Source organism: Ruegeria sp. CF1 (assembly GCF_056537445.1).
Genome location: NZ_JBQFRN010000009.1, coordinates 1 through 169,206 on the forward strand (window position 1 = coordinate 1; position 169,206 = coordinate 169,206).

Here is a 169,206-nt window from a genome sequence, read left to right on the forward strand (position 1 = left end):
CCCAATCAAAAACCTCAGATGCCCCCAGTCTCTCCCGAGCGTCTCCGCAGCTTCCACCGCGTCCCAGCACCTCAGCAGCGCCGGTGAAGGGGTATTTACGGATTAGGTCTGGGACCTGCAACCCCCAATTTGAAAAAACTTCACATTTCCGACCACCTTCCTCTTCACCTTAATAAAAACAACAGGTTAGCTTAACAAATCCTCCCGAAAACTCACAAAAAAGAGGTTTATAGAAAGAGAAAGAACAGTCTCTCGGCGGAATCGTACCCAATGCTTGGTACGCGCCCTGAGTCAGGCGCATGAAAACGCCGCCCGACTCTCCTCGGGCGGCGCAATTTACTGCGATGGTTATAGGGTTACTTCAGATCAAAACGATCCGCGTTCATCAACTTGTTCCAGGCCGAGACGAAATCGCAGACAAATTTGCCGCCTGCGTCGTCCTGACCATAGACCTCGGCCAGTGCCCGCAGCTGCGAGTTCGACCCAAAGATCAAATCCACGCGGGTACCTGTCCACTTCACGTCACCACTAGCGCGGTCGCGGCCTTCATAGACGCCGTCACCGGATGGTTTCCATTCGGTGCCCATATCCAGCAGGTTCACGAAGAAATCGGTGCTGAGCGTGCCGACCCGTTCGGTCAGCACACCATGAGAAGTTCCGTCAAAGTTTGTGCCCAGCACACGCATCCCACCTACAAGCGCAGTCATCTCCGGTGCCGACAGCGTCAGCAGTTGCGCTTTGTCCACCAGCAGGGCCTCGGCCGGAACCGAGTATTCCTTGTGCAGGTAGTTGCGGAAACCGTCCGCCATCGGCTCCATCACCGCGAAAGACTCGACATCCGTCTGCTCTTGCGAAGCATCGGTGCGGCCGGGGCTAAAGGGAACATCAACGTCATGACCTGCGGCCTTGGCTGCCTTTTCGATGGCAGCACCACCACCCAAGACAATGAGATCGGCCAATGAGACCTTCTTGCCACCAGACTGTGCGTCATTGAACGCTTTCTGAACGCCTTCCAGCGCATCCAGCGCCTTGGACAGTTTCAACGGTTCGTTGACCTCCCAATCCTTCTGCGGGGCCAGACGAACGCGCGCACCGTTGGCACCGCCACGCATATCCGATCCCCTGAAGGTCGAGGCCGAAGCCCAAGCGGTCGACACCAGATCTGAGACAGACAATCCCGTCGCGAGTATCTTGGCTTTCAGATCGGCTACATCAGCGTCGTCAATAAGCGCGTGATCGACGGCCGGGACGTTGTCTTGCCAAATAAGCTCTTCGCTGGGTGCCTCGGCTCCCAGATAACGCGCACGCGGACCCATGTCGCGGTGGGTCAGTTTGAACCACGCGCGGGCAAAGGCATCGGCAAATTCGTCCGGGTTTTCGTGGAAGCGCTTCGAGATCGGGCCATAGATCGGGTCCATGCGCATCGCCATGTCGGCGGTGGTCATCATAGTCTTGACCTTTTTCGATGGATCACCCGCTGCCGGGGCCATGTCCTCTTCCTTGACCCCAACAGGTTCCCAGATCCATGCGCCCGCTGGGCTCTTGGTCAGGTTCCAGTCGTAGCCAAACAGCAGGTCGAAGTAACCGTTGTCCCACTTGGTCGGGTTTGCGGTCCAGGCACCCTCGATGCCGCTGGTGGTGGTATCATCACCCTTGCCGCTGCCAAAGTCGTTGATCCAGCCAAAGCCCATCGCCTCCATCGGGGCGGCCTCGGGTTCGGGACCGACAAGACCGGGATCACCGGCGCCGTGGGCCTTACCAAAGGTGTGACCACCCGCAACCAAAGCAACGGTTTCTTCGTCATTCATCGCCATTCGGCCAAAGGTGTCGCGAATATCGCGACCTGAAGCCAAGGCATCTGGCTGACCATCTGGACCTTCGGGATTCACATAGATCAGACCCATTTGCACAGCGGCCAACGGGTTTTCCAGATCACGTTCGCCCGAATAGCGGCTGTGCGGGTTCTCGGTTGGGGCCAGCCACTCGGTCTCGGCACCCCAATAAATGTCTTCTTCGGGTGCCCAGATGTCTTCACGACCACCGGAGAATCCAAATGTTGTACCGCCCATGGATTCGATCGCGCAGTTGCCCGCCAATATGTAAAGGTCAGCCCACGAGATCTGGTTGCCGTACTTCTGCTTGATCGGCCAAAGCAGACGGCGCGCCTTGTCCAGGTTGCCATTGTCCGGCCAGCTGTTCAGCGGAGCGAACCGCTGATTGCCGGTCGATGCGCCACCGCGGCCATCTGCCGTGCGGTAGGTGCCCGCTGCGTGCCAGGCCATACGAATGAACAAACCGCCATAGTGCCCATAATCTGCGGGCCACCAATCTTGCGAATCCGTCATCAGCGCATAGAGGTCTTCCTTCAGTGCCTTCAGGTCGAGCTTCTTGAACTCTTCGGCATAGTCGAATGTCTCGCCCATCGGGTTCGATGCAGGGCTATGCTGATGCAGAATCGACAGGTTCAGTTGGTTCGGCCACCAATCCCGGTTGGACCGGGCCTCGGCGCCATGCATTACCGGGCATTTGCCCATGTTGGGGGTATCACTTCCGTCCATATCGATCTCCAGTCCTGGCTAGATGTGTGCGTCGCGCGGTTAACTTTGAAACGAGAAACAGGGGTCTTGAGTGTTTTTGCGCTCGTCCTTGGCAAGGGCGTTACGCGGGATCGCGCAGATCGGCCCTGCCTTCATTGTAGGAAATAGCATTAACGACTCGTTCTTTCTGTTTGGGTGTAGATTTAGCAAATCCAAGTCATTCATATAAGTTTTGTTTTTTGATGATATTGATAATCCAGAGCTATCACTTGAACATCTGCGCGCAGCCTGGCCCTGAAGCGCGTGATTGCGATTGCACCACCAAGCTTCACCGTGCCTCGCAAGTCGGGCACGAGAGAGAGTGGACGCAAATAAGCTTACGATGATGGCCGCGCATGAAACGACTGAACTGAGTTAGCGCAAAACGGATTGACCGGCCCAGATTCAGTGGCCACTGACCTTCTTATAAAGGGCCGATTTATAGCCGAAGGGAATTCCCAATACCCCGACAAGCCACCCAACCGTTCGGGCGATCTGGATCAATCGCCGATCTGGTTGGAACGGAAACAGAAGGATTGCCCCTAACAGCGCCAACAAGCGAAAGGGGGTGCTCAAAAACCCCAAGATCGCCTTTGTTGGCTTCTGATCAAGCTTACGGCGCATATGGGTGTTGGACTGGTCCCTTCCCCGGGCGGTCTGATACCAGAATGACAACCTTTCGGGAGGAATGGTCTCGTACACAAAAGCGTCGGGCACCCAGCCGACCGGTAAGCCTGCAGCAACGGTCTCGGCATAAAACTTTGCATCCGTCCCGCCGGTCATCCGCATGGTTTCATCGAACCAAAGGCCGGTTTCGCTGAACAGACGTGTCTCGCCCAGCCAGTTATTTGTCACGATGGTCACGCCACCGGTACCGTTCAACGTGGCTTTCTTTGCAGCCGCGTTTTCCTTGTCGAGGTAACGATTGCTGATATTGCGCAACATCAGCCGCTGAATCGCGGTCTCCTGCCCCGATGGCCCCGCCGCACGAAGCGGAGCGCCCATTAGCACGGCAGAGCTGTTGCGATATCCGGCGACCAACCGTTCAAGCCAATCGACCGCCACCACTTCGTCATCATCGACAAAACAGAGCAGATCCGAGCCATTCTCCAACGCTTCGCGTGCGGCTCGGTTGCGTCCGAACGGGATGCCGAGTTCGGTCTCAAGGACATAGTTCAGACTTGCTCCATTAGGCAGCTTCTCCCCTACTGCCTGCACGGTACCTTCGCTGAGCGCTGCGCTGTCGTTTTCCACCACCAAACATCGCACCGAGCAGTCGGGCGGCAGCTTCATCTCTCCCCAGCTTCGAATCAAAGCGGCCAGCATCTCGGGCCGCTGCCGGGTCAGGGTCGAAACGGTAATGTTCAGCGGGACAGAGCGGTCTTTCATCGAAATCCCATACAATCCGTGCCGGTTTCTTGGCAAGGCGCGGTGATCAAGTGGCATCCTTCTGATGCTGCATCAGTGCTTCCAACCCTACACGGTAGTTCGGATAGAGCAATGAGACGCCCAGTTCATCCTTGATCCGATCATTCCGAACGCGCTTGTTCTCATTATAGAAACTGCGCGCCATCGGAGTCAGATCAGCCTCATCAAACGGAACAGCAGGTGGCATCGGCAGACCTTGCAACTCGGCGGCATAACCGATCACATCCTGCGGTGGCACCGGTTCATCATCACAGACATTGTAGATCGCACCCGGATTGGGTTTGGCCATCGACGCGATCAAAACCTGTGCGATGTCGTCAACATGAATGCGCGAAAACACCTGGCCCGGCTTGATGATCCGCCGCAAACCTCCGCGTTTCAGCTTTGAAAACGGCCCGCGACCCGGCCCGTAAATCCCTGCCAGTCGGAAGATATGCAAGGGCAGGCCCGGAATGCCGCCCCATTGCTCCTCGGCACGCACGCGCCAACGGCCACGTTCAGCCGTCGGTGTGGCGGGCGTCGTCTCATCCACCCAGCCTCCCTGGTGATCCCCGTAAACGGCTGTGGTCGACAGGTAGCCGACCCATTTGAACTGTCCGATCCGCGCGGCGATCTCATCCTTCAATTCCGCCAGCACCGGATCACCATCGGCTGTGGGTGCTGTAGAGACAAGCAGATGCGTCACCCCGTCCAGATCAGGCCGATCCCCTGGCCAGACACGAGGCTCGGCACCCGAATCGCGAATTGTCTCAAGTTGTTGGGAATCACGCGTGGTTCCGATGACCCGCCATGTGGTTGGATCCAGTTGCCTCGATATCGCTCGGGCAGAATAGCCGTGGCCGAAGGAGAATAGTGTCTGTGTCATGGTCCCTTTGATGATCTGCCCGGCACGTGGATGCAAGCGCCGGATGGACGCACTTGATTCGAATCCTCTGATGCGCATTCATTGAGAAATGACCAAAAAGACACCTGACTTGCACGCAGCCTACTCCCTGAAATCGCCCGAGGAGAACAAGCGCCTTTATGCGGAATGGGCAGGGGAATATGACGACAGTTTCGCAGCGCTTGAGGATTATCAACTCCACATCCACACGGCGCGCGCTTTTGTGGGTGCAGGCGGACAAGGCCCGGTATTGGATGTAGGCGCAGGCACTGGGTTATGCGGAGCTATTCTGGCCGGGTTAGGCGTGGGTCCGATCGACGCCACCGATATCAGCGCCGAAATGCTGGACGAGGCGATGCGCAAGGATATCTATCGCGACGCGATCGAAGCCGATCTCAATCAGGGCCTGCCGGTTCCGCGCGGCAGCTATGCCGGTGTCGTCTCGTCCGGAACGTTCACCCATGGCCATCTTGGGCCAGAAGTTTTGCCAGCGCTCTTGCGTGTCGCACGCCACGGTGCGCAGTTCGCCCTGTCGATCAACGCAAAACACTTTGAGGCGCTCGGGTTCGCCGATACCTTCCGCCGCCTCGAGGCGGATCAGATCAGAGACTTATCTTTAACGCAGGTCCGGATTTATGGCGATCTTGCTGCCGGCCCCAACAAAGATGACGTCGCTTTGATCGCATTGTTTGAGAAAACCTGACCAAAGCTCTGCGTAGGTCATATACGGACCTATGCAGAACTCGGCGGGGCAGAACGCCTTCGTGTTTAAGTATACATCTGCTTCTTGAAAGCCCGTGTCCGCGTTGTCGCCTCGGCTGAACCATCGTGATAAGTGCCGAACCACTTGTCGAACGGAATCTCGGATGTGCCGTAGTTACACTCGAAATACCGGTGATGAAGCTGGTGGAAGAAGTCCCCTGCCCGCGCGGCATCCGTTTCACCAGCCTTCAGCTTTTCGAAACCCGAGTGAGACAGTACAGGGCTGATCTGCTGGAAGTAGGCGTGAAACAGCAGATGCAGCGGATGCGATGGTACAATCAGATGGATGAAGTAGGTGGTGAAATAGAGAAGGTTTTCATACCAATGGTTCGATATTCCTGACCATGGTCCGATATTGACGTTGCGATGGTGCACAGCATGAACGTGCTTGTAGAGTTTCGGGTGATGTTCCAATCGGTGCACCCAGTAGAAATGAAGCCCTGACCACATCGGGATGAAAAGCATCCAGATCACGAACCAAACGGGGGCCGTGGCCCAGGTTATCACTGGCGCATAGCCATTCGCCATCGCCCAGTAGATCAGCCACTGATAGACCGTCGCCACAGTCATCGCACTTCCCAGCGTCCACCAGATGTTATCCAAAACCTGATTTCGAAAGGTAAACGACCCATTGTCACGTGTCAGATCACGCCGGTCGAATTTCTTGTACATGCCCTGCCCTTTGCGCATGTAAAGCCACCAATGCAGACCTCCTGCTATCATGATCTGAGGCACCATGTTCAGCAGCCAGATACGGAACATCCAGCCGGGCGCGAAACTCTGCATGGTCTCTAATGGAGGTAAAAACACGAAATAGGCGGCAAAAGCCATCACCATGCAAAGCGTCAGCGACGTAAGGGGAAGCCAAGCCCCTTTGTACCAGTTCAGGATAGCCGCAGGACGCGGCGGCCAGTTGAACAAAGGGTTCAAACCGACGGGCCCTTCGGGGCGGTAATTCCATCGGGCGGCTTCTGCATCATGCATATCGGTCATGGCTGAAACTCCTAACAGTGCGCTTCAGGTTGCGTAATCCGAGCCTTCGGCATCCAGAACAGATTTGATTTCGCGTAGATGTGCTTCGGCCTGACCGGGATATTCATCAAGCTCTTGCGCGGTTTTCTCAGCAATCTCATCGGACAGAACGCGCAAAGGTTGCCTGGTTTGAAGAGCACGAATGTACGTTTCCGCGGCGCGTTCAAAATAATAGAGTCTGTTAAAGGCATCTGCCGGACTGTCGCCGATCACCAAAACCCCGTGGTTGCCCATGATCATGACTTTCTTTTTCGGGTCCGACAGCATCGCGGCACAGCGCTCACCTTCGTTTTCAAAAGCCAGACCTCCGAATTCTTCATCGATTACGTAGCGATTGAAGAAAGTTGCGGTGTTCTGATCGATCGGCGGCAAGCTGCTGTCTGCCAGCGAGGCAAGAACCGTCGCAAAAATCGAATGCACGTGCATCACGCAGCGCGCATGCGGGCAATGGCGGTGGATCGATCCGTGGAGCCCCCAAGCCGTCGGATCCGGTGCGCCGGGCTGGTCCATGACATCTTTGTCATTGGCATCAAGCAGCAGCAGATTTGACGCCTTGATACGCGCGAAATGCATCTGATTGGCATTCATCAGGAACTGCGTGCCGTCTTCGTTCACCGCAAGGCTGAAATGGTTCGCCACCCCTTCATGCATGTTCAACCGTTCGGTCCAGCGGAATGCGGCGGCCATGTCCACGCGTTCGGACCAATGATCGATGTTGGGACGCAGGTTTGTAACGCTCATGCCGGGCTCCTTCGCTGGTCAATTGACTTCTGGGAAATCGTGCCTTCACCGCAAACGTTTGACCAACGAAAAAAACATGCCTAGTTCATTAGTAAAACTACTGGCAGAGTTATGAGCATGCAGAAATCACTTCCACCGCTCGGCTGGCTACGCACATTTGAAGCGGCGGCCCGTCATTTGTCATTCACGGGGGCGGCGCGGGATTTGAACATGACGCAAAGCGCAGTCAGCCAGCAAATCAAATCACTAGAGGGCTATTTGGGTCAGCCCTTATTCCTTCGTCGTCCGCGTGCATTGGAGCTGACCGAAGCTGGTATCACCTATCTGCCGGTCGTGCGTGAAGCCTTTCGAACTCTGGTAAGGGGGACACAAGCCGTCACGGGCGCACAACAAAACGCGGTTCAGGTCCAGAGCAACATCACATTTGCCGTCAACTGGCTGGCTCCGCGCCTACCCCGGTTTCGGGAACTGCATCCGGATGTACATCTGAATATCTTCACTGAGCTCTGGGAGCCGCGTGAAATGGCCGAAGGCGCGGCGGTGGAAATCCGCTATTCGCTGCGCCCAGCCGATACGGTGCGAACGGAATTGCTGCGAACAGATCACTACTATCCTGTCTGTGCCCCCGACTTCCCGGTGACGCTGGAAACTCTGCAGGAACAGCCCCTATTCGACTGTTCAAATTTGTTGTCGAATTGGGAGAGTTGGATCACAGATCAGAGTCTAACTTGGCAAAAACCCAAGGTAACCTATTCGACGACCTATCTGGTCAGCCTGTCGGTTGCGATGGCCGGAGGAGGCTTGTGTTTAGCCCACGACATGATCGCAAAACGGTTGATTGAAGAAGGCCGCCTGATCGCGCCGTTCAACCATCGCGCTGCTATGCCCGAGGCCTATTATCTATTGCTATCGCCCCAAGCCGAGGAAACGCCGGGCGCGTTGGCGTTTGTCGACTGGCTGCGCGCGGAGATTGAAGCCGATCGCCACAACTAATCGCGGGTCGCTCCCACCCATCGTCAATGCCCTTCGGGCCTCTCCTCTGGTTGGGCGTGGCAGCGCTGGCGCGCTGCGGATGGCAGGTTTTGTGATGATTCCATGATACCTTAATAGTGGGGGTTGCACCTTGCGCCGCATTCGGGAAAGTTGGGCCATGGAATACACTCCCTTCCCAAGTTGGCCCGATACCGCCCCTCGTCTCATCGCTGTTGCTGCTGGCCGCGAGGCTGCCGATTTGGTGATCCGTGGCGGCGTCTGGATCAATGTGCATAGCCGCGAAACCCTGCCTGACCATGACGTGGCGATCGCTGCGGGGCGCGTCGCTTTTGTGGGGCCGGACGCCGCGCATTGTATCGGTCCTGAGACTCAGATCATCGAGGCGCACGGTCGCTATTTGGTGCCGGGGTTATGCGATGCGCATATGCATATCGAATCGGGCATGTTGACCCCGGCAGAATTTGCCCGCGCAGTCATTCCGCATGGCACAACTTCGATGTTCACCGACCCGCATGAGATCGCAAACGTGATGGGGTTGGAAGGCGTGCGTCTGATGCATGACGAAGCGCTGATGCAGCCGGTGAACATCTTCACCCAGATGCCGTCTTGCGCGCCATCAGCTCCCGGGTTGGAGACGACCGGGTACGAAATCACTGCTGAGGATGTGGCCGAGGCGATGTCGTGGCCCGGTATCATCGGACTGGGCGAGATGATGAACTTTCCCGGTGTCATTCATGGCGATCCGAAAATGTTGGCAGAGATCGCAGCCACACAGCGCGCCGGGAAAATTGTTGGCGGGCACTATGCTTCGCCTGATTTAGGGTTTGATTTCGCGGCATATGTCGCCGGCGGCCCTGCTGATGACCATGAGGGCACCTGCGAGGCAGACGCCATCGCACGTGTCCGTCAGGGAATGCGGTCAATGATGCGGTTGGGGTCGGCTTGGTATGATGTCGAAAGCCAGATTACTGCGGTGACTGAAAAAGGGCTGGACCCGCGCAACTTCATCTTGTGCACCGACGACTGCCATTCGGGAACGCTGGTAAATGACGGACACATGAACCGCGTAGTGCGACATGCGATTGCCTGTGGTTGCGATCCTCTGGTTGCGCTGCAAATGGCGACGATCAACACGGCGACCCATTTTGGGTTGGAACGCGAGATCGGCTCGATCACACCCGGGCGGCGCGCTGACATTATCGTGAGTTCTGATCTGGTAGAGCTTCCGATCGAAACCGTGGTTGCGCGCGGTCAGATTGTGGCTGAAAACGGGACGGTAACGGTCGAATGCCCGCATCTGAACTGGCCCGCTAAGGCGCGAAATACCGTACACCTAGGGCATGCGTTGACCTCGACAGACTTTGAAATCGCAGCCCCTGCCGGAGCGAACCGTGTCACGGCCAACGTGATCGGGGTGGTTGAAAATCAGGCCCCAACGCAAGCGTTGAAATCCGAGCTGCCGATTATCGAAGGGCTTGTTGAAGGCGAAGGCGACGTGTGCCAGATCGCATTGGTCGAGCGGCATCGCGCCACGGGGGGTGTGACTAACGCCTTTGTCTCGGGCTTTGGGTATCAAGGCAAAATGGCCATGGCCTCGACCGTTGCGCATGACAGCCACCATATGATTGTTGTCGGTACCGACCGTGAACAGATGGCGCTGGCCGCGAACAGGCTGGCCGAAGTGGGCGGAGGCATCACAATCTTTCGCGATGGCGAGGAACTGGCCTTGGTGGAACTGCCGATCGCAGGCCTGATGTCCGACAACCCAGCGACTGAGGTTGCCGCCAAAGCAGAACAAATGGTCGAGGCGATGAAGACCTGCGGCTGTCAGCTTAACAACGCATATATGCAGCATTCTCTGCTGGCCCTGGTTGTGATCCCAGAACTGCGGATCTCGGACCTTGGGCTGGTGGACGTACGTACATTCGAAAAGATCGACCTTCTGGAACCCCTTGCATGACTACTATCCGAACACCTGACGTTCCCAACCCCGAGAAATTTAGCGATCCGCTTGCAGCTGTCGCACGTTTAGAAGAGCTCTATGAACAGGCGACAAAATTCCTGTGCGATAGGTTTGCAAATGCACTTAAGAACGGCGCTCCTACCGAGAGGTTTCGGGCGTTCTACCCCGAAATCCGGATCAGGACCTCGTCTTACGCGCAGGTCGACAGCCGGCTGAGCTTCGGTCACGTGTCCGAGCCGGGCACGCACGCCACGACAGTGACGCGCCCCGATCTGTTCCGGTCCTACCTTACCCAGCAAATCGCGCTATTGATCAAGAACCACGATCAGCCGGTCACAATCGGAGCTTCGGAAACGCCGATCCCGGTCCATTTCGCTGTCGCCAATAACCCGGATCTGGTTGTCCCGCATCAGGGTGCAGCTGGGTTCACTCTGCGCGATGCGTTCGATGTACCGGACCTGAATACAACAAACGACGATATCGTGAATGGCGTGCACGAGCTGGAAAACGAAGCGGAACCCCTTGCGCTCTTCACAGCCCAGCGGGTGGACTATTCGCTTGCACGACTGTCGCATTATACGGCGACTGACCCCGGCCATTTCCAAAACCATGTGCTGTTCACCAACTATCAGTTCTATGTCTCGGAATTTGAGAGCTACGCACGGGCTCAACTGGCCGATCCCGACAGCGGCTATACCAGCTTTGTCTCGACCGGGAATGTTGAGATCACGGACGCCGAAGCCGTACTGGAACAGCCCCTTAAACTGCCGCAAATGCCAACCTACCACCTGAAACGCGCGGATGGGTCTGGGATCACGCTGGTCAATATCGGCGTCGGGCCATCGAATGCCAAAACGGCCACCGACCACATTGCGGTTCTGCGCCCGCACGCCTGGTTGATGGTCGGCCACTGCGCCGGTCTGCGCAACACGCAGGCGCTTGGGGATTTCGTACTGGCACATGCCTACCTGCGCGAGGACAAAGTGCTGGACGACGACCTGCCCGTCTGGGTGCCGATCCCACCGCTGGCCGAGGTTCAGGTCGCGCTGGAACAGGCTGTGGCCGAGGTAACCGAGTTGGAAGGCTACGAGCTGAAACGTATCATGCGAACAGGTACTGTCGCCTCGGTCGATAACCGCAATTGGGAGCTTCGCGATCAGTCCGGCCCGGTGCAACGGCTCAGCCAGTCCCGTGCGATTGCGCTGGATATGGAAAGTGCAACAATCGCAGCCAACGGTTATCGGTTTCGGGTTCCTTATGGCACGTTGCTGTGCGTCTCGGATAAGCCCTTGCATGGTGAATTAAAACTTCCCGGCATGGCTTCGGCGTTCTATACCACTCAGGTCAGTCGTCATTTGGCGATCGGAATCCGGGCGATGGAACACTTGCGCTGCATGCCGCTGGAACGATTACACAGCCGGAAATTGCGTTCGTTCGACGAAACGGCCTTTCTCTGAAGCAAAAAAGCAACGAATTTCCCCTATTTTTGGGGTTTTTAGTGCTACTATTCGTTGTGTTCAGCCACAATATCCCGTTACAGTTACGCGGTGAGGCCCTATAGATCGGGCACGTTAAGGAGACCAAGAAATGGCAAAGCCTATGACAAAGACTCAGCTGGTGGCTGCTCTCGCTGAGGAAATGGGAACTGACAAGAAATCCGCAAACGCTGCGCTGGAGGCCATGACAGGCCTGATCACCCGCGAAGTTTCGGCCGGTGGTGCCGTCACCCTGCCCGGCGTTGGCAAAATCTACTGCCGCGAGCGCCCCGAGCGCATGGTGCGCAACCCCGCCACCGGCGAGCAGTTCAAGAAAGAAGCCGACAAAGTGGTCAAAATGACCATCGCGAAAGCTCTGAAAGACAGCGTCAACGGCTAATTCGCCGAAGACAGATAGCAAGATCGAAGGGGTCGCCACCGGGCGGCCCTTTTTTTGCCTGAATAAGCTATGTAAACATCTGATTAATATCGAGTTTTTGCAACTATCGCCATAGTTGTGTCATATTCCTCATCCACTCGCTTAATGGGAAGTATTATTGAGGAATCTCGATTTTTGGCACGATATCAAACCACTGAATTCGATACAGAAAATCAATTCGACTGGGCAAGCATCCAATACACGATTGAAGACGATGCTGTCGTTGCAACGCGGACGACTTTTGATGCCGGATACGAGGTCTTCGGGACTTACGAAGACGGCGTTTTGCGTCAGGAATTTTATGTCGAAACAGAAGAGGCATTGGGCTTTGATAATCGGTTCATTGACTATGACGCCAATGGCATAATGACCGAACGCGGAACGGTTTATCCAGACAGTATCCGCGTGACCGAGACCTTTCAAAATGGAGTTCCGAATGAGATTCTCATCCAAGATGGGTTTTTCGGAGACGGTGCAAAACCCTGGGACCAGATCGTTCTACGCTATGATGCGTCGGGCAATATCATAGGCCGCACGATAACAAACGATAATGGTGCCCGGACGGTTGAAGCCTTCGCGCCCGGTCATTTCAGTACTGTTCAGGACTTTCTACAAACCAAATCCTGGGATCGGATCGACACGTTCTTCGATGTCAACGGAGAAACAACCGGACGGACGACCACCTATGACAATGGAATTGTCAAACAGGAAACGTGGACAGACGGACAGCGTAGCAACGTAACGCAGACAGACGGAAGCGACATAAAGTCGTGGGAAACCATCAGCACCTCATTTGATGGCAGTGGAAAGAAATCTGAAAAGACAAAGACATATGACAACGGCGTCGTGAAGCACGAGGTCTGGTCAGATAGCCAGCGCGTCAGCATCAGCCAGACTGATGAGCTGGATGCGAAATCCTGGGATTCGATCACGACCACCTATCAGGACGGACAAATCTCAGAACGTCGGCTGGAGAAAGATAACGGGGACGTAACCGTTACACTTTATGCGGATGGAAACCGTTCTGACGTGCTGCAACTGGACGGGGACGACAGTGCTTCTTGGGCATTGAAGGTCACCAGCTATCCAGACGCAGGCGGGAAAGAGATTTCTTTGTATGAAAAGGTCGAGGACATCCCTGAATCCTTGTTCCAATACTTCCCGGAACTGACCGCGCCTGACCCGCTTGAAGAGTTCGTGCTGGATTTCAATGACGGAACCCGCATCAATGACAGTGATCAGGTGCTGAATGGTGCATTTATTGCAAGTGTTAGCAAAGGGCAGAGCAACACTGATGGTATTCTAACCCCATACGAATACGGTGGCTCAAACCCCGACCCCGACCTGGAGGCGTTCAATTCCTGGGGGGCAACTGTCGGCTTCTCGAAAAGCGATGGCGAAGAATTCAACTTCAACAGCGTTTCCTTGGCCAATGCTTCCAGATCGGACACCACGTATATTCCTGAATCGAACTGGGCAAACCAAGTCACTATCAATGCCTATAATGGCGATGAGCTGGTGCACTCCGCAGAGGTCGATCTGACATTCGATCACGTCACACACGAGTTTGACTGGCGCGATATTGATCACGTCGAGTTCGTCGCATCGGGAGGTGAAATCATCAACGAGCACGTTGAGAACGCGGGTTGGTTCTCGATGGACGATCTTAGCTTTTTCGCCTGAATCAAGCGACAAGCTGAATCATAATGATGAGCAGTGCTTTTCTACAAAAGCTCTGCTCATTCTCATTGCGCGCAAGCTCATTGATGCCAACTATCGGGCGACCCCGCTATTCGACGCAATGGGTCCTTGCAGCTCATGTTAAAATCAGGAACAGTCGCCCGAATTTCATCAGGAGGCCGTAATGGACCTGCGCGCCATCGCCATGGGGCTTGTTTTCGCCCTCATCTGGTCTTCGGCCTTCAGCTCGGCGCGGATCATCGTTGCCGATGCCTCGCCTCTGTTCTCGTTGGCGCTGCGATTTCTGATTTCGGGACTACTGGGCGTGGCGATCGCACGCGCCATGGGGCAAAGCTGGCGCCTGACTCGCAACCAATGGCGCGCCACTATTCTGTTCGGAATCTGCCAAAATGCCCTTTATTTGGGTCTAAACTTCTATGCGATGCAGACAGTCGAGGCTTCGGTCGCGGCGATCATCGCCTCGACTATGCCCCTGCTGGTAGCCCTAGCCGGCTGGCTGCTATTGGGTGAGCGGATACGCCCGCTGGGCATCGTCGGCTTGCTGGCAGGTTTTGTCGGTGTCGCGCTGATCATGGGTAGCCGGATTAACGCTGGTGTCGATCTGTTCGGGGTTCTGCTCTGCGGAATCGGGGCGCTGGCGCTGACCTTTGCCACCTTGGCTGTTCGGGGGGCGACTTCGGGCGGTAACTTCATGATGGTGGTTGGGCTGCAGATGCTTATCGGATCGGCGGTGCTGTTTCTCGCCGCCCCGGTGTTCGAGTCTATTCATATCCACGCCACACTGCCTTTTATGCTGGCTTTTACCTACACCACGCTATTCCCGGGCCTTCTGGCAACTTTCATCTGGTTCCTGCTACTGGATCGCATCGGCCCGATCCGTGCGGCAACATTCCATTTCCTCAACCCGGTATTCGGCGTGACCATCGCAGCCATTTTACTGGGTGAGAAGCTTGGCCCATTGGATGCGGTGGGGGTTCTGATCACAACGCTGGGAATTCTTGCCGTACAGCTGTCGCGCGAACCCGGTCAGCGCAGCAACGCCTCGACCTGATCTATCAACTTAGGCGCATTTGGCTTGGTGCTTGACCCATAGGTGGCAACGACCTCACCCTCGGGGCCAATAAGCACTTTGTTAAAGTTCCATTTCGGGACAAAGCCAGTCTGCGCAGCAACAGCTTGGTAAAACGGATGGGCATCCGAACCTTTCACTGGAGTGATATCCGTCATCGGAAGCGTAAGGTCATAATTTAGTTCGCAAAAATTCTTGACCTCTTTCGACGACGCCAGCTCTTGTTTGAACGAATTCGACGGGACCGCCAGTACTACCAGCCCGCGTTCTTCATATGTTTCGTGCAGCTCCTGCAACGCTGCGTATTGTCCGGTAAAGCCGCAAAGCGACGCCGTGTTGACCACAAGCACGGGCTGTCCGCGCCAGTCTTCCAGTGATATTGTCCCACCATCGATTGATGAAAATTCGCCCGTCAGTGGTGCCGCCTGAAGGGCTTTGCCCAACAAGATCAGAGCAGTCAACAGAGCCATACGGAACATCACTTCACCTCCTGTTATAAATCATACGCGCCGTGCATTCGTTTGGATCAACTGCACAGACCCGCGAGCGCGCTGTAATATGGTTTTGATTCCTGCGCATCTATGCCCAAATAGGACATCATCATTCAAACACCGGAGGATCCATGTCCCGTTATACCAAAGACCCCGAGGTCATTGCGGCCCTCTCACCTGAAGAATTTCACGTCACCCAGCGCAGCGGCACCGAACGCCCGGGCACTGGCAAGCTGTTGAACAACAAGGAACCGGGCATCTACGTGGATATCGTCTCGGGCGAGCCGTTGTTCGCCTCGACCCACAAATACGAATCCGGCTGCGGCTGGCCCAGTTTCACCAAGCCAATCATACATGAACATGTCGAAGAGTTTCGCGACACCACTCATGGCATGATCCGGACCGAGGTCCGCTCGAAACACGGCGACAGCCACCTGGGCCATGTGTTTCCCGATGGCCCCCGCGAACATGGCGGGCTACGCTATTGCATCAATTCCGCCTCGCTGCGGTTCATTCATCGCGACGAGATGGAGGCCGAAGGGTATGGCGAATTTCTGATCCATGTGGAGGATATCTGATGACCGATGAACGCGCCGTTCTGGCCGGAGGCTGCTTTTGGGGCATGCAGGACCTGATCCGCAAATTGCCCGGCGTCTCGCGCACCCGCGTCGGGTACACCGGTGGCGATGTGCCAAACGCAACTTATCGCAACCACGGCACCCATGCTGAAGGGATCGAAATCTGGTTCGACCCGACCCAGATCACCTATCGCGATCTGCTAGAGTTCTTTTTCCAGATCCACGACCCGACCACCCTGAATCGTCAGGGCAATGACCGCGGAATGAGTTATCGCTCGGCGATCTACTATGTGGACGATGCCCAGAAACAGGTGGCCGAAGATACAATTGCCGATGTCAACACCAGCGGCATTTGGCCCGGCAATGTGGTGACCGAAGTCGAACCCGTCGGCGATTTCTGGGAAGCCGAGCCCGAGCATCAAGATTACCTAGAGCGCATCCCCAACGGATACACCTGCCATTTCCCGCGCCCGGACTGGGTGCTGCCAAAACGCTCCAGTGCGGCAGAATGACTTGCGCGGTATAGCCCCTTGCGGGGCTATCCGACCGCCACACGAGGTCGTCCACTGGCCTCGACCGTGATCAACGCTTCGACGAATACCTCTTGCGCTTCAATCTTGGCGGTGCGGATATCGCGGTCGACTGTCACGCGTATATCCTCGGCACCTGCTTGGCGCACCGCGCCCTCAGCCTCGTTGCGCAGCACATCTTCAAGCAACTGTAGAGCGGAATTCGAGTCCGAGAAATCCTGCGGCCCCTCTTCCAGATGTACCCGATAGCGGCCTTCGGCCGGGGACGTAACTGAACCGGCCCGCCGAAGGGTCAGCCGCCCGACAACCGCACCGATGGCATTTGCAACACCGGCATGCTCTGGCAGGACCATCTTGCAATGCAACCGCTCTCCGACTGCCGGGTAATAGCTGGGGGCCGAAGCCCCAAGGCCCACGACATCCACATTCAGCGCGGCATCCAATGCCAACAACCCACGGTGTTTCGCCAGCCCGCGCTGCGTCAGAACATGCCGGGCCAGATCTCTTGCAGGCTGGTCAAACCCATGGCTTTCCTCGGCAAAAGCAGTCTCTAATAAGGTCAATGAGGTTTGTTCCGTCAACTGATCGACAATGAGCTGAGCCAGCGCTTCAGGCGATGCTGCCAGCCTGTCCCCTGATCCAACCCGCTTACGCGCCATCAGTTCCAGCGCCTTAAGCGCTGCCGAGCAGTCCCAATCCGCAAGCCGCCCCAGAGCATGGCTGGCATCCGAAGGGGTGACACCCGAGACCTGTACGATCCCGCGATCCACCAAACGGCCCAGTGCCCCATGCTCCATCCGGGTTTGCAACAGACTGCTGAGCGGCACAACACGATCCTCCAACCGGTCCAGTAATACTGTTTCACGCGGCCCGACCCCATCGGCGGGGATACCCGACACACGACGGGCAAACCTCGTGTCACGTTCACCTACGGTCGTCGCCCGCAATTGCTCATCCAATGCCGCATGTACCACATCCGGGGCCTCAGCTGCGATCAGCGACACCGGCAGCACCCGACGCGGCCCAAGGAAGACACCACCGCCTAGGCCTTCGGTCACCACATGCACCTGACTGTCACCGCCCAAACCATGAGTCCGCATCGCAACCGCTTCCACCATGGTCCGGAACCCCCCAACCTGCGCGCCTGCGGGGTCGATGGCAGGTTTGCCATCTCTGATCAGCGCGACGTCGGTCGTAGTCCCGCCGATATCGGACACCAGCGCGTTCTCAACATCGGTCAGCCAGCGCGCGCCAACGATAGAGGCCGCAGGGCCACTTAGGATCGTTTCAATCGGACGCTCCCGCGCCTGCTCGGCGCTCATCAAAGCGCCATCCCCGCGCACAACCATCATTGGGGCGGTGATGCCCTGCGCGCGCAACTGATCCTGCGCGCGCCCGATCAAGCGGTCGATCATCCCGATCAATCGTGCATTCAGCACGGCGGTCACTGCACGCTTTGGCCCATTCAGCTTGGCCGACAGATGATGAGAGCACGTGACCGGCACTCCCGTACGCTCGGAAATCACGCGCGCCACTTCCAGTTCATGTGCCGGATTTCTGGTCGCGAACTGTGCTGCAACCGCATAGCCGGAAATGCCTGAATGTGAGTCTAAAAAGGCCTCAAGCCCTGCAACATCCAATTCGGCGACCTGACCCCCGGCATGGTTGTGCCCCCCGGCCAGAACCAAAGCCGGATCGCCCTTCAATGCCTCTCTTAGACCGTGTTTCTCAAGGTCGCTTTCCCGAAACCCGACATAGATCAACGCCACGCGCCCGCCCTGGCCTTCGACCAACGCATTGGTGGCCAGCGTTGTCGACAACGATGCCATCCCAATCTGATCCGGAGACACATCAGCCGTCTCCAGCACGGCAGAAACCGCGCGGCCCACACCAATCGCCAGATCCGCTCGTGTGGTCAGCGATTTGGCCGACGCGATCACCTCGCGCTCATCCCGGATCAGCACCGCATCCGTATAGGTTCCGCCCGTATCCACCCCCAAAGCCAACGCCATCGGGTCCTCCATCTGTTCGCCAGAACCGGGTGTAGCGTTTTCCTGCGGCGCGTCCAGCCTGTTTACGACAACCGGGATGCCGCCCAGCGCGCTGCATCAGCCACGGTCGGATCCGGATCATCGGTCAGCGCCTGTGCAACCGGCAGTAACGCCGGCACCGCTGAGTTCCCAATCGCATAAAGCACGTTCCGCACGAACCGATTCCGGCCGATCCGCTTTATCGGCGAGCCCGAGAACATCGCGCGGAATGCTGTATCATCCAGCTGCGCCAGTTCCGCCAACGGAGGCGCCTTTAGCTCCTCCCGCGCCGCATAGCGAAGGTCACTGGCCGCGACCGCAAACTTGTTCCACGGGCAGGCCGCGAGACAATCATCGCAGCCATAGATTCGGTTGCCCAACAGCGCGCGCAACTCTTCCTCCACCGGCCCCTTATGCTCGATGGTCAGATACGAAATACAGCGCCGCGCATCCAACTGATACGGTGCCGGAAACGCGTCGGTCGGACAGGCCGTCAAACACGCGCGGCATGAGCCACAATGGTCGACCTCAGCGCCATCCACAGGCAAATCCAAAGTTGTGAAAACAGACCCTAAAAAGGCCCAATTTCCCCAATCCTGACTGACAAGATTGGTATGCTTGCCCTGCCACCCCAGCCCAGCGGCCTGCCCCAGCGCCTTCTCTGGCACCGGAGCAGTATCGACAAACACCTTCACTTCACCCCCACCCTCGGCAATCAGCCAGCGCGCCAATCGTTTGAGGCGCTTCTTAACCAGATCGTGATAATCCTTGTTCTGCGCATAAACCGAAATGGCGCCCAAGTTGGAATGCGCCAGCACCGCAGTCGGGTCATGCTCGGGCGTATAGCTCTCCGCAAGCATGATCACCGACCGCGCGTCAGGCCACAGCACAGACGGATCACCGCGCCAATGAGCCCGCTCAGCCATCCAGCCCATCTGGCCATGATATCCGGCTTGTAGAAAGGCATCCAACCGTTCGGGAACAAGGGGCACATCCCAAGGACGACAAACCCGACAGGCGACAAACCCCTCAGACAAGGCTTGCTCCACCAACCGCTGTTTCAACTCCGATCCGCTCTTCATCTGGCCAAAAATACCTTCGGGGGTGAATTGGCCCAATGGCCAAGAGGGGGCGGACAGCCCCCTACCCCTCAATCTATCAGAAATCCAGATCCGCGTAATGTGGCGGTGGCCGGAATCCCGGAACCTGATCCGCCAGAATCGAGCGGAACGCCGGGCGGGATTTGATCTTGGCGTACCAGTCCTTCACCGCAGAGCTTCGGTTCCAATCTACGTCCGAAATGTAATCCAGCGCCGACAGATGCGCCGCCGCGGCGAAATCGGCCAATGTCATCTGATCTCCGGCCAGCCAGCGACGGTGATCCAGCAACCAGGCCATATAATCCAGATGATACTTGATCGCGCGCGCGCCCTCCTTGACGTTCTTGCTGTCCGGATAGCCTTGCCCCGTTACTTTCTTGTTCACCCGCTCATACAGTAGCTTTGAGGTCACCTCGTGGTGAAACTTGTCATCAAACCAGCCTACCAAACGCCGCACCTCATAACGTGCTTCGGCTTTTTTAGGCATCAAGGGTGGCTCGGGTCGGGTCTCTTCGATATATTCGCAGATCGCGGCGCTCTCGGCCATGATCTGACCATCCAGTCGCAGCACAGGAACCTTACCCGCCGGGTTGCGGCGCAAAAAATCCGGGTCCTGTTCCCAGTATCGTTCTTCGACCAGCTCAACCTCGATCTTCTTTTCGGCCAGAGACAGGCGAACCTTGCGGCAATAGGGCGAGAGGGGAACGTGAAACAGACGCGCCATGAACTTCCATTCGAACCAGTAGAGTACCCTTCAAGCTTTAGCCGCTGAGGGGTCTGGGTTTCAATCCTCGAAACACGCGGCGCGTCCATCTGCGCGGATGGTGGCCGCTCCATCCAGAATTGACGCGGCACGCCTGCGGGTCCGCACCGATGGATCCGTAACCGACCGGTTGCGCGGGGATGGCAGAATCGCCGCCACACGCGCCGCTTGTGTCGGAGACATTTTTGCCGCACTCACGCCATAATACTTCTGCGCCGCGGCCTCGACGCCAAAGATCCCTTGTCCGGTTTCCGCGACGTTCAGATACACTTCGAGAATGCGCTGCTTGCTCCAGACGATTTCAACAATCGGAGTCATCGAGGTTTCAAGTGCCTTGCGGACCCAGCTGCGCCCCTGCCAGAGAAATACATTCTTGACCACCTGCTGCGTGATGGTCGATGCACCCCGGCTGCCGCCATCTTCCAGCGCATCGCGGATCGCTTCGACATCAAAGCCCCAATGCAGGCAGAAGTTGGCATCCTCGGCTGCTACGACCGACCGCGCCATGATCGGGGCAATCTCTTCGATCGGCACCCACTCGCGATCAACCTTCCCAAGCCGCCGCCACTCGGACCAGATCGTATGCGTGACCGGCGGGTTCACGACTGAATAGATCAGAACCAAAGACACAAAAGCCACGACCATCGCCAGAACAACACGAAGGGTCCAGCGCCGTATCCGAGCGATGAGGCCTGTTGTTTTGTTTGATCTGGACGCCTTCTTTTTCTTACCGCGCGGTTTGCGGACTGCTTTTTTTGCCATGCCTTGCTATACGCCGCGAAGGGCGTATTTGAAACGGATTATTTCGACAACATCTGTCCGTCGCGCGGTCGCACAACCGGGCGTGCAGTTCTGACTGAGGCTGCTCCGCGCGCCGCCAACTCCGGGAACAAGGCCAATACTTCTGCTTGCGTCCGACGCTCGGCCTGGGTCAGTGCATGTCCCGGGTAGTAGCTTTCACTTTTGGCGCCATTGGCGAACACGATCTCATGTCGCCGGAACAGAATGTGGATATAATCCACCTCGCCCCCTTCGACACGCGTGACTGTTGTTCCGTTCACAAGACAATGGGCAGCGATCAGAACTTCTTCATGGCCAAACAGGTAGGGTGCACGCCAATCATCGATCAGCATCCTGTGCTGCGGCGAAACAAGCAGAGGGCGCGTGAGCCCGAACATCCCTGTCTCGAACCGAATTGGGGCCAGTTTACCCTCGGCTGCTACCTTGGTCCGACCAATCCAGAGCACAGGTTTGGCGCCGCTATCCGCGGTCGTAACCAGATCTCCAAGTTTCAGGTCCTCGACCGGTCGGGGCCCATCGGGGGTATTAATCAATGTGCCGGGCGTAAAGCAGGGCGGACCGAGATCACCGTTGGCGATATCGATCGAACCAAACGAAGCCCCATCATCGCTAAAATCGGTGACTGAAGAAGAAACAAACGTGCCTTGCTGCAGAACCGATCCGTCTGTTGGGGTAAAAACCTCGCGCCCGTCAGCAAGGTAGAAGGTAACGCCGGTATATGTAACCTGCGCACCACCCGGCAACTCGATCGTCACCATATCATCGAAGTAAGACGCAGTGATATCAGATCCATCAACCGAGTCTCCATTCAGCCGGTTGACCAGATCATCGTCATTCTGATCGATGATATCAAAGAACTCGACGTTCAGCGTGGATCCAACAACGGTTCCGTTCGCACCCGGATTGGCCGGGTCGAGCACAAAAAACTGGTCTGTATACGTCGTGGGCACACCGATATTCCACTTCACTCACATCATTGGGATAGCAGCATGCCTGCATTTCCCGAATAAACTATGACTAAAGCTAGGCGTTATGCACGGCATTACACAAGAATTGGAAACAATATGGCCAGACAAAAGAATACCCGGCGTGTTGGGAACGACACGCCGGGCCAAAGATTTAGATCTCTCAAGACCTATTCTGCAGGAACCGCCGCCACTTCGGTGGTCAGAGGATGACTGAGCTTGTTCAACATCTCTTTTGGGCAAACCTGCAGGAAGTTGGTCTTTTCCACATCCCAATGCTGTAAGATATCAATGGCTTTGCGGCTATTGGTTTCCGCAACATGGCGCTCGATCATTGCTTTCAGCTGATCTTCCCAATGGTCCACTGTCACCGGACAGGTGACAAGCGTCTCCATGTTCATCAGCGCTTCGGCCTTGCCTTCGGGGTCGTACAGATAAGCCATACCACCCGTCATCCCCGCACCAAAGTTGGCACCGATATCGCCGAGAATAACCGCAACGCCGCCGGTCATGTATTCACATCCGTTCGAGCCGCAGCCTTCGATCACCACTCTGGCACCTGAATTTCGCACCGCGAACCGCTCACCTGCGCGGCCTGCTGCAAATAGGTGGCCATCGGTGGCACCGTATAGGACGGTGTTGCCAATGATGGTGTTATATTCCGCCTTGAGGGGGCTCACCTGCGGGGGCCGCACAACGATCATGCCGCCCGAAAGCCCCTTGCCGACATAGTCGTTGGCATCACCCGAGACCTCCAGCTTGAGACCTGGAGCGGCAAAAGCCCCCAGCGACTGGCCGGCCGAACCCTGCAGTTTCACATGCAAGTGATTGTCCTGGAACGTGTTCCGCATGCCGAAATTCTGGACGATGTGGCTTGAGACACGTGTACCCACGGTCCGATGCGTGTTCTGCACCGCGTAAGATAGTTGCATCTTCTCACCGTCTTTCAGGAATCGCGCCGCATCGCGCACAATCTCGGCATCCAGCGTATCCGGCACTGCATTACGATCCTTGTCGCGGTTGTAGACGATATCATGTGCGCCATCGACGGTGATCAACAGCGGGTTGAGGTCCAGATCATCCAGATGCGCCGATCCGCGGCTGACCTGTGCTAGCAGATCAGCACGACCGATGATTTCGTCAATCGAACGTGCGCCGAGGCTAGCCAGCAGTTCTCGCACTTCCTGTGCGTAGAAGGTGATCAGGTTCACCACCTTGTCCGCGTTGCCAGTAAACCTGGCACGTAACGATTCGTCCTGCGTACACACGCCCACCGGACAGGTGTTCGACTGGCACTGACGCACCATAATACAGCCCATTGCGATCAGGGCGGCGGTACCGATGCCGTATTCCTCAGCGCCCATCATCGCGGCCATGACGATGTCACGACCGGTGCGCAGGCCACCATCCGTCCGCAGAGTCACACGGTCGCGCAGGTTGTTCATCGCCAGAACCTGATGGGCTTCGGTCAGGCCCATTTCCCATGGCAGGCCGGCATATTTGATGCTGGTCGCAGGTGAGGCCCCAGTGCCGCCATTGTGACCCGAAATAAGGATAATATCCGCTTTCGCCTTGGCCACACCGGCAGCAATCGTGCCAACGCCCGAGGACGCCACCAGCTTAACCGTCACTTTGCAGCGCGGGTTGATCTGTTTCAGGTCATAGATCAGCTGCGCCAAATCCTCGATCGAGTAGATGTCGTGGTGCGGCGGCGGTGAGATCAGGGTCACGCCCTTGGTAGAATGCCGCAGACGCGCGATCAGGTCTGTGACTTTCATACCCGGCAGCTGACCGCCCTCACCCGGTTTCGCGCCTTGGGCGACCTTGATCTCAAGCTCTTCGCACTGGTTCAGGTATTCGGCGGTCACGCCGAACCGGCCCGAGGCCACCTGTTTGATCTTGGCCGACGGGTTGTCACCGTTGGGTTCAGGCACAAAATGCGCCGGGTCTTCACCACCTTCGCCGGAATCCGACTTCGCGCCAATCCGGTTCATCGCCACGTTCAGTGTCTTGTGCGCCTCGGGGCTGAGGGCGCCCAGCGACATGCCTGGAGTGACAAAGCGTTTGCGGATTGAAGTGATCGATTCGACCTCTTCGATCGGCACCGGCTTGCCCAGCGGCTTGAAATCCATCAGATCGCGCAAGTGAATCGGAGGATTGGACTGCATCTTGGCCGAATACTGCTTCCACAGCTCGTACGAGGCACGGTTACAGGCCATTTGCATCATGTGCATCGAGGTTGCTTCCCACGCGTGGGTCTCACCCGATTTACGCGCTTTGTAGAAACCACCGATGGGCAGAACATCCAGACCGCTGTCCCACGCTTTGGCATGGATTTCTTCGACTTTGGTCTGAATGCCGGTGACACCGATGCCGGAGATACGACTGGTCATACCCGGGAAATACTCGGCCACCATCGCGCGGCTGAGACCCACGGCTTCGAAATTCAGACCACCGCGATAGGACGAGATCACCGAAATACCCATCTTGGCCATGATCTTCAGCAGACCCTGGTCGATGGCTTCGCGATAGCGCGCAACGTTTTCGGTCAGGGTGCCGTCCAGCAGACCACGGTCAATGCGATCAGCCAGTGAATCTTCGGCCAGATAGGCGTTCACAACAGTCGCGCCACAGCCGATCAGAACCGCAAAGTAATGAGGATCAACACATTCAGCAGACCGCACGTTCAGCGAACAAAAGGTCCGCAAACCCTGACGGGTCAAATGCGAATGCACAGCACTGGTGGCCAGGATCATCGGCATCGCCACACGACCTTGCCCTGAATTCATGTCAGACAGAACCAAGTGACCCGCGCCCGAGCGCACGGCTTCCTCTGCTTCGGCTCTAACACGTGCCAAGGCGGCGCTCAGAGCGCCTCGGCCGGGTTCAAAGCTACAATCGATCTCCGCAAGGGGTGAACCCAGTTGATTGACCAGGGTGTCCCATTGTGCATTGCCGACAAAGGGGCTTTCCAGAACGATGATCTCGGTCTGGCTGCTGTCTTCGTCCAGCACGTTCTTAAGGTTGCCGAACCGCGTCTTCAGCGACATCACACGGTATTCACGCAAACTGTCGATCGGAGGGTTCGTCACCTGGCTGAAGTTCTGCCGGAAAAAGTGGCTAAGCGGGCGGTATTGCTTGGACAGAACAGCCGAGGGCGTATCATCCCCCATCGAAGCCAGCGCCTCTTTGCCGTCCTCTGCCATCGGGGCAAGAATCTGTTCTAGGTCTTCTACAGAATACCCGGCCGCGATCTGACGCTTGCGCAGTTCTTCTCCGATGAATTTCGGGTGTTCCGTCACGCCCGCAAGTGACTCGTCCAGATCGTTGATCTTGCCGACCCAGTCGCCAAACGGCAGTGCTCGGGCCAGTTTGTCCTTGATCTGCTTGTCGCGGAACAGCTTGCCCTTTTTCATATCGACAGCCAGCATCTGGCCCGGTCCCAGCGCGCCTTTTTCGGTCACGGTGGCCTCATCAATCGGCACCATACCCGCCTCGGACCCCGCGATGACCAGACCATCGCCGGTTACCACATAGCGCATCGGGCGCAGACCGTTCCGATCCAAACCGGCACATACCCAGCGGCCATCCGTCATTGCCAGCGCAGCAGGGCCATCCCAAGGTTCCATCACTGAATTGCAGTAGGAATACATGTCGCGCCAGCTTTGCGGCAGCTCGATAGCTTGCTTGGACCAGCTTTCCGGAACCAGCATGGTTTTCGCCATCGGCGCCGAGCGCCCCGCACGCACCAAGACCTCGAATACCGAGTCTAATGCGGCGGAATCCGACGATCCGCCCGCTATAATCGGTTTGATATCCTCGGCATAGACGCCAAAGCTATCCGAGGTCATGCGGATCTCGTGGCTTTTCATCCAGTTGATGTTGCCTTTCAGCGTGTTGATCTCACCGTTGTGGGCCAACATACGGAAGGGCTGGGCCAGCCACCATTGCGGGAACGTGTTGGTCGAATAGCGCTGGTGGTAAATCGCAAAAGCGGACTCGAACCGCTCATCCATCAGGTCGGGGTAGAAAACAGCGACCTGCTCGGCCAGCATCATGCCTTTATAGATGATCGACCGGCAAGACAGCGACGCCAGATACAGCCCCGAGATTCCTGCGGCCAGCGCCGCTTTTTCAATACGGCGACGAATGACATAGAGCTCACGCTCGAATGTCTCTTCATCCACGCCTTTGGAGTTCGAGATCAGGATTTGCTCAATCTCGGGCCGGGTCGCGTTGGCCTTTTCGCCCAGACAGGTCACATCAACCGGCACATGTCGCCAGCCATAAATATAGTAACCCATGCGCAGAACTTCGGTTTCCACTATAGTCCGGCATTGTTCCTGCGCGCCAAAATCCGTGCGGGGCAGGAAAACCTGACCGACAGCAACCAGTTCATCCAAGTTTGGTTCATGACCCGTGCGACGAATCTGATCATAGAAGAATGGGACCGGGATCTGCACATGGATACCTGCGCCATCCCCGGTTTTACCGTCCGCATCCACCGCGCCGCGATGCCAGATTGCCTTTAGCGCATCGATCCCGGCATCCACCACCTTGCGTGACGGCTTACCATCGACGGACACAACAAGGCCCACACCGCATGAGGAATGCTCTTCTTCCTCTGAATAGAGACCGTTTTCTGCCATCCATTTGCGCTTGGCTTCTTCGGCCCGCACCCAATCGGCATCATATTTGGTCATTGGCTGTCTCCTTCTTCCCAAGGGGGCACACAGGCTTTTGTTCATCTGTCGGCGTTCGCTTTCGAACGCATACCCGCTGGGATTTTTCGAATTGCTTTTGCGTTTTGTTTCACTCGGCTGCGATGGCGGATTTGGCGTTAAAACGCTCAATTATGGCATCTGCGCAATCGCGCCCGTCACGGATCGCCCAGACCACCAGCGAAGCACCGCGCACGATGTCGCCGATGGCATAAACGCCCTCCATCTCGGTCGCACCGGTCTGGAACGCGGCTTTGACGGTACCCCAGCGGGTCACGGGTAGATCGGGTTGACCAAACAGGGTGGGCAGGTCTTCGGGTTCGAATCCAAGCGCCTTGATCACCAGATCGGCCTCTTCGACATAGTCTGCGCCCTCAATCACTTCGGGAGCCTGACGGCCCGAGGCATCGGGCTGGCCCAGACGCATCTTCTGCACCATGACACCGTTTACCTGCTCATCGCCGGTAAAGCCTTTGGGTGCGCTAAGCCATTCGAAGATCACGCCTTCTTCCTCGGCATTCTGGGTCTCACGCTGCGAGCCCGGCATATTGGCGCGGTCCCGACGATAGAGGCATTTGACCGACGTCGCACCCTGACGAATCGACGTGCGCACGCAATCCATTGCGGTATCGCCCCCGCCGATGACGACCACTTTCTTACCTTCCGCGTTCAGGCGGCCATTGTCGAAGTCATCAACCGCATCGCCAAAACTTTTGCGATTCGAGGCTGTCAGAAAATCGATCGCCTTTTCAATCCCACCCAGACCGCTGCCGGGCATGGACAGATCACGGGATTTGTAGACGCCCGTTGCAATAATCACCGCATCATGTTTCGCGTGGATTTCCGCGAATTTCGCGGCGTCCACATCGCAGTTCAGCTCAAATGCAACACCACCGTCTGCCAGCAGGTCATTTCGGCGTTGGACGATATCCTTTTCCAGCTTGAAACCGGGAATGCCGTACATCAGCAGCCCCCCCGCACGGTCATAACGATCATAGACCGTGACCTGAACACCCGCCCGGCGCAGCATATCCGCCGCTGCCAATCCACCGGGTCCACCGCCAATGATACCCACGCTTTCGTCGCGCTCGGCACGGGGCTGAACGGGTTTAACCCAGCCTTTATCCCAGGCTGTATCGGTAATGTATTTCTCGATCGAGCCGATGGTGACCGTACCGTGGCCCGATTGCTCGATCACGCAATTGCCTTCGCACAGACGGTCCTGTGGGCAGATGCGGCCGCAGATTTCAGGGAAAGTGTTGGTAGCCTGGCTTGTTTGATACGCCTCTTCCAACCGCCCGGTTGCCGTCAGGTTCAGCCAATCAGGGATATTGTTGTGCAGCGGACAATGGGACTGGCAATAGGGCACTCCGCACTGGCTGCATCGGCTGGCCTGTTCGGCCGCCTTCTCCGCGGCGTACTCGGCATAGATTTCATCGAAGTCCTCTTTGCGGTCACTGGCGGCACGCTTTTCAGGCATGACACGATCGATCTGCACAAATTTCAGCATCGGTTGCTTGGCCACGGGTCAGACTCCATGAATTGGCTTGGTCAGGGTTCTTTAAGTGAAGTCATTCTGGATGAAAAGTCAACTGTACTGACCTATATTGAGAAAACTGCATCGCTCGATGTTTTTTCAGAAAAATTTGTCGTGTTTTTAGTTCCGATTCGGACCTATCTGAGCACTTCACTTTCCCGTTGCCCGCTTATACCCATTGTTCTCAACAAAACGAGCACGGTACCGGCAGAGTAGATGAACCTTTTTCACTTGATTCTTGTGGCGATCATTCAGGGCGTCACCGAATTCTTGCCTGTATCTTCATCCGGGCACCTGATCCTGTTGCCCCGCCTGACTGGCGCGGTTGATCAAGGCCTGGCAATCGATGTCGCCGTCCATGTAGGAACACTTGGCGCGGTTATTCTTTATTTCTGGTCAGATGTGAAACAAGCCCTAGCCGGGATACCACAAATTATCCGAGGACGAATTGAGACGCCTCAGGCGCGGTTGGCACTGGGCTTGGTCATCGCCACGATTCCGACAGTCATTGCGGGCGGGATCGTGTACCTGACGGGGCTTGAGCAGGCTCTGCGTTCAGTCGCCGTCATCGGATGGGCGATGCTTGGCTTCGGGTTAGTGCTGTATTGGATGGATCAAAAGGGGGTACAAACCAAACGTAGTTCGGACTGGGGCTTAAAGGACGCAATGATCATGGGGCTGTGGCAGATGTTGGCCTTAATCCCGGGGACTTCACGCTCGGGGATTACGATCACAGGCGCTCGCCAGCTTGGCTATACACGCGAAGATGGTGCGCGGATTGCCATGCTGATGTCGATACCAACGATCATCGCTTCGGGCGTCCTGCTTTCGATCGATGTCGTCCGTGAGGCAGATACACAGCTGGCCAAGGACGGAGCGATTGCCGCAGCCTTCGCCTTTGTTTCGGCTCTGCTCGCGCTTAACCTGATGATGCGGCTTCTGCGCAGCGTCAGTTTCACACCCTATGTGATCTACCGGGTCATCCTCGGAGCAATACTGCTAATGATCGCCTATAGCTGATCAGATGCGCAGGTTCTTGGCCGAGTTCTGAATATCGTCATACTGGCCCGCGGGGCGGAATTTCCACAGATATTCTGGCAGAACCGATTCCAACGTCGCGGGCTCGATCCCGAGGTCTGAAAAACCTTTAGCGTCATCCGCCGCCACATTATCGCGCCGCAAATTTTTAAGCTGGTCACGAGTCAGGATATTGTTCGGAAACAACTGAAAACTGACGAACTTCGCGATATCCAACACACCCGCCATGATTTTCGCCGCCCAGAAAGGCATCCCGATGATGATCCGGCGGCGATGAATTACGTCGAGCATCTGCTGCATCAACGCGCGGAAACTCTTTACCTCTGGCCCGCCCAGTTCATAAACACCGGCAGACGCTTTGCCCAGAACGCCTTGAACTGCCGCTTGCGCAACATCATCGACATAGACAGGTTGAAATTTCGTTTCCGCCCCAACGAGCGGCAGGAACGGGCTCATCCGTGTCATTCCTGCGAAGCGGTTGAAAAACTGGTCTTCGGTGCCGAAAATGACTGATGGGCGCAGAATGACGGCACCCGGCATGTGTTGCAAAACGCCCGCCTCGCCCTGCGCTTTGGTGCGCGCATATTCGCTGTCGGATTCGGGATCCACACCGATGGCCGAGATATGAACCATGCGGTCGATACCCTGAGCGGCCGCCAGCCGGGCGATCCGTTCGGCACCTTCGGCCTGCACTGCGTCGAACGCATTCTTGCCCAGCTCATTCAATACGCCTACGCAATTCACCACTGCGTCCACACCATGCATCGCTGCAGCGACCGAGGCGTCATCACGGATATTGCACAAGATAGGCTCGACCTGACCAACCGCGCCATAGGGTCTGACGAACATCGCTTCATTGGGCCGCCGTACAGCGACGCGGACACGCCAGCCTTCGGCAGCCATACGCCGCGCGATATATCGGCCGACAAAGCCCGATCCACCGTAAATCGTGACGAGTTTCGACATGATGGCGCTCCTGCTGTCTTGGTCTGAATTGATCTAGCGCCCACGAGCCCGTCGAACAAGGCGCAATAACGCCGCGCTTCTCTGAAAATCCGTCGCGTGAACCAGAAGTTGGGGCACGCATCAAAAAACTTTCAAAAACACCCCCGAATCTGGTTGACGCCCCCTGCCAGTCAGCTTAAACGCCCCTCCACGACACCTGCCCAGGTGGCGGAATTGGTAGACGCGCTAGCTTCAGGTGCTAGTGTCCGTATGGACGTGGAGGTTCGAGTCCTCTCCTGGGCACCATAACTCATGTACAATATCTAGCTAATCCATTGTTTCTGGTAGATTTACTAGGGAAACAGGTAGTTTTTCGTGCGGCAGCTGTATCACATTTTGTAGCACACTAAGGTATTTTTGCGTGTTTCCTTGTCGCCACATAGCAAGCAGAAATTCCCACCTAAACAATACCCAGAATCGATGCAAAGGTGGTCGGAATGCTCCAATCCCACCCCTGCACTTTTTGATGAAAGGAACCCACTCACTTTTTAATGCTGAGAGCTCCAAGTAAGAAAAATGCCGCCGACGAGACGTCAGCGGCATCCAGGATGTTGGTGAGTTAATGGTAAGCTTGGGCTGCAAGCTAACTCATGTTCGCGATAGCTCGTATTCTGGACATCGTATCTAGGTTTTTACGCCGGTCGTTGATTTCTCGCTCAAGCCTTTCAAAGATTGGTATGTAAAATTCGCCGTCTGCCCGACTTTGAATAGCCTTTGCTACATAAATCTTGTAATTTTCTAAGTCTTTTATCGAAACCTGCATGGGCTGTGCCTCTATTGTTGTCGTGCCCAGTTTTAAACTTTGTCAGGTTTATCAAATGTTAAGGTATTTGTGCCTTTGGCTTGGTCGGTGGCTTGCGGCGTCATATCGGCAGCAGGCTACCATTCCGGCACCTTCAAAAAGGCAAACGCTCCGGAACACCACGCTGATCTCCAAAAGTTTGGTTGCGATGCCGCCAGTGATGGATTGGACCTACATAGTCTGAAGTCCCATATTTTACTGGCATTTTTGGGGCGGTATTGGTTTTTGGCATACTTTTGGCATACCGGTTCGTGCTAGCGGCGTTTCGGCCGAAGATCGAATTGCTAGATTCCGTACGCTTTCTGCGCATACTCCAACACAAAATTGCATACGTACAAAACTACGCAAACTTCATGCATTCGATGAAACTGAGTCTGGAGATTTGAGAGCATTGCTGCCTCCTGAACTTTAAGCATTACATGATGTGTATTGTGTGTATGATGATTCAAGTGGTGTGTCAACATTTGACTCACAGTGTGTATAGTGATAGCTATGCGTTATGGAAAAACTGTCAGATACACCTCCTAAGAGGTTGCAAATACTAATGACCGAAGATGAGCTGGCACTCATTCGAAAGTATACTCACCAGAATTCGATCTATGGACGCTCTGCTGCGATCCGGGCGCTTGTGGCAGCAGGTTTAAAGGCGGAAGAGGCTGCTGGTCGTTTTGATCCGAGAGAAAAATAGGCGGCAAAACGGGCCGTTGAAAAATGTGTTCTTAACTCAACAATTTGGTTTCTTTTGGACGAAGTAATTGGGGGACGACCTAAGATTTAGTTTTTGTTCGCTTTTGAAACCGCAGGAATACAGATGTTTTCTATAAGATGTCGCTGATACTCTAGGCTCAAGAAAATCTACACAATCATCAAGGCAAAGTTACCTGTCTTTCTCTGGCGCTATTAACGCGAAGGGCGGTTTCCAGGCATTCTCTGCGAGCGCGCCCGCGCCCTTGTCTCGATGAGGACGCGGACTTTCCGTCAGAGTGCGCGTACAAACCCTGCTTGCTTCCGCCCGTTGCTTTCGAAGAAAGACAGATCAAACTGGAAAAGGCAGGTGTCTAGGAAGTTTGGAGCACCTCACCACTCAGCTTTATTACGACGCTATGCAAAGGTGCATGTTCGTGCGATTTACGTTATGCTTATGTTTTCATTTGGCTTCCTGACTTAATAAACGCGAGCAAAAATGGCACGATTTAACCCACATGAAGAAAGCGCAGAAGCCGTTTACGCAGCAGCTGAAACCTGGCTTGACACCTGCCTCCTCGGTGACGGCTCAATCTTCTCTTCTAATAACAATCTATGGACCAAAGAGCTCCTCGACGAGCTCGATGAACGTTTTGTCCAGAACCTGGACACGGGAGAAGGTGACTTCTTTGAGAAGCTAGAGGCGCAGCTTTCCGGTGGTTCGCCGCAGTGTAAACAGCTTATGTCAGAGCTTCACTGGCTCATACTGCTGTTCGCTTCACGCATCTCAGAACCCAAGAAACGGAAAGATGTTCAGCTAATTTGGTCATGGTCTGGAGAAACTCTCCCAGGAGACCAGCCGATGCTTTCCGATGCTACGTTGGGCGGCCTCGGGCACACAGGCACAGCATACAACACCCACCGTTGGCGTGAGTTCGTTTTCGCAATCAACGCATTGCGTGAATTCAAGACGAAACCCTCGGAGGAACAAACACAGCTTGCGTCATCATCTTGGGACTTCGCTCGTTGGCTAACCTCGGTCTCTGATGGCGAAAACCGGCAGTTTAGGCACATCCTTGCCAACCTACTGTTCCCAGATGACTTCGAGCGCATAAGCACTGTTCGCGACAAGCACGCAATCCTTGCGGCCTTTGAGGACGTTCCTCTTAAAGACGTACGGAAGCGCGATCTCGTCGAAATCGACCAATCGCTGAAAGAGCTTCGGCAAAGCCTCGAAAGCGAACTGGGCAAACCCATCGATTTCTATATGGAAGGTGTCGTCGAACGGTGGAAGCCATCTCCGGACGCTGTTGTCACACCCCCGAAGAAGGCAGATGCCAGAAATGGAGATGACGGTAGCGTTAAGCGACCTGCCTCACGTTCACTCAATACAATCCTTTATGGGCCTCCGGGGACCGGAAAGACCTATGAAACCGCGAAGAGAGCAGTTTTGATATGCGATGGTCATGCTCCTACGAAACGTGAAGATGTCATGAAGCGATATGACGAACTCTATCAGGAGCGACGAATTGAATTTGTCACATTCCATCAGAGTTACAGCTACGAGGAGTTCATCGAAGGACTCCGGCCCGAAACTGGCAACGATGATGATACGGATGGCGTGCAGTCGGCAGGGTTTAGGCTGGTTGCTCGTCCAGGGGTACTGAAGCGCATCGCGGAGCGGGCACGACAGCGCCCTGCAAAGGCGAACACTCAAGCGGATTATTCTGACCGGCGAATATTCAAGGTGTCGCTGGGTCGAGCATGGGACCCTGAGGACGAAGACATTCGAACCGAGGCTCATGAAAAGGGGTTAGTCTCTCTGGGCTACGGCGGCAAGATCGACTGGTCCGACCCCAAATTCGGAAGCTACAACGCCGTCTATGATCGTTGGCGTGAAGAACCGGGTGAGGAAGAAGCAACGGGCAAGAACCCAAACATCGAGATGCTCAACCAGCTACGCAACAACATGCGGCCGGGTGATATCGTCATTGCCAGCCAGGGTAACAAAAGGGTTCGTGCGGTCGGCGTCGTGTCTGGCCCATACAAATTCGATCCCGATGCTCGTTACCATCACCGCAGGGAAGTTGAATGGCGTTGGCAGGCGGACGACGACAGTGGCATCGAGGTCGAAGACATATACGCGAGCAATTTCTCGCAGCAATCGATCTATCAGCTGTTTCCCAACAAGATTAACTGGCCCAACCTGCTCGCATACCTTGAGCCCGCAACGACCGATACCCCGCACCCTCCCCATGTGTTGATTATCGACGAGATCAACCGGGCCAATATCTCCAAGGTCTTAGGCGAACTGATAACGCTACTTGAAGAGGACAAGCGAGCGAGTGCTCTCAACGAATTGACTGTTACGTTGCCTTATTCGGGGGATCACTTCACGCTCCCACCGAACCTGCACATTGTTGGGACAATGAACACTGCTGACCGGTCGATTGCACTGCTCGACACTGCCCTCCGTCGCCGTTTCCGCTTCGAAGAACTTCCCCCCAAGCCGGAAATTCTTAGCGACATCGTGGTTGAAGATATCGGTTTGGACAGCGTGCTTGAGGCAATCAACAAACGCCTCGAATGGTATCTCGGCGCAGATCATCTGATTGGCCACGGATACTTCACGAGCGTCGAAAGCTTGGAGCAGCTAGACGAGGTGATCGCTAACAAGATCATCCCGCTTTTGCGAGAGTACTTTCACGAGGACCTCGGTCGCGTGCGGGCTATTCTCGGAGGTGGAAACGCCTTCCTTCGCAGAGAGCGCATCTCATCCCCACCCGGTGTCGATGATGCCTACGAGGATGAACGGTTTAGATATGTCGATAACTATCTTGAACTCGGTCAATACGGGCGTGAGGCCTATGAGGAACTGATCAGTTCTGTGCAGCAACAGACGGGCTAACCACTTATGGCCCAATCCGCCAAGCATCAGTCGACATTGATCAAGCGCGAGTGGGGCGTCTTCCCAATTGGTGACGATGGCCTTCGGCAGCATGAGGCCGAGACATTTCTTAAAACAGCTGAACGAGCTGCTAGAGACCTAAGGCTGCCAGAAGGCGCTGTACTCAATCGTGTGGTTGGAGGGCTCAAGGCGGGTCAAGTCTGCGGTGTCTTGAGTTTCCAGAGCCGATCTTTGGAAATCCTCCCAAAAATCGATGGCACTGGGTCGGAGAGCCGACTTGCTCTTATCCGAATGCTTTCCGTGGTGAACGATCTTCGGGTTTCAGATGGCGAGTTGGCACAGCTTCAGAGGCAGCGACGAGACCTCTTGGAACTACTTATTGCGCTTTTCGCCCGCAGGCTGACAAAAGCGATGAAGGGCGGGCTACAGCGCCACTACATGCGGCACGAGGATGACCTTCCATTTGTGCGTGGCAACATCAACATCGGGCAACAGCTAACAAAGCGACCTGTCGCGCCGACAAAGCTCTTCTGTGAATTCGATGAACTGTCGGAAAACACGCCGCTGAACCGTCTACTGAAAGCAGCGGCGCTGCGCTTGCGTGGTATCAGTAGGAGTTCTGAGACGCAAAGGCTCCTGCAAACAATCCTCGATACGTTCCGGCACGTTGGCCGATCCCACAGACCACTTGCGGAACCAATTCAGAGTGATCGAAGCGCAGCAGCGTTTGCAGACATCATACCTTTGGCGCGACTTTTGCTAAGCGGTGACTGGCAAAACACAACTTCGGGAAACACGACCGGGACAGCACTATTGTTCCCGATGAACGACCTGTTTGAACGCTATATTGCTCGGCGTGCTCAACAGACACTTGGACGAGGTATCGTTCATAAGCAGCATTTCAAACATCATGCGCTGAGCAACCAACTCTTCCGCATGATTCCTGACATTGTCATCGAATACAAAAACGAGCCGGTCATCATCGATACGAAGTGGAAGCAGCTCGATACTGGTGACACTCAGAAGCTTGGCGTTGCTCAGTCCGACATCTATCAGATGCTTGCCTATGGCCATAGTTATGCGGCTAACGGAGCAAGACCGCGGCTCGTGCTCCTGTATCCGCACCACGCTGCCCTGAGAAGATCAGAGGGCGTCCTGCGCAGATGGTCTGTGACGGGTTCTGAGTTGCCCCTAACGATTGCGACAGTGGACATTTCAAAGAAGCGATCACCAGTGCGGTGGCGAGAATTGTTTGAGCAGATTGCGCCCGAAGAGCATGCAGGGAGCCCAGTTTCTTGAAAGGCCAAATCATCAGATTTGAGATTTTTGATATGCCTTGGCCACAGCCCGTGCCAATCATCTTGACCTACAAAAGTCAGGGATGTGGTCGCAAGATAGCGTTTGCAGACTTGTAGCCAATCGAACCGCCACTCTGTTCGATTGGCGTTAAACAACAAGTATTTGGCTCATGGTAGAAAGCTAAATCGGGTGTTGAGATTCAGCCGCCTTTGGTTCCGCAATATCTTCAATATGATGTAAACGCCATCAATCCTTTTAGAAGTTTTAAACCGACTTTGTGCCATTTGCTTTCTGGCGAGCAGAGGTCGTGGCCACATCCCTGAAGTCGGAGTGACAAAGCCCCGTTCGCGAGAAATTGTGATCAGAGGCACGGAGTCAAAATAGCTCGAAACAACAGCCGTCCTTTGGTCCGTGGGCGAAAGAAACAGGTTGTGAAAAAGAACAACGCGGGCCAATCCCGCGAACAAAGAAGATGTGCGCAACGAAGGCGTGATCACCAACCACTCAAGCAGAACAGTGGACAAGCAAAGCACATCCATGGCCATGAGGTGCTCCCACCAAAAACGCTGCGCCAGGTAGGAAGAAAAGTTGAATATCACGGCGGTTTCCGCCTCGGTTCAGGTTCCGAAAGGTATCGGAAAATGTCGGCTGTTGTTGCCGAGATCGCGGCTGAAGTAGGTCACGACTTATACAGGCCCGGCAAGAAGAAAGCGGCACAGTTTCTGCTAGGTTTGCCAGACAACGAATACCTGGCAATTTGCTACCCAGCATTCAAACACGACAAGCGATTGCCTTCAGTTGCCATGGTGGATGCAACACAGACAGCGGCCAATCTCCAATACCACTATGAAACCAAAGTGCAGGGCAGGGCGCAGTTGGCAGCGCTGACATTTCCGGCCCTGGAGAGCCGTGTTTCGATTGACAGCTATGACGATGGTGTCGCTCTGGCATTTAAACGCATGAACAAGCTCAAAACTGCGCTCAGAAAATCCGGCATGGGCGACTTTGTGTATGTTCAGTTGGAAGCGCCATTTCAGCCTGAAACGGAATCTTTCTACCTGCATTTTCATATTTTCCTCACCTTCGATCTTGGTGATGTACATCGTCGAAGAGCATTGGCATTCATCAAGGAGAATTCTCCTTGGTTGCAAAGTAAGGCCGGCGTTCATCTAATACGCATTGCACATCGGGATGTCGCCCGATCCATCCGATATGGAACCAAGCCAAGCACGACCGCATATGAGATTGCCACGTCTGAAAACAAAAAGGTGTTCGAAGCTTATCTGGCTGTCTCCAAGGGGCGGCGTCTTACAAGAACGGAAGGTTCGCTTAAAGAGACAGTGCAGGAACTAAAGGCGCAGGGGCGACGCGCGAAATTCTCCCAATGTGAAAACACTGGCCGTCTTTCTGTCTGTCTGGTGGAAAAAGTTGTTAGGCGCGAACCAGGGGCCATTGAACAGTTGGATTGCAAGGGGGGCAGGAGGCAAGACACGCAGAAGCCAAAGACCGGGGACAATGCGAATAATATCTACTGTGGCTGCGGTCGTCCTGTCGCGTCGCCAGATGGCCGCCTGATGGCTTTTGGGTACGTCCAAGGCTTCTGTGAAAAATCCTTTGAGCCTAGTTCGGGGGAGGGTGTTCAGGGTAGTCTGTTTGAGGCCAATCGGATCGCTCGACTTGCCTGGGAGGTGAACACTGGAAAACCCTTCGATCTGAAAGAATTCCTTGCTCCGATGGCCGATGACATCATTCGATTGTTCCGTGATGCTGATGTTCAGAGTTACACGGTAATCGCCTCGCCAAACGTTCTGAAGACACTCCGGCAAATTCAAAAGGAGCGTGAGCAAAGATCCCGATGCCAAAAGAGGGTTCAACGAGGAAGATTTGGCCAGAAGGGATTTGCGAGGACTCTGAGACGTTGGGCTTCCAGAATGAGCAGAGTATTAAATTGGTTCAAAAATTTGAAGAATAGAATTTCCGGCAAAACCACAAGGCCATCTTCAGGTACTTTTACCAACTAAACTCAGGCTACCCATTGTACTTCTATCAATATTACAATATGTTACACGAATGAACAGAAACCGGACCCTCATTCATCTGATATGACCAGCAGTTTTGCTGGTCGATATCTATTGAATGCAGGCTTAGAGTTTCCAAACAAACCTCCTTGGATTTCATCACCTGCGACACTCGCGTGAAGGTGTTCACATGCCAAGAATTGTTCCGTTGCTTACCGATCTAAAGCTGTTCGAAACCGAAGATGATGACATTGAAAGACGTTTGAGGAACCACTTGGAAGCGCTCCGGTACTCAAGCTGCAAAGAAGGCAAAACCGAAGAGCCTAAGCGAGTGACATGGCAGGACACTGACACGATCCGCCGTCGCGCAAAGAAAATTATCGAAGCCCGTGGCAAGTATTCTCAAGGTCGGCATCTGTCCCGAGCTGACAGAAAGATGTTGCGGCCTGTCATGAACGGCGTTGCGGTGGGTGGCCCGTCAACGGAACATCAAGTCGATGAAATCGCAGCAATGTTGTATGATGAGTTGCCTTGGATGCAGCGGGTTATCCATGAAATCTGGTTGGACATGCGCCACAATGTCATTGAGCATGGGCCAGGTTTGAGATTGAGGCCCACGCTATTGATTGGCGGAGCTGGATTGGGGAAAACTCACCTTGTTCGTCGGGTTGCAGAACTTTCTAATTTGCCGGTTGTTCACATTGATGGAGGCGCAAGTTCAGAAGGGTTTCCTGTTGCTGGATTGAGCCGAGGCTGGGGTGGTGCCGAATGTGGGCGGCCTCTGAAAACCATGCTGTCTACACAGGTGGCGAACCCAGTGGTCGTTATTGATGAGGTCGATAAAGCGGGAACTGCCTTCGGTACTAGTGGTCACAGCACATCCATGCATACTGCTTTGCTGGGCCTGTTGGAGCCAGTTTCGGCCGTTGATTGGCACTGTCCATATTTTCAAATTGGTTTTGATATGAGTCGGATCAACTGGTTGATGACTGCTAATGATTCTAGCGTTCTTCCGGCATTGCTTCGATCTCGCGTGCGTACAATCCACATCGATCCGCCGAACAGAGCCCAATTGGCTAACTTCATTGAAAATGAAGTCGAAAGGCGGTTGTTGCCGGAGGAATGCATGGATCAGATTTGGCAAGCGATCCAGATGCCCATCAACAACAACGCTGTCAGCGTTCGCTTGGTTGTTAAGCTTCTGGAGGAAGTCCAGCGGCTGGAGACATTGCCGTTGAAACACTAGTCGGCGAACTGGCATTTTTGTCCCTGCATGCCTTTTGCCTAGCTTACACCTGCAAAGCTAAAACGTTCTTGAGAGGAGCTGGAAGACTTCTCTTCATTGAACACAACAAAGGAATGCAAAATGGCAAAAGGAAAAGGTCAAGGTAACGCAGGTGGCTGGCCGGCGACCACCAGAAATCCGTCTGGCGGAGGACGTTCAAACAACCCTCCAGGGGGCGGCAAGAGTAAGTAATTCAAAACTGATTACAGCGTAACGAGTTGAGTTTTTTTGGAAGGGGTGCAGCTGTTGGGTTGCACCCCTCTTTCAAAATCTTGAAAGTCGCGGATCAAATCTGCGTATTCGAAACCAGTTCCTAGAGCAGTCTGTTCCCAATATTTCCAATCTTGCCTCATTCTGATTGCAAAGCAGCAGAAGACTGAAATCAAAAACAAAGATGATCGAATATAACTGTTAATCGCGTTCCTATGCTCGGGGCTAACTGAAGCGAGCTTTGGGTTTTTGCTGTGATCGACCAGTTCTATGTATTGAACAAAGGTATCAATGAACGGGCTTCCGTTCCTTTCAGTAAACGTTTTTATTCGATCTATGGGGGTGGCTTCCCACATCGTCGGCTTGTCAGGCCATTGACTATTTTTGAGGAGATAGTTTTCTACAAATATGGTTTTGACCTGTGACGGATATTCCTGAATGGACACGTCACTGAGCATTCGCCTTTGTTGGGTTACCTGTTGCAGGACGTAGCCAAGCGTAAGGAACTCGCAAGGGTGAAGTACCGGGAACGGGATAGATTTCCATACTTCAAAGGCAGCAGGAGATCTGAAAGCCTGATATGTGCGCGAGTTCAGTATTCTAGAAGGTGCCGCAATTTCCAGATCCCATTTGGTTTCTTGTTCATAGTAGAGTCTTTTTCGCAGAACCCATGAGATGTATTCTAGTTTCCTGAATTCAATCAACGCCTTGAGATTTGACCTTGTCTTTGGGAGCCCTCCCGCGATTTCACCAGCGGCAAGCTGTCCTGAAATGATCGCGGTATCCCGCCAATCGGACGATGATTTAATGCGATCTCGAAATTCCACCAATGGTGCGGATCTATCGCCGAATCGCTTTACGAACTTTCCTATGTGCTTCTCGGACAAAGCCGCTGTGAGTTGGCCAGCCTGAAACTTGTCCCTGAGAGCTTTCTGGGTTCGGGAAATGTACCGCTTGTCGGCCGCGTTACCCCCTTTCCCTTCAATCCGCTTGCCCGGTGAAAACCACTTAGTGGTATCCATCTTCAGTATTTCTGCAAATGCGTCAGGAGCAGGTACAAACATTTAAGTGCTCAGTGTTTTACGAAGTGGGTGAGAGCACTGATGGCAGAGCTAGCTTGGGAAGTCACCCCAACCCAAAAGCCGAATAATGGAAGGACCTGCTTCTGAGTAATATTCAATCAGAGTGGAAACCTGTCAGAGACAGCGATCAACTTTTGCTTGCTGTCCTGCGAGCTACACGCAGCATCGCAGACGTTAGTACCGACCAGAACAAGCCAACAAGGGCCGACAAAAGTCCAACGAGACCCAAAATCACCGACGTGGCTTCATCGGACCATTTCATTGTGGTGCGAATGAACTTGTTTTTTCCCATTACTTCCATCGCGCCAACCGTCTTTCCTTTTAAAGCCTCTGAAGCACGGGATATTGGTGCGAGATCCTCTATTCCATCCACCCGTTTAACGACGTAAATCGCGTCGATGGTACTCATACTGCCACTTATCTTGCCGATGTGCGAAACCATCTCAACCGTTTCATTCAACACCGCCGGTTTTATTAGTGCACGAAGATCTTCAGTACTTCGGGCACTTTTCACCTGGCTCCACTCGACCCCGTCTTTAAAGGAGCGGACGAGCTGCTTTCTGATACTCGTAGGCAAAGCACCGACAGAGTTCATAAGTTTTGCCATCCCGGTGCCCGCCTTAATTGACAGCGACGTGCCCGCGGAAGGGTAAGCAGCTGCGACCGCTGTAAGCCCAACCACCGACAGAATGACGTCAACCTCATCCACGTCTTGACCCGTGTAGTAGTCGTATACTCCCTTCCCAACACCGCCAACATCCCCGATTGGAGTAAAAGCTACAGACGCTTGGCAAAGCAAAACTGCGGACAGTTCGCACTGCGCAGCATCCAAAGCGCATTTTAAGCATTTCCCGGATGTCTTAAAAAACCCAAAGTCTTCGGATTTAGCTGCTTGGATTTGCTCTTTTGTGGCTTCCTTCAGTTCGATGTTTTTATCTTCTGCCACTCCTTGCAGAGCTTCAATTGCGATCCAGTCTCTTGGTGTTTCGCTCAATCTGGCGCTTAGCCTTTGCTCGATTAGTTCCGGTGAAGCCGCTTTGGACAACGCTTGTTCGTATTTTTGTCGCAACTCATCCAACCCGCTCTCTACTAATAGGGTAGATGCCGGATTATTCACGATTTGCCAAATGTTCAGCGCCGTAAGAGTAAGGGAGCCCACAAGCAAAGCGGAAAGAATTAGTTTTAGTAGCCTCTTTGATCTCAACTAAAAGCCTGCCTCAATTGCTTCTCCAAAGATTCAATCAGGGTTGTATGTATGACTACCTCGCCATGATGATTGCGAAGAAGTGCCCTTTTTATGTTTTTTTCCGCCAAAGATGCCGCGAACGGGAAATCGACGCAGAGCCAAAAGTATATGGGCACACACGGTAGCTCAAATTCCACCTAGGCTGATTTACTCTAACGGTGCGATTGTCGTCTCAGACCTGAGAGCAGCCTCGGTTAGTATGTGGCCTGACTGCAACCGCTGATGGTCCTGGTTGTCAAAATTGAGTGGACGCTAAGACGACACATCGGCCGAATTGAAAATACGCCATATTGTGTCCAAACAGAGTTATGTATAATTCAGCTTAACACTTTTCGATTATACTCTAGAGGTAAATCGAACAGGGGATATTCAGTGGGTAGAAAAATCGGTTATCGCCGTGTGAGTTCCGACGAGCAGAACCTTGATCGTCAAGATCTCAGCTTTTGTGATCGCGTTTTTGAAGAAAAGCGTTCTGGAGGTTCAATGAATCGTCCCGAGCTTGCCAAGATGCTTGACTTCCTTTGGACTGGCGACGAAGTGCACGTTTGGTCCATCGACAGGCTGGCTCGATCCATGGTTGATCTTTTGGATATCGTGCAAACAATCAGTCAGGCTGGGGCGAGCGTTCACTTCATCAGTGAAAACCTGAAGTTCTCAGGCAACCCTGACAAAGACGATGCTGTGGCAACCTTGCAGATGCACATGCTTGGAGCATTTGCCCAATTTGAAAGATCCATCATCCGAAAGCGTCAGAAAGAAGGCATCGCAAAGGCTAAGGTCGCAGGGAAGTACAAAGGTCGGAAGCCTTCTGTGAACCGAGAAGATGTACGGCGCCGCTTGGAACTGAGACTGCCTGTTGCTCAAATTGCCAGAGAAATGCAGATCTCCAGGAGTACCGTGTATTCGATTGGGAAGGAGTTGGGATTTCAAGTTCGACCAGGCATGGTGGCTCTAAAGCAAAGACAGGCGGCTGAGACGGGTTAAACTCAGGTTATCGTCGGTTTGCATTTTTTAGCGTTTCGACAACCTTGGTTCCAGGGCCGGTTTGCCGAAACTATAAGGATGAAACAGGGTGGAAATGCCGGGTCAGTTATCGAGCACACAATACAGCTGGTCAAAGCGGACTCCTAAATCGCTAGAAAGTAGCCTGTATTTGCGTAATTCACTTGCATGACTACAGGCTCCAATACCCGTTTTCATCAACGCTCGCACCGCTGTTTTGTAGGGCTCCCGAAACAGCCGTACGATCACAATCTCTTTGCATTTTTTCAGAAACCCAGAAATGAAGATAATCTAAACTGCATCCCCCCTCAGACTCCTGTAAGACTTTATCCAGTGCCTCTGGGACCGACAGACGCCTTGCTTCGCCCCATTCGGACAGGTACAGGTATCGGCCAACGCTGTTTTGGATTTTCGGTGACAAAAGCAACAAACTAAAAATTGCTTCCGGATCCATCTTAGGTATTTTCGGCAAAAACTTTGATGTTTCGCTTACATGAATCCCATGGCCGAGACTACTCAGCTCCTCGATTGCATACTCGATCATTTGATCTTGCGAGTCTCGCTTTACCAAAACATCGCGATCATTGATTCCCCAGATCGAAGTGCCTACTCGAATGAGCGGATCGCTTGGCACAATCTGAAAGAAACTATTTGTTCCACGGACTCTATTGAGCCTTTTCCTAAGCTCGGTAGAGTGCAGAGGATGGCCAGCGTCTTGCAAGATAGAAATTAGCGCCTGCCGTATGTCAATCCGGCTACGATCAGAACTAGAAGCGCTAGTTTTTTGGCGCCAAACTAGCCGTCCCAAATCATCAACATTATCCCTGTCTTTGAGAGATGCGCTTACGATGTATTGGTCAACGTCTGAAAATCTCGGCCCAAGGTTTTCAGATATAATTGCTAGTAATTCAGAAGAATGCCATTGTCTTTCAGGCAGGCCACTTTGAATTACCTCCTCCGCGATGTCACCCAGATAAACAAAGTCATCGTCAGAGAGATTTATGTGCTTTCTGAGCCCGTAAGTGCCTCTTCCGAGAAGAATACCAACGTTCCCGACAGCGGATTGTGCTCTTCTAACATCCATCTCGCTTCCACTGGCTTTTTGAACCAACTCAGGAATCTCTGAAAAGTGCAGCGGGACCGAACTTTGCTCTAAAACCGCGAGAATAAGTTGCTCTGCTCCGCGGCCAAAGCTTTGCAACACCGTTCCGTTAGAGGTTTCCTGAAAATGGCAAAGAGAACTAGACGCCTTCCAAAGGAGGTCCCCAAACTCGCGACCCTTTACGCCCAACAACGACTGAACAAACTGTTGAGACTGTTCAAAGGTCCAGGCCAAGCCCACTCCACTTTTGAGCAGGTTTCGAGCATCACGAACCATTGTTTCCCAGTCCTCTTGATCAAATGGAGCTAAATATTGAATTTCCTCTATTTCAACAACGTAGGCCTCCAAACCGGGCATAGCTTTAAGCCAATATTCAAAAACCGAGCGTTTTTCAGAGACACCCGAGAACCAATCATCAACATTTTCCAACCCGGCTATCGACATTGGAAAATCTCGCTCTTCCAATTGCTTCGAAAGTTTCCTCACGAAAAGATCATCCCAGAGTTCCTGGGCAATGATTTTTTTCACAGCCTTAGATTCTACCTGTCGAATTCGTTCTCGCGAAACCCCATACTCCTCACCTATTTGGTTAAGAGTTTTGGGGGCGGCAGAAAGCCCCATTCTTTTCTCGAGGATGTCCCTTTCACGTTCCTCCAATTTTCCAATAGACTTTATTAGACTAACGAGAAAATTAGTTTCAGCCTCCAATTCAATTAGTGCTTCTTGTGAAAATGGGCCATCAGCCAAACCTTGATTTAAGACCTCGAGTAAGTCGCGAACACTTTTTCTTCCAAAGTTTCTTAGTCGCTCGAGTTCTGCCAATTTCCAATCCGCCAAATCAGCGACCACCTTTAAGCCTTCTTGCTCAAAGACATTGGCCAGTCTAACGGTCAATTTAAGTGTATCGAATGAACGTTCTTTCAGCCAAGGCGGAGCAAACCGAGCAAAGGCACACGGATCGTTTGAGTTCCCTAATATCAAATGATTGAAGCGAAACTGCCCAAGGGATTTTCTAATGCCAATTGGAAGTTGACTTTCGTATTCCAGATATGAATCCTCATCAAAGATCCCGACTTTATCTATCTTCTCTTCTTCGTCTGGATAGATACTTAGATATCCGTCAAGCCAAATGACCCGCTTTTTTGCCGTTGTACTATAGTCTGTCTGTGATGGAACTCGACTAATGCTCGCTACACCCGGAATCTCTGCACTTTCAACTTCAGAGCCATCTACCGAATAACCCCAACCGGACAACGCTAGAAAAACAGGCTCTTCAAAAACAAAACCAACAGGAGATTCCGTAGCTGTGTACCCACGAGGCAACGCAAATTTGGCGCCGGAAGTTACTAGCAACTTGCCAGGGAATTTTCTCGCAACATTGAGAAAATGCCTAGGTGCAATTCTCTCAAAGCCGATGTGCAAAACAGATCCCGCGTACTGATCATTGTTTTTGGCCCAGGCCTCAACAATGTTTCCTAGGTCAGAGAAGACGCCGTTGGTCGGCGTACCTTCTGCTGGAAAAAACATTAAGAATGCACGAAGTGGGCTAGACACAATGATTTCCTTACTGTGTGACTTGCTCGACCTGCTTAAGTAGATCTACAAAATCAATTTCACCACCGTTTGCTTGTTGGTGCAACTCGCGAACGCCCCATTCAGCGAGCCGCTCGATATAGCGATAGGCTGTCGTTTCAGATGAAAACGCGGGCACCAATTCCTCCACGGCGGTTTGCAGAGTTTTGTCTGGATCCAGTGAACCCACGTTATAAATTGTTTTGCGTTTCTCTAGCTCTGGAGGCTCTACGCCCTGAGCAACCGCCAATGCAAATGCAAAACGATACCCATCTACTTTTTGGGCGAAATTCCCGAGTTCAACAAGTTCTTCAAGCATATCATCAGCCTGTTGCGACAAACCAATCGTCACTACTTCCTGAGCACTCATATTACTGCCCTTTCTACCTTGGATTGGTTCTCGGAGACTTCACAGATTTTGTAGACGGATCCGACCTTGTCTTTCACCGAAGCCAGATCTGTCTCCGGACGGATTTCTCCGCTGTGAACGAGTAAAACCAACTGGCTAGTAACTTTTGGAAGATAGCTTAGGATATTATCGCGATGTTGGGCGTCCAAACGCCCAAAGGGGGTGTCCATAACTACAGGGCCTGTTGATCGCCCTGTTCGGTTCAAACCATCAATGAGAGATAAGGCTACGACCTGCTCAGCGCCAGCGCTTCTTAGCGGAACTGTTCGACCGAAGCTGTCGATAATACTCAAGCCATAATTCTCGTTTATCTCAAGACCTTGATAAGATTTTTGCGTGGTCATTTGATTAAAGGCTTCACTTGCCTTCGCTTGAACCGTGGAACGTAATTGGTCTCGAAGTTTTTCAATACTCGCAGAGAATACTTCCTGTATCTCGTTGAGTAGTTTTACTCGCGCGGTTGCTTTCTCAGACCGCCCCTCCGTCATCCCTTGAATAGTGGACTGCAACACAGAGATCTTTTCATTAATCTTGGCCGCTTCACTTTTTCCTAAACGTATATCTTCGACCAACCGACCTTCTTCCCGAAGGCGTTCGTCTCTTTCCAGACGCTTTCTAGTTAGCGCTGCCGGATCACTCCCCTCAATTTGGTCTTCCAAGTCGACAATATCATTCTCTGCACGTTGCAATCCAACAATGGCGGATCGAAGCTCTTTGCTGATCTGCTCCAAGCGTTCGCATGCATTTGTCCCCCGAATTCCATCGAGCCTAGAAGACGCGGCTAGTACAGATCTCAATTCTGCGCTCGCATCGACTTCCTTTGAGATCTGGGCCTCCAAATCGTCCACGATAGAAGAAAAGTATGAACGCTTCTCATGCGAGATTTCCTGCTGACAGGTTGGGCAGGCAGAGGTTTCCAATAACCGTCTGGTCTCACTGAGCCTATTACGCAGAACTGCTCCATTAGACGTCTGTTCTATCAGTACCTGTTGCCTTTGAAGGAGCTTGTTTTTCTTTGATTGAGACTTAGCTGAAAGCAAGTCGCGCCATGAATTTGCGATGACCTTGTTTTTTTCTTCCGTCTTGTCACTAATTGTGTTTCTACAGTTTTCCGCCGTGGTTTTCGCAGATTTTAGTCTTTCGCCTAATGCAATTACGGCTGCGGCAGCTTCTAGTTCTTCGTCCAAGTTTTCACGTGCTGTTCTGGCGTCAGCAAGCTGCTCCTCAAGTTTCGATATGTCGTCTTCTTTTGATTCCAGTTGCGTCGCCAAGTTGTCGGATTCCTGTGCGGCACCCTTTAGACTACTAATCTGAGCAATTGCTTGAGATTGCTTCTTTCTGGCACTTTTAAGCAAAGCCCCCAACTCGTCGCGGCCTTTAGTCAATGAAGGTACACCTAAGACCTGCTCAATTGTTTCCTTGATCCGACGACCTTGCTCACTGCCCTCAACCAAAAGCTCTTCGTACTCTTGCAACAATTCGCCATCAAAAAGGAAGAAACGCGATATCTGCTCTGGCGCAACCAAGTTGATCTCGGAATCAACTTGGTCACCGCTTACCAAGTTTCCATTCTTTTTTAAGTGCGTTGAGATTTGGAAGTCATCGTCTTTTGAGGGGGTTGCGACAAGAGGTTTACGTGAAACCGTTCTGCGGAGTTCAAAAACATCGTTTTCATTGCTGAAGCGCAGGAAAACCTCCATACTCCAATCGTCTTCTAACGCGGCATCTTTATTTACCATCAAATGAAGAGGAATCTTTCTCGAGTGGCGACCTACCGCCTTTCCGTAAAGGCCCCACCTAATTGCATTCAAAAGAGACGTTTTGCCCCTCATATTGTCACCCAGAACTAGCATTATGTTGCGGCTGTCATCGGTGGGAAAATCTATCGAAAGTAGGTCCTTGTAGGGCATAAAGTTCTTCGCCGTGAGATTTAGAAGCTTCACGTGTTTTACCCCTATTTTTGGTCTTGTTGCTTATTGAGAGCTTCATCTATCAGCCGTTCCATTGCTGAAAATGAACGATTGAACTCATCGCCAAATTGGTAACGTTTCTGAATGGCATAACACCTCAAGATTAGATCATCATCCAAACCTGGTGCGATTTCCGCTTTGACATTCAGCAGTGTTTGAAGAGCCAAGTCGTCTTCAGTGTTAATCATCTTCTTCGATCTCCTCGATTGACACTAGATCGCCAAAATCTATGTGGGTTTCTATTGCGATTTCTCGAAGTTCAGCGCTCGCTGAACGGTTCACCGCATTTTCCGCAAATTCTAAAGACCTTGCTAATTCTGACTTCAGCAAGCTGACTTGGTTCTGTTCGCCGTCTGATTTTAACGGGACTACTATAGCGTCGTGTATTACCGCCAAGTACTTTCCTGGAGATTTTCTCAATACGCGCCCACGCCTCTGTATGAATTGCCTTGGATTCTGTGAAGATGCCAGGATTAGCGCGTGTGAAACTGCTGGAATATCTACACCCTCATCCAAGCAGTTTATCGATACTAGAATGCCACCAAATTTTCGAAACCAATCCAAAGTGGCTTCACGATCCCCATCCATCGCCGAATGATACTCGATGGGTCTTAGACCAGTGTCCTCCAAGTCCGAAATGACTTCTGACAGCTGTTCACTATCCTGGCAATACACCAGCCAACTTTGCCCATCCTCATATTCAGCCTTAAGAACTTCTGTGGCCAATGCAGTCTTTGCAACAGCCTTTTTTGCAATTCTAGATCTTTGGATAAGTAGTAACTTAACTTTATCATTCAGAACTAATTTGCCTTTTTCATCCTTCTTTAACCTAGCCATTTCATTGCGAATTCTAAGCGAATACTCACTCCATTGTTCAGCTTCGCTCGCACTCAAGTTGATGGGGTGGGGAAAGTACTCATAGGGGACCAGCCTGTTCATTTTTACTGCGTCGGCAAGAGAAATTGCCGGAGGAACCACTCCCCCGAAATAAGATGAGATCTTCTCAGTTCCTTCAGGGTCCCCGTAGCGGGCAGGAGTAGCGCTAAGGCCTAATCTATATGCAGCATCGATTGTTAAGCACTTCGCGTTTTGAGGGCTTCCAATTTGATGAACTTCATCTGCTACTAGTAGAACTGTAGAAGCATCGCCGATGCTTGACAGGAACTTTGCTGATGATGCGGTTTTCATCGTTGCTAGCACGATTCTGGCGCCTAGTTCTTTTGAACTATCGAGCATAGCGCCAAGTCTGCCCTGTTCCTTCCACTTTGAATGCCCGGCGCCCGCTAAAAGAAGTGTTGCTTCCGGTATGTAGTCAGAGATTTCTTTCTGCCACTGCTTGTGAAGTAGTCGGCTCGGAACAACCACTAGTGCAGGCATACCGTTCGAGACATGAGACTTAAGCGCGATCAACGCGGTGAAGGTTTTACCTGTTCCGGTTGCGTGCTCAAAGATTCCCCTTTTGTTTTGCTTTTCCCATCCTTCAATAGCCGTTTTCTGATGGTCAAGCGGCTCTCTAGTATCGCGTTTAGTATTATTGCCCTTTGATTGCGGCATTTGGTTGGGAAGGTCACCCAAGGAAAACTTGGTCACATACTCTTTTACAGAGCGAGGAAATTGGGAGACTTCAATATCTTTGTCCTCATCATCCCACATGCAATTAAAGTGACTTTTATGCTTGTGTACTCTGACTGCATCGTTGCCGTCCCGCCAACTACAAAAGACCTCGATTGTTTCGAAATTTCCACTGTCGTGCCAACCACTCCAAGTTTCATTCGTTGAACCCCGGAAACTAACTACATTGCCTAAAGTATCTGAGAAGATCCCAAGTTTTTCATGGTATATTCCACGACCATCTCGTCTGGTAGCTATTCGTATTTCCAGAGCATTGAGTTCAATTAGAGTGGACAAAATTTGAGCCGAATAACTCGTTACCTCGTTGTTAAGCAAGTCATCAAATTGCCGCTTTAGCGAGGCCTCGACTAAACGCTCCCTGGCAGCATAGCTTTTTGAGATTATCTCGATGTCTCCCAGGCTAAGCGCCGGCGAGCAAATAAGATTGATCCGCCCACCCTTCCGCACAAACTCCAGAATTTGAGGACCGACAACGGTATAAACAGAGCTGGAGAAATAGCCCACGGCTCTTTCATAGAGGCAAGAGTTCCTTAGGCATTTAGCGTAAAACTCTTCAGCAGGACTTTCCTTTATTGAACGGTACTCCGTTTCTAGCAGTAAGGCCGACAAATCCCCGGTGTAGTTTGGTTCTACACCTAAGTTGCCACTTCCTTCGCTTTTACCCTTCAATATTTGATCCTCTTATGAACGCAAAATTTGCCTTAGGTGAAAGTGCTTTCAAACCTACCTTTTGATCCTTCAACGTACTCTGCTTTGGCTTCGACACCGAGCCACCGGCGCCCCATTTCTTCAGCCACAGATCCAGTCGTGTTTGATCCGGAAAAGGGATCAAACACCAAATCATTCTCGTCCGTCAAAAGTTGAATAAAGAAAGATGACAAAGCTGATTGCATGCGAGCAGGGTGGGCTGGCAATTCCTTTTTTTTACAATATTCTCTGTACTTAGCATCCCATTTTGTTCCCGAGAACTTTAACAATGACTCTGGAAATTTTTCTCCGCCTATATCAAGAACGTTGGGACCAATGGCGCCACCGTTGTCTTTCAGAAACCCTTTTTCTGAAATTACATGGCCAGAAGGTCGCGAGCCTGCATTGTACTTTTGGCTCTTTAGAAGCCTCTTCATGTGATCGCTGTAAGGGTTCAGGACTTTTCGATTGTCGGCCTTTGGGTTTTGAGTCTTTGACATCCACCAGACATGCGTGAACGAATCCTTTAGTCTGACTCTTTCGACTGTGACCCATGCTGCCGGGCTAGGAAGGCGAGCGGGATTATGACAGATAACATGCTGACAAAGATGCAAATTTGCTGATTTTTTAAACTCCAAAAGTGCTTCCAACGGCAATGTCGACATAGTTGGAACACCTGTTTCCCAAGCGTTTCCTATCTCGATAACTATTGAGCCGTCATCAGTAAGTAGATCAGTCAATTGGGAAGCCAGTGATGATAGCCAATCAAGATATGCTTGCCCTGTTTCGTTTCCATATTCCTTCTTTCTAACCAGCGGAAAAGGTGGAGAGGTGACGATCAGATTCACTTTCCCTCGAAACTTCAGGAGTTCTTTGCTCTCAAGCGCGTCTTCAATACGGCCATGCAGCAGGCGACCTTTTGAGGTCTTGTAGGCGAGTTCTACGGTTTTTGCCTCGTTGTTCTTGTTTCTCACAGTGCCTGTCATCAACCCACTTTCGCTGTTTAAGTGACCGCATTTCAACCACAGCCTGATTCGAACATCGTGCAGACACCCATCTCGACTGCTCTCACGCGACGGCCCTTTGTAAAGGTTTGTGGTCGATTTTTTGGGAGTATTCAAGCCAACTCAAGTGACCCCATGGCGAAGCGTCAGATCTCTTTACTAATGGATGCCACGAGCTTGAAAGATCCGCGTCCGCATAGGTCTTGCTCGCCATAAGCCCGTTTCGGACCTATTGCCTCAATGAACGTAGGAATCAATTGTTCGTCCAGTAGATTAATTGACGCTGCATCTGGAGCGCCTGGAACGCACATTGTCTGCATTCCAGCGCCAGGGGTCGGGACCGGCATAGGTTTCCAACCAGACTTGTATTTCATCGAGCTTGGGGGCCTACGCTGTTTGCATGCTGCTTTTTAGTTTGGCCAGTTCTCGGTCTTACAGCTTGGTGATCTTTGTCTGCTCATTCCCATCACTCACCGTGCTGGATTCATGAGATGATTTTTGGCAGGTGTTTTGCGCAATATAACCGCAGCTATGACTTAGAGCCGTTTTCAACTGCCATTAGATCCAGCCAACGTTGGAACCAAATCGCTCCGTCCTCTAATAGGCTAGGCGGGACGCCGAGGCAGGTTACTGCTTCGCGCAACTCGAAGTCCACCTCGAAACCTTCAAACACTTCTTGTTTCTTGATTGGGTCAAAATGGATGCAGCCTCGGCGAACCTCAAATGCATTCCAACTTGGCTGCGCGGTGACGCGCACTTTCTTTTGATCTTCACTAAAAATCTCTTCGTCAATGGAAAATAGCCAACCGAGTTGGTAGTTCAGGTTGGTTTTTGTCTGAGAAGTCATTGTGCCGCCTTTGACCTAGGTACAGGTTTTTTAGTCCCTGACGAATTGAGCCCCGACGATGGATCAGTGATCATAATCGGTATGTTTGCTGACGTTAAAAAGTGAAAGTCAATGTTCGTCAATCGACGAAGACCCTTCTTGCTAGGAAAATTTGATAGTTCATACCCAAACAGATTTTTACGATTGAACTGAGAGGCCATATCCAATCTATACAACCAAGGCTATTCGCGCGACCCAAAAAGTTGGGAATGAGATAATGACTGATATATTTCAACGATTTACCTGGATTGAGCAGCACAATACGACTACGGCTCTCGCATCCCCGCACTCGTGACAAAACAAATTTGTTGATCTAAGCATCGGCTTCACGATTTCGAACGACCATCATATCGAACACTGCCCAAAAGTCCTACTTGCGGTGCACCAACTTGAACCCGTCAGCAAGCAAGATTTTGTCGATTTCATCATAGACGTCATCCGGTTTTCGAGGTTTCCAATATGGTGTTTCAAAAGAAACCAGCTCTGCGAATAGCGCCCGTATCCTCAGGCTTGTTTCATCTCCGTATACCTCTCTTCCTCTGATGGCCTTCATCGAGTGGCCCATCATGCTTCCTCGCTCTTCGTTGCTTAACCCAGCTCGTCTCATTCTTGATTCAAAGCTATGTCTCAGGCTGCTTACCTGGTGCTTTGGCGACGGAAAAAGATTGTTTTCAGCGAAGTACTTCGACACAGCAGCACTAAAGCTCTCTTTACCACGATATCTCGGGAAACCATTTGGGTGTCGCTTCATCGCTGCCAGTGCCGCACCGACAAGAGGGACAGACCGGCGAGAAGCCTTGTTTTTGATTTCACGCTGGTGCTCGCCATCTTCCACTCTAATCAAGATATGAGGAACATTCGCAGCTAGTTTGATTGCCGAAGGTGGCAGATCGAAAATCTCAGTTTGCCTACAGCCAGTCTCAGCACAAACGATGAGGATATCGCGCGCTTCTTCGTTCAACCCTTCGAGTTTGCTTCCATTAATGATATTTTGCTCAATCCAATGCGGCGAAAACTCAGCTTTTTGGGTAGGGTCTTTTGCCTTCTCCCAATTCGCCTCGCCTTTGATCCGAATGTTCTCGAATGGGTTCTCGAACTCGTCAACCTTCAAGCTCTCATAAAACGCATCCACCATCATCCGCAGATAGCCAAAATGTTTGTTGGCATACTGGGTTGTGACTTCCTGTCTAGCTACTCGCTTTTCCCAATCTCTACGGTAATTAGATGCATCTGCTGTTGAAATTTTAGTAATCGGTTTGTTGCCAACAACTTCAGAAAATGTCTTGGCTGCGCGCTTGTAGCGGTTGAGCCACATCCTTTTTTGGCGAGCATTTTTTTGGGCAACTTTGTCCGGACATAACTCACCCATTTGAACTGCTATCTCGTTCAGATTGGTGTCGGGCAGTTCGAAGCCGCCTAAATTTGCCGCAAACTGCGGAGAGATAGCTGCGGGATCTCTGTCGAACATCGAACTTAGTCGCGACAACAGTTCTTCCAATTCTCCTTTTGCCAAATCAGACGCGGAAATCGGCGAGATGCCGTTTTCCTTCGCGAGTTTGATTGTGGCCCTATAACGGGTGTCATCTCCCCTGCTACGTCCCATAACCAGCTTGACGTCAAGTTCGGATAGAAGTTTTTCACGCACTTGATACGCCAATGCCTGAGCCGTTTTTAAGCTATCAGTGCCAAGCGACTGTGTAAGGAAGCGAGGCTCATGTACTGATTGGTACTTCGTAGGCGTCCTCATTCGAAACCAGTAGATTTTCCCCCTCAACCAAAGATAGCTCATGTTTTTTCCTTAGGCTTTGTTTCACAAAATGTATCACATCAGCAGACCAGCCCTCCACTTGGAGCTTTTGGTGACCGACGATTTTGTGAATACCATCAATGGTTTGGCCATGGGTAAAGCGAAGGTTAACGAATCAGAAAATCCCTCTCCTGGGCACCAAAATTTCCATGAAATTTGAACCCCTGGCACTTCCGGTCACTTGACCGATGTACAATCAGACTGGTTTGGCCTGTCTGAGTCAATTTCTTTGTTTGACCCCGAGAATCGACCCGTAGCTACCGGAATTAACAATCTCTGTTGCACTACCTTTTGCCAGTCTAAGAAGGACATGGTGCAAGGCTATGGCAATTTCCTGCAAATCAAACTCATCTTTTTTGAACATACCTTCCCGTCACGCTTGTTAGTTACAAAGTCAACTATTACCACACCGATTAAATTCGATCGTATCTGTCCGGAAGGAACGTGCAAAATGAATGAGCTGACCAAGAATGAACGCATGACAGTTGCCCCATCCTTGAAAGGGCCGCACGAAGGGTACATGCCGGGCTTTGGCAACGATTACGAAACCGAAGCGCTTCCTGATGCTCTGCCCCAGGGTATGAACAGCCCGCAGAAATGCAATTACGGCCTCTATGGTGAGCAGCTTTCAGGCACTGCGTTCACGGCACCCTCGCACCAGAACGAGCGCACCTGGTGCTATCGAATCCGCCCGTCAGTAAAGCATTCACATCGCTATGAAAAAATCGAAGTTCCCTATTGGAAATCAGCGCCAAATGTCGATCCTGACGTTGTCAGCTTGGGACAGTACCGCTGGGATCCGGTGCCCCATACCGGTGAACAGACAACCTGGGTCACGGGCATGCACACCATGACCACTGCCGGGGATGTGAACACTCAGGTCGGGATGGCCAGCCATATCTATATGGTGAATACTTCGATGCAGGATGATTACTTCTTCTCGGCTGACTCCGAGCTGCTGGTGGTGCCGCAAGAGGGCGTTCTGAGATTCTACACCGAATTAGGGATCATCGACCTTGAACCCAAGGAAATCGCTATCATTCCACGCGGCCTTGTCTACCGGGTCGAAGTTGTGGAAGGCCCTGCGCGCGGGTTCGTGTGCGAAAACTACGGCCAGAAATTCGAACTGCCTGGCCGCGGCCCGATCGGCGCCAACTGCATGGCCAACCCGCGTGATTTCAAAGCACCGGTCGCGGCGTTTGAGGACCGCGAAGTGCCTTCAACCGTGACCGTCAAATGGTGCGGCCAGTTTCACCAGACTAAAATCGGTCACAGCCCGCTGGACGTGGTGGCGTGGCATGGCAACTATGCACCCGTCAAATACGACCTGCGTACATATTGCCCGGTCGGAGCCATCCTGTTCGATCATCCGGATCCGTCGATTTTCACCGTTCTAACCGCACCTTCAGGCCAGCCCGGCACCGCAAATATCGACTTTGTTCTGTTCCGCGAGCGCTGGATGGTCATGGAAGATACCTTCCGCCCGCCCTGGTACCACAAGAACATCATGTCCGAGCTGATGGGCAACATCTACGGCCAATATGATGCGAAACCGCAGGGCTTTATTCCCGGCGGTATGAGCCTGCACAACATGATGCTGCCCCACGGCCCGGATCGCGAAGCCTTTGAAAAAGCATCGAATTCAAACCTGGGACCAGACAAGCTGGAAAACACCATGTCCTTCATGTTCGAAACCCGCTTTCCGCAACATCTCACAGCGTTCGCCGCCAATGAGGCACCACTGCAGGACGATTACATCGACTGTTGGAGCGACATCGAAAAGAAATTCGACGGCACACCCGGCAAGAAGTGACGAGGGTATAAATCCTTCGTCTCCCAAAGGGCAGTGAATTAGAACGCTTGGTCTGTAACGCATTTAATCGGGTACGTTCAGAAAAGCTTGGCGACCCCGGCAGGATTCGAACCTGCAACCTGCCCCTTAGGAGGGGGCTGCTCTATCCAGTTGAGCCACGGGGCCGCGCGTCGTTTTCTCTAGCGGGGTTTTTTCAGATTGTCATGGGCTTTGCACAACAGTTGAACAATTCGCCCTGTTCACGCTACCATCGGCCAAACAAACAATGCAGGTATCTCGGTGACAACAGAAACAAAACGCCCGCTTACCCTTCGTGATGTCTCGGAAGCGTCCGGAGTATCCGAAATGACCGTTAGCCGGGTGCTACGTAATCGCGGGGATGTGTCGGATGCCACCCGTACCCGTGTTTTGGCCGCCGCAAAAGAGCTGGGATATGTGCCCAACAAGATCGCGGGAGCATTGGCGTCAAGCCGGGTGAATCTGGTCGCTGTGATCATCCCGTCATTGTCAAATATGGTCTTCCCCGAAGTTCTAACCGGTATCAATCAGGTGCTGGAAGATACTGAACTGCAGCCGGTGGTTGGCGTCACGGACTATCTGCCAGAAAAAGAAGAAAAAGTGCTGTACGAGATGCTCTCGTGGCGGCCCTCAGGCGTGATCATTGCCGGGCTGGAGCATACCGAAGCCGCGCGCGCTATGCTGGATTCAGCTGGCATACCGGTGGTCGAGATCATGGATACCGATGGCAAACCGGTGGATGCGATGGTGGGAATCTCTCACCGCCGCGCCGGGCGCGAAATGGCGCAGGCAATCCTGAAAGCGGGCTATGAGCATATCGGGTTTATGGGCACCAAGATGCCTCTGGATCACCGTGCACGCAAACGGTTCGAAGGCTTCACCGAAGTGCTGGGCAAGCACGGGATCGAGATCGAGGACCGTGAATTTTATTCGGGTGGCTCGGCGCTGGCCAAGGGGCGCGAGATGACACAAGCGATGCTGGAACGATCGCCTGATTTGGATTTTCTGTATTATTCCAACGATATGATCGGTGCGGGTGGGCTGTTGTATTTGCTGGATCAAGGGATCGACGTGCCCGGTCAGATCGGTTTAGCCGGATTCAACAATGTAGAGCTGCTGCAGGGGCTGCCGCGCAAGCTGGCCACGATGGATGCCTGCCGGACCGAGATTGGGCGCACCGCGGCCGAGATCATTGCGGCGAAGTTGGCCGATCCGGAATCCGAGGTTGAAACCCGCGTTACCCTGACCCCCAAGATCAGCTATGGCGACACGCTGAAACGGCGATAACGCCAGATGGCGCTGCAACGTCTGGACAACCGCGCGGCGCGGGCGCTGTTCATGGATCGGCATGCGCTTCTGGAGCAGCCCGCTGGTGGCTCCAAAGGCGAAGACCTGTTGCAGCTGATCCATCGTTTGGGATTTGTCCAGCTCGACAGTATCAACACCGTCGCCCGCGCGCATGACATGATCCTTTATGCGCGCAAGCCAAGCTATCGTGCGCGCCACCTCAAACACCTCTATGAACGCGACCGCGCGCTGTTTGAGCATTGGACACATGACGCCGCGGTGATCCCGATGGAATTCTATCGCCATTGGCATCTGCGGTTCCTGCGGGATGCAGAGATGCTGAAAGCCCGCTGGAAGAACTGGCGGCGTGACGGGTTTGAGCAAAAGTTCGAAACCGTCCTGCAGCATATCCGCGACCATGGTCCGGTTGGCTCGTCCGATGTCGGAAAAGACGAGAAAAAGGGATCTGGCGGTTGGTGGGACTGGCATCCATCCAAGACCGCGCTGGAATATCTCTGGCGATCCGGCGCGCTGACCGTGGTTGGACGCGATGGGTTTCAGAAACGCTATGACCTGACAGAGCGGGTTATAGAAACTCAACTTTGCCCCGGCAATTTGCACTGCGACGCAAATGAAACTGTGGATTGGTTGTGTAACGCCGCACTCGACCGGCTGGGGTTCGCCACATCGGGAGAGCTTGCCGCGTTCTGGGATACGGTAAGCGCTGCCGAGGCAAAATCCTGGTGCCAACAGGCTCTAACACAGGGTGAAATCGAAGAGATCTGCGTCGAATGCGCAGACGGGCGGGAACGAAAAGTGTTCGCCCGCCCCGGTCTATGTGAACACGCTACAGAGCTGCCCGATGCGCCGGGCCGGATCAGAGTTCTCAGCCCTTTTGACCCTATGTTGCGTGACCGGAACCGGGCCGAGCGGTTGTTCGGATTCCACTATCGGATCGAGGTGTTCGTACCCGAACCCAAGCGTACCTACGGCTATTATGTCTTTCCGTTGCTTGAAGGGCACCGGTTGATCGGACGCATCGACATGAAGGCCCAGCGAGACCGTGGACTGTTGCAAGTCCGATCCGTATGGCCAGAACGGTCGGTGCGTTGGTCTGACGCAAGAACCCGCCGCCTGCAGGCCGAATTGGACCGGGTACGGCGATTTGCGGAACTGGACGGGGTGGAATTTGAAAAGGATTGGCTGAAAGATCCTAAATAGAACCCAATTTTTCGATCAGGAAACCTTGTTCCTCAATCAGTAGGCGCAGCTCGTTCAGCGAAACATGGGGCGCCTTGCCCGATGTATCTAGCTGCGCATTTGCCCGCCCATACAAAGCCTCGCGACTGGCCAATATGTTCTTGAGCTGTTCCATCGCCTTGGGATTTCCGGCCATCGGGCGTTCGTCGCCTTGGGCGCGCACGCGGTCCATATGCTCGGTCGGTGACGCGCGCAGCCAGATGGTGTGAAACCGGCCAAGCAGGGTAGCATAGGTCGAAGGCTCTGATACGATCCCGCCCGCGACTGCCAGCACGACCCGATCATGCTCTGCAATCACCCGATCCAGCGCCTGCGCTTCCAGATTGCGATATCCGTCTTGCCCGTAGAACGCCATCACTTCAGACATGGGCATGCCGGCCATCTCTTCAATCATGGCTGTGAGCTCAACAAACGGCAGTCTTTGTGCAGCGGCCAGCATAGCGCCAAGAGTTGACTTACCCGCTCCGCGTAATCCAATCAGACAAACCCGATGCGCACGTGCATCCTCATCTGGGTGAGGTTGCAATGCACGCCTGACGCTTTCTTTGACGTCGTCGCTGGCTTGTCGGAAAAGCTCAACTATCTGCAAAGCATCCGAATCCCACGGATCATCTTCACCAATCAACCATTCGGCTTTGTAATCCAGTGCCTGTGCGACACGGTGCAACACGCCGATCGAGATGTTGCCCTCACCCGCCTCAAGCTGCGCCAAATAGCGTGGGGAAACGCCCGAGTTCTCAGACAGGATCCGGCGCGGGATGCCTCGCATTTGACGCGCCCGGCGTACACGCGCGCCCACTCGTTCGCTCAAATCCTGCTTTGCAATATGTGCAGGCGGTGCCGGTTCTGGCGGTTTGGGCCCATCCATCTGCATTGAACCGTTTGTTAAAGGTAAGGATGAGGCTACGACGCGAACCATCTACGGGCAACGAATATTACCTTCTCCGCCCACAATGCTTATAGTTTGGGGCCTAAAACGAGGTCTGAACGACGGCAAACAACTTGGTTAGAGCCTGTTCTGAGCATTGCGCTCAGCCTTCCAGCTGGTGAAGCTTTACCAGAAGGTCCAGCAACTTCTCGTGCTGCTCTGCCCCGAGCAAAGAGCGGGTGTGTTCCGCCAGCTCCAACATTTCCGCCAGATTTGCGTCGATAATTTGCAACCCATTCTCGCTGATTTCGACAATCTGTCGGCGGCGGTCTTTGGTATCCGGCCGCCTCATGATCAGCTTGCTGTCTTCGAGCTTTTTCAGAATGCGCGTCAGGCTGGGCAACAAGAGGCAGGCGCGCTCGGCGATCTGAGTAGGCTCCTGAGGTCCTTCTTCCTGCAAAACGCGCAGAACGCGCCATTGTTGCTCGGTGACGCCAGCATCCGTTAGCACACCACGAATAGGCCCCATCACCCTTTCCCGAGCGCGCAACAGCGCTATCGGCAATGATCGGGACGTCAGTGGTAAGTTTCTTGACATATGGAATTTTCGCGCAATTCCAAATATTTCGCAATAGAACGTTGGTTGTGGTTGAGTTTCGTTTACTGGGCTTTACTTAACTTGTTTAGCATATGATACTGACAAAAAGGCTACCGAGGCGGATAAGATGAAATGGAATGAATTCTCCGATTGGGGCAAGAAGGTTGCCGAGTGGACGCAAGACTATCACCTGACGGTGGGCGACAAGCCCGTGCGCGCCTGGACCGAGCCGGGCGATATCCTGAACGCTCTGCCCGCGCATCCCCCTGAGCAGGGCGAGCCGATCGAGGACATCTTTCATGATTTCGAACAAATCGTGATGCCCGGCATTACCCATTGGCAACACCCTCGGTTCTTCGCCTACTTCAATTCGAACGCCTCGGCCCCGTCTGTTCTGGCCGAGTTCCTGGCCAGCGCCATCGCGCCGCAATGTATGCTGTGGCAGACCTCGCCCGCCGCAACCGAGATGGAAACACGAATGATGGACTGGCTGCGCGAAGCGCTGGACCTGCCCAAAGGGTTTGCCGGGGTTATTCAGGATTCGGCGTCATCTGCGACATTGGCGGCTGTGCTGACCATGCGCGAGAAGGCGATGAACTGGCAGGGCAACACGCTGGGGCTGTTCGGTCAAAAGCCACTGCGCATTTATTGCTCTTCCGAGGTTCATACCTCAATCGACCGCGCCATCTGGGTTGCGGGGATTGGACAGGACAATCTGGTGCGCATCCCCGTGCAAGGTGATTGGCGTGGAATGAACCCCGATGCGCTTGAAGCAGCGATTCAATTAGATTTAGAGTCTGGTTTCCACCCGGCGGGCGTGATCCTTTGTGTTGGAGGGACCGGAACCGGGGCAACTGATCCAGTGGATCACTGCCTGGCGATCGCACAGAAATACGGCCTTTATACCCATGTCGATGCAGCCTGGGCGGGGTCGGCGATGATCTGCCCCGAATATCGTCACTACTGGCCGGGGATCGATCAGGCCGACAGCATTGTATTCAATCCCCATAAGTGGCTGGGCGTGCAATTCGATTGCTGTGCGCATTTCCTGAAAAACCCCGATGATCTGGTCCGCACGCTTGCGATCAGCCCGGAATATCTGAAAACCCACGGCAAGGACGGGATCATCAATTACTCGGAATGGTCGGTGCCATTGGGACGTCGGTTCCGCGCGCTGAAACTGTGGTTCGTCATCCGCACCTATGGGCTGGAGGGGTTGCGCGAACGGCTGCGGAATCACGTCAATTGGTCGCGCGCACTGCATGATCGTCTAGCAGCAGAACCGGATTTTCGGATCGTGACGCCTCCAATGTGGTCTCTTTGGACCTTCCGATACGAGCCGGATGGGGCCGACGATCTGGATGATCTGAACCTGCGGCTGGTGAATGCAATCAATGATGATGGGCGGATCTACCTGACACAGACCCGCGTGGATGGCGATCTGGTCATCCGCTTTCAGGCCGGTCAGTTTGAATCCACAGAACAGGACGTGATGATGGCCTATGACGTGATCACTGAAATCGCTCGAGGGCTTTAGGCCCTCATTGACGCTGCAGCCTGCGCGTATCCCCCCGAGGCCCCGTCAACAAAATGCACATGGTCGTCACGCATGGCCGAGGGAACAAAGCAGGTCATCATCGCCTCTTGCTGGGCGTGCATGCCATATCTGATTTTGCCTTTTGTTTGCGCGTCTTCCAGCATCTGAGTGAGCTTTTCCAACGTGCTCGAGTCACAATCCAGCGTCATTTTCAGACCGTCATCAAACTTTCGGAAATCAGCGTTGCGACTGACCATCTCCTTGTAATGCTTGGGTTCGAATTGACCCAGGCGCATCCCGGTTTTGAACAACAAGCCGATCAACATATTCCCGATCATCAAGCGTGTTTTCTGCATCAGAAGATTCCGACCCGCGCGTGAGACATGGGCATCGATATCGACGCCGGGCGGAGGGAAACTCATCGGAGGTCCTTTGGCCGGAACCGGGTGACCGGCGCGTTCTAGCCCTTCGGCGACGGACAGGATGGATTGAGTCAGGGCGGCGAATTCAGCCTCATTAGACTCTGATGTGGGCTGAATAACCAGTGAAACGATCTGACCAACCCTCGCTGGACTGTTGGACCAACGACAAGATAGGCCGGTCAGATCGGGCTGCGCGTCAGGTCCGGCTGGTTGCACAACAAGTTGCCCGGATTTCATCTGAGCCTCGGCCCAGGCCAGTCCCCCGCCGGTAAACATCGCATAGTCAACGCCGGTGGACGGCGCAAAGCGAGCAACACGCAGATCACGTCCAGCGGCGCGGATGTCGGCCACCGAAACCAGCGCCGCGCGCAGAGTGATGGCGAATTCCGTTTCGGCCCAGCTTTGCAATGTTGCCAGCGTGTCCCGCGCGATCTCGGCATCCTCGTCCGATACGGCGAATCCAGCACCATCACCACCGAAGACATACGGGAATATGCGCCCGCCCAGCGCATTGATCATGCCTGAAATCACGGCCGCCCCCACCATGTTGACGGTCTTGTACCGGCCCCGCGCGATTTCACCGGTCGAATCTACGATATCGGCGACGCCCAGAACCCATGTCTCTGGCAAAGGTGTGAACTGCGCGGGGTCACTGAGGCTGAGGAAATTGTCCGAAATGGGGACGGAGTCATAAAATACAGAGTCTGAGAGGGTCATAACACACTCGGGAAATCCAAAATCTGCCGTGATGATAGCTCAATTGTGAAGAATGTCCGCCCCAATCGATTCAATCATGGCACTTGTGCCGATCAACGCGGCGTGCAAAGCATCGGGGCGGGGCAGCTAGACAATAGGTCAAGAAATGCAGGCAGGTTTGGTGATCTTGTGTCTGGCCTATGTACTCAGCCAGTTTTTCCGCGCTTTTCTGGCAGTTTTAAGCACCGATCTGGGACGCGATATCGGCGCAACACCCGAAGACCTCGCCTTTGCCTCAGGTCTTTGGTTTCTAATCTTTGCGGCGATGCAGATCCCGGTGGGCTGGGCACTGGACCGCGTCGGTCCTCGGCGCAGTTCTGCGGTGCTGCTACTGATCGGCGGGGCTGGCGGGGCTGGCCTGTTTGCGGTCGCAACGACCCCATTCCATGTGGCACTCGCCATGGCGCTGATCGGGGTTGGATGTTCGCCCGTTCTGATGGCGTCCTACTATATCTTTGCCCGAGAGTTTCCACCCGCCAAATTTGCCACGCTCGCCGCGGTGATGCTGGGTGTGGGTTCTGTCGGCAATCTGGTCGCCTCATACCCCACGGCGCTGGCGGTCGAGCTGATGGGCTGGCGCGCTACGCTGGCCGGTCTGGCGATTATCTCTGCTGCGGTGGCTGCAGGGATCTGGCTGACGGTGCATGACCCTGAAAAGGTAAAAACCGAGCAAAAAGGATCACTTCTGGACCTGCTGAAAGAACCTGCGCTGTGGACCATTCTGCCGCTCATGCTTGTGTCTTATGCGCCATCGGGTGCGATCCGAGGGCTTTGGGCCGGGCCGTATTTGAATGACGTGTTCGGGCTCAGCACCGCTCAGATCGGGACGGCAACGTTGATCATGGGGGCCGCGATGATCGCGGGAACCTTCGCCTATGGGCCGCTGGACCGTATCCTGGGCACCCGGAAATGGGTGATCCTGGGCGGTAACGTGTTGGGGGCCACGACGCTCGGCCTGTTGTGCCTGTGGGTCGACAGCGGCGTTTGGGTCTCGGTGCTGCTGTTGGCAGTGATCGGCTTTCTGGGCGCCAGTTTTCCGGTGATCATGGCCCATGGCCGGGCCTTCGTGCCGCCGCATCTGGTCGGGCGGGGCGTCACCCTGCTAAACCTTTTTGGCGTCGGCGGCGTCGGTCTGGCGCAATTTGCCACCGGGCGCATCCATGCAGCCAGCGCCGGGATCAGCCCCTCCGCACCTTATACGGCGATCTTCGGCTTTTTCGCGGTCACCCTTGCCATTGGCTGCGTGATCTATCTATTCAGTCGGGACAGCGTGGACTGAAACCGGAGACCGCCCGTGCAGGACATTGAGGTGATTGCACCCAATCTGAAGCATTCCCTGTCGGGCGTGACAACGACGGTGATCCGTCTGCTGCCAATCCAGCAGAAAATGATCGGCATCCGTGCCACCGGTCCCGGCCTGCCGGCAGATTTGCCCCATATCAGACTCTGGAAACTACTGTTTCTACCCAATCGCAAACGGGTCTGGCATGCACGCCGGAATACCGAGATGTTGATGGGTCTGGTCTTGCGTTCGGTGCTTCGACGCAACTACAAACTGCTATTCACCTCAGCCGCGCAACGTGATCATTCCGGGTTCACCAAGCGGCTGATTTCGAAAATGGACGCGCTGATCGCGACGACGCCTCAAGCCGCTTCCTTTCTGGAGCATCCCGCTACTGTTATCATGCATGGCGTCAACACCGAGCTGTTTCACCCGGCCGAGGACAAAAGCGCCCTGCGCCAAAAACTTGGTCTGCCAGACGGGCTGCTGATCGGGTGTTTTGGCCGTATCCGCCCTCAGAAAGGGGTCGACTTGTTGGTCGATGCCGCCCTGAAGATGCTACCTAATCACCCCGATGCGCATGTGATCTTTACCGGGCGTACCACCAACGAATTTGAGGCTTTTCAGGCTGAGCAGGAGCAAAAGCTGCAGGACGCCGGGCTGGGCGACCGCGTGCATTTTCTGGGTGAGCGTCCTTGGGATGAGATTGTCGAGACCTATCGCGCGCTCGATCTGTTCGTTGCGCCCGCACGGCACGAAGGGTTCGGCCTTACACCGCTTGAAGCGATGGCCTCGGGCGTGCCCGCCATAGCCAGTCACGGGGTCGGAGCGTTTAGTGCGCAAATCAAGGATGGTGAGACCGGAAGACTGGTCGAGAAAGACAATGCCCCTGCACTGGCCGACGCGCTGGAGGATATGGTGCAGGACCGCGCTGCGCTGGCCGCTGCGGGACTAGCCGCGCGCGCCCATGTCGAGCAGAATTTTCGAATCGAAGGCGAAGCGCAGGCGATTGTCGAGGTTTATCGATCCTTGCTGAAACAACCCTGAACGGTACTGAACTGTGTCAAATCGGTGTGACGGGGTGAAATAAGCCGAAACCCCTCTTTTTTCTTTGCCGCAACGCGGCTATGAACGCGCGTCCTTAACTTTGGAGACATGAAATGGGCTATCGCGTCGTAGTCGTCGGCGCCACGGGCAACGTGGGCCGCGAAATGCTGAACATCCTGGCGGAACGCCAGTTCCCTGTCGATGAACTTGCTGCTCTGGCAAGCCGTCGTTCGCTGGGTACTGAGGTGACATTTGGCGACAAGACGCTCACTACCAAAGATCTGGACACATTCGATTTCACTGGTTGGGACATGGCGCTGTTTGCTGTGGGTTCCGAGGCCACAAAGGTTTACGCCCCCAAGGCGGCAGCGGCTGGCTGCGTGGTGATCGATAACAGCTCGCTCTATCGCTATGACCCGGACATTCCGCTGATCGTGCCGGAATGTAACCCCGAGGCGATCCACGACTATAAAAACAAAAACATCATTGCCAACCCCAACTGCTCGACCGCGCAGATGGTGGTCGCGCTGAAGCCGCTGCATGACCGTGCACGCATTAAGCGCGTGGTCGTCTCGACCTATCAATCGGTGTCGGGAGCCGGCAAGGAAGGCATGGACGAGCTTTGGGATCAGACCAAGGCCATCTACAACCCGACGACCGAGGTTGAGCCGAAGAAGTTCCAGAAACAGATCGCCTTCAACGTCATCCCTCAAATCGACGTCTTCATGGAAGACGGCTCGACCAAGGAAGAGTGGAAGATGGTTGTCGAGACCAAAAAGATCGTCGATCCGTCGATCAAGGTCACCGCAACCTGCGTTCGCGTTCCGGTATTCGTTGGCCACTCCGAGGCCGTGAATATCGAGTTCGAAGAGTTCCTCGACGAAGACGAAGCCCGCGACATCCTGCGCGAAGCACCGGGCATCATGGTAATCGACAAGCGTGAACCGGGTGGATACGTCTCACCAATCGAATGCGCGGGCGATTTCGCCACGTTCATCAGCCGCATCCGTCAGGATTCGACGGTTGAGAATGGCATCAACCTGTGGTGCGTTTCGGACAACCTGCGCAAAGGCGCGGCATTGAACGCTGTTCAAATTGCAGAATTGCTGGGCCGTGAAGTTCTGAAGAAGGGGTAACCTTCGCCAGTTGGTTATGACTCTATTAAACCCCGCTGTACCGCCAGTGGGGTTTATTATTTTGTGGACGGGCAGAGATGGCAATATTGCGGGGCAAAGCCGCCCTGTGCATGCGTTGCCATTGCCTATCCAGCACCAGTTGGTTAGCCACCGATCTGGGACATTGTCGCTTTTACCGCATAGTATCTTTGAGAGTTTGGGGGATGCGTCCCCAGAAAGCGATCACCAGGATCAGGAACTCGTGCGAAGTACAGCGCACCCTTGAGAGGATCATAACCCGCTTTGTAGGCTATTACAGTGCCTAGTCGATCAGCTTCCAATTCAAAGTTCTTTGAATAGCTGCGGCCGCCAACAAAGGCTCCAATGTCTTGTGCTGCGGCAATGTCATTCGGCCCCGACCCCGCAATTGTTGCTAGACCGGCCAAAAGCACCGCACCAGCCGCCGCATTTTGGGCCTGTCGCGCCAAATGCCCTTGAATGTGGTGAGCGGCCTCATGCGCCATAACAAATGCAAGTTCGTCAGTGTTGTTTACATTCCGTATCAGCGCTTGAGTCATTGTGATAACGGGGCGCCCCGACTTGCTTAAACTCTGATACGCGTTTGAGGGTGCTTTTTTGTCTGGATCAATGCGGATCAAAAAATCACAATTCACATTCTTAGTGCGGCGGAGGCATTCTCGTTCTGCCACAGGTTCTATTCGTGAGGCGACCTGACGGAACCTTATTTGTGCCTGTTGTGAACTGACGGGCGCGCTCGCGCGACCGGGGTTTGGAATAGGTGCTGATGGAGGAGTGGTGGTTGAAGCGCATCCCGCTAATGCCAAAACAGCTAACATCAATACCGTTCGCCTCATAAACACACCTTTCCAAATGTTCAGAGCATCAAAATCGAATCTGTGGCTTTCGAGAAACCAACTTGCACATTCGAACCTACGGTCTTCACGATTTGATATTCAATAACAGACGGGTTGTCGGTGGTCGCCCCGATTAAGCTGTCGTCAAAATGGTAGGCACTACAAATGGCATTGAAGCGAAGGACCAAACGATCCACGCCCCGTTCCGTATGGGCCTGAACCGAGTTGAACACCGCATCAGCGGCGGCTATTTGCGCTGCACGATGGCTTGAACTCAAACTCCTGCGCGGCAAATGGACTGCTATGAGCGCACGTACAGTTCATCAATCGTTTCTGGTATGGCCTCAAAGCAGTCATCAGAGAGATGCCTCCTGCCTGATCCTTCACCCCTGTCCCTCAACCAGCGTCTTCAAATTCTCCAACCCGCGCTCGTAATCTCCGCCGACCCAATTGTCCATCATTAGGCCCATCCAGCGGGACATGGGGTTCATACCAAGGTCGGATACGAATCCCCAGGTAACCTGTGTGCCTGATCCTTCTGGCCGCAAATGGAACGAGGCGGTGGCTGTCCCCATCGGGCCAAAATCCAGTGCAGTTTGCACAGACTGATCCGTGGTGCTCTCGGTGATTTCCTGCGAGCCGATTCCCACCTGCGGGTTGTCCGAGGCCCAGTTCAGCGTGTTTCCGACGCCCGCTTCCGGGCCACTATAGCTCAGCTTGGTTTCGGGGTCTCGGGACAGCCAGGGGGACCATTTCTCGGTCTCCTGCATCGAATTCACATAGGGAAAGATCGCCGAGGCTGGTGCGTCGATTGTGATGCTGCGGGACACTTCGGCTTTTCCGGGGAGCAGATAAGACACTCCGACAAGCGCCAGAATGATCACCAGTAGGGTGACGAGAATACGTTTGATCAATTTCATGAGTTCGATCCGATTCTGAAAACATCATCGGAAACATATCAAAAAATCGACGTAATTTCAGAGGCCCGATCGTATGACCCGCAGGATCAGGCCGGTGGCTGGTAAGGCAGCGACGAATGGTGCAGCACGATGCGAAGCACTCCGTCAGCGTCTTTTTTGTAGCCGAAGCTTTTGTCGACTTGCGTGATGTTACCTTGGCTATCCGTCAGAATGACCTTGCCCATCCACATGGCGACATCGCCTTCGACGAAGCTGGCCGATGTCTCACTTGCCATTTCGCGCCAACCCTTGATTCCGAAACCGCCATCAAGCGGAAATTCGGCATCGTGACCGACAAAATAGGCCAGTGCACCGTGGCGAGTCGGGCGAAAGGTTTGATCTCCGGACGCCATAGTTGGTTTGAACAGGACCGGACCCAGATTATAGCCGTATGCCGCATCCAGAACACCCTCGGCAACGGAACGGGCCGCATCGATCCCACCGTCTTCAAAAGCTTTGGAGATCGCAATCAACCCATCGCCCCAGGCGGTACGGGCAGCGGCCAGCTCGTCAGTGGTAATCGGCATGATCCTGTCCTTCTCTGTCCGGTTTCTATGGTACTGGCAGCAAGTGAGCGTCAACGCAAGAGGCGTGACCGGACTCTCGCCCGGTTTTGCCCACAGAACCGCGTGGAAGCCTGAATTCTCAGAAAATTCGACCCATTCTTTTGAACCGGTGCAAGGTTTTGCAAAGTATTTGCCGCCAATCTCTGACAGTGCCGTGGGGGCATTTCAATTGGGGTGAATGTGGTGGACAAGATTATCACACTGGAACAGAAAGAACCCGTGCGTCTGGACCCGGACCGCCTGAGCAGCCTGTACAATCAGCTTGGCGACACCAACGCGATGGACGTGCTGTGCCGCACGGTTGAAGAACTGGCGTTGCGGCTGTCGAATTGTGAACGGTTTTGGCGGCAACGCGATTGGGCCGGGCTGCGCAAATGCGCAAAATCTCTCGTAGCCATATCCGAGCAAATCGGCATGACAGCACTGGCACGTGTGGCAGGCGATGTAGCCTGTACTGTCGACGCTGGCGATGCGGTCGCGACAGGGGCGACTCTGAGCCGCCTGATCCGGGTGGGCGAGCGATCGCTGACTGCCGTCTGGGACCAACAAGATCTATCTGTCTGAGAGGGGGTTGCGAGTGCGCCGCAGACAGATAGTCTGGGCGAAAATCCAACCAGCCGAGACACGCATGACCCTGTCCTTCGCCCCTGCCTCCGACCCATCGCTGCCACTACATGTGTTAGAGCAATCAAATTTTGAAAGCTGGCTGACCGATCAGCCGGATCATATCCGAGCTTGGGTTGCGGCCGATGGGTTTTCCGGAGCTCTGGGTCAAACACTTCTGGTGCCCGGCACAGATGGTAATCCGCAGTTTGCCTTGGCGGGATATGGCAGCGCGGCAAAACGGGTACGCAAGCGATTTCCGCTAGCCGCTGCCGCAGAATCGCTGCCCAAGGGCACCTATCATATCGCCTCGGGCGTTCCCGCAGATGTGCTTGAGGCTGAATGCCTGGGCTGGCTGATGACGGGATATGCCTTTGATCGCTATGCCGCGCAAAGCCCGGCCAACGCCACGCTTATTGAGCCCGAGGGCATAGATGCCCGGCGGATCGAAATCATGGCCAATGCCGAGGCATTGACACGGGATCTGGTCAACACACCCACTTCGGACATGGGCCCGGTGCAATTACAACACGCGGTTGAGGCACAGGCACGGGAACACGGTGCAGACATCTCGGTCATCACAGGCGATGCGTTGCTGGAACAGAATTTTCCGATGATCCACGCGGTGGGGCGTGCTGCCGAACAGGCCCCGCGTCTGATCGAGATGAACTGGGGCGATCAAGGGCCAAAACTAACATTAGTTGGGAAAGGGGTCTGTTTCGATACAGGCGGCCTGAATCTGAAACCCGGTGCGTCGATGGGGTTGATGAAAAAAGATATGGGCGGAGCGGCCAATGTGCTGGGTCTGGCCCGTATGATCATGGCGCTGGATCTGAAAGTGCAATTACGGGTCCTGATCCCGGCGGTCGAAAACGCAGTAGCGGGCAATGCTTTCCGCCCCGGCGACATCCTGACGGCGCGTAATGGGCTAACGGTTGAGATCAACAACACTGATGCCGAGGGTCGGTTGGTGCTGGCCGATGCCCTTGCTCTGGCGCATGAAGGGGCGCCAAACCTGCTCATCTCGATGGCCACTTTGACTGGCGCGGCCCGGGTTGCATTGGGCGCTGATCTGGCCCCGTTTTATACCGATGACGACAAAGCCGCCGACGTGCTGGCGCGTGCTGGCCGGGCTGCCGCTGATCCGGTCTGGCGTATGCCTTTTCATGACCCCTATGAAGCGATGATCGAACCCGGCATCGCTAACCTCGACAATGCGCCTTCTGGTGGATTTGCAGGCTCTATCACCGCGGCACTGTTCCTGCGCCGGTTCGCTGCCGAAAGTCGCTATATGCATTTTGACATCTATTCGTGGCAACGCAGTAAGGAACCCGGTCGCAGCAAGGGTGGTTTGGGCCAAGGCCCGCGTGCCCTCCTGGGGGCTTTGCCAGAGATCCTTGGCCTATGACTCAGGCGCGCATCATTCAACCGGTCATAGACCTGCTGCGCCACCCTGACGGTCCGCGCGACCGGCAATTGTTGTTCGGCGACACGGTCACTGTTTTGGACGACCAAAACGGCTGGAGCAAGATCTCAGCCAGCAAGGACGGCTATACCGGATGGGTGGCGACGGACGATCTGGGACCAATTGAGCCACAGACTCACTGGATCGTCGCCGCTTCGACCCATGCCTATCAGAAGCCCGATATAAAAAGCCGCGATCTGACCTCTCTTAGCTTTGGCAGTAAAATCAGGGCTCTGTCTGAGGAGGGCGGGTTTCTGGAAACGCCAATCGGGTTCATTCCGGGGGTGCATGCCGTGCCCGCCTATTCCCTGCTGACCGATCCCGTTACCGCGGCCGAACTTTTTCTCGGCACCCCTTATCTTTGGGGTGGTAACAGTCGATTCGGGCTGGATTGCTCGGGCCTCGTGCAGCTCGCACTGCTCGCCTGCGGCGTTCCTTGTCCCGGAGACAGCGGCGATCAGGAACGCGAAGTTGGTGGATCGGTGCCCGAGGGCGATCCCGCACGGCGCGGAGACTTGCTGTTCTGGAAAGGCCATGTTGCCTGGGTTGCCGCCGAAAACCTTCTACTTCACGCCAACGCCTATCACATGGCCGTTGCGCTCGAACCGATGGATCAGGCGATTGCCCGGATCGCCGCCCAGGGCGACGGGCCGGTTACAGCGCATAAAAGGCTCTAATCCAGGTCAACCGCACGGATAAGCTTGCGTTCCAGAACCCTCAGAACCGAGCGCAGATCGTGCCCGCGCTTCAAAATACGCCCATCCATGCCGACCACGGAATACATGCCCTGACGTAGCCGCAGGCGCGGGTGCTTCTCGACCCTGTAGATGGGATGTTCCGCCGTGCGCCGAAAAATCGAAAATACCGCCATATCCCGCAGGTTCGAGATTCCGTAGTCGCGCCATTCACCGGCAGCAACCATTCGGCCATAAACAGACAGGATTTGAGACATCTCGCGCCGGTCAAACGCGACCGGCATCTGGGCAGAGCCGGACCCGAACCGGCTGGGAGGCTGCATGTTCATATGACAAGCCTTGCCGGAAATCGCCGTCGAATCAAGCCCACTGGCATCAAGGTGTTGTATTTTTGGATCGCCCGCCCGCTATCTGCGCCCAACCTGACGGCAAATCAAGATCACCGGCAGCAACCCGACAGCCAGAATAACCAGCGACGGGACCGCTGCACCTTCAAGCCTCTCATCCGAGGCCAGACGATAGGCCTGCACTGCTAGCGTGTCGAAGTTAAAAGGCCGCATGATCAGGGTCGCGGGCAGCTCTTTCATCACATCCACAAAGACAATCAACAGTGCCGTCAGCAATGAAGGCGTAAGGATCGGCAGATGTACCCGGCGCAGCGTTCCTAACGGGGTTTGACCCAGTGACCGCGCGGCGGCATCCATATTGGCGTGAACGGTACTCTGCCCACCTTCATAGGCGCTGAGCGCGGCGGCCAAAAAGCGCACCATATAGGCCGCGATCAACAACCAGATGGATCCAGTGACCAGCAGTCCGGTCGAAATACCAAAGGTTTGGCGCATCCACGCATCCAGTGCGTTGTCGAATCCCGCAAAGGGGACGATCAGCCCCACGGCGATCACGCCACCCGGCACTGCATAGCCCAACCGCGCCACATAAGCCGCCATGGCGGACCCGCGCCCGGGGCGCAGGCGTTGGAAGAATCCTATCGAAATCGCCGCGCTGACGGTGATAACCGCCGCGGCCCCCGCCAGTGTCAGCGAGTTCTGTATGAACCCGATATATCGGCGCGACAGCAGGTTCTGCTCGGATTCCAACCCCATCTGCACAAGGATAACCACAGGCAGAAGGAATCCGAACAGGACGGGAATTGCGCATAGCAGAAATGCCGCGAGTGATTGCCATCCCTTGAGTTGCGCCGCTGGCAGACCTGCGTGGCGCTTGCCTGCCTGATAGTATTTGGCCTTGCCGCGCTGTGTCCGCTCGGCCACGGCCATGACAAGCGCAAAACCCAACAGACAAAGGGCGAGTTGCGCCGCAGCAGCGCGATCAGCCATGGAAAACCAGCTTGTGTAGATGCCAGTGGCAAAAGTCTGCACTCCGAAATAGGCGACTGTGCCAAAATCGGCGATGGTTTCCATAACCGCCAGCAAGACGCCCCCCGCAATCGCCGGGCGTGCCATCGGCAGGGATACGCGCCAAAAGGCATGCCAGGGGCCATTGCCCAGCGCCCGGGCCGCCAGAAAGGCCGTGGCGCTTTGCTGCAGAAATGCCGCGCGCGCCAGCAAATAGACATAGGGATACAACACCAGGATCAACATCACCGCCGCGCCCTCGGTCGAGCGAATCTCGGGGAACCAATAGTCGCGCGGGCCCCAGCCGGTCACATCCCGCAGCGTGGTCTGAACGATTCCGGGGTGATCCAGAATGAAGGTATAGGCATAGGCCAGCACATAAGCCGGAAAGGCCAGCGGCAGGACCAGAGCGATTTCCAGCCACCGCACTCCGGGAAAGCGGGTCATCGTGACCAGCCACGCAGCGCCGACGCCAATCGAAAACGTCCCTGCTGCGACCAGCACCACCAGGATCACCGTGGTCAGCGCATAGCCAGGCAAAACAGTCTCTAACAAATGGGAAATTGTGTCGGTGCCACCGGTCACCGCCGCCAGAACAACCGCCACCATTGGCAACAGACAGGCGGCTGCCACGACATAGGCAATGCCGCCCACAAAGCGTGTGCCTAGGGCGCCGCGGTTATGCGTTCCGTGTTCTGAATATTCGACTTCGGCCATCGCGTCTGACTGAGAATCCCATAGGGTCTGCCTTTAATCGACTAAAACTCTAAGAAACACCAGTGGGCCCACTAACAAAAACTGCGGCAATGTTTGCCACAGATCCCTATTCATAAACGCGCTGATCCTCGATCACCAAGCCATCTTTGGGCAAAGAGCCCGGCGCCACAACTTCAATCGCGCCTTTCAGTTTCAGGACTTCGACCACCGATTTTGCATAGGCACCATCGTTCTCGCAGGGGCTTTCGATCTGAACGGTCATGGTATCCATCTCGCCCTGTCGCGCCGCAATGACACGCGCCTTGACGATTTCATCATGCTTGTCGACCAGCGCGGCCACCTGTTCGGGGCGGACGAACATGCCCTTGATCTTGGTGGTCTGATCGGCGCGACCCATCCAGCCTTTGATACGCATATTTGTGCGCCCGCACGGAGACTCTCCGGGCATGATCGCCGACAGATCACCGGTGGCAAAACGGATCAACGGGTAATCGGGGTTCAGCGTGGTCACAACCACCTCACCTACTTCACCAGGTGCAACCGGGGTTCCTGTGCCGGGGGTGACGATCTCAACGATCACGTGTTCGTCGATGATCATACCCTCCATCGCAGGGCTTTCATAAGCTATGTTGCCCAGATCAGCGGTCGCGTAGCATTGCAGGCAGACGATGCCCCGATCGGCGTAATCCTGTCGTAGGCTTGGAAACAGCGCCCCGCCACCCACAACGGCCTTGGAAAATTTCAGCGCGACGCCCATGGCTTCGGCTTTATCCAGAATGACTTTCAGATAGTCGGGCGTACCTGCATATGCGGTGCAACCCACATCGCGCGCAGCGGTCACCTGCAACTCGGTCTGACCTGTACCTGCAGGCAGGACCGACGCGCCAACGGCCTGCGCGCCGCTTTCAAAGATCATGCCCGCGGGGGTGAGGTGATAGCCAAAACAGTTCTGAACGATATCGCCCGGACCAACCCCGGCTGCATTCAGGAACCGGCCCATGCGCCACCAGTCGTGATCAGTGCTGCCGGGCTCGTAAATCGGACCCGGAGATTGAAAGACGTGTTGGAAATTCCGCGCCGGTTTGACGGTGAACCCTCCAAACGGAGGTCGGGTGCCCTGCGCCTTTGTCAGATCGGATTTTCGCAGAACCGGCAGTTGTGCCAGCGCCTGCATGTCTGTCACTGTGCCGGCGTCCACGTTGGACAGAATGCCGGCATATCCGGGCGCTTTTTGCGCGCGGGCAATCTGTTCTGGCAAGGCGCGCGCGTGATCAGCGGTGCGCTCGTCAGCGGATCGGGTTTCAAGCTTATCAAAATAGGTCATTGAAATATCCTCCACCCGCTTACAGCCATCTCTTGCGGCGGCGGTATGAGCGCACGTCTCGAAAGCTCTTGCGGCCTTCGTCAGACATGCCGAGATAAAATTCCTTTACGTCCGGGTTTTCGCGCAATTCAGCGGCGGGGCCGTCCATCACCACGCGGCCAGATTCCAGAATATAACCGTAATGAGCAAACCTTAGAGCCACATTTGTGTTCTGCTCGGCCAGCAGGAAGGACACGCCTTCCTTCTCGTTCAGGTCCCTTACGATGCCAAAAATCTCTTCGACAAGTTGCGGAGCCAGACCCATTGAGGGTTCATCAAGAAGGATGGTCTCGGGGCGCGACATCAGAGCCCTGCCCATCGCCACCATCTGCTGCTCACCGCCCGAAGTATAACCGGCCTGACTACGACGGCGTTCCTTCAAGCGTGGGAAGTAATTGTAAACCAATTCAAGGTCCTGCTGGATCGCGGCAGACCCGTCCTTCCGGGTATAGGCACCGGTCAGCAGATTTTCCTCGACTGTGAGGTGTTCGAAACAGTGGCGGCCTTCCATGACTTGAATGACGCCCTTCTCAACCAAGGCAGCCGGGTCGCTTTCATGCACGCCCTCGCCGCGATATTTAATCGAGCCTTTGGTGACCTCGCCCCGTTCCGAATGCAGCAAGTTCGACACGGCCTTCAATGTGGTTGTCTTTCCCGCACCATTGCCACCCAGTAGGGCTGTGATGCCGCCCTTGGGCACAGTCAGGCTAACGCCTTTCAGAACAAGGATCACATGGTTGTAGATCACCTCGATATTGTTGACCTCAAGCAGGGTTTCCGCCTGCACGTCAGTGGTTTGTGCCGCATCCAACATCAGCGCGTGTCCTTGTGCGAGTGTGGGGTTCGGGGCGGCAGCGATCCGCCGCCCCGTTTGGTTCAGAGCACCTTATTCGCAGCGCTGAGAAATATTGTTCTCAGCAGCATATGCGCCCGAGTCTTCGTCGATCAGTGCGTTGATGACCTCAGCGTCAGTCGGTTCGAAGCCCTGAATCGAGTTCCAGGTACCCGCCGCTGCATCCCACTGAACAACGCCGACAAGGCCTGGGCCGCCGTGGTTTTCGCACGAGACCGCGAATTCAGGTCCGAAACCGGCCATACCCAACGCTTCCATCTTGGCGTTGGTGATCTCCAGCGCCTCCATGCCATCGCGCATCATCGATGCGTCGATTTCGGCAGTGCCGTGCATCTCTTGCGCGGTTTTCACTGCTTCTGCGGCCAGCATCGCAGCATAGAGGCCGCGGTTGTACTGCACCGTACCCAGTTGATCACCGGCGCCTGCAGCTTTGCCCGCATCGACGACATATTTCTTCAGGTCGTCATAGACAGGATAGTCGTCGCCCAGACCGGTGAAGGTCAGCGCTTTGTAGCCGGTGGCCTTATCACCCGCAGGCTCAACATCAAACTCGGCCCCGGACCACCAGACGCCGATGAAGTTCTCCATCGGGAAGCGGATATTGGCGGCTTCTTGCACGGCGACCTGGTTCATAACGCCCCAGCCCCACATGATCACATAGTCGGGCTTTTCCCGGCGGATTTGCAGCCACTGCGACTTCTGCTCCTGACCGGGGTGGTCGACCGGCAGCAGGGTCAGGTCATAGCCATGTTTTTCAGCCAGTGTTTCCAGCGTACGGATCGGTTCCTTGCCATAGGCCGAGTTGTGATAGACCAGCGCGATCTTCTTGCCGCTCAAGTCGCCACCGTTTTCGTCCAGCAGATAGTTGATCGCGCCCGACGCCCCGTTCCAGTAGTTGGCAGGATAGTTGAACACGTTGCTGAACACCTTACCGTTCGCCGCCGAGGTGCGGCCATAACCCATCGTGTGCAGCGGAATGCCGTCTGCGGTCACTTTAGGGATCAACTGATAGGTGATGCCGGTGGACAGGGGCTGATAGACCAAAGCACCTTCGCCCTTGGTCGATTCATAACATTCCACGCCTTTTTCCGTGTTATATCCGGTCTCGCATTCGATCACGTTGGCCGCAACACCGCCGATACCGCCATCGCGTTCGTTCAGCAGTGTGAAGTAGTCGGCATATCCGTCCGCAAATGGGATACCGCCGGCCGCATAAGGCCCGGTCCGGTAACTGAGCGACGGGAATACGAGGTCGGCCATGACCGGACCTGCGGCCATCACGGCGCCCAGCGCCAGGGTTGCCAGTTTCTTTTTCATCGGGTGTCTCCTCCCTTGGTTGATCCGATGTTGGGTTTCGGGTTTCACACCCGTCTTTTCGTTGGGCCGGTCCTTAGTGCGGGAACGGCCAGAGTCTGAGTTTCTCTTTCGCCACACGCCAGAGCTGCGCCAGACCGTGCGGTTCGAGGATCAGGAACATGATGATCAGAGCACCGACGATTACGAGGTTCAGGTGCGCCACGATATCTGTGGGCCAGCCCAGCAGATCGACGCCAAGCAGTTTCAAAACGACTGGCAGCAGCACGAGGAAGGCGGCACCGGCAAAGGACCCAAAAATAGACCCTAATCCGCCGATAATCACCATGAACAGCACCAGGAACGATTTTTGAATGCCGAACACTTCTCCAACCTCGACCGCGCCCAGATAGACCGCAAAGAACAGCGCGCCGGCCACGCCCACGAAGAACGAACTGACAGCAAAGGCGGTCAGCTTGGCCTTGAGCGGGTTCACCCCGATGATCTCGGCCGCGATGTCCATGTCGCGGATTGCCATCCAGGTACGACCAGTGGTGCCGCGGGTCAGGTTACGCGCGATGATCGCGCAGACGGTCAGGAAGATCAGGCAGAACAGATAAGTCGCCCATGCCGGAGCATTCGGGCCGGTGATGATGATCCCAAATACGTCGCGTTCCGGCGCATTGATCTGGCCCGAGGCCGAGTAGTTGTAGAACCACGGCACCCGGTTAAACAGCCACACAAGAAAGAACTGCGCCGCCAGCGTGGCAACCGCCAGATAAAAGCCTTTGATCCGCAGTGATGGTAAGCCGAATAGGACACCCACAATGGCGGTGATGCCGCCGGCTAGGATCACATGGATGAACATGCTAACATCGGGAAAGGCCGTCATCAGCTTGTAGCAGGCATAGGCCCCCACTGCCATGAACCCGCCGGTGCCCAGCGAGACCTGCCCGCAATAGCCCACCAAAATGTTCAGCCCGATCGCAGCGATGGCATAGATCAGGAATGGCAGAAGCAGCGCATTGGCCCAATAATCGTTGATGATGAACGGAATTATTCCAAACGCCACCGCCAGAACGACATAGTACCGATACCGGTCAAACTTGATCGGGAAAGTCTGGCTGTCGGCGATATATGAGGTTTTGAAATCCCCGGCCTCACGATAGAACATGTCTTACTTTCCCCATTCTTCCTGCGCCCGATTGCGGGCAGCGGCGTCCAGTTGATTGGACCCTTTGGCATATCCGGTGGCCTCGGAAGCGCGCACCAGTTTCATGTAAGCCAGGATGCCCATGACCAGCCCGGCAAAGGCCAGAATTACAGCGATCACAAGTTGGCCCTCGGTCAGATCGCTCGATGTCAGGGCGATGTAGCCGAAAGCCCAAAACCCCGCCCATGCGATCACGTTGATGATAGCAATCAGCTTGGTCACGCCCTACACCCTCTCGATGATCTTCTCGCCGAACAGGCCCTGAGGTCGGAACACGAGGAATATCAGCGCCAATACATAGGCAAACCAGTTCTCAGTCGCACCGCCAACCATTGGGCCGATGGCGAACTCGAACAGTTTCTCACCCACACCGATGATCAGGCCACCGACAATGGCTCCGGGGATCGAGGTGAATCCGCCTAGCATCAGCACCGGCAGCGCCTTCAGCGCGATCAGCGACAGCGAGAACTGAACGCCCGATTTGGTGCCCCACATGATGCCCGCGACCAGCGCCACAAACCCGGCGACCGACCAGACCATGATCCAGATGAAGTTCAGCGAAATCCCGACCGATAGCGCCGCCTGATGGTCATCCGCCACCGCACGCATCGCCCGACCCTGCTTGGTGTACTGGCTGAACGCGACCAGAGCCGCCACCAGAAGTGCTGCGATGATCGTGGCCACGATGTCCAGATTGTCGATGAAGAAACCGTAGTCGAAGATGTTAAAAGTCGTCTCGTCAATCCACAGGTTGATACCCTGCGGCAGACCCACATCCAGCGTCTTGATCTCGGACCCCCACATCAGGTCGGCGACGCCCTCAAGGAAATAGGCCAGACCGATGGTCGCCATGAACAGGATGATCGGTTCCTGTCCGACCAGATGGCGCATCACGAACCGCTGCACGCACCAGGCCAGCAACACCATCACGGCCATGGTCAGAATAATCGCAAGCAACGCGGGCACATTCCAACCAAAATTATAGACGTGCGTGCCGAAAGTCGCGTTGATCAGGTGCGCAAAAGGCACCTGCCCGTTCATGATTCCGACCAGCGTCATCGCCGCAAACAGGGCCATAACCCCTTGGGCATAATTGAAAATCCCCGACGCCTTGTAGATCAACACAAAGCCCAGCGCGACCAGCGCATACAGCACCCCAGCCATCAGACCGTTGAGGATGACCTCCATCGCGAAGATTAATTGTTCAGGCATGCCAGCCCCTCCCCAATTCTGCCCGGACCTCAGTCATGGCTGACCCCCAAATAGGCATCAATGACTTCTTGGTTGTTGCGCACCTCATCCGGGGTGCCGTCACCAATCTTTTTGCCGTAATCCATCACAACCACACGGTCGCTCAGATCCATTACCACGCCCATATCGTGCTCGATCAGCGCAATCGTGGTGCCAAACTCGTCATTCACGTCGAGGATAAAGCGGCTCATGTCCTCTTTCTCTTCGACGTTCATCCCGGCCATCGGCTCATCCAGCAGCAGCAGTTTCGGTTCCGCTGCCAGCGCGCGCGCCAGTTCGACGCGTTTCTTCAACCCGTAAGGCAGCCGGGACACCGGCGTTTTGCGGATGTGCTGAATCTCAAGGAAATCAATGATCTTCTCGACCGCCTCGCGATTCTCGGTCTCTTCTGCCTCGGCCTTGCCCTTCCACAGCGCTTGCTGAAGAATATTGGTCTTCATAAAACCCAAACGCCCGGTCATGACGTTGTCCAGAACGCTCATCCCTTCAAACAAGGCAATGTTCTGGAACGTCCGCGCGATCCCTTGCTGGGCTACTTCAAAGGGCCGCATCGGCGGGCGTTTGGCACCGTGAAACCAAACCTCACCCTCTTGCGGAACATAAAAGCCCGAGATCACATTCAGCATCGAGGACTTACCCGCCCCGTTTGGCCCGATGATCGCACGGATCTCACCCTCACGGATGTCGAACGAGATATCCTTGATCGCCACCACGCCGCCAAAGCGCAGGGTGATGTTCTTCATCTCCATCACCACACCGCCGATCTTGCGGCCGTCTTCGGTGACATATCCTTCGGAGTTATCCAGCATCAGAACCTCCCTGACACAAAAACGGGACGGCGGGCGGGGCGATGACCGCAGGTCGAGCGGCGCGCGTCAGCCCACTCATTCCGCCGCCACCTTGTGCTGCGCGACCGGAACCACTGGCGCATCGACAATTTCCAACGTCGCAGAAATCGATCCCTTACGACCATCTTCATAGGTCACTTCAGTCGTGGTCGAAACGCTCGACGACCCGTCGTACAACGCCGCAATAATGTCGCTGAATTTGTCCTCGACAAACCCACGCCGCACCTTGCGGGTCCGGGTCATTTCACCATCATCCGCATCCAGTTCCTTATGCAGAACCACGAAACGATGCACCTGACAGCCCGACAGCATTTCATCCGCCGCAACCGACTTGTTCACCTCTTCCACATGGCTCCGAATCGTCTCTAACACACGGGGATGACCCGCTAGCTCCTGATAGGACGCGTAGGCCACATTGTTACGTTCGGCCCAGTTTCCGACAGCTGTCAGGTCAATATTGATGAAGGCTACGCAGCGATCCTTGCTGTTACCGAACAGCACGACCTCAAGAATGTCAGGATAGAACTTCAGCTTGTTCTCGACGTATTTCGGCGCAAACATCGAGCCATCGGCCATCTTGCCCACGTCTTTGGCGCGATCGATGATCCGCAGATGGCCCGAGTTCTCCTCGATGAACCCGGCATCCCCAGTGGCGACCCAGCCTTCGGCATCTTTGGTCGAAGCTGTGGAGTCCGGGTTATTGTAATATTCAACAAACACCCCGGGCGAGCGATAGTGGATCTCACCCTTATCGTCGATTTTCAGCTCAACATCCGGTGCGGGGACGCCGACCGTATCGGCCCGTACCTCCCCATCCGGTTGCACTGTAATGAACACGGTGGCTTCGGTCTGACCATATAGCTGTTTCAGGTTGATGCCCAAAGAGCGATAGAAATCAAAGATTTCCGGCCCAATCGCCTCGCCCGCTGTATAGCCAACACGGAACCTACCGTAGCCCAAAGTGTCCTTGAGCGGACCGTAAACCAGCAGGTTACCCAGTGCGTATTTCAGCTTGTCGCCAAAGCCCACCGGCTTGCCGTCCAGCAACAGACCACCGACTTTTTTGGCATGCGCCATGAAGTGGTGGAACATCCGTTGTTTCAGCTTGCCCGCATCCTCCATCCGGATCATCACATTGGTCAGCTGCGTCTCGAACACACGCGGCGGAGCAAAGAAGTAGGTTGGCCCGATCTCGCGCAGGTCGGTCATCATCGTGTCGGCGCTTTCGGGGCAGTTCACACAGAAACCGCACCAATAGGCCTGACCGATGGAGAAGATGAAATCCCCAACCCACGCCATCGGCAGGTATGAGAGAATATCTTCATTCCGGGTCAGACGATCGAACTCGGCCGAGTTCTTGGCGCTCTCGATGACATTCCGGTTCGACAGCACCACGCCCTTGGGCTTGCCCGTGGTGCCCGAGGTATAGAGCATTACGCAGGTGTCGTCATAGGTGATCGCAGCGATGCGCTTGTCCAGTTCGGCGTCAAACCGTGCATGACCGGCGCTGCCCTCCGCCATGATGTCCTCAAGCGCGTTCATCTGCGAGTGGTCATACTTCCGCATCCCGCGCTTGTCGGTATAAAGTATGTGTTTGACCTGATGGAGATTTTCCTGAATCTCGATGACTTTGTCGACCTGCTCCTGATCACCGCAGACCACATATTTCGCGCCGCAATGTTCCAGCACATAGGCCATCTCTTCGGCGACCGAGTCCTGATACAGAGGCACCGGCACCGCGCCTACCATCTGAGCGGCAACCATCGACCAGTAATGGGCGGGACGGTTCCGACCAATCACAGCAATATGGTCACCCTTTTCAACGCCAAGTTCTAGAAACCCAAGCGCGATGGCACGGATTTCTTTGGCGGCTTCCGCCCAGGTCCAGCATTGCCAGATCCCGAATTCCTTTTCCCGATAGGCCGGGGCATCCCCGAACTGGGTCACATTGCGGTGTAATAGCGCCGGAAGAGAGTCCATCCCTTCAGCGCCCGACTGCGTCTGAGCCAATCTTTTTCTCCTCCCCATCCGACCCCTCCCCGGGCCGAAAATGGCGGGTTCGGGATGGTGCCCGAACGCCAATGCCCCGATAAGGGACGTCGTAACGATCAGCGTCAAGTTTTGCCTGATGTTTTCTCAATTCTTACGAATTGTAACAGGGGCGGAGGAGTGAAGTTCCGAGTTGTACAAGATGTAAAAATCGTTGAACTGGATAAACCAGCGCTGCCAAAAGCGAATACAACCTCCGCGTTTCTTTGGGCAATGCGTGAGTTCGTGATAGAATTGATAATGCATAGAGCTCAGCAGATCATATTTGTGGCCATCGCGATTTTTGTGATCGCTGGTAGCGGGAGTCGACCGATTTCAGCCGATGAGTTACAGGATTGCCCCGGCCATATTGGTGAACTTGACTTACCCATTGAGTGCATGTGCACAAAAGAGGCGCAACGGATACGGCCGTTCAATGTACAGGGATGCGAAGTGTACGCTTGGTGGAGCAACATTTGTATGGCCGCGGTGCATGCGGGAATTGCTACGCGTGAGGGCGGGCCAGTCCGGATCGAACAAAGGGAACCTCAAGCAGAATACGTCGGTTGCCTTCGTAACGATATGTTCAGCAATGACATGCACCACAGTGATTTGCCAAGCTTTGTCGTTTTGCCAGTTGAGTCAGATTAGAGTCTTTTTTAAGGGCTTATAGCCAATCCCGCAAAATCGGGATCAACGGCACATCTGCCGCAGGCATCGGGTAGTTCCTCAGATCATTCGCCCGCACCCATTTCAGCGCCTGTCCTTCTTTCGATTGCGGTATCCCCTCCCATTTGCGGCAGGCATACAGCGGCATCAGCAGGTGGAAATCGTCATAGCTGTGGCTGGCAAAGGTCAGCGGCGCGAGGCACGAGGCCCAGGTGTCGATGCCCAGTTCCTCGTGCAATTCGCGGATCAGGGCGGCCTCGGGGGTTTCTCCGGGTTCGATCTTGCCGCCGGGGAATTCCCAGAGACCGGCCATGGATTTGCCTTCGGGGCGTTGGGCCAGTAGGACGCGGCCCTCGATGTCGATCAGAGCGACAGCAGACACCAATACTGTCTTCACGAGCGATAATCCGCGTTGATCTCGATATATCCGTGGGTCAGATCGCAGGTCCAGACGGTGGAAGCGCCCTGACCCAGTCCCAGATCGACTGCGATCACCAAATCCTGACCTTTCATATAGGCCGCAGCGTCTTCCTCGCGGTAGTCGGGGCTGACCCAGCCTTTTTCAGCCACAAGGATGTCTCCGAACGATATGCTCAAAAGGTCGCGGTCTGCAGCAGCACCGGATTTGCCGATGGCCATGACGATGCGGCCCCAATTCGGGTCCTCGCCCGCGATGGCGGTTTTGACCAGCGGGGAGTTGGCGATAGCCAGCCCGTGGGTTTTGGCATCAGCATCCGTGGCGGCGCCGGTCACACGAATTTCGACGAATTTCGTGGCCCCTTCGCCGTCGCGGACCACTTGCTGCGCAAGGTCCAACATCACTGTTTCCAGCGCTTGCGCGAAAGCGGCATTGCCGGTGGCATCGACGCCCGATGCCCCGGTGGCGCAAAGCAAGAGGCTGTCGGATGTCGAGGTATCGCTATCCACAGTGATGCAGTTGAAGGTCCGGTCGGTCTGCGCGCCCAGCATCGCCTGCAGCGCTGTCTGCTCGATCTGAGCGTCGGTGAAGATATAAACCAGCATCGTCGCCATATCGGGCGCGATCATGCCGGAACCCTTCGCTATCCCCGCAATAGAGACTGTTTGGCCGCCAATATCGACCTGCGCCGACGACCCCTTCGGGAAGGTGTCGGTGGTCATGATCGCGCGCGCCGCGTCCTCGATCGCGTGACGGCTGAGGCCCGCCTTCAACGCCTCAAGCTGTGCAACGATGCGGTCATGGGGCAGCGGCTCGCCGATGACACCGGTCGACGAGGTAAAAACCCGATCTACCTCAACACCGGTAGCTTTGGAGACGGCTTGCGTCACCTCGGCCACTGAGGTCTGCCCGTAATGGCCGGTAAACGCATTGGCGTTGCCCGAATTCACAAGGATCGCTGCAGGCCCGTCGCCGGGCCCGCCGATCTTGTCCTGACAATCCAGAACGGGGGCCGCACGGGTGGCCGAGCGGGTGAACACTCCGGCCACCGAGGTGCCCGGATCAAGAACGGCCAGCATCACATCGGTGCGGCCTTGATATCGGACACCAGCCTCGACAGTGGCGAAGCGCACACCGTCGATCGCGGGCAATTCGGGGAAGGCCGCCGGGGCCAGCGGTGAAACCTTGGTTATCGTGGCCACGGGGTTACTCCTGCAGCAGCTCCAGCTGGCGCATGACCTCGGGGCCGGCGCCCTCGAGCGCGGGACGCTCGATCTGCGCTTGCTGCGTCAACTCGTCAATCTTGGCCTGAATTGCTTCTTGCCGAATGGTCTGAGCCAATTCATCGCGCACGACCGCCAATTCGGGGGCCTCGGTCTTGCGCTTGTCGTTCAGCGTGACCACGTGCCAACCAAACTGGGTTTGCACCGGATCCGAGACCTGACCCTTTTCAAGGCCAAGCACGGCACCTTCAAACTCGGGCACCATCTGGCCTTTGCCGAACCAGCCCAGCGCACCGCCATTGGGGCCAGAGGGTCCTGTGGATTTTTCTTTCGCTAGCTCAGCGAAATCTGCGCCTTCTTCAAGTTGGGCTTTGACAGCTTTGGCTTCGTCCTCGGATTCGACCAGAATGTGGCTGGCATTGAACTCGTCTTCGCCTTGAAACTCGGCGAATTGCGTGTCATAGGCGGCCTGTATGGCCTCATCAGTGACACTGGCGGCTGTCAGCGCTTCGACGGTTTGTACGGCGCGCAGGGACCGGGTTTCGTTTTCCAGTCGAAGGGCGTTTAGTGTATTCAGCTCTTCCTGTTCAAGGCTCAGCAGGTGCTGCTGGACCAGTTGCTCGAGGATGAAATCATATAGCACCTCATCTTCAAGCTGCTGATACTGCGCCGGCAGCGCCGAGGCGGTGGCGATGACGTGACCCAATGTGATCTCGTCGCCGTTCACGCGGGCAACCACGGTGTTGGCATCCGGTGCGTCCTGGGCGGCCAGCGGCAACGCCATCACGGCAGCAAGCGCAAGCGATGGCAGAAAAGTGAGGCCTTTGGGCATGGAACTATCCTATTTCTTTGCCGCGACAGGGCGCAGCGTTGACACTGTGGAACCTGCCCCTTACATCGCTTTGAAGCCTTGGACAGGGCCGCCTTTCACCCCCCGTATCTAGGGGCTGCGCGCAAGGTGGGCAAGCCTGTCGCAACCAAGAAAAAACAGATCCGCTGGAGTGAACATGCTGGGACTCGGAACGCTCGCCAAAAAGGTGTTCGGAACACCGAACGACCGCAAGATCAAGGCGGCCCGCCCGCTGGTCGAAAAGATCAATGCGCTGGAGCCGGAGTTCGAGATCCTGACCGACGATGGCCTGATCGAGAAAACCGCTGAGCTGCGCAAACGAGCGCTGGACGGTGAAAAGCTGGATGACTTGCTGCCGGAAGCATTTGCCAATGTCCGCGAAGGGGCCAAGCGCGCCCTGGGTCTTCGGGCCTTTGATGTGCAGTTGATGGGTGGTTTGTTCCTGCACCAGGGCAACATCTCGGAAATGAAAACGGGTGAGGGCAAAACCCTGGTCGCCACCTTCCCCGCCTATCTGAATGCACTGACCGGCAAGGGCGTGCATGTGGTCACGGTGAACGAATACCTGGCCAAGCGCGACTCGGAATGGATGGGCAAGGTGTTTGCGTCCGTTGGCATGACGACCGGTGTGATCTGGTCGGGCCAACCGGATGCCGAGAAGATGGCGGCGTACAAGTGTGACATCACCTATGCCACAAATAATGAGTTGGGCTTCGACTATCTGCGCGACAACATGAAGGCCGATCTGGAACAGGTCTATCAGAAGCACCACAATTTCGCGATCGTCGACGAAGTCGACTCGATCCTGATTGATGAGGCGCGGACGCCGCTGATCATCTCGGGGCCGGCACAAGACCGATCGGACCTTTATACTGCCATCGATACCGTGATCCCGACGCTGCAGGACGATCATTACTCGCTCGATGAAAAAAGCCGCAGCGTGACGTTCACCGATGAAGGCAACGAGTTTTTGGAGCAGCAACTGCTTTCAGCGGGTCTGCTGCCCGAAGGGCATTCGCTGTACGACCCCGAAAGCACCACTGTAGTGCATCACGTCAATCAGGGCCTGCGCGCGCACAAACTGTTCCAACGGGACAAGGACTATATCGTTCGGGATGGCAATGTGGTGCTGATCGACGAATTCACCGGTCGGATGATGCCGGGCCGCCGCTTGTCGGAGGGTCTGCACCAAGCTATCGAAGCCAAGGAAGGCGTACAGATTCAGCCCGAGAATGTGACGCTGGCCAGCGTGACATTCCAGAACTATTTCCGCCTCTATGACAAGCTGTCCGGCATGACCGGCACTGCGCTGACCGAGGCGGAAGAATTTCAGGAAATCTATGGTCTGGGTGTGGTCGAGGTTCCGACCAACAAACCAATCGCGCGTGAGGACAAAGACGACCAGGTCTATCGCACGACAGCCGAAAAATACGGTGCCATTATTGAACAGGTCAAAAAGGCCGGTGAAAAAGGTCAGCCGGTTCTTGTCGGTACCACGTCGATCGAAAAGTCCGAAGTGATCAGCCAGATGCTGGACAAAGAGGGAATCGAGCACAACGTTCTGAACGCCCGCCAGCATGAACAGGAAGCGCAGATAGTGGCCGATGCAGGCCGTCTTGGCGCGGTGACCATCGCCACCAACATGGCGGGCCGCGGCACCGATATTCAGCTGGGCGGCAATGTCGAGATGAAGGTGCTGCAGGCGCTGGCCGAAAACCCCGAGGCTGACCCGGCCGACTTGCGTGCGGCAGAAGAAGCCAAGCACGCGGAAGAAAAGGAAAAGGTGCTGCAGGCCGGTGGTCTTTACGTAATGGCGTCCGAACGTCATGAAAGCCGCCGGATCGACAACCAGCTGCGCGGGCGTTCGGGACGCCAGGGTGACCCGGGCCGCACCGTGTTCTACCTGAGCCTGGAAGATGACCTGATGCGCATCTTCGGTTCGGAACGTCTGGACAAGGTCCTGACCACGCTGGGCATGAAAGAGGGCGAGGCAATCATTCACCCCTGGGTGAACAAATCGCTGGAACGGGCGCAATCCAAGGTCGAAGGTCGCAACTTTGACATGCGCAAAAACGTTCTGAAATTCGACGACGTGATGAACGATCAGCGGAAAGTCGTGTTCAGCCAGCGGCGTGAAATCATGTCAGCAGATGATCTGTCGGATGTCGTGTCCGATATGCGTGAGCAGGTGATCGACGATATGATCGACGAATTCATGCCGCCAAAATCATATGCAGATCAATGGGATACAGAAGGTCTGCACGAAGCGGTCAAAGAGAAGCTGACCATCGATGCGCCGGTTCAGGACTGGGCCGCCGAGGAAGGCGTAGATGACGAGCAAATCCGCGAACGTCTGATCAAGGCCGCCGATGAAATGATGGCGCAGAAGGCCGTGGCGTTTGGCCCGGAAAACATGCGCAACATCGAAAAGCAGGTTCTGCTGCAGACTATCGATGGCAAATGGCGCGAACATCTTTTGACGCTGGAACATCTGCGCTCGGTCGTGGGTTTCCGTGGCTATGCACAGCGCGATCCGCTGAACGAGTACAAGAACGAAAGCTTCCAGCTGTTCGAAGGGATGCTTGATTCCTTGCGCGAAACCGTCACTCAGCAATTGTCGCGCGTGCGCCCGCTGAGCGAAGAAGAACAGAAGGAAATGCTCGCGCAGATGGCAGCGCAACAGGCACAGGCGCAGAAAGCTGTGGATCAAGCTGCCGGGAATGCCGAGGCGATCGCCGAAGCCGAAGCGTCTGGTGACAGTCGTCCGGGTTTTGTTGAGGATGATCCTTCGACTTGGGGGAACCCGTCACGCAATGATCCTTGCCCCTGTGGCTCGGGGAAAAAATTCAAACATTGCCACGGCAGGTTGACTTAACGTCACCTGCTTTCCACCACAATGAGTCCGCCTCACGGCCACATATTGGCCTTGATTGGGAAGCAAATTGCGAATCGCTCCTTCAACTGGGGAGGGTGTCTTGTTTGTCATTAAGAACTACGTGACCACGGGCGGAACCGTTGCCTGCGCTCTGGCCATTGGATATTTGATGCAAAACGGATCGGCGCAGCAACCCAATGCTGAGCCGAGCGGTGAACGCGTCGCTTCGATCTCGGAGCAGGACTCGGACCTGACCGGTCTGGAAAGCGTTGTCCTGACCTCTTCTTCCCCGACAGAAGCGCGTCCCAAGGATCTATCTCAATCCACGCGCCCGGCGCAAGAAACCAGCCGTTTGCCTTCGAATTGCGATATGAGCGCGCGCGCCATGGCTGTGCCCGGCGCCAACGTACGGCTGCGGGTCAAGGCTCCCTGCCACGCCAATGAGATCATTGAGGTTCATCACAACGGGCTGGTTTTCAGCACCGAGACCGATGCGCTTGGCGGCTTGAACCTGACCATCCCGGCGCTGTCGGAATACGCTATTTTCCTGATCTCGCTGCCGGATGAGAAAGGCACCGTTGCGACGACGCATGTGCCCGAGATCAACAGCTTCAACCGGGTTGCCTTGCAGTGGCAGGGCGAAACCGATCTGCAGCTTCATGCGCTGGAATTCGGCGCAGGTTACGGGGAAGAAGGCCACGTGTGGTCCGGGTCCCAGACCGGCGGCTCGGGCTCGGTGATCCATCTGGGTCAGGGCGGTTCGGACGTCGCGCGCAATATCGAGGTTTATTCATACCCCATCGAGACCGCAACCGAGGCCGGAAGTATCACACTGTCGGTTGAAACTGAGGTCACTGAAGCAAATTGCGGCAAGCCCCTAAACGTGCAATCATTGGAATGGCGCGCGGAACGGCTCCGCTCACGCGACCTGTCGCTGGATATGCCCGGTTGTGAGGCAGCTGGCGATTTTCTGGTGTTGAATAATCTGTTCTCAGACCTGACAATCGCTGCCAAATAAGCAGCAGGCAGATCTACGGTTTCCAATGAACATTCTTCGTGCGGCGTTCGCCGCGCTTTTTGCCTTATCCTTGGCACAAAGCGTATTCGCGCAGGACATCACTTTGACCTCGCATGACGGCAAGGTAGAGGTGGTCGGCACCCTTCTTGGTTACGACGGTGAATTCTACCGTGTCGATACGCAATTCGGAGAGCTGACGGTCGATGGATCGGGGGTCACCTGCGACGGCCCAGCTTGCCCCAACCTGACGGATTTTGTGGCCGAAGTTCGTTTCTCTGGCTCATCAGTGATCGCCGAGACACTGCTGCCCGCGCTTGCACAGGGCTTTGCCATCGAGGAAGGGTTAACCCTGTCACAGCCCGAGGGCACCGGAGACCTGCGGGTCTACGCCCTGAATCAGCCTGATCGGCAGGCGCCTTTGGCGAGGTTCATATTTCGTGCAACGGATACGGCTGACGGCTTTATCGATCTGGTTGAGAACACCGCAGATGTCGTGTTGGCGCAGCGGGAAATTCGATCAGACGAACTGGAGTTGACCAGAGCCGCTGGGCTCGGAGATCTGACGCAAACCCGCCGGTCGCGTGTCTTGGCTCTGGATGCAATCGTGCCAATCGTGTCGGCCGACAATCCCGTGCGCCAGATATCGCTTGCTGATCTGGTGAAGGTTTTCACCGCCGAGGTCGCAAATTGGGGCGATCTCGGTGGGCCTGATGCGCCGATCTCTCTGCATCTGCCACAGGTCGGTTCCGGGCTGGATCAGGCGGTCGAGGATTTGCTGTTAGCACCTGCCAACGCACATATGACCGCTCAGATCACGCGCCACGATCGAAACAGCAATCTGGTGCGCACGGTCTCGAACGACCCGTTCGCGCTCGGCGTCGCCAGTCTTGCCGAGGCCGGGACTGTGCGCGCCCTGCCTCTGACCGGTGGGTGCGGACATGCCCTGTCGGCAACACGGCAATCGGTCAAGACCGAAGATTATCCGCTGACCTCACCCATGTTTTTCTATTTGCCACAAAGACGATTGCCCAAAGTCGCGCGACAGTTTTTGGCCTATACCCAAAGCAGCGCCGCACAGATGGTCATCCGGCAAGCCGGATTTGTCGATCAATCCCTTGAAACAATCCAGGTTGGGCTGCAAGGCGATCGGCTGGCCAATGCGATCAGCACCGGTGGAGTTGAGGTCGGGTTGCAAGAGTTGCAGCGCATGATCGAAACTCTCCGTCCACTTTCGCGGCTATCTTTGTCCTTTCGGTTCGAACCGGGGTCGTCGCGACCCGATGCGCAGTCCCGGTCAAACATCTTGAACCTTGCGCAAGCTTTGGAGAGCGGAACGTTGGAGGCGCGTCAATTGATCTTTGTTGGGTTTAGTGACGGCGAGGGCGCGGCGGTCGCCAATTCACGTATTGCCCTGCAGCGAGCCAAAACCGTCCGAAACGCAGTGCTGGCATCGGTCGAAACCAGCCTCCCCGACAGCATCGAAATCAGTGTCGAGGGCTTTGGCGAGGCCATGCCGATGGCCTGCGACGACACCGAATGGGGCCGCAAGGTGAATCGTCGGGTCGAAGTTTGGATCCGATAACCCTTACAAATAGCCTTGCGAGCGGAAACTCAGTTCAGCCGATTTCCCGATGATCAGGTGATCATGCAAAGTCAGCCCAAGGGCGGAACACGCATCCTGAATCCGGTTGGTCATATCGATATCCGACTGCGACGGCGTCGGATCACCGGATGGATGATTGTGGACCAGGATCAGAGCCGAGGCATTGAGTTCCAACGCCCGCTTCGCGACCTCTCGCGGATAGACCGGCACATGATCCACCGTGCCTTTGGCCTGCTCTTCATCCGCAATCAGCACATTCTTGCGATCTAGATAAAACACACGAAACTGCTCGATCTCGCGGTGCGCCATCGTGGTGTGACAATAGTCCAGAAGCGCATCCCATCCCGAGATCACATGCCGTTGCATCACCCGGGCACGCGCCATGCGATGGGCACAGGCCTCAAGGATTTTCAGATCGGTAATCACCGTGTCCCCAACGCCTTTGATCTGACGCAGCCGTTCCTCGGGTGCCGTCAACACACGATTGAAATCACCAAACTCTTCCATCAGTGCCCGAGCCAGCGGTTTCACATCCTGACGCGGGATGGATCGGAACAGAGCAAGTTCCAGCAGTTCATAATCCGGCATCGCTGCTGATCCGCCAGACATGAACCTTTCGCGCAGCCGCTTGCGATGGTCTTTGATGTAGGAGGGTAACCGACCAACGGGCAGCGGCTGCGCCGGTGCTTCATCCGTATCGAACAGCATGGGGGCTTCGGCAAAGGCGTCTTGGGTCATAACACCACTCTGACGCAGAATCGGTTTCCGAAAAGTTAACGCGCCCTATCCCTGCCTGCCGGATCGGCAACACACGGATCCCCTGTTTCATCTGGCCATAAATAACTCGGGGGGGGCGCCCAAAGGGCTATGGGGGCAGAGCCCCCTGCTCAACCGTTTAACCCTTCATGCCATCCCAGAAGGACTTTACAGAAGAGAAAAAGCTTTTAGATTCCGGGTGGTTATCTTCACCCAAATCGTCAAACTCACGCAGAAGTTCTTTCTGACGACTGGTCAGATTGACCGGAGTTTCCACGGCAAGTTCGATGAACATATCCCCGATGCCTCCGCCGCGCAGGGCGGGCATGCCTTTGCTACGCAGGCGCATTTGGCGACCCGACTGGCTGCCGGCAGGAATCTGTACACGACCGCGACCACCGTCGATGGTCGGCACCTCGATCGAACCGCCAAGTGCTGCCTTGGCCATGCTGACTGGCACACGGCAATAGAGGTTCACGCTGTCACGTTCGAACAGCTTGTGCTCGGAAACTTCGACAAAAATATAGAGGTCACCCGGAGGACCACCACGCATTCCGGCCTCACCCTCACCGGCCAGACGAATCCGGGTGCCGGTCTCGACACCGGCAGGGATGTTCACGGACAATGCGCGATCTTTTTCAACGCGCCCCGCACCTTGGCACGACTTACAAGGGTTCTTAATGATCTGACCCAAACCAGAGCAGGTCGGGCAAGTGCGCTCAACCGTGAAAAAGCCCTGTTGCGCGCGAACCTTGCCCATGCCGGAACAAGTTGGACATGCAGTAGGTTCAACACCACCTTCGGCACCAGTTCCCTCGCAAGAGGAACAGGCCACAGCCGTAGGAACGTTTATGGTTTTCTGCAGGCCTGCATAAGCCTCTTCCAGCGTGACCCGCAGGTTATAGCGCAGGTCTGAACCGCGTGCGGCGCGACGGCCCCCGCCTGCCCCACGCTGGCCACCCATGAAGTCGCCGAACAGATCGTCGAACACGTCAGAGAACGCGCTGGAGAAATCGCCCTGACCGAAGCCGCCACCGGGACGGCCGCCGCCGCCACCCATGCCGTTTTCAAACGCAGCGTGACCAAAGCGGTCATAAGCGGCTTTCTTGTCAGCATCACGCAGAACATCGTAGGCCTCGTTGGCCTCTTTGAACTGCGCTTCGGCATCGGGGTTGTCCTTGTTGCGATCGGGATGCAGCTGTTTGGCTTTCGAGCGAAAGCCTTTCTTGATCTCATCCGCAGAAGCGCCCTTGGACACGCCGAGCACTTCGTAATAGTCGCGTTTGGACATCAGTATTTCCTTCTGCCTCAACGTAATCGGGCCGGCCCGGCAACCGGACCGGCCCAAATTGGCCCGGTTACCCGTTAGTTACGCTTGTCGTCGTCCAGATCTTCGAACTCGGCGTCGACAATGTCATCGTCACCCGGCGCGGCATCTGCGGCTGCGGGCTCATCTTCGCCCTCTTCCGCCTGTGCCTTATAGATCGCCTCACCCAGTTTCATGGCCGCTTCGGTCACGTTCTGGATGCCCGACTTGATCTTGTCGGCATTGTCCGTTTCCAGCTCATCCTTGAGCGCGGCAACGGCCAGCTCGATCGCTTCGACGGTCGACGGGTCGACCTTGTCGCCATGTTCCTCGATCGATTTCTCGGTCGCGTGAACAAGGCTTTCGGCCTGGTTCTTGGCTTCGACAAGCTCTTTGCGCGCCTTGTCTGCCTCGGCGTTTTCCTCGGCATCCTTGACCATCTTGTCGATATCTTCGTCCGACAGACCGCCCGAGGCCTGAATGGTGATCTTCTGCTCTTTGCCGGTGCCTTTGTCCTTGGCCGAAACCGAGACAATGCCGTTGGCGTCGATGTCAAAAGTCACCTCGATCTGAGGCATGCCGCGCGGTGCGGGCGGGATCTCTTCCAGATTGAACTGACCGAGGATCTTGTTGTCCGCAGCCATTTCGCGCTCACCCTGGAAACAGCGGATGGTCACGGCGTTCTGGTTGTCCTCGGCGGTCGAGAAGACCTGGGACTTTTTCGTCGGAATGGTCGTGTTGCGGTCGATCAGTCGGGTGAACACGCCACCCAGTGTCTCGATGCCCAAGCTGAGCGGGGTCACGTCCAGCAGAACCACGTCTTTGACGTCGCCCTGCAGAACGCCGGCCTGAATGGCGGCGCCCATGGCAACAACTTCGTCCGGGTTCACACCTTTGTGCGGCTCCTTACCGAAGAACTTGGTGACCTCTTCGATCACTTTCGGCATCCGGGTCATACCACCGACCAGAACAACCTCATCCACGTCGCCAGCCGACAGGCCCGCGTCTTTCAGGGCAGCCTGGCAAGGCTTCATCGACTTCTTGATCAGGTCGCCAACCAGCGATTCCAGCTTGGCACGGGTCAGTTTCATGACCATGTGCAGCGGCTGACCGTTCGAACCCATCGAGATGAACGGCTGGTTGATTTCGGTCTGCGAGGTCGAGGATAGCTCGATCTTGGCTTTTTCAGCGGCTTCTTTCAGACGCTGCAGGGCCATCTTGTCGGCAGACAGGTCGACACCGTGTTCCTTTTTGAACTCATCCGCCAGATAGTTGACGATGCGCATGTCAAAGTCTTCACCACCTAGGAAGGTATCGCCGTTGGTCGACTTCACCTCGAACAGGCCGTCGTCGATTTCCAGAATGGTTACGTCGAAAGTACCACCACCAAGGTCATAAACCGCGATGGTTTGGGTTTCTTCCTTGTCCAGACCATAGGCCAGAGCAGCCGCTGTCGGCTCGTTGATGATCCGCAGCACTTCCAGACCGGCAATTTTACCGGCGTCTTTGGTGGCCTGACGCTGAGCATCGTTGAAGTATGCCGGAACGGTGATGACTGCTTGCGTGACTTCCTCACCCAGATAGCTTTCTGCGGTTTCCTTCATCTTGCCCAGAGTGAAGGCCGAGATCTGGCTTGGGGAGTACTTTTCACCGCGGGCTTCAACCCACGCGTCGCCATTGCCGCCATCAACGATGGCGTAGGGCACCATTTTCTTGTCTTTTTCGACTTCTGCATCATCCACACGACGACCGATCAGACGCTTGACGCCAAAGATCGTGTTGTCGGGGTTGGTGACCGCCTGACGTTTTGCAGGCTGACCGACCAGACGCTCATCTTCTGTAAAAGCGACGATCGAGGGCGTGGTCCGCGCCCCTTCGGCGTTTTCGATGACCTTCGGCTGCGAGCCGTCCATGATGGCCACACACGAGTTGGTGGTACCGAGGTCAATCCCGATTACTTTTCCCATATTTTCAATCCCTTTCCATTCAAGGCGATGTCCCGAGGGTTGGACCCGTTGCGGCATCCTGCCCCCGATTGATGTGCGCGACAGCACTACACCATCGCGCGTCGAGGCGTATATAAGGGCGAGAACAGGGGCCTGCAAGCGTTCAGAAACGCAGGTTTTCGGGAATCTGTGGCCTTTTTGGCAAGGTTTTGGCAAGGTTTGGGGATTCTGGAATGGCGCGGCTGTTATTGCGCGGATTTGATATTCGGAAAGGCTATTTGGATGCGGCGGCGCAGTCGCATCTAGTTGACCTGCTTAGGCCGATTCTGAAAGTGGCACCGCTTTATCGGCCCGTGACACCTTCGGGCAAGGAAATGTCAGTGCGCATGACCTCGGCCGGGGTGCTGGGATGGGTCACTGACCGGGCGGGCTATCGGTATCAGGACACGCACCCAAAGGGCATGACATGGCCCGCGATTCCAGATGAGATTTTGACCATCTGGCAGGACCTGACGGGCGCGGATCGCCGGCCCGATTGCTGTCTGATCAACTATTACGGTGAAGGCACCAAGATGGGCCTGCATCAGGACAAGGATGAGGCCGATTTCTCGTGGCCCGTGCTGTCGATTTCATTGGGCGATGACGCGCTATTCCGCATCGGCAATACAACACGGGGCGGCAAGACCGAGTCGATCTGGCTGAGCTCGGGCGATGTGGTGATCATGGGCGGCCCGGCACGCTTGACCTATCACGGGGTTGATCGCATCCGGTTTGGATCATCCAAACTTTTGCCAAAGGGCGGACGCATCAACCTGACTTTGAGAGTCGCAACGTGAAACACAATCCAAATTCGGGATCAGCTTTTCAGGATAAAGTGTGCACCGCCAAGATCAGCGTCGCGCATCCCAGCTTTTCGAGACCTGCTTACGGGTATAGAACTCGCCCAGCAGGCCGATCATCGTCAGGATTATCCCGACCCAAAGCGCGTATTCCCAACTGGAGTTGCGGGGAAAGTAGTTTCGGAACACAAAACCACGGCATTGATCTATGATGTGAAACAGCGGGTTCCACGCAAACATAGTCAGCATGAACCCACCCAATGCGTTGCCGACGAACATCTTGCCAGAAAATATCATGTTCAGACGACGGTACATACTTGTCAGGATGCTTACCGTATTTGGAAACCAGGGCTTTAGCGCCAGAAACACAAGACCGACTGAGCATCCTACAAACCATGCCAGCAAAAGCATCCCAAAAGCACCGCCGGGCTCCTGAATTACAAGGGGCGAGACGGCGACGCTGTAGACGAACAGGATGACCAGGATCGAGACAAGCTGCGTGTACAGAATACCGAAGGCAGATGCTGACAACATCACCATCATGGTCATCGGCGAATGCAGTGTCATCGGATTGTTGCCGGATCCAACCCCGGCGATAGCAGCGACAGACTTGATATGCGTCAGGAACAGAAAAACTCCGGAGAGCAGGAACAACACCATCTCGCCCCGGATTTTGGCCATGCCGGTCATTCGACCAATTAGCGTCATAAGTATATAAAACGCCGTCACCAGAAGAACGACCTGAACAATGTTTATCAGGATTGCGATCACCGCATTTGAATGCTGCGAGCGGATATTGCGGACCACCGCATGGAATATAAGCTCGGCGGTGGTGAAAACCCCGCCCAGCAACGACTGATTTCGCTTGTAGTGAAACACTCGAATACTCTTTCCTGCTGTGTCAGCCGCAAATTGGCACGAAATTCTTGCTGTTCCGTATCCATCGCATCATAAGTCCGTGAGATGCCCTGATCAACAAACCACAGGAACGGAGCTTTTTTGTGACCTATGACGCGCTTATTCCCGTCATCCGGCGGCTGGCCTTGCAGGCAGGCGACAAGATCATGCAGATCTATGAAGCGGATGATTTCGGCGTCAAGGTCAAGTCAGACTCAAGCCCGGTAACCGAGGCGGACGAGGCGGCGGATGCTTTGATCTCGGCCGGATTGCGCGAGGCTTTTCCAGATATCCTGCTGGTGACCGAGGAACAGGCAGCTTCGCATTCCGAAAAGGGTGAAACCTTTCTGATCGTTGATCCTTTGGACGGCACCAAAGAGTTCGTCAACCGGCGGGGCGATTTCACGGTAAATATTGCTCTGGTCGAGAACGGCGTGCCGACGCGCGGTGTGGTTTACGCACCGGCGCGGGGGCGGATGTTCTATACGCAAGCCGATGGGCAAGCTGTCGAGGAAACCGGCGCACTGGACAAAGATCAGCCGGGTGTGTTGACGCCAATATCAGTCTCTAAACCAGACAATTCGGCGCTGATGATCGTTGCATCCAAGTCGCATCGGGATCAGGCGACCGAGGATTACATCAACAAATATCAGGTGCGCGACAGCAAAAGTGCCGGGTCGTCGCTGAAGTTCTGTCTGGTGGCGACGGGAGAGGCCGACCTCTACCCCCGTGTTGGCCGCACCATGGAGTGGGACACCGCTGCGGGCCACGCGGTTCTGGCCGGTGCGGGCGGACATGTGGTGCGCTTTGACGACCATTCGCCGCTGACCTATGGCAAAGACGGCTATGCCAATCCATTTTTCATCGCCTATGCTCCAGGCGTTGAGCTGAAGGAAGCCTGATGTCAGTATTGATTGCCATTCCCGCGCGCTACGCTTCGACCCGCTATCCAGGCAAACCTCTGGTTCCGCTGACCGGGGCAAACGGAACCAGCATGACTCTGATCGAACGATCCTGGCGCGCTGCGATTTCCGTGTCAGGCGTAGATCGCGTGGTTGTGGCAACCGACGATGACCGTATCCGCGAAGTCTCAGAGGGATTTGGTGCCGAGGTGGTGATGACTTCAGACACCTGCCGCAACGGTACCGAACGCTGCGCCGAGGCGCACTCGGCTCTGGGTGGCGGTTATGACATCGTCGTCAACCTGCAAGGGGATGCGCCTTTGACCCCGCATTGGTTTGTTGAAGACCTGATCTCGGGTCTGCGCAACGCGCCAGATGCGGGTGTGGCCACCCCCGTGCTGCGCTGTGACGGGGACGCACTGAACGGATTACTGAACGATCGCAAGCAAGGCCGGGTCGGGGGCACTACAGCGGTGTTCGGCAATGACCACAGCGCGCTTTACTTCTCGAAAGAAGTGATCCCTTTCACAGCCGAGACCTATGCCAGCAGTGACCCGACACCGGTATTCCACCACGTCGGAGTTTATGCCTATCGGCCTGACGCTCTGACTGCTTATCCGGGCTGGACTAGCGGTCCGCTGGAGACACTGGAAGGGTTGGAACAGCTGCGCTTCATGGAAAACGGCCGCAAGGTTCTGTGTGTCGAAGTTGAAGCCAAAGGTCGTCAGTTCTGGGAGCTGAACAACCCGCAGGACGTGGCCAAGATCGAAGAAATGATGGCCGCTATGGGGCTTGAATGACAAATATTCTGGTTACAGGTGGTGCAGGTTATATCGGCTCTCATGCCTGCAAGGCACTGGCAAGGGCGGGGTATACGCCCGTAACCTATGACAATCTTGTCACCGGATGGCAGGACGCGGTGAAATTCGGCCCTTTCGAGCAGGGCGACCTGCTGGACCGCGCCCGGCTGGACGAAGTGTTCGCCAAATACCAACCCGCCGCCGTGATACATTTCGCCGCCCTCAGTCAGGTCGGCGAAGCGATGGCTGAGCCCGGAACGTATTGGTCGAACAATGTCACCGGTTCGCTGACACTGATACAAGCGGCTGTGGATGCGGGATGTTTGAACTTTGTGTTCTCGTCGACCTGCGCCATCTATGGCGAACATGACAACGTTGTGCTGGACGAGAGCACTCAGCAGCAGCCATTGAATGCCTATGGTGCTTCGAAACGAGCGATCGAGGACATCTTACGTGATTTCCAAGCCGCATATGGCCTAAAGCACGTGATCTTCCGCTATTTCAACGTGGCCGGGGCCGACCCGGATGCCGAAGTTGGAGAGTTTCACCAACCAGAAACCCATCTGGTGCCGCTGATGCTGGACGCCATCGATGGCAAGCGGGGTGGCTTGACTGTATTCGGCACCGATTACGACACACCCGACGGCACCTGCATCCGCGATTATGTACACGTCTGTGATCTGGTCGATGCACATGTACTGGGGCTAAAGTGGCTAGAACAGGGCAAAGAAAGCCGCGTGTTCAATCTGGGCACCGGGTCGGGGTTTTCGGTGATGGAAGTCATCGAGCATTCCAAAGCCGTCACCAACCGTGCGGTGCCGTATAGCATCGGCCCGCGCCGAGCCGGGGATTGCACGCGTCTAGTTTCAGGCTCGGTCCGAGCCAAGGAAGAGCTGGGCTGGACACCAAAAAGATCAACGTTAGAGACGATGATCACGGATGCCTGGCGTTGGCATCAGAATGGCAGCTATACCAAGTGAACCTTGAGGATCAGCCGCTTACCTGGGTGCAGCGCTACAAGCTGCGCCTGAAACGCAAGCGGCTGTTGTGGCGATCCTTTCGCAGCCGCCATCAACTGAAGTCGTTGACTGACAACACGCAAAAGATCACACCCGGCGCCATTCTGGCCTTTACCACGCTGCGGAATGAGATCAGCCGTCTGCCGTGGTTCTTTCACCATTATCGCACGCTGGGCGTTGATCATTTTCTGATGGTGGATAATGGCAGCGATGACGGCTCGGTCCCGTATTTGCTTAAACAGCCGGATGTGTCGCTGTGGCGGACTACGGCGAGCTATCGAGCGTCTCGGTTCGGGTTGGATTGGCTGACTTGGCTGCAGTGGAAATTTGGGCACGACCACTGGACGTTGATGGTCGACGCCGATGAGTTGCTGATCTACGCCCATCACAACACCCATACGATGCGCGATTTAACTGCATGGCTGGACGCGCGCGGTCAAACCACGTTTGGGGCGATGATGCTGGATCTCTATCCCAAAGGTCGGCTGGGCAAGCAAAGTTATGATCCGCATTCCGATCCAACCGATTGCCTGAACTGGTTTGACCCCGGCCCCTATCGTGCCCAGCGCCAAAGGCCGATGGGCAACCTTTGGGTTCAGGGAGGCGTACGCGAGCGGGTGTTTTTTGCAGATCAGCCCCAAAAATCACCGACCCTGAACAAAATCCCTCTAACCCGGTGGTCACGGCATATGGCCTATGTGAATTCGTGCCATTCCGCGCTGCCCCGGTTCCTGAATTTTGAATATGACGGTCCGAGTGGGCAGACCGCCTCGGGCGTGTTGTTACACACGAAATTCCTGCCCGAGGTTGTCGACAAATCGCGGATCGAAAAACAGAGGCGGCAACATTTTCATGACCCCGATCGGTTCGACGCCTATTATGACGGGATCATCAGCGGGCCTGATCTTTGGACTTCTGACTCGGTCAAACTAGGTGATTGGCAACAGTTACAAGACCTTGGGCTCATGAACGCGGGCGGATTTCCTGCCACAGGGGGGAAGTAAACCGGATTTAAACCCGTTGCCTCACAAGGTGCAGAGATGTCATAAAACGTTAATGTCCGGCACCACTCAGGCCTCAGGCGGCCCCGGGCAGACGCGCGTATCAAAAAAGGTTGGGCAGCCGCGTGAGCCTTTTGGATTCCTATCGCATGAGATTGCGGCGCAAGCGCCGCCTGCTGCGTTGCCTGCGTCGGCGCCGGGATCTGAAAGTGGTGCAAGATAACACCAACAAGATCAAAGAAAACGACATCTTGTTGATGAGTGTGATGCGGAACGAAAAGATCCGCCTTCCCTATTTTTTTGAGTACTATCGAAAGCTTGGTATCAATCACTTCCTGTGCGTGGACAACAACAGCGATGACGGCACCCATGAATACCTGAGCGGCCAGCCGGACGTTTCGGTGTGGTGGACGGATGTAGGTTACAAGAATGCGACCTTTGGTCTGGATTGGTCCAACTACCTGCTGCGCCGCTATGCGCATAAGCACTGGGTTCTGACGGTCGATCCGGATGAATTCTTTATCTATCCTTTTTGCGATACCCGCCCGATCCGCGCCCTGACCGACTGGCTGGACGATACTGGTGTGCGCAGTTTCGGCACCATGCTGATCGACATGTATCCCGAAACCGGAATCATGGATGCGCCCTATCATGAGGGCCAGAACCCCTTTGAAGTCGCGCCTTGGTTCGATTCAGGCAACTTCATGATTACCCGCAACCCGACCTATGGGAATCTGTGGATTCAAGGCGGTGCACGCGCACGGGTTTTCTTTCAGGACAATCCCCTGAAGGCTCCGGCCCTGAACAAGATACCTCTTGTGAAATGGCACCGGCGCTACGCATATGTCAGCTCAACCCACGCCTTGCTGCCACGCGGGCTCAATCAGGTCTATGAAGAGCAGGGCGGTGAAAAAACCAGCGGAGCACTGTTGCATGCAAAGCTGATCAATACGCTTGGGGAAAAAGCTAAAGAAGAGTTGCTGCGCGGACAGCACTATGCTGCGTCGGGCGAGTACAAGGCTTATGCCAAGCAGTTAGAGGATAATCCGGTTTTCTGGAACAAATGGTCCGAGAAATACATCAACTGGCGACAGATTGAGATCCTCGGCCTGATGTCCAAGGGGAACTGGGCATGAGCAGCTTGGGCATCATAATGCTGGTGCACACTGCGCTGGATCGGGTTGAGCAGGTGGCACGCCATTGGGCCGCCTCGGGCTGTCCTGTGGTCATTCATGTAGATCAGAAAGTCGGCGATCCGGCTTATTCCGATTTTGTCGCCGCTTGTTCGGATGAACCGCTTATTCTGTTTTCCGAACGCCATGTCTGTGAATGGGGCGGCTGGGGTATTGTCGCCGCATCGCAATCCGCTGCATCGCTGATGTTGGAGAGGTTTCCGAACGTCCGGCATGTATATCTGTCCTCGGGCGCGTGTCTGCCGCTGCGTCCGGTCGCTGATCTGATCGACTATCTGGCCGACCGGCCCCGTGTCGATTTCATCGAAAGCGCAACCACGCGCGACGTCAGCTGGACGATCGGCGGCCTGGATCTGGAACGTTTCACCCTGAGTTTCCCCTTCTCATGGCGCAGGCAACGAAAACTGTTTGACAATTACGTGCGGTTGCAACGCGCCCTCGGTCTGCGCCGCAGAATTCCAGACGGTCTGGTGCCCCATATGGGCAGCCAGTGGTGGTGTCTGACCCGCCAAACCTTGTCGGCCATTCTTCAGGATCCCAAACGCGCCGAATATGATCGCTATTTTCGCCAGGTCTGGATTCCCGATGAAAGCTATTTTCAGACACTGGCACGGCTCTATTCCACCCATATCGAAAGCCGATCGCTGACCCTTTCGAAGTTCGACTATCAAGGTCGGCCGCACATGTTCTACGACGATCACCTGCAATTGCTGCGCCGGTCCGACTGTTTCGTGGCGCGCAAAGTCTGGCACAGCGCGAACCGGTTGTATCAGACCTTCCTGACCGACCACGAAGGCGCACTGACCCCCGCCGAGCCCAACCCCGGCAAGATCGACCGGGTGTTTTCCAAAGCGGTCGAGCGGCGCGTTCGCGGACGGGATGGTCTTTATATGCAAAGCCGCTTCCCCCGCGCGGCTACGGAACGCAGCCTGACAGCCTTTCCCTATTCGGTGTTTCAAGGCTTTACCGAGTTGTTCGAGGATTTCGAACCTTGGCTGACAAACGCCATCGGCGGGCGGGTGCATGGGCACCTGTTCGGTCCCGAACGGGCGCAATTTGCCGAAGATGAGACGATCATCAACGGTGCGCTCAGCGATTGCGCCACGCTACGCGACTATAACCCCTCGGCCTTTCTGGCGAACCTCATCTGGAATACACGAGGCGAGCGTCAGTGCTTTCAATTCGGGCCAACGGATATTCAGAAAATCAATGAATTCCTGACGCAAGACCAGAATGCACATATTGCGGTCATCTCGGGGGCCTGGGCGGTTCCATTGTTCCGTTCGAACCTGAATTTTGCCGATATCCGGTGCGAAGCTGCCCGCCTACAACAGATCGAAAGCAAACAGCTCAAGCTGCTGGATGCCGCCCGCGCAAAGACGCGCATTCGAATATGGACAATGGCGGAGTTTGTGGAATCCCCGATGGAGCAACTGCAGACCGTTCTGGAAGACATGGGCGCGCCCAAACCCACCCATCTGACCGAGGCACCGACGATGGTGGATCTGACCGGGTTCGGAAGGTTCCTGCAAAACCTCAAGAACCAGGGGATGCATCCCTATCTGATGGGGGATTTCCCTGTGAATGACGTGTTTGGCGCACAGTCCAAATCGTTCAAGAAGCCTTATTTGGTGCAGTAACACAAAATGACCCGCCGCTTCGATTATTTCATCGTTCTGGCCGATATGCGCACAGGTTCGAACCTGCTTGAATTACAGCTGAACACGCTGGATGGCGTCACGTGTCACGGAGAAGCGTTTAACCCCTATTTCGTCGGCCTGCCAAAACTGGACAGCGTTCTGGGCTTTACCCTGGAAGATCGTGAACGCGACCCGATGGCGCTGATCGACGCCATCCGAAACGCGCCGGGCGAGATGAACGGCTTTCGCTTTTTCAGCGACCACGATGCGCGGGCGCTGCCACCGGCGCTGGATGATCCGCGCTGCGCCAAAATCATTCTGATGCGCAACCCTCTGGATAGCTACATATCGTGGAAAATCGCCTTGGAAACAAAGCAGTGGCGGTTAGTGAACATCAAGCAACGGCGGGAGGCTCAGATCACCTTCGATGCCGAAGAATTCGCCGAACAGCTCGACCAGCGGCAAGCATTTCAACAAACAGTGCTCAAACATCTGCAGACCACCGGGCAAACACCGTTTTACATCGACTATAACGATCTAATAGATTTGGACGTTCTGAACGGCCTTGCCGCGTGGCTTGGCGTCAGCGCACGTCTTAAGGAGCTGAACCAGCATCTCAAACGCCAAAACCCGGCGCCTGCCCTGTCGAAAGTGACCAATCCGGATGATATGGAGCTGGCCCTGTCGCAACGTGACCGCTTCAAGCTACACCATATCCCAAGTTACGAGCCGCACCGCGGGCCGGCTGTTTCGCGCTATGTGGGTGCTGCGCAAACTTCGCTGATGTACCTTCCGGTGCGCGGCGGCCCCGAGGCTGAAGTGGTGCAGTGGATTGCCGATCTGGACGGGGTGTCACAAGCCGACCTGATCACCGGCCGCAATCAAAAACAGACCCGTCAATGGATGCAGGATCATCCCGGTCACCGCAAATTCACGGTGCTGCGCCATCCGCTGGCGCGCGCGCACGCTGTGTTCTGCGACCGTATTCTGCACACAGGCCCCGGCGCATATGTCAGCATTCGCAATATGCTGAGCCGACGGTACAAGGTCCCGCTGCCTGCCAAGGGTGATCTCAGCAATTATACCCGCGATCAGCATTCCGAGGCGTTCGCGGCCTTTTTGGGCATGCTGCGCAGTATTCTAGCGGGTCAAACCCCGATCCGTGTGGATGGGGAATGGTGCGGACAGGCGCAGACGCTGGAAGGCATGGCCGGTTTCACCTTGCCCGACCTGATCCTGCGCGAGGATGAGATGGAAACCGCCTTGCCCGACCTTGCCTACAAAGTTGGGCATACAGCCCCGCCAACCCCAAACAGGGCCAAGCCGGACGCGCCGTTTGCACTTGATCAGATTTACGACGCACAGCTTGAAGCGCTGGCGAAGGAAGCATACCAGCGCGACTATACAATATTTGGATTTGGTGACTGGAAACCGCTTTGAACCTTGCTTAGGGGCGCAGGGTAATCACGGTTCCTTCATTCACCATGGCGTAGATCTCTTCGATCTCATCATTCTTGACCGCAATACAACCTGCCGTCCAATCCGGGGTCTTCTTCGCCCGCTTGAACTCGGATCGCAGATTGGGTTGTCCGTGAATGAAGATGTCGCCGCCCGGATCAACACCTGCGGCCTTGGCTTTAGCCAAGTCTTCCGAATTGGGATACGATATACCCAACGATAGATGATACCTGCTGCGCGGATTGCGACGGTCGATCAGATAGGTACCCTCGGGCGTACGGCCATCGCCTTTTTTGTTTTTCGTGCCGGTGGGCGCAAATCCTAGATCGATATCATACTCCCGCAAAATCTGCTCGTTATGGAGCAAATACAGCTTGCGTGCACCTTTGTTGATGACCATCGAGGTCACCTCGGGCCCGCGATAAGAAAGAAATCTGGGTTTGGCTGAGGCACACGCTGAAAGGCTCAGCGTTGCCATTGCGCCCATTCCGAATGCTCGACGATCCATTATTTTCACTGCCTGATGCTCTTTTTTGTCAATTATTATGCCAGATTTTCGCGAAACTTAAATCACTTTTTGCTGTTCGACTGTTCCGTCAGGCGGCGTTCGATCGATTCCAGCCTTTCAAGAACCTCATCACGATAGGCATCGGTCTTGACCTCATCCTCGGCATGGTGCGCGTCCTGCATCGAGTTCACGATGAGACCGACCAGCAAGTTCACCACCGCAAAGGTGGTCACCATGATGAAGGGAACAAAGAAAAGCCAGGCGTAGGGATACACCTCCATCACAGGGCGGACGATGCCCATGGACCAGCTTTCCAGCGTCATGATCTGGAACAGCGTATAGGCCGACAGACCCAGATCACCGAACCAATCGGGGAACGTGCCCGAGAAAAGTTTGGTTGAGATCACAGCGCCGATGTAAAACAGGATCGCCATCAACAGGAACACGCTGGCCATGCCCGGCAGGGCTGAGATGAAGCCTTCGACCACTCGGCGCAGGCGCGGCGCGACCGAGATGACGCGCAGGACCCGGAGGATACGCAGTGCCCGCAGAACTGAAAGCGCCCCTGCACTGGGAACTAGGGCCACGCCCACGATCACGAAATCAAACACATTCCAGCCGCTGGTGAAGAACCGGCGCCCTGTGGCGATCAGTTTCATGACGATTTCGATGACGAATATGGTAAGGCACAGCTTGTCCAACGTCACGATCAGTGGACCCGCTGCGTCCATCAGCGTAGGCGATGTCTCCATCCCCAGCAGTACCGCGTTGAACAGGATCACACCGGTGATGAATTTCCCGAAAGCCGGTGCTTCGATGATGGGCAGCAGTCGTTGGGCGATCACCATACGGGCGGTCCTTATCTCAGGGTTATTTGTTCAAAATGAACCGAGCGGCAAGTTCGGTGTGTGACGACCATCGAAATTGGTCAACCACCTGTACCCATTCAAGGGCATATCCGGCGTTAACCAGCATTTTTGCGTCACGGGCAAAGGTGATCGGGTTGCACGAGACATAAGCAACCACCGGGCGCATGGCCTGCGCCAGCTCGGCCACCTGCGCCTCGGCCCCAGCACGCGGCGGGTCAAGCACAACGGCGTCGAATTTCTTGAGTTCATCGGGCATGAGCGGGCGGCGGAACAGGTCTCGGGCCTCGGCTGTGACGTGTTTCAAGCCTTGCGCCTTGCGCCAGCCCTGATCCAAGGCCTTCGTCATCTCGGCCTCACCTTCAACCGCATGCACCTCGGCCGTCTGCGCCAGCGGCAGCGAGAAGGTTCCGCAGCCCGCGAATAGATCGACAATCCGCTTGGCCCCCTGCGTCGCATCGGAAACGGCCTGTAATAGAGCCTGTTCTCCGTCTTTTGTGGCTTGCAAAAACGCTCCGGGCGGTGGGGTGACGCCAGCGGTTCCAAAGCGTTGGATCGGAGGTACACGCATGGCGATAACCTCATCATCCCAACTAAGCCGGGCAAGGCCGTGATGCTCGGTCGCCTGCGCGAGCGCCAGCTCCAACGGTCCATCCAGCGGTTTGCCGCCCTTGACCGCAACATCCAATCCGCCTTCGGACAGGGTCAGCGTTACGGCCAACACACCTTTCCGACTGCCACCCAACAACGCCAAGGCTTCGGCCACCGGGATGGCAGCAATCAAGGTTGGGTGCAGCAAATGGCAATCCGGGATTTCGGTAATCGTGTCAGAAGCGCGACCATGAAACCCGGCCAGCGTACCCTTCTTGGTGCGCCGCACGGCGATGGTGGCCCGACGGCGGGATCGATCAGGCGAAGTGTGAATGGGCCGCATCGGGGCATCGAGCCCCTGCGCGGCCAACGCGTTGCGCACCACCTCAACTTTCCACTCGGCGACAAAATTATCGGTCGCATGTTGCAACTGGCAGCCGCCGCAGGCCTTGTAATGACGGCAGGGTGCCTTCACCCGCTGATCCGAGGGTGTTTCGACGCGAATATCGTTCAAAAACTGACCCAGCAACGTACCGCTGACCACTTCACCCGGCAGAGTGCGTGGCGCATAGATCGGACCATCGGCGATTCCGTCGCCCTGATGTCCAAGGCGGTTTATTGTGTATTGCTGCGTCATGGAGGCCTGATAACTGGGGTTTGAGCGCAACAAAACCCTTTATTCTGCAGCCTCGGCCTGAATGAAGCCGCCCGATTGGCGATGCCAGAACCGGGCGTACAACCCGCCACGCTCCAGCAGAGCCTCGTGCGTCCCGCTTTCAACGATGTGACCGTGGTCCAGAACAATAATCCGATCCATCTCGCTAAGCGTGGACAGGCGGTGGGCAATAGCCAGCACGGTCTTGCCCTGCATCACCCGGTGCAGTGCCGTCTGAATCGCTGCCTCGACCTCGGAGTCCAATGCCGACGTCGCCTCGTCCAGAACCAATATCGGTGCGTCTTTCAGGATAGCGCGAGCCAAGGCGATCCGCTGTCGTTGCCCGCCGCTCAGCTTCACGCCGCGTTCGCCCAGATGCGCGTCATAGCCCTTGCGTCCTTGCGCATCCTCGAGACCGAGTATGAATTCATGCGCCTCGGCTTTGGTCGCGGCCTCTATCAGCTCATCTTCAGTCGCGTCAGGACGACCATAGAGGATGTTCTCGCGCGCCGAACGATTGAACATTGCGGTTTCCTGCGTGACCATGCCGATCTGGCGGCGCAAGCTGTCCTGAGTGACTTGGCTGACATCCTGCCCGTCGATGCGAATGACGCCTTTTTCGCCGTCATAGAGCCTGAGCAGCAGTGAAACCAACGTTGATTTCCCTGCACCAGACGCCCCGACAATGCCCAGCTTTTCGCCCGGTGCGGCGGTGAAATGCAGATCGGAGACACCGCCAATATCGCGGCCATAAGCAAAACTGACATGATCAAACGCAATCTCCCCTTCTGAGACGATCAGTTCAGAGGCGTTCATCGCGTCCTCGACCCGGTCGCGCTTGGTCAGAGTATGCATCCCGTTTTCAATCTCACCGACATTTGCGTAAAGACCCATCAGTGTGAAACTAACCCAGCCTGTCATTTGTGAGATACGGATCGCCACGGCCCCCGCCGCTACGATATCCCCGGCGGTCGCGCCACCCGCCCGCCACAGCCATAGCGTTGCGCCGATCAACAGGACCGGCAGAACCCCCGCCAGAGTCATCAGGATGAACCGGAAACTGGCCGATAGTTTGCCGAATTCCAGCGACCGTTCACGCAGGTCGACCATGGAATTTCGGGCGGTATGATCTTCGAACTCGGAATGGGCAAACAGCTTGACGGTCTTGATGTTGGTGATCGTATCGACCACCTGCCCCGACACCATCGCCCGCGCCCCCGCCCGCGCAGCAGAGCGTACGCGGATGCGTGGAAGATACCAGCGCACCAGCAGGAAATAGACAACAAGCCAGGCAACAAATGGCAGCATCACAAGCGGGTGAATAGACCCTAATAAAAGCAATGAGCCTGCAAGTGAGGCAATAGCGAAGACAATAGCGCTGATTGTTTCGGACACCACTTGCGTCATGGCGTTCGATGTCTGCATCTGTTTTTGGGCGATACGTCCGGCGAAATCGTCATCGAAATAGGTCACAGACTGGCCCAGCGTCCAGCGGTTCAGTTTTGCCAAAACCAACGGCGTGATGTTGGGCATGACGATGTAGTTGTTTGCCACCGATGACAGTCCGAACAGTGCGGGGCGTAGAAGCATGAAGAATGCGACAGCACCCAAAATGATCGCGAGATTGCCGCCGGTCAGAAACGCCTCGGGGCTGCTGTTGGTGGTCAGATCAATCACGCGGCCCAAGACCCAGGCGGTGCCAGCCTCCATCGCACCCGCGATCGCCGAGAAGGCGGCTGCGACGAACAGCATCGGCCAGGCGCCGGACAAGCTCCAACGGATGAACGCCCCCAGCGTTTGCGGCGGGGGCGTTTCTGTGTCTTTGAACGGTTGGATGAGGTCGGCAATCCTCATTCAGCGGCCTCCGGGTTTAGGAAGCCTCCAGATTGCCGCGCCCAGAACTGAGCGTAAAGCCCTCCTTGCGCCAACAGATCGGAATGACCACCTTGTTCAACGATCCGGCCGCCATCCATCACAAGGATGCGATCCATCTGAGCAATCGTGCTGAGCCGGTGCGCGATGGCGATCACGGTCTTGCCTTGCATCATGCCGTAGAGTGTTTCCTGTATCGAGGCTTCGACTTCGGAATCTAGGGCAGATGTCGCCTCGTCCAATAGCAAAATCGGCGCGTCTTTCAGGATCACCCGCGCCAGCGTTACACGCTGCCGCTGACCGCCCGACAGTTTCACGCCCCGCTCGCCCACATGCGCATCATAGCCAGTGCGGCCCTCCGGGTCTTGCAGATCGAGGATGAACTCATGCGCTTCGGCCTGTTTCGCAGCGGCAATCATCTGTTCTTCGGTCGCATCAGGCCGACCATAGAGGATATTGGCCCGAACCGAGCGGTGCAACAGAGCACTGTCCTGCTGAACCATGCCAATATGGCTGCGCAAACTGTCCTGCGTGACCTTCGAGATATCCTGGCCATCGATCAGGATCGCACCCTTCTCGACGTCGTAAAACCGCAAAAGCAGCTTTACTAGGGTCGATTTTCCGGCACCTGAGCGACCGATCAGGCCGATCTTTTCGCCTGGCCGGATGGTCAAGTTGACGTGATCCAAACCACCGGTTTCCCGTCCATAGTGATGAGACAGATCGCGTATTTCGATCTGGCCATTACCCAGCCGCAAAGGTTTCGCATCAGGTTCGTCCAACAGATCGATGGGCTGCGCGATGGTCTGCATACCCTCGGCAACGATACCCAATTCGCGAAAGAAGCTGGTCAGCGCCCACATGATCCACCCGGTCATGGCATTCAGCCGCAGCGTCAAGGCTGTGGCGGCGGCCACCACACCGACCGTTGCGCTACCTTGCGTCCAAAGCAAGATCGCCCAACCAACGACTCCCACGATCAGCACACCGTTCAATGCAACCAGCGCCGCATCCATAATGGTGAAAATCCGCATCTCGATCTGGAAAGTGCGGCGGGTTTCCGCAATCGCCTCGCGCGCATAGTCCTGTTCCTGAGTGTCATGGGCAAACATCTTGATGGAGTGGATGTTGGTATAGCTATCCACCACCCGGCCCGTCACGGTAGATCTTGCATCCGACGCCGCCTGCGACGCGGGGCCGACCCGCTTGACGGTCCACCGCACCAAGGCCCCATAGAACACCAGCCAAATCAGCAACGGCAGCAACAGGCGCGGATCAGCTGCCATCAGCAAAATGGCCGCGCCGATCATGTAGGCGATCGAGAATGAAATCGCGTCAAAGACCTGAAACACCACCTCGCCCGCGGCGGGCGGGGTCTGAACAACCCGGTTTGCGATGCGCCCGGCAAAGTCATTCTCGAACCAGCCAACCGATTGACGCAGAACATGTTTATGCGCCCGCCAACGGATCAGAGTGCCAAAGTTCGGCAGGATTGTGTTGTTGAGCAGCAAGACGTCAACAAGCTGAAGGATGGGACGAATAAACAGGATCAAGGCGGCAACCACGACCAATTCAGTCCCGTGCGCCTGCCAGAATTCAGCAGGAGAACTGCCCAACAGGTCCACAACGCGACCCATATAAAAGATCAGCCCGACCTCGACAGCAGCAACGACCACGGACATCAGCGCGGCCAATACAAAAACGCGTTTGAAAGGCTGCGAGTATCCCAGCATGAAAGGCCACAGCCGCGTCGGTGGCTTGTCAACCTGTTCATAGGCAACAAAAGGGTCAATGAGATTTTCGAAGTAGCGAAACATGGAGAGTGCTCCGATTGAGCAGAAAATAGGTCATGCGAAGAAAGATGGCGCCAGAACACCACCCCCACGGGTCAAAGTGTTCCGGGCTTTAGCCGAACCAGATCCCGTAATACATTCGCATTCCTCCCTCCATATGAGTCAGGCGCACCCTGCCAAATCAAATCGGGTTTGTCATCCCTTTTTGAGACTTCAAATCAGTCGGCCAGCAATTCTTCGCGGCTAAGCGCGAAATCCGACGCGATCCAACGCGCCTCAAGCTCGGCCAGTTTTGCGCCCAGCGCGGAGCCCGAGAAGGCGGGGATCAAATCCGCCGCCTTGATCGGGAAACTGGCCGCAGACCCTTTTTGCAAAGCTCGGTTCAGGTCTTCGGACCAAGGCTGTTCAAGAAATGCATGACGCAAAAGTGTCTCGTGCAATCCGCCTTCCGACCCATAGCGATAACCCAATTCTGCGACACTGGTCGTCGCCATCGCTTCGTCGCGCATCCGAGCCAGACGCTGCAGTTGCGCGCGGCTAAGACGCAGGGTTTTGGCCACTTCGGGCGATGCAATCGCGGCCAAACGACGAATCGCTTCGGGCGCTGCATGGGCGTCTTGTTCCAGCTGAATCAGGATCGCCAGCGCCCGGTCATCAGCCCCGGGCAAAAGCTGCGCCAAAACGCCAGTGATGCGCATGGCGGCCACCGACGGCGCGGGGTCAGGCGCAGCGAGCAGTTTAAGCATCTCGGCCCCGACCCGTTCGCGCGAAAGTGTCTCTAACCCGTCCAAATTTGCAGCTATTGCATCCAGTGCAGCGGGGTCAAAGCCACCGTCCGCATCCCCGTACCAAGCATGAAACCTGAAATATCTGAGCGATCTCAGGTAGTCTTCTTGGATGCGATCACTGGCCTCCCCGATGAACCGTACGCGACGCGCCTGTAGATCCGGCAAACCGTTCAGCGGATCAAGGATTGTGCCGTCAGGTTTGGCATAAAGCGCGTTCATGGTGAAATCACGACGCGCGGCGTCTTCTTCGACCTTGTCGGAAAAGGCGACGACAGCACGCCGACCATCCGTTTCGACGTCACGGCGAAACGTCGTGACCTCGTGCGGGATACCTTTGCTGACAATCGTCACGGTGCCATGGTCTATCCCTGTTGGTATCGGCTTCAGCCCAGCTTTCTGCGCCAGTTCCACGACGTGTTCCGGCCCAGCGTCTGTGGCGATATCAATGTCAGAAACCGGCGCCTGCAGCAGAGCATTGCGCACACAACCTCCGACGAATAGCGCCTGCGCCCCGCCATTGGTCAGGGCGGTGCATACATCCTGCGTGGCTTGGTCGGTTAACCAATCTTCTGTGATCCGCTTCATTCACTCATCCGCGCAGCCAATCCCCGCAGCATCCGTGCCGTCGCACCCCAGATATAATAGGGGCCATAGGGCACAGCATAGTAATACCGTCTTTGGCCACGCCAACGGCGCGACTCGACGACATAATTCTCTGGGTTCAGGACATGCGCAAGCGGAACGAAGAAGATCTCATCCACCTCGCCCGGTTCGGCGACTGGTTCAAAACTGGCTTCAAGGATCGCAACAACCGGCGTGACCGAAAAGGACGTCACGGTTTCATGAGTCGGCAGATGACCCAGAATACTGGGTAATTCTGGCGGAAGACCAATTTCTTCCTGTGCTTCGCGCAAAGCTGTCGCAGTAACGTCGATGTCGCCCTCATCCTGTTTTCCACCCGGAAAGGCGATCTGGCCCGGATGGTGTTTCAACGCCGAAGAGCGTTTGGTCAGGATCAATCGCGGTGCGTCTCCGGTCACAGAAACAGGCACTAACACGCCCGCAGGGCGCAGTTTGCGCCCCGCCGGCAGCACCGTTTCCGGGTTCAGATCAAAGTCACTGGACCCGGACCCATCACGGCTCAGCGCCTCGGTCAGGTCTGTGATCAGATCACGCGCCATCCGGGCCTTCGGCCTCGAACCCGACGGTCGCAGGGTCCAGCACATAGTGCGCACCGCAGAATTGGCAGTCTGCTGTGACGGTGCCTTCGTCCGTGGTCATTGTCGCAATATCCTGCGCCGAATAGATCGACAGGCTTTGGCGCACGCGATCTTCGGAACAAGTGCAACCGAATTTTACCTGCTGTGCATCATAGACGCGAGGCTGTTCCTCGTGAAACAGACGCACCAGAAGGTCGGTTGGCGCAACGGATGGCCCGATCATCTCCAGATCATCCACGGTGTCGAGCAGGATGTTGACGCGATCCCAGTTCTCGCCCTCTTCACCATCCACCAGATCCGAGGCAGACAGGATCTCTCCGCTGCCCTCCCCGGAAGCCGCAAAGGGCGAGGCTTTGGGCATGTGCTGCAGCATGATCCCGCCAGCGCGCCAGTGTTCACCGACACCGGGTTCGGTCGATTTGCCGAAGCTCAACGAAAATCGGGTCGGCAGCTGTTCGGACTGCGCGAAATAGGCTTCCGCACACGCGCTCAGTGATCCCCCAGCCAGTGGGGTGATGCCCTGATAAGGCTGTGTACCTTCACCTTGGTCGATCATGATGGCGAAGTACCCGTCACCCACCTGATCGAAAGGGGCTGCATCGGTCAGCCGGTCGCGGTCAAAGCTCGCATAGGCGCGGATCTGCGCGGGTTCGCCCTCGACCTGTGGCGCATAATAATCGGTTGCGATCATCCGCACCGCGCCCTTGGATTGCACCTGCAGAGACAGCTTCCAGCGCAGCGATACCGTTTGCCCTATCAATGCAGTCAGCAGGGCCATCTCGGCCACCAGCGCCTCGACCACCTCGGGGTAGTCGTGCTGTTTCAAGATGCCGCCCAACACGCCGTCCAGCCGGGCCACGCGGCCTCGCATGTCGGGTATATCGAGTTGAAAGGGCAGGACGGTATCGTCCCACGCGATTTTGGTTCCAATAGACATGGGGTTTCCTTAAGCGCCACAGGTTGGCATACCGCCACCATATAGGTTGAACAGTTTGGGTTGAAAGGGGCCTTACATGATCAGACGGTTCGGTGAAAGCCCCGAGGCAGAGCGAAAATACACCCGGCGGGCCGGCGTTTATGCCCTATTGCCACAAGGCAACCGATTGCTGCTGACCTGTCAGCTGGAACCCGGACCCGATCTGCAGCTGCCGGGCGGCGGCATCGATCCGGGGGAATCACCCATTACAGCGCTTCACCGTGAGGTTTACGAAGAAACCGGCTGGCTGATCGCCGCGCCCCGGAGAGTGGGTGCGTTTCGTCGATATACCTACATGCCGGAATACGATCTGTGGGCCGAGAAGGTCTGCCTGATTTACCGCGCCCACCCGGTCAGACGCCTAGACCCTCCGACCGAAGACTTTCACGAGGCCATTTGGATGGAGACCGCAGATGCCGTTCATCTGTTGGGCAATGAGGGCGACGCCCATTTCGCCCAGCGCCACCTGCATGGGCTTTAAGGTCCGTTATATTCAAAAAACACTGCAGAGACATCATCCGCAATTCCGCTGTCCGGTGACATCACCTGTGTAAGACGCCAGAACATGTCATCCAGGAATTCCGGTCCACCGTGATCGGCGGCGCATTCAACAGCCATCGCCTTCAACCCGTCATCATCCAGCAGACTGCCGTCGGCGAGCTGGCATTCGGTGAACCCGTCCGAATGCAAGAGCAGCTTGTCGCCCGGTTGCATATAGGTTTCCGTCTGCTGAAACTGCGCCTCAGGCAGCAGGCCAATGGGCAACCCGCCTTCGCCCAGAAACTCGGTTTTACCATCACGGCGCAGCAACAGCGGATGCGGGTGTCCGGCCTGCACCATTTTCAGATGTCCGTTGCGCAGATCGATGATGGCATAGACCATGGTGAAATATTCTTCGATCCCGGCATCGGCGATCAGACGCGAGTTGAGCAACGACGCGACCTCTTCGGGTGGCAGAAGGGCGTAGAATTTATTGAAACGACGCTCCATCGCGATGTTCTGATCGAAATGCGTGCTGGACAGATACCCGCCCAGCCGTGCCGTCATCATCGCAGAGGTGATCCCGTGGCCGGAGACATCGATGCTGTAGAACCCCAGCCGATTGACACCGGGCGAGAACATCCCCACCAGGTCACCACCGATATGACCACAGGGTTTCAGAAGCAGGCTGACCTGTGAGTTGCCAAAGGTCCCCTTCAATTCAGGCACCAGCGAATCCTGAATTTTGCGCGCCTGCATCAGGTCTTTATCGATCGCATCATGGGCAAGCTTCAGTTCGTTCAGCGCTGTTTCGATCAACTGGTTTTTTCGGGACAATTCGCGTTGCATGTCAAGAATACGCGCCCCGGCCGATATGCGAGCACGCAGCTCATCAGCCTCAAGCGGCTTGATCAGAAAATCGTCTGCCCCAGCATCCAGACCGCGCGCGACCTCCTGCTTTTCGCTTTTTGAGGTCAGAAGAATGAAATAGCTATATTGCTCACTGTCCAGCTCTCGGAAGGCGCGACAAAACTCAAGCCCGCCCATACCTGGCATGACCCAGTCGCTTAGAACAAGATCAGGTGGGTCCGAGGTGCAAAGCTCTATCGCGGCTTCACCACTGTCGGCTTCAAGAACCTCGAATCCCCACTTTTTTAGCGAGGCCACCAGAATGCGCCGCTGCAGACGGCTGTCGTCCACAACAAGAACCTTGCGGATCGCGCCAAAATCCAGCTCGACCCGGGCCTCTACTTGACTGGCATCCGGCACCATGAAGTCCCTGTACTTGCTCAACTCTCCAGTTGTCGCAACGCTATGCCTCTCAGCTTAACATCCTATGAAAAACCAAATGGCCGCGATTTAACCCCATCTTTACCCGCGACGGTCTAACAATATGCAACCGCAAGAGGGTGGCATGATTCAGTGGTCCAGAGTCAGACAGTTACGTGATGAAGTCGGCGCAGACGAGTTCACCGAGGTTGTCGAAATCTTTTTGGACGAGGTTCAGGAAGTTATCACTAAGCTACGCGATGACACTGCCCGCTCCGAGATCGAACAGAACCTACATTTCCTGAAGGGCAGCGCGCTGAGTCTTGGCTTTGATAGTTTCTCGAAACTGTGCCAAGACGGTGAGCGACGCGCAGCCGCAGGTGAAAGCGCCGCCGTTGATTTGCTGGCGATTATCGCGGCCTACGACGAGTCGAAAAAACTGTTTCAGGCCGGTCTGGCCGAAAACCTGCGCTAGATCACAAACTGTGCCAGCGTCTCGTCTTCGGTGATATCCGTATAAGTGAACCCGGCTTCATCCAGATGCGCAAACAGGCGCATGAAGTTCTCAGGCTTTCGCGTTTCGATTCCGATCAGGACCGAGCCAAAGTTGCGCGCCGATTTCTTCATGTATTCGAACCGTGCGATATCGTCTTCGGGCCCCAGAATACCCAGAAATTCTTTCAGGGCACCGGGGCGCTGCGGTAGGCGCAGGATGAAATATTTCTTCACCCCGGAATAGCGCTGCGCACGTTCTTTGACCTCTGGTAAACGCTCGAAATCGAAGTTCCCGCCCGAGGTGACACAGACCACCGTCTTGCCACGCACAAAGCTTTGCACGTCACCCACAGCCTCAACCGCCAACGCACCGGCAGGTTCCAGAACGATGCCCTCGACATTCAGCATCTCGATCATGGTGGTACAGATGCGGTCTTCGGACAAAGTCAGCACATCCGACAGATGCCGCGATTTCAGCAATTCAAACGGTTTCTCACCAATCCGGCCTACTGCTGCGCCATCGACAAATGTATCCACATGATCCAGCGCCACCGGGTGCCCCGCTGCCAGCGCCGCGCGCAAACACGCCCCGCCGGCCGGTTCCACGAACAGGCAATGCGCCCGGTCCCCGAACCAGGTCGCCACCCCCGAAGACATACCGCCGCCGCCGACCGGCAGAATTACATGATCGGGCACTCGGCCCAATTGCTCTTCGATCTCAACCGCCAATGAGGCCTGCCCCTCAATCACATCCGCATCATCGAACGGAGACAGGAAATATCCGCCCTGTTCTGCGCACCAGCTTTGCGCCGCAGCCAGCGTGTCATCGAAATAGTCACCGATCAGGTGAACCTCGATATTGTCGCCGCCGAAAATGCGCGTCTTCTGGATCTTCTGCTGCGGCGTGGTCACCGGCATGAAGATCACACCCCGCACACCCAGATGCTTACACATATAGGCCACGCCCTGCGCATGGTTGCCAGCGCTGGCGCAAACGAATAGGTCCTGCCCCTGCTGCTTGCGCATCGCATTGAACGCACCGCGGATTTTATACGACCGCACCGGGCTGAGGTCTTCGCGCTTGAGCCAGATATCCGCGCCGTAACGGTCGGACAGATGGGCGTTCCGCTGCAACGGAGTTGCCGGAAACACTGAGCGCATTGCCTTTTCGGCAGCGCGGGCGCGGGTCGTGAAATCAGTCATGTTGGATTCCCTGCCCCATCATCGTCGAAAGGGCAAGGAATACATATGTGTACGGGCTTAGGCCAGCTCGCGCTTTTCGATGAACACACCATAGATCGTCGTCAGGATACTGACATTGATCAAGGGGACGATCAGCATGCTCGCAAACAAGACAATCAAGACACCTATGATCGGGACGAAAAGCAGCAAAGACGCCAGTAGCTGAAGCAATATTTGGAAGAGAATGGACAAGACAACCAGAAGTGCGATGGCTCCGCTTGCGCCCGAGGTTGCTTGCCACGCTTCAGACAGCTTTATTGGTTTTCCGATCGCTGCGCCGGGTAAAATCGGGGAGGCCCGATAGAATCCGATCGTGAGAAAGATGATCAAACCCAGCCAAACCAGAACTCCCAGCGCCACAGAGGATTGCGCCATCATGCCCATGATCAGCGCTCCCGGTATCATGATGATAAGAGCGATTAGGCCGAGCATCAGAAGGCGTCCGAAATAGGCGAGCACACGGTCGAACCTGAAAGGCGGAACCAAACCGCTTGGATATTCCTCAAGTAGAACGAAACGGTGCCACGACACGACAATCCACAGCATGACCCCAAAGACAACGGCCATAAGGCAGAGCAGAAATCCGGTGAAGGACGCGGCCGTTACGCCTTCAGGGAAGCCATTGGTTTCACTGTTGAATTCTTCGAAAGGGATGCCAAACAGGAAGAACAGGCCGATGGCTAAAAAGCCGCCAATGAGCGCCGGTACGACTGAAATCTGTAGCGCCTGCGTCAGGTTCCTCAAAACCATCTTCACCGAATGTACGAAAATCTCCAGCCCCAGCATGAAACCGCCCTCTCAACCAATCCTTGTTCTCTATCCGCCCGTTTCACCGCAATTCCCGCCCTGCGTCAATGCACGCCGCTTGCCCCCACGTCCAAAACCCGCTAGGGGCCAGTCGTTCTACGTACAAAGGGAAATCAGATGTCCGCGCCCAAGAAAGTTGTTCTGGCCTATTCCGGTGGCCTTGATACCTCGATCATTCTGAAATGGCTGCAGACCGAGTATGGCTGTGAGGTCGTGACCTTCACCGCCGATCTGGGTCAGGGCGAGGAGCTGGAACCCGCCCGCAAGAAAGCCGAGCTGCTGGGGATCAAACCCGAGAACATCTATATCGAAGACATCCGCGAGGAATTCGTCCGCGATTTCGTCTTCCCGATGTTCCGCGCCAATGCACAGTACGAAGGGCTGTATTTGCTGGGTACGTCGATTGCGCGCCCTCTGATCTCGAAACGTCTGGTCGAGATCGCCGAAGCGACCGGTGCTGACGCTGTGGCCCACGGCGCGACTGGCAAGGGCAACGATCAGGTTCGTTTTGAACTGGCTGCTTACGCACTGAATCCCGAAATCAAGGTGATCGCGCCGTGGCGTGAGTGGGACCTGACCAGCCGTACCAAGCTGTTGGAATTTGCCGAGGCGAACCAGATCCCGATCGCCAAGGACAAGCGTGGTGAGGCCCCGTTCTCGGTCGATGCCAACCTGCTGCACACCTCGTCCGAGGGCAAAGTTCTGGAAGACCCCGCCGATATGGCACCCGACTATGTCTATCAGCGCACCGTCCACCCCGAGGATGCGCCGAACGAGCCGGAGTTTATCGAGATCGGTTTTGAAAAAGGCGACGCGGTCAGCATCAATGGCGAGGCGATGAGCCCCGCGACCATCCTAACCAAGCTGAACGAATTTGGCGGCAAGCACGGCATCGGTCGTTTGGACCTGGTTGAAGGCCGGTTCGTGGGCATGAAATCGCGCGGTATTTACGAAACCCCCGGCGGCACCATCCTGCTGGAAGCGCATCGTGGGATCGAGTCCATCACCATGGACCGGGGCGCGATGCACCTGAAAGACCAATTGATGCCGCAATATGCCGAGCTGATCTATAACGGCTTCTGGTACTCGCCCGAGCGGGAGATGCTGCAGGCAGCCATCGACAAGTCGCAAGAGCATGTCACCGGCACCGTTCGCGTGAAACTGTACAAAGGTCTTGCCTCAACCGTGGGCCGCTGGTCGGATCATTCGCTGTACTCCGAGGCGCACGTGACCTTTGAGGAAGACGCTGGTGCATATGACCAGAAAGATGCGGCAGGCTTCATCCAGTTGAACGCACTGCGCCTGAAGCTTCTGGCCGCGCGTGACAAACGGCTGAGCAAGTAAGCGTTTAGAATTTTAGATCTGGCCCCGGTGTCTGATCAGGCACCGGGGTTTTTCTTTGCCGGGTTTCCGTCGGGTCGGGCTTGCCCGGATCAGGCGATTGTCTTTACGCATACGTCAATCAGGGAAGGACGAATAATGCTGCAAGACATCGCCGACGGAATTCAAAAGGGTTTGAACGGCAAAAACTTTGACGGATCGCTTAAGTTCGATTGTGGCGACGAGGGCGTGATCGTTCTGGCGGAGAATACTGCCTCAACCCAGGATCGGGACACAGACTGCACTATCCGCATCTCGCGCGAGAACCTCTCTAAGTTGCTGACCGGTAAGCTGAACCCAATGACCGGGGTTGCGCTGGGCAAGCTGAAAATCTCGGGCAACATGGGTGTTGCGATGAAGCTGGGGCAGCTGCTGGGCTGATAAACTCGTCTCACCAGCGCGTGACAAATCATGTCAGCGCATTGCAAGCACAAAAATCTGCGGGCAGCTTGGTTTCGGAAGGAGACCTGCCATGACCCGGATCACTTACCTTGATCGCCTGAAACCTTCACTTCTGTTTGTGCTGATCTTGTTGGCAGCAATGCTGCGCGCCTTACCTGCTCCGGCCGCTGGCACTGAGACGCTAACAGTCGCCGGTGGCTGTTTCTGGTGCGTGGAATCCGATTTCGAATCCGTGCCCGGCGTGATCGGCGCGGTCTCGGGCTATACCGGTGGCAAGACGGATAGTCCCACCTATGATCAGGTCTCGAAAGGCGGAACAGGGCATTACGAGGCGGTCCAGATCACCTTCGATCCCGCCCGCGTTTCCCGTGCAACCTTGCTGAACATGTTCTTCCGCTCAGTCGATCCCACGGATGCGGGCGGCCAGTTCTGCGATCGCGGCGACAGCTATCGCACAGCAATTTTCGTCTCTAACAAAGGGGAAAAGGCGCAGGCACAGCAAGCCAAGACCAGCGCACAAAACGCGCTGGGGCAGACTGTGGTCACGCCGATCCTGCAAGCCGGAACGTTTTTTCCAGCCGAGGCGTATCACCAGGATTATTACAAGGGTAGCAAGCTGGTATTGACCCGCTTTGGCCCCAAGCGCCAAAAGAACGCCTATAAGGCCTACCGCGAAGCCTGCGGTCGCGATGCGCGGGTCAAACAATTGTGGGGCAACGAAGCGCCCTTTGCGGGGTCCTAGTCAAACTGCGCTTCGCGCACCTCTTTCAGATCAGGAATGACATCTGCAGTGCCGTGCCGCGTGACCATCAGGGCCGCGGCACGGTTTGCTTGGGTAATCGCCTGCGCCATCGGCATACCCCGGTCCATTCCAGCCAACACATAGCCGGTGAATGTGTCACCTGCCCCGGTGGTATCCACAGCGTTGACCTTATGGGCCTGAAACGCTTGGGGTTGATGATCTTGCTGATAATAGCGCGCACCTTTTGAGCCAAAGGTGACGATCACATGTTCGATCGGCAGGTCTGAAGGGGCGAGACCCGTTGCATCCTGCAATTGCTCGGCCTCGACTTCGTTGAGGATCAGAAAATCCAGATACGGTAGAACCGCTTGAACTGCGTCTGCCTGAAATGGGGCGGCGGCGTAGCAGACAGTCAGCCCCATTTCGCAACCTAGTTTAGCGGCCTCAATCTGTGCATTGGTTTCGTTCTGCATCACCAGCAGATCACCAGAAACAGCCGAGGACAATGCCTGCCCAAGTTGGTCGTTCGAGATGGCATGGTTGGCGCCTTGATACAGAACGATCAGGTTTTCACCCTGCGCATCTACTGCGATGATGGCGTGACCGGTCGGCACATCCACCTCGGCAATATGCCGCGTGTCCACGCCATATTCGGTCAGCCGGTCCCGTGCCCAAAGGCCATCCGAGCCCACCGCGCCGATATGGGATACCCGCGATCCGGCTCGTGCAGACGCCACAGACATGTTGGCGCCCTTGCCACCCAGAAACCTCTGTAGCCCACTGGCCGCCAGTGTCTCACCCGCTTCGGGCAAATGCGGCAGGGCATAGACCATATCCGCGTTGATTGAGCCAAGGTTCCAGATTGTCATGATTTACCCGATATCGCAGGAGGCCAGGATGGCCATGTTCAGAATGTCATTTGCGGTCGAGACCGTCGAACAGATCTGGATCGGCTTGTCGACGCCGGACAGGATCGGGCCGATCACGGTGGCGCCGCCCATTTCCTGCATCAGTTTGGTCGAAATCGAGGCCGAGTGTCGTGCAGGAACAATCAGGATATTGGCTGGTCCGGTCAGTCGTTGGAACGGATAGGCTTCCTGCTGATCAACATTCAGGGCGACATCAACCGTCATCTCGCCTTCGTACTCGAAATCGACGCCGCGCTCATCCAGCACCGCCGGGGCGCGGTGCATCTTCTCAGCACGCTCAGACACCGGGTAACCGAAGGTCGAGAAACTGACAAAGGCCGCCCGGGGCTCTAGCCCCATGTGGCGCGCCACGGCTGCGGCGCGTTCAGCGATATTGGCCAGATCGTTCTCGTCCGGCCATTCATGCACCAGCGTATCACCAATCAAGACAATCCGTCCTTTGTGCAGCAACGCGGTAACCCCAGCCGCGCCATGGGCGGCATCGGCGTCAAACACATGGTTGATACGGTCCAGCACGTGCGCCGACTTGCGTGTGGCCCCGGTCACCAGACCATCCGCATGACCATGCGCCAGCATCAGAGACGAAAACACATGCCGATCCCGTGCAGCGAGGCGGTGAATATCTTTGTGATCAAAGCCCTTACGCTGCAGGCGCTGATACAGAAAATCCTTATAGGCCTCGAGATGCGCGGTATTGGCGGCATTCACCACATCAATTTCACGCACCGCGTCCCCAAGACCAGCGGATTCGAGCTTTACCTTTACGTCGTCTGGCCGGCCCACAACCAGAGCCTTACCAAAGCCCGAGCGTTGGTACATTACGGCCGCGCGCAATACGCGCGGATCGTCTCCCTCGGCAAAGATCATCCGGCTTTGCGCCTGACGCGCCCGCGCGTTCAAGCCGCGCAGGATGCTGGCCGTCGGGTCCATGCGGGATTTCAGGCTCAGCTCATAAGCGTCCATATCGATGATCGGACGTCGCGCCGCGCCGGTATCCATACCAGCCTTGGCAACCGCAGGCGGGATACGGTGGATCAGGCGCGGATCAAAAGGCGTTGGAATGATGTAGTCGCGCCCAAAAGTCAGCGACTTGCCATAGGCCATGGCAACCTCATCCGGAACATCTTCACGTGCCAATCGCGCCAGAGCATGGGCGCAGGCGATTTTCATCTCGTCATTGATCGCACGGGCATGAATATCCAGCGCACCGCGGAACAGGTAAGGAAAACCCAGAACGTTATTCACCTGATTCGGATAATCGCTACGGCCCGTCGCGACGATCGCATCAACGCGCACCTCGTGCGCCTCTTCCGGGGTGATTTCCGGGTCAGGGTTCGCCATGGCGAAAATCACCGGATTGTCAGCCATGCTGGCGACCATGTCTTGTGTCACCGCCCCTTTGACCGACACGCCCAGAAATACATCCGCATCCTTCATGGCCTCTTCCAAAGTGCGAAGATCAGTCGTGATGGCATGGGCCGACTTCCACTGGTTCATGCCCTCGGTCCGGCCCTGATAAATCACGCCTTTGGTGTCGCAGACGATGCAATTCTCGTGCCGTGCACCCATGGCCTTGAGCAGTTCGATACAGGCAATTCCTGCAGCGCCTGCCCCGTTCAGGACGATTTTTACATCTTCGATCTTTTTGCCCGAGATGTGCAATGCGTTAAGCAGGCCCGCCGCACAAATCACTGCTGTGCCATGCTGGTCATCGTGGAAGACCGGGATATCCATCTCTTCCTTCAGGCGTTGTTCGATGATGAAACACTCGGGCGCTTTGATGTCCTCAAGGTTAATTCCGCCAAAGGTCGGGCCCATCAGGCGCACAGCGCGACAGAACTCGTCCGGGTCTTCGGTATCCAGCTCGATATCGATCGAGTTCACATCAGCGAACCGCTTGAACAGGACCGATTTGCCTTCCATCACCGGTTTTGAGCCCAGCGCACCCAGATTTCCAAGGCCCAGAACGGCGGTACCGTTCGAGATCACGGCAACAAGATTGCCTTTGTTTGTATAGTCATACGCCGTCTCTGGTGCTTCAGCGATGGCTTCACAGGGAACCGCAACGCCAGGGCTGTAAGCTAGCGAAAGATCGCGCTGCGTGGTCATGGGTACGGTGGCCTGCACCTCCCACTTGCCGGGGGTCGGGTCGAGGTGAAAGGCCAGCGCCTCTTCTTTGGTGATCTTCGCTTTGGGCATCTTACAGGTCGTTTCCATGACTTTGGGGCTTTTGCCTCATAACGCAGGCGGGGCCGCGCCTCAACGAGAATGAGTTTTCACCTTTTACTGAAGATGCGGGATTTGTAAGGTCGCGCCCGGAACACGCCAGAAGGGGGCCGAATTTGTCCACAGTCACGCCGATGATGGCGCAGTACCTTGAGATCAAAGAGGCTCATGCAGATGCCCTGCTGTTTTATCGCATGGGTGACTTCTACGAGATGTTCTTCGAGGATGCGGTGAACGCGGCTGAGGCGTTGGATATCGCGCTGACCAAGCGCGGCAAACACAATGGCGACGATATCCCGATGTGCGGCGTGCCGGTGCATTCTGCCGAGGGCTACTTGCTGACCTTGATCCGCAAAGGATTCCGCGTCGCGGTCTGCGAGCAGATGGAAAGCCCGGCGGAAGCCAAGAAAAGAGGCTCTAAATCGGTGGTAAAGCGCGGTGTTGTGCGTCTGGTGACGCCCGGCACACTGACCGAAGATGCCCTACTAGAGGCGCGGCGGCACAACTTTCTGGCCGCCTATGCCGAGGTTCGGGACGAAGCTGCGCTGGCCTGGGCCGATATCTCAACCGGTGCGTTTCACGTGATGCCGCTGACGTCAATCCGGTTGAGCCCTGAACTCGCTCGGCTGGCCCCATCTGAGCTGATCGTAGCCGATGGGTCCGAGGAAAAGCTGCATGAAACCGTCATGGACCTTGGCATATCGCTTACGCCTGTCGGGCGCGCCAGTTTTGACAGCGCTGCAGCCGAGAAACGCATCTGCGGGTTGTTTCACGTGGGCGCTCTGGATGCATTCGGGAACTTCGGGCGCGCCGAGGTTTCGGCCATGGGCGCGCTGATCGAATATCTGGAGATCACGCAAAAGGGCAAACTGCCCCTGCTGCAAACTCCCCTGAAGGAATCCGAGGATCGCGTGGTTCAGATCGACGCCGCAACGCGACGCAATCTGGAACTGACCCGGTCGCTGTCTGGTGGGCGCACCGGGTCGCTGCTGTCCGTGGTCGACCGAACAGTAACGCCAGGTGGCGCAAGACTTCTGGAACAGCGACTGTCCAGCCCCTCGCGTAATCTGGATGTGATCCACGCCCGACTGGACGCAGTATCTTTAGCGGTCGAAGATAACCTGATCGCCTCAGATCTGCGCGAAGCTTTACGCAAAACACCCGATCTGGATCGCGCTCTGTCTCGTCTTTCGCTGGATCGAGGCGGCCCGCGTGATCTGGCCGCTATCCGCAATGGATTGGAACAAGCCGCAACAATCGCCGAAACCTGTGCCTCACAGGATCTGCCTGTTCTGCTGGCCACTGCCGTCCAGAACCTTGTCGGATTTGACGATCTGTTGGCTTTGCTGGACGAAGCATTGGTTGCCGATCCACCCTTGCTGGCCCGCGATGGCGGCTTTATCGCCCCCGGGTTTGATACCGAATTGGACGAAGCGCGCACCTTGCGTGACGAAGGCCGTTCGGTCATCGCAGGTTTCCAACAGAAATACGCGGAGCATACCGGCATCACGTCACTGAAGATCAAACACAACAATGTGCTTGGCTACTTCATCGAGACCACGGCAACCCATGCCGAGAAAATGTTGAACACGCCATTTAGCGAGACTTATATCCACCGCCAAACCACCGCCAATCAGGTGCGCTTCACCACAGTGGAGCTGTCCGAGATCGAAACAAAGATTCTGAATGCCGGAAATCTCGCGTTAGAGATCGAAAAACGGCTCTATCAAAGGCTTTCTGGGGCTATTCTGGATATTGCCGCACGGCTAAATCAGGCCGCGCGCGGGATGGCTGAGCTGGATTTAACCACTGCACTCGCCGATCTGGCTCGCGGCGAAAGCTGGTGCCGTCCAAAGGTCGACGGGTCACGCGCATTCGACATCAAAGGAGGCCGTCACCCGGTGGTCGAGCATGCCCTGAGGCAGCAAAGCGGCGATGCTTTCATCGCCAACGACTGCGATCTGAGCGCCGATGCAGGCGCTGCAATTTGGTTGCTCACCGGTCCCAACATGGCCGGTAAATCAACCTTCCTGCGCCAGAATGCGCTGATCGCCCTACTGGCGCAGATGGGCAGCTATGTTCCGGCGGAACAGGCGCAAATCGGATTAGTCAGTCAATTGTTCAGCCGCGTCGGAGCGTCAGACGATCTGGCGCGGGGCCGCTCGACCTTTATGGTCGAAATGGTCGAAACCGCAGCTATTCTGAATCAGGCCGACGACCGCGCGCTCGTAATCCTTGATGAGATCGGCCGAGGCACCGCGACCTACGACGGCCTTTCCATTGCCTGGGCCACATTGGAACACCTACACGCGGCAAACCAATGCCGCGCATTGTTCGCCACCCACTACCACGAATTAACTGCACTCGCTGGAAGTCTGAACGGTGTAGAAAACGCGACCGTTGCAGTCAAAGAATGGGAGGGTGAAGTCATCTTTCTGCATGAGGTACATAAAGGCGCTGCCGATCGGTCCTACGGCGTCCAGGTTGCACAATTGGCTGGCTTGCCCGCCTCGGTTGTGGACCGCGCCCGTATCGTGTTGGATCAATTAGAAAAAACCGAACGTGAAGGCGGTAAGCAGAAAGCACTGATCGACGATCTGCCCCTGTTTTCAGCTGCGCCGCCGCCTCCTCCTGCGCCAAAAACCTCGCCCGTTGCTGATATGCTGGAAACCATCCTTCCAGATGAACTCAGCCCCCGCGAAGCCTTGGACTTGATCTACAAACTGAAAGAGGCGGCCAGATCCTGACCGCCTCGAACCCGGTTGACCCAGGAACTGTTCAGCTTGCGGGCGTTGACGACACCCCAACCTGCGCCGGTCGCAACAACCTGTCGTGCAGCATGAAGCCTTCTGCCGACACCTGAATGATGTCGCCGGCCTTGGTTCCGGGCACCGGGGCCTCGAACATCGCCTCATGCACATTCGGATCGAACCTGTCCCCGACCTGAGGCGTAATCACCTCAATCCCATGCTTCTGGAACACATCCTTCAGCGCGCGCATGGTCAACTCGACACCTTCCAGCAAACCGGCGGCAACCTCTTTCTGCTCATCGGTTGCGGCCTCAAGCGCGCGTTTCATATTGTCGTAAACCGGAAGCATGTCGCGGGCCAGTTTTGACCCGCCATACTGTTCCGCATCCCGACGCGCCTTGTCGCCACGCTTGCGCGCATTTTCGGCATCGGCCAGCGCACGCATGAACTTGTCTTTGTAATCATCGCGCTCAGCACGCAGTTGATCGACCTCAAGCGCCTCATCGCTGATCTCAGCAAAATCCTCGGCAAACTCTTCCGCCTCGGCGGACATGATGTCGTCCAGAAAATCTTCGTTCTTGGGCTCTGCCATCTCTTACCCTCTAGCTCCGGTCGGAAATCAGCTTGCCGACCAGTTGCGCCGTATAATCCACGATTGGTACGATTCGCCCGTAATTCAGACGTGTGGGTCCAATGACCCCAACCGCACCGATTATCTTACGATCAGCGTTCATATATGGAGACACCACCAAAGAGGAACCCGAAAGTGAGAAAAGTTTGTTCTCAGAGCCAATAAAAATGCGCACACCTTCGCCTTCTTCGGTCAATTCAAGGAATTCGGCGATATCGCGTTTGCGTTCAAGGTCGTCAAACAGGGTGCGGATTCGATCAAGTTCTTCTGCCTGACCCGGCTCATTTAACAGATTCGCCCGCCCGCGCACGATCAGCCGGGCCGAGTCGCCGCCGTCCCCGTCCCAAGCGGCAATGCCGCTCTCGACCATCTCACGCGCCAGAACATCGATTTCCTGTTTCCGCGCATCGATCTGCGACAGCATCTGCCGCCGCACTTCGCCAAGCGTACGTCCTTCGATCAGTGCATTCAGGAAATTGGCTGCCTCGCGCATCGAACTGGGTGTTTGGCCAGGCGGAGGTGTAAACAGCCGATTTTCTACCTGCCCGTCCGAAAACACCAGAACCACCAAGGCCCGGTCATGCCCAAGCGAGACGAACTCGATATGCTTGATCTCGGCCTCATGCTTTGGCGTCAGAACCAGCGAAGCCCCTTGTGTCACGTGTGATAGCGCCGCGCCGACGCGATCGAGCATACCACCCACATCGCCTGCGTTAGAGCCTAGTGTTTCGTCCAGCTTCTGCCGATCATCCGCACCCAGATCGCCCATTTCCAGCAATCCGTCAACGAACATGCGCAGCCCCTGCTGTGTTGGAATTCGACCAGCGCTGACATGCGGACTGTCGAGCAAACCCAGAAATTCAAGATCCTGCATCACATTGCGTACGGTCGCAGCACTGACTTTCTCGGACAATGTGCGCGTCAGAGTCCGGCTGCCCACGGGTTCGCCGCTTTCCAGATAGCTTTCGACAATCAACCGGAACACCTCGCGCGACCGGTCATTCATCTCATCCAGAATTTTGCTTGCTTCGCTCATCGGCGGCCCTCTGCTGGATCGTCATTAAATCGCAGGCAAATGAAAGGTCAATCGGGCTTGCATCGTAACGCCGCAGGACGGTATCCCCAACCCAGCAGATAAAGGATTTCTCATGCGACCCTCAGGACGTGATCTAAACGAAATGCGCGCCGTTTCAATTGAAACGGGGTTCACCAAACATGCCGAAGGCTCTTGCCTGATCAAGATGGGCGACACGCATGTGCTGTGCACCGCCACAATTGAGGATCGGGTGCCGCCTTTTATAAAGGGCTCGGGCCTGGGCTGGGTCACCGCTGAATATGGCATGCTGCCCCGCGCGACCAATACGCGGATGCGGCGCGAGGCTGCCAGCGGCAAGCAAGGCGGACGCACCGTGGAAATCCAGCGCCTTATCGGCCGCGCTTTGCGCGCCGGTGTAGACCGGGTTGCCTTGGGAGAACGGCAGATCACTGTTGACTGCGATGTCATTCAAGCCGACGGCGGCACCCGCTGTGCCTCGATCACTGGCGGTTGGGTGGCGCTGCGTCTGGCTGTGAACAAGCTGATGAAAACAGGCGATGTGATCTCTGACCCTTTATTAGACCCTGTTGCCGCCGTTTCATGCGGAATTTATGCCGGTCAGCCCGTGCTAGATCTGGACTATCCCGAAGATAGCGAAGCTGGCGTTGACGGCAATTTCATCATGACCGGCTCGGGCAAGCTGATCGAAGTGCAGATGAGCGCCGAAGGATCCGTTTTCAGCCGCGCGCAAATGGATCAACTGATGGACCTGGCCGAGAAAGGCGTGGGTGAACTTGCTGCTGCCCAGAAAGCTGCAACCGCATGACTCGCAGGTTCGAAGGTGATCGACTGCTGGTCGCCACCCACAACAAAGGCAAGCTCGAGGAGATGGCGCATCTGCTTGAGCCCTTTGGCGTAACGGTTGTCGGCGCGGGCGAAATGAACCTGCCCGAACCGGAAGAGACCGAGGACACTTTCGTCGGTAACGCCCGGATCAAGGCCCACGCAGCTGCAAAGGCGACCGGCCTACCTGCCTTGTCGGACGATTCCGGGATCACCATCGATGCATTGGATGGCGCACCCGGTGTTTACACCGCCGATTGGGCCGAAACCAGCAGTGGCCGCGATTTCCTGATGGCGATGACTCGCGCCCATAATGAGCTAGAGGCGAAAGACGCCCCCCTCCCGCGTATGGCCCAGTTTCGCTGCACTCTGGTTCTGGCCTGGCCCGACGGGCATGACGAAGTGTTCGAGGGCGTCGCGCCCGGTCACCTGACTTGGCCGATCCGTGGCAAGGACGGGTTCGGCTATGACCCGATGTTTGTCCCTGAGGGGCACGACATTACCTTTGCCGAAATGGATCGATGGGAAAAGAACAAGATCAGCCATCGCGGGCGCGCGGTGGAGATGTTCGTGAAAGGCTGCTTTGGCGGATGATTGGCGAAACGGGGGCTTTGGCCTTTATGTGCATTGGCCCTTTTGCGAGGCCAAGTGCCCCTATTGCGATTTCAACAGCCACGTTTCCAAGAATATTAATCAAAAACAATGGCTTGAGTGTTATCTTAGTGAACTGAGCCGCTCGGCCATCGAAACTCCTGACCGGGTTTTGAACACAATCTTCTTTGGCGGCGGAACTCCATCACTGATGGCCCCCGAGACCGTCGCCACCATCATCGACAAGGCCCGCGCCCTTTGGCGATCGGCCAACGATATGGAAATCACGCTTGAGGCCAATCCAGGCTCGGTCGAGGCCGGGCGGTTCGCGGCCTATCATGATGCGGGCGTGAACCGCATCTCGATGGGTGTTCAGGCCTTGAACGACGATGACCTGCGTCGTCTGGGGCGCATTCACACGGTTGCCGAGGCTCGCGCTGCCTTCGATATCGCGCGCTCTTGCTTTGACCGTGTGAGCTTTGATCTGATCTATGCCCGCCAGCATCAAACTCTGGACGCCTGGCGTGCTGAGCTGACCGAAGCCCTATCGATGGCAGTTGATCACCTGTCGCTATACCAACTGACCATTGAGGAAGGCACGGCGTTTGGTGATCGCTATGCCCTGGGCAAGCTGCGCGGTTTGCCCGAGGATGACAACGCTGCGGATATGTATCTGGCGACGCAGGAAATCTGCGAAGCGCATGGGCTGCCTGCCTATGAGATCTCAAACCACGCCCGGCCCGGAGCGGAATCACGGCATAACCTCATCTATTGGCGCTATGGTGACTACATCGGTATTGGACCCGGCGCACACGGTCGGATCACCCTGGATCGCCGGAAATTCGCGACGGAAACTCATCTTTCACCAAACAAATGGCTGACGGCTGCCTCCAATGGGCACGGCGAAAGCAATCGGTTCGAGCTTAGCCAACGTGAACAAGCCTCAGAATACCTTATGATGTGTCTACGTTTGGTCGAGGGCCTAAATATAGACAGATACACTCTGCTTGCAGGTGAAGAGCTTTCGCATGACAAACTTGATTCGCTGATCGATCTGGGCATGCTAACCCTTGATCGCAATCAATTGCGCGCCACTTCAAACGGGCGCGCCGTGCTCAACGCGGTAATCCGAGAGCTGTTGGAGTAACAGATGCAATTTCTCTGGGCCGGATTGGGGTTATTATGCGTTGCGCTTGCCATGATCGGAGTCGCTATGCCGCTGCTGCCGACGGTGCCATTTCTTCTGTTGGCCGCGTTCTTTTTTGCTCGCTCATCGTCACGGCTGCATAACTGGTTGCTGAGCCATCGAACCTTTGGCCCCATGATCGTCGATTGGCAAAGCTCTGGCGCAATCAGACCCGGCGCAAAAAAGGCGGCCACCCTTTCGGTTGCCGCCGTATTTGGCTTATCGGTTCTACTGTCGGTTCCTTCTCACGTCCTGATCATTCAGGCCATTGTGCTCAGCGCTGTGATGCTCTTTATCTGGACCCGACCTAACGGCTGAGCTTTGCGCACAGATCATCCAACTGATCCAGGTTCTCATAAGCCAACACAACCTGCCCGGATTCAGATCCGGCCTTATGGTTGATCGTCACCTTCATCGCCAGAATCGCAGACAAATCCTTTTCAAGTGCTCGGGTGTCTGCGTCCTTCCCAGCATTCAGATTTCTGGATTTCGGAGCCGGCTTATCCGTCCCACCTTGCTGCTTTTTCACTAATGCCTCGGTCGCACGCACCGAAAGGCCCTCACGAACCACCTGTTTCGCCAGCTCCGATGGGTTTTCTGCCGTGATTAACGCCCTTGCATGACCGGCGGATAATTTTCCTTCTATTACAAGGGATTGCACGTCCAATGGGAGTGACAAAAGACGCAGCAGATTAGCGATATGGCTTCTGCTTTTACCAAGCGCTTCGGCCAGCTTTTCTTGCGTGTGACCAAATCGATCCATCAATTGCTTAAAGCCTGCCGCCTCTTCCACCGCGTTCAGATCTGCGCGCTGAATGTTCTCGATAATCGCGACCTCAAGCACTTCGGTGTCATCAAATTCGCGAACAATAACTGGAATATCATGCAGTTGCGCCATCTGCGCAGCACGCCAGCGCCGTTCACCCGCAACGATTTCGTATTGGCCGCCATCGATGCTGCGGACAATCAGCGGCTGGATAATACCCTTTTCCTTGACCGAGGCCGCAAGCTCATCCAATTGCTCTTGCGCGAAACGGCGGCGCGGCTGATCTGGGTTCGCCTGCAGTTTTTCGATCGGTACCGTGAGATCCGGACGGCGGGGTTCAGATACAATCCGACCGTCAGCTTCTGGTGCGACATCAGCCATCAACGCAGATAGCCCGCGACCTAATCCTCGGGGTTTTCCTTTCCTGGCATTCATGTTGCCCTCCTCACGGCCACTTAAATGGCTATCTTGTTGTTCTTGTGCATAACCTCTCGGGCCAAATGCCGGTACGCCATCGCCCCAAGCGAACCCGAATCATATTGCAGCACAGGAAGCGCGTAAGATGGTGCCTCGCTGACCCGCACATTTCTGGGTATCTTGGTTTTAAATACCATCTCACCCAGATTGTCACGCGCATCCTTTTCGACCTGACGGGACAAGTTGTTGCGGTTGTCATACATCGTTAACACAACACCTTCGATTCTGAGGTCAGGATTAGCGGTCTGACGAACCTCGCGAATGGTCAACATCAATTGTGACAGCCCTTCCAGCGCAAAGAACTCACTTTGCAATGGAACAAGGACGGAATGCGCTGCTACCATTGCGTTTACGGTGAGCAGGTTCAAGGACGGCGGACAATCAATCAGCACAAAGTCCAGATTGAAGGCATCAATTGCAGTCTGTCGAAGCGCGTCATGCAGCAAATAACTGCGCTTTTCATTCGAGATCAGCTCAATATCTGCCGAGCTGAGATCTACGGTCGCCGGAACCACAAAAAGATTACCGATCTCGGTCTCCTGCACCACAGCTTCCAATGGTGCATCGTCGAGAAGAAGATCATATGTCGTCCAGTCGCGATCTTCGACCCCTAGACCCGTAGAGGCATTTCCCTGAGGATCGAGATCGACCACAAGAACCTTGCATCCGGCCTCGGCCAATCCGGCTGCGAGATTGATCGCTGTAGTGGTTTTCCCGACCCCGCCCTTTTGATTGGCAACCGCGATAATCCGAGGCCCAGCAGGACGAGACAGATCAACCACGTGCAACTCCTTTGATTTTCAGGATAACGGCTTGGGGTTCTGTTGAACTCTTAATGGGTTCAGCCTCGAATTTCCATTCTTTGCGCGCATCTTCCAGCTCTTTTTTCCAGGTTGCGCCTTTTGGCAACAACGCTGTACCGTTTTTACTTAAATGCCTGTCACAAAATGACATTAGAGTGGTCAGATCAGCCAGAGCCCGAGCTGAAAGCACGTCCGCATGCAAGGGATCAATGGCTTCAATTCGACGAGAGATCACGGAACAATTGGCGCCACTCTCTCTGGTCACACTTCGAAGAAATGCGGATTTACGTTGGTCGCTTTCGACTAATGTGAAACGCGTTTCAGGTGCAAATTCAATTGCCATGATGGCGCAGACCATGCCAGGAAAGCCGCCTCCGCTGCCTAAATCCACCCAATGATCTACGCGATCTGCGTTCTGAAAAACTTGAATGGAATCTTTGATATGGCGAATCCAAATCTCTTCAAGACTATTTCTTGAAACCAGATTGATTTTTGGGTTCCATTTTTCAAGCAGAGATACATAGATCACCAGGCGTTCGAATGTTTCACGTGAAACATCCAGAGCCTCCGCAGAAACGGCGTTCTGATAACTCATGCTTTTCTGGCTTTCACATCGCGCCTGAGCTTCGCCAGGACGAGGGTTAAAGCCGCAGGTGTGACACCTTCAACCCGACTCGCCTGCGCAATATTCGCAGGCTTCGCCTGCGATAGCTTTTGCTTCATTTCATTCGACAGACCATCAAGCGCAAAATAATTGAAATCCCGAGGAATTTCATGCGCCTCATCGCGCTTCATTGCTTCGACATCCCGTTGTTGGCGCGCAATATAGTTTGCATACAACGCATCGCGCTCGACCTGACGGCGAATTTCATCGTCTGTATTCTGTAGATCGGGTTCGAGTAAAACCATGTCTTCAAACGATACTTCTGGAAAAGCAAGAACCGCCATTCCATCGCGCCGGTTTCCGTCCTGATTTATGCTGATACCAGCTTCGCGAATTTGCTTTGGCGTATATGTGGTCTCTGTCAGTTTGTTCTTTGCCTTTACAAGTTTTTCTGATTTCGCAGCAAAAACCTTGCGGCGGAGTTCACCCACACAGCCCAACTGCTCACCAATCGGAGTCAGTCTTTGATCTGCGTTGTCAGCACGAAGTGATAGGCGAAACTCTGCACGGGATGTGAACATCCGATAAGGCTCGGCAACGCCCCGAGTTGTCAAATCGTCAATCATCACGCCAATATAGCTGTCTGAGCGTGTAAAATGTATTGGCGCACGTCCCTGTGTTTCCAGAGCTGCATTCAAACCTGCAACGAGGCCTTGCGCGGCCGCTTCCTCATATCCTGTGGTCCCATTGATCTGTCCTGCAAGATATAGACCAGGAACATCGGGCACAGACAAAGACGCAGATAGAACGCGCGGGTCAACGTAGTCGTATTCAATCGCGTATCCGGGTTGTAGGATTACCGCGCTTTCCAATCCTACGATGGATTGGACATATTCGACTTGTACATCTTCGGGCAAAGACGTTGAAATCCCGTTTGGGTACACCGTATGATCCCGCACGCCTTCTGGTTCCAGAAATATCTGGTGTGACTCCTTTTCCGCAAATCGGACGATTTTGTCTTCGATTGAAGGGCAATATCTGGGACCAACACCATCAATATGACCTCCATACATTGCTGATCGCGATAGATTTTTCTCGATTATTCCGTGCGTCTGAGCATTGGTATGAGTTATTCCACAGGCGATTTGCGGCGCCGTCACCGCTTGGGACATGAATGAAAACAGTGTTGGCTCTGCATCGCCATCCTGTCGTTCAAGTATATCCCAATTTATGGTTCGTCCGTCCAACCTCGGTGGCGTACCTGTTTTTAGTCGTGCCGTAGGCAAATCAAAGGCATCAAGGCGTTCAGCCAGCCTGATCGATGGGCGATCCCCCAAGCGGCCACCTGGTTTTGAAACGTCCCCTATGTGGATCACGCCGCGCAGAAATGTACCCGACGTCAGGATAACTGTCTGCGCGGGGACCTCGGATTCATCTGCCAGTTTAACACCGGTGACGCGGTCGCCATCCATTAGGAAATCAACCACTTCCCCGGTAATCACCGACAGATTGTCTTGTTTTTGCGTTTCCCCCGCCATTGCTGCCCGATAAAGGGCTCGATCCGCCTGCGCCCTCGGCCCTTGAACGGCCGGTCCTTTACGCCGATTCAATAGACGAAACTGAATACCGGCACGGTCCGCCACGCGCCCCATTACGCCATCTAGTGCATCGATCTCGCGGACTAGATGCCCTTTGCCCAACCCACCTATTGCTGGATTGCAAGACATGACACCGATGTCCCGTTCGGAAAGAGTGACTAGTGCTGTGTTCGCACCCATCCGTGCTGCAGCATGTGCGGCTTCTGCACCTGCATGTCCGGCACCGATGACGACAACATCAAATTTCGAATGTTTCACGTGAAACACTCCCTATTTTCCCAGACAGAAACTTGCGAAGATTTCATCCAAAAGGGTCTCGACATCAATCCTGCCAACCAGAGACTCAAGCGACCGAATGGCCGTCCTTAGTTCTTCAGCAGCTATATCATACATATCTGGGCCTGATTCCAGAACAGCTTGCGCAGCGGCAAGAGAGTCAGCTGCTTTTGTCATCGCAACGCGATGGCGTTCCCGCGTTGCAATACCATGACTAGCAGTTTGGGCTATCAATACACGCGATATGTTGTCTATCAGCTGGTCAATCCCCTGCCCGGTTTTCCCTGATATGCCGCCGGCAGAAGGCCCACGTAGGTCAGATTTTGGCAGAACATGAATGTCTTCCGTCTGCCTCGGCACACCTAAGTGATCAGGGTCATCCGTCAGAAACACCCGCAAATCAGCGGCCTCTGCCCGCTTGCGCGCCAGTTCAATTCCAAGGTTTTCAACGTGATCTTCGGTCTGTCTCAAACCAGCCGTATCCAACAGCGTGACAGGCAGTCCGTCCAAATCCATGCGAACTTCGATTACATCGCGGGTTGTCCCGGCATATTCTGAGGTGATTGCGGCTTCCCGCCCCGCCAACGCATTCAGCAAGGTCGATTTTCCTGCGTTCGGAAGACCAACTATGGCGACCTCAAAGCCGGTGCGAATGCGCTCGGCGATCCGAACACCTTTGGCTTCTTGGGTCAATTCGGCCATCACACCAGAGATCAACGTCCGAACCTCAGGTGATACATCTGTCGGCACCTCTTCATCAGCAAAATCAATCACGGCTTCCAACAAGGAGGCCGCGCGGATCAGATCACGCCGCCAACTTTCTGCCAATGTGCCCAAAGCACCAGCCAAAATCGTCTGTGCTTGTTTCCGTTGTGCTTCGGTTTCTGCATCAATCAGATCAGCAAGGCCTTCGACCTGCGCCAGATCCATCTTGCCGTTTTCCAGTGCACGACGCGTGAACTCACCAGGTTCGGCCAGCCGAAGATCGTCCATATCCGAAAGAGAGGTCAGCACAGCGTTGACTGACGCCATACTTCCGTGAATCTGAAGCTCGGCCACGTCTTCGCCGGTAAAGCTGGACGGGGCCTGAAACGTCAGAACCAAGCCCTCATCCAACCGCGATCCATCCGACGCGCAGAGTGTTCGTACTGTCATTCCACGCCTTGGCAGGCCCCCGCCAGACAACTCATTGGCGGAGGCATATGCCTGCGGACCAGAAAGCCTGATCACAGCCACGCCTGCTTTGCCCTGGGCGCTGGCCAGGGCGAATATCGTATCCATTGATAGCCCCCGCGTCAGTGCCAGCACCTTGTCAGGTGTTCATTGAATCGAAGAACTCGCCGTTCGTCTTAGTTTGTTTCAACTTCGACAACAGGAACTCGATTGCATCTGTTGTGCCCATCGGATTGAGGATGCGGCGCAGAACGAATGTCTTGGCCAAATCGCCCTTGTCGACCAGCAGATCCTCTTTCCGGGTGCCGGATTTGAGGATGTCGATTGCCGGGAACACGCGTTTGTCTGCAATCTTACGATCCAGAACGATTTCCGAGTTACCAGTGCCCTTGAATTCTTCGAAGATCACTTCGTCCATGCGGCTGCCGGTATCGATCAGGGCGGTGGCGATGATGGTCAGCGAACCACCTTCTTCGATGTTCCGCGCAGCACCAAAGAAGCGCTTGGGCCGTTGCAGGGCATTTGCATCCACACCACCGGTCAGAACTTTACCCGAAGATGGCACCACAGTGTTGAATGCCCTACCAAGTCTTGTTATCGAATCGAGTAGAATAACAACATCTCGTTTATGTTCGACCAGGCGCTTAGCCTTTTCGATGACCATTTCCGACACGGCCACGTGGCGAGTCGCGGGTTCATCAAAGGTCGAAGACACAACTTCACCCTTCACCGAGCGTTGCATGTCAGTCACCTCTTCCGGGCGTTCGTCGATCAGCAGGACAATCAGATAACACTCCGGGTGGTTCTGTTCGATGGAATGCGCGATGTTCTGCAGGATCACCGTCTTACCAGTCCGCGGCGGTGCCACGATCAGCGATCGCTGACCTTTACCAATCGGCGAAACCAAATCGATCACGCGAGCAGACTTGTCCTTGATGGTCGGATCTTCGATTTCCATCTTTAGACGCTCATCCGGATACAGAGGCGTCAGGTTGTCGAACAGAATCTTGTGTTTGGCCTTGTCCGGATTTTCAAAGTTGATCTTGGTGACGTTGGTCAGCGCAAAGTAACGCTCGTTTTCATCGGGCGCTTTGATCTCACCTTCAACCGTATCTCCGGTGCGCAGCGAATGCTTGCGGATCATATCAGGCGAAACATAGATGTCATCCGGTCCGGGTAGATAGTTCGCCTCGGGCGAGCGCAGAAACCCGAACCCGTCTTGTAGAACCTCCAGCACGCCGTCGCCGCCGATGGTCCAGCCCTCATCCGCACGTTCGCGCAGAATCTGAAACATCATCTCGCCCTTGCGCATGGTTGAGGCGTTTTCGACCTCAAGCTCCTCGGCCATGGCCAGAAGGTCTTTGGGGCTTTTGGCCTTCAGATCGGCCAGATTCAGGGATTCAGTTGTCATGATGATACGAACCTCGGCCGCTTGGATCGCGGCACCAGAGTGGAATTTCAGAACGGAAGATACCTCGCCCGGACGGGCGCGTTACGCGTTAGATAAGCGCTTACCTAAGAAGAGTCAAACAGGCCCTCAGAACTTCACAACGACCGCTAGAACGATAACAACCATTAAAACGGTCGGAACCTCATTCATCATGCGGTACTGCCGCCCAGTCAGCTTATTTCGCCCCTCAGCAAAGTCCTTGCGCCGAGCCATAAGCCAATGGTGAAACCATGTCATGCCGATCACTGCTGCGCCTTTGACCCACGGCCAGCTCCAATCCCATCCGACAATACCAGGCGTGAAAACCATGATCAGCCCGCAAATCCAGGCCACGACCATTGCGGGGCGCATGATCACACGCAGCAGCTTTTCTTCCATTTCAAAGAAAATCTGTTGCGCACCCTCTACGGCTTGCGCCTTTTCAACGTGATACACGAACAATCTGGGCAGATAGAATAAACCAGCCATCCATGAAATCACGGCCATGATGTGCAGCGATTTCACCCAAGGGTATATTGCGAAAAGAATATCGGTCATTGGGTATTCCGGGCTTACCTGAACCCCTCCTAATAAAAAAAATAAGAAAGAAAAAGGATGATGGTTTTGTAGGGAGGTCAAATTCGGTGGATTACTTTTTTGTCCTGCCTTTTTCCCCAGGTGGAAAAAGTGAAGCACATCGGCGCAGAATCTGTTGATCAAGTAAAAAAATGATTAATAACAATAAATTATGAGATAAAAGTTCAGGCTGAATTGTGGATAACCATTGGAACAATCCGGGACGGGATGCTTATCCGAGTATTCCAACTTATCCTTGTCCCGTCTGGACAGGATCCGGGCGACTCGGGGAAGTCTTGCGCCAAATTCCCGGGGTTGCGTGTCAACCGGAAAGCCATACAAACCATTCGAGACTACTCATTGATTTGCACACGGGGTTTTCCACATGACTGTCCCCATAGTCCTTGCCTCAGGGTCCGTGATCCGCGCGCAGTTGCTCAGAAACGCAGGCGTCCCGTTTTCGGTTCAGATCGCGCGGGTGGATGAAGACACAGCCAAACGCGCCCTGATGGCTGAGGGAGCTTCGCCCCGTGATGTTGCCGATGCGCTTGCCGAAATGAAAGCACGTAAGATCAGTGACAAAGTGCGCGGCGCTATGGTTCTGGGTTGCGATCAGGTTCTGGATTTCGAAGGTCAGATGCTGTCGAAGCCGGAAACACCCGAAAAAGCACTGGCGCAGCTTAAAGCAATGCGCGGCAAGCGACATATGTTGCTGTCGGCGGCGGTGATCTATCAGGATGGTGAGCCCATCTGGCGGCAAGTCGGTCAGGTGCGTTTGCGGATGCGGGCCAGCTCGGATGCTTATTTACGTGATTACGTGGCGCGGAACTGGGACAGTATTCGGCACGCAGTGGGGGCTTATAAACTGGAAGAAGAAGGCGTGCGCCTGTTTGCCACCATTGACGGCGACTACTTTAACGTCTTGGGTATGCCCCTGTTAGAGCTGCTCAATTTTCTGGCCTTGAAGGGAGTGATCGATCAATGACTGAGCATCGCGTTCCTCTGGCCGGCGTGATTGGGCAACCCATCGCACATTCCCGCTCGCCAAAACTGCACGGGCATTGGCTGAAAACCTATGGATTGGTGGGGCACTACATCCCAATGGATGTCGCCCCGGCCGACCTGGAAACCGTTCTGAGGACACTACCCAAGGCTGGGTTTGTTGGGGCCAACGTGACCGTACCGCATAAAGAGGCTGCTTTGCGGTTGGCGGATCATGTCTCGGATCGTGCCTCAGTCATCGGGGCGGCAAATACGCTTGTATTCCGCGAGGATGGTTCAATTCACGCGGATAATACGGATGGCTACGGGTTCATGGCCAATCTTCGCAGCGGTGCGCCCGATTGGAACCCGCAGGATGGGCCTGCGGTTGTATTTGGTGCGGGCGGTGCTGCGCGGGCGGTGCTTCAAGCGCTGGCAGAAGCCGGAGTGCCTGAAATCCTGTTGACCAACCGCACCCGCACCCGTGCGGATCATTTGAAGGAAGAGTTCGGCCAACGGATTACGGTCGTTGACTGGGTGCAGGCGGGAAATGTGATCGAAGACGCAGAACTGGTCGTGAACACCACGTCTTTGGGTATGCAAGGGCAGCCAGAGTTACGCGTTCCACTGGATGGATTGCAACCCGGCGCTGTTGTCACCGATCTGGTATACGCGCCGCTTCAAACGCATCTGTTAAAACAGGCGGAAGAGGTTGGATGTACAACGGTCGACGGGCTGGGAATGTTGCTGCATCAAGCTGTTCCCGGGTTTGAACGCTGGTTCGGTGTTCGCCCCGAAGTGGACGCTGAAACCCGCGCGGCGGCCTTGGCATGAGTTTTGCGCTGGGGCTCACCGGATCAATCGGTATGGGCAAGAGTACGACCGCTCAGATGCTTGCAGATGAAGGCTGTGCGCTTTGGGATGCGGATGCTGCGGTGCATCGGCTCTATACAAAAGGCGGTGCGGCGGTTGAGCCCATGCGGATTACGTTTCCTACCGCCATTGCCGAGGATGCGGTCAGCCGGGATGCATTGAAGCAAATCATTGCGGATAATCCTGACGCGCTAAAAACAATAGAAAAAATCGTACACCCTCTGGTAGCGGCGGATCGCGCCTCATTTCGTTCTTCGTCGTCCGCCGATATCTTGGTATTCGACATTCCGCTGTTGTTTGAAACCGGTGGTGATGCGGCGATGGATGCTGTTGCTTGTGTTTCAATCTCTGCTGAAGAACAAAAAAGACGGGTCATGGCGCGCGGCACGATGAATGAGGCGCAGTTTGAGCAGATTCGCTCCAAGCAAATGCCAAACGAAGAGAAATGCGCGCGATCGGATTTCGTGATTGTCACGGATACTCTGGACCATGCTCGCGCGCAGGTGCAGGATATCGTCAGGCAGATACGGGCAGGGTTGGCAGATGCGTGAGATTGTACTCGATACCGAGACCACAGGGTTTGATCCCGAAAGCGGCGACCGGATCGTCGAGATCGGCGCGGTTGAGCTGTGGAACCACGTAGCCACAGGAGAAACTTATCACGTCTACATCAACCCCGAGCGTTCTATGCCGGAAGAGGCATTTGGTGTGCATGGCATCGGCCCCGACCTGCTGGAAAACCCACGCCCGCCGGAAAAAGGCGAAGTCACGCTGAAGGACAAACCTGTCTTTGCCAAGGTTGGGCAAGGGTTTCGCGAATTCGTGGGTGACGCCAAGCTGGTGATCCACAACGCTTCGTTCGACATGAAGTTTCTGAACGCCGAACTGGGCTGGATGGGGGTGTCGCTGATCCCGATGGATCAGGCAATCGACACGCTGGCCATTGCGCGTAAGCGGTTTCCGGGATCACCCGCTTCGTTGGATGCGTTGTGCCGCCGGTTTGGCATCGATAACTCAAACAGGGTGCTGCACGGCGCGCTGCTTGACTCGGAAATTCTGGCCGAAGTGTATCTGGAGCTGATCGGAGGCCGTCAGCCCGACTTTGGATTGTCAACGTCGGCAAGTGCAGCGTCTGGCGTTGGTGAGGAATGGCGCCCGACAGCGCGACCCGATGCCCTGCCATCCCGGATCACCGAGGATGAGCGCGCAGCGCATCAGAAATTTGTCGAGAAGCTGGGCGAGAACGCCCTGTGGGCCCGCGCCTGACTCGAACCAGACGCGGACCAAAACCTTAGGCGTCAGTTTTCTGCTCTTGAGCGGCGGCCTGACGGCGCGCCAGTTCGTTGCGATAAAGTGCCACGAAATCAATGTTATCCAGGTTGACCGGCGGGTAGCCACCGTCGCGGGTGATGTCGCTGACGATGCGGCGCAGGAACGGGAACAGCATGCGCGGGCATTCGATCATCAGGAACGGATGCATTTGATCCTCGGGCACACCTTCCACGTGGAACAGGCCGCAATAGTCGATTTCGCACAGGAACAGGACGTCTTCCAGGCCCTTGGCCTTGGATGTCAGTTTTAGCTTGATCGAGACTTCATACTGGTGCTCGGTCGTGCGTTTCTTTGCGTCCAGATTGACCTGAACTGAAATCTCGGGCTGTACGTCGCCTGAGACGCCTTTTTGCGCCATGACGTTTTCAAAGGACATGTCGCGAATGAACTGTCCCAGAACGCGCATCTGGATCTGAGGGGCTGCCTGTGCGGCGGTGTTTTCTGCAGGGCTTTCGTCAGCCATGAAACTTCTCCGGAATTGAAATTCGGCACTGCTTAGCAATTTGGGCCGGATAGCTCAATGCTGGTGCGGGCCTTCCACCCACTTCGACGGCTTTCCGGAGTTCTGGCGAGGGCGAACCTCGGTGAATTCGCCATCTATCACATCGTCCTGATCAAACGGGTTTGGCCCCGACCTGAATTGTGCGCCGGTGCCCATTTGAAAATGCGTGATGGTCGCCTTGGACTTGAGATAGCGGAACACTGCGACCCGGATGCCGGGAACAAGCAGCGCAAAACCAATGGCATCGGTGAAAAACCCTGGTGTCAGCAGCAAAACACCGGACAGCAAGATCATCGCCCCATGGGCCAGCGGTTCGGTTGGGTCGTCCAATTCGGCAAAGGATCGCTGCAAATTCGCCAGCGCCATGCGACCTTGTGTCCGCACCAGAACCGTGCCCAGAACGGCGGTCAAAACAACAATTGCAAGCGTCGGCCATAGCCCAATCAGACCACCAACCTGTATGAACAGGGCGATCTCGATGATCGGAACCAATAAAAAAGCCAGGAACAAGTACATTTGCGGTATCCTTTAGCATGGTCCGGGCTGTGGACTTGGCCCCGACTGTCACCTACATAGTGGCAGAGGGCAGCGTATACAAAGCCCGGGTTCTGAAAAGAGGACGAAATGAACTCACCCCTGATCCAGCTTCTGGTGCTGGCCGGAATTGCCATTTTCCTGATCCTGCGCTTGAAAAGCGTGTTGGGTACACGCGAAGGTTTTGAGAAACCGCCCCTTCAGCAACAGCCTGATACCAATGGCGCGCGCCGTGATTTCGAAGTGATTGAAGGCGGGCCAGATCACGACATCACCGACCATGTGGCCGAAGACAGTGAACAGGCGCAAACATTGGCCGCAATGAAGCGGGTCGAACCCAGTTTTTCTGTCAGCGAATTTGTTCAGGGCGCGCGCGGCGCCTATGAGATGATCGTTATGGGTTTTGAAAAGGGCAATCTGGACGAAATTCAGCCATTCCTGTCAGAAGAAGTATTCGACAGTTTTGTATCAGTTGTTGCGGATCGCGAAGACAAAGGTCTGACCATCGAAGCCGAATTCATCGGGGTGCGTGAAACCACTCTGGTCGATGCGACCTTCGATAAGGATACCAATCAGGCTGAGATCACCATGCGCTTTATCGGTGAGCTGACGTCAGTCGTGCGCGATCGCGGCGGGGATATTGTCGAAGGCAACCCGAACACCGTCAAACGCCAAAAGGACAGCTGGACCTTTGCCCGTGTCATGGGCGCGGACGATCCGAACTGGCTGCTTGTTGCCACGGACGCATGATTGCAGCGCTCCGGTCGCTATTTCTGGGGGTCGTCATGACCACTGCCAGCGCCGCCGGAGCCGAGGCGACGCGATCCATCCTGTCATTCGATGACCTCGATGGCTGGGCCGCCGACGATCACGGGGCGGCCCTTTCGGTTTTTTTGAACACCTGCGGTGATCTGGACGATCCTGATTGGCAGGCGCTGTGTGGCGTGGCTCAGAGTTATGAACCTGGCGCGGCGCGGGCTTTTTTCGAGCTGTTCTTTCGTCCTGTTCTGGTCGAAGACGGCGATGACGCCCTGTTCACCGGATATTTTGAACCTGAACTGGATGGGTCGAAAACCCCAACTGATAAATACCGCTATCCACTCTACCGGATGCCGCCCGAGGCGCGAGAGGCGGGCAAGTGGCTCAGTCGCCGTGACCTGCTGACCGGTGACGCCCTGACAGGTCGGGGCCTTGAGATAGCGTGGGTCGATGACCCTGTTGAGTTGTTCTTTCTGCAAATTCAAGGCTCGGGCCGGATACGTCTGCCCGATGGCGGTGCATTGCGGGTTGGATATGGCGGTGCGAATGGGCATCCCTATCGCTCGATCGGCGCGGAACTGGTCCGACGGGGTGCGCTGGGCGCGCACCAGGTCAGCGCGCAGATGATCCGGACCTGGGTACGCAAAAACCCTGAAGCCGGGGCTGAGCTGTTACTACACAACCCTTCGTATGTTTTCTTCCGTGAAGTGACGCGTGTCGCGCCCGAGTTCGGGCCGTTAGGCGCCATGAACCGCTCAGTGACCACGATGCGCAGTATCGCGGCAGATCCGGCTTATACACCTTTGGGCGCGCCAGTTTGGGTAGAAAAGGATGGCAAAAACCCGCTGCGCCGATTGATGATCGCACAAGACACCGGATCGGCGATCAAGGGTGCGCAACGTGCCGACATTTTCTTTGGCACAGGGGATGATGCCGGGCAGGCCGCCGGTCGCTTGAAGGATCCCGGTCGTATGGTTGTGCTGTTGCCGATCCAGAGGGCCTACGCCCTGTTACCGGATGAGTTCTGATGACCCGGCGCAAACTGACTGCGGATGAGATCGATTTGTGGCGCAAGGTCGCCAAACAGGCTGAGCGTTTGCACCCCGAACTGCCTCAGACTGTGCACCCCACTACCTTGCCCAAGCCCAAACCGACCAAAACGCCCAAGGCGCGGATCGAAGCCTTTGAACTGGGTCAGACTGCGCCAACCAAACCGTCACGGAATAACCTGAAGCCATCGATCACCGAAGGTTTACGGACAAATCCGGTGCAGATGGACACCAAGTCTTTTGGTCGCATGAAACGCGGCAAGCTCAAGCCCGAAGGCAAGCTGGACCTGCACGGGATGCACATGAGCGCAGCCCATCCCGCATTGGTTCGGTTCATCCTGACCGCACAGGCACAGCGCAAACGGCTGGTGTTGGTCATAACCGGCAAGGGCAAGGACCGGGACGAACCGGGACCCATTCCAACACCGCGTGGGGTCTTGCGCAATCAGGTGCCCCACTGGCTGTCTATTCCGCCACTTGCACAAGCGGTGCTGCAGGTAACACCCGCACATATAAGCCATGGCGGTGATGGCGCCTATTACGTTTACCTCAGGCGCGTCCGTTAGTCGGATCGCTGATTCTAGCTTGTCCGCATGAACCGGATTCGCACGCGAACCCTGCCCTTACCCCTACTGGTTTATTGTTTCTGCAGGTCCCGCAACCCCTGTGATAAGCTGCAGGCGCAATGAAACTTCGTAGCCTTGTCCAAGGCTTGCGAGGTTGTGCTTAACAACACAACCAGAACGGTATGGCAGACAATCGCCGATCCCATCTGATTGCATTGACCCAGCGGTTTCCGATTGCTTACCTTACGTAAAGCGCCCCTGTGGCGCTGATATTTTTATGACGAATTTATGGTGGCCGAATGTTAGGCTCCACTGCCATTTCCCGACCTCAAAGGTCGGAAGCATCCGCCATTTCAGGTGACAATGGCGCCAACAAAGATGTGCTGTCGCTTAATCTGCCGAAAGGCGGTGGCGCGATTTCTGGTATTGGTGAAAAGATCACCTCGAATCCGGTGACCGGGTCTGCGTCCTTGACGATTCCGGTTCCTGTGAGCCCCGGGCGTGGTGGTTTCACACCAGAGTTGCAACTGAGCTATGAGGCTGGCACCAGCAGCGGCATTTTCGGCTTTGGATGGTCACTTTCGCTGCCCGAGATCACGCGCAAAACGGAAAAGGGCCTGCCCCAATACGACGATGCCGCCAGATCGGATGTCTTCCTGATTTCTGGGTCTGAAGATCTGGTGCCGCTGCTCGATTCTCAGGGGGCACAATGGGAAGATCGCGCGCGGTTTCCAGGTGTGACCATCCACAGGTTCCGCCCACGGATCGAAAGCACTTTTGCCCGCATTGAGCGGTGGACAGACGAGGCGTCGGGTATCGCGCATTGGCGTGTCACGTCGCGCGAAAACGTCACTTCGATCTATGGCGCGTCAGGCCTATCAAGGGTGGCAGACCCGGACGACCCCGCCCGTGTATTTCGCTGGTTGTTGTCCGAGACCTTTGACGACAAAGGCAACGCCATCCGATACGAGCATGTCGCCGAAGACGCAGTTGGAATCGATCAGGCGCAGGCGCACGAAGCCAATCGGTCCCGCACAGCCGAGCGGTATCTGAAACGCATCCGCTACGGCAATCGAGTCTCTCGTTTGGTTGATCCGGATGTGAATGCAGGTGGATGGCTGTTCACGGTCGTATTCGATTATGGCGAAGACCACCTGTTGCCAATCGCACCTGATCCCAACGTGGCGGCGGATGCTCAGCATGAGCTTGTACATGCATCCGCTAATCCCGGCCGAAATTGGCAAGTGCGCCCGGACCCCACATCAAGCTACCGCGCGGGCTTTGAGGTTCGGCGCTATCGCCGCTGCCATCGAATTCTGACCTTTCATGATATCCCCGACCTGCCGACGGGCGAACCGGGCTATCGCGGTCTCGTGAAGACAACCGAGTTTTCCTATGACGATTTCACCCCTCCCGGTGCTGACACTGATGACGAGCGTCAGCACCCCGGCAGTACGCGTTATGGCTCATTCCTCATGGCGGTCGCGCAGTCGGGCTTCGCTCCGGACGATACGGTTGCACCGCTCGATGTGAACGGAGCCACGTTCCTCGCCTACAGACGACAGGCAATTCCACCGGTGGAATTCACCTATAGCCGAGCTGAAGTGAACGATATTGTGCACGGCCTTGACCGCGAGCAGACCGAAGGTGCTCCGGCCGGACTTACCGATCCGGCAAACTGGGTTGATTTGGACGGTGACGGTGTTGGTGGAATTTTGACTTCGACCCCAGGTGCCTGGCATTACACTCGCAACCTTGGACCAATGAATGGCACGGCGCGCTTTGCTGCCCCCGTGCTGGTTGCCGAACGGCCTGCACTTGCCGAGTCAGGTCAATGGATGGACCTTGCCGGGGATGGTCGCCCGGATCTGGTGGTAATGGACCGGACAACCCCGGGGTTCCATGAGCGCGACGCGCAATCAGGTTGGTCCGACTTCCGCGCGTTTGAATATTGGCCACATGTAGATGCGTCCAATGACAGCATGAAGATGGTTGACCTGACTGGCGATGGCCTTGCTGACATTCTTCTGACCGAGGACACCGCTTTTGTCTGGCACCCCTCTGAAGGCGAGGCCGGGTTTGGCCCCGCGCGCAGGCAAGCGCAGCCATGGAACGACACTGACGGACCCCGACTTGTGTTTTCCGATCCGGAGGCTGCAATTTTTCTGGCGGATATGTCCGGCGACGGATTGTCTGATCTGGTTCGTATCCGCTGTGGTGAAGTCGCCTATTGGCCCAATTGCGGATATGGGCGTTTCGGCACCAAAGTGGCGATGGACGACGCGCCACAATTTGATCGCCCCGAAATGTTCGACCGCAGCCGCCTGCGCCTGACGGATATCGACGGCTCGGGCACCACCGACATTGTCTATCTGGGTGCAGAAGGTATCGACCTCTATTTCAACATGTCTGGCAACCGGCTTGCACCGCGTCGACGCCTAGGGAATGTGCCGCCGCTTGATACCGAAACTTCGGTTGATCTGCTCGATCTATTTGGAACGGGCACCGCCTGTCTTGTGTGGTCCTCTACTTTGTCCCGCGACGCAGGTCAGCCTCTGCGTTACATCGATCTGATGGGCGGACAAAAACCGCACCTCATGACCCGATATGTCAACAATTTCGGTGGCGAGACCGAATTGCGCTATGCCTCGTCGTCGCGGTTTTACCTGCAAGACCTTTATGAAGGACGTCCTTGGGCCACGCGCCTGCCGTTCCCGGTGCAGGTGGTTGATCGCATCGTCACATATGATCGTGTGGCGCAAACCCGGTTCGTATCTCGCTTTGCCTTTCACCATGGTCATTTCGACGGGGTCGAGCGCGAGTTTCGCGGGTTCGGCATGGTCGAACAATGGGACACCGAGGAATTCGCAGCGCTCTCGTCAGATGCGCTGGGGCCACTGGCATCAAACGAAGACCCGGCATCTCATGTTCCGCCCGTCCTGACCAGAACATGGTTTCATACCGGCGTGTATCTCGACCAAGGTAGTCTGCCCGATGTCTTGGCTGGTCTGCTTGATGGGCAGGATCGTGGGGAATACTGGCGCGCACCCGCTTGGCGTGACGACGATGTTGAAGCGCGGCGGCGGCTTTTGCCCGACACGGTGTTGCCACCCGGATTGACAACCGAAGAAACACGCGAGGCTGCGCGCGCGCTTCGCGGCACGGTGCTGCGGCGTGAAACCTATGCGCTCGATGGCAGGGCGGAGCCCGGCTATCCCAATGGTCACCCCTATCAGGTGGTTGAGCAAACGCAGACTGTGCATTTGCTGCAGTCCCGTGGACTCAACCGTCATGCCGTGTTTCTGACCCATGCCCGGGAAAGTCTAACCGCGCATTATGAGCGGATCCCCGATGACCCGCGCCTTCAGCATCAGGTCATACTGGAGGTTGACCCGTTTGGGACTGAACTGCGCCGCGTCGATGTCATGTATGGCCGGCAAACACCTGATCCGACGCTGACGCCTGAAGATCAGGCGCGTCAGGCGCAGTTACATGCGGTATTACACACGCGGCGCGTCACGGACCTGATCGCGACAGATCAAACCTACCGCGCCTCGGTGTCATGTGAAGAGCAAAGCTTTGAGCTTACCGGCTTAAGCCCAGCGCCGGGTACGCGTTTGTCCTTTGATGAGATCGAGACAGAGGCGAACGCTGCAGCCGATCTTGCTTATGAAGCGACCCCAACCGCGGGTCAGGTGCAGCGTCGTCTGATCGAACACCGCCGTCAGTATTTCAGGGATGATACGCTGACCGGCCCACTGCCGCTTGGCCAGATGGGCAGTTTGGGGCTTTTCCATCAAAGCTTCCAACTGGCCTTCACGCCGGGTCTTGTCACGCAGGTTTATGGAGGCCGCGTTGGTGCAGCCGAGATGGCGCAGGCAGGATACACCGAGATTGACGGTGACGGCCAGTGGTGGCGGCCATCGGACCGTCAGCTTTTGTCGCCCTCAAGCGGTGATACGCCCGCGCAAGAGCTGGCATTTGCACGTCAGCATTTCTTTCGACCACATCGCCTGCGGGACCCGTTCCATCAGCCTACGACACCTACGGAAACAACAGCCCGCTATGACGCTTTCGACCTGCTGATCGAGGAAACGCAGGACGCATTGGGCAATCGCATGTCGGCAGGGGTACGCTCGACCGGTCCAGCTGGCGCAATCACCGAACGCCGACAGGATTATCGCGTTTTGCAAGCCTCGGTATTGACCGATGAGAACGGTAATCGCAGCGAGGTGGTCTTTGACGCCTATGGCCGCGTGACCGGCATGGCCCGAATGGGCAAGGTCGATGGGCCCGACGAAGGTGACAGGCTGGATGGCTTTGATCCGACACTGGTGCCTGCAGCACGCACCCAAGTGCTGACTAATCCGCGTGGACCTGAAGCTCTGGCAGCACTTGGGCGCGCGACAATGCGTTATGTTTATGATCCCTGGGCCTATTATCACTCTCGTGGGGATCCTGTCCCATCACCCGTCATCGGTCTTTCCCTGCATCGAGAGGTTCACGACAGTGATCTTTTGCCGGGTCAAACCACCCCGTTCCTGGCCGAACTTACCTTTACAGATGGGATGGGGCAGGAAATTCAACGCAAGATTCAGGCCGAAGACGGTCCGGTCCCAACGCGTGATAGCTCGGGGAACATCCTGCTGGGACCTGATGGTCGGCCGGTTATGTCCGCATCGCCGTCGCCACGCTGGGTTGGTACCGGCTGGCAAGTGCGTAACAACAAGGGCAATATTGTTCGACAGTTCGAACCGTTCTTCACAGATCGCCCGACCTATGAGTCCGACCTCCGCATCGGTGTAAGCCCAATTTTCTTCTACGACGCATTGGGCAGAGAGATCGGGATTTTGAATCCCGATCATGCATGGAGCAAACACCGGTTTTCTGTTTGGGACCAGACGACATGGGACCCGGGCGATACTGTACTGATTTCGGATCCCGCCCAAGACCCCGATCTTGGCGACCATTTCCGCAGGTTGCCGCAGGCTGCCTATTTACCCACTTGGCACGCGCTGCGCACCGATCCGGCGCAAGCGCAGGCGTTGGCGACCCGTTTCCCCGATCCCGAAGACCGGCAGCGCGCCACTGAGGCTGCATCGAAATCGGCGCTTTATGATGACACACCGATGCGGGCATTGGCGGATACCCGTGGTGCGCTGATCGCGCGCCTCACCACGAACCGCACTCTCTACAGCAACACGGCCCCGGGCACCCTACCGACCGAGACACTCCACCGCGTTGCGACCGAAATCGATATCGAAGGCAATACGCGCCGAACCTGGGATGAGCTTGGGCGCGAGGTTCAGCGTACCGCTTTCGACATGCTCAGCACCGCCATTCGGACCGACAGTATGGAGGGCGGTACCCGTTGGCGGCTATCGGATGTAAATGGCGAAACGGCGTTTACGTGGGATGCGCGCGACCACCGGCTGCGCCACGAATTCGATGTATTGCGCCGACCCATCGCCACTCATCTAAGCATCAATGCGGTTCCTGAGCTGCGGATCGATGAAACGGTCTACGGAGAATCGCTGCCGACACCCGAAGCCCTGAACCGCCGCAAACGCATTGCGATCAGCCGCGACCAATCCGGCACGATGGAAATTCTGGCCCATGATTTCAAAGGCAACCCAATCCGCAGCCAGCGGCAACTGGCGCAGGAGTTTCGCACCACGCTCGATTGGGCCGCACCCGTGGCGACTGAGCCCGAGATTTTCGCAGGGCAAACCCGCTTTGACGCGCTGGACCGTCCGGTTCAACTGGTGCCGCTGCAACCGCAAGGGCCGGGCGCGCGCATCCAGGTTGTGCAGTACCGCTATAACCCGTCCTCGCGGCTTGATCGGGTGGACACCTGGCACGCACGACCCGCGGCACCTGACACTTTGTTGGATCCCGCCACTGCGGATCATGCCGTGGTCTCAAGCATTGCATATAACCCTTGGGGCGACCGCGAACGCATAACCTATGGCAACGCGGTTGAAACAGAAATCCTGCATGATCCGTTGACCCGTCTCACCGAACGCATCATCACCCGGCGCGAAGCAACGGGTTTTGGCTCGGACTGTCCGACACCGCCAGTTGCAGGCTGGCCAGGATGCCACTTGCAGGCGCAGCATATTATCTACGATGTGTCTGGCCACGTGACCCACATCCGCGACAGCGCGCAACAGCAGATCTTTTTCCGTAATCGCCGTGTTGATGCCTCTAACGACTATACATTTGATGCCTTGCATCGATTGATCGAGGCGACGGGCCGCGAACATCTGGGCCAGCAAGGCGGCGCACCCGGCGCCCACAGCTATAACGATGCCGCGCGAACTCGGCTGCCACACCGCAGTGATGGTTTCGCCCTTGGCCGGTATCTTGAGCGTTTTCACTATGACATTGCGGGCAACTTGATTGAGATGCGCCACCGGGGCTCTGATCCCGTGGCACCCGGTTGGACGCGGACTTACACCTATGGTGAGGACAGTGCCCTGTCTGCGGGGGTACCTTCGAACCGCTTAACTCAGACATCGGTCGGTGCTGTGAATGATATCATCAGTCAGGGCGGTGATGGCTATGATGCGATGGGCAACATGCTGCGCCTTTCCCATCTGGATCAGATTGAATGGGACCATGATAACCAACTGCGCATGTGCCGCCGTCAGGCGATTGGACCCGATGATGCGGATGGTCTGGCCCACCAAGGGGACCGCACTTTCTTTGTTTATGCCGCCGATGGAGCCCGCATCCGCAAGGTGACGGAAACCGTCGCAGGGGCTATCCGGCGCGAGACAATCTCGCTGGGCGGGTTCGACATAGTCCGCGAAACGGGGGCAAACCCGCGTACGCGTGAGACACTGCATGTGGGTGACGAAGCCGGTCGCATCGCATTGGTTGAGACCACGATCGCGGGTAGCACCGTCAGCCGTGTCATTCGGTTCCAGCACAGCAACCATGTTGGCAGCGTAGGGATTGAACTGGATCAGAACGGCGAAGTTCTGTCTTACGAGGAATACAGCCCCTTCGGCAGCACCACTTACCAAGGCGTTGCCACTGCAGGTCTGGGGCCGAAGCGGTTCCGATACACAGCGATGGAGCGGGATGCCGAAACCGGGCTCACCCACCACGGTGCGCGCTATGCTGCCCCCTGGCTAGGCCGATGGATCAGTGCCGATCCCATCGGTATCGAAGGTGGGCTGAACCTGTATGCCTATGCTTATAACAACCCGGTTACGCTTAACGATCCCGAGGGCACGGCGCCGCCCTCAGTACCCGCCGGAGGACTTGAAGTTGCTTCGTTGCAAAAGGGTCTTGAGACGCTTGATGAACTGGCAACGCATGTCAGAAACACCGAAGGCAGCGTTCAGGAATTTGCACTGATCAAGGAAAACAACACGTTCAAGATACTGAAAGGTACGGCCTCAAGACCCGAAGTCTCGATCCCCAAAGGTACAACGGCCATCGCGCATACGCATCCGCCCGGTGCCATGGTTTCCTTTGCCGACGTCAATACCACCCATGCCCAAGGTGTAAAAGTTGCCGGGGTTCGATCTCATCTCGTGGCGCATGGCAATGGCAATTGGACACTGATCGAGATTCCGAAACAGGGCAACGGTATGCTTACCTCATTCAACAGCAATACTGGTATGATTGACGGCACCGTGCAGGTCTATCGCCCCGGCGCTGCACCGAAGAATGCGGTTATGGTACAACAGCTCGATACCATACGCGGGGTGAACAAACCGGGTAAGATCACCTCGATCTCGAAATTGGCCAAGGCGCTGAAAGGCAGCAAGGCCGTGTCGCACACCCTGTCCGGGGGCCGCGCCATCCTGGGGGTCATGGGCCGTGGGCTCATGGTGATCGGTATGGCGGCCAGCGGCATTCAGGTTGGCACAGGGATCACTCAAATCGCCGAAGGCGAGACCGGCGTTGGCACTGCAAATGTGGTCGAGGGCACGGCCTCGGGCACGCTCAACGTGGTCTCGGTGTCGGGCAAGCTCGTCACGGGTGGTGGTGCCGGATCGGTCCTTGCCGCCGGGCTCGCAGCTTTCGGCTCAATTGCACTGGCCGGAACCGAAGCTCGCTCCGCAATCAAAGGCGAAAAAACCGCCGCGCGCGAAGCGGCCGATTTTTGGGTGGACGAAATCGACGCAGGCCATCGTCAGGGCGGCGTTGGCGGCTTCTTCCGACGGTCCGCTGGATACCTTGGCCTGGGCGCGGCAGGCACGATGTCGATCCTGCAAGGCCAGGGCATCAAAGGCCATTTGAAATGGTGAACGCAGTTGTCAGAAAGGGTACCTCCTCATGACCAAAGTTACGCATCCGCTAAAGCCCAGAATGCGCCGCGCTACGGTGGGCGATCTGCAATCCGCTTTGCTGGCACTGCTGCGTGAAGGCTTGCTGCTGGCCAATGATATCAGCGCGCGCCGAGCGCTGGCCGATATCGTGTCGCGCGAAAAGGATGGCCGCACACCGACCTACGGAAAGGGCACCACTGAAGCCGTTCGCCTGGTTCAGAAAGAGGCCGATCTGTCCCCGACCGGCAGTGTCGATAAAAGAACGGCAGCTGTGATTAACGATCTGGTCGCTCGACTGGACACGCCGACGGATTTTGGCACCTACCGTGTCAGCGGTCGCGTTATAAGTGCGCAAAGTGCGGCTGTTGATGGCCTTGCTGTTGTTGTTGTCGACAAAGGTGTCGGCGGCGAAGTTGAACTGGGGAAGGCTACAACCGGTAAACGCGGTGCCTTCGAGATTGTGTTTACCGGAGATCAGATCACCAAGCGCGGCAAGGATGCGCCAGACCTTCAGGTGCAGGTGCGTTTGAATGACGATGTGGTTGCCGCTTCGGCGGTGGAATATGACGCCGGACCGGAGTCCGAGCTTTCCGTGGTTCTGCCTGCTGAAAGTGCCGCAAAACTGTCGTCAGAACACGCCACACTGACCAAGGCGCTCTCTGGTCAGTTCAACGGTGCCTTGTCGAAACTTGAAGAAAGCGACACCCGTCAGGACATCACATATCTGGCCAATAAAACAGGTTGGGACGCGCGCGCCGTGGCACTGGCGTCGCTATCCCAGCAGTTGTCTGACAAGACCGCTGGACGGCGTGGTCAACGCATCGACTCTGGCCTGTTCTATGCGCTTTTACGTGCAGGTGTTCCCGCCGATGACACCGCGGTTTTCCGCACGCCCCCTGCTAAAGTGGCGCAAATCTGGAAATCCGCGCTGGATGAAGGATTGATCGACGCCAAACTGGCGGATCAGATAAATGCCTCCCTTGCCCGATTTACCGAAGTCTCCGCGCGCGTGCGGCTGGATACGCCCCCTCCCGGGGCTTTGGCCGGAATGCAGCCTTTGCTTGCACTTTCGCTGACGCGGGATGACGAGCGTGAAACTTTTGCCGCGCTCCATGCGGCGCATGGTGATGATCTCGATACATTCTGGACCGAGGTAGAGGGTAAGTTGGGTCAGGACAAAGCCGCCCGTTTGCAGACCGATGGCAAGCTTGCCTATCTGACGCTCAACAACTCCAAGCTGGTCGAACGCTTGCACCGTGACACCGATGGCGATGCGGACGGTACGTTGGGAGGCCTAGTGAAGGCGGGTTTTCATAAAGCCGACGCCTGGGCCGCGATCATGGATGATACCGACCCTGTGCCAGAGGCAGTTCAGGGCCGGGATGCCGCCGAAAGACGCGCCAACTATGCAGAATTCATGGCCGCTCAGGTGCGGCTGTCTTTCCCGACTGCGGTTGTTGCGGAAATGGTCCGGGCGCAGGAGACGCCATTGGTCGATACCGGGTTGTCGAACAACGTTCATGAATTCCTCGCAAAACATGCCGATACCTTCCAGATAGGTCAGCAGCCCGTTGCGCGCTTTATTGCAAAAAATGCGCTGGACGAACCGCCAGAAGTGGTGCGCGAAATCTCACGCATTCAGCGGGTCTATCAGATCTCGCCCGACGACAGCAGTATGAATGCCATGCTGGCTGCAGGGTTGGATTCGGCCTATACGGTCGTGGCGCTGCCACAAGATGATTTCCTGCGCGCCCACAAGGCCGTTCTCAACGAGGCCGTCGCGATGCAGATCTACCGCAAGGCTGAACAGGTCCACGGAGCGGTTCTGAATCTGGCCACCGCCTATATGACTCATCGGATGATGCCAGCGATCGGCCCCAGCGTGGGCGCTGCTGACGGATTTTTGAACCCTACCCCGGGCGGGTCGGACAATTTTGGTGATGTGCTCGCATACTCCACATTAGAAGAGCTTTTCGGTTCGATGGATTATTGCGGATGCGAGCATTGCCGGTCAGTCCTCAGCCCCGCAGCCTATCTTGTCGATCTTCTGCTGTTTCTCGATCGCCCCGCGACCGAGATTCCGAACGGCTTCACCAATCCACTTGATGTGTTGCTTGATCGGCGGCCTGATATTCAACACCTGCCTCTGACTTGCGAAAACACTCTGACGCCTGTGCCATACATCGACTTGGTGAGCGAGGTGCTTGAGCATTTCGTTGTCAATGGCATGTCTTTGGGTGGATATCAGGGTCATTCGACCGATGGTCAAACACCGCCTGAAGAGTTGCTGGCCAGTCCACAATTTGTGCGCGATGCCGCCTATGCCACGCTGGCCACCGCCCAATTCCCTGCCCCCCTGCCGTTTGACCGTTCGTTGGAGGCACTGAAGGCCCTGTTCAATCGTTTCGACGCGCCTTTACATCGGGTTATGGCCGACTTGCGTTCGTCAGACGCGCTGGACGATGCACCGTACGGATGGCGCGACATCTGGCTGCAGCGCTTGAACATCTCGCGCGGTCTCAACGCCGTCCTGACCGAAAGCGTGGCGGTTGCCGGGTCAGCGCGACCCGATCTGACAGTGCGTTCGCTTTATGGTTTTGATGCGGGTGCCAGCGCAGCCGAAGTGCGTGATGGTTTGGAAAGCGTGCGCGACCTATGCCGCCGTACCGAGATCACGCCGGTTGATCTCGTGAACATCCTAAAGACTGAGTTCGTGAACCCCGGAGCCGCGCTGATCCCGAAGCTTGAGCATCTTGGCCTGGGCTTCGACGATATCCGGGCCTTCCGGGACGGCGCGATCAACTCCGCAGAACTACAAAGCCGGATGGCGGCAGGGGTCGAGCCTGAACGCTTTGGCGGTGATGTCGAGGCATGGTTGCTTGATGACACTACTTTCGACCGGATCATGGGTCTGATCGTGCTTACAAATCCGCAAGACCCGTCGGATATGTGCGACCTAAGCGCGCTTGAACTGCGTCACCCAGACCCTGATCCGTTGTCCAACCGCCTTGAATGGAATGACTTTATCCGGATTAACCGGTTCATCCGTCTGTGGCGTGTTCTGGAACTTAGCATTGCCGACACGGATGCTATCATCTCGGCGCTTTATCCGACGAACCAGATGCCGGACGGCGCCGACGCGCAGGTAGACCTGGCTCGCATGGACGCCGGCTTTGCCGAGCTCCTGCCACAGTTGGGCATCGCCATGTCGGCCCTTGATGCGCTGGAGCTAAGGCCCGAGGACGCGCTGCGCCCGATCCTGGCCCTCTTTGGACCAATCAGCACCAATGGAACCGCCGCGCTATTCCGTGAAATGTTCCAGCGGCCTGCTCGCGAAAACCCCGCCTTTGCCGAAGATGGTTTTGGCGGCGTGCTTACAGACCCTGCGGCCCTGTTGCTGCCCGAGGTTGAAACATTGCGCGCGGCCTTTTCATTGACGGGTCCGGAATTTAACCGGATCGTTGCTGTTTTGGGGTTCGATGACACGACACCCCTGACCATCGAGACGGTCAGCGCAATCTACCGTCGCGGCTGGTTGGCGCGCGCGCTTGAGCAAAGCGTGCCGGGATTGGAGCGTTTGCTGCAAGCCACCGGTCTTGACCCCTATGGCCCGCAAGACGCCACTGCACCCGCTCTGCTGACGGTTATCGATCTGGTGCATCGCCTGTCCGAGCTAGGCCTGTCGCTGGAAACAGCGCTGGCGCTGCTGTTGAACCATGACCCAAGTGGCCAGACGACACCGCCCGCAGAAAACATCACGACCCTGGCACGCGATCTGCGTGCAGGGTTTGCGGCGATCACCAATGACTTTGTTCTGGTGGACGATCCCGATGGCGGTATTGCCCGGTCCCACATGGCTCTGGTCTATGGGGCCGAAGCGACCGAGCAGTTCTTCGGATATCTGGAGGCCACATCCTCGGCCGAGGTTACCTATGACCATTCTGCCCCTGCGCTAGAGCCGGCGATCCTGGCCGAGGCGCCCGATCAAATCGCTTATGACGATTTCCGCAAGGTACTGGTTTTCAACGGGCTCATGTCGACCACGGTCAGAGATGCCCTGCAGGCCGTCGCCGGGACACCTGCTGCCTTCACGCCAGCAATTGACGCTTTGTTCAGCGCCAGCGAGGCACAATCACAGCCATTCTTAACCCGCTTCCCCGAGCTGCTCCCGCTTCACGACGCATACCGCAGCTCAACCACGTCAAAGGCCGAGGCCTATCGTGCCCTGCTTGAAGGAATCCTGCCGCAGCTGATCTCAAGACGGAAACGCCAGGTGGCGCTGCAGCTTCTGGGTACCGCGATCGAAGTTGAGGCTGATCTGGCAGCCGTCCTGTTCGAAAAGACCGAGGTTCTGCATGCGGCGACTGATCCAGCCAGCTCCGCGCTTGAGGATGCCCTGATGCTCGAATCCGGGGGTCTGAGTGCTGAAATCAGCGATGGTCCGGCCCACACTGCACCGCCTGCGCGGGTCGAAACCATATCTGGCGCGATTGATTTTGCCTCCACTGGAACAGTGCTGCCAGACAATCAAACCACACCAGGTTCTTCGATTTCGATCCGGTTACGGGGATATCTGGAAGCGCCTGAAAACGGATTCTTCAACATTGCTGTCGAAGCTGATGCGGGCGCGACCGTGACACTCAGCATCGCAGGCGAACCTGTTCCTCTGACCGAGGCGGGCGGCATATGGTCAAACACCAACGCGATCGAGCTTCGCGCAGGCACTTTGGTCGAAATCGCGCTGGGCGTGGCCAATGTGACCGACCGACTGGCGTTGCGTTGGAGTGCACCGGGCCGAGGAACTGAGGTCATCGGCGCTTCGCATCTCTACCCGGCTGATCCGGTATCGCATCTGGGCGCGGCCTTCCTGCGCACGCGCCGCATTGCCAGGTTGTCCGAAACGCTGAAACTTGACGTCGCTGAGGTCTTGCACCTGACGACACATGGCGATTTGCAGATTGCGGGTGCGGCCTGGCCAAACAGCCTGCCCGTCACCGGCACACCTGATGATCCGACCTCTGCCGCGCTGATGGGGGTGCTAACGGCACACCTGCGCATGGCGCGATTAAAGGCGGCTTATGCCCCTGAAAATGCCCGGCTGGTCTCGATAGCCGAGAATCCAGCATTCGCCATAGCCGACGCCGAGGCTGAGTTGTTCCAAGTCACGCGCTGGGATCCCGTGGATATCGCCGCCCTGTTGGTACATTTCGGACTCACCCCAGCCGATATTGGCGATCTGGCCGTTCTGGAGCGGCTTCATGACATCGCCGAATGGCTGACGGCACTTGGGATTCCGGCGACAGCGCTTATCGCTGCCGCAACACCCGCCCCAACCGGACCCATTGTGCGGAATTTCCGCGCCGCCCTTCGTGCGCGTTACAGCCCGGATGACTGGCTCAAAATCCTGCAACCGATCAATGACCGCCTGCGCAAGCGCCAGCGTGATGCATTGGTGGCGCATATCCTGCACGATCTGCGCGGGCGTCCGGATGCGGCGCATATCAACACGCCCGAAAAGTTGTTCGAATACTTCCTGATGGACGTGCAGATGGAGCCGTGCATGCTCACTTCGCGGGTTCGCCACGCATTGTCCTCGGTACAGATCTTTACCGAGCGCTGCCTGATGAACCTTGAACCCCGTGTGGCTGCATCCAGCCTCAGGTCGAAACACTGGGAATGGATGAAACGCTATCGCGTGTGGGAGGCAAACAGGAAAATCTTCCTGTACCCTGAAAACTGGATGGAGCCGGAATTGCGCGACGACCAGTCACCCTTCTTCCGTGAGGCGATGAGTGAATTGTTGCAGGGTGACATCACCGAGGAACGCGCAGCCACCTCGCTGATCGGGTATCTGCAGAAACTGGAAGAGGTCGCCAAGCTGGAAGTATGCGGCCTCTACCAGATCGAGGGCGATCCGGGTGCAGCAGACGATGTGCTGCACGTCATCGGGCGGACCGCCGGGGCCAAGCGCAGTTATTACCACCGAACCCGTGCCTACGGCTCGTGGAGCGCGTGGGAGAAAATCCCGCTGGATATCGAGGATAATCCGGTCATGCCGCTGGTCTGGAACAATCGTCTGTTCCTGTTCTGGATCAAGATGATGCCGGAAAACACGGCACAAGGAACACCCAACGCGGGATCAGGCCCGCTGGCCGAGGTTGAGGCGTCATCGTTGATGGATGTTGATGAACCCACCTTTGACGTCAAGGTCATGCTGAACTGGACCGAACGGGTGGATGGCGTGTGGCAACCGCCGCGCAGTTCGGATCCTGATGAGCCCCTGTTGCTGCGCGAAAACGTGCCAGCCCGAGAGATGCGCAATTTCCGTAAGGGCATCCGCCTGTCTTCATTCCCATGGACCAACGGGATGCGGATATCGATCTCGTACAAGGATTGGCTGGGCGTTTCGTTCTTTATGTACAACACGTTTAGCACACCCGATACGCGCTCACCCAAGAAGGCGCCGCATTTCTTGCCGAAACGTATTACGTCGACCGGGTCAAACCGCCTTACAGCGATCTATTCCAATGACGGGATCACGCATCGGTTGCTGTCCAATAAGGCGCCCGATCAGGCCACACAGCCGCATCACCCGACCAATGGAGAAGCCTGGGAGTCGCCGTTCTTCTATGCCGACCCGCGACATGTGTTCTACGTGTCCACGAAACAGCGGATCGTTGAAGTTGTGACTTGGCTTGATTTTGGCCGCGTGGCCGAGGTTGACCCGACAATCGATACCATGGTGCTGGCATTCGAGCCGCTTGCCGAGCAGCCCGACCGGATTGAACGGGTGACTGCAATCCCCGGCTTTGGCAGCGCCGACCTGAGCACTCTTCGTGCATTCGTGACCGAAGACGCCTTTGTCCATACAGCGCTGGGCACCGGTGGCACGGTCCGCTTTGGCGACCGCGACATCGGCCCGATGGGCAGCACCGTCCGCATGCGTCGCACTTGATCCGGAAAGGACTTTGATCATGGATACCAGCAAGATCAGCACTTACGGCTATCATCACCTGCTTGATCAGGACATTTTCGGCCCCCAGAAGATCAAGCTTATCAGCTATGAAAAACACTGGGACTACACGTTTGAAAACTTCTTCCACCCCTTTGTATCGGAGTTGATCGAGCGTCTGAACATACAGGGTGTGCCCGGGATGTTGTCCCCGGAGTTTCACAAAAGCTTGCGCAAGTCATTCTTCAATTCCCTCTATTCCCCGCAGGAAACCGACAAGATCGACATCCATTCGTTCCCGAAGGAAATCGACACGCGGATGGGTGGGCCTTATGCCAACTACAATTGGGAACTGATGTTCCATGTGCCGCTGACCATTGCGGTGCACTTGTCCAAGACCCAACGTTTCGCCGAAGCGCAACGCTGGTTCCATCTGATTTTCGATCCGACCGAGAATGACCCCGATGTACCGGTGCCCACACGCTATTGGCGTTTCCTTGCCTTTCGCGAGGGCGAAGCCCAATCCATCGATACGTTGTTGACCCTGCTCAGCAAACCAAACGACGAATGCACCGACGCGGAGCTGGCCGAGAAAGAAGCGATCCTAAATGGGTATGAAGCGGTGCGAAACACCCCATTTCAGCCCTTTGCAGTCGCGCGCACACGGACGATTTCATTCATGATGCACGTGGTGATGAAGTACCTCGACAATCTGATTGCCTGGGGTGACAACCTGTTCCAGCAATTCACGCGCGAAGCCATCATGGAAGCGCTGCAGATCTATGTGCTCGCCTCGAACTTGTTGGGCGACAAGCCGCAGCGGTCACCTGCGGGTGGAACAACCACGCCACGCACCTTTGCGCAGCTTCGGGCGCAAGGGCTTGATCCGATGGGCAATGCATTGGTCGAGCTTGAAGGCGCGTTCCCCTTCAATTTCACAACGCCAACAGGTGCGGGCACCAGCGACAGCGCTGCGCCGTTATTCGGTATGGCCCGCACGTTGTATTTCTGCATCCCGCATAATGAAAAGCTGCTGGGTTATTGGGATACGGTTGCCGACCGGCTGTTCAAAATCCGCAACTGTATGGATATCGAAGGGCAGGTTCGTCCGCTTGCCCTGTTCGACCCGCCGATCGATCCCGGAATGCTGGTCAAGGCGGCGGCGGCTGGGCTGGATATCGGCTCGGTCGTGTCAGGCTTAAATCAACCGGTCAGCCCCGTCCGCTCGCGCGTGTTGATCGAGAAGGCGGCGGAATTGGCTGGTGAGGTCCGAAATATCGGGTCGGCGTTGCTGACCGCCTTGGAGAAACGCGACGCCGAGGCGCTAGCCCTGTTGCGGCAGGGGCACGAAGTCAGCTTGCAGAAACTGCAAGTCGATCTGCGTTACCTGCAATGGAAAAACACCGAAGCAGCGACGCAAGCGCTGATAGGCAGTCGTGGCGCGGCGCTTGAGCGATTGAACTATTACAAGCGCCTGCTGGGTCAGGAAGCTGATCCAAATGCGCCCGAGACCCTTGAGTTGACCCGTCAGACCCTGACAAAGGCCAATTTCGACGAAGCCTACGAAGCACTTGTTGCGCAATATGACGTGCCGGTTCAGCGGCTGGAGTTTCCCGATCTTGAGCGTCCGGGCGATGGCGATGGCGCGCAGACGTCAGGCCAAACCGGGGACGGAGACCTTCACCTGTCGAAAAAAGAGAATGAAGAACTTAACATCCTGCTGCCAATAGCCCGGGACACAACGCTGGCCAAATCGGTATTCCACTCGATCTCGGCAACGCTTACCCCGATCCCCGACCCGAAACTGGACCTGCATTATTGGGGCCTCGGTGGCACCATCGACTTTAAGGTAGGAACCGTGCTGTCCTCGGTCATGCGGATCGCGGGGGATGTATCCGGGATGATCGCGGATTGGAACCGTGATCAGGCCGGGATGGCGGCTCGCGCTGCCGCCTATGAACGCCGCGCCGACGAATGGATATTGCAGCACAATCTGGCGGCCCATGATGTGATGCAGATCGGGCGTCAGATTCTGACATCGTTGATCGCGGAACAGGCGCAGCATCGCGAATACCTGAACTTGAAGAAGGCAATCCGTCTAACAGAGCGGACCCGCGATTTCTTGCAGGACAAATACACCAACGAAGAGCTCTATGGCTGGCTGCAAGGCGAGTTGTCAAAGCTGTATTACGAGTACTACCGCTTTGCCTTCGATACTGCGCGGCGTGCCGAGCAGACCATGAAAGCCGAACTGATGCGGCCCGAGCTGGATAAGAAAACTCTGGTGCAGTTCAACTATTGGGATGGCGGTCGCAAGGGGCTTCTTTCAGGCGAGGCGCTGCTGCTGGACGTCAAGCGGATGGAGCTTGCGTATCACGAGCACAATCGCAACGAATACGAGCTGACCAAACATGTCAGCCTGCTGCAAATCGATCCGCTGGCCCTGGTCAATCTGCGAAGAACAGGTCGGTGTACCTTTAAAATCCCCGAGGCCCAGTTCGATCTGGATGGGCCGGGCCATTACTTCCGCCGGATCAAGAGTGTTGCGCTCAGCCTGCCCTGTGTTTCCGGGCCCTATATAGGAACCCATGCGAAACTCGTGCATCTCAAGAGCAGCATCCGGCAACGACCGGATATCGGGGATGGCTATGTTCGCACGGGCCCCGAAGACGACCGTTTCGCCGATATTCACAGCGCCGAAAGCAATGTGTTCAGTGCGGCGCAAATGGAAACCGGTCAGTTCGAGGGCGTGCCTGATGATCGCTATTTACCATTCGAGAATGTGGGCGCAGTCAGCGAATGGCGGCTAGAGCTGCCGGCGGACCCAACGCAGGGCGATCCGCAACAGTTCGACTATGACACGATCTCGGACGTCGTCTTGCACCTGCGCTACACTGCGCGGGATGGCGGTGGACCCGTGCGCAATGCGGCGGTTGATCATCTGAAAGCCGATATCGCGGCAGACGGGACTGTGGGCAATGTGCGGCTATTCTCACTGCGGCACGAGTTCCCGACAGAATGGGCACGCTTCCGCCGCGAAACACCCGCTGCGGGTGGGCGTCACGAGCTGCGGCTGACACTCCGACCCGAGCACTATCCCTATTGGTCGGCTGGTCGCCTCACGACGCTCAAACGGTGCGATCTTTTTGCTGAAAGCAGGCTGGATGCTGCTCCGGCAACAATCATGGTGTCTGATCGTTCTGATACCAGCGACGGAGGTGTGGTTCAGGACACATTGACCCGCCGTCCGGAACTGGGCGATCTGGCGGTTGGTCAGTTGGCGACGGTTCCGTTGCCCGCAGGCCCAACGGGTGAGATCGTGCTGTTTTTCGACACCGCAGAGTTCGCGGATATGCTGATGACCGTAACCTGGGGTGGTTGACGATCCTCAGCCAAATAGGAACGTCACGGACGGCGCGGACCATCCGGGGTGATCATCCAGTTTGACAGGGTCTTGTCCATTTTCCGCATCCGGTGACGCAACATGTCGCGTGTCATGCGCGCCAATGTGGCGGCGTGTTCAGGATGTTCTGCCACGTTCTCCATCTCACCCTGCCCTTCACCGTCAAACAGCATGGGCGGAAGATCAGCCGCAAACTCAACCAATGTAAACCGGTCGTCGCGCAGGATGCTCAGGCAGCTGTCCTCTAACCCCGTTTCCAGATCGCGTTGCCAGCGGGTTGGGTTCAGCGGATCAGCGAAGTCCAGCTCCGAGAATGAATAGCGGCGCCAGTTAGCCGGGGTTGAGGATTCACTCTGAAGGAAGGGCAACAGCGAATGCCCATTCATGGAATCCGGTATTGTCTGCCCGATCCATTCGAGAATCGTCGGAACGATATCAATCGATTCCGTGGGTGCCTCGACCCGTTTGCCACGGGCTCCATCGGGCAAGCGCACGATCAAGGGTGTATGATAGGCCGCATCATAAACCGACATCTTACCCCAACTGTGTCGATCCCCCAGCATCTCACCATGATCTGCGGTGACCACCAGCAATGTGTTGTCGTACTGCCCTGTCTCTTTCAAAAACGAAACCACGCGGCCGATATGATGATCTACCTCCGTGGCAAGACCCAGATAGATCGAGCGCAGCGTCTGCACTACCTCGTCCGTCGGCTCAAGGTCCGGGAAGCCTTCAACAAATCCGGCAACCGTGCTGTTGGCCCGTGCCGGAGCGAAAAACGGATGCAACGCCTCTTCGGCCTCGGCGGTTAGCAGTCGCGATGGCAATGGTAGCGAGGCAGGGTCATACATTCGGTTATATGGTGCCGGGGCAACCAGCGGTGGATGCGGGCGAATGTAGGTCAGATGTGCAAACCAACCCCTGTCATCATCCGCATACGCCGGCATGGTTTCCAGAAACCGATCGGTTAGAAAGGCCGTGTCGCTATCCTCGGCCGCGTAGAAGGCCGGGTCATTCAGCGCAGGCTGACCGCCATCGGGTGCGACCGGTTTGAACACATCAATATAGTTTTCGAACTCATATCCACGGTTTTTCAGATGAGAACGCCATGGGAATGACATCTCTAACCGCATTTCCAGCATTTCCTGAAAACCGGCCATGTGGAATTCATATGACCTGAGCGCCGGGTCTTTTGCATCAAACACGCGCGGGTCCTGTGATGTGTCGGTATATCCAAAAAGCATCGGCAGATACCCTGCCTTGCGCATCTCGCTGGCGATGGTCGGTGCATCGTGGCGCAGGGGCGTGCCGTTTCGTACCGACCGGTGGTTCATCGCGTATTGCCCGGTCAGCAATGAGGCGCGCGATGGCCCGCAGGGGTTGGTAACGGAAAAGTGCCGCGTGAAAGAAACACTGTCCTCCATCAATGCGCGCATGTGAGGCAGGTCAACATGGGCCTCCAATGCCCCAAACAAACAATCCGCCCGCATCTGGTCGGTAATGATAAACAGGACGTTGTGTTTGTCTGTCATATCCCGGTGCTCCTGATCACTGAACCGAATCTTTGGCCCTGCGCGTGTATTCCTGCCAAAACTACGCGGCGGTATTGCCTGCTTTGCCTCGGAATGGCGATACCCACCGCTCAAAAATCCACAAACGAAACCGCTAATCAACCAAAAACGGAATAATTTGGTTGAATAAGTTGTTTTTTGTGGGTTAATGTTGCTGTGCTGTGTGGGGTTTTGTGACGTTGATGCTTAAAAGATGTTGCGTAATGCAGCATCGCAGAGTGACGATACAACCGGAACACCCATGTGCAATGGCGATCCGTTAGTCATCCAGTTTACCTGTACCATGACGGCGTCTCTGAATACTGCTTAAGGCATTGCAATGAGGGACAAAAACAGATGCTAACCCCACCTAATACCGTTGCAACGCCCGAAGGTACGTCAGATATCGCGATTCACGCCGCCGAAATCGCCAATATCGCTGCGCAGGCTGCGCGCGGGTACTTTCGGGGACGTTTGGGAGTTGAGTTCAAGGCGGACGAAAGCCCGGTCACACAGGCGGACAAGGGTGTCGAGGCCGTGGTGCGACAATATTTGGCTGAGAACTTTCCAGATGACGGTATCTTTGGCGAAGAACAGGGGTTCGAAGGTCAGGATCGGCAGAATGTCTGGATTGTAGATCCCATTGACGGCACCCGGTCATTCCTGTCGGGGCATCCGTTGTTTGGGTTCCTGTTGGGATATCTCACGAATGGTGTTCCCCGATTGGGGGTCATCGGCATGCCTGCCCTGAACGAATTTCTGATCGGCATGAAAGGTCAAGGGGCTACACTGAATGGCAAGCCTGTCTCGGTCAGCGTTACACGCCAATTGAGCGACGCAGTTTTTTTCGTCAACGAAGGCGACAAGATTTACCGGGATCATCCGGCCCTGTTTGATCGGTTGATGAATTCGGGACAGACCCGACGCTTTGCCTATGACTGCTACCCGCATGCACTGCTTGCGATGGGCCATGTTGATGCGGTCATCGATTATGATCTGCAGCCTTATGACTATCTGCCGGTTTCCGCCGTAGTTGAAGCTGCGGGCGGGATCATGAGCGATTGGGAGGGTAAGCCGCTAGGTCTGAACTCCGACGGCCGAGTCATATCGGCGGCCACGCCGCAACTGCATTCCGAGCTGCTTGATCTGGTGAACGGATAACGGAATGGCGATTGTCAGTTTCCTCATAAGTCTGGCTGGTGCAACGATGCTGCTGCTCTACGCTGTGCGCATGGTGCGCACGGGCATCGAGCGTAGCTATGGTGCATCGTTTCAGCGGGTGATGACGGGGCAGCGCAGCTATGTGCAGGCCTCGATGGTAGGGCTTACAATGGCCGTCGTCTTGCAAAGCTCGGCCGCGGTTGCATTGCTGACCTCCGGATTTGCGGCGGGCGGGATGTTGGCCTTTCCGACCGGGCTCGCGATGGTTCTGGGTGGCGATCTCGGCTCGGCGCTGATCATTCAGGTTCTGTCCTTCAAACTGGATTGGTTGGTGCCGCTACTGCTTGCGGTCGGCGGCTATCTGTTCGTCAAGACAGAGGCCAAGAAACCGCGCCAGTTGGGCCGTATTCTGATGGGTGTCGCATTCATCCTGATCTCACTGCGTTTTCTACGCGAGGCGATGGACCCGATCCGTGACAGCGCCTTTCTACCCGCCATCGCCGAGTATCTTGCGCGTGATTACATCACAGCGTTCCTGGTCGGTGGAGCGCTGGCCTTTGTCATGCATTCTTCGGTCGCTGCGATCTTGATGTGTGTGACCCTGGTGCAAATCGGGGCGATCCCGTTTGCCGCCGGGCTCTCGCTGGTGTTGGGTGCTAATTTCGGGTCCGCCTTCATCCCGGTTTGGCTGACACGCGGCATGGCCCTGTCTGCAAGGCGCATTCCCTTCGCTAATCTGGCGCTGCGGGGCAGTTGGTCAATTGTCTCGCTGTTTGCTGCCAACCTGGCGCTGCGAACCGGAGTATTGGGCGATCTGCAAGGCGGGCAGATGCTGGTGAATGCACATCTGATTTTCAACGCCTCGCTTCTGGTTCTGGCACTGCCGTTCTGCGGCATGCTGTGCGCGCCATTCGAAAAACTGATGCCCGATCCGAAAAGTCCTGAAAGCAGCGCGCAGCCCGGGCAACCGATCAGCGCACTTGATCTCGACTCCCTCAGCAGACCCAATCAGGCCCTGTCTAACCTCAAACGCGAGCTTCTGCGGATGAGCGATATGGTTGGCTCGATGTTCCGGCCTGCGCTGGAGCTCTATCGCAGTGGTGACAAGGAGCAGATCCGGGCCATTCGGGACATGGATACTGATGTGAACGATTGCCTTTCTGGTATCCGGCAATATGTGGCGGCTATCCCCGCTGATGCGTTCGGCAAGGAAAATGCCAAGATTGCGCGGGACCTAATGGAATATGCCATTCGCCTGGAAACCGCGGGCGACGTGGTGGCCAAACGCCTGACGGCATTGGCGGATGACATGCGCAAAAAGGGGGCCGCGTTCTCGAAAGAAGGTTGGTCAGAGCTGGTCGAAATGCACGAGGGGATTGTGGCCAACCTGAAACTGGCCTCGAACGTGCTGATCTCGGACGATCTGGAAAGCGCGCGTCTGCTGAGCCTGGAAAAAACCGAAATCAAGCGGGCCGAGCGTGACAGTCGCAAACGCCACCTTAAACGCTTGCAACATGGCAGCGCAGAAAGCTTTGAAACCAGTGACATCCACCTCGAAACCCTGCGCGCCTTTCGCGAATTCAACAGCCATATCGCGGCGGTTGCCTATCCGATCTTGTATCGCAATGGGCAGTTGCTTGAAACGCGTCTGATCGAAGAAATGCCGCAGATGGAACAGGATGCGGATACCGAGGTCAAAGGATGACCGGATCGGTCGAAATCCTGAACCAGGCGGGCGTTGGGCGCGTCGTTCTGCTGTGTGAACATGCAAGCAACCGCATTCCGTCAGAGTTTGATGACTTGGGATTGTCCGCATCCGCGCGCGTCAGCCATGCTGCTTGGGATCCGGGCGCAATGGCGCTGACACGGGCGCTGTCGACAGCGCTTGATGCTCCGGTCGTGGCCTCGACCGTCTCGCGATTGGTCTATGATTGCAACCGTCCGCCCGAGGCGGCAAGCGCAATGCCCGAGAAATCAGAACTGATCGAAGTGCCGGGCAATGTGGGCCTCGATCAATCGCAACGCGATGCACGCATCCAGGCAGTGTATGCCCCGTACTGTCAGGCAGTTGCACAGGTTCTGGATGCGCGCGGTCCGGATACAGTCGTTGTGACTATTCACTCCTTCACGCCAGTCTATTTTGGGCAGCCGCGCGCGGTTGAACTTGGACTTCTCCATGACGAGGACAGCCGTCTGGTCGATGCAATGCTGGATCACATGGATCAGATCCCGCATCGCCGCACGGAACGCAATCAGCCCTATGGCCCCGCTGACGGTGTAACGCATTCGCTCCGTCTCCATGCGCTGAGCCGGGGGCTGGCCAATGTGATGATCGAGGTACGCAATGATCTTTTGGGCAATGAAATACAGGTTGCCAACATGTCCCGGGACATACTGGCGCTGCTTGAACCGGCGCTGAACGATATCACGATCAGGGAGGGCGCATCGTGAGCGCGACACTGACATTTGAGCATTTGAAGGCTGAGGTTTCGTCTGGCGAGATTGATACGGTATTGGTTTGTCTGGTTGACATGCAGGGCCGTTTGATGG

At 55.9% G+C, this 169,206-nt stretch carries 135 protein-coding genes and 2 tRNA genes; 63 read left to right on the forward strand and 74 right to left on the reverse strand.

What is annotated here, in order from left to right:
- Nucleotides 1-356: 356 nt before the first annotated feature.
- From katG to ACRZ96_RS15285, 3 genes are all read right to left on the reverse strand, one after another.
- Nucleotides 357-2,558, reverse strand: coding sequence for a catalase/peroxidase HPI (katG, locus tag ACRZ96_RS15275; protein WP_480707537.1), 2,202 nt, complete (start codon nt 2,556-2,558; stop codon nt 357-359).
- A 423-nt stretch (nt 2,559-2,981) separates the two neighbouring features.
- Nucleotides 2,982-3,965 (reverse strand): glycosyltransferase, encoded by a 984-nt coding sequence (locus tag ACRZ96_RS15280; protein ID WP_170567193.1) that lies wholly within the window; start codon nt 3,963-3,965, stop codon nt 2,982-2,984.
- A gap of 46 nt (nt 3,966-4,011) precedes the next feature.
- Nucleotides 4,012-4,869, reverse strand: coding sequence for an SDR family oxidoreductase (locus ACRZ96_RS15285; RefSeq protein WP_170515316.1), 858 nt, complete (start codon nt 4,867-4,869; stop codon nt 4,012-4,014).
- Between the two features lie 88 nt (nt 4,870-4,957).
- On the opposite strand from ACRZ96_RS15285, the gene ACRZ96_RS15290 reads away from it, so the two are divergent.
- Nucleotides 4,958-5,590, forward strand: coding sequence for a class I SAM-dependent DNA methyltransferase (locus ACRZ96_RS15290; protein ID WP_170408735.1), 633 nt, complete (start codon nt 4,958-4,960; stop codon nt 5,588-5,590).
- Between the two features lie 65 nt (nt 5,591-5,655).
- Here ACRZ96_RS15290 and ACRZ96_RS15295 read toward each other — a convergent pair whose 3' ends face one another.
- Nucleotides 5,656-6,642 (reverse strand): sterol desaturase family protein, encoded by a 987-nt coding sequence (locus ACRZ96_RS15295; RefSeq protein ID WP_170613458.1) that lies wholly within the window; start codon nt 6,640-6,642, stop codon nt 5,656-5,658.
- 24 nt (nt 6,643-6,666) lie between these two features.
- Nucleotides 6,667-7,422: a class II aldolase and adducin N-terminal domain-containing protein gene (locus ACRZ96_RS15300; protein WP_170515321.1), complete on the reverse strand. Its 756-nt coding sequence runs from the start codon at nt 7,420-7,422 to the stop codon at nt 6,667-6,669.
- Between the two features lie 117 nt (nt 7,423-7,539).
- Here ACRZ96_RS15300 and ACRZ96_RS15305 point away from each other — a divergent pair, with 117 nt between their 5' ends.
- The 6 genes from ACRZ96_RS15305 (at nt 7,540) to ACRZ96_RS15330 (ending at nt 15,044) form a co-directional block, all read left to right on the forward strand.
- Nucleotides 7,540-8,415 carry a LysR family transcriptional regulator gene (locus ACRZ96_RS15305; protein ID WP_170399135.1) on the forward strand — a complete coding sequence of 292 codons (876 nt, stop codon included), beginning with the start codon at nt 7,540-7,542 and terminating at the stop codon, nt 8,413-8,415.
- Nucleotides 8,416-8,572: 157 nt separating this feature from the next.
- On the forward strand, nt 8,573-10,375 hold the full coding sequence (ade, locus tag ACRZ96_RS15310) for an adenine deaminase (RefSeq protein WP_480772212.1): 1,803 nt from the start codon (nt 8,573-8,575) through the stop codon (nt 10,373-10,375).
- Entirely contained in the window at nt 10,372-11,835 is a 1,464-nt protein-coding gene (locus ACRZ96_RS15315) for an AMP nucleosidase (protein WP_480707535.1), read from the forward strand. The genes ade and ACRZ96_RS15315 overlap by 4 nt, the downstream gene beginning before the upstream one ends.
- A gap of 130 nt (nt 11,836-11,965) precedes the next feature.
- Nucleotides 11,966-12,253, forward strand: coding sequence for an HU family DNA-binding protein (locus ACRZ96_RS15320; RefSeq protein ID WP_010442901.1), 288 nt, complete (start codon nt 11,966-11,968; stop codon nt 12,251-12,253).
- Nucleotides 12,254-12,427: 174 nt separating this feature from the next.
- Nucleotides 12,428-13,975, forward strand: coding sequence for a hypothetical protein (locus tag ACRZ96_RS15325; RefSeq protein WP_480814798.1), 1,548 nt, complete (start codon nt 12,428-12,430; stop codon nt 13,973-13,975).
- A 181-nt stretch (nt 13,976-14,156) separates the two neighbouring features.
- Nucleotides 14,157-15,044, forward strand: a complete 888-nt coding sequence (locus ACRZ96_RS15330; protein WP_480707533.1) for a DMT family transporter — start codon at nt 14,157-14,159, stop codon at nt 15,042-15,044.
- Here ACRZ96_RS15330 and ACRZ96_RS15335 read toward each other — a convergent pair.
- Nucleotides 15,020-15,541 (reverse strand): glutathione peroxidase, encoded by a 522-nt coding sequence (locus tag ACRZ96_RS15335; protein ID WP_170613470.1) that lies wholly within the window; start codon nt 15,539-15,541, stop codon nt 15,020-15,022. The genes ACRZ96_RS15330 and ACRZ96_RS15335 overlap by 25 nt on opposite strands.
- 143 nt (nt 15,542-15,684) lie before the next feature.
- On the opposite strand from ACRZ96_RS15335, the gene msrB reads away from it, so the two are divergent.
- Both msrB and msrA (ACRZ96_RS15345) read left to right on the forward strand, forming a co-directional pair.
- On the forward strand, nt 15,685-16,131 hold the full coding sequence (msrB, locus tag ACRZ96_RS15340; RefSeq protein WP_170399151.1) for a peptide-methionine (R)-S-oxide reductase MsrB: 447 nt from the start codon (nt 15,685-15,687) through the stop codon (nt 16,129-16,131).
- Nucleotides 16,131-16,643 carry a peptide-methionine (S)-S-oxide reductase MsrA gene (msrA, locus tag ACRZ96_RS15345; RefSeq protein WP_480616042.1) on the forward strand — a complete coding sequence of 171 codons (513 nt, stop codon included), beginning with the start codon at nt 16,131-16,133 and terminating at the stop codon, nt 16,641-16,643. The genes msrB and msrA (ACRZ96_RS15345) overlap by 1 nt, the downstream gene beginning before the upstream one ends.
- Before the next feature lie 26 nt (nt 16,644-16,669).
- Here the strand turns inward: msrA (ACRZ96_RS15345) and ACRZ96_RS15350 are convergent, their stop codons facing one another.
- From ACRZ96_RS15350 to ACRZ96_RS15380, 7 genes are all read right to left on the reverse strand, one after another.
- On the reverse strand, nt 16,670-18,673 hold the full coding sequence (locus ACRZ96_RS15350) for a hydantoinase/oxoprolinase family protein (protein WP_480814799.1): 2,004 nt from the start codon (nt 18,671-18,673) through the stop codon (nt 16,670-16,672).
- 62 nt (nt 18,674-18,735) lie between these two features.
- Complete coding sequence (gene queG / locus ACRZ96_RS15355; protein ID WP_170515246.1) at nt 18,736-19,773, reverse strand: tRNA epoxyqueuosine(34) reductase QueG; 1,038 nt, start codon at nt 19,771-19,773, stop codon at nt 18,736-18,738.
- Nucleotides 19,774-19,849: 76 nt separating this feature from the next.
- Entirely contained in the window at nt 19,850-20,515 is a 666-nt protein-coding gene (fzlA, locus tag ACRZ96_RS15360) for an FtsZ-binding protein FzlA (RefSeq protein WP_170399162.1), read from the reverse strand.
- A 60-nt stretch (nt 20,516-20,575) separates the two neighbouring features.
- On the reverse strand, nt 20,576-21,316 hold the full coding sequence (mtgA, locus tag ACRZ96_RS15365) for a monofunctional biosynthetic peptidoglycan transglycosylase (protein ID WP_170636748.1): 741 nt from the start codon (nt 21,314-21,316) through the stop codon (nt 20,576-20,578).
- 38 nt (nt 21,317-21,354) lie between these two features.
- Nucleotides 21,355-22,323 (reverse strand): Hint domain-containing protein, encoded by a 969-nt coding sequence (locus ACRZ96_RS15370; protein WP_480791476.1) that lies wholly within the window; start codon nt 22,321-22,323, stop codon nt 21,355-21,357.
- A gap of 167 nt (nt 22,324-22,490) precedes the next feature.
- Nucleotides 22,491-27,023, reverse strand: coding sequence for a glutamate synthase large subunit (gene gltB, locus ACRZ96_RS15375; protein ID WP_480791477.1), 4,533 nt, complete (start codon nt 27,021-27,023; stop codon nt 22,491-22,493).
- Between the two features lie 109 nt (nt 27,024-27,132).
- A complete protein-coding gene (locus ACRZ96_RS15380; protein WP_480814800.1) occupies nt 27,133-28,566 on the reverse strand; it encodes an NAD(P)-dependent oxidoreductase in 1,434 nt (477 codons plus the stop codon).
- Nucleotides 28,567-28,578: 12 nt separating this feature from the next.
- Here ACRZ96_RS15380 and ACRZ96_RS15385 point away from each other — a divergent pair, with 12 nt between their 5' ends.
- Both ACRZ96_RS15385 and ACRZ96_RS15390 read left to right on the forward strand, forming a co-directional pair.
- Complete coding sequence (locus tag ACRZ96_RS15385; protein WP_480814801.1) at nt 28,579-28,794, forward strand: hypothetical protein; 216 nt, start codon at nt 28,579-28,581, stop codon at nt 28,792-28,794.
- Nucleotides 28,795-29,598: an undecaprenyl-diphosphate phosphatase gene (locus tag ACRZ96_RS15390; protein WP_480814802.1), complete on the forward strand. Its 804-nt coding sequence runs from the start codon at nt 28,795-28,797 to the stop codon at nt 29,596-29,598.
- On the opposite strand, the gene ACRZ96_RS15395 is transcribed toward ACRZ96_RS15390, so the two are convergent.
- A complete protein-coding gene (locus tag ACRZ96_RS15395; RefSeq protein WP_480814803.1) occupies nt 29,599-30,582 on the reverse strand; it encodes a complex I NDUFA9 subunit family protein in 984 nt (327 codons plus the stop codon).
- A gap of 198 nt (nt 30,583-30,780) precedes the next feature.
- Between ACRZ96_RS15395 and ACRZ96_RS15400 the strand changes: the two genes are divergently transcribed.
- From ACRZ96_RS15400 to ACRZ96_RS15425, 6 genes are all read left to right on the forward strand, one after another.
- Nucleotides 30,781-30,867 (forward strand) — tRNA-Leu (locus tag ACRZ96_RS15400).
- 1,055 nt (nt 30,868-31,922) lie between these two features.
- Nucleotides 31,923-32,111 (forward strand): hypothetical protein, encoded by a 189-nt coding sequence (locus ACRZ96_RS15405; protein WP_170342507.1) that lies wholly within the window; start codon nt 31,923-31,925, stop codon nt 32,109-32,111.
- A 495-nt stretch (nt 32,112-32,606) separates the two neighbouring features.
- Nucleotides 32,607-35,015 carry an AAA family ATPase gene (locus ACRZ96_RS15410; protein WP_480814804.1) on the forward strand — a complete coding sequence of 803 codons (2,409 nt, stop codon included), beginning with the start codon at nt 32,607-32,609 and terminating at the stop codon, nt 35,013-35,015.
- A gap of 6 nt (nt 35,016-35,021) precedes the next feature.
- Nucleotides 35,022-36,314 carry an McrC family protein gene (locus ACRZ96_RS15415; protein WP_480814805.1) on the forward strand — a complete coding sequence of 431 codons (1,293 nt, stop codon included), beginning with the start codon at nt 35,022-35,024 and terminating at the stop codon, nt 36,312-36,314.
- Between the two features lie 431 nt (nt 36,315-36,745).
- Nucleotides 36,746-38,335 carry a hypothetical protein gene (locus ACRZ96_RS15420; protein WP_480814806.1) on the forward strand — a complete coding sequence of 530 codons (1,590 nt, stop codon included), beginning with the start codon at nt 36,746-36,748 and terminating at the stop codon, nt 38,333-38,335.
- 187 nt (nt 38,336-38,522) lie between these two features.
- Nucleotides 38,523-39,578, forward strand: coding sequence for an AAA family ATPase (locus tag ACRZ96_RS15425; RefSeq protein WP_480814807.1), 1,056 nt, complete (start codon nt 38,523-38,525; stop codon nt 39,576-39,578).
- 242 nt (nt 39,579-39,820) lie between these two features.
- On the opposite strand, the gene ACRZ96_RS15430 is transcribed toward ACRZ96_RS15425, so the two are convergent.
- Both ACRZ96_RS15430 and ACRZ96_RS15435 read right to left on the reverse strand, forming a co-directional pair.
- Complete coding sequence (locus ACRZ96_RS15430; RefSeq protein WP_480814808.1) at nt 39,821-40,891, reverse strand: hypothetical protein; 1,071 nt, start codon at nt 40,889-40,891, stop codon at nt 39,821-39,823.
- 145 nt (nt 40,892-41,036) lie between these two features.
- Nucleotides 41,037-42,026 (reverse strand): hypothetical protein, encoded by a 990-nt coding sequence (locus ACRZ96_RS15435; protein WP_480814809.1) that lies wholly within the window; start codon nt 42,024-42,026, stop codon nt 41,037-41,039.
- Between the two features lie 501 nt (nt 42,027-42,527).
- Here ACRZ96_RS15435 and ACRZ96_RS15440 point away from each other — a divergent pair.
- Complete coding sequence (locus ACRZ96_RS15440) at nt 42,528-43,139, forward strand: recombinase family protein (RefSeq protein ID WP_480814810.1); 612 nt, start codon at nt 42,528-42,530, stop codon at nt 43,137-43,139.
- Between the two features lie 190 nt (nt 43,140-43,329).
- On the opposite strand, the gene ACRZ96_RS15445 is transcribed toward ACRZ96_RS15440, so the two are convergent.
- From ACRZ96_RS15445 to ACRZ96_RS15480, 8 genes are all read right to left on the reverse strand, one after another.
- Nucleotides 43,330-45,813 (reverse strand): sigma factor-like helix-turn-helix DNA-binding protein, encoded by a 2,484-nt coding sequence (locus ACRZ96_RS15445; protein WP_480814811.1) that lies wholly within the window; start codon nt 45,811-45,813, stop codon nt 43,330-43,332.
- A 10-nt stretch (nt 45,814-45,823) separates the two neighbouring features.
- On the reverse strand, nt 45,824-46,201 hold the full coding sequence (locus ACRZ96_RS15450; RefSeq protein WP_480814812.1) for a hypothetical protein: 378 nt from the start codon (nt 46,199-46,201) through the stop codon (nt 45,824-45,826).
- Nucleotides 46,198-48,183, reverse strand: a complete 1,986-nt coding sequence (locus ACRZ96_RS15455; RefSeq protein ID WP_480814813.1) for an AAA family ATPase — start codon at nt 48,181-48,183, stop codon at nt 46,198-46,200. Before ACRZ96_RS15455 ends, ACRZ96_RS15450 begins: the two co-directional genes overlap by 4 nt.
- An 11-nt stretch (nt 48,184-48,194) precedes the next feature.
- A complete protein-coding gene (locus tag ACRZ96_RS15460; protein ID WP_480814814.1) occupies nt 48,195-48,398 on the reverse strand; it encodes a DNA modification system-associated small protein in 204 nt (67 codons plus the stop codon).
- Entirely contained in the window at nt 48,391-50,511 is a 2,121-nt protein-coding gene (locus ACRZ96_RS15465) for a DEAD/DEAH box helicase family protein (protein WP_480814815.1), read from the reverse strand. The genes ACRZ96_RS15460 and ACRZ96_RS15465 overlap by 8 nt, the downstream gene beginning before the upstream one ends.
- A 32-nt stretch (nt 50,512-50,543) precedes the next feature.
- Nucleotides 50,544-51,515, reverse strand: coding sequence for a DNA-methyltransferase (locus tag ACRZ96_RS15470; protein ID WP_480814816.1), 972 nt, complete (start codon nt 51,513-51,515; stop codon nt 50,544-50,546).
- A 547-nt stretch (nt 51,516-52,062) separates the two neighbouring features.
- On the reverse strand, nt 52,063-52,380 hold the full coding sequence (locus tag ACRZ96_RS15475) for a hypothetical protein (protein WP_480814817.1): 318 nt from the start codon (nt 52,378-52,380) through the stop codon (nt 52,063-52,065).
- A gap of 409 nt (nt 52,381-52,789) precedes the next feature.
- Nucleotides 52,790-54,208 (reverse strand): DUF6538 domain-containing protein, encoded by a 1,419-nt coding sequence (locus ACRZ96_RS15480; protein WP_480814818.1) that lies wholly within the window; start codon nt 54,206-54,208, stop codon nt 52,790-52,792.
- A 469-nt stretch (nt 54,209-54,677) separates the two neighbouring features.
- Between ACRZ96_RS15480 and hmgA the strand changes: the two genes are divergently transcribed.
- Nucleotides 54,678-56,039, forward strand: a complete 1,362-nt coding sequence (gene hmgA, locus ACRZ96_RS15485; RefSeq protein WP_170515227.1) for a homogentisate 1,2-dioxygenase — start codon at nt 54,678-54,680, stop codon at nt 56,037-56,039.
- 88 nt (nt 56,040-56,127) lie between these two features.
- Here the strand turns inward: hmgA and ACRZ96_RS15490 are convergent.
- Nucleotides 56,128-56,204, reverse strand: a tRNA-Arg gene (locus ACRZ96_RS15490).
- Between the two features lie 114 nt (nt 56,205-56,318).
- Between ACRZ96_RS15490 and ACRZ96_RS15495 the strand changes: the two genes are divergently transcribed.
- Both ACRZ96_RS15495 and ACRZ96_RS15500 read left to right on the forward strand, forming a co-directional pair.
- Nucleotides 56,319-57,344, forward strand: a complete 1,026-nt coding sequence (locus ACRZ96_RS15495; RefSeq protein ID WP_223117273.1) for a LacI family DNA-binding transcriptional regulator — start codon at nt 56,319-56,321, stop codon at nt 57,342-57,344.
- Nucleotides 57,345-57,350: 6 nt separating this feature from the next.
- The gene (locus ACRZ96_RS15500; RefSeq protein WP_480814819.1) at nt 57,351-58,565 is read left to right on the forward strand and encodes a winged helix-turn-helix domain-containing protein; all 1,215 of its coding nucleotides are present in this window, start codon (nt 57,351-57,353) and stop codon (nt 58,563-58,565) included.
- On the opposite strand, the gene ACRZ96_RS15505 is transcribed toward ACRZ96_RS15500, so the two are convergent.
- Nucleotides 58,558-59,472, reverse strand: coding sequence for a helix-turn-helix transcriptional regulator (locus tag ACRZ96_RS15505; RefSeq protein WP_480814820.1), 915 nt, complete (start codon nt 59,470-59,472; stop codon nt 58,558-58,560). The two genes, ACRZ96_RS15500 and ACRZ96_RS15505, sit on opposite strands and share 8 nt — an antisense overlap.
- A gap of 163 nt (nt 59,473-59,635) precedes the next feature.
- Nucleotides 59,636-60,070: a homoprotocatechuate degradation operon regulator HpaR gene (gene hpaR / locus ACRZ96_RS15510; RefSeq protein WP_480814821.1), complete on the reverse strand. Its 435-nt coding sequence runs from the start codon at nt 60,068-60,070 to the stop codon at nt 59,636-59,638.
- A gap of 127 nt (nt 60,071-60,197) precedes the next feature.
- On the opposite strand from hpaR, the gene ACRZ96_RS15515 reads away from it, so the two are divergent.
- Nucleotides 60,198-61,607 (forward strand): pyridoxal phosphate-dependent decarboxylase family protein, encoded by a 1,410-nt coding sequence (locus tag ACRZ96_RS15515; protein WP_480772203.1) that lies wholly within the window; start codon nt 60,198-60,200, stop codon nt 61,605-61,607.
- Here the strand turns inward: ACRZ96_RS15515 and ACRZ96_RS15520 are convergent.
- The gene (locus ACRZ96_RS15520; RefSeq protein WP_170567238.1) at nt 61,604-62,746 is read right to left on the reverse strand and encodes a DUF3095 domain-containing protein; all 1,143 of its coding nucleotides are present in this window, start codon (nt 62,744-62,746) and stop codon (nt 61,604-61,606) included. The genes ACRZ96_RS15515 and ACRZ96_RS15520 overlap by 4 nt on opposite strands.
- Nucleotides 62,747-62,891: 145 nt before the next feature.
- Between ACRZ96_RS15520 and ACRZ96_RS15525 the strand changes: the two genes are divergently transcribed.
- The 3 genes from ACRZ96_RS15525 to ACRZ96_RS15535 all read left to right on the forward strand — a co-directional run bounded on the left by ACRZ96_RS15525 (nt 62,892) and on the right by ACRZ96_RS15535 (nt 66,250).
- Entirely contained in the window at nt 62,892-64,064 is a 1,173-nt protein-coding gene (locus tag ACRZ96_RS15525) for an MFS transporter (RefSeq protein WP_480772202.1), read from the forward strand.
- 15 nt (nt 64,065-64,079) lie between these two features.
- Nucleotides 64,080-65,114, forward strand: coding sequence for a glycosyltransferase family 4 protein (locus ACRZ96_RS15530; protein ID WP_480707525.1), 1,035 nt, complete (start codon nt 64,080-64,082; stop codon nt 65,112-65,114).
- Between the two features lie 113 nt (nt 65,115-65,227).
- The gene (locus ACRZ96_RS15535) at nt 65,228-66,250 is read left to right on the forward strand and encodes an aspartate-semialdehyde dehydrogenase (RefSeq protein ID WP_170567244.1); all 1,023 of its coding nucleotides are present in this window, start codon (nt 65,228-65,230) and stop codon (nt 66,248-66,250) included.
- A gap of 143 nt (nt 66,251-66,393) precedes the next feature.
- Here the strand turns inward: ACRZ96_RS15535 and ACRZ96_RS15540 are convergent, their stop codons facing one another.
- The 4 genes from ACRZ96_RS15540 to ACRZ96_RS15555 all read right to left on the reverse strand — a co-directional run bounded on the left by ACRZ96_RS15540 (nt 66,394) and on the right by ACRZ96_RS15555 (nt 68,590).
- Nucleotides 66,394-67,086: a M48 family metalloprotease gene (locus tag ACRZ96_RS15540; RefSeq protein WP_480814822.1), complete on the reverse strand. Its 693-nt coding sequence runs from the start codon at nt 67,084-67,086 to the stop codon at nt 66,394-66,396.
- Nucleotides 67,087-67,124: 38 nt separating this feature from the next.
- On the reverse strand, nt 67,125-67,382 hold the full coding sequence (locus ACRZ96_RS15545; protein WP_480754937.1) for a hypothetical protein: 258 nt from the start codon (nt 67,380-67,382) through the stop codon (nt 67,125-67,127).
- Between the two features lie 105 nt (nt 67,383-67,487).
- Nucleotides 67,488-68,024, reverse strand: a complete 537-nt coding sequence (locus ACRZ96_RS15550) for an SRPBCC family protein (protein ID WP_170819244.1) — start codon at nt 68,022-68,024, stop codon at nt 67,488-67,490.
- Nucleotides 68,025-68,110: 86 nt separating this feature from the next.
- A complete protein-coding gene (locus ACRZ96_RS15555; protein ID WP_170399250.1) occupies nt 68,111-68,590 on the reverse strand; it encodes a phosphoribosyl-AMP cyclohydrolase in 480 nt (159 codons plus the stop codon).
- Nucleotides 68,591-68,803: 213 nt separating this feature from the next.
- Here ACRZ96_RS15555 and ACRZ96_RS15560 point away from each other — a divergent pair, with 213 nt between their 5' ends.
- From ACRZ96_RS15560 to ACRZ96_RS15570, 3 genes are all read left to right on the forward strand, one after another.
- The gene (locus ACRZ96_RS15560) at nt 68,804-69,193 is read left to right on the forward strand and encodes a hypothetical protein (RefSeq protein WP_170399254.1); all 390 of its coding nucleotides are present in this window, start codon (nt 68,804-68,806) and stop codon (nt 69,191-69,193) included.
- A gap of 64 nt (nt 69,194-69,257) precedes the next feature.
- On the forward strand, nt 69,258-70,640 hold the full coding sequence (locus tag ACRZ96_RS15565) for a leucyl aminopeptidase family protein (RefSeq protein WP_480814833.1): 1,383 nt from the start codon (nt 69,258-69,260) through the stop codon (nt 70,638-70,640).
- Nucleotides 70,637-71,374 (forward strand): C40 family peptidase, encoded by a 738-nt coding sequence (locus ACRZ96_RS15570; protein ID WP_480707522.1) that lies wholly within the window; start codon nt 70,637-70,639, stop codon nt 71,372-71,374. The genes ACRZ96_RS15565 and ACRZ96_RS15570 overlap by 4 nt, the downstream gene beginning before the upstream one ends.
- Here ACRZ96_RS15570 and ACRZ96_RS15575 read toward each other — a convergent pair.
- From ACRZ96_RS15575 to ACRZ96_RS15620, 10 genes are all read right to left on the reverse strand, one after another.
- On the reverse strand, nt 71,371-71,721 hold the full coding sequence (locus tag ACRZ96_RS15575; protein WP_480707521.1) for a DUF2794 domain-containing protein: 351 nt from the start codon (nt 71,719-71,721) through the stop codon (nt 71,371-71,373). The two genes, ACRZ96_RS15570 and ACRZ96_RS15575, sit on opposite strands and share 4 nt — an antisense overlap.
- Nucleotides 71,722-71,799: 78 nt before the next feature.
- On the reverse strand, nt 71,800-73,464 hold the full coding sequence (locus tag ACRZ96_RS15580; protein WP_170515416.1) for an ABC transporter permease: 1,665 nt from the start codon (nt 73,462-73,464) through the stop codon (nt 71,800-71,802).
- Nucleotides 73,465-73,570: 106 nt separating this feature from the next.
- The gene (locus ACRZ96_RS15585) at nt 73,571-74,788 is read right to left on the reverse strand and encodes an acyl-CoA synthetase family protein (protein WP_170426281.1); all 1,218 of its coding nucleotides are present in this window, start codon (nt 74,786-74,788) and stop codon (nt 73,571-73,573) included.
- 19 nt (nt 74,789-74,807) lie between these two features.
- Nucleotides 74,808-75,641, reverse strand: a complete 834-nt coding sequence (locus tag ACRZ96_RS15590; protein ID WP_170399269.1) for an ABC transporter ATP-binding protein — start codon at nt 75,639-75,641, stop codon at nt 74,808-74,810.
- Nucleotides 75,642-75,713: 72 nt separating this feature from the next.
- Nucleotides 75,714-76,997, reverse strand: a complete 1,284-nt coding sequence (locus ACRZ96_RS15595; RefSeq protein WP_170408764.1) for an ABC transporter substrate-binding protein — start codon at nt 76,995-76,997, stop codon at nt 75,714-75,716.
- Nucleotides 76,998-77,070: 73 nt separating this feature from the next.
- A complete protein-coding gene (locus tag ACRZ96_RS15600) occupies nt 77,071-78,147 on the reverse strand; it encodes a branched-chain amino acid ABC transporter permease (RefSeq protein ID WP_170408765.1) in 1,077 nt (358 codons plus the stop codon).
- A gap of 3 nt (nt 78,148-78,150) precedes the next feature.
- On the reverse strand, nt 78,151-78,408 hold the full coding sequence (locus tag ACRZ96_RS15605) for a hypothetical protein (protein ID WP_170408766.1): 258 nt from the start codon (nt 78,406-78,408) through the stop codon (nt 78,151-78,153).
- 3 nt (nt 78,409-78,411) lie between these two features.
- Entirely contained in the window at nt 78,412-79,398 is a 987-nt protein-coding gene (locus tag ACRZ96_RS15610; protein ID WP_170408767.1) for a branched-chain amino acid ABC transporter permease, read from the reverse strand.
- A gap of 29 nt (nt 79,399-79,427) precedes the next feature.
- Nucleotides 79,428-80,246 carry an ABC transporter ATP-binding protein gene (locus ACRZ96_RS15615; RefSeq protein WP_170426283.1) on the reverse strand — a complete coding sequence of 273 codons (819 nt, stop codon included), beginning with the start codon at nt 80,244-80,246 and terminating at the stop codon, nt 79,428-79,430.
- A 75-nt stretch (nt 80,247-80,321) separates the two neighbouring features.
- The gene (locus ACRZ96_RS15620; protein WP_480707540.1) at nt 80,322-82,265 is read right to left on the reverse strand and encodes an AMP-binding protein; all 1,944 of its coding nucleotides are present in this window, start codon (nt 82,263-82,265) and stop codon (nt 80,322-80,324) included.
- 189 nt (nt 82,266-82,454) lie between these two features.
- On the opposite strand from ACRZ96_RS15620, the gene ACRZ96_RS15625 reads away from it, so the two are divergent.
- Nucleotides 82,455-82,964, forward strand: a complete 510-nt coding sequence (locus tag ACRZ96_RS15625; protein ID WP_170613516.1) for an LCCL domain-containing protein — start codon at nt 82,455-82,457, stop codon at nt 82,962-82,964.
- A gap of 16 nt (nt 82,965-82,980) precedes the next feature.
- Here ACRZ96_RS15625 and mutT read toward each other — a convergent pair whose 3' ends face one another.
- Genes mutT through ACRZ96_RS15640 form a run of 3 tightly spaced genes read right to left on the reverse strand, consistent with a single transcriptional unit; the run spans nt 82,981 to nt 85,455 of the window.
- The gene (mutT, locus tag ACRZ96_RS15630; protein WP_223117286.1) at nt 82,981-83,379 is read right to left on the reverse strand and encodes an 8-oxo-dGTP diphosphatase MutT; all 399 of its coding nucleotides are present in this window, start codon (nt 83,377-83,379) and stop codon (nt 82,981-82,983) included.
- The gene (gene argJ, locus ACRZ96_RS15635; protein WP_170399294.1) at nt 83,376-84,602 is read right to left on the reverse strand and encodes a bifunctional glutamate N-acetyltransferase/amino-acid acetyltransferase ArgJ; all 1,227 of its coding nucleotides are present in this window, start codon (nt 84,600-84,602) and stop codon (nt 83,376-83,378) included. The genes mutT and argJ overlap by 4 nt, the downstream gene beginning before the upstream one ends.
- 4 nt (nt 84,603-84,606) lie before the next feature.
- Nucleotides 84,607-85,455, reverse strand: a complete 849-nt coding sequence (locus ACRZ96_RS15640; RefSeq protein WP_170399297.1) for a peptidylprolyl isomerase — start codon at nt 85,453-85,455, stop codon at nt 84,607-84,609.
- Between the two features lie 175 nt (nt 85,456-85,630).
- On the opposite strand from ACRZ96_RS15640, the gene secA reads away from it, so the two are divergent.
- The 3 genes from secA (at nt 85,631) to ACRZ96_RS15655 (ending at nt 90,948) form a co-directional block, all read left to right on the forward strand.
- Nucleotides 85,631-88,348 carry a preprotein translocase subunit SecA gene (secA, locus tag ACRZ96_RS15645; protein ID WP_480772201.1) on the forward strand — a complete coding sequence of 906 codons (2,718 nt, stop codon included), beginning with the start codon at nt 85,631-85,633 and terminating at the stop codon, nt 88,346-88,348.
- 100 nt (nt 88,349-88,448) lie between these two features.
- Nucleotides 88,449-89,366 carry a hypothetical protein gene (locus ACRZ96_RS15650; protein WP_480772200.1) on the forward strand — a complete coding sequence of 306 codons (918 nt, stop codon included), beginning with the start codon at nt 88,449-88,451 and terminating at the stop codon, nt 89,364-89,366.
- Between the two features lie 25 nt (nt 89,367-89,391).
- Nucleotides 89,392-90,948 carry a phosphate ABC transporter substrate-binding/OmpA family protein gene (locus tag ACRZ96_RS15655; RefSeq protein ID WP_480772199.1) on the forward strand — a complete coding sequence of 519 codons (1,557 nt, stop codon included), beginning with the start codon at nt 89,392-89,394 and terminating at the stop codon, nt 90,946-90,948.
- A 3-nt stretch (nt 90,949-90,951) separates the two neighbouring features.
- On the opposite strand, the gene radC is transcribed toward ACRZ96_RS15655, so the two are convergent.
- The 3 genes from radC to dnaK form a co-directional block, all read right to left on the reverse strand.
- Nucleotides 90,952-91,707, reverse strand: coding sequence for a RadC family protein (gene radC / locus ACRZ96_RS15660; RefSeq protein ID WP_170399305.1), 756 nt, complete (start codon nt 91,705-91,707; stop codon nt 90,952-90,954).
- Between the two features lie 157 nt (nt 91,708-91,864).
- Entirely contained in the window at nt 91,865-93,016 is a 1,152-nt protein-coding gene (dnaJ, locus tag ACRZ96_RS15665; RefSeq protein ID WP_170399308.1) for a molecular chaperone DnaJ, read from the reverse strand.
- A gap of 74 nt (nt 93,017-93,090) precedes the next feature.
- On the reverse strand, nt 93,091-94,998 hold the full coding sequence (gene dnaK, locus ACRZ96_RS15670) for a molecular chaperone DnaK (protein ID WP_170399312.1): 1,908 nt from the start codon (nt 94,996-94,998) through the stop codon (nt 93,091-93,093).
- Nucleotides 94,999-95,210: 212 nt separating this feature from the next.
- On the opposite strand from dnaK, the gene ACRZ96_RS15675 reads away from it, so the two are divergent.
- On the forward strand, nt 95,211-95,813 hold the full coding sequence (locus tag ACRZ96_RS15675; RefSeq protein ID WP_170613526.1) for an alpha-ketoglutarate-dependent dioxygenase AlkB: 603 nt from the start codon (nt 95,211-95,213) through the stop codon (nt 95,811-95,813).
- Nucleotides 95,814-95,867: 54 nt separating this feature from the next.
- Here the strand turns inward: ACRZ96_RS15675 and ACRZ96_RS15680 are convergent, their stop codons facing one another.
- A complete protein-coding gene (locus tag ACRZ96_RS15680; RefSeq protein ID WP_170408775.1) occupies nt 95,868-96,695 on the reverse strand; it encodes an ABC-2 transporter permease in 828 nt (275 codons plus the stop codon).
- A 122-nt stretch (nt 96,696-96,817) separates the two neighbouring features.
- Between ACRZ96_RS15680 and cysQ the strand changes: the two genes are divergently transcribed.
- The 7 genes from cysQ to ACRZ96_RS15715 all read left to right on the forward strand — a co-directional run bounded on the left by cysQ (nt 96,818) and on the right by ACRZ96_RS15715 (nt 104,708).
- Complete coding sequence (gene cysQ / locus ACRZ96_RS15685) at nt 96,818-97,615, forward strand: 3'(2'),5'-bisphosphate nucleotidase CysQ (RefSeq protein WP_480707516.1); 798 nt, start codon at nt 96,818-96,820, stop codon at nt 97,613-97,615.
- Nucleotides 97,615-98,415: a 3-deoxy-manno-octulosonate cytidylyltransferase family protein gene (locus ACRZ96_RS15690; RefSeq protein ID WP_170408777.1), complete on the forward strand. Its 801-nt coding sequence runs from the start codon at nt 97,615-97,617 to the stop codon at nt 98,413-98,415. Before cysQ ends, ACRZ96_RS15690 begins: the two co-directional genes overlap by 1 nt.
- The gene (galE, locus tag ACRZ96_RS15695; RefSeq protein WP_480707515.1) at nt 98,412-99,395 is read left to right on the forward strand and encodes a UDP-glucose 4-epimerase GalE; all 984 of its coding nucleotides are present in this window, start codon (nt 98,412-98,414) and stop codon (nt 99,393-99,395) included. The genes ACRZ96_RS15690 and galE overlap by 4 nt, the downstream gene beginning before the upstream one ends.
- A complete protein-coding gene (locus tag ACRZ96_RS15700) occupies nt 99,365-100,438 on the forward strand; it encodes a glycosyltransferase family 2 protein (protein WP_480772197.1) in 1,074 nt (357 codons plus the stop codon). The genes galE and ACRZ96_RS15700 overlap by 31 nt, the downstream gene beginning before the upstream one ends.
- Nucleotides 100,439-100,584: 146 nt before the next feature.
- Entirely contained in the window at nt 100,585-101,571 is a 987-nt protein-coding gene (locus ACRZ96_RS15705; protein ID WP_480814823.1) for a glycosyltransferase family 2 protein, read from the forward strand.
- Nucleotides 101,568-103,268, forward strand: a complete 1,701-nt coding sequence (locus tag ACRZ96_RS15710) for a DUF5927 domain-containing protein (RefSeq protein WP_480814824.1) — start codon at nt 101,568-101,570, stop codon at nt 103,266-103,268. Before ACRZ96_RS15705 ends, ACRZ96_RS15710 begins: the two co-directional genes overlap by 4 nt.
- A 6-nt stretch (nt 103,269-103,274) precedes the next feature.
- Complete coding sequence (locus tag ACRZ96_RS15715) at nt 103,275-104,708, forward strand: nodulation protein NodH (protein ID WP_480814825.1); 1,434 nt, start codon at nt 103,275-103,277, stop codon at nt 104,706-104,708.
- A 7-nt stretch (nt 104,709-104,715) separates the two neighbouring features.
- On the opposite strand, the gene ACRZ96_RS15720 is transcribed toward ACRZ96_RS15715, so the two are convergent.
- The 8 genes from ACRZ96_RS15720 to hslO all read right to left on the reverse strand — a co-directional run bounded on the left by ACRZ96_RS15720 (nt 104,716) and on the right by hslO (nt 113,956).
- Complete coding sequence (locus tag ACRZ96_RS15720; RefSeq protein ID WP_170399336.1) at nt 104,716-105,234, reverse strand: L,D-transpeptidase family protein; 519 nt, start codon at nt 105,232-105,234, stop codon at nt 104,716-104,718.
- A gap of 62 nt (nt 105,235-105,296) precedes the next feature.
- Nucleotides 105,297-106,082: an ion transporter gene (locus ACRZ96_RS15725; RefSeq protein ID WP_170515151.1), complete on the reverse strand. Its 786-nt coding sequence runs from the start codon at nt 106,080-106,082 to the stop codon at nt 105,297-105,299.
- Nucleotides 106,083-106,104: 22 nt separating this feature from the next.
- Nucleotides 106,105-107,328 (reverse strand): class I SAM-dependent RNA methyltransferase, encoded by a 1,224-nt coding sequence (locus ACRZ96_RS15730; RefSeq protein WP_480707511.1) that lies wholly within the window; start codon nt 107,326-107,328, stop codon nt 106,105-106,107.
- 39 nt (nt 107,329-107,367) lie between these two features.
- Nucleotides 107,368-109,200 (reverse strand): ABC transporter ATP-binding protein, encoded by a 1,833-nt coding sequence (locus tag ACRZ96_RS15735; RefSeq protein ID WP_170399345.1) that lies wholly within the window; start codon nt 109,198-109,200, stop codon nt 107,368-107,370.
- Nucleotides 109,197-111,035 carry an ABC transporter ATP-binding protein gene (locus ACRZ96_RS15740; RefSeq protein ID WP_170636716.1) on the reverse strand — a complete coding sequence of 613 codons (1,839 nt, stop codon included), beginning with the start codon at nt 111,033-111,035 and terminating at the stop codon, nt 109,197-109,199. The genes ACRZ96_RS15735 and ACRZ96_RS15740 overlap by 4 nt, the downstream gene beginning before the upstream one ends.
- Nucleotides 111,036-111,229: 194 nt before the next feature.
- Entirely contained in the window at nt 111,230-112,384 is a 1,155-nt protein-coding gene (locus ACRZ96_RS15745; protein ID WP_480772196.1) for a CCA tRNA nucleotidyltransferase, read from the reverse strand.
- Entirely contained in the window at nt 112,381-112,980 is a 600-nt protein-coding gene (locus tag ACRZ96_RS15750) for a CoA pyrophosphatase (RefSeq protein ID WP_170399354.1), read from the reverse strand. The genes ACRZ96_RS15745 and ACRZ96_RS15750 overlap by 4 nt, the downstream gene beginning before the upstream one ends.
- Nucleotides 112,970-113,956, reverse strand: coding sequence for an Hsp33 family molecular chaperone HslO (gene hslO, locus ACRZ96_RS15755; RefSeq protein WP_170399357.1), 987 nt, complete (start codon nt 113,954-113,956; stop codon nt 112,970-112,972). The genes ACRZ96_RS15750 and hslO overlap by 11 nt, the downstream gene beginning before the upstream one ends.
- A gap of 76 nt (nt 113,957-114,032) precedes the next feature.
- Between hslO and ACRZ96_RS15760 the strand changes: the two genes are divergently transcribed.
- Nucleotides 114,033-114,476, forward strand: a complete 444-nt coding sequence (locus tag ACRZ96_RS15760; RefSeq protein WP_480814826.1) for an NUDIX hydrolase — start codon at nt 114,033-114,035, stop codon at nt 114,474-114,476.
- Here ACRZ96_RS15760 and ACRZ96_RS15765 read toward each other — a convergent pair.
- Entirely contained in the window at nt 114,473-115,747 is a 1,275-nt protein-coding gene (locus ACRZ96_RS15765) for a SpoIIE family protein phosphatase (protein WP_170399510.1), read from the reverse strand. The two genes, ACRZ96_RS15760 and ACRZ96_RS15765, sit on opposite strands and share 4 nt — an antisense overlap.
- A 121-nt stretch (nt 115,748-115,868) precedes the next feature.
- Between ACRZ96_RS15765 and ACRZ96_RS15770 the strand changes: the two genes are divergently transcribed.
- Nucleotides 115,869-116,219 (forward strand): Hpt domain-containing protein, encoded by a 351-nt coding sequence (locus tag ACRZ96_RS15770; protein ID WP_480791479.1) that lies wholly within the window; start codon nt 115,869-115,871, stop codon nt 116,217-116,219.
- Here the strand turns inward: ACRZ96_RS15770 and ilvA are convergent.
- Nucleotides 116,216-117,442 (reverse strand): threonine ammonia-lyase IlvA, encoded by a 1,227-nt coding sequence (gene ilvA, locus ACRZ96_RS15775; RefSeq protein WP_170399362.1) that lies wholly within the window; start codon nt 117,440-117,442, stop codon nt 116,216-116,218. The genes ACRZ96_RS15770 and ilvA overlap by 4 nt on opposite strands.
- A 57-nt stretch (nt 117,443-117,499) precedes the next feature.
- Nucleotides 117,500-118,267, reverse strand: a complete 768-nt coding sequence (locus ACRZ96_RS15780; protein ID WP_170613548.1) for a hypothetical protein — start codon at nt 118,265-118,267, stop codon at nt 117,500-117,502.
- A gap of 138 nt (nt 118,268-118,405) precedes the next feature.
- On the opposite strand from ACRZ96_RS15780, the gene ACRZ96_RS15785 reads away from it, so the two are divergent.
- From ACRZ96_RS15785 to msrA (ACRZ96_RS15795), 3 genes are all read left to right on the forward strand, one after another.
- Complete coding sequence (locus ACRZ96_RS15785; RefSeq protein WP_170734068.1) at nt 118,406-119,632, forward strand: argininosuccinate synthase; 1,227 nt, start codon at nt 118,406-118,408, stop codon at nt 119,630-119,632.
- Between the two features lie 135 nt (nt 119,633-119,767).
- On the forward strand, nt 119,768-120,049 hold the full coding sequence (locus ACRZ96_RS15790) for an SCP2 sterol-binding domain-containing protein (RefSeq protein ID WP_170598637.1): 282 nt from the start codon (nt 119,768-119,770) through the stop codon (nt 120,047-120,049).
- Between the two features lie 91 nt (nt 120,050-120,140).
- Complete coding sequence (gene msrA, locus ACRZ96_RS15795; RefSeq protein WP_480814827.1) at nt 120,141-120,812, forward strand: peptide-methionine (S)-S-oxide reductase MsrA; 672 nt, start codon at nt 120,141-120,143, stop codon at nt 120,810-120,812.
- Here msrA (ACRZ96_RS15795) and ACRZ96_RS15800 read toward each other — a convergent pair.
- Together ACRZ96_RS15800 and ACRZ96_RS15805 are read right to left on the reverse strand one after the other, a co-directional pair.
- Nucleotides 120,809-121,681, reverse strand: coding sequence for a ribokinase (locus tag ACRZ96_RS15800; protein WP_480707506.1), 873 nt, complete (start codon nt 121,679-121,681; stop codon nt 120,809-120,811). The two genes, msrA (ACRZ96_RS15795) and ACRZ96_RS15800, sit on opposite strands and share 4 nt — an antisense overlap.
- A 3-nt stretch (nt 121,682-121,684) precedes the next feature.
- Nucleotides 121,685-123,940, reverse strand: a complete 2,256-nt coding sequence (locus ACRZ96_RS15805) for an NADP-dependent malic enzyme (protein WP_170664236.1) — start codon at nt 123,938-123,940, stop codon at nt 121,685-121,687.
- 161 nt (nt 123,941-124,101) lie between these two features.
- Between ACRZ96_RS15805 and mutS the strand changes: the two genes are divergently transcribed.
- The gene (gene mutS, locus ACRZ96_RS15810) at nt 124,102-126,714 is read left to right on the forward strand and encodes a DNA mismatch repair protein MutS (protein WP_480814834.1); all 2,613 of its coding nucleotides are present in this window, start codon (nt 124,102-124,104) and stop codon (nt 126,712-126,714) included.
- 31 nt (nt 126,715-126,745) lie between these two features.
- Here mutS and ACRZ96_RS15815 read toward each other — a convergent pair whose 3' ends face one another.
- Complete coding sequence (locus ACRZ96_RS15815; RefSeq protein ID WP_170399405.1) at nt 126,746-127,309, reverse strand: nucleotide exchange factor GrpE; 564 nt, start codon at nt 127,307-127,309, stop codon at nt 126,746-126,748.
- 10 nt (nt 127,310-127,319) lie between these two features.
- Nucleotides 127,320-128,384 carry a heat-inducible transcriptional repressor HrcA gene (hrcA, locus tag ACRZ96_RS15820; RefSeq protein WP_170399408.1) on the reverse strand — a complete coding sequence of 355 codons (1,065 nt, stop codon included), beginning with the start codon at nt 128,382-128,384 and terminating at the stop codon, nt 127,320-127,322.
- A gap of 112 nt (nt 128,385-128,496) precedes the next feature.
- Between hrcA and rph the strand changes: the two genes are divergently transcribed.
- The 4 genes from rph to ACRZ96_RS15840 are packed head-to-tail and all read left to right on the forward strand — an operon-like array spanning nt 128,497 to nt 131,322.
- On the forward strand, nt 128,497-129,210 hold the full coding sequence (rph, locus tag ACRZ96_RS15825) for a ribonuclease PH (RefSeq protein ID WP_170399411.1): 714 nt from the start codon (nt 128,497-128,499) through the stop codon (nt 129,208-129,210).
- On the forward strand, nt 129,207-129,821 hold the full coding sequence (rdgB, locus tag ACRZ96_RS15830; RefSeq protein ID WP_480707504.1) for an RdgB/HAM1 family non-canonical purine NTP pyrophosphatase: 615 nt from the start codon (nt 129,207-129,209) through the stop codon (nt 129,819-129,821). The genes rph and rdgB overlap by 4 nt, the downstream gene beginning before the upstream one ends.
- The gene (hemW, locus tag ACRZ96_RS15835; protein WP_480571637.1) at nt 129,811-130,965 is read left to right on the forward strand and encodes a radical SAM family heme chaperone HemW; all 1,155 of its coding nucleotides are present in this window, start codon (nt 129,811-129,813) and stop codon (nt 130,963-130,965) included. The genes rdgB and hemW overlap by 11 nt, the downstream gene beginning before the upstream one ends.
- A 3-nt stretch (nt 130,966-130,968) precedes the next feature.
- Complete coding sequence (locus tag ACRZ96_RS15840) at nt 130,969-131,322, forward strand: YbaN family protein (RefSeq protein WP_480707503.1); 354 nt, start codon at nt 130,969-130,971, stop codon at nt 131,320-131,322.
- Here ACRZ96_RS15840 and ACRZ96_RS15845 read toward each other — a convergent pair.
- The 7 genes from ACRZ96_RS15845 to hemJ form a co-directional block, all read right to left on the reverse strand.
- Nucleotides 131,312-132,205 carry a ParB/RepB/Spo0J family partition protein gene (locus ACRZ96_RS15845; RefSeq protein ID WP_170399423.1) on the reverse strand — a complete coding sequence of 298 codons (894 nt, stop codon included), beginning with the start codon at nt 132,203-132,205 and terminating at the stop codon, nt 131,312-131,314. The two genes, ACRZ96_RS15840 and ACRZ96_RS15845, sit on opposite strands and share 11 nt — an antisense overlap.
- A gap of 20 nt (nt 132,206-132,225) precedes the next feature.
- The gene (locus ACRZ96_RS15850; RefSeq protein ID WP_170466742.1) at nt 132,226-133,029 is read right to left on the reverse strand and encodes an AAA family ATPase; all 804 of its coding nucleotides are present in this window, start codon (nt 133,027-133,029) and stop codon (nt 132,226-132,228) included.
- Nucleotides 133,022-133,645, reverse strand: a complete 624-nt coding sequence (rsmG, locus tag ACRZ96_RS15855) for a 16S rRNA (guanine(527)-N(7))-methyltransferase RsmG (protein ID WP_170515507.1) — start codon at nt 133,643-133,645, stop codon at nt 133,022-133,024. Before rsmG ends, ACRZ96_RS15850 begins: the two co-directional genes overlap by 8 nt.
- Nucleotides 133,642-135,510, reverse strand: a complete 1,869-nt coding sequence (gene mnmG, locus ACRZ96_RS15860; protein ID WP_480707501.1) for a tRNA uridine-5-carboxymethylaminomethyl(34) synthesis enzyme MnmG — start codon at nt 135,508-135,510, stop codon at nt 133,642-133,644. The genes rsmG and mnmG overlap by 4 nt, the downstream gene beginning before the upstream one ends.
- Before the next feature lie 12 nt (nt 135,511-135,522).
- On the reverse strand, nt 135,523-136,809 hold the full coding sequence (gene mnmE / locus ACRZ96_RS15865) for a tRNA uridine-5-carboxymethylaminomethyl(34) synthesis GTPase MnmE (RefSeq protein ID WP_480707499.1): 1,287 nt from the start codon (nt 136,807-136,809) through the stop codon (nt 135,523-135,525).
- 31 nt (nt 136,810-136,840) lie between these two features.
- The gene (gene rho, locus ACRZ96_RS15870; RefSeq protein WP_170399438.1) at nt 136,841-138,112 is read right to left on the reverse strand and encodes a transcription termination factor Rho; all 1,272 of its coding nucleotides are present in this window, start codon (nt 138,110-138,112) and stop codon (nt 136,841-136,843) included.
- A 126-nt stretch (nt 138,113-138,238) separates the two neighbouring features.
- Entirely contained in the window at nt 138,239-138,688 is a 450-nt protein-coding gene (hemJ, locus tag ACRZ96_RS15875; RefSeq protein WP_170408805.1) for a protoporphyrinogen oxidase HemJ, read from the reverse strand.
- 403 nt (nt 138,689-139,091) lie between these two features.
- Here hemJ and ACRZ96_RS15880 point away from each other — a divergent pair, with 403 nt between their 5' ends.
- Genes ACRZ96_RS15880 through dnaQ form a run of 4 tightly spaced genes read left to right on the forward strand, consistent with a single transcriptional unit; the run spans nt 139,092 to nt 141,826 of the window.
- On the forward strand, nt 139,092-139,691 hold the full coding sequence (locus tag ACRZ96_RS15880; RefSeq protein ID WP_480707497.1) for a Maf family protein: 600 nt from the start codon (nt 139,092-139,094) through the stop codon (nt 139,689-139,691).
- On the forward strand, nt 139,688-140,521 hold the full coding sequence (locus tag ACRZ96_RS15885; RefSeq protein ID WP_170515525.1) for a shikimate dehydrogenase: 834 nt from the start codon (nt 139,688-139,690) through the stop codon (nt 140,519-140,521). The genes ACRZ96_RS15880 and ACRZ96_RS15885 overlap by 4 nt, the downstream gene beginning before the upstream one ends.
- Entirely contained in the window at nt 140,518-141,111 is a 594-nt protein-coding gene (gene coaE / locus ACRZ96_RS15890) for a dephospho-CoA kinase (RefSeq protein WP_480707496.1), read from the forward strand. The genes ACRZ96_RS15885 and coaE overlap by 4 nt, the downstream gene beginning before the upstream one ends.
- Nucleotides 141,104-141,826, forward strand: a complete 723-nt coding sequence (gene dnaQ / locus ACRZ96_RS15895; protein ID WP_170515530.1) for a DNA polymerase III subunit epsilon — start codon at nt 141,104-141,106, stop codon at nt 141,824-141,826. Before coaE ends, dnaQ begins: the two co-directional genes overlap by 8 nt.
- A gap of 25 nt (nt 141,827-141,851) precedes the next feature.
- Here the strand turns inward: dnaQ and secB are convergent, their stop codons facing one another.
- Both secB and ACRZ96_RS15905 read right to left on the reverse strand, forming a co-directional pair.
- A complete protein-coding gene (gene secB, locus ACRZ96_RS15900) occupies nt 141,852-142,355 on the reverse strand; it encodes a protein-export chaperone SecB (protein ID WP_170399455.1) in 504 nt (167 codons plus the stop codon).
- Nucleotides 142,356-142,409: 54 nt separating this feature from the next.
- Nucleotides 142,410-142,910, reverse strand: a complete 501-nt coding sequence (locus ACRZ96_RS15905) for an FxsA family protein (protein ID WP_170399458.1) — start codon at nt 142,908-142,910, stop codon at nt 142,410-142,412.
- Between the two features lie 108 nt (nt 142,911-143,018).
- Here ACRZ96_RS15905 and ACRZ96_RS15910 point away from each other — a divergent pair, with 108 nt between their 5' ends.
- From ACRZ96_RS15910 to ACRZ96_RS15935, 6 genes are all read left to right on the forward strand, one after another.
- Nucleotides 143,019-143,678, forward strand: coding sequence for a Tim44/TimA family putative adaptor protein (locus ACRZ96_RS15910; protein WP_170399461.1), 660 nt, complete (start codon nt 143,019-143,021; stop codon nt 143,676-143,678).
- On the forward strand, nt 143,675-144,715 hold the full coding sequence (gene mltA, locus ACRZ96_RS15915) for a murein transglycosylase A (RefSeq protein ID WP_170408811.1): 1,041 nt from the start codon (nt 143,675-143,677) through the stop codon (nt 144,713-144,715). Before ACRZ96_RS15910 ends, mltA begins: the two co-directional genes overlap by 4 nt.
- Nucleotides 144,715-145,302 (forward strand): Smr/MutS family protein, encoded by a 588-nt coding sequence (locus ACRZ96_RS15920; RefSeq protein WP_170399466.1) that lies wholly within the window; start codon nt 144,715-144,717, stop codon nt 145,300-145,302. Before mltA ends, ACRZ96_RS15920 begins: the two co-directional genes overlap by 1 nt.
- 299 nt (nt 145,303-145,601) lie before the next feature.
- Nucleotides 145,602-153,569: a SpvB/TcaC N-terminal domain-containing protein gene (locus ACRZ96_RS15925; RefSeq protein ID WP_480814828.1), complete on the forward strand. Its 7,968-nt coding sequence runs from the start codon at nt 145,602-145,604 to the stop codon at nt 153,567-153,569.
- Nucleotides 153,570-153,597: 28 nt separating this feature from the next.
- Nucleotides 153,598-160,545 (forward strand): neuraminidase-like domain-containing protein, encoded by a 6,948-nt coding sequence (locus tag ACRZ96_RS15930; RefSeq protein WP_480814829.1) that lies wholly within the window; start codon nt 153,598-153,600, stop codon nt 160,543-160,545.
- 19 nt (nt 160,546-160,564) lie between these two features.
- Nucleotides 160,565-163,924, forward strand: coding sequence for a Tc toxin subunit A-related protein (locus tag ACRZ96_RS15935; protein ID WP_480814830.1), 3,360 nt, complete (start codon nt 160,565-160,567; stop codon nt 163,922-163,924).
- Nucleotides 163,925-163,947: 23 nt separating this feature from the next.
- Here the strand turns inward: ACRZ96_RS15935 and ACRZ96_RS15940 are convergent, their stop codons facing one another.
- A complete protein-coding gene (locus tag ACRZ96_RS15940; RefSeq protein ID WP_480814831.1) occupies nt 163,948-165,477 on the reverse strand; it encodes a sulfatase-like hydrolase/transferase in 1,530 nt (509 codons plus the stop codon).
- Between the two features lie 375 nt (nt 165,478-165,852).
- Here ACRZ96_RS15940 and ACRZ96_RS15945 point away from each other — a divergent pair, with 375 nt between their 5' ends.
- From ACRZ96_RS15945 to ACRZ96_RS15955, 3 genes are read left to right on the forward strand one after another with little or no spacing between them, the layout of a single operon-like run.
- Nucleotides 165,853-166,656, forward strand: coding sequence for an inositol monophosphatase family protein (locus ACRZ96_RS15945; protein WP_170408817.1), 804 nt, complete (start codon nt 165,853-165,855; stop codon nt 166,654-166,656).
- Between the two features lie 4 nt (nt 166,657-166,660).
- Nucleotides 166,661-168,361 (forward strand): Na/Pi cotransporter family protein, encoded by a 1,701-nt coding sequence (locus ACRZ96_RS15950; protein ID WP_480814832.1) that lies wholly within the window; start codon nt 166,661-166,663, stop codon nt 168,359-168,361.
- Nucleotides 168,358-169,107: an N-formylglutamate amidohydrolase gene (locus tag ACRZ96_RS15955; RefSeq protein WP_480707492.1), complete on the forward strand. Its 750-nt coding sequence runs from the start codon at nt 168,358-168,360 to the stop codon at nt 169,105-169,107. The genes ACRZ96_RS15950 and ACRZ96_RS15955 overlap by 4 nt, the downstream gene beginning before the upstream one ends.
- Nucleotides 169,108-169,206: the final 99 nt, after the last annotated feature.

Coding starts and splice junctions, on each gene's coding strand:
- katG (WP_480707537.1), bottom strand. CDS start 2,558: ATGGACGGAAGTGATACCCCCAACATGGGCAAATGCCCGGTAATGCAT.
- ACRZ96_RS15280 (WP_170567193.1), bottom strand. CDS start 3,965: ATGAAAGACCGCTCTGTCCCGCTGAACATTACCGTTTCGACCCTGACC.
- ACRZ96_RS15285 (WP_170515316.1), bottom strand. CDS start 4,869: ATGACACAGACACTATTCTCCTTCGGCCACGGCTATTCTGCCCGAGCG.
- ACRZ96_RS15290 (WP_170408735.1), top strand. CDS start 4,958: ATGACCAAAAAGACACCTGACTTGCACGCAGCCTACTCCCTGAAATCG.
- ACRZ96_RS15295 (WP_170613458.1), bottom strand. CDS start 6,642: ATGACCGATATGCATGATGCAGAAGCCGCCCGATGGAATTACCGCCCC.
- ACRZ96_RS15300 (WP_170515321.1), bottom strand. CDS start 7,422: ATGAGCGTTACAAACCTGCGTCCCAACATCGATCATTGGTCCGAACGC.
- ACRZ96_RS15305 (WP_170399135.1), top strand. CDS start 7,540: ATGCAGAAATCACTTCCACCGCTCGGCTGGCTACGCACATTTGAAGCG.
- ade (WP_480772212.1), top strand. CDS start 8,573: ATGGAATACACTCCCTTCCCAAGTTGGCCCGATACCGCCCCTCGTCTC.
- ACRZ96_RS15315 (WP_480707535.1), top strand. CDS start 10,372: ATGACTACTATCCGAACACCTGACGTTCCCAACCCCGAGAAATTTAGC.
- ACRZ96_RS15320 (WP_010442901.1), top strand. CDS start 11,966: ATGGCAAAGCCTATGACAAAGACTCAGCTGGTGGCTGCTCTCGCTGAG.
- ACRZ96_RS15330 (WP_480707533.1), top strand. CDS start 14,157: ATGGACCTGCGCGCCATCGCCATGGGGCTTGTTTTCGCCCTCATCTGG.
- ACRZ96_RS15335 (WP_170613470.1), bottom strand. CDS start 15,541: ATGTTCCGTATGGCTCTGTTGACTGCTCTGATCTTGTTGGGCAAAGCC.
- msrB (WP_170399151.1), top strand. CDS start 15,685: ATGTCCCGTTATACCAAAGACCCCGAGGTCATTGCGGCCCTCTCACCT.
- msrA (WP_480616042.1), top strand. CDS start 16,131: ATGACCGATGAACGCGCCGTTCTGGCCGGAGGCTGCTTTTGGGGCATG.
- ACRZ96_RS15350 (WP_480814799.1), bottom strand. CDS start 18,673: ATGGCGTTGGCTTTGGGGGTGGATACGGGCGGAACCTATACGGATGCG.
- queG (WP_170515246.1), bottom strand. CDS start 19,773: ATGAAGAGCGGATCGGAGTTGAAACAGCGGTTGGTGGAGCAAGCCTTG.
- fzlA (WP_170399162.1), bottom strand. CDS start 20,515: ATGGCGCGTCTGTTTCACGTTCCCCTCTCGCCCTATTGCCGCAAGGTT.
- mtgA (WP_170636748.1), bottom strand. CDS start 21,316: ATGGCAAAAAAAGCAGTCCGCAAACCGCGCGGTAAGAAAAAGAAGGCG.
- gltB (WP_480791477.1), bottom strand. CDS start 27,023: ATGACCAAATATGATGCCGATTGGGTGCGGGCCGAAGAAGCCAAGCGC.
- ACRZ96_RS15385 (WP_480814801.1), top strand. CDS start 28,579: ATGAATTGGCTTGGTCAGGGTTCTTTAAGTGAAGTCATTCTGGATGAA.
- ACRZ96_RS15390 (WP_480814802.1), top strand. CDS start 28,795: ATGAACCTTTTTCACTTGATTCTTGTGGCGATCATTCAGGGCGTCACC.
- ACRZ96_RS15395 (WP_480814803.1), bottom strand. CDS start 30,582: ATGTCGAAACTCGTCACGATTTACGGTGGATCGGGCTTTGTCGGCCGA.
- ACRZ96_RS15405 (WP_170342507.1), top strand. CDS start 31,923: ATGGAAAAACTGTCAGATACACCTCCTAAGAGGTTGCAAATACTAATG.
- ACRZ96_RS15410 (WP_480814804.1), top strand. CDS start 32,607: ATGGCACGATTTAACCCACATGAAGAAAGCGCAGAAGCCGTTTACGCA.
- ACRZ96_RS15415 (WP_480814805.1), top strand. CDS start 35,022: ATGGCCCAATCCGCCAAGCATCAGTCGACATTGATCAAGCGCGAGTGG.
- ACRZ96_RS15425 (WP_480814807.1), top strand. CDS start 38,523: ATGCCAAGAATTGTTCCGTTGCTTACCGATCTAAAGCTGTTCGAAACC.
- ACRZ96_RS15430 (WP_480814808.1), bottom strand. CDS start 40,891: ATGTTTGTACCTGCTCCTGACGCATTTGCAGAAATACTGAAGATGGAT.
- ACRZ96_RS15450 (WP_480814812.1), bottom strand. CDS start 46,201: ATGAGTGCTCAGGAAGTAGTGACGATTGGTTTGTCGCAACAGGCTGAT.
- ACRZ96_RS15460 (WP_480814814.1), bottom strand. CDS start 48,398: ATGATTAACACTGAAGACGACTTGGCTCTTCAAACACTGCTGAATGTC.
- ACRZ96_RS15470 (WP_480814816.1), bottom strand. CDS start 51,515: ATGACAGGCACTGTGAGAAACAAGAACAACGAGGCAAAAACCGTAGAA.
- ACRZ96_RS15475 (WP_480814817.1), bottom strand. CDS start 52,380: ATGACTTCTCAGACAAAAACCAACCTGAACTACCAACTCGGTTGGCTA.
- ACRZ96_RS15480 (WP_480814818.1), bottom strand. CDS start 54,208: ATGAGCTATCTTTGGTTGAGGGGGAAAATCTACTGGTTTCGAATGAGG.
- hmgA (WP_170515227.1), top strand. CDS start 54,678: ATGAATGAGCTGACCAAGAATGAACGCATGACAGTTGCCCCATCCTTG.
- ACRZ96_RS15500 (WP_480814819.1), top strand. CDS start 57,351: ATGGCGCTGCAACGTCTGGACAACCGCGCGGCGCGGGCGCTGTTCATG.
- ACRZ96_RS15505 (WP_480814820.1), bottom strand. CDS start 59,472: ATGGATGGGCCCAAACCGCCAGAACCGGCACCGCCTGCACATATTGCA.
- hpaR (WP_480814821.1), bottom strand. CDS start 60,070: ATGTCAAGAAACTTACCACTGACGTCCCGATCATTGCCGATAGCGCTG.
- ACRZ96_RS15515 (WP_480772203.1), top strand. CDS start 60,198: ATGAAATGGAATGAATTCTCCGATTGGGGCAAGAAGGTTGCCGAGTGG.
- ACRZ96_RS15520 (WP_170567238.1), bottom strand. CDS start 62,746: ATGACCCTCTCAGACTCTGTATTTTATGACTCCGTCCCCATTTCGGAC.
- ACRZ96_RS15525 (WP_480772202.1), top strand. CDS start 62,892: ATGCAGGCAGGTTTGGTGATCTTGTGTCTGGCCTATGTACTCAGCCAG.
- ACRZ96_RS15535 (WP_170567244.1), top strand. CDS start 65,228: ATGGGCTATCGCGTCGTAGTCGTCGGCGCCACGGGCAACGTGGGCCGC.
- ACRZ96_RS15540 (WP_480814822.1), bottom strand. CDS start 67,086: ATGTTAGCTGTTTTGGCATTAGCGGGATGCGCTTCAACCACCACTCCT.
- ACRZ96_RS15550 (WP_170819244.1), bottom strand. CDS start 68,024: ATGAAATTGATCAAACGTATTCTCGTCACCCTACTGGTGATCATTCTG.
- ACRZ96_RS15555 (WP_170399250.1), bottom strand. CDS start 68,590: ATGCCGATTACCACTGACGAGCTGGCCGCTGCCCGTACCGCCTGGGGC.
- ACRZ96_RS15565 (WP_480814833.1), top strand. CDS start 69,258: ATGACCCTGTCCTTCGCCCCTGCCTCCGACCCATCGCTGCCACTACAT.
- ACRZ96_RS15570 (WP_480707522.1), top strand. CDS start 70,637: ATGACTCAGGCGCGCATCATTCAACCGGTCATAGACCTGCTGCGCCAC.
- ACRZ96_RS15575 (WP_480707521.1), bottom strand. CDS start 71,721: ATGAACATGCAGCCTCCCAGCCGGTTCGGGTCCGGCTCTGCCCAGATG.
- ACRZ96_RS15580 (WP_170515416.1), bottom strand. CDS start 73,464: ATGGCCGAAGTCGAATATTCAGAACACGGAACGCATAACCGCGGCGCC.
- ACRZ96_RS15585 (WP_170426281.1), bottom strand. CDS start 74,788: ATGACCTATTTTGATAAGCTTGAAACCCGATCCGCTGACGAGCGCACC.
- ACRZ96_RS15590 (WP_170399269.1), bottom strand. CDS start 75,641: ATGTTGGATGCGGCACAAACCACTGACGTGCAGGCGGAAACCCTGCTT.
- ACRZ96_RS15595 (WP_170408764.1), bottom strand. CDS start 76,997: ATGAAAAAGAAACTGGCAACCCTGGCGCTGGGCGCCGTGATGGCCGCA.
- ACRZ96_RS15600 (WP_170408765.1), bottom strand. CDS start 78,147: ATGTTCTATCGTGAGGCCGGGGATTTCAAAACCTCATATATCGCCGAC.
- ACRZ96_RS15610 (WP_170408767.1), bottom strand. CDS start 79,398: ATGCCTGAACAATTAATCTTCGCGATGGAGGTCATCCTCAACGGTCTG.
- ACRZ96_RS15615 (WP_170426283.1), bottom strand. CDS start 80,246: ATGCTGGATAACTCCGAAGGATATGTCACCGAAGACGGCCGCAAGATC.
- ACRZ96_RS15620 (WP_480707540.1), bottom strand. CDS start 82,265: ATGGACTCTCTTCCGGCGCTATTACACCGCAATGTGACCCAGTTCGGG.
- ACRZ96_RS15640 (WP_170399297.1), bottom strand. CDS start 85,455: ATGCCCAAAGGCCTCACTTTTCTGCCATCGCTTGCGCTTGCTGCCGTG.
- secA (WP_480772201.1), top strand. CDS start 85,631: ATGCTGGGACTCGGAACGCTCGCCAAAAAGGTGTTCGGAACACCGAAC.
- ACRZ96_RS15655 (WP_480772199.1), top strand. CDS start 89,392: ATGAACATTCTTCGTGCGGCGTTCGCCGCGCTTTTTGCCTTATCCTTG.
- radC (WP_170399305.1), bottom strand. CDS start 91,707: ATGACCCAAGACGCCTTTGCCGAAGCCCCCATGCTGTTCGATACGGAT.
- dnaJ (WP_170399308.1), bottom strand. CDS start 93,016: ATGTCCAAACGCGACTATTACGAAGTGCTCGGCGTGTCCAAGGGCGCT.
- dnaK (WP_170399312.1), bottom strand. CDS start 94,998: ATGGGAAAAGTAATCGGGATTGACCTCGGTACCACCAACTCGTGTGTG.
- ACRZ96_RS15675 (WP_170613526.1), top strand. CDS start 95,211: ATGGCGCGGCTGTTATTGCGCGGATTTGATATTCGGAAAGGCTATTTG.
- ACRZ96_RS15690 (WP_170408777.1), top strand. CDS start 97,615: ATGTCAGTATTGATTGCCATTCCCGCGCGCTACGCTTCGACCCGCTAT.
- galE (WP_480707515.1), top strand. CDS start 98,412: ATGACAAATATTCTGGTTACAGGTGGTGCAGGTTATATCGGCTCTCAT.
- ACRZ96_RS15705 (WP_480814823.1), top strand. CDS start 100,585: ATGAGATTGCGGCGCAAGCGCCGCCTGCTGCGTTGCCTGCGTCGGCGC.
- ACRZ96_RS15710 (WP_480814824.1), top strand. CDS start 101,568: ATGAGCAGCTTGGGCATCATAATGCTGGTGCACACTGCGCTGGATCGG.
- ACRZ96_RS15715 (WP_480814825.1), top strand. CDS start 103,275: ATGACCCGCCGCTTCGATTATTTCATCGTTCTGGCCGATATGCGCACA.
- ACRZ96_RS15720 (WP_170399336.1), bottom strand. CDS start 105,234: ATGGATCGTCGAGCATTCGGAATGGGCGCAATGGCAACGCTGAGCCTT.
- ACRZ96_RS15725 (WP_170515151.1), bottom strand. CDS start 106,082: ATGGTGATCGCCCAACGACTGCTGCCCATCATCGAAGCACCGGCTTTC.
- ACRZ96_RS15730 (WP_480707511.1), bottom strand. CDS start 107,328: ATGACGCAGCAATACACAATAAACCGCCTTGGACATCAGGGCGACGGA.
- ACRZ96_RS15735 (WP_170399345.1), bottom strand. CDS start 109,200: ATGAGGATTGCCGACCTCATCCAACCGTTCAAAGACACAGAAACGCCC.
- ACRZ96_RS15740 (WP_170636716.1), bottom strand. CDS start 111,035: ATGTTTCGCTACTTCGAAAATCTCATTGACCCTTTTGTTGCCTATGAA.
- ACRZ96_RS15745 (WP_480772196.1), bottom strand. CDS start 112,384: ATGAAGCGGATCACAGAAGATTGGTTAACCGACCAAGCCACGCAGGAT.
- ACRZ96_RS15750 (WP_170399354.1), bottom strand. CDS start 112,980: ATGGCGCGTGATCTGATCACAGACCTGACCGAGGCGCTGAGCCGTGAT.
- hslO (WP_170399357.1), bottom strand. CDS start 113,956: ATGTCTATTGGAACCAAAATCGCGTGGGACGATACCGTCCTGCCCTTT.
- ACRZ96_RS15760 (WP_480814826.1), top strand. CDS start 114,033: ATGATCAGACGGTTCGGTGAAAGCCCCGAGGCAGAGCGAAAATACACC.
- ACRZ96_RS15765 (WP_170399510.1), bottom strand. CDS start 115,747: ATGGTGCCGGATGCCAGTCAAGTAGAGGCCCGGGTCGAGCTGGATTTT.
- ACRZ96_RS15770 (WP_480791479.1), top strand. CDS start 115,869: ATGCAACCGCAAGAGGGTGGCATGATTCAGTGGTCCAGAGTCAGACAG.
- ilvA (WP_170399362.1), bottom strand. CDS start 117,442: ATGACTGATTTCACGACCCGCGCCCGCGCTGCCGAAAAGGCAATGCGC.
- ACRZ96_RS15780 (WP_170613548.1), bottom strand. CDS start 118,267: ATGCTGGGGCTGGAGATTTTCGTACATTCGGTGAAGATGGTTTTGAGG.
- ACRZ96_RS15785 (WP_170734068.1), top strand. CDS start 118,406: ATGTCCGCGCCCAAGAAAGTTGTTCTGGCCTATTCCGGTGGCCTTGAT.
- ACRZ96_RS15790 (WP_170598637.1), top strand. CDS start 119,768: ATGCTGCAAGACATCGCCGACGGAATTCAAAAGGGTTTGAACGGCAAA.
- msrA (WP_480814827.1), top strand. CDS start 120,141: ATGACCCGGATCACTTACCTTGATCGCCTGAAACCTTCACTTCTGTTT.
- ACRZ96_RS15800 (WP_480707506.1), bottom strand. CDS start 121,681: ATGACAATCTGGAACCTTGGCTCAATCAACGCGGATATGGTCTATGCC.
- ACRZ96_RS15805 (WP_170664236.1), bottom strand. CDS start 123,940: ATGCCCAAAGCGAAGATCACCAAAGAAGAGGCGCTGGCCTTTCACCTC.
- mutS (WP_480814834.1), top strand. CDS start 124,102: ATGATGGCGCAGTACCTTGAGATCAAAGAGGCTCATGCAGATGCCCTG.
- ACRZ96_RS15815 (WP_170399405.1), bottom strand. CDS start 127,309: ATGGCAGAGCCCAAGAACGAAGATTTTCTGGACGACATCATGTCCGCC.
- hrcA (WP_170399408.1), bottom strand. CDS start 128,384: ATGAGCGAAGCAAGCAAAATTCTGGATGAGATGAATGACCGGTCGCGC.
- rph (WP_170399411.1), top strand. CDS start 128,497: ATGCGACCCTCAGGACGTGATCTAAACGAAATGCGCGCCGTTTCAATT.
- rdgB (WP_480707504.1), top strand. CDS start 129,207: ATGACTCGCAGGTTCGAAGGTGATCGACTGCTGGTCGCCACCCACAAC.
- ACRZ96_RS15840 (WP_480707503.1), top strand. CDS start 130,969: ATGCAATTTCTCTGGGCCGGATTGGGGTTATTATGCGTTGCGCTTGCC.
- ACRZ96_RS15845 (WP_170399423.1), bottom strand. CDS start 132,205: ATGAATGCCAGGAAAGGAAAACCCCGAGGATTAGGTCGCGGGCTATCT.
- rsmG (WP_170515507.1), bottom strand. CDS start 133,645: ATGAGTTATCAGAACGCCGTTTCTGCGGAGGCTCTGGATGTTTCACGT.
- mnmE (WP_480707499.1), bottom strand. CDS start 136,809: ATGGATACGATATTCGCCCTGGCCAGCGCCCAGGGCAAAGCAGGCGTG.
- rho (WP_170399438.1), bottom strand. CDS start 138,112: ATGACAACTGAATCCCTGAATCTGGCCGATCTGAAGGCCAAAAGCCCC.
- hemJ (WP_170408805.1), bottom strand. CDS start 138,688: ATGACCGATATTCTTTTCGCAATATACCCTTGGGTGAAATCGCTGCAC.
- ACRZ96_RS15880 (WP_480707497.1), top strand. CDS start 139,092: ATGACTGTCCCCATAGTCCTTGCCTCAGGGTCCGTGATCCGCGCGCAG.
- ACRZ96_RS15885 (WP_170515525.1), top strand. CDS start 139,688: ATGACTGAGCATCGCGTTCCTCTGGCCGGCGTGATTGGGCAACCCATC.
- coaE (WP_480707496.1), top strand. CDS start 140,518: ATGAGTTTTGCGCTGGGGCTCACCGGATCAATCGGTATGGGCAAGAGT.
- dnaQ (WP_170515530.1), top strand. CDS start 141,104: ATGCGTGAGATTGTACTCGATACCGAGACCACAGGGTTTGATCCCGAA.
- secB (WP_170399455.1), bottom strand. CDS start 142,355: ATGGCTGACGAAAGCCCTGCAGAAAACACCGCCGCACAGGCAGCCCCT.
- ACRZ96_RS15905 (WP_170399458.1), bottom strand. CDS start 142,910: ATGTACTTGTTCCTGGCTTTTTTATTGGTTCCGATCATCGAGATCGCC.
- ACRZ96_RS15910 (WP_170399461.1), top strand. CDS start 143,019: ATGAACTCACCCCTGATCCAGCTTCTGGTGCTGGCCGGAATTGCCATT.
- mltA (WP_170408811.1), top strand. CDS start 143,675: ATGATTGCAGCGCTCCGGTCGCTATTTCTGGGGGTCGTCATGACCACT.
- ACRZ96_RS15920 (WP_170399466.1), top strand. CDS start 144,715: ATGACCCGGCGCAAACTGACTGCGGATGAGATCGATTTGTGGCGCAAG.
- ACRZ96_RS15925 (WP_480814828.1), top strand. CDS start 145,602: ATGTTAGGCTCCACTGCCATTTCCCGACCTCAAAGGTCGGAAGCATCC.
- ACRZ96_RS15930 (WP_480814829.1), top strand. CDS start 153,598: ATGACCAAAGTTACGCATCCGCTAAAGCCCAGAATGCGCCGCGCTACG.
- ACRZ96_RS15935 (WP_480814830.1), top strand. CDS start 160,565: ATGGATACCAGCAAGATCAGCACTTACGGCTATCATCACCTGCTTGAT.
- ACRZ96_RS15940 (WP_480814831.1), bottom strand. CDS start 165,477: ATGACAGACAAACACAACGTCCTGTTTATCATTACCGACCAGATGCGG.
- ACRZ96_RS15945 (WP_170408817.1), top strand. CDS start 165,853: ATGCTAACCCCACCTAATACCGTTGCAACGCCCGAAGGTACGTCAGAT.
- ACRZ96_RS15950 (WP_480814832.1), top strand. CDS start 166,661: ATGGCGATTGTCAGTTTCCTCATAAGTCTGGCTGGTGCAACGATGCTG.
- ACRZ96_RS15955 (WP_480707492.1), top strand. CDS start 168,358: ATGACCGGATCGGTCGAAATCCTGAACCAGGCGGGCGTTGGGCGCGTC.